Origin of the sequence: Halalkalibacter krulwichiae (genome assembly GCF_002109385.1) — a bacterium.
GTDB classification, from domain to species: domain Bacteria; phylum Bacillota; class Bacilli; order Bacillales; family Bacillaceae_D; genus Halalkalibacter; species Halalkalibacter krulwichiae.
Genome location: NZ_CP020814.1, coordinates 3,460,238 through 3,689,963 on the forward strand (window position 1 = coordinate 3,460,238; position 229,726 = coordinate 3,689,963).

Sequence of the window (229,726 nt, forward strand, 5' to 3'; positions counted from 1 at the left end):
AACATCTCTAACACCTTTTTGACTAAATAATTCGTACCTTCTTTCCATCTCTAAAACAACCCACTTAAGTGCTGCAGTTGCTTGTTTAGCATCTGTGATAACCGGTGTTACTAAATGTGGCAATCCATTATAAGGAGCAAGCTCTACCATTTTTGGATCAATCAACATTAATTTCACTTCATCTGGGTTGGCTTTAAACAGCAAGCTTACTAACATAGAGTTAATGCAAACACTTTTTCCTGACCCAGTGGCTCCTGCAACGAGTCCGTGCGGCATCTTTTTTAAATCAGTCACGATTGGCTGCCCCGAAATATCAAGACCTAATGCAACTGTTAAAGGAGAATCAGAACGAACAAATGATGCTCTTCTTAATATTTCTCTTAGAAAGACTGGTGTCGAAGTTCTATTTGGCACTTCTATTCCAATCGTGTTCTTACCAGGAATAGGAGCTTCAATTCTAATATCCTTAGCCGCTAAGGCAAGCTTCATGTCATCAGTCAATCCTGTAACCTTCGTTACTTTCACACCACGCCCAGGTTGAATCTCAAAGCGAGTAACAGAAGGACCTTTTGTTGCATGTACTACTTTTGCATCTACGTGAAAACTTTGTAGTGTTTCCTCTAATAATTCTCCTTGCTCTTTGAGCCAAGCTGAGTCATCTTGTTCTTCTGTTTCAGGATAATTCAGCAATTGAATACTTGGATAGAGGTACTTAGATTCAGATTCAACAGTTGTCGACTTTGTAGCCTGCGTACGATTACGATCTTGAGGTAGCATCATCACATTAAAAGGAACAGCCGTTTTCTTTACCTTATCAGAGCTCGTTTTTCTTTGAGAGATTTCTTGTTCCTCTGGCTGTGTTTGTTTAGGTGTCGGCTTCGACTGTAGAACTGGTTCAGGAGCTGAAATTGTTGCTGCAACTTTATCTAGTTGACCTTCTACTTCCTCTTCTATTGCAAATGAAATGTCTCCTTGCTCTTCTTGCTCTATTGGTTCAAAAGGTGTTTTCTCTTCTGGAAAACGTGAAGCAACAAATTTCGAGATCGATTCAATCGCTTGTTCAGTATCCTCTTCATGCTTTGTTTCCTTCAGCTTTTCTAATTGTCCCTGTTGTTCATCTTTCTGACTAAAGACTTCAAGGTCTTCCTCAATTAATTGCTCCGCTTCCACTTGCTCTTTTGGAAGTGTTTCGACTATCTCTTCATTCCTTGTATCGTCCGCTCTGCCTTGTGAAGGAACCTCTGTTTCTTTGATAAGATTTCGATCTTCCTTTTTCTCCTTTATCTGAGCAGTGTCTTGAAAATCTTCGTTAAATTCCAAGGGCTTGTCCTTTTGACCAACTGATGGGACCTTTTCTATTTCTGCTCTCATTAGTACTTTTTCCATGACTTCAGGCTGTATGTCCATGCTCGTTTCTTGAACTTGAAAAGGTAACACGGACAAACTATCACTCATAACGCTTTTAGTCGATTCACGTGACTGAAACCCATACACTGGTGATGGAATGGACGAAAGCTTAAATTCTGGTTTAGGAGAGCTAGTCCGTTCTGGTTTAGGAGAACTTGTCCGTTCTACTTTTGGAATTCTCTCTTTGTTCCCTTCATCTTTTGCTTTACTGACCTCTTCCTCTCTGAAATTCCTTCGGTTATGTGTTCTCTTCACTCTCGTCTCTTGCTCTGTGCGAATCTTTTGCATTGGGCCATCATCAATAACAGGAAAGCGAAATTTCCCAGCTTTCGGATATTGATATACCACTTTCGATTCATTTTTCCTTTTATCCGATTCAAATCTTCCATATGTATGTGATGAATGGACAGGTTGTTCGACTCTTTCTCTTGCTCTCTCATGCTCCGTCGTTTCATCAAGGTCCCCAGCAAATAAGTGCTGAAGCTTCTTTATCCATTGATTCAACATCCCCATAAAGGCACACTTCCTTTCTTATTAGAGTCCACTTACTGATTTTAAAAAGGTTGACTCATAGCGACTGATCCAATCCGGTACAACATACAGAATGCACAGAAAAGAATCAGTATTTGCTTGTAGTCAACCTCTTCAACAAACTTATTTAAACGTAAGACGTAATTTAATCAAGAACACCAATACCTACTTCTTCAGGAATACTCATCGTTCCTGCTAAACATCTAATATTCCTTTAATGCATCTATAGGTATAGCCATAACCTTATAAGCTATCTCGATCATCAGTAAATTTGACTGCAATGATTGTCAAAGAACTTGTTCAAAATGCTTCTTTTAGAAACACTGATTTCCTTACTTACTCAAGTTCATTCTGTTATATTGTACCATAATCATTGAGTTAATTAATGAGGAATATCGACTCATATTCTACTTTGGTTTTCTTTGAGCTAAAATAAAAGTCGGTTCTAATTCTCCATTTTCATATATGAACGGAAGTGCTGTAACCGGAACTCTCCCCTCGCCAAAAAACTGCAGAGCAATTTGGGCTAGAACATCATATCCTCTTTCATTAACAATATCAGCAAAAATCAATACATCTTGATGTGGAATTGCAACCGTCAATTGGCCACTAGCACGTTTTGCCATTTTTTCAAGAAGCGATTGATCAAGTACGCGACTTGCATCAAATCCATCCTTCGCTCGTAAAAAGTAAAACCGATTTCCCGCCACTTCATCTTCTTTTAACGGCTGTGGTAGAGAACGAACATTGAACATCGAGACTTCTCTAAGCTTCTCCTTTGTATAGGAGGTGCCCTCAAGCATCGATTCTTTTATTAATGTATAAGATTCACCTTGATCAATTACATAGTAAATTCTCGTTTCAGCCGTATGTTCATCAAAAAGCAATGCTTCTCCCTCATTCGTTTCTGTCGGGAAGGAAGTTGAGCGAATAACAGGGAAAACCTTCTTTTCATTTCCAACAAGCGTTGGAGTGTTCTTCATAGCTTCTAATCCAACTTCAACATAGCGAACAACTTCATCAATTGATCCGAACTCTTTGCGTTCCCACTTAGCTAAAAGGGGCTTTAATGCCAATGTAATTCCTTTACTTATTTCTCTATCTTCAATGCGTAAGGTAGCTTCTTTATGATCATAGACGATGGACCAGCCATCTCTTTCTAAACGTTGTTCAATTTCTTTTCGAAATTGTCTCATTTCCATTGTAAATCCTCTCCTTTGTTTTTCTTATTTTATCAGAAATATCGTGTGGTTCCAAAAAAAGAGGATGAAGGAAACGTTTTAACTTCAAACGTTTCCTTCATCCTGAGATTTAAAAGAAAAAGGGAAAGGCACCCTTTGACTACGATGTTTGGGCATTGGCTCCTCTCGTCGCGCGTCCCTTAAGAGAAAACCACTCAGAGCGACTTAAGACCTTGTGGCGGCTCCGCTCAATGCTTCGATTTAAAAGAAAAAGGGAAAGGCACCCTTTTGACTACGATGCCTGGCATTGGCTCCTCTCGCCGCGCGTCCCTTAAGAGAAAACCACTCAGAGCGACTTAAGACCTTGCGGCGGCTCCGCTCAATGCTTCGATTTAAAAGAAAAAGGGAAAGGCACCCTTTTGACTACGATGCCTGGTATTGGCTTCTCTCGCCGCGCGTCCCTTAAGAGAAAACCACTCAGAGCGACTTAAGACCTTGCGGCGGCTCCGCTCAATGCTTCGATTTAAAAGAAAAAGGGAAAGGCACCCTTTTGACTACGATGCCTGGCATTGGCTCCTCTCGCCGCGCGTCCCCTAAGAGAAAACCACTCAGAGCGACTTAAGACCTTGCGGCGGCTCCGCTCAATGCTTCGATTTAAAAGAAAAAGGGAAAGGCACCCTTTTTCTTTTAAATCTTAGACTCAGCTTTTGTTAGGAAGGTTTCGATTTCTGTTTGTGTTTTTCTGTCTTTGCTTACAAAGCGTTCTACTTCTTGTCCGTCAACATAAGCTAAGAAGCTAGGGATTCCGTAGATGTCCAGTTCTTGGCATAAGTCGATAAATTGATCGCGGTCTACATAGTAAAAACTAAAGCTCGGGAAGTCAGCTTCAATTCTAGGTAGGACTGGTTCAATTACTCGGCAATCTGGACACCAGTCAGCTGAAAACATAAAGACAGCTGTTTCCTCACTTGCAATTTCCTTAAATTCTTCAATGCTTTTAATTTTTTCCATCCCAAAACACTCCTCTATTGATTTATCTTCATGTCTCCTAATTGGATATGGCCTCGTTTCCTCATCCATTCAGATAGTATTAGGCTAATTACAGCAGGACCAATAAAATGAAGGAAGCCAATTGCTATCCAAACATTAACTGAGAATCCCATATCCGTAAGGGTCATGATCGGCCCAACTAAGCCACTCGTTCCCATTCCTGCTCCCGCAGGTAAATTTGTCATCCCAAATCCTACCGTTGCAATTGGAGCCAAAATGGCACCAGCTACTGTTGGCGGTATTAGTATTAATGGGTTTTTCATTACATTAGGAACTTGAAGCATTGATGTACCAATTCCTAATGATACTAGACCTGACCAACCATTTTCACGATAACTGCTTACAGCAAAGCCAACCATTTGAGCTGCACATCCAACCGTTGCAGCACCTGCTGCAACGCCTTTAAGTTCTAACATGATTGCTAAAGCCGCACTGGAAATAGGTGCTGTTAAGGCAAGTCCCATAAGTGACGCCACTATTATTCCCATTAGAATTGGTTGCTGTTCAGTTCCCCACATAATTAACGATCCGAATTGCTGCATGCCCATTTGGATCCATGGTCCAATTAATGTGGCGGTAAGAAAGCCGCTAAGTGTCGTCACTAAAGGCGTAACAATGATATCTAACTTTGTTTCTCCTGAGACTACCTTACCTAATTCTGTTGAAATAACAGCTGCAACGAATGCCCCTGCCGGCCCTCCAAGTTGAGCACCCGCAGCTCCACTAATAATTGTAGCAAAGACAACTAACTTTGGGGCTTTTAATCCATAAGCTACAGCAACTCCAATGGCTGGACCCATAAGACTCATTGCAAGTCCCCCGACGTCTTGAAGCCAGCTACCTATTCCATCGAAACCTAGCTGAACGATTTGCTCCCCAATCGTATTAAGAATCAAACCAATGATTAAAGATGCAAACAAACCGAGAGCCATATGGCTTAACGCCGTTATAAAATAAGTACGCCAAGAAATCTCAATACCCTTTTTTTCTAAGAACGTCTTCAAACAGCTAACCTCCTTTCCTAACATTATCCATTCTCTACTTGATATGATTGAACGATAGATGTCATTGCCTGAATGTTTTGTTCTAGATTTTGGTATGAGGTCACCGTTGTAATCCTCGCTCCACCAGAAGCTGTAATGACATGATATTGCTCATCTTCTTCTCTTTTTTCAATAATAAGATAGCTTAATGTATCATCAAGCTCATTCATTTCATAAATAATCGACCTTCCTGCAAGTTCTTGATCACGCTCAAAATGAAAACTGCTACTAGACAATTCGGAAGGTTGAAAAAAAAGGTTATACAATTGATCACCTTGACGTAGCAAAATATTGTAATCAATTTTTTCTTGCACTTCGAAATCATTAGGCAAGAAAATTCGAATATCCTCTCTTTCATAATTAGGCTCTACTGGTTCTTCTCCAATACTATCTAAATAGGCTTGTCTACCTAATTCTAACGCTTCTTCCTCTGATACCGCACATCCTACTAACACTATGATGACTAACATAAGTGATGCGATACGCCAATTTTTCATTATCAAGACTTGCCACTCCTTTTTATATTAACTTGCACAAATTAGTTCTTTTCTATCATACCTTCAAGGTTTAGAGCTGACAAGACAACTTTACAGATACCTGTTACAATAGAATCGTTCAGTTTATTAAAATTTAGAAGGAGTGGATATAATTGGAACTAACTGTTTATTTAGCTGGTGAAATACATAATCCTTGGCGTGAGAAACTTCGCAAGCAAGCTGAAGAACTCTCCTTGCCTATCACTTTTACTGCTCCCATGGAAAATCACGATCGCTCTGATGCAATTGGGGAGGAAATTTTAGGAAAACAGGTTGATAACATTGCCCGTGACGAAGCTGCATCAGCCATTAATAATTTACGAACACAAATCCTACTATCAAAGGCCGATGTTGTGATTGCTTATTTCGGTGCACAATATAAACAATGGAACAGCGCTATGGATGCTGCAACTGCGATCACCCTTCAAAAGCCTGTCATTTTAATTCGAGACGAAAAACTCCACCATCCACTAAAGGAACTGGCAAACAAAGCTCAAGTCGTTGTTGAATCTCCTGAACAAGCCTTAAAAGCTTTAGCTTATGTTATTGAATAAAAAACAATCATAAAAAACGAGAAGGCCAAGGTATCCTAGGCCTTCTCGTTTTTATTTTCTTGATAAACTTATTCTGTCTCACTAAATTTAAAAAGGCCAACAGCCATCGCAATAGTTCCAACTAAAATCATACCTGTAAAAGCAAACACTACACCAACAATTGATCCAGTCATTGATCTTCGCTCCCTTACCAATAAATTTACTCCCACCCTTATTGTAAAAGAGAGATCATTAATAGAGCTGATTCATTTGTGACAAGCGATTTACAGTTTATGGAAATTATAATTTATACACTGTGCTAATGTAGTTAATGCCTAGTCTGATCCCTTGATGATAAATATTGTCCATATAATAACTTAACGATATGAGCAAACAAACCTTTCCGACTAACCAAGCCCGACGTATAAATGCCGATCGCTCCTTCTTTTTTTCTAGTGTCCACTTCACCTGTAATATCAGCCATAATGGAAGCCAGTTCTTCCCCTTTATATAACCTTTCTACAACTCCTGCTGGTAATGGAAGCTTAGCTCCTCCAGCAATCCATCTTCCACCATCAACATGCATCAGTGCTCCCCAATTACAAAGCATTAAACCATGCTTCGTTTCTTGAACGCCACCTTCAAGTCCAAAGGCTAGCTCAGCATTTGTAATGCTTAATGCAGCGTTTGCACGGTTAATAGCTCCTTCTAATGTTTCTTCATCTGAAAAAGGCTGTTCAGACACACCAGAGTCAACCTTTACCGGAACAATCGTTATTGATTCGCTAATTAATGAGTCTTGAACAGCATGGACTTTAGCGGGGTTTTTTGTTCCAATTGCAACAATCACCTGTCGATTCCTCCTTCCAAAAAAATAACGAGAATGACGAGTGAGACCTCCTCACATGTCATCCTCGTTTGTTTTATACTTGTGCTTTGATCGCTTGAACAGTGGATGTGTTGGCCGATTTCACTAACTTAACAATTAATTCTTTTGCTGCAGCATAATCATCAATATGAACAATCGATGCTGCCGTATGGATATAACGAGAGCAAATTCCTACAACCGCAGAAGGAACTCCATCTCCAGACATATGAACACGCCCTGCATCTGTACCACCTTGTGAAATGAAATATTGGTAAGGGATCTTATTTGTTTCTGCTGTATCCAAAACAAAATCCCGCATACCGCGGTGTGTAATCATGGAACGATCATAAATTCTTAGTAAAGCCCCTTTACCAAGCTGACCAAAAGCATCCTTGCCACCAGTTGCATCATTTGCCGGACTAGCATCAAGAGCAAAGAAGATATCCGGTTTGATCATATTTGCCGCTGTTTGAGCTCCTCTTAAGCCTACTTCTTCTTGAACCGTAGCACCTGAATATAATACATTAGGAATCGTTTCATTTTGCAATTCCTTCAGTAATTCAATAGAAAGCCCTACTCCATAGCGATTATCCCAAGCTTTAGCCATAATCTTCTTTTTATTCGCCATTGGTGTAAATGGACAAATAGGAACAATTTGTTGCCCTGGTTTAATCCCAATTGAAAGTGCGTCCTCTTTATGATCGGCTCCAATATCAATATACATATGCTTTATATCCATTGGCTTCTTACGCTGTACCTCTTCCAATAAATGAGGAGGAGTAGACCCAATAACACCAATTACAGGTCCATTATCTGTCATAATTTGAACCCGTTGAGCAAGTAAAACCTGACTCCACCAACCGCCTAATGGCTGAAAGCGAATCAAACCTTGTTTGTTAATAGACGTTACCATAAAGCCAACCTCGTCCATATGGCCAGCAACCATAACCTTTGGTCCAGTCTCATCTCCACGTTTCACTCCAAAGATACTCCCAAGTCGATCTTGTACAACTTCATCCGTATATTTTTCTAGTTCTGAACGAACAAATCTCCGTACATCATGTTCGAATCCTGGAGCTCCCTGAAGCTCCGTTAATGTTTTGAAAAGTTGTAGAGTTTCTTTATTCACTTTAACAAACTCCTTTCGTGATCCGTAATACTATGTATCCTTTTCATTTTATCTGAAACCCATTTTCTTTTCCACCCTCTCGATTCCAAGATTATTCCATTTAACAATTGAAACCAGCTTCTTCTTTTGGATATACTACAAGTATAGTGTTGTGAAAAAAGAAAGGGAGATGTAATATGGTGAAGCGTTTTATAGCAGGATTAGGGATTGGATTAGCGGCAGGCTATTTACTAAGTCCAACGATTAGAAGCGAAAAGATTGCTCCTGAAAAAGCTTTAAAAGAAATTAAAAAGACAGTTTCTCGCACCTATGCCATTTCTGGATCATGGATACATATGATCCCTGAAACAGTTGAATTAAACCAGATTTCTTATAACGTCTATCGCGGCGGTCTCTCTACAACAAATGAAGAAGGTACCACTCAATTTGAGTTTTTAGCAGATACTAAAACAGGTGCCTTGTTAGATTTAAAGGCTACCTAATAAAACACCACTGACAGTTGGCAGTAGGTCTGCTTATCGATAAATCGATAGACCAGACCTTTTACCAGCTAACTGTCCCTTCTTCTAATATTTGTATTGTTTTCTCTCTATTGCCTCGATTACTCCGCCTTCGTCGTTCCACTTTAAAGCACGGTATTTATAGTCATGATAAAATAAGAAAGTTGCTTGTTTCTCTTTAGCAAACGTATGCCATTTCTCTTTTTCGGATATCGATACGATTGGATAATCATCATAGGCTAACACCCAAAGGACATTTCTATGTGCATGTGTAGGCATTAGATCCGCTAAATGAATAAACGTTTCTAGTTTATGTTCCAGAATAATAATAGAATGCCCTTCACTGTGGCCTCCAGTATGAACCATTCGAAGACCTGGAATCACTTCGAGTTGATCCTCAAATGTTTTAACTTGTTCATGAATCGCTAACCAATTCTTCTTCCAATATGTATTCTTAGATCGAATATTTGGATGTTGCATCTCAAGCCATTCTATTTTTGATGTATAAATAGCAGCATTTTTAAAAATAGATACATCTTTTCCATCTTGTTCTCGCACTAGTCCGCTGACATGGTCAAAGTGTAGATGTGTCATCAAAACAATATCAATATCACTAGGTGTTAATCCTAAATTACTTAAACCTTGAAGTACGGAAGACTCTTCAACAATACCATAATTTCGTTTTTGTTTTTCATCAAAACGTTCGTTGCCAATCCCAGCTTCCACTAAGATACGGTATCCATCTTTTTCTATTAACATCGGATCCGTACGTAATTCGATTTGATTATTTTCATTAGAAGGATACTTTTTACTCCATAATGGTTTTGGTACAACTCCAAACATTGCACCTCCATCCATATGTGTAACCCCTCCGTTTAGCCAAGTAATTGTAAGGCCATCTCTTTCCAATCGTTCCATTTATATCGCTCCTTTCAATCCTTCATTTCTTTCTTTTAAATCTTCTTCTACAACGCAGTATATTCCTGTTTATTTATTAACAAGAAAAGAGGCGATCTGAAAAGATTTTCAGATCACCTCTACTTGTATTTATCTATTTTGATTTAAAGCTAGCCTCACAACGATATATTCTCATTCCTTTACGAGAGAACTTCTCTTCGTATTCCGTCATCACATTTCCTTCAATCTTACTTTTGTGTAAATCCAGACTGACATTATGCAACGACATCCCATACCCTGATAAGCTCTCTAATGAGTACTCGAATAACCCTTGATTATCTGTTTTAAAATGGATTTCTCCCTTCTCATTCAGAATCTCCTCATATAGCTTTAAGAAACCTTTATACGTTAAACGCCTCTTTTCATGACGATTCTTTGGCCATGGATCAGTGAAGTTGATAAAAACACGATCAATTTCGCCTTCCTCAAAGAAGTCAAGAATTTCGGAAACATCTTCATTTAAAAATTTCAGGTTGTCTTGATTCGTTTCAATTGCTCTTTCAAGTGCAGTGATTAAGACACTGTCGTACTTTTCAATCCCTATATAATTCACTTCAGGGTGAAGCTTGCTCATTCCAATTAAAAATTGTCCTTTCCCTGTTCCAACTTCGACATGAATTGGATTATTATTATTAAATAATTTGTTCCATTTCCCCTTATGTTGACTTGGGTTTTGAATAATTATATGTGGATACTCATTCATTTTTTCCTTTGCACCCGGCTTATTACGTAAACGCACAACGCCACCTCTTTTTCCTTTTTAGAATAGCTTTTACTTTTATAGAGCAAAATAACGCAGAGATATTTATTGAGAAGGAGTTGACCCCCTATGCCAATCTCTAATACAGATAAATTGCATTTATTAAGAGACTTACTTCAAAATCAAGCTACTGAAAATTACATGACGACAGATGAAGCAGCACAAATTGAAAGGCTTGTATCATCTCTTGCAACAGATCCTTCCTTGCAACCTGTTGTTCAAGAAACGCTTGATCTTATCCAACAAAAACACCAATTAAATCATGAACCGTTTGAACAGAATGATGTCGAGCAATGGCTCAATGCGTTATCTTTAGAATGAATCGACGGTATTTTCCATTATTCCTCAGGAAATATCGATTTTATTTTCACGGAAATAACTCCCTCTCTTTTAGCGGCTGATTTGAAGGTTATCTTCTTCAAATTAGCCGCTTTTCCGAGATTAAACAAATAAAAAGACCCACCCCAACTCATTGGTGAGTCCTAATCATTTAGCAGACTTTGAATATACATTTTTAATTGCTCAACTTCTTCATATTGTTGTCTTCCGTAATGCCATAATAAAACAGATATTGACTGTGAAACAACATACCAATGCATTCTTTCATGTAAAGAAGAGTCTAACTTAACCCCATATTGCTTTAACCAAGCTGCCCATTCATGTTCTGGAATGTAAGAGTAAAGCAATAGCCCTAAGTCAAGAGCCGGATCGGAGACCGTTGCACCGTCCCAATCAATTAAATAAAGTTGATCTTCTTCATCAAGCATCCAATTATTATGGTTAATATCACAATGACATACAACATAATGTTCATGTTTTACAACTTCTAATGCATCAAACAAATACTTCATTCCTGCTTCGATCGTTTCATCCTCGATATGAAACAGTTGTAGCTGTCTGCGGAGATTTTCAACAATCACGATCGGAGTTAAAGGCTCGTTCCCAATTCGCTTAAACATATCTAGTAATTCACTTGACCCGTGAATCTTTGAGAGAAGCGCTGCAACTCGGCTCTCTTTCATTTCGTATGCCTTTAGTTCTCTTCCTTGAATTAACTTTTGCGCAGTCACAACATCGCCATTTTCTAAACGCTTAGTCCAGAGTAGTTTGGGAACAATTCCTTCCGCTGAAAGGACAGCAAGAAAAGGTGACGAATTACGTTTTAAAAATACAGTTTGTTCACCTTGTTGGGCTATATATGCTTCTCCTGTTGCACCACCTGCTGGATGCACCTTCCAGCCATCTCCTAAAAATTGTTCCACCCAATTCACCCTCAATTTCATCATCTTTCCCTCACAAAATTTCGGGAAATCAAGAATAGTATACCTTATCTATAGACACTATGTCATTTTTAAACAATTCATACAGTCATTTATGTCCGGACACAAACAAACGTAGAAAACGGAGAAACATGAGCACAGTCTCCCCCTATTTTGTCTAATGGTATCAGAGAAGCGACCTGATCGTCAATGACAACTTGAAATTCCTTACTTTTTGGAAGTGGAACTACCTGCTTTTCTTGACCGGCATTATGAATGACTACAATATCTTTCCAATCATCAATAGCATCAAGATCCTTTAGATGGTAGGCGATACAGTGTGATTCTGCTTTTAATAATTGAAAGTGACTATTAATCAATGGATAGGAATTCATCCTGAAAGCAAAGTGCTGTCGGCGGAGCTGAATCAACGTTTGGATATATTGAACAGAATCGTTAAAATAAGCTCTTTGTTTCCAATCAAACACATTTATCCAATCTGGTGAATTATAGCTATTTTCTACACCATGCTTCGTTCGAAAAAACTCTTGTCCCGCATGGATAAAAGGGATCCCTTGTGACAATAAGACGATTGCTGTGCCGAGTTGGTGTCTTTTTTGTAAGAGTGACGAGCGTTCTATAGGGTGAATGACTTTTAATTTATCCCACAACGTATGATTGTCATGAGCCTCAATATAATTGATGGCTTGCAAAGGTTTTCTAAACAAATCCTGACTACCTTTAATTCCATTTACAACCTCACTTAAATATGCATCATTCCCGCTTATATAACCTGGTTGCTTCACTTCAAAAGTTGATCCTTTTAATGCATCACGGAATCGGTCTTGGAAGAAACCAATTTTCTTTAATGATTTGGCTTGTTTCATAATGGCTCTTTTTTCACTGTTATAAGCCGTTGGAAGATCCCACCCCTCTCCAAATAGCATGATATCTTGCTTTCTCTTCCGAACCATTTCTTCGATTTGTTTCATTGTTTCTAAGTCTAATATCCCCATTAAATCAAAACGAAATCCATCGACTTGATATTCATCAAGCCAATAACAGATTGCATCAAGAATGATTTTTCTAGCCATTTTCCGTTCGCTGGCAAAGTCATTTCCGACACCTGTTCCATCACTAATTTCGTTTTCCTCTGTATAACGGAAAAAGTACCCAGGTACAATTAAATCTAGTGAAGACTCTTCCCATATATATACATGGTTGAAAACAACATCCATAATCACTCTTAATTGTTTTTCGTGTAATGAGGCTATCGCTTGCTTTAGTTCTCTATTGCGACTGTATGGGTCATAAGGGTCAAGAGCATAACTACCTTCGGGAACAAAAAAATGTGTCGTATCATAACCCCAGTTATAATTCTTCTTGCGGTCGCTTTCATCAATGCTGCCGAAATCTTGAACAGGCAAAATCTCTACATGGGTAATCCCTAATTGTTGCAGATAATCAACACCTGTTTTGAATTGATTTAGATCTTTTGTGTTCTGCTCAGTCAAAGCTTTATACTTTCCTTTTTCAACAATTCCATTGGTGTGGTCTATCGTAAAATCTCTTATATGTAACTCATATACAATACAATCATTTACAGAACTTCTTTGTTTGAGTGTCGGCCACTCTTTTGGTTCTGTTTTCTTGTTATCTCCAATCATCGCTTTTTCACCATTAACACTTAGAAACCTTGCATAAGGATCCACTACTTTTCTCCATGTATGATTGACATATACCTCAAAATGATAGTAAATGTTTTCAAAGTCGCCTTGTAAGTTAATACGCCAAACTCCTTTTTCTCCACGATCACATGGGTAGCTTTCTCCCTCTTCCTCACTCCAATGTTTGTATAAAATGAGATTAACCCTCGTTGCAGTTGGTGCCCACAAGGCCAAGGAGGTTTGCTCCCTTTGATACCTTGCACCTAAGTCATTGCCGTTGTAATAAAATAGCTGATCAAACTCTTTCGTTCTTACGACTTCTGTTATCGTAATGGAACAAGTCATTTCTTCATACATCACATAACTATCTTCACCAAAAATAAAAGGGTGCATTAGACGCAGTTCAATTTCTCTGTTTTGGACACGAATCACCGTTAAAGGGAATTCTCCCTTGCTATTAATCATCTTCCAACCATTTTTACTGATATTATAAGTGTTTTCTAAGAGGACACGGATCGTGTCAACGGTTACAAGCTCAACTGATTTCATTCTACAATTGACAAACGGCTCCTTCTTTTGCTTCAATGATGAAAGCCCCCTTTCTTTTTTTTAGCTATTATAGTAATAATACTACAGTATGAGCGAAAACAAAGAACCATTCATTCGCCATATCTTGCAGGTTAGCTTTTAACAAAGAAAGGTACTGATTGAATTTTGGAGGAAAAACATGAGTACTAACACTAACATTCGTGCCAGATTATTAATTTCGTGTCTTGACAGACCAGGAGTCGTTTCTGCTGTATCAACCTTTTTACATCAATATAAGGCAAACATTGTTCAATCCGATCAATATTCTACAGATCCATCCGGTGGGATGTTCTTTATGAGAATTGAATTTGATTTATTTGAAGATGGTTATGATTTTGAAGAAGTGAAAAAAGCCTTTACTTCTGTTGCATCTTCTTTTGAAATGGATTGGAAAATGGATCTAGCCTCTCGTAGAAAGAGAATGGCGATTTTTGTTTCTAAAGAAGATCACTGTTTACTTGAACTATTATGGAAATGGAGAGCCGGTGAGCTAGCAGTCGACATTCCACTAGTTATTAGTAATCATCCTAATTTAAAAGAAGAAGTGGAATCTTACGGAATTCCTTTTTATCATATTCCCGTAACGAAAGAAACAAAAGCTAATGCAGAAAGTGAAGCAATCACTAAGCTTCATGAGCATGATGTCGATTTTATTGTGTTGGCTCGATACATGCAAATTTTATCGTCAGATTTTGTTGGGACTTTCCCGAAACGAATTATTAATATCCACCATTCGTTCTTACCAGCTTTTATTGGAGCAAATCCGTATGCAAAAGCATTTGAGCGTGGTGTGAAATTAATCGGTGCAACAGCTCACTATGTTACAGATGATTTGGATGAAGGTCCGATCATTGAGCAAGATATTTTACGCGTTAACCATCGCTACACAACTGAACAATTGAGAGTAGCTGGCCGGAATGTGGAGCGAATCGCTCTTTCAAGAGCTGTAACTTGGCACTCTAATGATCAAATTATCGTTCACGGTAATAAAACAGTCGTCTTCTAACTGGAGATTTTTCAAATTTAGGTTTCTCTATATGCCTCTTAAAGTAAAAACCATCCCCAATCATTGCTTAAGGGGTGTTCAAAAGGTCTGATTCAGACCTTCTGGACACCCCCTTACATATTTTCTAGCTCACTATTTATGTATTGAAATTCTCTAATCTCCATAGGAGCGTCTAGATAGATAATATGGGCTCCGTCTCTAATTTCTGGCAATTGCTGTTCTCCATGATATTGAATCCACAGTGTAAGAGCTTCGGACAAATCAGCTTTTGCTTCTTTTAACGTATCTCCAAAGCTTACACATCCATCCAGCTCCATCAATTCAATCATGATCTCCGTTCCGCCACGCCAGTTGAATACTTTCCTGACCCTCCATTTAAAATCATCTATCTGAAAACGACTTAACCTAGACTTATCGATACTTATTCCTCCTTCATGTACTTATCTGCCTTGGTTATTATATGAATTTTCATCATCCAATTCAAGTTCTTCTCCATCATTCTTCTTCTACCTTCTCTCCTGAATCGGTAAAACAAGACTGAAGCAGCAAAGAAGTTACTTTCATTTGCTTACTTTTAATTGGAGACGGATGTTTTTTCAATTTGTTGGTCCACTCCTGAAAATTCCTTTTATCAATTAACTCAATTCTAGCACCCTGCATCTTATTATCAATAATACTTTTCGAACTTAGCACAATCCTCTTTACAGGAAAGACAACACCCTCTTCATCTAATATCGGTTTAATGATGCCTGACATTCTAGACAACGAGACGAGAGGGCTGATTCGTTTCTTACGAGTCTTATCAATATACTCTAACCAAAATCGATCTGAGCTAGCTTCAAACACACTATGTTCTTGCCCTTTTAAAATGGTAATACAATTTACTTCTGTTGGGCTAATTAAAATGATATCTAGTTCAACAGGTGCCTTTTTTACAAAGAACACTGGTTTATACATTAGAAAATAATTATCTGGAATTTCCTGAGCAAAGAAGCGTAACCACTCATCTGTTTCATATTTTGGATCTAATAAAGATTCCCCAACTAATGAAGAACTAGCCCACCTCAATTGCGAATGAAACAATTCATCTAAATACTCTTCTTTTACTTTTTCCAAAGTATTAGAAAGAAATGGGTCTTCAAAAACATCAACTGCCTCAATCACCTTTTCTCTTTTTCTCCAATGCTTTAGCCGTGTAAGAAGACCTTTCTTTTTTGGGGCGTTATTGTCTATATTCAGCGAATCTTCTTTTTGAATAGCATCAAATTGCACTTGCTTCCACTCTGATTTTAAATAAAACCATCTCTCTTTTTTCATACGAGTAAATTGACTCGGATATCTGTTTAAATCAAATTGGTAACGAGAGATATAATCTTCTAGTTTGATTAAATGTGCCACACTCGTCCCTCCTAGGCCACTACAATGTTATGATCGTACCATGTTTATCATATAAAAAGATAGACGATCATCGGACCAATAAGTGAAACAATGACCGCACTTAATGTCATAGCGACAGAACTAGTAGCCCCTTCTTTTTCACTGGATTCTAGTGCTTTAGCGGTTCCAATTGCATGCGATGCACAGCCCGTTCCAATCCCTCTGCCGATTTCATCTTTCACCTTAATCCATTTATATATGTAAGGAGCCATTACAACCCCTCCAATACCGGCAACCATTACGAGCACAGCAGCAAGTGGAGGAATTCCGCCCATTATTAGCGCGACATCCATTGCAACCGGTGTTGTAACAGATTTAGGCACTAGGGAAAAGATAAATTCCTCTTGCACCCCAACTATTCTAGCAAGCATAAGGCCACTGATAATCCCAACGATAGCGCCTACACTAACACTAATCACAATAGGAAAAAAATATTTTTTTAATAAGTCCAATTGACGGTAAAGCGGATAGGCTAAGGCTACTACAGCCGGACCTAACAATAACTCTAACCAACGTCCACCAATGTAATACGTCTCATATGGGATTTCCAATAGGAGCATAATTGTGATCAGGATGATCGTCCCTACTAATAATGGGAGCGTAAATGGGTAAGAGAAGCGACGATAAAATGCTCTCGAGCCAATGTATACAAGAACTGTAATTAGAATAGCGATAACACCAATTATCATAACTTCTTCTCGACCTCTTTTCTTTTGATTAGCTTTTGACCTATTAAACTAGAAATCATCATAACCATGATTGTACTAATTAGAGTTATTAAGATTAATAGAATTCCGCTACCAGCAAACACATCTAAAAATTGAAGAATCCCTACAGTTACCGGTAAAAATAATAAAGGCATATGTTTCAAAAGCAAAGCTGATCCTTCTTCAATAAAACGAACAGGTAACACCTTAGACAACAACGCTAAAAACAAGAGTAGCATCCCAATGATACTACCTGGTATTGGAAGGTCCAACCATCTTTGGATTGCTACTCCACCCCATAAAAAATTGATAATATCACTACATGACAAATAATTGATGCAATTTTCATTTTTCATCTCCACTCATCGGAAAGACATTGACTTCTTTATATTTTGGCTCCTCTGTTAACACGCTCTTATAAAGAATGACCTTGTCTACCTGCCATTTTTCACCTATCAACGTCTCATCAACTATCTTTGAATGATATGCATGGTCTCCAATCCACTTTCGTGCAACTGTAATATGAGGAGAAAATGGTCTTTTTTCCAAGGAAAAACCTGCTTCCAAACAGAGATTATACACATCTTTTCTTAATGAGTGTAACAAAGCTTGTTCCTTGACTCCAACCCAAAATATTCTAGGTTCCCTTTCTTTTCCAAAAGTTCCTAATGAAGAAAGTTCAAGAGTAAAACGATTCCAATTAGACAGTAAATTCTTGCAGTTATGTTGAAGAAAATCGAGTTGCTCCTCGGTACATGCCCCTAAAAAAACTAACGTTAAATGAAGATCAGCCCAATGAACCCAGCGCTTAAAAGAAAGAACTTCCGATTGAACGGAACTCATGACTTGCTTTTTCAAAAGATCTGGTAAGGGGATCGCTAAGAAATAATGGAGTTGCATTTTTCACACCTGCCTTTGTCTTTTCTTGTATGTTGTACTATTCCTATAAGGTTTAGTCAATAGGATAGGTAGTATGTTAAAATAAGAACAAATTTAAAAATAGAGGAAGTGTACATAAATGAAAGTTGTAAATAATGTTGCAGAATTAATAGGAGAAACACCACTTATTCGTTTAAATCGAATTGCCGATCCTAACGGTGCTACTGTCTATCTAAAGATGGAAATGCAAAATCCAAGTGGTAGTGTAAAAGATCGCGCCGCTTATAATATGATGATTCAGGCAGAGAAGGATGGTCTATTAAAACCCGGTGCAACAATTATCGAACCTACAAGTGGTAACACAGGTATCGGAATTGCAATGAATGCTGCAGCACGTGGCTATAAGGCAATCCTTGTCATGCCTGATACAATGTCAGCTGAACGAATTAACTTACTAAAAGCATACGGAGCAGATGTTGTCTTAACACCAGGAGATGAAAAAATGCCTGGGTCAATCGAGAAAGCTAAGCAACTCTTAGATGAAATCCCTAATAGCTTCATGCCAATGCAATTTGAGAACGCAGCTAATCCAGATGCTCATCGTCACACAACAGCAGTCGAGATTAAAGAGGCACTTGATGAAATAGGTACATCATTGTCTGCATTCGTGGCTGCGTCTGGAACAGGTGGAACCATTACCGGCACTGGAGAAGAATTGCAAAAATTTTACCCAAATGCAACGATTCATGTTGTCGAGCCGGCTGGTTCTCCTGTGTTATCTGGTGGTAAACCAGGTCCACATAAGCTTGTTGGGACAAGCCCAGGTTTTATCCCACCAATTTTAAATGAAAATGTATATAATGAAATATTAAAAATTGAAGATGAAGATGCTTATCGCGTAACACGGGATTTAGCTCGACTTGAGGCTATTCTAGTTGGTCCATCTTCTGGCGCAGCTTGTTTTGCGGCAATGGAAGTAGCAAAAACTTTAACGCCAAATGACGTCGTTGTAGCCATTGCCTGTGATACGGGCGAGCGTTATCTTTCAACGGATTTATTTGAACAAAAATCATAATAAAACTGGCTTAGATGATCTGCTTTAAAAGCCCGAATTAAAAGGGGCGTCTTCAAAGGTTAGAAACAAACCTATTGAGACGCTTCTTTTGCTAATTCATACATTGCCTCTGCATAAAGGGCTGTCATTCTTAAAAGATCATCGATGTCAATGCACTCGTCTTTCTTATGAGCAACGTCTTCTCGACCTGGGAACATCGGTCCAAATGCCACTCCAGTTTTCAACGAACGAGCATACGTTCCTCCTCCAATTGCCAATAGAGTCGGCTCTTCTCCTGTTTGACGCTCATACACATCCTGTAGAGTTTGAATAAGCGGATGGTCTTTCTCAACGTAATTAGGCTTCATATGATCATGAACGAGCATTTGAGCATGATTGGACCCGGCAACTTCTTTTAGAGTTGTTAAACATTCCTCACCTGAAGCAGTTACTGGATACCTTATGTTTAACCCAACTTCAGCTTCTCCATTTTCTGAGAAAGTTAATTTCCCTATGTTCATGGAGAGTTTACCTGAAGCATCATCTTGTACAGCAATTCCTAAAGCCTCCCCAGTAAAGTCACTGTATTTCTCAACAAATTGAAAAAAATGATTCGCAGTTGACTGAAAAGAGTAAGTTGCTAGAAATTGAGTAAGAAATAGTCCTGCATTCACTCCCTTTTCAGGAGTTGAACCATGAGCCGATATTCCTTCATATACGATCTGAAGCGAATTGCCATTTAATCGAGTGGTTCCCTTATGATTTTGCCCAACGAGAAAATGAGTAAATTGATCCTTCATCTCTTTCAACAGTTTCTCGTCTCCTGTAATAACTACTTCTGCCTGATCTGGGACCATATTAAAACGATCACCAGCCTTAAACTGAAGGACTTTTATTTTTTGATTGTCCTTATCATCTCGAGCGTTCCAGACGAGCGAAACATCGGTAATTCCTTTTTCCGCATGGATAATAGGAAAATCAGCATCTGGGGCAAAACCAATTGTTGGCATTTCTTCATGTTTAAAATAATGGTCAACACATCTCCAATTGCTTTCTTCATCTGTACCTAAAATCATACGGATACGTTTATGTATTGGAAGCTTAAGTTCCTTCACGATAGCTAACGCCCAGAAAGCAGCGATTGTAGGTCCTTTATTATCAATTGCCCCACGAGCATAGATTCGATTATTACGTATCGCTGCGGAAAATGGCGAAGTTGTCCATCCCTCCCCTGTAGGAACGACATCGATATGACAAAGGACGCCCACACTCTCTTCTCCTTGTCCATACTCAATCACTCCAGCATAGCCATCAACATTTTTCACAAAAAAACTAAATTTTTCACCTTTTGTTAAAATATGTTCCAACGCTTGGGCAATTCCCGCTCCAAAAGGTTGAGAAACCGTAATCGTCGAATCGTCCAAAATACTATTAATACGCAGAAATTCCTGTGTATCAGAAACAATTTCTTCCTTTCGTTTTTCTACTTCAGCTTGCCAATTTATTTTCAACATATCTTTCACCTCTTTACAAATTAGAGAAATATTCGTACAACCTTTTTGCATAGTTGAACAAGTTATTGTAAAATGTAAGCAACAAGGGAACGATGAACCATTTGCCACATTGATTAACTTCAACATTACATTGCCTACTTTTAAAAATCAACTAAAGGGGCAGCTGCGGTTATTCGCCCTTTGGAATACTTTCATCGTATTCCAGATGTAATGGCATCATTAGCCACGCCATTACATAGACTCTACTAATCAAGTCATGATTATGAATAAGGAGTGGTTTTTTGAAAACTTCAACTGATCGTATGCTGACTCGTATCAAGTCTATCTACCTTTACATTAAACAAAGGGGGACCGTCACAACGAATGAGTTAGTTGAAGAATTCGGCATCACCCAACGGACTATTCAACGCGACCTAAATGTGTTAGAGTATAACAAACTCGTTGAAAGACCTACCCGTGGCAAATGGAGCGTAACGAAAAAGAAAACTCGTGTATCATAACCGTCTTAATATTGAAAGAACAGATGCCCAATAAAACTGTTTATTGGGCATCTGTTCTTTTGGTTTTCATCCGGTCCCATTCAATCTCTTGATAGTATCAAATCGATTTCCTCTTGCCGCAATTCTCGATAAGTTCCTAGTTCAAGCTCAGGATCGAGAGTTAGCTTACCAATCTTTGTTCTTTTTAATGTTAATACTTTTTTCTCAACAGCTTCAAACATTCTTTTTACTTGATGATATTTTCCTTCTGTGATCGTGAGTTCAATTTCTGACACTGGGCCTTGTTCAATAACCTTTAGCTCACCAGGCTTTGTGACATAACCATCATCAAGTGTGACCCCCTCTTTAAAGCGCTGAACATCAACATCTGTCACCATTCCTTTTACGGTTGCTATATATGTTTTTGGGACATGTTTTTTGGGAGACATTAAAGCATGTGAAAATTGTCCATCATTTGTAATTAACAAAAACCCTTCCGTATCTTTGTCTAGTCGGCCAACAGGAAATGGTTCATACATTGCATGTTCATAAAGCAGTAAATCAATGACCGTTTCATGTTCAAGGTCTTCCGTTGCCGATATAACCCCTTGAGGTTTATTCAACATTAAGTAAATATATGGTTTATACTCGACTTCTTCTCCATACACCGTTACTAAATCTGAATCTGTGTTTATATGCTTCTTACCTTCTTTGATAGTCTCTCCATTTACATGGACACCACCAGATTTCAACAGTTTTTTTACGTCTTTTCTCGTACCATAACCCATGTTTGCTAATAACTTATCTATTCTCATTTCCTTCACCCTTCTGCTTCAATTGCTCAACTACTTTTCTTGCAAATCCACCTAAATCGTTTGTTTGGTAGGCTTCAATGACCCCTGGCACGGTTTGTGAAAGTGTATATTTGACGATTTCCTGATTGATTTTATTTTCTGCTAATGCACTTTGTAGCTGTAAAACCATTGCAACAGCTGCTTCTGTCCCTAATTGATTCGCCTTCAACACTTCTTCTTCTCGCGCTGCCACAAACTTCATTGTCGGAAACCATTTTTTTATCTGTTCCCCTTCATCTTTCCACATTTGTGGAACGACAAACAAACCTCTTTTCTCTTTTTTAACGACAGCTGCATGACCAGCCAACTTTAAAGGAATGACATTTCGTTCCTTGACTAGTTCCTTCACTTCTTTTTCGCTAATAGCCGTTGCCATATGATAAAAATTCACGTCTTGTAGAAAAAACGTTTGATATGTAGATAGAAAAGGTTCGTAAGCATGCGGTGGCAAACAAAGAAATACTTCTTTGCTTTTAGCAAAACTAGATGTATCTGCCTTCTTTAAAAAAGGATACTGATCAATCAATCCCTGAACCGTTCTTTCGTTGCGTCCAAATAAGTATGTTTGCTGATTTTCTTTTAACACAGTTACCAACATGCTAGCAAGCCGTCCCGAACCAACAATCATGATCATTTTATTAAAAACCTCCCTTTACAAGATCTCTAATCACAACTACCCTTTCTTTTGTATATTCCTTAAATGCCTGTTTCAAACACTAAATAATATAATACAAAAAAAGAAAGAGTTGATAATCAAATGATTAGCAACTCTATAAGCTTGATTCCTCCGTTTCGAACATGTAATGCTTCGTTCGTATATTTACATTGAGTACGATACCCATTGCGATCATATTGGTTAATAGCGCACTTCCTCCATAACTAATGAATGGAAGAGCTAAGCCTGTAATTGGCATCAACCCAATTGTCATGGCGATATTTTGGAACACTTGGAAAACAAGGAGCCCAATTACTCCTGAAACTAAATACGTTCCAAATAAGTTGTTACAGCTTAGAGCAATAATTACCATGCGATAAAACAATAGAAAATACGTGACAATTAATATCGTTGCACCAAGAAATCCGAATTCCTCTCCAATGACAGTAAAGATGAAATCTGTGTGTATTTCTGGAATACGGTCACTTTGAGTTTGGACACCTTGCATAAAACCACTTCCATATAGTTGACCAGAACCAATTCCTCTCAACGCATTTACTAACTGATACCCATATGACCCTTGATGTTCATACGGATCTAACCAACCATAAATTCTATCAAGCTGGTGAGAAGCAATAATTTTCGAGAACAATTCAAAGTTATTGTTATGCAAGTAGACTAGTGACAAAATTCCACTAACAGCCCCAATTCCAAGGACAAAGAGAATTCTCCAAGCAACACCTGACATTAACAACATCGTAACCATTATACTAGCAATGACTAGCGCTGTACCTAAGTCTGGCTGTGTTAAAATCAAGAAAAAAGGCGGCAGTCCTATTGCAAATACTTTTGCAACAATGATTAGGTCTGACTTTAAATCTTTTGTCGTTCGGTTCATTGTGACCCGGTAAAGCAAATGGGCCATTGCAATAATCAAGAAAATCTTCATGAACTCCGAAGGTTGGACTTCGGCAGGACCAAGATCAAGCCAACGCTGAGAACCATTTCGGAAAACGCCTAACGGCGAATATGCAACAAGTAGTAATAATACAACACCGATTCCATAGAGCGGAATAGAGAAATTTTTATACATATCATAATCTATTACCATAACACCGGACATGATAATGACACCAGCAATGAACCAGATTATTTGTCTCTTCACGTAATATGTTGGATCATCACTAAAATATTGTCCGGATCCACTATAAATTGCTAATAAGCTAAAACACATTAGCACAAACAACAGAAAGAGTAATGTGTAATCGATCTGTTGAACGCCAGATTTACGTTCTTCCATTGTAGCCTCCATCTATTAGAAACAGCTTCTCGCATTTAAGAAGCGGAAAGCTGTGTTTCTTCCTTGAATTCTTTTTGTCTACGCTGGCGAATATTATTACGAGAAATATTCGCTAATATCGCTAACGAAATAAGTGTGATTAGTAGAGACGAGCCTCCGTTACTGATTAAAGGGAGTGGAATTCCTGTAATTGGTAACAAGCCTGTGACAGCACCAACGTTGAACACAATTTGAATAGCAATCTGAAATACGATTCCAAACGCGAGCAAACTCCCGAATGGATTTTTACACTGAGCCCCTATCATAACCCCTCTAGTTAAAATTACCCCATGTGCCCCAAGTACAAATAGAACACCTAATAGACCTAACTCTTCAGATACAACAGCTAAAATAAAATCTGTATGGGCTTCTGGTAAGTAAAAGAGCTTTTGTACACTTTGTCCGAGTCCTGTCCCTGTGAGGCCACCATGAGCCATTGCAATATACGACTGGATAACCTGATGTCCTGTTCCGGACGGATCTGCAAACGGGTCTTGAAACGATGTCAATCGTCTGACTCGGTAAGGCGCAGATAATGCAAAAACAATAAACAAAGAAATTCCAACACCAGCAAGTCCAATTAAATGACGCCATTTTGCCCCAGAGAAGAAAACGAGCAAAAGCGTGACTAAAAGGATTGATGTTGCAGTTCCCAAATCCGGTTGCAACATGATTAACGCGAAAACAAATCCAACTACGACTAAAGGAGGCATTACTCCTTTTATAAATTGATCGATATAAGCTTGTTTTTGTGAATAAACTTGTGCTAGATAAATAATCATACCAAGTTTCACAAACTCAGATGGTTGAATTCGTAAAGGTCCAAGATCTATCCAACGCTCTGCTCCGTTGATATTTACACCTAATCCAGGCATTTTCACAAGGATTAGTGCAATAATTGATAATAAGATAATGATAGGAGACAGCTTCCTATATAATCGATAAGGAAAATGCATCACTATAAAAAAAGCAACTGACGCTAGAGCAAACCAAACTATTTGCCTTTGAATAAATGTATACGGATTTCCACTATCACCCACTATGCCTATTGCATAGCTCGAACTAAATACCATAATCAAGCCAAACGCAGCCAAAAGGAACGTCGTGATGATTAGCAACCAATCGTTATCTTTTCGAAATGAATACTTCATCGCGCCCCCCTTTTCTAGCAAAAATGTTAATCGACTATCGACTACATATTTATTTTCATTATATTGACCTATTAATTATAACAAACGACATATGCAAGCAAAAGAGGCATTCATTGCCAACACATGTCGAAAAAGTAAAAAAAGATGTATAAATTTGAGAAAAACATCATTTAAAAAAGAAAAGCAGCGGCAATGCTTCATCCGCTGCGCATGTGGTTTATTCCCTTTCAAAAAGGCTTTGTTGCTTTAGCCTTCTTGACGCTGCTTCTTTTTATTCAGAAATTTGAATCGAGCTCCAAGAACCATTCCTGCTAAATTGGAACGATAACCAAGGTATAAATAAATAACGGCGCCAACAGCTATGCCGACAAATAAACTTGGAAACGCACGTAGTTGTGTTGTAATGGGCAGTATCGTTTGCATGCCTATACTAACAACACTTACTCCACCTGCCATAACAGCAGCGAAAAGTAAGATGAGTACCGTTCTCTTAACGATTAATGTATAGGAATACTCTGCAAATTTCCCAATAGCCCACACCGTGACAATAATTGATGCTGTATAGCCGATGTAAGTAGCATATATCCCCCAAGTGGGCCGATTATTGATAACAACCAACTATTTGTTACAAGCTTTAACAGCAGACCAACTCCAAGCGCAAGAACTGCATATTTTTGCTTATTCATCCCTTGCAAGATAGCGGCTGTTACTGCAAATAACGAGAAGAACAAAGTAATTGGCGCATAATATCTAAGGATAAACCCTCCTATTTCAAGGTCACTGACCCCATATAGAGCACCAAATGCCGGATAAGCCAAAACGGATAAGCCAACAGCAGCTGGTATCGTCAAAAATAAGATAATTTGATATGTTTGAGTAATTTGTCTCTGTAATAATTCACGATCGTTCGTTGTATAGGATTTTGTGATTGTTGGCAATAGCGTAATGGAAAGAGCAGTCGCTAAAGCCATAGGAATTAAAACAATTTTGTGTGCTGTATTTGAGAATACAGCGAACGCTGTTTCAGATTCCTCTTGTGACATGATTGTACCAATTAACGTGTTATTAAACGTGAACAAATCTATTAGTTGATACAATGGAATCGCAAGTCCGACAAACGAGAGCGGCAATGCATATGCTATAAGCTCTTTATACATTGATTTTAGAGATAAGTTATGATCGACTTTACTCATCTCAATTTGTTCATGAATGTGCTTTTTTCTTTTAAACCAATATACTAATAGGACCGTTAACCCTCCAAGCGCTCCAACAAAGGCTGCAAATGTTGCAAATCCAACAGCAAGGCCTACACTTCCATTCATTACTTGCACAATAGAGAAGGTAACAGCCAGGATAAACACAATTCGGACAATCTGCTCAACTACTTGTGAAACAGCCGTCGGTCCCATCGATTGGAAGCCCTGAAAGTAACCACGAATAATTGACATAATGGGGACAACAATTAAGGCGACACTCACCATTCGAATCGTAAACACGATGTCATCAAATGAGTTTCCTTTTGTATCTGTCGGGTCTTCAATAATGAGTGGGACCAAATAAGGGGCTGCAAAATATAACAACAAAAAGGCTAATAGTCCTGTGATTGACATAAACAAAAGCCCTGACTTAAATAACTTATGGCCTGTTCGATAATCACCGAGAGCATGATATTTCGAAACAAATTTTGATACAGCAAGCGGAACACCTAAAGTAGCTAGACTTAACAAAACCGTATATGGCAGATAACCATATGAATACAGCGCAATCCCCGTTTGTCCAACAATTGCCGTGAATGGAAATATGTAAATCAAGCCAAGGATTTTTGAAGCAAATGTTGCTGCAGTAAGCACCATTGTTCCACGCATTAATTTTGAATCAGACATCATGATACCTTCTTTCAATCAGATACTTGAACAATAAAATCTATATATCGGTTCAATCTTTATCAAGCTTCGCTGATATAAGTCAACTAGGCTGCTTTTCATTTTACACTAGAACAATAAACTCCTTTTGCATTTTACCACAGTCTAGAATCTGGTGCTCGTTTTGAAAATTCCTTTTTTAAAGGAAACATGCTACTCTATGTATCATAGATTTGACATCATAAAAAAAATGGTAAGTAAGTGAAATGTTAAGATGAGGTGAATGTATTATGAAGGAATATGATGTCATTGTGATTGGCGGTGGGCCTTCAGGACTTATGGCTTCTATTGCTGCTGCTGAACACGGTGCGACAGTTCTTCTTCTCGATAAAGGTAATAAACTCGGTCGGAAATTGGCGATATCCGGAGGTGGGCGATGCAACGTCACAAACCGGATGGAAATACAAGATTTAATTGCTCACATCCCTGGGAACGGGCGTTTTATGCATAGCCCATTTTCTGTCTTTAACAACGAAAACATCATTCAATTTTTCGAGGGGCTTGGAATCCAATTAAAAGAAGAAGATCGTGGGCGAATGTTTCCAGTGAACGATAAAGCGACAACAGTTGTTGAACACTTGTTACAGCAGGTTCGCAAACTCGGAGTTGAAATTCGGACCAACACAACAGTTAAAACAATCAACTACGTTCAAGATGCCGTTTCTGAAGTGATTCTTAACCACGGAGAAGTGCTTCCAACTACGTGTGTTATCGTCGCTACTGGCGGGAAATCTGTTCCTCACACAGGCAGTACAGGAGACGGCTATCCTTGGGCAGAAAAAGCTGGTCATACGATTACTGAATTGTATCCAACAGAGGTCCCGATCACTTCTAATGAAGGATTTATTCGAGAGAAAACACTTCAAGGATTATCATTAAGGGAGATCGAATTAACCGTTTTTAATCCAAAGGGGAAGAAAATCAAAACGCATGAGGGCGATATGATCTTTACTCATTTTGGGATATCTGGCCCCGCCGCGCTTAGATGTAGTCAATATGTTGTTAAGGCACTTAAAAAGTTTCAAACCAATACGATTACAATGGAGATCGACTTGTTTCCCCAGCAGTCTGATGAAGTTTTGTTCCAACAATTACTTTCTAAGACAAAAGCAGAACCGAAGAAATCGCTAAAAAATTTATTAAAGGGATTTGCTCCAGAGCGTTTCTTATTGTTCCTCTTTGAAAAAGAAAAAGTAGACACTCAAGCTCCAGCATCAACCGTCCCTCATGATACGTTGCGCACAATTATTGCTTTTTGCAAACATTTTACGTTTACTGTTAATGGTACGTTATCGATTGAAAAAGCTTTCGTTACTGGTGGAGGAGTGTCAATAAAAGAAATTGAACCTAAAACCATGCACTCTAAAAAGAAAAGTGGATTATATTTTTGTGGAGAAGTTTTAGACATCCACGGTTATACTGGGGCTACAACATTACCGTTGCTTTTTCCACAGGGTATACAGCTGGAAAATCCGCAGCAGAACAAGCGACTATCCACTGATCTCCAAACAATTCTGATCAACCGACTCGGGTCAATTAATGACCGTTTAGATGCCTGCCCGATAAGAGCGCCTCTCCTATCAGGCAGGCATTTTTTCTTACTTGCTATTACTAACTATCCTCTTTTTTCTCCATTTCAAGGGAAAGCAAATATTCAATTAGCGCATTTTGTTCCTCTTCTGTAAATCCCGTCGTTTCATCCACCCAAAACTCGTGTCCAACTCCTTCCGTATGCACATCCTTTAAATCAGGTACGGAACGATTCGCTTTAATTACCTTTACTCTTAATTCATGATCAACTAATGCTTTTAAGCTGTTATATGGATCAGCCGCTATATTGTTCATACTAGTTCCAGGTACTCCTAATTGATTTTTTAAGTCTTTGCCAACAGCTACTCCCCCATCATGTAGATAAGGAGCTGTCCAGTACAGGCCAATTAACCCTTTTACTTTGTAACCACCATCTGTGCCAATCGCATAAGCAAGGTTTCGTTGTTCTTTATCCACATGTTCTTCTGGCACTTTCAACACACGGGCATTCGGTGGTAATGGCGTAGGTGTATTTGGTGCATACATAAACGACTCTTTTAACACTTTTCCTACTAAACGAGATCCCTTCGCTCTTGAATCCTCTGTCTTCACTTCTTGAACAGGGATAATCTTATTATTAGTTAAGTACTTTCCTGAATGACATTGGATACAGCCTCCTCTCTCAAATACGTCTCGTCCCATCTTCCTCATTTCTGAACTTATTTGCCTACTGTGTACTGGCGGCAAAAGGGTATTTTGAAAGGCGGACATCGCATTGTTTTCTAAGCCAATTGCTGAACCAATTGAAGAAACCGTCGTCCCATTAGGAGAAAACATCGTTAAATTTGGGTAATGTGGCGGCTTTACACTTTCATTTACTCCAACTGTGTCTGGTGTCCTCTCGATTTTTTGTTTGAATTCAGACGGAGTCAGAGTAGACGAAAAGGGAAAGCGAGTGCCTTTGTCTGCTGCATTTTGCAAAATGATCCCAATATATGATTCCTTGCTAATATTTAATAAATCTTGACTATGGTCTGCTAAGGAGAGCGAGTCTGAATTGAAGGCATGCACTTTATTATTAAATGTTGTTAATCCTTTAAATGGTCCAACTAAAGCAAAGCCATTCCAGCCATATGGATGGTCTCCGAAGGTAAACACATCTGGAATCTGCGCTGGATTAGCTGTTGCATCAGCTGTCACATCAAAACTCCCTTTCGGCCACTTAAGCAAAGTTTGGTCCACTGCTTTTTCTAGCAGTCTTGGATCTGGAAGCTTTTCTTTTTCTCCTTTTGAATTTGTTATCTCTTTACTTGAATTTGTAATATAGTCTTGTATCGATTCAATCTCCGCCACAGGAAAGTAAGCCGTTGAATTTGTTGCTAAAGCGAGCAGCATTCCACTATCAAGATCAGAATTCGGGACACCTTCTATGATTTTACCAGTTTCACGATCAACGGTAGCGTGACAAGCTGCGCAACTAATCCCAACTCTTACTTTCCCCTGTTCTATCGAAATCGGAAAGCCAAGTGGCGTGACAGCCCCTTTAGCTACATCTATTCCGGTATCGATTTTTTCTCCTTTTTTCCAGTGGCGCTGACCAATCGTAACATCTTCTGCTAAAGCTACTTGAAGATTGGTTGTTGACTCTCCTTTTAACTCAACAATTGCTCTGAGTAAATTCGTAAATGTAAGAGGTCCATCTAATAAACCTAAAATATCTGTCATGAATAACTCATTTTTAAAAGTGCCCTTATAAAACTGTTCCCTCCCTAACTCAATCAAGTCCTTATCAATCTTGATCGCTCCATTCTCTGGTGACAGCATGTCACCAAGACCCGCATTCTCTAATTCCGCTGCTTCTTCAGGCGAGAGATAGACCCCCATCAGATCATAGTCTACATCGTCTTGAAAATTCGTTTTTTGTTGACTGACTATTTGATTCTCCCTTGGAACATAACCATACTTGAAATCAATCAAGGTCCATGCCAAAAGTAGAAAAGCTACTACCGCTGTACCAAGATAAAGTACTTTGAATCGCTGAACCAATTAAAAAACTCCTTTACAATTGCTAAAGTTGGAAGTCTGTCTCATTTAGATATCCGTAACGTATATTCGTTTCTTTAGTATTTGTTGAAAAGAATCTATTATTAACCGATTTATTTATGAAAGCTTGTCTCGATCAAAAAAGAGGTGTCTCAAAAGGTCATTAACCTTTTTGAGACACCCCTATGAACAAACATTACCCTACTACAATATTTACAAGTTTTCCTGGTACAGCAATCACTTTACGGATTGTTTTATCTCCTACTGCTGCAAGGACCTTTTCATCTTCTCGAGCTAACTGTTCCATTTGCTCTTTACCAGCATCAGTCGGGATAACAAGTTTCGCTTTCACTTTACCATTAATCTGAACCACGACCTCTACTTCGTTTTCAACAAGAAGAGTCTCATCAAATGTTGGCCACGCCTCATAACTAATCGTATTTGTGTGACCTAATTTATGCCATAGTTCTTCCGCAAGGTGCGGTGCAATTGGAGAAAGCATCTTCACAAAGCCTTCCATTATATCCTTCGGTAATACTTCTTGCTTGTACCCTTCGTTAATGAATACCATCATTTGAGAAATCGCGACATTAAAACGCAACTCCGTCATGTCTTCCGTAATCTTTTTCACGGATTGATGATAGACACGCGTAAAGCTCTCTGTTCCTTTTGTTTCTTGAATCGCGGAGTTCAATTCACCTGTTGCTTCATCAACAAAAAGTCTCCATACACGGTCTAGGAAACGACGAGCACCGTCTAATCCACCTGTTGACCATGCAATTGAGCCATCAAGTGGTCCCATAAACATTTCATATAAACGAAGCGTATCAGCACCATGGCTTTCGACAACATCATCAGGATTGACTACATTTCCTTTTGATTTACTCATCTTTTCATTATTTTCACCAAGAATCATCCCTTGGTTATATAGTTTTTGGAATGGCTCTTTCGTAGAGACAACACCGATGTCATAAAGGAATTTATGCCAGAAGCGAGCATAAAGTAAATGAAGTACAGCATGCTCTGCTCCTCCAATATAAATGTCTACTGGTAACCATTTTTCTAGTTTCTCACGATCCGCCAACGCTGCTTCATTTTTCGGATCGATGTAACGAAGATAATACCAACAACTTCCTGCCCATTGTGGCATTGTATTTGTTTCACGACGACCTTTTTTCCCCGTCTTTGGATCAACCACTTCTAACCAACTTGTTTCATTGGCTAATGGCGACTCACCCGTTCCAGATGGTTTGATCTCTTTCATTTTCGGTAATATCAGCGGAAGCTCTTCCTCCGGCACGGTTGTCATTGTACCGTCTTCCCAGTGGATGACTGGGATAGGCTCGCCCCAATAACGTTGACGGCTGAATAACCAATCACGCAGACGATACGTTACTTGCTTTTTCCCAAATTCGTTTGCTTCAAGCCAATCAATCATGTTACGTATCGCTGTTGTTTTATCAAGCCCATTTAAGAAATCAGAGTTTACATGCTCTCCATCTCCTGTGTACGCTTCTACTTCAACATTTCCACCCGCTACAACTTCACGAATGTTCAAGTCAAATGTTTTCGCAAATTCATAGTCACGCTCATCATGTGCTGGAACCGCCATTATGGCACCAGTACCATAGCTAACTAACACATAGTCAGCAATCCAAATCGGAATACGCTCACCATTAACAGGATTAATCGCAAACGCACCTGTAAATACACCTGTTTTTTCCTTTGAAAGCTCCGTACGCTCTAGATCACTTTTCGCCGCTACTTTTGCTTTGTATGACTCAACGTCCACTTTTTGTTGAGCCGTTGTAATTACATCAACAAGTTTATGTTCAGGTGCTAAAACCATATATGTTGCACCAAAAAGGGTATCTGGACGCGTTGTAAACACTTCTACTGTTTCACTTTCATGACCATCAACGTTGAATGTCACTTCTGCTCCTTCAGAACGCCCAATCCAATTTCGCTGCATGTCTTTAATGCTTTCTGGCCAGTCTAACTCTTCTAAGTCTTCTAGTAAGCGATCTGCATAGGCAGTGATTTTCAGCATCCATTGTTTCATTGGACGACGTTCAACTGGATGCCCACCACGTTCACTCTTACCATCGATTACTTCTTCGTTTGCCAATACAGTCCCAAGTGCAGGGCACCAGTTTACTGCTACTTCATCAATATAAGCAAGGCCTTTTTCATGAAGTTTAGTGAAAATCCACTGAGTCCACTTGTAGTAGCTTGGATCTGTCGTGTTCACTTCTCGGTCCCAATCATAAGAAAAGCCAAGCGATTTAATTTGACGACGGAACGTGTTGATGTTCTTTTCCGTAAACTCGGCTGGGTCATTCCCTGTATCAAGAGCATATTGCTCGGCAGGTAACCCAAAAGCATCCCACCCCATTGGATGCAAGACATTGTACCCTTGCATTCTCTTCATACGAGATAAGATATCTGTCGCGGTATATCCTTCAGGATGTCCGACATGTAGTCCTGCCCCAGAAGGGTAAGGGAACATATCGAGCGCATAGAATTTCGGCTTGTTCTCGTCTTCACTCGTACGGAATGTCTTATTTTCTTCCCAATATTGTTGCCACTTTTTTTCAATTTGTTCGTGTGAAAATGACATTTTTTCATCCTCCTATTATAACCGTTGTTCAAATGGTGAAAATTTTGAGCTGTTAATGAAAGTAATATATTTATAAAACAAAAAAACCCCCATCTCTAACAAGATTTGTTAGGGACGAGAGTTTTGTTATACTTCCCGCGGTACCACCCACATTAATGATTACATCATTCGCTCTTCACGTGTAACGTCCGTGACCCGTTGAAAGTTTCCTTTCAAAAACTCCAAGGCGAGTTCATCATACTTGTTCGACTGACTTGCACCATCCGTCAGCTCTCTAAATTCCCAAAATATGACTACTACTCCTTTTCTACGTCAACATATGAACTTACTGTTATTTTAGGCATTCAAGCTGTCACTGTCAAGCAGACTCGCAGCCTCTTTCTTCTGTTGCTTAATCGCGTTTTGTTTTTTTAATGGTAGATCATAAATGGAAATTACCCCAATCGCGACAATAAATAATAGAAGAAGCAACCAAATCAGAACAGAAATCGAGTAAAAGTCAACCATTAATCCACCGATTAAAGGTCCAACCATTCTTCCACCTGTTGCAACACTATTGACAATTCCTTGATAATAGCCTTCCTTGTTTTTCGGTGCTAGTTTACTAGCAATCGTTGGTACTGCAGGCCAAACAAACATTTCTCCAATCGTTAGAATGATCATTGCAACTAAAAACATCGTAAATATATCTGCTTGCAGCAGAACGGCATACGAGATCATAAAAATCAATACTCCGACAATCATTTGCTGCTTTAATGTCCGCACCCACTTACGAATGGCGTATGCAATAATCGGCTGGGCAAAGACAATCATTAAGCCATTGATTGTCCATAATAAACTATAATATTGTAATGAGATCCCTAGTGATTGAGTATGAACGGAAATATTGGCTTGCCATTGTGTATAGGCAATCCAGCAAATAAAAAAGGCTATCGATACTAAACCGAGAGCATGAATTTGGTAATTGCTTTTAATTGGTCTTTTCTGCTCAAATACATTTGAGACAGTTGAATGAACAGCTTTACTGCCAATCGATCTAAAGAACATGGCAACAAATAGTAATAAGAAAGCATACATGACGGCATTTGCAGTAAATACGGCTGTTAATTGGACAGATGCAACAACTCCCACAAGAGCTGTTCCAACGGCAACCCCGACATTCTGAGCAACATACATTGCATTAAATGGCTTTCTTCCACCTTCTGGCCAAAGGCTCCCTGCAAGAGCATACATAGCCGGGAACAACACCCCCGTTCCAAACCCTAATCCTATTAATAACACCATATAAAAATAATAACTGTGATAAAAAATTAAAATAAAAGCACTAATAACTGTTACGATTAGACCAAACAACATCGTCTTATATGCACCAATTTGGTCAAATAAGCGTCCGCCCAATAAACTTCCAATTACACCAGCTGCAGAATTCAACATTAGTACAAAACCAGCAGCCGTAAGTGACTTTCCTAATTCTTGATGTATAATAATCGCATTTAAAGGCCATAAAAAAGAAGCCCCCGTTACGTTAAGAGCCATCGCAATGACAAGGAACCAAAGTGATTTTGGCATGTTGTGCCCTCCTTCCTTCTTAATTCCCTAAGCCATCTTAGAAGATCTCTTACTAAAATGCAATCTTTTTTAATCAGGAACGATAAAGCAACATTTTTTTGAAGATTCTAATTAAGATGTGTACAATATAATAGGTTTATTTATTAGTTGACCTAATGTAAGATAAACACTTTAAGGCTACAGTAAAGAGGCGATTACAATGACTCCTTCACATTTTGGAGACAAACGATATTACTCATGGAATCAATATTTAAAAGATCATTTTGGAGAAAAAGTCTTTAAAGTTCCGTTAGATGCTGGATTCGATTGCCCAAATCGAGATGGAAATGTCGCTCATGGCGGCTGTACTTTTTGCAGTGAAAGAGGATCAGGCGATTTTGCTGGAGACCGTAGCGACGATCTCGTCACTCAATTTCATACGATTAAAGATCGGATGCACAAAAAGTGGAAAAGTGGAAAGTACATCGGTTATTTCCAAGCTTATACGAACACATATGCTCCCGTTGATACGTTACGTACTTATTTTGAAACCATCTTAAACCAAGAGGGCGTCGTAGGATTATCAATTGCGACTAGACCAGACTGCCTACCAAATGATGTCGTGGAATACCTAGCAGAATTGAATGAGCGAACGTTCCTATGGGTTGAACTTGGCTTACAAACGGTCCACGAACGCACAGCCCTCTTAATCAACCGTGCTCATGATTACCAATGTTATATAGATGGCGTTGAAAAGCTACGCAAACATGGGATTCGCGTTTGTGCTCATATTATAAATGGCCTCCCTCTTGAATCAGAAGAAATGATGATGGAAACGGCAAGGGAAGTAGCCAAACTAGATGTCCAAGGAATTAAAATACACCTTCTTCATCTTCTAAAAAAAACAGCGATGGTAAAGCAATTTGAAAAAGGGCTTGTTGAATTTATGAGCCAAGAAGATTACATCAATCTCGTTGTAGATCAATTAGAAGTAATACCTCCTGAACTAGTTGTCCATCGCTTAACAGGAGATGGGCCGGCTGATATTATGATTGGTCCAATGTGGAGCATGAATAAGTGGAGCGTGTTAAATGGTATTGAAGCGGAACTCGATCGTCGTGATAGCTGGCAAGGAAAATTTCACAACATAAAGTAGTAGGTGATTATAATGAAAGTATTAGGTGTTTTACCTTTTGCCAGATTTTTATTAGAAAATGCGCTAAAAGCTGGTGATATTGCCGTTGATTGCACGATTGGAAATGGACATGATACGGTCTATTTAGCTTCTTTAGTAGGTGATAACGGCCGAGTGTATGGCTTTGATATTCAAGAACAAGCCATACACTCAACAACGAGAAGGCTACAAGAGCACCATTTAGAAACTCGAGTTGAGCTTCACCATAAGGGACACGAGGAAGTAATCAATGCGATCCCTGAAATGGATCACCCTAAAGTGAAAGCTGCGATCTTTAACCTTGGTTACTTACCAGGGGGAGACAAGGCAATTGTTACGCGAGCTTCATCAACGATCACAGCAATTAAACATTTAATTGAGTTAATGCCACAGGGCGGAACCATTGTTCTTGTCATCTATCATGGACACGAAGAAGGCAAGGAAGAAAAGCATCATGTCCTAACGTATGTTGAACAACTTGATCAGCGCTTTGCACATGTATTAAAATATGAGTTTATTAATCAAGCAAACAATCCTCCATTCGTCATTGCTATTGAAAAACGTTGAAATTTGACAATTAATAAACCGTTGCTCAGAATGTAAGAAAATAGACGAAGGAGATTCTGATGACTCTACTTGATAAAATTTTGTCTCATAATGAAAAATTTGTTGCAAACAAAGAATTTGAGCGTTACAAAACTACTAAATTCCCTAATAAAAAAGTAGTAATCTTATCATGTATGGACACAAGACTTTCTGATCTTTTACCCGTTGCGATGAATGTGAAACATGGAGATGCTAAAATTATAAAAAATGCAGGTGCTGTTATTTCTCACCCTTTCGGCAGTATTATGAGAAGCATTTTACTTGCTGTTTATGAGCTTAACGCTGATGAAGTAATGGTTGTCGGCCATCACAATTGCGGGATGTCTTCGTTAGAACCAGATCACATCTTAACGAAAGCTGTAGAAAGAGGAATTGATCGTAAGACCATCGAAACACTTCAATACTCTGGAGTCGATATGGATTCTTTCCTTACCGGCTTTACAGTTGTAGAAGATAGCGTTCGTCATAGTGTTGAGTTGATTGCTAACCATCCATTAATTCCAAAAGACGTTTCTATTCATGGACTTGTCATTTGTCCAGAAACAGGAGCATTAGAGTTAATTATCAATGGCTACGCTAAAAAAAGTACAACCTGAACATAACAGTCAGGTTGTACTTTTTTTCTGATCTCTCCTAAACATCCATCTATTCATAAAGAAAAGCAAAGTGGGTAATCCACCCATCTTAATCATTTGTTTCGATTTCTTTTTTAATTCTTTATCTCCTTGAACCTTTTCATCAGCAATATATATAGCAATGATTCCTCTAATAATCATATGATGAAACTCAGGATCTGGCAGCTTCGCAATAAATTCCTCTGCCTTATCAACAAAATAACGGAAACGTTCAATCATTTGTTCTTCACTATCATAATAAAATAAGAAGTTAAGCTCATCATCAGCAATGTCTTCTTCTTGATCTATAAAGTAATCCAACAATATATGAACCCCTTGCATCCAAGGGTAATATCCCTCTTTTATAATTTGAGCTGTTTCTTCAGTCAAATCAGGCTTTGTTGCATAAGTAGCCATTGCATATATTCCTAACGTAGAAGCTGTACATGCTGAGAATTCATACCATGTCATATCCGGAACTTTGTGCTGATGCAAGGAAAACCATTTCTCCAATCTTGGAATCCGTTCTTCCTTAACAACATGCTTATGAACTTGTAAATCACCATAATAACCACTCAGTTCAAGCATTGATTCCTGCACTTTTTCAAACGATGGGAAGGTTTCAAGGATACCTTGACACGTTTGGACTAATGCATGTAAGTAGCCACCATCTTCGGATTCTTTCCGATACTCATAATAGTTTTTCAAGCTGGCACCTGGAGTTAGGGCATCTAAAAGTGCTTGGTGTAGCGATCTAAAATCATTCGGATCAAGCGATGGACTTTGATCACATAAATTATCTAGATAGTCACATGTAATTTGATAAGCAATAATAAATTGAACTAGATCATCCATACGGTCTTTTGCCACTAATGAAAAGACTCCTCCACCCTCGCAATGAAACTTTTTTTTCGCAATCGCATCAAGAGCTTGCGATCTTAGCTCCGGGTCCGGGATCACCTCTGCAAATTTTTTCCACCTATCAAAGTAGCGATGAACAGTTGGGATAACTTCACGATATACATTTACTAACAATGGGATTGGTTTTGTTGGGACAGTCAAACGTTTCTCCTCCTCGTAATTCCACCCTATACGTTAGCATATTTCTTTACAATGAACAACGAAAGAGCTAACTTAAGTAACAAGCAAATTGACAAACCCAACGGCATACCTAAAAACATCTTCTCTTTCTGGTTCGTTAAACACCTCATGGTACAATCCATCCCACTCTTTGTAAAATTTCTCTGTTGTTGAGACGTGATCAAACCATGTTCGCACCTCAAATTTGTCAACTAGATGATCCTCTCCAGCTTGTAACACAAGAAGAGGAATGTTCGGAAATTTCTCCGGATAACGCATCGCTAATCGCATCGCTTTAGTTAATTCTTGATACCATCTTGCCGATACTTTTGTGACACGTAATTCATCTTTCAAATAAAGCTCGCGGATTTCTTCATTCCGAGTAACCAACTCAGAGCGTATTCCTGAATTCTGACTCATAGTTGGAACAATTCGATGAATCATTTTTGCTGCTAAATCTTTCGACTTAGCAGGAGGCTGACTCAATCCTAAGCAAGGTGAAGATAAAATAACAGCCATAATAAGTGCTGCATTTCTTTCCATTAATGTACGAATGACAACAAGCCCTCCCATACTATGACCAACTAAAATAATTGGTAACCCTTTCTGACGAGCCTCCTCTACCCAATCGCAAACCGTATCTAAATATTGATTAAACGATTGAATATGCCCTCTTTTTCCTCTTGTTTTGCCTTGTCCTGGCAAATCGCCCATCACAACATCAAAGCCATGTTCATTCCATCTTTCAGCCAACCATTTATAGCGACCATGATGTTCCCCAGCCCCATGTACAACAACAACGATTCCTCGCGGGTCTGCCACTTCCCATTTCCACATATTTACTCCCCTTGACGATGAATTTTGAAAAAAGGTCCATGACGTGCAATTTTACGTTAAAATAAGTATAGCGACTTTTTACTAAAACGAAAAGGATGTGACCTTAGTGATTTATCGTTACGAAAACAAATATCCTACTATTGCAGAGACTGCTTTTATAGCAGATGGTGTAACTATTACAGGGGATGTATCTATCGGAGATGAGTCAAGTATTTGGTTTCAAACTGTAATTCGAGGAGATGTCTCTCCAACGATCATTGGCAATCGCGTCAACATTCAAGATCAATCGATGCTTCATCAAAGCCCAAAATATCCATTAATTATTGAAGACGATGTTACTGTTGGCCATCAAGTTATGCTACACAGCTGTACAATTCGTAAAAACGCTTTAATTGGAATGGGTTCGATCGTGCTTGATGGTGCAGAAATAGGAGAAGGAGCATTTATCGGTGCTGGGAGCCTCGTTCCTCCAGGGAAGAAAATCCCGCCAAATTGCCTTGCTTTAGGACGCCCTGCTAAAGTCGTGAGGGATTTAACGAAAGCGGATATTGAAGAAATGGCAAGGGTACGTAGTGATTATGTTAAAAAAGGACGAATGTATAAACAAATAGTTAACGAAACGAAAAAGAATTCATCTCGATCTGAATAATATTGATTATTATTATCAATACTAGAGAAGAGAAAAGAGCGAAGCGACTCGCCCTTTTCTGTGCTCATTAATGTTGAGGTTCAAATGTTTTGCAATCCGTTTCCTCTTGTTTTTCAGCTTCTTTACCAGCGTGGCTTACTACATAGATTCTTTCAGCTTCACATTGGTTACCTTCGCCCCAATATACACAATTGTTTACTTCACATAATACGTCTTGTGCCAATTTGGTCACCCCCTCTTAGTTTCATTTTGACCAAATTGGCACTTAGTCATACAAAAAGAACTCGGAAAATAAACTGCACCTCCAATTGGAGGTGTTTTAATTGTTTAGCCCTAAAAAAACAGACCCCCGAAGAAGTCTGCTTTCAATAGATTTTATAACTCTGCTTGTTCTTTTAATGTAGCAGCTTTGTCTGTTTGCTCCCATGGAAGCTCAACATCTGTACGGCCGAAGTGACCATAAGCAGCTGTTTGCTTATAAATCGGACGACGAAGATCAAGCATTTTAATAATTCCAGCTGGACGTAGGTCAAAGTTGTCACGAACTAGTGAGACTAATGATTCTTCAGATACTTTTCCTGTTCCAAAAGTATCGATTGAAATTGATACTGGTTGTGCCACACCAATCGCATACGCCAATTGAACTTCACATTTGTCTGCTAGTCCTGCAGCAACAATATTCTTCGCTACGTAACGCGCAGCGTATGCACCAGAGCGGTCAACTTTCGTTGCATCTTTACCTGAGAACGCTCCACCACCGTGACGAGCGTAACCACCGTATGTATCTACAATGATTTTGCGCCCAGTTAGACCTGCATCACCTTGTGGTCCACCAATTACAAAACGACCAGTAGGATTGATGAAATATTTTGTATCCTCATCAATTAATTGCTCTGGTACAACTGGTTTAATTACATATTCCTTTAAGTTACGTTGAATTTGTTCAAGTGTAACTTCAGGATGATGTTGAGTAGAAATAACAATCGTGTCAATACGAACAGGGTTACCTGCCTCATCATACTCGACTGTTACTTGAGTCTTACCGTCAGGACGTAAATATGGCAGAATTTCTTCTTTACGAACTTCCGTTAATCGACGAGCTAGCTTATGGCTTAGTGAGATTGGTAAAGGCATAAGTTCTTTCGTTTCGTTATTTGCATAACCAAACATTAGTCCTTGGTCTCCTGCACCGATCGCTTCAATTTCAGCATCTGTCATTTGACCTTCACGAGCTTCAAGAGCTTGGTCAACCCCTTGAGCAATATCAGCTGATTGTTCATCAATAGAAGTGAGTACTGCACACGTTTCTGAATCAAAACCATATTTTGCACGTGTATAACCAATTCCTTTAATTGTTTCTCGCACTATTTTCGGAATGTCTACATATGTGTTTGTTGTAATTTCTCCAGCGACTAATACTAAACCTGTTGTTACAGATGTTTCACACGCTACACGTGCATTTGGATCGTTTGTTAAAATTGCATCAAGAATGGCATCTGAAATCTGGTCACAAATTTTATCTGGATGCCCTTCTGTTACTGACTCTGACGTAAATAAACGTCTGCTTTTTACTTCTGTCATTTTATTTCCTCCTTTAACACTGCCTACTCTTAGCATGTGTCTTTCTTTGAGACGGCACTCATGTCCCACCGAATGGGAAATACCTTCCTGTACAGCGTATAAACGATAAAAACCCTATTCCAAAGAGGAAAGGGTTGAATGTTTACCTTTAGCCTCTTATCGTTCAAGACAAAACAGTCTTGCAGGTTAGCACCTTTTCACTCATGGCTACGAGTGTTGGTTGCTGGGCTTCTTCGGGCCTGTCCCTCCGCCTACTCAGGATAAGAGTATCCGTTCGACGCATATCATATCGCACATGTCGTATACTGTCAACCTATCCCAATGAAATAAGTGGCAATCAGGACTAATTCGAACTTATATAAGTATTCCAATTAGTCCTAACCTTTAACAACAGATAAGATTAGTATCTCAACATACGTTGATTTCATTCTTTATTTAATATGGTGTATCGTCATCTTGATATGTTACATTTTCACGACGCTTTCGTCTTTCCTCTTCTTTGCGGATCCGCTCTTGTTCCACTTGTTGTTCTTCTCTCATCTCTTCTCTTAACTGCATTCTCAATAAATCATTTTGGTTATCGCGTGGCTTTACTTGACTATACACACCACTGGCGGTTAATCCAATAATCAGTGCCATTAATACTTGCTCACCCCATTCTCTTGGAATGAACCAAAGGATACCAGCTATGCCAATTGCCAAAAGAGCTCGATATTGTTTTTCAATACCAAATGCATTACCCACTACAGTAACTAGCGCTGCGACAACGGCAGAAACGGTCGCAAGATCGAGCATTGATACTTGATCCACACAGAACGCCTCCTTATTTCTTATACATCCATCCTATGCACAAAGTCGAAATTTAGGAACGTCCGATTGATTTTCCCCTCATTTTTTCCTATTTATAATAGGTAAACATGTTTTTTGTTGGATTATGTCACATTTAAATTTTTAAAATAATAGTATAGACTATTAAAGTGATTGTGTTATACTAATAAACAAGAATTATAAATTAATGGTAACTAATATAAGTTTAAGGAAAGGATTTTGCGACAATGAAAACACTTAGTTTACAATCGGAACTAACAAATTTAATGACTCAGGAAAACGTTCAACTTAATCTGCCAATCTCTTCTCTTATTGAAAGAGCACTCATGCGTGGTGAAGGCAGCCTAACCTCAACTGGTGCTTTAAGTGTTGAAACAGGTGCATATACAGGGCGTTCCCCAAAAGACAAATTCATTGTCAATGAATCTAGCATTTCAGACAAAATTGAATGGGGATCTGTCAATCAGCCAATTGAAAAAGAAGTGTTCACTTCTCTTTATCAAAAGGTGCTGGAACATTTAGGGAAAAAAGAAGAATTATTTGTTTCAGACGGATATGCAGGAGCCGATCAAACATTCCGCCTTCCTCTAAAAGTCGTAAATGAATTTGCTTGGCACCAACTTTTTGCCCGTCAGTTATTTATACGACCAACTGAAATCGCTACCATTCAAGAAGAGAATAATAAACCATTTACAATCGTTTCTGCTCCAACATTTAAAGCAGATCCAGAGCGTGACGGTACTCGTTCAGAAGCATTTGTAATTGTATCTTTTGAAGAGAGAGTCGTATTAATTGGTGGAACTGAATATGCTGGCGAAATGAAGAAATCGATTTTTTCTGTTATGAATTTCTTATTACCGGAACAAGATGTCCTTTCTATGCATTGCTCAGCTAATACAGGTGTTGAAGGCGATGTTGCTTTATTCTTCGGTTTATCTGGAACTGGAAAAACAACTTTGTCTGCTGACCCAAATCGTTCATTAATTGGCGATGATGAGCATGGTTGGTCAAGTAATGGCGTTTTCAATATTGAGGGTGGCTGCTATGCGAAATGCGTCAACCTTTCTAAAGAAAAAGAACCACAAATTTGGGACGCAATTCGATTTGGCTCTGTGTTGGAAAATGTTGTAGTTGATGCAACAACTGGTCAACCTGATTACGATGATACATCGTTAACAGAAAACACTCGTGCCGCGTACCCACTTGAGTTAATTCCGAACGCGTTACAGCCAAGTGTTGCTGGTCACCCAAATACAATCATTTTCCTTACTGCTGATGCATTCGGCGTCTTGCCTCCAATCAGCAAGCTGACCAAAGAACAAGCGATGTATCATTTCCTCTCTGGATACACAAGTAAATTAGCTGGTACTGAGCGAGGAGTTACTTCACCAGAAGCAACATTCTCAACATGCTTTGGAGCTCCTTTCCTTCCGTTACCTGCTGGTCGTTATGCTGAAATGCTTGGAGAGAAAATTGACCAACATGATGTAGATGTCTTCCTTGTTAACACAGGCTGGTCTGGTGGCCCATACGGTGTCGGGAATCGTATGAATTTAAAATACACTCGTGCAATGGTGCAAGCTGCGTTGTCTGGCGAGCTTCGTTCAGTTGAAACGAAAACAGATGAACTTTTTGGATTGCACATCCCACTTCAATGCCCAGGCGTTCCTGATAATGTTCTTCAACCACGAGAAACATGGAAAGATAAAGCCGCTTATGATGAAAAAGCTAAGGAATTAGCAGATAATTTCAAAAATAACTTCTTGAAATTCAATAATGTAAGCGACAAAATTAAAGCGGCTGGTCCAAAATAAAGAATGGAACAATTTAAGAGACCACTGAAAGGATGATTTTCATCTTTTCAGTGGTCTTTCATTTTAAAACTGTTACTCCTTGATTAGAAGATGCCTCTCAAGCTGTTTGTATGCTCCTCTTCTCGATCACATCTTGATAACTCAAAATTAATTTTCGAAAGATTTCATCCCATGAATAATGCAAAGCATCTTGGCGGGCTTGCTTCCCCACCTCAATCTAGTAATAGGATTCGTTAAAAGAAATGTGACCGCTGAGACGAATGAGTCTAAATCTTTTTCTTTGCACATGAGTCCAGTTTCTCCGTGTTGAATTAAGTGCTTGACACCTCCTGTATTTGCACAGACTACTGGTATTCCAGATGACATTGCTTCAAGAACGACATTGCCAAACGTTTCCGTTGCAGAAGGAAATAAGAAAACATCACTTGCAGCATAAACTTTCGCTAGTTCTTCCCCTTCTAGAAAACGGGTAAACGTAATATTCTCACTGCAAATTTGTGTAGATAAAGGTTTTAATAACGGACCGTCCCCTACAATGAGCAAATGAGAGTCCTGTTTGATTGTTTGAGGCAGTGACGTAAATGTTTGTATAGCTAATTCAACATCTTTTTCGGGTGCTAGGCGGCCTACAAATAACAATATATGTTTTTGTTTAATCTGATACTTTTCCCTTACCTCTGCTCCTCTCTGAGCAGGTGTAAACAGCGTATGGTCTACTCCTCTTTTCCACAACTCAATACGATCGTGGACACCTTTTCTTACTAAACTTTCTCTTGTACTTTCAGATGGAACATACACTTTAGAAAACGGACGATGGAACCAAGCCATATACTTCCATATCCACTGTTTTAATAATGTTAAATTGTAGTACGTAAGATATTGATCAAAATGAGTATGATAAGAAGCAACCATTGGAATTTGATGTTTTTTCCCGTAATAGGCTCCATATAGTCCTAAGTTCAATGGAGTTGCGACATGGATAAGCGTCGGTTTAAATTCCTCTAAAGATTGCTTTAGATGAAGCGGATTTAAAAGAGCAAAGCGACATTCTGGGTAAAGAAAAAGAGGCAAGCTTGCGAAACGTTCAATATGAGGAATCGCCGGAATTCTCTCTTTATTGTCTGGGGCGAACACACGGAACTCAATATCATTCTGTCTTAAATAACAAGTGAGTTTTTCCAACGTCCTAGCTACACCATTAATTTCAGGTGCGTAAGTATCAGTGAAAATAGCAATACGCATCATATTTGGTCTCCCCTTTTATAAAGTTGATACTTCAACTTTACTAGAGATGTAAGCCAAATTTTACATAATTGGTGTAAAGTTCTCGTTAAGTTTCCTCGTAAAAAACCACACAATCGTAACGAAAGTTTTAAAATAATGTATTATACTTGTAAGTAAGATAACTGCGGAAGGGGTGTCTAAAATTAGTCGTTTTGTTCATTGGGTTTCTTTCCACGACAACCGTTTTTTTTTAATTGTAAATCAGCAATGGAGATGTCGTTTTTTTGATTTTTTCCTACCAAAGGTGACTCATTTAGGAGGCGCTACTTTTTCACTTTCTCTCCTTTTTTTATTCATACTTTTTTTACCAGGATCAATTCGTCAATCTGCCATTGTTGCTTTGGCTTCAATTATCTTAAGTCATTTAATCGTACAATTAATTAAGAAACTATCTTGTCGCCAACGTCCATATCTTAGTTTGCCCGATGTTCATACTTGCTCTAATCCATTAAAAGACTATTCATTTCCATCCGGTCATACGACTGCAGCCTTTGCCATCGGTGTCGTATTTGCTATTCATTACCCGATTCTTGCTGCCACGATTATACCTTTAGCCATTCTTGTAGCCGTTTCAAGAATGTATCTTGGTCTACATTACCCGACAGACTGTATCATCGGCGCGATTATTGGGACTACAACCTCGATTTTATCTGTAATTGTTTTTCCATACTAGGAGTTACTTACCTGCACCCTTGTGTGTAGGTAAGTATTTCATTATAAACATCTTCTGGACGTTCTTCTGTTACCAAATGTCCTGTCTCGTGGTACGTTATTAATCGGGCTTGTGGCAAATCTTCTACTAAACGTTTGCCAATTGTAACAGGGACAACTCTATCCTCTTCTCCCCAAATTAACAATGTCGGAATTTGAATTTGCTTTAATTGATCCGTCGTTAAATCTCCTTCTCGATATCGCAGCAACCGTAACAGAGAAATAGGAAAGTTCTTTTCACGGAGTGGGGTTACATACTCTTGCATTAATTCATCTGTAATCAAATCACGATTGTAAAATACATTCTCTAAGCTTTTTTTTACATCCTTACTGTCAATGTAGCGTTTCACATAATATTTAAAAAAAGGTAAGTAAGAACAATAGATCAATGTCTTCTTCGCTCGCTTTAAATACCCAGAACTACATAGCAAAATAAGTTTAGATACTTTTTTTGGAATCAATTGAGCTGTATAAAGAGCTACTTGTCCTCCCATCGAGTGTCCACAAATAATGACATTTTTAAGTTGGAAGTGCTCTATGCAAGCTGTAATAACATTGGCATAATTCCTAAACGAATAGATGAAAGACTTTGATTTTTCGCTTTTTCCAAATCCGGGTAAATCTAATGCAATCACTGAGAAATGATTCGCAAGTAATGGAATTAAGCGATTAAATGTATAGATAGAAGAAACAAACCCATGGATTAAAATAATAGGCGGCTTGTTGTTTAACACGTACTCACAGTAAACATCTACATCACATAATTTGAGCTTCTTCTTGTTGATTTGCAACATGATAGAGAACCAACTCCATAGTAAGTATAAAGTTAATTATTTCTAGTATTTTCTATCCATTGTCATCTCATACAATCAAACCATTATGCTTGATTCGTTTTTCATCCACTTTGCTGCTTCTTTTAAAATCCTTCTTTGCCAGTCGACAGGAAAGTGATGAGAGAACTGGTCAAAGTACCACCTCTTGACCTCTTTGTTAACAAGCTTGCACTGCTTTTCTAAAAGGTACGCATGCTGAATGGAGACATGTTCATCCTGTACTCCGTGAATAATTAATACTCTTGCTTTTAAATCCTTCAAAAAATGTAACGGTGTTCTCCAAGCATATCTTTTAGGAAACTTCGTTGGTGTACCACCAATCACACGCTTCATCATTCTTCTTAAATCCACTCTTTCTTCATAGGTCAGCACCATATCTGTTACTCCATTCCAACAAACTACTGACGCTGCTTGCTGTCTAGCCTGAGCTGTTAGCAAGCCCATTACTCCACCTCTAGAGAAGCCTAGAATATGAATGCTTTTCTTATCGACTTGTGGATGACTTTCAAGTAAATCAAATGCATTAATCGCATCATTCCGATCATTGCCACAAAAGTCTTCTTGACCTTGGCCTCCTTTGTTTCCGCGATAGAACGGGGCAACAACTAGTAATCCCTCTGCAGCCCATTGAATCACTCGTTGTATCCGAACCATGCCCACATTTTTAATCCCACCTCGTAAATAGAGTAAACCAGGGAATTGTCCTTCTCCTTCAGGCACAGCCATATATCCTTTTACTTTTAATCCTTCACTCCAGTATGTAATTAGATAAAGCTTAATTTTGGGATGTGGTGAAGGAATACGTTGTTTATGAATCAATTTCATCATTATAAAATCCTTTCGCTACAAATTGGGCAAACACACATTTTCATCTTTATACATACACTATCACAACTACTTTATTCTACCTAAGGAGATGACCATCATGAATGCCATGAAAAAAGCTTCTCTCTTGCTTTTCTTACTTATTATCATTATTGTAAGTGCCTGTTCTTTCGGGGGAAGCAGCAAAGAAACAATTCGTGTCTCTGAAGTAACTCGTTCAATTTTTTATGCGCCTTTATATGTTGCGATATCTGAAGGCTTTTTTGAAGAGGAGGGAATTAACCTCGAACTAACGACAACATGGGGTGGTGATAATACGATGACCTCCCTTTTATCAGGTGGGGCGGATGTCGCTCTAGTCGGTGCAGAAACGTCAATTTATGTCTATGCCCAACAGGCAATTGACCCAGCTATCAATTTCGCCCAATTAACTCAAACAGATGGGACCTTTCTTGTCTCTCGTGAAAAACTCGATTCTTTTGAATGGGATGACTTAAAAGGGCAAACGTTTCTTGGCCAGAGAAAAGGCGGAATGCCACAAATGGTAGGGGAACATGTTTTAAGACAAAACGGAATTGACCCACATCGTGATTTGAACCTGATTCAAAATATTGATTTTGGTAACGTTCCAAGCGCCTTTGCGTCGGGGACAGGTGACTTTGTGCAATTATTCGAACCACAGGCAACCATGTTTGAAAATGAGGGCATCGGACATATTATCGCATCATTTGGAACAGAATCAGGGACAGTTCCTTATACTGTCTTCATGGCAAAACAAAGCTATCTACAAGAAGAAGAAGAAAAATTAGTCGCCTTTACTCGAGCGATTACAAAAGCACAGCAATGGGTTGATGAACAACCATCTGACGTTATTGCTGAAGCCATTGTTGACTACTTTGAAGATACAGATCTTGAATTAATTGAGCAGGTTGTTGATCGTTATAAATCACAAGGATCTTATGCAACATCTCCATTGCTGCAGCCTGATGCTTGGGATAATTTGCAATTGATAATGGATCAAGCCGGCGAATTGCCACAACGAGTTGAATATGACCAACTCGTAAATACTTCTATCGCCGAGAAAGTTCTAAAGTAGGGGGCTTAAAGCGATGTCAACGTTAACTTTAACCAATGTTTCAATGGGATATGTAACAAAGCGGGAAGCCACTTTAGCACTAGATTCTATTTCCTTAACGGTTGAGGACGGAGAGTTCATCTCTATCCTCGGCCCAAGTGGTTGCGGGAAGACAACACTGCTTTCGCTTATTGCTGGTCTTCTCACTCCAAGTACAGGACAAATCAAAATAGATGATCAAGATAGTAAGGAAGCAACAACTAAGATTGGTTACATGCTTCAACAAGATTATCTATTTCCTTGGAGAACGATTGAAGACAACTTAACAATTGGACAAAAGATTCAAGGCACTTATAATACGGAAGGAAAATATTTAGCTTTACAGTGGCTTGATCAACTTGGATTAAGCGATAAAAAAGACCTCTATCCCAATCAATTATCTGGTGGAATGCGTCAACGAGTTGCACTTGTCCGTATGCTCGCGACTAACCCTTCTCTCATGTTGTTAGATGAGCCCTTCTCTGCACTTGATTATCAAACAAAACTTAAACTAGAAGATCTCGTCTTTCAAACATTAAGATCGGAAGAAAAAACAGCAATCCTTGTCACACATGATATAGGCGAAGCGATAGCTATGTCAGATCGGGTTGTCTTACTTTCACCAAGACCAGGAAGAATCCATCGAGTTTTTGAAATTCCGAGCGAGATCTCGTCTCCTCTTCCATTTGATGCAAGGCAGCATAAACATTTTAACGATCAGTTCCAAATGATATGGAAGGAGATGGAAAGCCTTGAAGCATCATCAACTTGAGTTGTTACACCGTAAATATTTGGCTTCTTTAAAGAAAGAAAATAGATTGGTTTTTGCGGTTCAATTAGGAATTTTGCTTGCATTTTTTACGATTTGGGAACTAGCTGCAAGAAATCACTGGATTGACCCACTTTTGTTCAGCATGCCTTCAAGAGTGTGGGATCTACTCGTTACAAGGTTGTCTGATGGATCTCTCTTCACCCATGCTTCCGTTACCCTTTTTGAAACGATACTTGGGTTCGTTCTCGGGACTGGGATAGGTACACTTCTTGCTGCCGTACTATGGTGGTCCAGGTTCACCTCTAAAGTCTTAGATCCCTACTTAGTTGTTTTGAATTCAATGCCTAAAGTAGCCCTAGGACCCATATTAATTGTTGGACTCGGACCAAATTTCACATCGATTATTGCAATGGGGGCATTAATCTCCGTTATCATAACAACGATGGTCGTCTATACTGCGTTTCGCGAAGTTGATCCTAATTATTTAACAGTAATGAGGACTTTTGGAGCATCCAAAAAACAAAATTTTCGATATGTCATCTTTCCTGCCACCTTGCCAACCATTATCTCAACATTAAAGGTGAATGTTGGGTTAGCATGGGTCGGAGTCATCGTCGGTGAATTTCTCGTTTCCAAACAAGGTCTTGGCTATTTAATCATTTACGGCTTCCAAGTATTTAATTTCACACTAGTAATCATGAGCCTAGTCGTAATAGCAATATTAGCAACGGTTATGTATAAAGCTGTTGAATTATTAGAAGCCCGTTTGTTAAAACGTTTCTAGCCAAGAACAACTAAAATAGTTGCATCTTGGCTATTTGTTGTAATGAATATGGGAGCACCTCATCTTTCATCAGAAAACTAAATGAGGTGTTCTTTCTAATATTTGCCGGTAGACTATTTAATAAGGTCGGTCCAGCTGTTTCAAGATAGTGTAACTTCTCTTCTATTGACACTATTTCCGCAAAATAAATCGCTTTGTGAAAGGAAGAAGAATCACAGGTCACTTCGTATTGTCCAATCCAATGAAGAGATTTAATCCTTGCACCTGTCTCTTCCCATACTTCACGTTTCGCCGCTTCAATCAAAGTCTCCCCTTCTTCAACTTTTCCTCCGGGGAATTCCAAACCTCTTTTAGAATGATCGGTTAGCAGCCACTTATCTTCATATTTGCAAATAACCCATACATGTTTTGGGTGTTCAGTAAATCCGTTTTCCTCAAAAGTAAGGCGAACATTACAGTTATTATAATCATTAAATTGATACATATTTTAGCCTCTCCTCTTCTAATACCAAGTATAACGAGGATTTAGAAGAAGTAAAACACTTAACCCCAAGTTGGTTTAACTGGATCTTCTGGCTTAATAGCAAGTAATATAATTATCAATGCGAATAGGCACAAGCCTGCATTTAAAAAGAACATAATAAAGTGAGATGTGTCCATTAACACAGCAAAAATAGGCGGTCCTAATGCTACCCCAACAAACCTCATACTACTGTAAATCGAAGAAATTGTCCCTCTTTGTTCCATCTCAATACCTTGAGTGACTAATGCATCTAAACAAGGCAATGCGATTCCTATCCCTATCCCACTGGCGAAAATACATGTAAGCAACAAATAGATATCCTTGGAAAAGGAAACGGTAAAGATGGCGAGTGTTAATATGACGAGTCCCGCAACAGTGTACCATTTCATCTTTTGCTTATCCTGTCCAATTGCCTTTCCGGTTGTGAAAGAGGCAAAGCAAAGTGCTGCTAACGGAATCGCTAATATAATTCCTTTTTTAATGCCATCAATTTGGAATTCATCCTCAAGCAAAGTTGATAAATAAAAGAGAACACCAAATAAAACGAGCATTAAAATTCCACCAATAACAAAAACAGCGTACAGCCATCGACCCTCACGCTTAAAAATCACTTTAGTCGTTTTAATAAACTGCTTAAATCCCACAGCTTCCCCACTCATTGGTGGAACTTTGACTAACAAAAGCATCCCAACAATCGATAAAAAGCATAGTACCGGAATAGACAAAAGCGGCATATACCAAACGATTACAGCTAAGGCTGCTCCTAAAATAGGACTTAACACTTTCCCTAAGGTATTAGCAGTTTCAATCATCCCTAACCCTTTACTGACATCATTTTGGTCTTTATACATATCGCCTACTAACGGCAAAACAATCGGCATCGCCCCAGCTGCTCCAATCCCTTGTAAAATCCGTCCAATGATCATGACACCATATGGGCTATCCATTTGCCAGCCAGCAAAACCAGAAATAAATCCTCCTATACCGGCTAAAATTAAACTTGGAATGATTACTTTTTTTCTTCCAATATGGTCCGAAATGTATCCTGCAACTGGAATACAAAGGATAGCAACAATTGAATATACGGTTATCAACATACTTACTTGAAATGAGCTTATCCCCAGCTCTTTTTCTATTTGTGGTAATACTGGAATTAGCATAGAGTTTCCTAAGGTCATCACTAAAGGAATTGAAGAAATCGAGAAAATCGCCCATTTATCCTTTTCTTGCATGTCAGGCCTCCCCCGTCCCTAAACAACATTATAAGTACCTTGTTAGTATGAGAAAGACTTTACCCTTTATACCCTCATATTTAAATTAACTGATGCAACAACTATTGCTATCTAAAAAAGAACCTTTTATAAACAAAAAGATGCTCCATAACCGGAGCATCCTTGTTTCATTATTTTAAATTGTATAACCCACTCGCTTGTACTGAACGGTAAATTGTTCCTAATGCACTTTCTGGGTGAGTAGCCAAATTATCCATTTTATTTTTAAATTCACGTAGTAATTCTTCTTGAGAGTACCCTTCTTGGACAAGCTCTTTTAATACATCCTCAATGATATCATCTTTCTTTAACGCTAATTTCGCTTCAAGTAAGACACTAATGCTCTCATTTGATAACTTTGTAATTGTATGAACGTTCGTTATCATAGCAGCAGGGTGATTTCCTTTGCTCGTAATGACGACATCAACAAGGACATGGCCTTGGTTTTCCTTCACCGAATTAAAATAACTAAAATAGTCACCACTTACGACGGCTTCTATGTACCATAACTTATCCTGGTTTTCCATATTAATAATAAGTCCGTCTTCAATTGGCACGAGTTTTTGATGAACGTTACCATCTTTCCCTTCGAGCAAACTAAGAGAATAGAGCTTAAATGTTTTCAAAAAATCCACTCCCCTCTTCCTTTTATTAGTTTTATTTAATCATAAATGGCCAGTAGATACAAAATGAGTATATACTGCACTTATTAAATAGATTACGACAGGTTATATAACTATTCGACAGACTCAGGACACAAAAAAGATTTTCTAAGAAACGTTACTGTTCTAGAAAATCTTTATAGTTTTTATGAACTTTTCACCCTTCGGAAAAAGCACTCATAATGTTTTTCTTGAATCCACTTAATGAGTTCCACTTCTTCTTTTGTTAACTCTCTGTCAAGCTTACATTTACATTCTGTTACAATTTCCTTATAAAGGTTTTGAATAGGCATCGTAAATGTCTCCTTTGTAGATAATTACTAAAAATATGTGTCACTCAAGGCTAGACATGGTCACTATAGTACATTTTCTACTTAAAAGGTGAATTTCCTGCAAGCAATTTTAAACAGATATTCTTTTCTTTATTTGACCTTTATTTTCTCGTTCACTAATCTCTTCTTTCAGTAATTGAATAAAATCATCTTCAAGATCTAACTCTACTGCACGCTCATATGCCTCAATCAACACATTATAATCCAACCTTTTCATTTATTCACACCGCACTTATTTAATATTATTTAAAAAGCTCGCTTCGTATATGCATCCTTTAACCGTTCAAGACCTTCTTGTAATGTTGCTCTAGGACAGGCCAGGTTGATTCGTTCAAAATCTTGCCCTTCCTCACCAAAAATAGCACCTGGATTTAATGCAAGCTTCGCCTCTTCAATCAGCCATTTCTTCCGCTCAGTTGATGTAAGTGGCAATTTTGAACAGTCTAACCATAATAGGTACGTACCCTCAGAATCCATCACTCGTAATTTCGGCATATGTTCATTCACAAATTGCTTAACAAACTTGTAATTGTCCTCCACATAACTCATTAATTCACTTAACCATTCTTCTCCATGGTTATAAGCAGCTTCAGTGGCTACTTCGGCAAAAGAATTAGTCATATTAGCGAACGTATTTGCAAGATGATTATTTAATTGTTTGTGGTATTGTTTGTTTTCGACCACGACATATGAAGTTTGAATTCCAGCCAAGTTAAATGTCTTACTTGGAGCAAGGCAAGTAAACGTTCGTTGTGCAGCATCACTATTCACAGATGCGAACGGGATATGAGTTTGCCCTTCAAAGAGTAAATCCGCATGGATTTCATCTGAAACGACAAGCAAACCATGTTTTTCACATAATGCGGCTAATGCCTCAAGCTCTTCTCTCTTCCAAACTCGCCCAACTGGATTATGTGGATGACAAAGAACAAGCAATTTCGTTTTTTCGGTAATGATAGACTCAAGGTGCTGAAGGTCCATCTCATAACGATCGCCATCAAAAGATAATGGATTACGCAACAGTTCGCGATTGTTCTTCTTTACCACATCATAAAATGGATAATAAACCGGTGTCTGGATGATCACCTGATCACCTGGCTTTGTAAAGGCCTGAATAATGTAACTAATTGTCGGTACGATCCCTGCTGTATAGATCAATGAATTAGTGTCAATTGACCAGTTGTATCTTCTATTTAACCAGCTTTGAACAGCTTCATCGACTGACTCTGAATGTGCTGGATATCCAAATATCCCATGTTCCACTACATTGTGTAGGGCATCTAGTACCTCTTTTGGTGCGCGAAAATCCATGTCGGCTACCCACATAGGGAGGAGATCTTCTCCACCAAAACGTTGCTTTGTCATGTCCCATTTCAATGAATTTGTTCCGCGTCGTTCAACTACTTCATTAAATCGACTCACTTTAACACTTCCTTCCTAATTACGCACAAACCTCCACTTTACTTAATACAGTCTTTAGTCAATGTTTACTATTCAACGATATTACTTTAAATTCCTCTGCTTTTGACAAAACTTTTTAAATTTTTTTGATTGTTTTTGCTGAAGTTTGGCGGTTCTAACTACAAAAAAACATTACAAGTTGACAATACGTTAAGAAAATTGAATTTTTCATCTATTACATATCCTATAATAACAAAATTATAGATCGTTCTAAAGATTAATTTATACATATAAATATTATTTTTACTAATAGTAAATTAAAACGTTCTAGTTATTTAATAAATGGTATCATTTCGGGTACCATTTATTCGCATCCTCCTCTAATTTTAATCTCCTTACTCCATTTACTTAGCTTATCACAACTAAGATTATCAATTGGATATTTTAGGATTTTCTTTCAATTATTAAATTGAAATGGAATAAGACATCGCTCCTTTCTTATGATAAGATGAGAAAAGCAAAAAAGTACTCACTTTTATAGAGGATAGGTGTTTTTCAATGAGTGTGTTAACGGTTAAAAATTTAAGCCATGGATTTGGCGATCGTGCCATTTTTCATGATGTGTCATTCCGTCTTTTAAAAGGAGAACACATTGGCTTAATCGGAGCTAATGGTGAAGGTAAATCGACTTTCATGAATATAATTACAGGGAAATTAATGCCTGATGAAGGAAAAGTTGAATGGTCTAAGAAAGTGCGAGTTGGTTATTTAGATCAACACACTGTTCTTGAAAAAGGAATGACCATTCGTGATGTATTAAAAAGCGCTTTTCAATATATGTTTGATATGGAAGCTGAAATGACTGCGATGTATGACAAAATGGGAGAAGCGTCTCCCGATGAACTAGAAAAAATGCTGGAGGAAGTTGGCATTATTCAAGACACACTAACAAATAATGACTTCTATACGATTGATGCAAAGGTAGAAGAAACCGCTCGCGGTCTTGGACTAGACGACATCGGGCTTGATCGTGATGTAACAGATCTAAGTGGAGGACAGCGGACAAAAGTGTTGCTTGCAAAACTACTTTTAGAAAAGCCCGATATCCTTCTCTTGGACGAGCCAACGAACTACTTAGATGAACAGCATATTGAGTGGTTAAAACGCTATTTACAAGAATACGAGAATGCTTTTATTCTTATTTCGCATGATATTCCGTTTTTAAATAGTGTCATTAATTTGATCTACCATATGGAGAACCAAGAGCTGAATCGTTATGTCGGAGATTATGATCATTTTCAAGAAGTCCATCAAATGAAAAAACAGCAACTTGAAGCTGCCTATAAACGACAACAGCAAGAAGTCGCTCAACTTAAGGATTTTGTTGCCCGTAATAAGGCTCGTGTCTCAACAAGAAACATGGCGATGTCCCGTCAAAAGAAACTTGATAAGATGGATATGATTGAGCTTGCTCAAGAAAGACCTAAGCCGCAATTTAACTTCAAAGAAGCGAGAACAGCAAGCAAAACCATCTTTGAAACAAGAGACCTTGTAATTGGATACGACGAGCCACTTTCTCGCCCATTAAATTTGCGAATGGAACGTGGACAGAAGATTGCTTTAGTCGGTGCCAATGGAATTGGTAAAACAACTTTACTAAAAAGTATTCTCGGAATCAATCCACCTTTATCCGGTAAAGTTGAACGGGGAGATTACCAGGAGATTGGTTATTTCGAACAAGAAGCTAAATCACCGGATAAAACTTGTATTGAGGAAGTATGGGAAGAATTCCCATCACTTACACAAGCAGAAGTTCGTGCTGCACTTGCCAAATGCGGCTTAACAACAAAGCACATTGAAAGCAAGATTATTGTCTTAAGTGGTGGTGAAAAAGCAAAAGTGCGTCTTTGTAAGTTGATTAACAATGAGACAAATATTCTTCTACTTGATGAGCCGACGAACCACCTTGATGTTGATGCAAAAGAAGAATTAAAACGAGCCTTACAAGCTTATAAAGGTAGTATCCTCTTAATTAGTCATGAACCCGAATTCTACCAAGATGTAGTGACTGATGTATGGAATTGTGAATCATGGACGACAAAATTAGTTTAAATATTGACGAGTACTACAGTAGGCTTATCGGTACAACTGATAGAGACTCTCTGTACTATTTCTGGGTTGTCTAAAAAGTCCAATAGTGACTTTCTGGGCAACCCTTGTATTTCTTAAGGAGGTTAACATGAACGACATTCCCTTTATTGCGGTAGAAGGTCCCATTGGGGTAGGCAAAACCTCCCTTGCCAAAGCCATTTCGGAGCACTATCAGTACCATTTACTTAAAGAAATAGTTGATGAGAATCCTTTTCTCACTAAATTTTACGAGAACATTGAAGAGTGGAGCTTTCAAACGGAAATGTTTTTCCTTTGCAACCGTTACAAACAATTAGAGGACATTAGACGCAAGCAAATTGATCAACAAATTCCGGTTGTAGCCGACTATCATATTTATAAAAACATTATTTTTGCAAAACGAACACTTACAAAAGATCAATATTCTAAATACAGAGGTATATATGACATCCTTACAGTTGATATGCCAAAACCAAATTTAATTATTTATTTAAATGCTAGCCTCCCTACTTTGTTACACCGGATTGAAAAAAGAGGCAGGGAAATGGAACAAAAGATGGACCCTCGTTATCTAGCACAATTGTCTGATGACTATGAAACAGCTATGTCCGACTGGGCCTCTCTTTACCCCGATACGCCTATTATCCGGTTAAATGGCGATGATATGGATTTTGTACAAAACAAAAAGGACTTAACGACTATTTTTTCATTGCTAGATAATGAATTTAAAAAAGGAGCGACTCGCTTTGAACCTACGTGTTAAATACAACATCCCAGAAAATGCGATTATTACAATAGCTGGAACGGTCGGTGTTGGAAAATCAACGATGACAACAGCTTTAGCTCACGCATTAAACTTTCAAACTTCATTTGAAAATGTGGATCACAATCCTTACTTAGATAAATTCTATGATGATTTTGAACGCTGGAGCTTTCATTTACAAATCTACTTCTTGGCTGAGCGATTTAAAGAGCAAAAACGTATATTTGAATCCGGCGGCGGTTTCGTCCAAGATCGATCAATTTATGAAGATACCGGTATTTTTGCTAAAATGCATGCGGATAAGGGAACGATGACAAAAGTTGATTACGAAACATATACTGCCTTATTTGACGCAATGGTGATGACACCATACTTCCCCCACCCACATGTGCTGTTATATTTAGAAGGCAGTCTCGAAAATATCATTGGGCGAATTCATGAGCGCGGCCGTGAAATGGAACAAAAAACACCGATCTCTTACTGGGAAGAAATGCATACGAGATACGAGCAATGGATCAATAATTTCACATCTTGTCCGGTTCTTCGCTTAAATATCCAGGAATACGATTTATTAAAAGATGAACAAGCGGTTGAGGCGATTATTGCTAAGATAAGTGAAACGATTCATTCGAAAACACTAGCTTAACTTAAAGCCAAGCACGATCCTTCCTTATGAGGATTTGTGCTTGCAAGTAAAAATAGACCAGACAATCAAAGAAGCCCCTGAAAAAAGGTACGGTCTCACCTTTTCCAGGGGCTTCTTTCAGGCTGCCCGGTCATCGTCATCTTCTGCTTTTGTGTCTTCGTCAAAATAGTGAATACGTGGTAAATGTTGAAATCGAAGGTATTCCTGAAGCAATGACCCTCCAATAAACGCAACCATTTGCCAATCTATTCCTTTTATCATAGCACACCCCCATAGTGATTACTATGAATCTGAAGAGCTGTCCTATTCCCCTCCAACTTTCCGCCTTCTTTGAGAGGTCCGGTAAAAATAATCTCCAGCTTGCACGATTCCTCTTTTCACCTCGAGCTGTTCTATACTATCCTCAGCTTGAAAATCTACGAGATCAAATGGCTCCTCGATCAGATCTTGCCCCTGGTTAACTCGTCCACGTTTAAACAATGTAATTAGCTCTTTTAGTTCGTCTCGGTTGACAATTCTCACTTTCGTTGCACTTGCTAGTTTACGACATGGATCCGACCTATGCTCTGCAGAGGTAATAATAAGAGCCTTATCTGCGAGATAGTAAGCTTGAGCTGTATAAATTTGTTGTACCGCTTCTAACCCTAATTTTTCTGATAAACGTTTTGCTTGAACAACGGTCAATTGCTGATCTCGATCACGAAAGAGCAAATCAGCTCCATAATCTCGACTCTTTTTTGTTAAATAGACTTCATCATAACCTAATGATTTTATAAGTACATACAAATAATCTTCAAATTCATGCCCTGTCATCTTATCGATATCAGATAAAGTAATTTTTCCAACATCATATTTTTTCTTCCTTAATTTAAGGATAATTACTAGTACAAAAAGAGCTACGATCAACCCTAAACCTAGAGTCAGCCATAAATAATTTTTATCAAACATTGATAATGAACCTCATTTCTTCAAGTGCTCCCCCTGTTACAGTTTGTTCTTTCTTCGGTGTTTAATCGATTCATTTCTTAAGCGAAAAAGCAATAAACTTTGTCAATGTATTATAACTCTAACATCTTAAGTTGGCCAAATTGATTTGCTAAGTTGCGGCAACACAGGACTTTATATCTGGATTAATAGTAGTCATCTTACATAAATTTTTCCATAAGGAGCATACTAGAATTAATCATTCTAGTCAAAATCAAAATATTGTTTATAAAGGAGCCCATCCATATGTCAAAGTCGTCTTCTAAACATACGAATAAATTTGTACCGATTTCTTTTTTCTTAACGACGTATATCATGGTCCAACTATATAATTATGATTTTACTCTTTTTGGGCTATCATTAGCAGCCCTTTTAACATTTATAGGGATTTGGTATTTATTTAAAGAATACAAAATATTCTCTCCCCACCGATCAGCAACTTTTATGAATATAGATGAAATATCGGATCAAGAATTCCAGCAGTTACTCGTACCAATTTTTCAAAATCAAGGCTACTCCGTTAACAAAATGAAAGAAACGTATAAATCGAAAGCAGATTTAATACTAAGAAGGAAGGGAGAGAAAGCGATTGTTTTTCTCAAACGACAAGCCAATAATGTCGGCTCTACTGTGATTAAAGATGCTATTTCCTGTAAACCGACGTATCAAGCTTCTAAAGTTATTGTTGTAAGCAACCGCCAGTTTACAAAATCAGCTAAACTTGAAGCTCGAGCAAATAAAGTCATTTTAATTGACCGTGATTCACTTGATGCTTTACTTGATGCATACTTGCAGCATAAGAGAAGTCACCGGTTCATACAACGTGTTCGTACGTTATTTTTTAGAGAAGATATAAAAAGTGATTCTTAAATGTATAGGGGGCGTCTCAAATGTCTGGTTTTTACCCTTTTGAGACCCCTGTAATTACTCTTTATTTATCGGTTTATATGCTTCATCTTCAAAGTAGAAAGCTTCAATGTCCTCTATTTTGACATGAATAAGCCCCGCAGTCATTCCACTATATTGTGTCGGTTTCACGTCGAGTATCACAAAATCACTTTGAACAGCAACAATCTTTCCCATAATGGCATGAGGATAGGGCTGCAGCAAGATAAACAACCTTTTTCCAATATTCACCTTCAATGTATCTGCGACAAACTTTTGACGGACTGTCCCACTAGAAAGATTCGTGTTCCCTCTCATTTCTTCTCCTCCATTTTAAAATTAGATATTTTTTCAATTGGAAAATGAAGAGGCTTTGGAAACGCAAAATCTTTTTGATTTGGACTTTGCAGTAAAACGGAATCTAAGGTAATATATCCATTTGTTACTTGAACAACCTTTCCTGTAAAAATAGGTTGAACTTGTTGATTTTGAAACGTTAGCCGATTTGCTCTCAGTGTTAAGGTAATCATTTTGCCAACCATTTTTTGAAACAATGTGTTACTTACTAACACCGGTTCTTGTGTATAATCTTTGTATTGTTGAAACATATTTTTCCCGTGACCAACTGAAACATTTGACCAAAACATCTGTTGCATGTTTAGATTACTAGTTTGTGGTCTAATAACAACTGATTCTTGGTTACTTTTCCTCACAATGCCACCTCAATTTCATTAAAGCTATGACATTGTATGGTTTTATCCCTAAAATGGTTATACTTTTAGGCTTTCTCCTAGATGCCAAGCCAACAAAAAGAGACCAAACATAGCCCTAGTTCCGAAAAATAGATTCTCAGATTTAGAGCTATGCTTGGTCAAACTAACCGACGTTTTCGTCAATTGCATTCAAATATTGTTTTGTTATATTTACATCAGAATGTCCCGACAACTGTGCGACAATTGAAAGATCAACCCCTTTTCTTACTAGGTCATAACAAAAAGTATGACGAAGTTTATGCGGGTGCAAGTTATATTCCTGCTTTAACATATGTTGAACAGTTCTCGTTGCAATTCTTTTCTGATAATTTGATACAAATAGAGCATTATGATCATCAATACGTGATGTAAGATAGTCATTTAACTTAAAGACAAGTTCTTTTGATAATGGAATGATTCGTTCGTTCCCCGTTTCAGCACGAACGACTACTTGACCTGTTTGACTTTTCGTATTCAGCTTAATGTCTGACTTATTTAACGCACATAGCTCAGAAACTCGAACACCCGTGTAAAGAAGCGTGTAAACAATGGCTACATTACGCTTGCTTTTATCACTTCTAGTACGTTCTAATAATTCCTGAAGTTCCACTTCGTTTAAAAAGTCCGGTGCTACGTAGTCAATCCTTTTCGTTGTTCGTTGAATCGAATCAGTCAGTTCAGGTAGACCAAGTGACTTGGCAAACGTGTTAAGTGTGTTGAATATTTTGTTAATTGTTGATACACTACGATTCTCAGCTTCTAAATAGTGAATATACGATTGAATATTTTCTCGATTTACAGTGGTAATCTTTTTATTACGTGCTTCCAACCAACTACAAAATGAATGGATAACTCCACAATACGTTTTTATCGTATTCTCAGATCTTCCTTTTTCAGAGAGATAGACAGCAAAAGAATCGATTACATCCTTTGTGGTTCCAGCGCATTTTTTATCCAAAATGATTCCCCCCCTAACTACCCACACTATATCCTTTGTCAACCAAATTGTCAAGTTCTGCGCAATATTCCTTATGGTAATTTTACCCTTTTGTAACCATATTTCCGTTATACTTGATGATCATACGTATGATATAGTTAGGGAGAGAAAAGGAGGAATAGACAATGACTAAAACAACAGCCTATGTAGGAACGTATACAAAAGGAGATAGTAAGGGGATTTACCGCTTCACACTTCATCCATCTACTGGAGAAATGGGTGAAGTTGAGCTAGCTGCAGAACTAGATAACCCTACATACTTGGCTATTTCCAATAGTAAAAAACACCTTTATTCTGTTATTAAATCCGGAGAGAACGGTGGGGTTGTAGCTTATTCGTTGAAAGAATCAGGGCAACTAGAATATGTAAATAAACATGTTTCTCCTGGCAGTCCACCTTGTCATGTCAGTGTTGATTCTAGTGATCAGTTTGTTTATTCAGCGAATTACCATCTTGGTACTGCTATCTCTTATCAAATTACTAAGAACGGTGAACTTTCTTCACCTGTTTCTATCATGGAACATAAAGGAAATGGACCTCATGAGAGACAAGAGAAATCACATGTTCACTACGCAGGGTTAACTCCTGATGAGAAATTATTATGTGTTGTTGATTTAGGAACAGATAAAATGGCTCTTTATCACTCTAATGCTGGACAACTTTCACTTCATAATGAAATCACTTTCCGTCCAGGAACAGGACCAAGACATATTCAATTTCACCCAAATGGCAAATTTGCTTATGTGAATGGGGAGCTGAGTTCAGAAGTCATCGCCTTTGCTTATCATTCAGAGACAAGCACTTTTACGGAACTTCAATACATCTCTTCCCTTCCTGCTGACTTCGAGGGAGAAAGCATTGGTGGAGCACTGAAAGTTTCGCCAGATGGCCAGTTTCTTTATGCTTCAAATCGGGGAGACGACAGCATTGCAGTCTTTAAAATTGACTTAGATACAGGAAAGTTAACACTTGTTGATCATACGCCAACAGGTGGAGAGTTTCCAAGAGACTTTACAATTGATCCTAGCGCTTCTTACCTACTGGCAGCTAATCAAGATTCAGGCAACATCGTTCAATTTTCCATCGATCAAGCTACAGGAAAGCTAACAAAAACCGGTGTTGAGATTCACGTACCACATCCTGTCTGCCTAGCTTTCCTATAAAATACTGAACAATAGTTAAACCGCATGGATACATACTTCCATGCGGTTCTTTCTTTTCCCCGAAACCTTATTTACTTATGAAAACGCTGAATTGAGAATGGAGAGAGGTCTATATCATGCTTTCCAAGACTAATTAAATTGCTTAAGGCTTGTCCAACTGCACTACTAAATTTAAACCCATGCCCTGAAAAACCTGTTGCGATTGCGACATTCTCGTGCTTAGGGTGAAGATCAATAATAAATTTTTCATCAGGAGTGACTGTATACATACACGTTTTTCCGTAGTTTAATTCACCTACTTTGGGAATATATTGATTCAGGAATTGGACCAAATCAGCTTGGTCATCTGGCATTCCTCCAAATTTTTCAATTGTGCTGTCAGGGTTTATTGGTACTCCGCCATCATGACGCCCAACTTTTAATCCTGCCCCTTCAATACTAGGAAAGCCATAATAGATTCCTTGTTTCGTCTCAAATGCAAAGGCTGGAAACTTTGTATCATTATACAGAGCTTCATCAGCGTCAAACCAAGCAAAGGTCTTTCTAGTTGGTGTTAATGGAAGCTCTAATCCTAGCATTTCACGTAAATCCTTCGACCAAGCACCGGCTGTGACAATTAAAGCATTCGCATGGAAAACCTGTTCGTCTATTTGAACCGTCACTTTTTTGCCTTCAACTGAAAATCTCTTTGACCCGGCTGTTCGTTCGAATCGTAGCCCCATTCGCTTCTGCAAGAAATTGATAAGCTTTAATGCTCTCCTCACATTTCAACACCCCTGATGTTGGCTCAAAGCAACCGACAAACGCATCTGGTAATGTAATACCCGACCACCGCGATTGAACCTCTTTTGCATTTAGTATTTCAAGCGGGAGCGAGTATTTTTGTGAGCTAGACAGTATGTTTTGGATGAATTCAGACTGCAGATCTCCAACATTAAGAACACCGGTTTGCATAAATAGCTGCTCCCGACTAGCCTTTTCTAGGTCAATCCATAACTTTTGTGCTCTTAGAATAAATGGAACATATTCTTCTCCCTCTGCATAGGCATAGCGGATGATTCTCGTTTCGCCATGATGACTGCCTTTTTGATGGGGCGGGTTATGGGAATCTAGTAACAAAGTCCTTTTGCCGGTTTTTGATAAATAATACCCTGCAGCCATTCCCATTGAACCCGCACCAATGATGATTACATCATAGTTCATGCTTCTCCCCCTTAGAAGGTTTTATCTAATTTTTAATAATCTGAATTATAAAGGAAATGTTTCATTGTATAAACAACTTTTAACCTATCTTCACTTTTTCATTTGAGAAAACTATAAGTTGCTTGTTTTTCTAAGATTTTCTTCCAACGCTGTACTTCTCTCTACTTTTTTCATTTGTAAGCTGATGAGCCCCGTTGTAAGAAGAACGAGAATACACCCGATAACAATTCCTTCCCAATGATACAATGTCCAAAAAGGCTCTAAATAGAGTGGACCGAGACTACCACCAATATAATAGAAAATTAAATAAAGCCCTGCAGCACTAGCTTTAGCCGTAGCTGCTCTACTGCTTACCCAAGAACTTGCTGTTGAATGAGCAAAGAAGAAACCAAAACAATTAAGGAGCAAACCAACAATAATAGACGTGACACTATGTACTAACGTACATAAAAAACCAACGACCATAATTACAATTCCAATCTGAACACACCTAGACTTTGAAAACCTTGCTGCAAGTTTTCCAGACAGAGGGGAACTGATCGTTCCAGCTAAATAAGTTAGAAATAATAACCCAATTAGACTTGCAGGTAAGTAATAAGGTGAACTACTCAATAGAAAGGTCACATAGCTGAAATGTCCAACAAAGATGGCAAAATGCATTCCACCAATAAAATAAGCAATTCTTAACTGTTTATTTAACAGATGCGTATGATAATCTGTAAACATTTGTCTCCAGTTAAACTTCTTCCTCTTAAATTGTTGAGATGGGCGTAACAACAAGATAAAAAGGATCAAACAAATCAAACTAACGATCCCCATTATTAAAAAGGCAGCACGCCAACCAGCTACATCCGTTATAATGCCACTCAATGCTCTGCCAAACATGCCGCCTATTGTATTTCCACTTATGTAAATTCCGATCGCTAAAGAAAGCGCCCTAGCTGAATATTCCTCCCCAATGTAAGCAACAGCAATAGATGGAAGCCCAGCTAAAAAAATCCCTTGCAAAATCCGTACAATTAGTAACATCTCGAACGTTGGAACAAAAACAGCAACGAAAGTCGTTGCTGTGGCTAATGCCATCGATACAATCATAATACCGCGTCTACCTATACTATCTGAGAAAGGACCATAGAATATTAATGACAAGCCTAAAGCAAGGATCACGAGCGATACCGTTAAATTAGCTGCAAGTGTAGAAACTTGGAATTCTGCAGCGATTATCGGTAAAATTGGCTGCGTAAAATAAACATTAGCAAAAATCAACAACGAGCCAATGCTTAAGGCAATCGTTGTTTTCCAGAACGCTTTCGTCCTTGGTTCAATCACAAGCATCCCTTCTTTACTACTATTTATGACTCATAGAAGAAGAGGTTGTCTCAAAAGCAATAACTTTTGAGACAACCTTTAACATATAATTATAAGGACCGTCTAGTCAACGCTTTACATGTTGCCAGACCATCAATATGACTTTATTTTAGCATGAATATGATTAATGACTTCATTCATTGTTGAAGTACCACCAAGGTCTTTAGTCTTTATCCCTTCGGCAATGGTCTCTTTAATCGCGCGGAATAATAGGCCGCCAAGCTCCTCTAAACCTAAATGATCGAGCATCATCTTTGCTGTCCACAATTGGCCAATCGGGTTAGCAATTCCTTGCCCAATAATATCTGGTGCTGAACCATGAACAGGTTCGAACATCGACGGATATTTTCCATTCAAATTAATATTGGCAGCAGGAGCTATTCCAATACTCCCCATCACTGCAGCTCCTAAATCTGTTAAGATATCTCCAAATAAATTACTTGCAACGATGACATCGAATTGATCTGGCTTTGAAACAAGGAATGCTGCTAGAGCATCAATATGGTTACTCTGTGTCTTTATATCTGGATATTCTCCAGCTAATTCTTGAAAGACTTGATCCCAAAACGGCATGCTATGAACAATCCCATTTGACTTCGTTGCACTAGTTAATTGACCATTTCGTTTGTTTGCAAGTTCAAATGCATACCGCATCGTTCGTTCCGTCGCATTACGCGTAAACACAGCATTTTGAATCGCAATCTCATCACTTCCACTGTGAATTCTACCGCCTACTTCACTATATTCACCCTCACTGTTTTCACGCACAACAAGAAAGTTAAAATCATTTGGTTCTGCTAATGGCGATTTAACCCCTTTTATGTACTGAGCTGGCCTAATGTTAATAACTTGTTCACACTCACGCCGTATTTTAATTAAAAGCCCCCATAATGAGATGTGGTCAGGAACTAATTTTGGATTTCCAACCGCCCCTAAATAAATAGCATCACTTTGTTGAAGTTTGGTCATTCCATCATCTGGCATCATTACACCATGCTCTAAATAATACTCACAACTCCAAGGATACTGATTGTACTCAAATTGAATTCCTCCATCAATCTCAGCTAATGTATCAAGTATTTTCAAAGTTGCAGGAACAATTTCTTTACCAATACCATCTCCAGGTATAACAGATAACGTTGTCTTTTTCATTTCATTTTCTTCCCCTCTAAAAGAATGAAAGGGACAGGTACTAGTTTATATTTAAAAAACTAGCTCCCCTCCCTTTTTATACGAATCTACAATGAGTTTCTCACATACTCTTTTTACAGCAATATTATGATCTAAAATCTGTTGGAAAAACCGTTATATCAATTCCCCATAATAACGGAAGCAGGATATATACAGCTAACGTTATTAAAATAATGGAAAGAATGTTAATCCAGAAACCATTCTTAACCATTTCTATAATTTTAATTTTACCTGTCGCAAAAATAATTGCATTTGGTGGTGTTCCAACTGGAAGCATAAATGCACAGTTTGCAGCCAAAGCCGCTGGCACCATTAATGCAAATGGATGAACATTAATAGCTAATGCTAATGCCGCTAAAACAGGTAGGATCATTGTAGCCGTTGCCGTATTGGAGGTAATCTCCGTTAAGAACAAAACTAATGTTGTTGTGAAGATAATAATTAGAACGAAGTGAATCCCTTCTAAAACAGTTAATTGACTTCCAATCCAATCTGCTAATCCAGACTGTCTAAAGCCAGCAGCAATGGCAAGCCCACCGCCAAATAACAGTAAGATCCCCCATGGAACATCTTTTGCCACATTCCAGTCTAAAATACGACCACCTTTACTCAAAGCAGGAATAAGAAACAATAGCACAGCTGCCATGATAGCTATCATCGTATCATTTAAACCTGGAATTGTCATGATTTGACCTTCCCATAAGAACGTTCGTGTAATCCACATAAATGCCGCAAATGTAAATACCGCTAATACGGCAGCTTCTTCAAAGCTCATTTTCCCTAACTTTGCTTTTTCATTATCAATTAATAATTTACCACCTGGTAGCTCTTTTAACTTAATTGGATGAGCAACCTTCGTTAAATATAACCAACTGCTAATGAGCAAAATGACAACGATTGGAAATGCAAAGAATAACCAGCTAGCAAAGGAGATTTGTACACCAAATAATTCTTGGACTGTTGCTGCAAGAATGATATTAGGTGGAGTTCCAATTAATGTTCCAAGACCACCAATTGTCCCTGCATAACCAATACTGAAAATAAGAACCTTTGAAAACTTCTCTTCTGCTTCTTTAGCTAAATGATCATTATTATTCTTTAGTGCTTGACCTACTTGATACGTAATCGCAGTACCAATTGGAATCATCATCATTACAGCAGCTGTATTTGAAACCCACATAGACAAGAAACCAGTAGCAGCCATGAAACCAAAAACAATTTTTGAAGGACTAGTACCAATTACTGAAATAATATTTAAAGCAATTCTCTTATGAAGATTCCACTTTTCCATCGCAAGGGCAATCATAAATCCACCTAAGAATAAGAAAATAATCGGGTTTCCATAAGAGGCTGTTACCGTATCACCATCTAATGCACCTGTGATTGGCAATAGAATAATAGGTAATAGCGATGTTGCTGGAATCGGAATGGCCTCCGTAATCCACCATGTTGCGACCCATAACGTTGTCGCTAATACCATTCTACCTTCATAGCTCAAACCTTCTGGGAAAAAGAAGAAAACAACAGCGAGAAACAATAATGGCCCTAATAGTAATCCTACCTTTTGAGACGTATTTAATTTTTGAGGTGGTTTTTGATTTGTATGATTGGATTCATCATTCTCTTTTTCAACTATTGCTTTTTTACTAGAGCCTACCGGCAAAGAAAACATTAGTAACTTCTTTGCTTGATGGTGTGAACTCCATAATTGATTCCAAATGGAAATAACACTTGCTTTCATGTCAATTCCCCCTATTCAACATTTATCGTTTTCAATTATTCGCCATATTTAATTATTCTGATTATAAAGCGCTTACAACAATACAACAATAAAAAGCACATACTGCTCTTTTTGGTCTTTTTGGTCTTCCTTCATTAACGAATTTAGATTGGTATCATGCAATAAAATGAAAACATTTTTATATTTACCCAAACCCTTCACCCCTTTTTATCATAGAATATACTAGCTTAATATGAAGGGAGGATTTTATATGTACGGATATGGTTACGGATGTGGTTATCAGCCAACTGTAGCAGGCGCTTACTATCCTCGTCCAGCTACTGGATTTGCGCTAATCGTTGTTTTGTTCATCTTACTAATCATTGTAGGATGTGCTTGTGACAAAAAGAAATGCTAGTCTGACTATTTACGCGCCCCTACTAAAGGGCGCTTTTTCTCCGCTCAAAAAAAACACCCAAAACCATCAAACATAATAATGATGGCTCGGGCGTCCTACACTGCCATATTTAATTTGAACATGAATTTTCCCTGTTTGTTCTAAATGCTCTAAATACCTTCTAACGGTGACTCTTGCCATCCCTAACAAGGTTGCCAACTGTTCTGCTGTAATTGGTTCTTGCTGTTCTACTAGCTTCAATAAAATTTGTTTTAACGTAGTTTCACTTAACCCTTTCGGCACTTCATGATTTCGTTGTTGTATTTGTTTCATTTCATCAATATCGGTCTGATTTAACAAAGTCGTTTCATTTAGTCTTTTCCACATTTTGTAGTAAGAGTCTAATGCCGTTTTAAACCGATCAAATCGAAACGGCTTTACTAAATAATCTACAGCACCTAGTCGAAACACTTCATGTATCGTCTGTGAGTCTCTGGCTGCTGTAATCATAATAATGTCACATTGAATATCATCTTGCCGCAATGACTTCAAAACTTCAAGTCCAGAAATATCTGGCAAAAACATATCTAATAGAATTAAATCTGGATTGACTTCTTTTATAGCCTTTTGCGCATCTTTTCCATTTTGAGCCGTACCACATAACATAAATGGAGTGACTTTTTCTAAGAATCCTGTATTTACTTCTAACACCATTGGGTCATCTTCTACAATAAATACTTTAATCATATGTTAACCTCTTTTACTAGCTCTTATTTCAATTTCTGTCCCTGTCTCACCATCGGAATAAACAAAAATCTCACCATCATGAGCACGAACAATTTGATGAACAAGGGCTAAACCTATTCCACGACCTTCTTTTTGTTTTGTACTAAATCCATACGTAAACATTTGTTCTTGAACTTCTTTTGAAATTCCTTGTCCTTGATCGCTTATCCTTATATATAAGTGATCTTGGTCGATTTGAATCAACAATTCAACCGCTTTTAAGTCACTTTCAGTTGTGAAAGATTCAAACGCATTTTCTATTAAGTTACCGACAATTGTCACCAAGTCACCTGAGCTTAGGTGGTCATAAGACGTTTTTAAGTAGCTCTCACAGTTAATAGTAAAAGTAATACCAAGCTCTCTCGCTCTAGATCGTTTCCCAATTAAAAGACCAGATACTGAGTAATCATTAAATCTTTCTTTTAAAAATAGAATCATGCTTTCCTCATCAACTGTTTCATCCATAATGATCTCTAAAGCTTCATCCGTTCTCTCAAGCTGAATAAGGCCAGCAATACTGTGAAGCTTGTTCATATACTCATGATTCTGTGCTCTTAAGGCATCAACTAATGTTTTCACTCCTGTAAGCTCTTCTGCTAAACGATTTGCCTCCGTGCGATCTACCATCGTCAACAAAGTTCCTACTAAATTGCCTTTCACAAGAATAGGATACAATGAAAGGAGGTAGATCTTATCATAGAGGACGATTTGTTGATTAACAATATGCTCATTCGGTTCCTCTTTTAATTGCTGGATCATCTCTTCCCACGATGCAGGAAAAATATCTTGAATATGAAGAGGACGAACATCCTCTTGAACCTCCACGAATTTCATTGCCAATCTATTCATAAAACTGATCTTACCTTCTTCATCTAACGCAATGATGGCAATATCCATTGCTTGCATCACAGCTGACCGCTCTTCAACCAATTTAGCTATTTCATAAGGTTCTAGGCCAAACGTCTGCCTTTTAATATTATGAGCTAACAGCAGCGAACCAGCTAATCCAATTAACAATCCCCATATTAAAGATTTAAGGACATCCTTGCTATATGTTGCAATAAGAGTTTGAAAAGTTGGAGTTAATATTCCAACCACAGCTACTCCAACTTGTGTCGTGTTTTCTTCATCCATAATCGGGACAAAGGCTCTCATAGCATTTCCTAATGTTCCTTGCGCTCTTGAGATATACTCTGCATTATCTAATGCACCTTTTTCATCTCCACCTACAAACTTTTGTCCGATTAGCATTTCATCAGGATGAGAGTAACGAATGCTATTCATATCGATGATAACAATATAATCAACATTGGTTGCTTTTCTCGTTCTTTCGGCAATTGGTTGTATTCCTAATTCACCATCTTCTGTACCAACAAGTTCACGTATATCTGCCATCTGCGCAACAGTTCTTGCAATTGCAATAGCCCTTTCGCCAATTTCTGTTTCAAACGCATCCGTAATATTATGAACCATATTCCAACCACTTGTCATTACTGAAATTAAAACTATGATAAATGACATTATTAAGATCTTTACTCGTACGGTAATCTTCATTTTGTCCATCCTATACTTTTATTTTCATGCAATCCTTTTGTCTCTACTATTCACATGATAAATGTAGCTTAAAACTTCATGATATACCTCAATTAGAAATCCATGTTACCCTTAATATATTACCATTTTTCTAGCTATGCCATATAGGAGGAGAAAATGAAGTTACCAACATGCTGGTCGTGCCATTATCAATTTAACTGGCAGTCCTTACTATTATTTCGAGAAGGTCGAACAAAATGCCCTAAATGTCAAAAACAACAATATAGTACAACACATTCAAAGTGGAAAATGGGAGTTCTTTTTTTGCCGACAATGATTTCACCTTTTTTATTAACGGCTTTTACTGTTTCAGTCCTTCTTCTTATTACAAGCTTACTCCTTGTTTTCTTCTTGATCTACCTTTTCACCCCATTTCATTTAGAGTTTACAGATAGCCAGCAGCCATTATTTTAATGATGTTTGCAAATAGAACGCACAAAAGTCTGTGCGTTCTATCAAGTCTATTATAATAAGCCAACCATTTTTAAACCATGGTATATTCCATCTTCACTTACATGCTTTGTCACATGTTTTGCTGCACTTTTTACTTCGTCGTGACCATTGCCCATTGCCACACTATTTTCTACTGCTTTCAACATCTCAATATCGTTTAAGCCATCTCCAAAAGCATAGACATCTTCTTTATTAAAGCCTAAATGTTCGATCACCTTTTCAACCCCAACAGCTTTTGAACCATTTGCAGGTAGAACATCAACTGAAAGAGTGTGCCACCTTACAAAGTCAAACTCAGGAAATCTCTCAACATATTCCTTTTCCTCTTTATCCGTGCAAAACAGTAAAGTTTGGATAATGTCACGATCAATATGATAATTGGCATCATGTCCAGGTTGATAACACTTTAATGTTCCCATACTTTCTTCAATATGAGGATGCTCTTCAATATTTGATTTCATATCATCTGTGCCCATATACACTAACGGGTGTTCTTTCTCTGCTGAGAATTCAGTTAACTTCTCTAAAGCTTTTTGATCTAATACGTTTTTTGATAATACTTTATTATCTACAACAACATATGAACCATTAAAACAAACATATGTATCTATTTGTAATTCTTCCCTTAAATCAGCGAATAAAAATGGTGCTCTTCCTGTAGCAATTGCTACATAATGACCTTTTTCTCTTAATTGTGAAATGGCTTGCTTTGTTGCTGATGGTAATTTCTTATCTTCATCATACAGCGTACCGTCTATGTCAAAAAATACGATTTTCTGAGCCATTTTTTAACCTCCTAAGCGTATTAAAATTTCTCTCCTTTATTATTGTACCAAATTTAAGACCTCCTCATATCGTCTAAGCCTATTTTCTTTATTAAAAATGTAAAGATTCGTTAGTGATTAAAGAAGAGGCTTGGTTAATTTTATACTTAAAATATAATTCACCACATTAGGAGCACTTTTTGAAATTCACAAAAAAAAGGCACAATCGTATGAATTGTGATCTCTCTTCCTGGCAACGTCCTGGCTTACCATTTCTCTTCTACGGGGAAGATTGCACATGATGATTCTCTTAGATGCTTTTCATGTTGTTTTACGAAGAGAAACATTAAAAAAGACAATCCAATGGATTGTCTTTTATCTGCCTGGCAACGTCCTACTCTCACAGGGGGAAGCCCCCAACTACCATCGGCGCAGAAGAGCTTAACGACCGTGTTCGGCATGGGAACGGGTGTGACCTCTTCGCTATCGCCACCAGACTATTTAAGAGAATGGTTCTCTCAAAACTAGATAATGCGTAATAGAAACTCAAGAATATATTGGATAAGTCCTCGACCGATTAGTATCTGTCAGCTCCACGTGTCGCCACGCTTCCACACCAGACCTATCAACCTCATCATCTCTAAGGGGTCTTACTGGATTAACTCCATGGGAAATCTCATCTTGAGGGGGCTTCATGCTTAGATGCTTTCAGCACTTATCCCGTCCACACGTAGCTACCCAGCTATGCTCCTGGCGGAACAACTGGTACACCAGCGGTGTGTCCATCCCGGTCCTCTCGTACTAAGGACAGCTCCTCTCAAATTTCCTACGCCCGCGACGGATAGGGACCGAACTGTCTCACGACGTTCTGAACCCAGCTCGCGTACCGCTTTAATGGGCGAACAGCCCAACCCTTGGGACCTACTTCAGCCCCAGGATGCGATGAGCCGACATCGAGGTGCCAAACCTCCCCGTCGATGTGGACTCTTGGGGAGATAAGCCTGTTATCCCCAGGGTAGCTTTTATCCGTTGAGCGATGGCCCTTCCATGCGGAACCACCGGATCACTAAGCCCGACTTTCGTCCCTGCTCGACTTGTAGGTCTCGCAGTCAAGCTCCCTTTTGCCTTTGCACTCTACGAATGATTTCCAACCATTCTGAGGGAACCTTTGGGCGCCTCCGTTACTGTTTAGGAGGCGACCGCCCCAGTCAAACTGCCCACCTGACACTGTCCCTGAACCGGATCACGGCTCGAGGTTAGAATGTCAGCACAGTCAGGGTAGTATCCCACCGACGCCTCCACGTAAGCTGGCGCTCACGCTTCCAAGGCTCCTACCTATCCTGTACAAACTGTACCAACATCCAATATCAAGCTACAGTAAAGCTCCATGGGGTCTTTCCGTCCTGTCGCGGGTAACCTGCATCTTCACAGGTACTATAATTTCACCGGGTCTCTCGTTGAGACAGTATCCAAATCGTTACACCATTCGTGCGGGTCGGAACTTACCCGACAAGGAATTTCGCTACCTTAGGACCGTTATAGTTACGGCCGCCGTTTACTGGGGCTTCAATTCAGAGCTTCTCAGTCACACTGCAAGCAGTGTGACAATAACCCCTCCTCTTAACCTTCCAGCACCGGGCAGGTGTCAGCCCCTATACTTCGCCTTGCGGCTTCGCAGAGACCTGTGTTTTTGCTAAACAGTCGCTTGGATCTTTTCACTGCGGCTCTCTCGGGCTTGCACCCTAATAGAGCACCCCTTCTCCCGAAGTTACGGGGTCATTTTGCCGAGTTCCTTAACGAGAGTTCTCCCGAGCGTCTTAGAATTCTCTTCTCGCCTACCTGTGTCGGTTTGCGGTACGGGCACCTCTCACCTCGCTAGAGGCTTTTCTAGGCAGTGTAGGATCAGGAACTTCGGTACTAATATTTCCCTCGCCATCACAGCTCAGCCTTTATGGAAAGCGGATTTGCCTACTTTCCAGCCTAACTGCTTGGACGCGCATATCCATCAGCGCGCTTACCCTACCTTTCTGCGTCCCCCCATTGCTCAAACGGTGAGGAGGTGGTACAGGAATTTCAACCTGTTGTCCATCGCCTACGCCTTTCGGCCTCGGCTTAGGTCCCGACTGACCCTGAGCGGACGAGCCTTCCTCAGGAAACCTTGGGCTTTCGACGGAGGGGATTCTCACCCCTCACTCGCTACTCATACCGGCATTCTCACTTCTAAGCGCTCCACCAGTCCTCTCGGTCTGACTTCGCTGCACTTAGAACGCTCCCCTACCACTGACACCAGAAGGTGTCAATCCATAGCTTCGGTGATACGTTTAGCCCCGGTACATTTTCGGCGCAGAGTCACTCGACCAGTGAGCTATTACGCACTCTTTAAATGGTGGCTGCTTCTAAGCCAACATCCTGGTTGTCTGGGCAACTCCACATCCTTTTCCACTTAACGTATACTTTGGGACCTTAGCTGATGGTCTGGGCTGTTTCCCTCTTGACTACGGATCTTAGCACTCGCAGTCTGACTCCCGAGGATAAGTATTTGGCATTCGGAGTTTGACTGAATTCGGTAATCCTGTGGGGACCCCTAGTCCAATCAGTGCTCTACCTCCAATACTCTTCCCTCGAGGCTAGCCCTAAAGCTATTTCGGGGAGAACCAGCTATTTCCGAGTTCGATTGGCATTTCACCCCTACCCACACCTCATCCCCGCACTTTTCAACGTGCGTGGGTTCGGGCCTCCATTCAGTGTTACCTGAACTTCACCCTGGACATGGGTAGATCACACGGTTTCGGGTCTACGACATGCTACTAAAGCGCCCTATTCAGACTCGCTTTCGCTGCGGCTCCGCCTATTCAGCTTAACCTTGCAACATATCGTAACTCGCCGGTTCATTCTACAAAAGGCACGCTGTCACCCGTAAATGGGCTCCAACTAGTTGTAGGCACACGGTTTCAGGATCTCTTTCACTCCCCTTCCGGGGTGCTTTTCACCTTTCCCTCACGGTACTGGTTCACTATCGGTCACTAGGGAGTATTTAGCCTTGGGAGATGGTCCTCCCGGATTCCGACGGGGTTTCACGTGTCCCGCCGTACTCAGGATACGTCTCGGAGAGACGAACATTTCGGCTACAGGGCTGTTACCTTATACTGCGGATCTTTCCAGATCGCTTCACCTATGCTCGTCTTTTGTAACTCCATATGAGACGTCCTACAACCCCAAGAGGCAAGCCTCTTGGTTTGGGCTGTTTCCGTTTCGCTCGCCGCTACTTGGGAAATCGCATTTGCTTTCTCTTCCTCTGGGTACTTAGATGTTTCAGTTCCCCAGGTCTGCCTCCTCATACCCTATGTATTCAGGTATGGGTACCATCCCATTACGGATGGTGGGTTCCCCCATTCGGATATCCTCGGATCAAAGCTTACTTACAGCTCCCCGAGGCGTTTCGCCGTTCGTCGCGTCCTTCTTAGGCTCCTAGTGCCAAGGCATCCACCGTGCGCCCTTTCTAACTTAACCATTTTGGCTGCAGATCTTCTTCGCATTTCTTCGTCAGCTTCGTGGATCTCAGTCATGTCACGTACGGGTGTACGTTCCATTCTTTCGACCACTCGCTTCCTCGAACTGCTCGAAGCTCTTTGCCAAAAACGATCTTTTTAAAAAAGTCGTTTTAAGACATTTTTGAGAAAATGTCATGAATTCTTGACATGCTCGTTTGACCTTCTCTTAATAATAAGATTTCGGTAAACTTACATTGTTTCTATTTGCATTATCTAGTTTTCAAAGAACCAAAAGCCACTGATCTATTTGATATCAAATCAGTTTCTTCTATATAAATTGAGAGTGAATTCTCTCAAAACTGAACCAAAGCACAAGCGTCAAACAACCGAAGTTGTTCGTCGACTAGAGTATTACTCCATAGAAAGGAGGTGATCCAGCCGCACCTTCCGATACGGCTACCTTGTTACGACTTCACCCCAATCATCTGTCCCACCTTAGGCGGCTAGCTCCCAAAAGGGTTACTCCACCGACTTCGGGTGTTACAAACTCTCGTGGTGTGACGGGCGGTGTGTACAAGGCCCGGGAACGTATTCACCGCGGCATGCTGATCCGCGATTACTAGCAATTCCGGCTTCATGTAGGCGAGTTGCAGCCTACAATCCGAACTGAGAATGGCTTTATGAGATTGGCTCGACCTCGCGGTTTTGCTGCTCTTTGTACCATCCATTGTAGCACGTGTGTAGCCCAGGTCATAAGGGGCATGATGATTTGACGTCATCCCCACCTTCCTCCGGTTTGTCACCGGCAGTCACCTTAGAGTGCCCAACTAAATGCTGGCAACTAAGATCAAGGGTTGCGCTCGTTGCGGGACTTAACCCAACATCTCACGACACGAGCTGACGACAACCATGCACCACCTGTCACTTATGTCCCCGAAGGGAAATCCCTATCTCTAGGGAGGGCATAAGGATGTCAAGACCTGGTAAGGTTCTTCGCGTTGCTTCGAATTAAACCACATGCTCCACTGCTTGTGCGGGCCCCCGTCAATTCCTTTGAGTTTCAACCTTGCGGTCGTACTCCCCAGGCGGAGTGCTTAATGTGTTAACTTCGGCACTAAGGGCATCGAAACCCCTAACACCTAGCACTCATCGTTTACGGCGTGGACTACCAGGGTATCTAATCCTGTTTGCTCCCCACGCTTTCGCGCCTCAGCGTCAGTTACAGACCAGAGAGTCGCCTTCGCCACTGGTGTTCCTCCACATATCTACGCATTTCACCGCTACACGTGGAATTCCACTCTCCTCTTCTGTACTCAAGTCTCCCAGTTTCCAATGACCCTCCACGGTTGAGCCGTGGGCTTTCACATCAGACTTAAAAGACCGCCTGCGCGCGCTTTACGCCCAATAATTCCGGACAACGCTTGCCACCTACGTATTACCGCGGCTGCTGGCACGTAGTTAGCCGTGGCTTTCTGGTTAGGTACCGTCAAGGTACCGCCCTATTCGAACGATACTTGTTCTTCCCTAACAACAGAGCTTTACGAACCGAAATCCTTCATCACTCACGCGGCGTTGCTCCGTCAGACTTTCGTCCATTGCGGAAGATTCCCTACTGCTGCCTCCCGTAGGAGTCTGGGCCGTGTCTCAGTCCCAGTGTGGCCGATCACCCTCTCAGGTCGGCTACGCATCGTCGCCTTGGTAAGCCATTACCTTACCAACTAGCTAATGCGCCGCGGGCCCATCCTGTAGTGATAGCAGGAGCCATCTTTTAGTCTAAGACCATGAGGTCTCAGATATTATCCGGTATTAGCACCGATTTCTCGATGTTATCCCAGTCTACAGGGCAGGTTGCCCACGTGTTACTCACCCGTCCGCCGCTAACTGATTAAGAGCAAGCTCTTAATCAGTCCGCTCGACTTGCATGTATTAGGCACGCCGCCAGCGTTCGTCCTGAGCCAGGATCAAACTCTCCATAAAAATGGTAAGCTGATTAGCTCATTTAAAAAATTTAAGGTGAAATTTGCCCTAACGGGAAAATTTCTTTGACGAGATATCATGTATCTCTTTTCGCTTGGCTTTTGTTCAGTTTTCAAAGAACTCATTTGTCGCTTGCAACTTCCTCTCGCCAGCGACATTCACTATCGTAACACATCAAAACCGACAACGCAACACCTTTTTTAAAATGTTTTATTGTAATCAATGTGTACTGTCATGAAGACAAAAATATATATATCACACATCAATATTCTACGCAACAGTTTTTTTCAAATAACTTTCCACTCATTCACTTGGGTTTACAATCGGAGTATCATCTACATTCCCCCACTCTTCCCAAGACCCTTCATAAACGCTAACTTTATCATAACCAAGCAACCTTAACGTAAAATACATATGAGAAGCTCTATTTGCTCGTTGACAATATATAATGATCGTCTTATCTTTCGTGACGCCAACAGCTTCTAATAAGGATACTAATTCATTCCTCGACTTGAAAAGTGCTACCTCTCCCGGACGAAGTACATTTTTCCACTCTAAATTGACAGCTGTAGGAATATGGCCTCCTCTTTTGGCTCGCACATCTTCACCAAGGTATTCTGCGGTCGAGCGTACATCTAATAAAATTACCCCTTCCTCTCCAATCGCTTCTTTCACTTCCGTTTTCTCTTTTCTTAGCTCACTTTTTTCTATCGCTTTAAAATCTCCCAACTGGACTTTTTTCATTTCAGTCGTAATCTTCTTCTCTGCTGCTTCCCAAGCAGCGAATCCACCATCCAATACTTTTACATTAAGATGACCATAATATTCAAGCGCATAAAACAATCTAGTTGCAGCCGTATCCCCACCTTTATCATAGATGACTATTGTATCGTCAGTCCTGACCCCGTGGTCTCTCATTATATTCTCAAAGTCCACTTTCCCAACTAAGTACCCTCTAATTGGATGTTTTTTATCTTCTATTAAATCAATCGGCATATGAACCGCTCCAGGTATATGACCTGTTTGATAACCACCTACCCGAACATCTATTAAATGTATTTCCTTTTCCATATTCTGTTCCAGCCACTCTGTTCCTACTAATATATTTGTATCTACCGTTTGTGCAACGATCCTTTCATTCGATCCTATCCAAACTATTAAAAGTAATAATAACCATGTTGTCTTTTTCATTGTATCCTCCATCCTTTCACGACTAGATTCTCCATATATCCTTTTTTTACAACAAAAACGGTTGAGAAAATATTTCTCAACCGCAACCTACTTATTTATCGTTGTATAAAACCTTCATTTTCTCTGCTGCTTCTTTTGCGAGTTCACGTGCTGAATCTGTATCTGAAGAAACACTCAATGCAACAGCCATTCTTCTTCCTACTTTTGTTTCTGGTTTTCCAAAGAGGCGAACTTGTGTATGAGGGACTGCTAAAGCCTCCTTTACTCCCGTAATTTGATAGTTATCACTCTCTTCCCAAGCTTTAACGACATGACTTGCTCCATTAGATTGTAGTGTGATTTCTGTGATCGGATAACCTAAAATGGCTCGTACATGCAAGGCAAATTCGGATAAATTTTGAGTGACTAATGTAACCATTCCTGTGTCATGCGGTCTAGGAGAAACCTCACTGAAAAATACCTTATCCTTGGTTAGAAATAACTCAACACCAAATAAACCATAACCCCTAGCGCATCTGTAATCTTTTTAGCAATATCTTGAGCTTCGATAATTTGTTCTTCAGACATTTGGTGAGGTTGCCACGATTCGATATAGTCTCCATCTTTTTGAATATGCCCAATAGGTGGACAGAAAGAAGTACCCGAGGAAGAACGGACAGTTAACAGCGTAATCTCAGATTCAAAATCAATGAATTCTTCAACAATTACACGCGTACTTTTTCCTCTCGCCCCATCTAAAGCTATTTTCCAAGAGGATTCGATATCTTCTTCCGAACGACATAAACTCTGACCCTTTCCAGACGAACTCATAAGAGGCTTAATAACGCAAGGCGTTCCAATTTTCGCTACCGCTTCTTTTAATTCTTCATATGAATCCGCAAATTCATAACCGGCAGTAGGTAATCCTAGTTGTTCATTCGCTAATCTTCTAATCCCTTCACGATCCATGGTTAATTTCGTAGCTGAAGCAGTTGGTACAACGACATGACCTTCCTGTTCTAATTCCACAAGCACCTGCGTTTGAATCGCTTCAACTTCTGGAACTATAAGGTCTGGCTTTTCTTGTTCAATGATCGCCCGAAGTTGTTCACCGTCAAGCATATTTATCACGTGAGAACGATGTGCAACTTGCATAGCAGGGGCATCTGCATAACGATCCACCGCTACCGTTTGTACACCTAAACGTTGCGCTTCAATAATGACTTCTTTTCCTAATTCACCTGAACCAAGCAATAAAACTTTCATCGAATCAGCCTCTCCCATCAAATATTCATATTTTAATTCAATCATAAGGCCAATTCGGTCTATATTCAAGCTTAAAGTTCACCTTTGTCGAACGTTTTATATTAATATCAACATAAATGTTCGTATATAACTGCATTTTATTTAAAAATTAATTTTCATCGCTTTTGCTATCCTCTTAGGTAAATCAGTGTTATCCAACACCCCTTGAAAGAGTGAAGATCTTGGACCATATGCATATATCGGAACATCCACACCAGTATGTTCATATGTCACCCAATCAATATAAGCACTCCGACTAACGATTTGAGCGATTAGGTAAGGAACTTTTTCGATATCAGCTCTGTACAGTTCATTGATTTCTGATTTCGTCACGTCCAAATGTGTGTATTGTTTCATCACCTCTGATATATTTGTTCTTTCGGAATTAAAACACTGTGCTATAAACTGAGCTGTTGCTTCGACCTTTCTCAGCATTTCGGGTTCTGCTCTGTATTCATCATATCCTCCAACAGACATTCCACCTGTATCATGATCGCCCGCCACAACCACTAACGTCTCTCCGTCTTTTTCAGCAAATTCCAATGCAGTTATAACTGCACTTTCAAAAGCAGCAATATCATGCATGACCCAAGCAGGATCATGAGCATGACCAGCCCGGTCGATCTTACTCCCTTCAACCATCAAGAAAAAGCCATTATTATTTCTCCTCAAAAGAGCTAAAGCTGTTTCAGTCATTTCCTGTAAGCTAGGCTCTTCCGTACGATGCCTATCAATTTCTGCAGCCATCATATTATCAGCAAACAAACCTAATAACTTTTCAACATTCGGCTTTACTTCTGCTAACTCGCTCTTTGTTTGAACAAAAGTGTAGCCGCTTGATTCCGCTTCTTTAATTAGATTCCTTTGTTCTTGAACTCCTCCCGAAGATGCAGGGAGAAAGTTTCGTTCCCCTCCCCCAAGAAGAACATCAACCTTGTTCATTAGTTGCCGAGCAATTTCCCCTTCATTTTGTCTCGTATGCACATGTGTGGCGAACGCAGCAGGTGTTGCATCAGTAATCGATTTCGTTCCGACAAGCCCCGTTCCTTTTCCCTCCTCTTTTGCCGCTTCCAGTATCGTTTTTAAAGAATTCCCATCCTCATCTATTCCGATGAAACCATTTCTCGTTTTCACCCCCGTCGCCATTGCTGTTCCTGCAGCCGCAGAATCTGTAACCCAGCTATTTTTAGAATGTGTTTTCATCATTCCAACTAATATGGAATCTAGTACAAACTCCCCCTCCTTAAATATCCGATAATTCGCCGCATGTGCACTCGAAAAACCATCAGGAATCATCAAAATAACATTCTTAACATTTTGCCCGGAAGGATCACTCTCTGCAAAGACAGATAGCTGATCCTTCAATACACTAGGTAAAAGGACAACGAATAAAAGGAATAAAAGGAATGCTTTTTTTACAGAACTCATACTAACCCCTCCTTACTAGCTCTTTAGTTTTCGCCATCAACTGATAATTTATGACTCAACCTCTCGAATAACATGACAGTTTCCAACAATAAAAGGAAGGCAAAACCCGAACACTGTCTATTTATCATGAAATTTTGTCGAATGTTTGTTCGTAGTTATCCACTTTATTCACAACCACTTGTGGATAACCTTGATCGAACGAGACATCAACTTGGTAGGATTTTCACCTAGGCTCCTTCATCAATATGAGAAAAATAGGCTTCTGTTCATCCCAAATCTCTCACCCTTACATAGGCTAAAGAGAAATGATCATCGAACGAGAGGAGAGTTTCCATGTACAGAAACATTTATAGCACTACGGAACATCCACACAGTAATCATCGATTCGGCCCTGGCGGAATTGGCCCTTTAGGCGCAGGAATACTCGGGGCAGGTTTAGGATTTTTAGGAGGTCAACTTGTAGGCCCTGGGTTTGGCACATATCAGCCAATCTATGTCGGTCCTTCATTCGGAGGATATGGATACCCAAGCTACGGTCATGGCGGATATGGTTATCCTAGTTACGGTTACGGACCTCGACCAAGACCAAGACCAAGACCAAGACCAAGACCTTACTATTATTAAACAATAGAAAATGGTCACTTAAAAAGGAATCCTCCTTCTTTAAGTGACCTATAATTTGGCTAGAACTAATCTATTAAACAACATACTTTTTACTTTATCACATTAAAACATTACAATATTATAGAAAAGAACCCCGATGATAAATAACACACACCCAGTAGTACTAACAACAAATGTTAACGCTTCACCCTTTGATTGTTTCTCCATAACTATGAACCTCCCAATCATTTCTTCTATTAATAGATAGTGTGACCGGATTTGTACGTTCATATACCTATTCCCATCATAAAAGAATGATCTTTTTCATCATGGTTTAAAGATTACTACCTCCTCTTCTTATGACAAACTGAACGCTTCTATGGTATGATGATCATACACTTATGGATGCTATGAAAACTACCTAGAACTGGGCGCCTATGGTAGGTGGAGCTGGTGGCGCAACCGACCTAAGTAAATTTGCTGCAAGGAGGCTATTTACTATGGACAAACCCATGCATCTACATTCATCGTTTAAATCATTGACCGATAAAGAGTTAATAGAATTGTATAAACAAGTAAAAGCAATTCAAGACATAGAAAGAGATTTTATTGAACTGTTAGAAGAGGAGTTCAAACACAGAGATCTCCTTCCATTAATTGATAGTAAATAAAAAAGGAACCCGAGCAGGTTCCTTTTTCATTTGCTATCACCTAGGGCAAGAACGCTCTTTCCATTCATTGTAACTCCTCTAGGCCGCGTCGCCTTAAACCATTGGTAACAAAGGATAAAGATTAAAATAGCATCTACTATATCCCCCCATAATACATCAACATCGCCCCAGTTTCCGCTTCAATCTGCGAGACACCTAAAGGAGGTGAAGCGTAGATATACTTTGACAAGATTCCGTGTGCAGCTAATGCAAAAACTAGCACAATAGCGCGATAAATATAACTTCTTTGATGAGGCATCGGATCAATGTAAATCATTGAAATGGTAAATAAATACCCAGCGATAAACACATGTAGATGGATCAGAACATGAAGAACAACAGATTGATGCATTAGATGATACAAACTTGTTGTATACAATATCCATAGCCCACCTATATTTAAAAATGAAGCCACAAGAGGGTCCGTATACAGTCGAGCTGGCCAACTTTTCAAAAAACTTGTTAGCTTTCTAGCAGTTTGCACGGGTAAAGTTCTTAATAGCAACGAAACAGGAGCCCCCAATGCCATTAACAGCGGAGCAAGCATTCCAAGAAGCAAATGACCAACCATATGTATCGTAAAATCAACATGCGCCATCTTTGCGATTGGACCATAAACGGAAATGCTGGCACACACAATTCCGATCATCCATAAACCAGTTCGATAAAGCGGCCACGTTTTGAAACGCCGATTAGAAACATACACGCATACCATGTAAACAATTAAAGCAATAATAAAAGGAAAAATAAGTATGATCGGGGGACTAACGTGATGATGAAGAGAGTGATTATCCATTTACGGACACCTCAATATTCTTTCTCGCTCTATTTGCACGATTGTTCATAAGAGCCCCTATCAAGATCATCACAACGGCTACAATATTCCAAATCCAATCATAGACAATAACATTTTCTACATACCGAATTTGATGGATCTGCATCCATTTATGTTGAACAATCCCATCATACAATTGGAACACTCCAGCCCCAAGAAGCACTCCTCCCCACCACTTTGTTAACCACACGGCGTTCCGCCTCCGTAGATCCGCAAATAAAAACAACCCTCCAATGGTCGCAAACCAACTAAACGCGTGGAATAACCCATCTGAAATCAATCCTATTTCCGTAGTTGACCGATCATAAAAATGGTGCCAGTGAAGCAATTGATGAAAGACCATTTCATCAAAGAAAGCAACTAACCCCACGCCAAATAAAATACCCGACCATAGATTCCGTCTAGCATAAAGGAAGCGAGCTCCCCCTTCCAGTTCTGCAGGATTCGATAATTCAGTCAATTGTCGAACCTCCCTTTTAAAAGATTTCAAGTACATTTGTCTCTCTTCATCTTCACCTAAAGCAGATTTATCTAAACCATTTTAGCAATCATTTATCCCCCATCTTTCTTCGGTTTAAACAACAAAAAAGAAGCCAAACTTCACAACAGTTCAGCTTCTTGCAAGAACATATTACCTTTTCAAACCCCGTCTCTTAACTCATTCATCAATGTTACTAATTACGAGCCACGCTCTTGCATACGCTCAGTAGGGTTTAAAGTAGAAATTTCAATCCCTTTCATTGCTGTCCCAAGGCCTTTTGATAACTCAGCAATAAGTGCATAATCTTCGTAGTGTGTTGTTGCTTCTACGATTGCACGTGCAAACTTCTCAGGGTTGTCCGATTTGAAGATACCAGATCCTACGAATACACCATCAGCGCCTAACTGCATCATTAATGCAGCATCTGCCGGAGTAGCAACACCGCCCGCTGCAAAGTTAACGACTGGTAGTTTACCCGTTTCTTTAATTTGTAATAAAAGATCAAATGACGCTCCAAGGTTCTTTGCCTCTGTCATTAACTCGTCTGTAGACATTTGCTTCACCTTGTTAATTTGACCTTGAATCATACGCATATGACGTACAGCTTCAACGATATTACCGGTTCCAGGCTCTCCTTTTGTACGGATCATCGATGCACCTTCACCGATACGACGAGAAGCTTCGCCTAGGTCACGTGCTCCACATACAAATGGTACTGTAAAGTCACGTTTGTATAAATGAAATACTTCATCAGCTGGTGTAAGTACTTCACTTTCATCAATGTAATCAACACCCATAGCTTCTAATACACGAGCCTCAACAATATGACCGATACGTGCTTTTGCCATGACTGGAATAGATACCGCATTTAATACTTCTTCAACGATTGTAGGGTCCGCCATACGCGCTACGCCACCCGCTGCACGAATATCTGCAGGAACACGCTCTAATGCCATGACTGCTACCGCACCTGCTGCTTCAGCAATCTTCGCTTGTTCAGCGTTAATAACGTCCATAATGACGCCACCCTTTTGCATTTCTGCCATACCACGTTTAACTCTGTCTGTTGCTACTGTTTTCATGTTCTCCTCCTTAAAGATGCAAGGGCTTTATTTAGATAAAAGCCCCTTTAACGCAAAAGTAACGTTTTGCGGCCTCTCCGCTAACCTTCGCATAAAATATCCGTACCAATCTTCTCCAAAAGGGACATACACACGCATCGTATATCCTTTGTCCACTAAATCTTTTTGTAAATCCGTTCGAAATCCGTACAGCATTTGAAATTCAAATTGGGTCCTTGGGATCCCATTTTGATTTGCAAACTCAATTACTTTGTCTATTATTACGTGATCATGTGAGCCAATAGCGGTATAACTACCATTCATTAAATGTTTTTTGATAATTCGTAAATATTGATTATCTATCCTCGCTTTGTCTTGAAAGGCAACCACTTCTTGTTCTTTATACGCTCCCTTTACAAGACGTAATGGCATCCCTTTTAACATTTCAACATCATCTTCAGCATCATAGAGATAAGCTTGAATAACGGTTCCGACATTATCATATGATTCTCGTAAAGCTGCAAGAATTTCTAGTGTCGCTTTCTTTCGCGAATAATCTTCCATATCAATCTGGACAAAGTTATGAAACTTCTTAGCCACTTTCATTATTTCTTTCATATTCTCTAAACAAAATTGATCATCAATATCTAGGCCTAGTTGCGTTAGTTTGACTGATAATTGACAGTTCACACCCGAAGTCGCAATAGCTTCAAGCGTTTCAATGCACTTTTTTGTTGCATATCTTGCTTCTTCTTTACTTAAGACAAATTCCCCCAAATGATCAACGGTACACAGTAAACCTTCATTGTTTAATTGACTAACCGTTTTGATCATACTTTCAATGGTTGTACCCGCTACTACTTGAGAAGCACCTAGGCCTAAACCCCATTTCTTTGCACCTATATTCAAAACTTTATTTTTTGATAACGATAAGAAGAAACTTCTTGAAATTTTTTCAAGGGCCATCATACGAGCTCCTTCACTCATTTTTTAAAAGCCCTACCCAATGAGTTGAGTAGGGATATATGTCAAATCTATTAATACATTTCAGATACTGTTTTCGCTTGCATGTGTAACGCTAAATAATCAGGGCCTCCAGCCTTAGAGTCCGTACCAGACATTTTAAACCCACCAAATGGATGGTATCCAACAATTGCACCAGTACAATTACGGTTAAAATATAGGTTACCTACGTGAAAATCTTGTTTCGCTTGTTCAATACGAGCCCGATTATGAGTGATAACAGCTCCTGTAAGCCCATATTCTGTGTTATTAGCAATCTCAAGAGCATGATCGAAGTCTTTTGCTTTACTAATAGCTAAAACCGGCCCAAAGATCTCTTCTTGCATTAATCTTGCTTTTGGATCTACATCAGCAAATACGGTTGGTTGAATGAAGAATCCTGTTGAGTCATCTCCCTTTCCACCTGCTACTAAACGCCCTTCTTCTTTGCCAATTTCAACATAGCTCATTATTTTATTGAAGGCCGCTTGATCAATAACTGGTCCCATATACATGTCGTTCGTTTCCGGTTCACCAACAGATAACTCATTTGTTAATGCAACTACTTTTTCTAGTACTTCATCGTACACATCTTGGTGAATAACCGCACGTGACCCAGCCGAACACTTTTGACCAGAGAATCCAAATGCAGACACAACGATTGATTGAGCAGCTAAGTCTAGATCAGCTTCACGATCAACAACAACCGTATCTTTCCCACCCATTTCAACGATGACACGTTTTAGATGGTTTTGACCAGGATGCACAACAGCAGCTCTTTCATATAAGCGAACTCCAACATCACGAGAGCCTGTAAATGTAATAAGAGCCGTTTTCGGATGATCTACTAAGTAATCACCTACTTCAGCACCACTTCCAGGGATAAAGTTTACAACTCCTTTTGGAAGGCCGGCTTCTTCAAGTACTTCGACAAATTTGTAAGCAACCGTAGGGGTTGTGCTTGCCGGCTTTAGCAATACAGTGTTACCCGTTACGATTGGAGCAACCGTTGTACCAGCCATAATCGCAAAAGCAAAGTTCCACGGAGAAATCGTTACACAAACACCTGTCGGTGTATAGAAATAACTGTTATGCTCCCCTTCACGGCTATTAATTTGTTTGCCGTCTTTTAGCGCGATCATTTGACGAGCATAGTACTCGAGGAAGTCAATCGCTTCAGCCGTATCTGCATCAGCCTCCTTCCAAGGCTTACCTGCTTCTTTAACAAGCCACGCTGAGAATTCATGCTTACGACGACGAATCATCGCTGCTGCACGCACTAATACATTCGCTCTTTCTACTGGGCTAACTTTCCTCCAAGTTTGAAAAGCTTCATCGGCTGCTTGGATAGCCTTTTCAGCAATTTCTTTGTCAGCTTTCGAAACAATCCCTACTACCTCTTCCTTCTTAGAAGGGTTATTTGAAACAATTTTCGCTTTTGTCGTAATGCGCTCCCCACCTACAACTAACGGATACTCTTTTCCCAGCTCTGCTTCAACACTTTTTAATGCCGCTTCAAAAGCTACTTTATTTTCTTCTACCGTAAAATCAGTGAATGGTTCGTGTTTATAAGTTGTTAACATATATTTCTCCTCCAAATCTTTTTATCAAGTAATAAGATGATAGATTAATCACAGCCGCAAGGACTTGAGTCTTCTTCCACTAACGCCAATGTCATATTAGAGTATACGAGATCTCCCGGTGTAACATTCACTCTTGACACAACACCACTGAAGCTAAATTCAAGATTTCTTAATGTTCCACTCGCTGTTTTCACTTCAAACAAAGGTTGCCATTCGTGTACATACTCACCTGATTGAACATGAACTTTTTCAATGATTCCATCGATTGAACTATCTACCGTCCGAAAGCTTTTCACAACGAATCCCCCTTTAAACCCTTCCTCTAATTTTGTTGCTTCAGCGTAAATACAGACTTGATTTATTGATACTTAAGAGCCGAGAACTTTATAAATTTTTTCAATGGCCCAATCTAAATCTTCTTTTTTAATGACTAACGGCGGAGCAAAACGAATCACTTTCTCGTGTGTTTCTTTACATAATAGACCCTCTTCTTTTAATTGCTCGCAATATTTTCTAGCCGGTTCATTTAATTCAACCCCGATAAATAACCCTCTACCACGAACTTCTTTAATCATTGGGTTGTTAATTTTCTCTAGTTTCTCTTTCAAATAGCTTCCTAGTTCATATGAACGTTGAACAAGATTTTCTTCTTCTATCACTTCAAGGGCAGCTAGTGATACTGCACAAGCAAGCGGATTTCCTCCAAATGTTGAACCATGAGAACCTGGTTCAAATACGCCTAATACGTCACGGTTAGCGGCGACAACAGAAATTGGGAATACTCCGCCTCCAAGTGCTTTACCTAAAATATACATATCAGGCTTTACATCTTCCCAGTCACAAGCAAATAGTTTTCCCGAACGACCAAGTCCTGCTTGAATTTCATCAGCAATGAAGAGGACATTTTCTTGTTTACAAAGGGCTTGCGCCTCTTTTAGAAATCCTTCCCTTGGTATTCTAATACCCGCTTCACCTTGGATCGGTTCAAGCATAAACGCGGCAGTATTTGAAGTTATTGCCGCTTTAAGTGCATCAAGATCTCCATAAGGAATCACTTTCACACCAGGAAGCATTGGACCAAAACCGCGTTTATACTCATCGTTTGAAGAAAGAGAAACAGCTGTCATTGTCCGACCATGGAAATTCTCCTCACAGACGATGATTTCAGCTTGATTATCAGCTACTCCTTTTACATCATAAGCCCATCGACGCGCTGCTTTCACTGCCGTCTCAACAGCTTCAGCACCCGTATTCATTGGGAGAATCATTTCTTTCCCTGTTAATTGAGCTACTTTTTCATAAAACGGAGCAAGCTGATCATTGTGAAATGCACGAGAAGTCAACGTGATCTTATCGGCTTGTTTCTTCAATGCATCAATGATCTTCGGATGACAATGACCTTGGTTCACTGCAGAATAAGCACTTAACATATCTAAGTATTTATTGCCTTCAGGATCACTTACCCATGCGCCTTTTGCTTCCGATATAACAACCGGTAATGGATTGTAGTTTCTAGCACCAAAATTTTCTGTTTTCTCAATAATTGATCGTGTCGCTACCAAAAGAATCCCTCCATCTATTTCATTTGAATTATTTATCTATTTACACTTTTCTATAATGCAAATACCGTGCCAACTTTAAAAAGACCAATTTAGAAGCATTTAAAATCATTACAGAAAGTTTTTTTTCATTTTTGTATAATTTTTTTTACATAGTATAATTTTTTTTCGTTTTACAATGGTTTAAATAACTCAATTTAGCAAAAACGAAAAATTAACTGTCATTTTGATCCCTTTCCATATAGAATAAAAGAAAAATACTTTAAACATGTGGAATTATGACAATTGGTTTCGACTAGCCCGTTTAATTAAAAAGATGTTTCCGAAAAAATATTTTTCACTTTTACACCTTACGTATTGTTCGTTATTAGTATGAAAGAAAAAATAAAGCTTAGTGAAAGGGGAATCGTGATGACACCTTCTAAAAGCGCTGTAACTGATCAGATGATGAAAATCTACGAAACATTAGTCAATGAAATTGATGTAGGTGTACACGCTATTAACTCATCTGGAAAAACCATTATTTACAACGAAAAAATGATGGAGATCGAATCTCTATCGAAAGAAGAAGTGTTTGATAAAGACTTCTTAGATATTTTTACTTTTGAAGAGGGACAGCGAAGTACACTGTTAGAGGCCTTATTTCAAAAAAAAGAATTCAATAATGTTAGACAAACGTATTTCACAAAAAATGGTAAAGCTATTACAACTATTAACCACACCTTTCCTATTTATGATCAAACCGAAGTAATTGGTGCGATTGAAATTGCAAAAGATGTTACAAAAATTGAAAACCTTATCAAAAACAACTTAAAGGTAAAAGGAGATACTCGATTTACATTTGAAAGTTTAATTGGAGAAAGCCATGCGATTAAAGAAGTGATTGATATTGCTAAAAGAGCGACTCGAACCCCCTCTTCCATTCTGATCATAGGAGAAACAGGTACAGGAAAAGAACTGTTTGCCCAAAGCATACATAACGGTAGTGAACATTCATCCGGTCCTTTCATCTCACAAAATTGCGCGGCTATGCCCGACACATTAATTGAGAGTTTGCTATTCGGGACAAAAAAAGGAGCGTTCACAGGAGCAACCGATCAAATTGGACTATTTGAACAAGCTGAAGGTGGGACTCTACTATTAGACGAAATTAACTCGTTAAGTCCGATGCTCCAAGCTAAACTTTTGCGGGCTATTCAAGAAAAATCGATTCGTCGAATTGGCGACACTGTTAATCGCAAAGTAAATGTTAGAATCATTGCAACCATCAATGAAGATCCTGTTGAAGCAATCGCCAACGACCGTTTGCGAAAAGATTTGTATTATCGTCTTAGTGTTGTCTCGCTTTTCATTCCGCCAATGCGAGATCGAAAAGATGACATCCCCTTGCTTGTACGTTCTTTCATTGAAAAATATAATCATATTTTTCAAATGGATGTAGCTGGTGTGAGCGAGGAAGTTCTCCAGATCTTTAACCAATATGACTGGCCAGGGAACGTCCGCGAGATTGAACATGTCATCGAGGCTTCCATGAATGTTCTTGTAGGTGAAACAATGATTGATGTAACTCACCTTCCACACCATTTTAAAAACAAATCAACCTTCTCGTCTCAAGGTTCATCTATTATCGGTGTATACAACACGAAAAGCGAAGCAAATCCAGAGACTGAAGGTCCAATTGGCGCGATCAATGAAATCAATCCAAGTGCACCTGTTGATAATTTGAAAGAGTTTTTACTTAAGGCGGAATCCTATTACATTAAGAAGGCGCTCGAAAAACATAAGTATCATAAAACGAATGCGGCTGCTGAACTTGGACTAAGTAGACAAACATTACAATATCGCATTAAACGATTAAATATTGATGCGTAGAAAAAGAGGTTGTCCCATATGTCGATTTTTTGACTTATGGGACAACCTCTAATCATTTCATTCTATTTGATTACCAACCTATAACTTGAGCAATAACGAGCGCGGTGGCACATATTACTCCCCAAATAACCAATAATGGGGTAATAAAACGAAGCCACTTAGTAAAAGATACTTGAGCTAAAGCAAGCATGGCCATTACTAAACTTACCGGATAAATTAAATTGGTAAAACCATCACCAAACTGAAACGCTAACACAGCTGTTTGGCGAGAAACACCAAGCAAATCAGACAATCCATTCATGACTGGCATCGTAATCATCGCTTGTCCACTACCGGAACCAACAAAGAAGTTAATTCCTCCTTGAACGACCATCATCCCAATCGCTGTTAATTCTGTCGGCATTCCACTTAGCACTCCGCTAACCACGTAAATAACGGTATCTAAAATGTTGCCATCTTGAAGTACAACTGAAATCGACCGAGATAATCCTATAACAATTGCAGCCACGACCATCTTTTTGATCCCATCATTAAAAGCTTCTGCAATGTTACTTGGAGATAATCCGCAAAGCAACCCTAAAACAATACTCATAAACGCATACCATCCGCCAATTTCAATGAAGTACCATCCCCAATTTAGCAAACCGTATATCATAATACCCATTCCAACAACTAAAAAGGCAATGGCTAACGCCTCTCTTATTGAGATCTTTTCCCTTTCTTCTTCCTGCTCACTAATATATTCTTCATCTAGACCATCTCCGTAAAGCAAGCCTAACGAAGGGTTCTTTTCCACTTTCTTTGCGTAGCGCCAAACATAAACAATTCCTATTACCATAACAGTAACAAGAATACCGACTCGATATTCAATACCTGAGTACAGTGGCAACTCAGCAATCGTTTGAGCTAAACCGACAGTGGCAGGGGCCGTCAATGCTACAGAAAAGCCTGCTCCTGTACTAACTAAAACCATCGCCGTCGCTGTTAAACGGTCATATCCCATCTTTAACATAAGCGGTATCATAATTGGCACATAAATCAAGGCTAATTCCATCGCACCTGTAAAGGCGGTAAAAATCCCCATCGGAATCATTAGAACAGGAATGATGAGAATACTGTTTTTACTAAATAGTTTGACAATTATTTGGAGAATGAAGGCTAATAGACCGGTACGGTCAAGGATGGCAAATAAAGCACCGATCATAAATCCTCCAAATATAATCTCTGCCGCTTGAACCATTCCAGTTGGAATCGCAAATATTAAATCAAATAAACTTAAGTTTGGACTATCAATGAATTGAAAGGTTTCTGGCTGAATGAGAAGAGCACCTGATTCACTCTCCTCTCGCTCAAACTGTCCTTTCGGGATAAAGAGGGTTGCGACATAAGTGACCACTAACAAAGTAATTAATATAACATAAACATGAGGCAGCTTCCATTTACTCTCTCGCCTCGGTGTAACCTCTGGATTCAAATCTTTGCGCAATGCCTTCCCCATAAATATTCTCCCTTTCTACATCAAAATCTTCTTAACGGCCTGGACAAATATTTTCACACCATATTGTAAAGAGTCCTCATCAATGTCAAATCGTGGATGATGGTGAGGATAAATAATGCCTTTGTCTTCATTACGTGCCCCAATTAGGAAGTAACTTCCTGGTGCTTTTTGTTGAAATGCAGAGAAATCTTCTGCACCCATTTTTGGTTTTTGAATTTCGACCGTTTCCTCTCCATAAACATCACGAACCGTTTCCTCAACAAGCTTTGTTACCTCTTCATCATTAATAACTGGCAAGTATCCGCACTCATATGTAAATTCATATGTAGCTCCATGCGCTTCTGTAATGCCTTTTAAAACTCTCTCCATTAATTCCGGAATCATTTTACGGAATTTCACATCAAAGCTTCTAACTGTCCCGTTCATTTCAACAGTATTTGCAATCACATTTGCTGCCTCTCCTCCAACGAACTTTCCGATTGAGAGCACAACATTATCTGTAGGATCAACATTTCGTGCCACGATATGTTGAAGATTCGTGACAACTTGCGCGCCAATCGCTATACTATCGATTGCTTGATGCGGCATTGCGCCATGACCGCCTTTTCCTTTAATCGTAATCCAAAATCCATCAGGTGCCGCCATCATTGGACCATAACCAATTCCAACTTTCCCAACATTAAGGTCAGACATTAAATGAGCCGCAATCACCATGTCGACCCCATCCATTACACCCGCTTCAACCATTTCCTTTGCACCGCCAGGGAAGTATTCCTCAGCATGTTGAAAGAAAAAGCGTACTTCTCCCTTTATCTCATTTTTCATTGTCGACAAAACCTTTGCAGCCCCTAAAAGCATTGCCGTATGCCCATCATGACCACACGCATGCATGACTCCTGGTGTTTTCGAAGTGTAACCTGATTGATTCTCTTCCAGTATTGGAAGGGCATCCATATCTGCACGTATTCCTAGAGTTTTTCCTGGTTGATCTCCAATCAAACGCGCCATCACACTGTACTTAGTTGGACGTGTTACTTCTAAATTTCCGAATGATTGTAATTTGTCAAAAACAAATTGTGATGTTTTCTCCTCTTGAAACGATAACTCTGGATGTTGATGAAGGTATCGTCTCCATTCAATTACTTCTTTTGTAACGCTTTCAATTGCTTGTTCAATCGTTGAAACGGTCATGTTATTACCACCTTTTTCTAAATTTCTTTAGAAGAGAGGAACATCCAGTCCCTCCCTACTGTTGTAAAATTTTATTCTTTTCATAGACTAGCTCGCCTGCTAAGTAAGTTTGTTCAACCATTATTTCATCGATTTTTTCAGGATCTATTTCTAGCAAGTCTTGATCTAAAACGATGAAATCTGCTTGATAACCTGGAGCAAGTTGGCCAATTTCCGGAATTCTTGTAATATGTTGAGCTGCTGATGTAAATAGCTTAACCGCCGTTTCGACAGCTACTCTTTGACTTTGTCCTGTATCCGTTCGATCATAAGCAAGGCGTGTGATAGCAGCCTTCATTCCAACAAACAGATTAGCCGGGTCAGCCCATGCCGTAGCAGGAGCATCTGATGAGAAGGCCACTGGTACACCAGCTTTTAATAACGATTGAATCGGGTATGAATTCTTCGTTCGCTCTTCACCTAAATTGTTTAGGTAACTTTCAATTTCTGCATAAAGGAAAATAGGTTGTGTCACAATTGCAATCCCAGCTTTTGCCGCTCGTTCAATCGCTTTCTTCGTTGGCAAAGAGGCATGCTCAATCCGTATAGATGGGGCACCCTTAAGCCAACCTTCTTTTTCATAGAAAGTGTTAACGATCAGATCAATGGCTTGTTCCCCCATTGCATGTATAACTAATTGAATTCCTTGTTCTTTTGCCACTTTAGCCGCAGCTAGTAATTCTTCTTCTGAAGTCATTTGAATCCCATATGCTTCTTCTTCGCCCATGAAGGAAGGAGTTACCCAAGCCGTTTGGCCAGAAACACTACCATCTGAAAACAATTTAACACCGCCAATATGAATCGGCTGTTCTCTGTTCGTTTGCTCTCCATCCAACTTGTAACCTTTTTTGAGCTCCTCGTACAGATAGTAAAGAACCGTCCGTTGCTTAAGCCCTCTTTTTCGTGCTTCTTGATACAAGTCAAAATAATTAATTGGCTTACTTTTCGCCATCAAATCTGTAATAGCCGTAATCCCTTTTGATAGCAATTTAGGGCTTAGCTCTGCTAAAAGCTGCGCTTGATCGTCAAGTGTTTCTACCGGCATGATATTGGCCAATAAATCTTTCGCATTTTCTCTTAAAATGCCCGTCGGCTCCCCTTCTTGATCTCGATCAATTTGTCCACCTGCAGGATTAGGAGTATCTTTTGTAATCCCTGCAAGTTCTAGTGTCACGCTATTGACTGAGACAACATGTGCACATGTTCGAGTTACAATTACTGGATGTTCAGTTGTTGCTTGATCTAAATCCCAGCGCAATGGAGCTCTACCTTCTTGTAACTTTCCTTCATCGTACCCCCAGCATTCAATCCACGCACCTGCTTTTTTCTTCGCACTCATTTTTTTAATTTCGCTTACGATATCAACTATTGACTCCACAAGAGGCGGAGTACATGCAATCTGCTTCTCAGCTTTTGCTAGATAAACCGGATGCAAATGAGCATCTATTAATCCAGGAATGACACGTTTTCCTTTTAAGTCTATACATTGTTCTCTTTGTTCTAAGTCTTCTAGCTCGCCTATCCACACTATTTTTCCATCGCGCACACGCATAGCACTTGCATAAGGCTGATTCGAATTGGATGTAAAAATTTTACCGTTCATAAATAATAATTCTTCTTTAACCATTTTTGCCTCCTCAACTGTCGGTTCGAAAACAACTCACTCTCATTTCATCGAATTGTTAATCAAACTCTACCTCCCTTCTTGCAAATACCATGCCATTATTAATTAATTGTAAATTTTCTTAACAATGTAAATAAATAAAGAGTAACCATCTATTGATCGGGCACTTGTCCAATGTACTTTCTTTGCAACTTAACTTTCCAAACAAAAAAAGAGGGGAAAATTTCCCCCTCCTCAGTAAAAAAATTTTTACCTCATTCTATATTTTTCCAATTTATATTTTAACGACTGCTTGGAAAGTCCTAACCGTCGTGCTGTTTCTGCAATTACTCCGTTTGCTTTTTCCAACTCGTTTTCAATAATATCTTTCTCATATCGATCAACACATTCTTTGAGTGTACCTGTTAAGGTTGGTTGACTTACCCGTGTCGATTTCTGGTTGTTTCTAATTCGATCTGGAATATCTTCCAATGTTATTACTGTGGACGATACATGGTTATAAGCAGTCTCAACAGCATTTTTTAGTTCTCGTACATTCCCAGGCCAATGATAACGATAAAAGCTAGCGAGAACCTCGTCATCTACAGCATGAATGGTCATATTCATATGGCGATTATAGAAATCGATATAAAATTTAAGCAATACCTCGATATCATCTTTTCTTTCAAGCAACGTAGGTAAATTGATTTGAACGACTCCTAAGCGGTAGAACAAATCTTCACGCAGCTTTTTTTCTTCCACTAATGTGTCAGGATCTTCATTCGTTGCTGAAATCACTCTTATATCTAAACTAATATTTTTTTTACCGCCAATTCTTCTAATTGTCTTTTCTTCAATCGCTTTAAGCAATTTAACTTGAAGATAATAATTTAATGAGTTAATCTCATCAAGAAACAAGGTTCCCCTTCAGCTTGTTCAAATAGCCCCGGCATGTCTTGCGCTCCCGTAAAACTACCTTTCGTTGTACCAAACAAAGTGCTTTCTAATAAACTTTCAGGAATAGCACCACAGTTAAGTGAGATAAATGGCTTATTATATCGATCGCTCAGGTTATGAATCGCTTGTGCAACTACTTCTTTTCCCGTCCCTGTCTTTCCAAAAATTAAGACGGTCGAACTTGTTCTCGCTACTTTTTCAATTCGCTCTTTTATAGCTTCCATTAATGGATGAGCGGTAATGATGTCATCTATCGTATAAATGGTATTATTCTTCCGATAAATTTTATGGCTAGCATAATGATCCAAATAGTGAATGTCTTCTTTTGGATAAAAGTGCTTTGAAAATTCGATAGCTCCAATAATGGCATCGTTTTCTTTTATTGGAAAGGTCGAACTAAATGACTTTATCACACTTCCGTTTGTCGTTACCATCTCTTGTTCTATATTACAAAGTGGGTCACCACTCGCTAACACTCGCATAACCGTACTATTTTCATTCGTAAGATTTTTATAGAAGGTTGTCACGTTTTTCCCTAAAAAATCTTCTGGTCTTGAATCTAATTGCTTCAATACATTTAAATCAGCTAAATCATAAAAGATAATATCCCCGTTCTGGTCTGCTATTAGAACATTATCAAATTTTGATAACTGATCAAATTGCTCGAACTGTTTAACCTTAAAATTCACCATGTTATCCTCCATATTATGACAGTCTATCTACACGTCTTAGATAAGTCTATCAACAAGACTTTTGGCACACATTTGATTGTTTTATTTTAGCGGTTATCTATTTACTTGGTCAATTCATTGTCGGATGTTTGTTTGATCGCGAATATCTTTCTCCGCAAACAAAAAAAGCGACACCTCTGTCGCTTCTGTATCATACTCTTTTTAAATTAGAATGGAGCATAGCGGGATCGAACCGCTGACCTCCACGCTGCCAGCGTGGCGCTCTCCCAGCTGAGCTAATGCCCCGTGTTTAGATTCCGATAAGTCAGCGTTAAGTCCCGATACGTCAACGTTAAGTCATACGCCTGTCTATCGTTTATGTTCGAATTATAGCATATAGGCGTTCTACGCTGCAATAGTTTGGAGCGGTAAGCTGCGATAATAATAAATTTACAATTAGACGGGCAATCGTACGTAAAAGTGATTCTTATTGCGCGAGAGGTTTCGAGAGAAGCACGCATTAGCAAACGAACATACTTTCGTATATAATAGTAAATAAAACGATAACGGAGCGTATATAATGGACGATCTTATTTTGCGCAAAGTTAAGCAAATAGTTCAGAACGTGAATATAACAAAAGGGCGGAATCCAACGAAGGAAGAGTTAATGTTGTGGACCGGGCGGAGCGAGAAGGATTTACGCGAAATTATGCGGAAACTTAAACAATCGTAACGCGTCTTACCCTCGGTAGATTCGGCAATGATTCACGGCACTCGTACAGTATCATTAATTCCGCTTCAGTGACGTCAATCATACGAAGAATTTTGCTGCGAATCGGGATAATGTCGTTTAACTTTTTCACAGTATCCTCGGTAATTACAAACGTTATTTTCGATGATATGTATAAGAGGTCGTCAAAAGACGGGCGACGTTTAGTATTAAATACGCATTCATATTCGTAAGCAATGAGCATTTCGCGGAGATGGTTTTCGATGTGGACTAGCGTTTCGTAAGCTTGGAGTTGGTGATCCATGGGCGGGCACCTCTTTTTTACTTTTATATTAGTGGAAAACTTTAAGCAGAAAACATCGTTTGTTACATTTTTTCACTAACTATTTCCTAAGACCATCTCTCCAAATGCACCGATACCCACATATAGTATCGAACAGACACGAACAACATCTATATATTGTACTAACTTTAATTTCATGCTATAGTTAATTTATATCAATCTATTTTATTGAGGTGAGATATGAGTGATTTATAACTTCCCAAAAACGGTGCCAGAATTTCAACCTGTTAGACTAGACGTAACACAAATTGTCAGACAAGCCGTAATACAAATTGATAAATTACTTCGAGCTAGAATTCAAAAAATAGTTCAAGTTACAACTGAAATAGGTAATCGCATGTGGGAGCCATCTCGCTTAATTACTGAAGGTTGGGCGGAATACCACAAAAATCAAACAATTATTACGGGTGCCCTCGAAGAAGCACTTAATGATTTTGAATATGAAAGTATTGAAGTGAAAAGTGAATATATAGAAGTGAATAGTACCGATCTAGTAGGAGGAAAAATTCGCAGTTTTTTCGATAAAGGCCGAACTTTACTTACTAAAGGTTCCACCTATTTATTTAAGAAAATATTCGAGAGCTTACTTGGTCACTTAGCTGTTTTGCCTATAGTTCAGTGGATTATTGAAAATGCCGGAGTATATATTAAGTTATTTTTGAGTTTTATATCTAAAAAGTTCGATTGATACTTCGCGGTTAAAACAAAGGCCCAGACGGGCGTTGGAGAGAGTTGCGTTTCACCTCTTAGAATTAAGTAATCGGACATCGTTAGAAAAAAATAAGGAAGAGCCGAAGCCCCTCCGCTATTAACGTACCCCACTCATATATGACGCCTGTCTCATGCTTTGTCCCAGCATATTATCCATCGGATTAAATACTTTTCGCGCTACAGTCTCGCCATCTAAGTCGATTTGCAAATGAATCGGTCTCTCCGATTGACTTGCGGTCACTGGCTGCGGTTGAGTCTGCGTTATATAACGTTCTCTACGATTAGGTATCTCCGGAACTGAAGCGGTTGCCAATTGTTTAGATATGCCGCTAACATCCGGAATAGCATCCTCCATACCGATAGTAAAGCCTTCACCGGTCCAATTACCGTACTGCTCCATAAGCTTAGACGGTGACGCGATGCCGAGTAATTTCTTAATCGGAGCTGGAACGTTCTCATCGATGAAAGACGTTACTTTCCGCTTAAGTGTGCCACCCATTCCCGTTATACCGTTAATTAAGCCTTGTACGATGTCGCGACCAATTTGATACAAGTCAATTCCCGCAAAGAACGCCTGTACTTCGCCCCAAATCTCGGAAATCGTAGTTTTCACGTTACCCATCTTCTCACGCACAGAACTAACCATATCCTCGAACTTCTCCTTTACGTTCGACCATATCTCGTCAAGAACTCGACCAAAGTGAGCTTTAATTTCGCTCCAAATCCTGCTGATCGCTCCTCGCGCCAATGTCATCTGTTTAGATACGGAATCTTTCATTCCTTGGAAGTCACCGCGAACTAACGCCTTCAAGAAGTCGAGCGTATTGGAGAACGTATCTTTCACGTATTTCCATACGATGCTGATGATATTTCTGATCGCTTCCATCGCGGATTCGATTACTTTACCCATGAACGGAAACTTTTCGTTAATCCAGCCGATAATTTCGCCCCAATTCTTATAGACGACCCAGCCGATCGCAACGAAAGCGGCAACGGCTGCGATTCCTAATCCGATTGGGCCGGTTAATACAGTAAACGCAACGCCCGCTAACTTAACAGCCCCGATAAGCTTCCCGATAATCACTAACGCAGGACCGATTGCGGCTACAATTCCGACAATCATTAGCGCGGTCTTTTGTCCTTCCGGACTTAGTGCGGCAAACCAATCAATAAGCTCCATCACCTTATCTCCAACAGACTGAAGTATCGGTAATAAATGATCTTGGAATGCCGGAATCAGCACGTCTGTCAATATTGGAGCTACTTTCGCGCCAATCTCGTTAGCGAACGCCATAGCTTGCGTCTGAAGACGTACCATCGACTGCCTAAATTCGTTTGCCGCGTTTAAAGCATCTCCGTCCATCACTCCGCCTAATTCATGGGCTTCTCCGCGTAGGTCGTTAATTGCATCCTCACCCATTCCGAGAATCGGCGCCATATCTTTCCACGCCCCACCGAATATCTGCGAACCAAGAGCATTTCTTTCGAGTGGGTCTTCCATTCCGGCGAGTGATCCGATTAAGGAATCGATCATATCATCCGGAGTCATATTCGAAAGGTCTTCCGCAGAATAGCCTAATTTTTCGATAGCTTCGTACGCGGGTCCGCCTTCTTTTGCGATTTGAGGTAATCGTCTGACTAAACCTTCCGTTGCGTGCGTGACCGCTTCTGTTTCTACTCCGGCAATTTTCGCGACGTGCTGCCACTCTTGGATAGAGTCCGTTGACATTCCGGTAATATCGCGTAAATCTAAGATTCTGTCAGCCGTGTTGCCGACTTTCGTAGCTAGTCCAAATGCGGCTACTCCTGCCGCTGCTATCGGACCAGAAACCCATTTCGTCATACCTCCACCGACGTCAGCTACTTTGTTTCCGAAATTTTCAGCTTTACTACTTAATGACTCTACTTTACTGCTGAGGTCGTCAAGCGGCTTGCTGAAATTGTCTATCGCGCTTATCGCGAAAGATATATCTGACATTTTTAATCACTCCTTTTTAATCAAATAAAAAAAGCCCGAGCCATTAGCCCGAAGCCTTTAAATGTTCTTTCATTACTTCATTACCTTCGCGAAAGAGTCGATAAATTCCATCTACGTCTAACTGATCACGAGACTCAACTTGTTTATTTATCTCGTCAATCCCCGCAATAAAACTAAGCAACGCCTGCTTATATACGCGAGCATCCTTTTTCATTAGCCGTTTCTGCGCGTTCAGCAAATCACGCTCAATTAGTTGCTTGATTCGTGATAGTTCAGCCAGGAAAGATTCTTCGTCTAACTCACGTTTGATATAACTGTTAAACAACGGATTGACCCGTCTAAGTTCTGCGCTTAAATCCATTTATTCACCTCCTTTCGGCTTGCTGAATCTAATCACCGCGTAAGCTATTGCGCCGAATGATAATAGCGGCAACGTAACGCTCCAAATTAAAATTACTCCGATTGTTTCTAGCGTTTTAATTGTCATCGCCTCCATAAATTAAAAACAGCACCTTTGTGGTGCTGTTTGATTACCGTCATTCTTTACAGTTAATTTGATTTACATAATACATCTCACCTTTATTCGACGAAAATAAAAAAGACGCCATTAGAGCGTCTTTATAGTACAAAAATAGAGGCGACAATTGTCCCTTATTTACTTATTAAAGAAGTTAGTTAAACTTTGTGGTATCTTGGTTTTGTTAGCTCTAGCAACATACTTAGTTATTCGAATTACATATATACCAACAACCCATCCGATGACACCATAGTGAAAGTTAACTCCTATTGTCTGAAGTGCATTAGGGTCCGAAACCCAATATTTTAATGCATTATGACCTGCAAAAGCACCAATTATCGCCATGGTATTCGTAATAAACATAAATAATTTTGCGCTGAGTTTATGATCCTTTTCAGTTCCCTCTTTTACATTACCTGGCAGTATGGCAAGAAAAGCATCAATTATTACAAGAGCAAAATAAAAAATGAAACCGCCAATAATTTGCTCTATTGATATGCCTGAGTATGCCAGAAAACTCGTGAATGTACTCGCCATGACAAGTTTTAACAAAATATCTTCCTTAAAAGATGCAACAAACTCTTTATGAAATAAGAGTAACGGAGTAGGAATGTAAACAGACATTTGTGTAGCACCTACCTTTGGTTTTAGGTTAGTACTAAGAGTATTCACCCACCGACTAATTTTATTCCAATTATTAGCCGGTAACGAAGGCTTTTCCACAGTTTCTTCAACTTTTGTTAAAGGAGTTTCCGCTTTATATCCAGTAGTTCCATCAACTGTCATACTTTGTTTAGGAAAAACTATAAGATTCTTTGTTGTGACTTGACCATAAGAAAGATAGTAATAGGAACTATTTTCTCGAATTACCCCTTGAGGTTTATTAAATAATTCATTTGAAGTTGTTCCTTTTATAGTGGTGCTTTCAGTAAAGTTCTTCCTAATTTTTATATAACTTTGACCGCTGCCACTGTTTGCATTAAGTTCTAACTTAAGTCCTTCTGCAACACTCATTCTATCTTTGCTCCTATAAATACACCCTTCTCTTGTAATTCTCTTATCTTTCCCTCTGTAGGAGCTTCAGGTATTTTACCAAAAGCTTCTTCATAGCTCTTAATATGATCTAACAAAATTTTTGCAAACACTTTTGCGTGTTCTGGACTCATGAATACTTTCGCTCCGCCCTCTAACGATTTATCAGGATTCATAATAGAGAAATCCATAACAATGTCGTAAAGCTGCATACTGATCTCAACATTATTAGCATAAATTGTTTTCTTTTCCATTTAAAAACTACCCCTTTATAACTCTAACTATATATTATATTCTCCATAATATCACAAACCTCCTTCTTCTTTACATTTTAATCCATCTAATAATTAATTATCTAACTCGTCCACGTTGCTTTAACTCTCGATAAAACGACCTCGCTGCCGAAGTCACTGGCGTGTATATTCCACGTCGTTCTAACGCTTCTAAAATGCTCAGCTCTTGACTTGCTGCTTTCTGACCACCTGTAGTCGAAGCGGCTTCTAGTTTCGAATGAATATCGTTTAAAGCACGCTGAACTCTCTGGCGGTCCATAACTTGCGGTTCAACCGATAACTTCTCGAGCATCGACGACTTAATTTGCATCCAGTTCGCAAGCATCTCGCGCGCAATAGTCGGATGTAAGTCGAGCGAATCAACGTAAGAGCCGACATCATTAAGTGATAGACGATCAATCTTCGCGATAGTAATGCCAGCCTCTTGACGGGCAACGTCCGCGGAAACTTCTTCGATTCCGGTTTGTTCCTTCGCCTTCTTAACTGCGGATTCTTTCAGCGCGCTTAAGCGGTAATTATACTCGTCCGATTGCTTAGTCATCGCCTCATGATAAGCGGCTTCTAACGCTTCGATCTTCTCTTGCTTACCTTCCGGAGTAAGGCGGAAATCATCGTTAATCATTGATACTTCTAGCTCATGATCGGCAGTTATTACGTCCATTTTCGCAGTAACATCGTTAAGCGTGACATAATCTACCTTGACCGCTTGCCCCGCGTTGACTAGAGAATCTGCAATGTGTTCGTCTTGAGGAAAGATAAAGCCTGGAGTTAATCCGTGGTCATTATTAGAAGTTACATAAATAGTTAATTGTTTCATTAATATCATTCTCCTTTTAATTAGATAGTTTCGGTGACACTTGACTTACGTTTTTCTGCGTCCTCTAACAAGTCGCAAGCATCTGAATTAAAGAACTTCTGAAGAAATTTAACTTCGAGCTCTTGTTCATTTGCATGCTTAAGTACAGCCTTCAATCGACTTGTTCGCGACATAAGAGAAAGGACGGATCGAAACTTAATCGAATCAAATCCGCCAGGCATCTCGTCGATAAGCTTACACAACGCAAAACGGACACACGCATTTAATGAAGCGCCAGCCATTTCCGTTTCGTATAAACTTGCGATTTTAACCGTTGAATAGTTATTTTCATCGTTCAAGACTCGGTAATCTGCGCCAATGATAAGCGCTTCATCCGTTAGCTTTAGTTCGAAATCGCAGTAGACTCGCATTCTTCAGCCTCCTTATTCGCTCGAGCCGTTTCCTTCGCCTTAAGTACAGGAATCACAGAAGCGACCGGCTTTCCGCGTACTAAACAAGTGACTCTATCGTCATATTGCCGGGCCGCACGTTCAGCTGCTTCTATTACGGCCATTTCCGCGGTATATTCCGAATCATGCCGAGTTGTCCATCGCTTTAACGCTATGATTTCACCTAGCTCCGTTTCTACTTCGAACGACAGAAGATAACCTGTGTCAATCGGTTTAATGCGGTGTTTAATGATAGCCACGCCGTTCACAAAGAATGGTCGGAATCCATCGCGTTCTAAGTAAGTACCGCTCGATCCGCCTAATGTGTGCTCCCTTACCGTATAAACGCAATCAATCATTATCCAGCCTCCTCCGAATTTTTCAACTTATCGAATAGTTTGCTAGTCCAATCGCGACTATCTTTCTTACGTGCGAATTGTTTCTTCTTTAATTCTCGGTGCTGCTTGCTTTGAGGTAAGGCCGCGAAGCGTACTCGTCCAGAATTATTTCGTGCCATCTTCATCACCTCCTTAATTGAGCATTTAGACCACCAATAAGGTTAATACCTTACAAACATACTCGCCTATCTGAGACGCCTTAAATTCACGCAAATAAAGCACTCAGAATGGCTATTTACCGTTCTAAATGCTAAATTCGATACGTGATTTTTCGTTGTATTTCTTGCTATACTCTCGCTGCTTATCCCGACGAACATTTTCTCTGCATTTCGCGCAATATTTCTGACGGTTCGATTTCTTCTCGAATGGTTCGCGACAGCTTTCGCAATAGTCCGCGTTAGCGTCGGTACTACCGAGCGCATTCCAGTAGCGAGCCATAAGTGATTCATCCGAGGGCAGCACGCAATTCTCGAAGTAAGAGCAACGGCCACCGCCTGCTTGAAAATGAACGCAAGTCATATCGCGCAGACATTCCGAGTCGGTGCCAGTGTTAAAAGTAGCGCAGTTAGTTCGGGCGTGTCGTTTTAAACCGTTAATGAGGCTCAATGTATAGCGTCCTCCGATTCGTTAAAAGCAGATCGCCACCTTTCGACTTCATCACCTTTCAAATAATGCTTAATGTGAGGAAATGGATTAATCGTAACGTCATAGTAATCGGTTCCTTCTTTCTTAAATCGTTGAATCATACCTAACTTCTCACCAAGTTCAATACATTCGCGAATTGTTTGCGGATAATAGTAACCAGATTGTTCTAAAACCTTTTTGCGTTCAGTCTCAGATTCTAACTCTTCAAGAAATAATTCTCGTTTTTTCTTACCGCGAATATCATCGACACCCTGACTAAAATTAAAGAATAATTGATCGTTCTTTTTCTTTGCTAATGGATAATGATAATCTTCAATTGCTTTAATTGTTCCTTCTGCGTCCAACCCTTCGTATGCATAATTCATAACTTCCACTAAAAATACGATAGCTGTAGGAGGTAAGAATGCGCCCCAGCCGTTATGCATAAATCCGTTTGGTATTGGAACAGTCCCTTTCGGTAGGTGGCCACTTGCTTTTAGTGTTCTAGCGGTTTGAACTAACATCAAACTCCCCCTTTTTAAATTCGTCGTAAATACTGTTGATACGCTCGAGTTTTTCATCTGTTAACTCTAATTCATGCGAAAGTCGAAGCATTAGACGATCTGTCAAACGCCTTTTACCTTTTTCGATGTTACATAGGTGAGCGTCAGTTACGTTTAGCAAAGCTCCCAATTCTCCAAACGTCAGGCCGTAAACTTTTCTGACTTTCTTTAGTTGTAATGGCGTCAATTTCATTTGACTCCCTCCTTTGTTAGTTTTTATTAGCAAAATGGGCATAAGAAAAGGCGGATATCCCGAAGGACTCCGCCACAAAAATAAAGACGCTTGTCATTAGACAACCGTCGGTAATTGAATATTCTCTTCTACACTATATACGTGATTGAGTTCCATAAGCATATCCTCAACCGACTCTACTTCTTCCCTTGTACCATAAACCATCGCGAGGTACCACTTAAGCATTGGTCCCGAAATTCTGAATCTCTCTACATGCCCGCTTAATTCTTTCGCTTCAGCATTTGTGTAATTACTGCCTCGTACTTTTATTCGATGTCCGTCTGGATTATCGCCAGTTGGTGCTTTCGGCTCAACCTTTATATCGTTCGCTTGTTTATTGAGAATGTGTTCATATTGACGCATGGTTAGCGTGTTTCTTTTCTCGCGCTTCTCTTTATTTTCTTCGCGGATTTCCTGGAATGCTTCGGTCGGTAAGTATGTACCGTACTTTTTAAACTGGCGCGTGGCTCGCTTCTGCTCTTTTCTGCAACCCTCACCGCAATATTTACTATTTTTACCTGCTGCTTCAGAGCACTTCCAACAGGCGCAAACTATTTCACCGTATATTGTAGTCTCTGGAATATAGCCGGTATACTCGAGTTCTAACGCTTCCCACTCTTCGCGCGTCTTATGAATCGCTTCTGCTCGTTTCTTATTCTCATCTGCTTTCAATATCGCGTTAGTGAAGCCCTCTATCTCCTTACGCGACCCTTCGTAGACCACGCCTTTTTTCGCTTTCGGCTGGCGCTGCTTTGCTGTTACAGCGTCCATCTCCTGAAGTTCTAACGCGATGATTTGACTACTTACTCTAACAACCGCTTCGGGCGCAGCGTACTTACTACCGACCATTTTAAAGATCTCCTTCGCTTTCTTTTCGAGTTTTGACACGTAATCCCCTCCGATTCAAGTTAGCGGAGTGCACAAAATCAACAGTCCGCTTCTTCTCTTACTTTTATCATTTCATTCTTTTCGCAATAATGTATTAGATAGTAATTGTCTGCGTGTCCTTTAGGGCGCGCAATGTTTTATTGCTTACTTAATAGTTGCTTACTTAATAGTTGCTTACTCTACGTTGGTTTTGTACGTGTTAGGAGTGTTGATTTCATACATTCCGTTATGTACGTTTTCAACAGTCCATTAAATTCCAGCATTTCTAAGCGTTATTTCTTCCTGAATTTTCTGCAATTCTGCTCGCTGTCTACGCTCCCGATCTTCTAACGTTCTCTTTTCAAGCTCCGCTAACTTTGCGAAGAACTCCGAAACTTCTGCTCCATACTTCTGAATGAATGCGTCACGGTCTAATGGATCGTATACAATAAAATAGTCCTTATTCGGCACAGTGGGCGACTTTTTCACGTCTACAAGTCCAACTTCGCGCAACTTTTCTAATCGTGAATTGAATGCCGACCGGCCGAGCCCCGACTGTAGCTGCATAAATTCCCGAGAATGCCAAACGATCCAACGCATATCGGAGTCGCCTGAGTTACGCCATGACCGCATATATGCATAGAGCCCGACTGTTGTTGCGTCAAAACCGTCCAGCAACGTATATAACCTTACTAATGTATTAGAAATGCGGGAAAATCCGGTCGGATCGCCAAAATGCTTCGTTAATTTGCTCCGGTGTAAATTTGTTCATTGTTATCTCCTCCGTTTTATTAGATTAATAGCCGACACACCGCGCGAGTCTGCCGGCAAACTCTTGGTTTACTCACTTTCTGTTTCTGTATCAATAACAACCTCGGGTAGCACGAACTGAAAGCAACTACACATACCCGAGTATATCTTCCCTTTGTTTTTTTCTAGCTCGTAAAAATCTACCGAGTTTTCGATGAAAAGCTTTAATATTTCATCTTCACTTAAATCTTTTGCCACTGGGGGACACTCGGGATTCTCATAGATTAACTTTGTGAATTCGCCATTCTCAACAACTAAAAATGCGTAGCCAGCACCCTTATATTGATCTTCAACCGCTGTTCCTGCTAAATTGTAATGTTCTAACATTAAAATCGCTCCTCTTCGTTATGTTTTATTTACCGCGCAACCCTCCGGCGGGTCCTTACCTTCATCGGATTGCTAAAAAACTCCTCAACAGATAATACGGCTCTCAAACCCTTGAGTGGGAATTTAATTTTTCACCCTATACTATAAAAGACAATTCAAACCTTGAAATTAAACACTTTTTCAGCAAAAAATTTTTTTACCTCTACACTACCTAACGGTTGCCGAAGTCGGTCTCACACATTTTTCGCAGAAATAAGTAAAAAAGTTTTAAATTTTCTTGACAAATAAGAACATACGTTCTATTATTAGATATAGAAAGACACACCGAATAAGACCTACTGCTTTAGGTTTGAAATTTCGGTGCTATGTAGCGGACGGCCCCGCCTAATGGTCATCCGCGTTTTATGAGACGCGATAGATTGCCGTCTACCGCGACCGATATCGTCCACGTTGCCGCGCAGACTTTTCCTCCTACGGTGCCATGAGAGCTGCCACTCTCCCGTAATCATCGGAATTGTTTAACGTTGTAACAAGCGATCTAAGCCGAGATTTACGTCTTCAGTTCTATCGAAGAAATAAAGCAAGTATTCGTACAAACTAACCGCGCTCAGACGGTCCATAAAAGTCTTGAGCGTGTCCAGGTCAAGCGGGTCCCGATAGCCTAATTCCGCTAAGTGAATCCGCGAGTATTCGGTAACATTGTAAATGTTTGATTTCCAATCGTATTCCGCCTGAGACATCGTTAGTTCTCCGTTATTGTTATAAAAGACTTGTCCGGTTTCAGACTGAAAAAAGCCGGGATATTCGTGAATATTGACAGCATTATCGAGATCAGGCACTTCAAGTCGAACAGTCACCGGTTTAAATTTTAAGACGCACATACAAGCTCAACCCCCTCTACACCATTAATATCGAAATCAAACTCTTCTAGAATTTCCGTTTCTACGTATGCTCCGCCAAGCATCGCGTTAGAACTAACAAATCCAGTTTCGACAAAGAAACAACGAAAGTCTTCATAAGAGATTACTTTACTCTCACCTTTTTGCGGTAAAGTAACAACAAAGCTAGTAATAGCAGATACATAATGAAAACCGACAAATAATTTTTCCATAGTTAAAGACCTCCAATAAGTGGTAGAATAATAGTAATGTTAGATAGTTGACTTGTCTAAATGTCAACATCCTGACCTGTTAATTACATATTATACCTGCTCGGACAGGATGTCAACATCCTGACGAAAAATAATTGGGGGAATTTTTATGATTAAATGCAGATTAGGGGAAATCATGGATCAAAAGGGTTTTTCGAATAAGGATGTCGTTGAATTAACCGGAGTTAGCCGAAACACGGTCAAAGGATTCCAATCAGACGCATCTAAGCGTATTGATTACGATACATTAGATAAGCTTTGTAAAGGCCTAAACTTAAACCCAGGCGATTTATTAGTGCATATACCTGACGAGGACGCTGAGTAATGGCGTTCTTTTTATTTGCACAAAAAACCACCCTTAAAAGAGTGGTTAGCTCAGCAATTTATCAGCTATTGAGAATTTCTTATGTTCAGTTGTTATATCGTTACCATACACACTGTAATAATAACGAAGTTGATTTAATGTACTATGACCAACTATTTCCTGCAATACAAATAAATTCGCTTCAGCTTTGATAGCAAATTTAACGAAAGTGTACCTCAAAACGTGGGCAGAGCATGGCCCCTCAATATTGGCATCTTTTGCATAAGTTGTTATCCATTCTGTAATTTTCCTCTTCGAAAGAGCTGTGTTGTCTACAGTTACAAATAGGGCTTCCTCATCAATATCACCGCGTAACTTAATATAATCTTGTAGCTTTCTTTTCATTTTCTCTTGAAATGGTACAAAACGTTGTTTTCGGTTCTTAGTATGAGAGACTAAAATTAAATTCTCTTCAAAAATTACATCCTTCACCTTTAAATTTGCCAATTCAAAACACCTAATGCCTGTCTCTAAAAATAATAACAGTATGCAAAAATTTCTAATGCCAACAAAGCTAGACTGGTCAGGCTGCTCCAACAGATTCTTTATTTCACTCATAGTAAGAGTAGGTTGTATTCTTTTCTCAGTTTTAAGTAAAACAATTGAACTCATCGGGTTAGAAAATAAGTAATCCTCACTGTAAAGAAAATTAAATAACCTTTTCAATGCCCTTAATCTAGAATTAATTGCTGTTATAGTTTTTCCCTCTCCACTCATATAATCTATAATATTTCTTCTTATAATTTTATCAGTGATTTTATTAATGGAGGTATCAACCTTCTGTTTCTCAAGTATCTTTTTCGCTGCATTTAGTTCATTACGGTAGAATTTTACCGTGTGGCTTCTTAAATTCTTAATTTTGCAATGCTTTAACAAAATTTCAATAGCACCATCAAAGGTGTTAACTGTTTCTATTCCCATTGACTTTAATTGTTCCTCAGTCAGTTTATTCTTTCTTCGTACCATTTTAACAACCCCTTTCCTTTTTTCTTTATTTACAATAATTCTGCGTAATAAACTCGTTAGATCACCGTATTTTTTTCGTTAATTATCGCAAAAATAGAAAACCCCGCTTTGGCGGGGTAATTCTTTAATCCGTAGTGATCCGATTGTGCACTCTATTTAATTTCTCGACACCGCGCTCCATCATTTTATTAGCGTAATCAAGCTCGCTGTCATCGCCAGTTTCAATAGCGTTCGATAACATATCAAGCGAAGCCTCAATGTCTTCTAGAGCGTCTAAATAGTCGACATTAAACGATTCATACTTAGGCGGCACTTCTTTATTACGAGCCTCGACAATTAATCCGTTAGTTCCTCGCGATAAAATTCAGATTTCCACATATCATTATCCGCGTAAACTTCTATGTGTTCGCCGATTTTCACAATAGTATTTCGAATAAATGGATTGTTTATGTCGTATAAAGTGCTATAAATATCGTCCTCGCTAGGTTCCTGCGCTTCCTCAACTTCCTCGACCGCTTCATCTGGGCGATAGTTTCCTCAGTTATAATCCTGCTAAATGACGGTGATAGTATCGCGCGCTAGTATACAACACGCAGCTTTAAGCGAGATGGCGAAAACGTATCGAATTAGATCATATTTTGCTTATAGCTGACGCATTAGATATCACAGAACATTCGAGAAATTATCGACTTTAAGTGAAGTAATACCACAGTAGTACATAGAAACTTCGAGTAGTACCGGTGTAGTACAAAATTTCGCGTAATTAGACAAGACGTCCTCGAATAAACTAAGTAAAACGTTACGGAGGGGATAGGTATGAGCGTGGAAAGAGTATTATTACCTAAGAAAGTTGCACTAGCTCTAGAGGCCGTAATTCACGATAGAGGAAAAGCATGGAGTCGTAATATCCCAGGCATGTCAAATGCTTCGAAATCAAATCGCGACTTTAAAATCCTAATTGATTATATAAAAAATAACGAAACCGGCCTAGAGAGACTACAAGAGGCGACATACGTCGGATATAGAATCGATGCATCTCCGGAAGAAAAGCTCGTTTTTTATTATAATGAGGCGGATTTCTTTGAAAGAAAAGGCATCGAGAAAACATTAGAAATTCTCGAAATTAAAATCGACGGTATTAAGTAAGGCGCCCATAGTGAGCGCCCTTTTTTTATTCGACCAGCAAGTCGATAATATCGTACTCAATAAACGCATCAGAGCGGCTCTCATCGGTCAGAAAGTCGAATAGAGAAATATCACGCAGTTTATTCATAACGTTCCATACTCCTACGTCATTTGGCTCTAAGTGCGTGCTACCTAAATCGACCATACAATGCGAGCAGTAGTAATGATCGGCCTTTTCCGCGGGTGATACTTTCGCGAAGAACAACGTACGAGTCCCGGTTTGGTTCGGTACAAAGAATACAGCGTGTCGTTTGTCGCGAAGGATAATGCCAGTGTACTTCTCGTATTCTCCTAATGTACCGCCCTCAACTAGTACGTAGGCGCGGTCGATTCCCTCAATAAATTCTCTATTCTTAAAGTCTATCGGTAAGAAGTTCATAGCGCTGCCTCCGTTCCTTTCGTTAACTTTTCCGCTAAATCCAATTCGCAAGAGTAAACCGCGTATTCATTCATTAACGCCAGTAGCTCAAGTCCGTTCATATTCTGTAAATTATTTATAAGCCGCTTAAGTGCGAAGCAGTCGAACGGCTTTATAGACCGCCCTATCTCCACATCGCCGCTTACTACCGTGTAAAATTCTCCGAAGCCTACCGGTGAAACTTCTGACATGACGATAATATTTGCGTCGGGGCGCTCCTCTATATAGATTGCGTTCTTTCCATCTTCTAAGAGAACGCCAGTATAACCTTTATAATTTTCGTCCAAATTTATATCGATAAGTACGGTAATTGTTTCAAGCCCTTCTATAACACTTCTATACTGATAATCCACGTTTAAATTCATATTAACCCCTCCCGCTTATTAGTAAGTTAGCGATAACCTTAACCGACTCAAACTCGCGCTTCAGGCGATAATAGTCCGCCTTACTAGCGTCAAGTTTTATTTCTGCTAAAACTACCTCGCGATACTCTTGCTTAGTCTGCGGGTACATTTCGGATGCCCGTTCCTTTTCATTTCTACCTTTTACCTTTTTGTTAAGAACTAGCTCCGCTTCTCTTTCAAACAGGGCGCGTTTTGCCGAATCTAAACCTCTTAATGCCGCGAAGAAGGTTCGCTCTACTTCCTCAATTTGCGCGGGAAGCTCATTCAATCTATTAATGACGTCATTGATGTTTTTCATAGCTGATTCCTCCATTCTTCGACGGGAACAATGAGGTTCCCTAGAAGGTTATTCATAGACTCTTAAAAAATTGCCAGTACACCGAAAACAAGTACTAGACGTCATAGAATAAAAATTATCAAAACTATTCCGCCCATTACATAGATAAATGTCAACTCATCGTCTGTGAACCACCGCGTCTTTACTAGATACGTTTTGTACTTGCCGGGAACCTTAACGAGTTTTATCGGCCTACTGTATGAATAGCTTGATACCTCCGTTTGGCTGCCGCACTTGGTGAACCTCCCCAACTCGTCGCGATTCCTGTTCGACACGTCTAACCTCGACCGGCTTTTCCTCTCGTCTGATTTGCGCTTCACCGCCATGTGTGACGTCCCTCCCTTCTTCCCTATTTACGGGGCTTTGCTCCAGCCATACCGCGTGATCCGAGACGCTCCATTTAGGGCGGGGCATAGGGACGTCTTTCATATAAGGCTTTAATAGTGTTGCGTAATCATCCGAGTGAGCTGCGATAAATAGTGCCGCGCGAATAAGTTGGTTGCGATCGAGTTTGGTCGCCCGAAATAGATCGTTAACATAGTCGCGGTAAGAAGCATCATAGCGTACGGTCGGGCGATAGACGTCCTTCAATTTCCGTTGATATACCATAGTTTCAGCCTCCCTCTAGTAAAGTGACGTCCTGGGCTGACGTCCTTGATAAGAGTCTATGCAGCACCGCTTGTCCATTGTGTCACTTTTTTGCGCAAGGTTTAAAAAATGACTTTTTGGACGAGAATATCTAAAAAAGATAAGAGGTGATTATAATGGCATTCGGACTAGGTAAGCCGCGCTCAAAATTCGGAAAGAAATTAGATAAGGAAAAAATTTCGCAGTTGGAATTGGAGAAAGAGGCGAATTTAAGTCGAGGTACAATTTCGAAGTTATGTAACGATGATTCATATAGACCGAAATACGTAACGGAGTCAAAAATAAAAAGAGCTTTAGCAAAACTTGGTGCAAAAAAACCGGACAGATTTTTCGATGCATAAAAAAAGACCTCCAGTAGTTTTGGCGGTCTTTTGAATATCTAAATTTCTGAGTTTAACGGCTTAAAATTATTTGTTAATAACTCAGTCTCTTCATCTAAAATTTCTAGCCACATATTTACCAACTCTTCACCATTTATTAAAGTAATATCAAGACCATCAGCATAATTTCTAGCGTTATCATTAAAGTCACTTGTGGTTACTAAATAGCCACCCACTGCATTATATTTCACCATATTTGAATGAAGTAACGCTATTGGTTCATAACATAAATCTGACTTATAACATTTCACTTGAATAAAATATTGTCCTTCTTCTCTTCGATTTTCTATGTCAACTCCAAAGTCACCACTAGCAGAACTAACATAAACATCTCCACCGAATTTGCGTTGAAAGATATCCGCCACAAAATGTTCGAATGCTATCGGGTCTTGCTTGATAAATAGTTCAGTGTATTTTTTAGCATTATTGCCATCATCGATATCTTCCTTTTTAAATCGTAAGTATAACCCCATTGCTAGTGTTTTACGTAAGTCTTCGTTATTCTCTACTTTATCAATTATCAATTCATTAAGCTCCTGGTGCATTTTCTTGTAACGTAATAAGTGCACAACAGAAACTATTGATATTAGTAATGCGGCTACGATAATTATTGTTTGTATTCCCATTCATACCACCTCCACTATAAGTATAAACAGGTTTAGTTACCTCCAAACAGAAACACGAATTTACTTTTACATAATTTTCTGCTAATAGGACAAACTATCGACAATTCATACGAAAGGTTGTTGATGATGTTGGCCAGCAGACGACGACGAACGCGCAGAAGTAAGAAGACGGGTTATTCTACTATTGGAGCTTTTTTATTTGTAGGCATTATCTATCTTAAAACCTTAATTGATTCGAACCCGGGCGCAGCAACCGCAGTACTCCTTATATTACTCGCATCTCCTTTTCTATACTTCGCAATTAAGAAATCGATCATCTACCGCAACTACCGCAATGTTGATATCGCAAAAGTCGATAAGATGACCGGCCTTGAGTTCGAGGAATATCTCGCTCCACTATTTGAGATACACGGCTATTCCGCGAAAGTAACACAGGGTTCAGGTGATTACGGAGCCGATTTAGTAGTAAGTAAAAAGGGCGTAAAGACTGTCGTCCAGGCCAAGCGTTACAGTTCAAATATCGGAGTGTCTGCCGTACAAGAAATTGCCGCAGCCAAGCCGTTTTACCATGCGAGGAAAGCTATGGTCGTAACGAACCAATATTTTACGAAACAGGCGAAGAGTCTAGCGCGCGCCAATGGTGTAACGTTGGTTGATCGCGATTCATTAATGGCAATGATTAACGGGGCTTATCGCTATGAAAGGAATACTGCGTTGATTGATCGAGTGAAGGCGTTGATTTCGTTTAGACGTACCGAAGGTGAGTAATTTCCAGAAAATGGTTTCGTTACAAAACTAATAAATTTCTCGCACTAAGCAAATCACTAAGAAATAAGACTTACTAGGAGGTTACAATGATGGGAGAAAGAACCTATTTAACTTTAGGGAATCACACTGGGATAGATATACACATCGAGATTACTGGAGATGTTCACACAGGACATTGGGGCCCTCATCAAGTAAATAATAATCATAGTCCTCAAGTAAAATCGAGAAAAGTCGCGTTTGGTAATAGAGCCAGATACGATATTAAAGTTTGGAAAAATGACAATGGTCAACCAGGTACTTTTATAGGATCTTTCAGTCACCATGTCAGATATAATCTTGCTGGAAACAGAGACCATTTAGAATTCATAATAACTAACATAAACGGAAATTCCTATATGAGAGTGTTGTCATTAAGAGAATCTGGTGAGGAAGTTATTAAATTTTTACTTGGTTCTATAGGTGTGGAGAGGCATCTTAGTCCACTAGGTACAGACCGTTCAATAAAAAATCGCGAGGAAATCTTAGAAGTATTAAAAGGAATTCAAAAAAAGCTTAATGAGCTTACCGACCATTTAGTCTACAACGAAACTGAATATATGGAAGAACGAGAATATGAAAATTAGTTCCTAAAAGACATGATTATTAGTATATAAGCCGCCATTATAGGACCGACCGATTAGTTATAAAACTTTTTATAATGAGCGGCGTCAATTACACCTTATTTATATCTTCTTTGGTAAATCCTTTGGAAGTACCTCTGCATTTATCTTCATTACAATGTATGTTCGTATATAAGTCATTAATTACGAATATGACGATGTTTGGTTGACTGGCTTAAAGATGCGTTCGGTTGGTTATTAGCGTTTGAGGATGGTAACTTTGCGGGAGTTATGGGAGCTTGGAGTGCCGGCTGACATTCGCGCAAAAGTATACGGAATGGCTGCCGACTTAAAAACTGGCGAGAACGATAAATTCATATATTTCGATAAGGAGTCGCTTAAGTGTCGTGTTAAGTATCGTAATTTAACAAAGGCGAGACTGTTGCGATTGCCGAGTTTTGTAGAGTTCGCTTAAGGGCGGGCTCTTTTAAATATATTTTTGCCTTTTTGCCTTATAACAAGAGCGTTTATATTTAACTGTAAATCACTTAAATGGTTTTAATAAAGCATCTGCATTGATATTTTTATGAAGCCTCCAACAAATGAAACCCAAATCCTCTTCAACATGATCCTTTAACTTCTTATTAAATTTATCATATGTCCAGCTTAGTAATTCATCGATCTCGTACAGTAATTCAAACATATATTTGTAACAATCCTGGCTAAATTCACCTGTATGTTTTTTGGCATATTCTTCAATCGAGCGAGTTTTCATTTCTACTTCTGTAATCTTTAATAACCCGCTCCTTTCCCCTAATGTATCGTTATTTACATGCATTGCATTCTCAAAGAGAAATTTAGCTGTGCTACCGAAGCAGAAGTCTTCTAAAAATTTATACAATTTGATTATTGATAAAACTCCATACACTTTGTCCTTATTAATATTAACACCTAATTTCTCACTTAAATCAATATACTCATGCAATACTTCATCAAACACAGCCAATCTAGCATAAAATTCTTGAGATGCTTGATATGGGTCTTTGGTAGCTTTTTTACCTTGTTCCATTTTAAGTTTGAAATTAAGTTCACTAAATTTGTATTCTTCATAAATACCTAACAATTTAATGTTAATGTAGTTTATATTTTTTTCTAGAAGGCCCATCAATGCTTCTAAAAGTGAATCCGGATCAGGTTTCCATCCCATATTCACACCTTTTCTATAATCACTTTCAGTATAAATGTAGTTTACAATTTTAAAAGTTAAGGGTGAATATAGATTTTGATACTTCTCCTTAAGAAATTTGTCAACTTCTCTCTTTTCTGTCAAACGGTGGGATAAGTATTGTGCTGTACCCGCTGCACCAAAGGCTCCTGCTACAGATAAAAATATAGTCCAATCGAAACTCATAGTAATTACCGCCATATAGTTTTTTTCATAATAATAGCCTCACATTATGTATAAAGTCAACGAATATCACGGGGAGTACGTGTTGTATGTATAAAATTTTCCTCTTAAATAGTTACCGTTTCAAACGTTAATTTCAGTGCGCAGATTTTAGTGGCGCTTGGCGAGGTGAATTCGCTAGGACTACCGCCCCCCTTTCGATGGACCCTCGGATTTAAAATTTTGTAAGAAAGTTTTGCGTGCCTGGTGAGGTGGTTCCCGCTGACTACAGCCGGGGGGCCTTCTCGCATTTTATCGGTATCATAACTTAAAAGTATTGACACCATATGCACGATGTTATAGTATCAGTATATAGATCGGTGTCATAACTTATATCCAAAAATGAGGCGATTAAAATGACGAAGTTTGGTTACGCAAGAGTATCGACAGCAGGACAGTCACTCGAAGCACAGGTGGAGGCACTACGCGAACAAGGGTGTACCGTTATATACGAGGAGAAGTTCACCGGCACTAAGGCGGACCGCCCCGAATTCCAAGCATTACTCGCGAAACTAACTGCGGGCGACACGCTAGTCGTTACGAAGCTAGACCGCTTTGCCCGCTCTACCGTGGACGGCATACAGACGGTTAGGGCGCTATTCGAGAAGGGCGTTAAAGTGCATATCCTTAATATGGGCCTCGTAGAAGATACGCCGACTGGTCGCCTAGTCTTTAATATTATGAGTTCATTCGCAGAGTTTGAGCGCGATATGATCGTAGAACGTACGCAAGAAGGTAAAGCCATCGCCAAGCAGCGAGACGACTTCCGCGAAGGAAGACCGAATAAGTTTACGAAGAAGCAGATGGATCATGCGCTCTCTTTACTTGCGGAAGGTAATAGCTACACAAGGGTCGCAGATATGACCGGCATAAGCAAGAGCACGTTAATAAGAGCGAAACGTAAGGCGTCCTCACAGTCATAAGGGCGTCTTTTTTGCGTGTACTTGCCCCCTCGAGGTTTGGCGCATACGTCCGTCCTGAACGCCCTGGCTGATAAATACGATACTCTTCGGAACCCCTCCGAACTCACTCATGTAACGTTTTATCACGCCTACTTACGCAAAAATGACGAGTTTCTTCATATATGTATATACAAGTTATCATCGCTGTTACAACGATACTCTTCCGACAGTCTTTACGTGCTTAATCGCTCATTAGTCCGATACTCTACGCTGTCCATATTATAAGTAATTATCCCTTAAAACGTACACTTCGCCCTTACCCGTACTCATACGTTCTATTACGCTACTCATATATAATGTATTTATGACCCATTACGTACACTTTTCCAGCCATCCGAACGCACCACTCTCCGCAGCTACTTCTTTTCTGCGCTCCTGGATTAAAACTCGATAGATTGCGCCATAATAATAACCGGCGAAGCTCTTTCGGATGGCACCTCGCTTCCACGCGAAAACAGACGTCTTGAACGTCCGTATAACGACATCCAGTACGCTATCAACGGAAGAGTCTAGCCCGCTCTTATCGTATGCAATCGAGACTCTACGCCATAGCTCGTAGATTTTATTCGCACCAAAGAACGGCTTACAAGCGGAAATGAATCGGTCAGGTACGTTATCAGGCGTATAGGACGAATCTAGTGCGTCTATTACGTAGTTATTTAGTTTATTAGATATTGCGGTTTCTTTTAGTTCCGAACCCTTTTGCGCCTTACTCTCGCGCTCATTTCCGGACTCTTCACGACTGGACATTTCCGCCTGGACAACTGACTGAATCACGCAAATATCGTAACCACGTCCGCCCTTTTCGCGAATAGTAGGGACACGCATAATAATGCCGACCTCTTCTAGCGTCTTGAGCGCCCTTCTAGCGGTCTTTTCACTTTTATCGATCAATTGGGCTATCGTGGCCGCTTTCATCCAAGAAACGCCGATTACTTTACATGAATAACGCGATAGAAGCTTAAGCACGGTAACGGCCGTCTTATTCAATTTGTCCGCGTAATAATAGAGTGCTTGGCGGACAGCTTCGTTCAGGTCGTCCATGCTGCGGAATGACTGGTATTGTTCGTACTCGTCGTAATACATAAACGGGCTACTCCTCTCAAGTAGAGCGCACCACTAACGAATGTACGTTCGGTCCAATGGACAGACTGATTGCGTATTGACTTGTCCGGTTTTTTTGCGGTAAACTTACATTAGGCGATGTGTTTTACCGATCGAGAGACAAGTGCTTTCGTTAGGTGGAGCACTCTTTTTTTTATATTTTTCGCGGCTTATTTAGCTTTCCTATAATATTGTTTAGAGGCGAGAACTGCTCATGAGACGCCGCAATACTTCTACCAGTTAAATGTGTATATCGCATTGTCATCCGTAAATCCGCATGCCCAAGTATAGTCTGAAGAGTCCTTAAATCTCCTCCCTGTTCTAAAAACCATGTGGCACCTGTGTGTCTAAATAAATGAGGATTAAAATGCCTTCTCATCCCCATCCTTTTTGCATACCGCCTTAATTGATTCCTAAAATGATTCGCTTTTAACGGCTCACCGTGATTCGCTAAAAATATGAAATCAGTATTAAAGGTTTCATTCTCCGCAATCAATTCTTGTATTAACTTTCCGGTTCTTCTCTGGAAAGGTGCTATGCGCGCAATACGGCTCTTTGTTACTTCAGCCCTTATCCGCACAAAGTTACCCTCAAAATCAAAATCATGACGTCGTAAAAGTAGTGTTTCATTTATGCGACAAAGAGAATCTAATAAGAAATTTGCAATCACGTAATCCCTAAATTCGGAGTACTTCCTTAAATTTAACGAAGCAAAGAAATTACGTACCTCATCAGGCGTCATTATGTCTATTGGTTTTTCAGTGTGTTTAACGCTTTCTATTTGGTCTAAAGGTGATTTGTCAATTACGCCCTCTCTAACAATAAATTGATAAATTTGACGTAACGTTTTCAGTACATCGTTAGCAGTTCTAGGTTTTAGACCAACCTCCATATGCTCTTCTTTCTTAAACGGATGGCCCCCAAATTTCACATGATCTTCTAACATGTAAATAATAAAATCACGAAAATCATCCACGTCTAACTTTTTAACATTAAGGTCGACATCATTAACCTCGCTATAACGTTTAATAACACTAAAGTGGAAATAATAGATCGATATTGTCGCTTTGGAGCGTCCAGCGGCTTTCTTGGATTGGACGAATTTTTCGAATAGTTCGGTCAGATCGGTAGTTGCCTTGTTTGTGACAACGCTTGAGCGAAATGTCTTTCTTTTGCGTGGCTTTTCGGAGTTAGTAAACACAAAAACGCCTCCCATCGATTAGATAGAAGGCGTAGTTATAACGTTGATTTATATGAGCGCAACGTCACGGTAAGTCACCGTAAAGTCATCGCTAAGTCACCGGAGCTTGTACGGTGAAAGTATCGGAATCCATTCGGGGTGCTGCCAGCGTGGCGCTCTCCCAGCTGAGCTAATGCCCCGTTGCCTACCCTAATTATAGAGCTTTCTCCTTTAATGAACAAGCATTTTCTTTTAAAAAATTAACTCAAGCAACCACCACAGGATTCCAGCTGCGACTGCGATAACAAAGGAGCTAATCACCATCTCCATCGTGATCTTGCGGTGTTTGACAAAATCAAATACGAGCCAGCCACAAAAAATAGCAAATGCAAACACAATTGTAGAAATCATAACCATTTCTCCTCTTTCCTTTTGAACGTTCTCATCATATCAAGGATTGATTGTCCCAGCAAGAGATTGGTTATACTATATGTATAATTTGGAAGTTGTTTGATTTTGAAATGAGGTGTACACATGTCGCAATGGGTTCTTTTACGAACACTTTTTGCACATATTCCCCTTCTCGTGAAACTCGCATTCACGGTATTACTATCTGGAATTGCCGCAGGGGCTATTGTTCATGTACTAGAACCGTCTAAATTTCCTACGTGGTTTGATGGCATTTGGTGGGCATTTGTTACCGTATCAACAGTAGGCTACGGGGACTTTGTACCAGAGTCTACAACGACAAGGCTACTTGCCATTTTGCTAATTTTTGCCGGCGTTGGCTTCATGACGCTGTTAGTGACATCCTTCGCTGGAGCTGCTGTTCAAATAAACCAATCAACGAGAGAAGGCGGTGTCTCTTTTTTAGGGGAAGGACATATTATTATCATCGGCTGGAACGAAAGAAGCCGTCATACGATCACAACGATAAAAGAAGAAAAACCACATACAAAGATTGTTTTGATTGATGAGACGTTACAAGAGTTACCAAACGCATATAAAGGAATTCATTTTGTTCGAGGGAATAGTAGCGAAGATGCCGTGTTGAAGCAAGCTAATATCGGTCTAGCCTCCACTGTTTTAATTACAGCAAGTCATCAAGGTAATGAATTTACTGCCGATGCTTTTTCCGTGTTAACAACACTTGCAGTAAAAGCACAAAATCCGTCTGTGTACACGATCGTTGAATTGCTTACTAGAGACCAAGTTGTCAATGCAACTCGGGCTGGAGCTGATAAATGCATCAGCTCCACTCAATTAACAGGTGATATCCTAACTTCAAATGTTATTCACCCGAACACAAGTGAGGTGATAAGCAAATTATTTGAATTCGAGAGAATGAGCTTATTAGAAATTCGACCGATTCATGAAAGAATGGTTGGAAAATCATTTGTATCATTATTATCGGAAACATATAACAGTGGTTACTTACCTTTAGGAATTAAAAGAGGCGAGCAGATGTTAATCCATCCACACGCCACTCTTGTCATTGAAGCCGATGACGAATTAATTATCATTGCTAGTCAAGCAAAGTAAGCTCAAGCTCTTCAATTAAACTTGTTGCCGTCGGCATATACTTTTGATCAATCGTACCATCTTTTTCTACCGGCTCTTGGAATTGATTAATCGAACTGTTCCAAGTCATTCTTACTAATCCATTAAAGACATCTGGATTGTCGTCTAGACTATCTTGATACTTATGGTTCAAAAGAAATGGGGTACCTACTTGTACGGTTACCCCTCTTTGTTCTAGCTCACCGTCAATTGCTCGAAAAGGAACGCGTAAAAAAGTGTAACCATTTTCATCATCTATTTTGTAGTCAAAATAACCATGGTCATACTCCCAGCCCCCTCCAATGGAGTAGCCAAGAGGCTTAAGTTTATCTTCTAGCTCTTTTAACTTAAATTGTTTCCCTTCTACTGTAGATTGAAGAGTGATCATCGCCCTCATCCTTTCACAGACATTCTCTGTTAAAGGTAGTGTGTCACTCTTCACCTTTTTTTATGTACGAGCACAAAAAGAGGAACCGAACGGCCTCTTAGCTAGGCGTCGGTTCCCTTTTTCCAATGCTTATTTCAAACGAGCTTCTAGCTCTGCTTTTTCTTTTTCGAATCCTGGCTTACCAAGTAAAGCAAACATATTTTTCTTGTATGCTTCTACGCCTTCTTGATCAAATGGATTCACCCCAAGTAGGTATCCACTAATTCCAACTGCTTTTTCAAAGAAGTATACTAAATAACCGAAATAGTACTCGTTCAACTCAGGAACGTTAACAATTAAGTTCGGTACGCCCCATCTGTGTGCGCAAGCATCGTTCCTTGGAACGCTTTTTTGTTTACAAAGTCCATCGTTTCACCAGCAAGATAATTCAAACCATCCAAATCGCTTGCCGCTTCTTCAATCGTTACATGCTCACGTACCTTTTCGACATGAATGATTGTTTCTATTAAGTCACGACGGCCGTCTTGAACATATTGACCCATTGAATGAAGATCCGTTGAAAAGTCTACAGAAGCAGGGAAAATTCCTTTTCCATCTTTCCCTTCACTTTCTCCATATAATTGCTTCCACCATTCTGAAACAAAATGTAATGATGGTTCGTAGTTGACCATCAATTCAATTGTTTTTCCTTTATTGTAGAGCGCATTACGAACAACAGCATATTGGTATGACTCGTTTTCAGGTAGATTAGGATTAGAAAAGTCTTTGCTAGCAGCTTCTGCCCCCTTCATCATCGCTTCAATATCAAGACCACTTACTGCAATCGGAAGCAAACCTACTGCTGTTAGCACAGAGAAACGTCCTCCAACATCATCAGGTACAACAAATGTTTCGTATCCTTCTTCTGTTGCTAATGTTTTCAATGCACCTTTTGCACGGTCTGTTGTTGCATAAATACGTTTGCGAGCTTCTTCTTGTCCATATTTCTTTTCTAAATAATCACGGAAAATACGGAAAGCAATTGCCGGTTCTGTCGTTGTTCCTGATTTTGAAATGACATTGACCGAAACATCTTTTCCTTCAATCAAATTTAATAAATCTTTCACATACGTTGAACTGATGTTTTGTCCCACAAAGAATACTTGTGGTGTTTTACGTTCTTCTTTTGACAGATTATTATAAAAAGTATGATTTAACGCTTCAATTGCCGCACGTGCTCCAAGGTAAGATCCACCGATTCCAATAACAAGCAAGACATCAGAATCACTTTTAATTTTTTCAGCAGCAGCTTGAATTCTTGCAAATTCTTCACGATCATAATTAGTGGGAAGGTCAATCCAACCAAGAAAATCACTTCCTGCTCCTGTTCCATTATGTAATGCTTCGTGTGCAGCTGTGACAGCTCCTTGCATGTAGTCAATCTCATGTTGATTGAAAAATGTTAATGCCTTTGAATAATCAAAGCGTACTTTTTCCATTATGTCATCCTCCATACATTGAATATGTTTCTCTCCTATTTCACTTTATCGAATGAAGCTCAAAGAATCAAGCTTTCTACGCATCATTTACGCCTCTATGACGATAATAGCTTCGGTTCGACATAATTCTTCGGGTTGCTCCTTATAAAGACGCTGTTAATATCGCAACGACATCGTCTTTTGTTAATGGTTTAAAGTTTCCAAATGGACCTCGATAGGAAGCAAGGTCTGCCATACGGTTGATTTCGCTTTGGTCAATGTTGTAATCAGCTAATCGATTAGGCGCACCAAGAGATGTCCAAAATGCAGATAACTTCTCAATTCCTTCTAAAGCAATTTCTTCGTCTGTTTTCCCAGTCGGTTCAACCCCTAAAACTCTTGTAGCTAATTGGACATGACGCGGTATACGTTCTTTCAACGTATGCCGCATCCAGTTAGGAAATAAAATGGCCAAGCCGCCAGCATGAGGAATATCATATACAGCTGATACTGCATGTTCAATATTATGAGTTGCCCAATCACCTTTTAATCCCATTTGTGTAATTCCATTTAACGCCATTGTTCCGCAATACAAAATCGTCTCACGGTATTTTTCATTTTCTAGATCGTCTAAGAGCTTTGGCGCTGTCTCCATAACAGTAAGTAAAATGGATTCCATAATTCGATCTTGCAGGGGTGTATTCTCTACTTTATGGAAATATGCTTCAATGACATGACTCATTATATCAACCATGCCGTATACCGTTTGATCCCTTGGAACAGTCACCGTATTTTGCGGGTCAAGAATAGAAAATTTAGGAAAAGCATGTGGTGTACTCCACCCTACCTTTTCTTTTTCTTCCCAATTTGTAATCACTGATCCTGAGTTCATTTCTGAACCAGTTGCAGCAAGCGTAAGAACGGTTCCTAACGGTAAGGCATCGCTAGCTGTCATTTCTTTCTGAATAACCTTCCAAATATCTCCTTCAAGTTTAGCGCCAACGGCAATTGCTTTAGAAGCATCAATAACACTCCCTCCACCTACAGCGAGTATTAAATCAATTTGCTTTTCACGGCAAAGGTCAATTCCTTTATAGACAGTCGATAATCTAGGATTCGGTTCAACCCCTGCAAGTTCCGTAATCGTAACTCCTGATTCGTTTAAACTTTTGATAACCTGGTTATACAAGCCGTTTTTCTTTATACTTCCACCACCATAAACGAGCAGAACATTTTCACCAAATTGTCTAACCTCTTCGGCCAGCGCTTCATTTTGCCCTTTTCCAAAAATCAATTTTGTTGGGTTTTGAAACACAAATGCATCCATCCACAATTCCTCCTTTATTCTTCTTTCCCCATTATTGCCAAACTCTTTGCAATTGTAAACGATTGGCACTTAGAGCAATTGCATATTTTTTATTCGTTCAAGTCATGCTAAAGGATGAAACACAACACCCGTTAGTTGGGCAGCGACATTGTAGTCAAAGCGCTAATAAGGTGTTTACTTTTCAAACTAGGAGGTGAATGATGTGAGCGGTATTCAACGTACAGCATTAGTTCTAGCGATTATTGGTGCAATCAACTGGGGACTTATCGGTTTCTTCCGTTTTGACCTAGTTGCAGCTATTTTCGGCGGTCAAGCAGCAGCTTTCTCACGTGTAATCTATGCCCTAGTTGGTTTAGCAGGTCTATATTGTATTTCGATTCTATTCAAGCCAGATGAGGAGCTTGAGCGCGTTCCTGAAACACAACGTTAAGATGATGGCTGATGAAGGTCTAACTCATTTCGAGTTAGATCTCTTTTTATGTAAAATAAAAAACACCCAAGGTGGGTGTTTTTTTAATTATTTATTTCTTTGCACGTTTGTTAAGGTCAGCTTGAATTTCATTTGATTGCTTTAACCATTCTTTTAACTTGTCTTCTAGCGTATTGAAACCTTGTTGCTGTTGCTTTTGTGCTTGTGGTTTACGTGCACCACCAGCAGCTTGAGGACGAGGTTTGTTAGCAGGACGAGCAGGACGCTCAGGTGCTTCTTGAGTTGCACGGATTGAAAGTGAGATTTTTCCAGACTCCTCTTCCACATTCATGATTTTCACTTTCACTTCGTCTCCAACTTTAAGAACATCATTGATATCCTTAACGAATCCGTGTGCTACTTCTGAAATATGAACTAATCCTTGTTTTTTCTCATCTAGCGCTACGAACGCACCAAAAGGCTTGATGCCAGTAACTTTTCCTTCTACGATATTTCCAACTTCGTAATTTGACATATACTATACAACTCCTAAATAATTTTTAACCTTTTAATATTAACATAACTATTTAGTTTACGCAAAAGAAGAAGCATAAATCTTATCAATAAAACGATCTTTCTATAAGGAAACAGAGGGAATCTTTACAAAAAAAGCACAAAGAAAAAATTCTTAGTGCTTTTTTGCTTTATTTCATGATTAGATTTCCTCTAGTTAACATGGTTTCTTTAAGTTCAATTTTTAAATCTCGGCGATATTTATCTACCTTATATTCACTTTTGCGATCGACAATCGTTAAAACCTTTCCACTTTTGCCCATTCGACCCGTTCTACCGGCACGATGTAAATAGCTATCTGAATTGGCCGGAGCGTCTAACTGAATAATATGTGTCACATTATCAATATCGAGACCTCTAGCCGCGACATCCGAAGCAATAAGAATATGCGTTTCTCCTTTATGGAATGATTTTAGCGCATGCTCCCTTTCGTGCTTGGACTGATCTGAAGAAAGTGCGAGTGCTTTAATTCCTTTATAAGAAAACTTCTCTGCTGTTTCAGCGACTTTTTCTAATTGATTTACAAAGACGATTCCTTTTTCAATGTTCTCAGCATGAATGACTCTTCTTGCTACATCAATTTTATCTCTTTCGTCTGCACGGATGTAAAGGTGATCAACATTTTCTGTATGGACTAAGCCACCCTCAGCTTCAACTTGTACAACAAATGGCGCTGCCGCTGCAACTTGTTCTGAAAAGTCTTTTGGGATTGTTGCCGAAACAAATAAAAATTGTGTTTCTCTACCTGCCCGTTTCGCAATTTGTATAGTTGCTTCCCACGAAGAATGCTCAGCCATCATTCTGTCTGCTTCATCAACGGCGACGACTTGTACTTCATGAAGCTTTAATTTTTTCATTTCAATTAATTCTAGAAGTCTTCCGGGTGTCCCTATCGCTAGTTGCGGCTTTTGTTTCTTTAGCTTTTCTACTTGACGTTTAATATTGGCTCCACCAATGTAAGATCCAATGATAATCGGTTCTTTTTCCGTTAAACTTTTGGCAACATCGACAACTTGCATAGCAAGTTCTTGCGTAGGAGCAAGGACAATAACCTGTAGTCCCTTTTTCGCAACATCGATTTTTGTTAGAGCGGGTAACAAATAGGCAAGGGTCTTACCTGTTCCTGTTTGCGATCGTGCGATTAAACTTTGACCTTCTAATGCTTCTGGTATCATTTTAGATTGAATATCAGTCGGCTCTTGTATTCCTTGTTCTCTTAATGCATCTTTTAAAAATGTAGGTAATGCGTCAAATGAAAATGTGCTCATATCATCCCTCTTTCTCTTCTACGCCTCAGTTCGGCGAAGTTCGTCAACATCTTGATCGGTTAAGGTAAATAAACAGTTAAGAAAAGCTTCCTGAAAAGAGCCAATTCCTTTTTCCTTCGTTTTTTCGTAAGCCTTTTCTCCTGCAATCCCAAAATAAGTAACGGCCTCTTTAGCGGCATTGACTAGATCTTCACGGCCAACAGCTGCAAAGGATGCAACCACTCCACCTAACAAACAACCGGTTCCAACCACTTTTGTTAACCATGGGTGCCCATTATAGACCGTATGTACAATTGATCCATCCGTAATGACATCGACCTCACCTGTCACAACGACCGTACAGGAAAAGTGAAGAGCTGCTTGTTTTGCAAGCTCAATCTTATCACCTTCCATCGAGCCGTCTACCCCTTTTACATTTGCCTCCACGTCAACAAGTGATGCAATTTCTCCTGCATTTCCACGCAATATCGCAACATCGACTTCATCAAGAATCCGTTTGCTCATCGATGTTCGAAAAGTTGTGGCACCTGCACCAACTGGGTCCATAATAACAGGAACTCCTGCTTTATTCGCTGCTTTTCCTGCCAATACCATGTTATCTATTTGTTCAGAAGAGAGCGTTCCTATATTTAGCAACAATGCACCTGCTATGCTAGCTAAATCAGCAACTTCCTCTTTTGCATAAGCCATAACTGGTGAAGCCCCTAAAGCTAATAGTCCATTGGCCGTAAAGTTCGTGACAACAACATTTGTCATGCAATGAACTAACGGATTTGTTTCTCGAATTTGCTCTAGCATGTTTATCATCACCTTCCAACAAAAGTTCACATGTAAAAATCTTACCTTTTTTCCTTCTCGAAAACAAATCTAAATTTTTTCTGACGATTATGTATACTTTTGGAAAAATTGCGCATACTAACTATTACAATCGTATTCCCCCTACGAATTCAGGCAAGAGCTCAAGCTCTTGCCCTATTTTTTTCTCTCAATATAAAAGAATGGCTGATTCCGTATTAGTTCATGCTCTTGCTCTCTATCTTCACTAAAAAACCAAGGCCAAAAGACCTTGGTTCACAATTTTTTACATTAATTTTCGTAGGAAACGGTCTATACGTTCGACCGACTGCTCTAAATTGTCCATTGAAGTTGCGTAGGAGCAACGAATGTGCCCTTCGCCACCTTCTCCAAAGACATATCCGGGTACTACAGCGATGCGCTCTTCCAATAAAAGTTTTTCTGCGAATTGCTCAGACGTTAGCCCCGTTTTTTCAACGGAAGGAAAGGCATAGAAAGCTCCTCCAGGTGTATGACAAGGCAATCCAATTTCCCCAAATGATTTAACAACAAAATTACGACGTTGTTTGTAAGATTGCTTCATGCGCTCAATATCATCCATTCCACTTTTTAAAGCTTCAAGTGCACCATATTGAGCCATTGTAGGAGCACACATTAAACTATATTGGTGCAACTTCAACATCGCAGCCAACAAGTCAGGTGATGCCATCACAAACCCTAAGCGCCAACCCGTCATTGCAAATGCCTTCGAAAATCCAGATATTAAAATCGTTCGATCTTTCATATTCGGAAGAGAGGCAAAGCTAACATGTTTCTCATCATAACTTAACTCCGCATAGATCTCATCAGAAAAGACAAGTAAGTCATGGCATTCAGCTAAATCAGCGATTTCTTGCATTTCTTTCCCGTTCATCGTAGCTCCTGTTGGATTATTCGGAAAACAAAGCATAAGCGCTTTTGTTCGAGGGGTAATCGCAGCTTCAATTTGTTTAGCCGAAACCTTAAATTGATTTTCATTGCTAGTTCCAACTGAAACAGCGACACCACCAGCCATTTGCACAAGTGGGACATAGGAGACAAAGCTCGGTTCTACGATGATCACTTCATCGCCTTCATCTAAAATAGCTCTCATCCCTATATCAATGGCTTCACTCGCACCTACAGTCACAAGTACTTCCGTTTCAGGATCATAGTTAACCGAGAAACGATTGCTCATATAATTTGAAATCTCTTTTCGCAACTCGAATAGCCCTGCATTTGCAGAGTAAGCAGTAAACCCTCTCTCTAACGAAGAAATACTAGCCTCTCGCACATTCCATGGAGTGACAAAGTCTGGCTCACCTACTCCAAGGGAAATAATATTGTCCATTTTGGAAGCTAAATCAAAAAATCTTCTAATTCCAGAAGGTTTAATCTCCTGAACTCGTTTAGATAGTCGTGTGTTCAATTTCGTTTGAGTCATTACGGCGTCACCACAATCCGGTGATCTTCGTCACCTTGGTCAAAGACAACTCCATCATGCTTGTAGGTTTTCAACTGAAAGTGTGTAGTTGTTGAAATAACTGTATCGATCGTTGATAATTTCTCTGATACAAAACGAGCGACTTCCGTCATTGTCTTCCCTTCAATTACAACCTGAAGATCGTAAGCTCCTGACATTAAATATAGGGCTTTTACTTCTTGGAATCTATAAATGCGTTCAGCTACCTCGTCAAACCCCACTCCACGTTGAGGTGTTACTTTCACATCAATCATAGCTGTTACGCCTTCTTGCTTATTAATTTTGCTCCAATCAATAACAGCTGAGTAGCTTAAGATCACTTTTTCTTCTTCTAACTGTTTTAACATTTGGTTGACTTCATTCTCTGTTAAATCAACCATCTTCGCTAATGTTGGGACAGCCACTCGACCGTTACTTTCAATAATTTGTAGGATTTCAATTGCTTTTTCGTTCATTTTCTCTATCCCCTTCCGCGTTACATAAGCGTATGGTATGGTCTCTATTTGTTCATGATAACATATCGAATCAATGTTTCCGATTTACCCTTTTCACATTATTCAAATATTTTATTACAATGAAGAGATAGATTCAATAAGAATTCTATCCTAAATACAAAAGGAGCTTTTTATTAATGAAGATCAAACCAACCTACGCTTTGCTGATTATTGATATGATTAATGACCTTGAATTTTCTAGTGGTGTTCAGTTATTGCCCCATGCCTTAGATGCCGCAGAGAAGATTACTGTCTTGAAAAAAGAAGTAAAAGCACTTGATATTCCCGTCATCTACGTAAATGATAATTACGGCAAATGGCAATCAGATTTTCGCTATCTTGTAGACCATTGCTTACAAGAGGAAGTTCGTGGAAAGCCACTTGCCAACATGTTGCAACCCGATGAAAGTGATTATTTTATACTAAAACCAAAGTATTCGGGCTTTTATGCTACACCACTAGAGCTTCTACTTGAACACCTGAATATAAATACGTTGATTCTGACTGGGGTTACAGGAGATATGTGTGTGCAATTTACAGCAAATGATGCCTATATGCGAAATTTCGGACTTATGATCCCGTCCGATTGTGTCGCCTCTCATACACACCACATCAATCAACAGTCTTTACATACGATGAAAGAAGTTGTGAAAGCTGATATTTCACCTTCATCTTTGTTACTTGAGAAACTGAAAAAGAATACTTAGCCTTTTCTCTCCACTCGGATATTGTTTCTTCTTGAAAATTCAATTAAGTGTTCGGATAAGCCTTCTGGAGAGAAACGTTGTAGTTTGATTCTCATTTTCTTCTTTAAATAGAGAAGAATGATTGAACGTTCTCCAACTTGTATAACTTCGAGCTTCTCAATCTCGTCAGCATGAATCGTTTGTTTCTTTAAAGTAAAACCAATTACATGTACAACACGAAATAGTTCATCCTCACGTATCTCTAGTTCATACCGTAAAGTCATACCGGCAAAAAAGAAAAATGCTAGTGCATAAGCGACATTAGTCAAAGCAGTTGACTCTAATGCATAGGCATAAGTAATCGTTAAAATAAAGAGAAGAATCCAGAGAAATTTCGGCTCACTAGCCTTATAATTCATTTAGATCACGCCCCACTTTCTATTTAAGTCTCTATATACTATATCATTCCTCACAGCCATTTAGGTTTCAAATTGCTGTTTGATGCAACTAGAACGTTTTAACATCTAAAAAGAGGGGAATTTATAAGGAAAGAGTCTTTATAAGGAGGATGCCATGAACAATTACTCATTTATGAAAATACTCTTCACTAAGTTGAAGACGGATCCAGTATTGGACTGGGCCGCAACACTTGCCTATTATTTTATGCTCTCTATTTTCCCATTATTGATTTTCATATTGGCATTAGTGCCCTACTTCCGCTTTGATTTGGATACTGTTTATTCTTTTATTCATGACTATGTTCCTGAAGGACTCGCCAATGTATTAGGAACGACAGTGTTAGAAGTCATTTCAGAACCGCAAGGAGGCCTTGTCTCTTTTGGTGTAATTGCAACACTTTGGTCTGCTTCGAATGGGATGAACGCTCTTATACGGGCAGTTAACCGCTCGTATAACACTGAAGAAACACGGAATTTTATCAAGTTACGTTTCATGTCCATCCTCTTAACGATTTCAATGATTATCGTCATCGTTGTCACGTTATTGTTGCCTGTTTTTGGACATGTCATTATTGAATTGTTCGAAACGTACTTTTTCCTGCCGCACGAGACTGCAAACATATTAAATACATTGCGCTGGATTATCGGCATTGGCTTAATGACCTTTGTTCTAATGGTACTTTATAAAATCGCCCCAAATGTAAAGCTATCTTTTAAACAGGTTATACTTGGGGCAATCGTTGCTACTGTTGGTTGGCAAATTATTTCCGTTATTTTCTCTACATATGTTAGCAATTTCAGTAACTACACTGCTACATATGGAAGCCTCGGCGGCGTTATCATCTTAATGCTTTGGTTCTTTCTAACAGGACTTATTCTCGTTATTGGGGGCAAATCAACGCTGCCATGCATCAACACATCAAAAAGGAAAAGATTCTCTCTTAGAAATGTATAAAACCCTACTTTTTGGAGATGATGGTAGCAGAATGTACGGTTAACACTGTTAACTAATTTAATTGAGGAGATGACAGGGATGAACAAAACGGAACTAGTGCAAGCAGTAGCTGAACGGACACAGCTGACAAAAAAAGATGCCGGAAATGCTGTCAATGCAGTTTTCGATCTAATTGAAGAATCATTAGCTAAAGGGGAAACTGTTCAATTGATTGGTTTTGGTAACTTTGAAGTCCGAGAACGTGCCGCTAGAAAAGGGCGTAACCCACAAACCGGTGAAGAAATTGATATCGCCGCTACAAAGACCCCTGCATTTAAAGCAGGAAAACAATTAAAAGAATCTGTAAAATAATCAATATAAAAAACCTGATTCCATCGTCACTTCTTTCTGACTAGGAATCAGGTTTTTTCTACGCTTCTTGATAAGGATTAATCTCTTCTGGCTTTTGATACGTAACATATGTTTTTGCTAACATGTCGTGGATACTACGTTTATCTTTTCTAAATGCCACCATAAACGCACTGACAATGACAGCAATTCCAAGTGTAATGAGATACACAAAGCCTGCAACAACAACTCTTAGTAACATCGCTCCAATACCTGGATTTGATCCATCCAACATTACAATACGTATACCACAAAGTCTTTTCCCAACCGTATACCCATACCAAAATACAGGTAAAAGCAAACCATATAGTAAATTTAAGAGTCCATCGACGCCGTCTCTAGTTGTACCATCAAACCCTATCATTGCTCCTAAAATAAAAACGGTTCCTGAAATCAGCAACCCATCAAGGATATTGGCTGCAAGTCTAATCCAAAAGCCCGCGGGACGTTCAACCATCTCCATACCTCCTTTATGCTATCACTCATGTATATTCCATTATAACTCGATTATGAATTCAATGTACAACAGAAGCTATTTCGTTAACCTAATTAAAAATTATGTTGACAGTAAGTCTATTCCTGATTATTCTAATGTTAACTAATAACTATCACGAGGTGAACAAATTGAAATCTAAAATACGAACGACTGATTTGGTACTTGTTGCTATGTTTGCAGCACTAATGGCAATTGGGGCTAATGTAACATCATTTTTAGTAATAGGCTCTGTACCGATTACGCTACAAACTCTATTTTCCATTCTAGCTGGTGCTTTACTAGGGCGTCGTTTAGGAGCATTAGCCATGACCGTCTACCTCTTAGTTGGACTTGTTGGTTTCCCAGTTTTCGCCCAGTTCTCTGGTGGCCTTAGAACATTGGTCAGTCCTACTTTTGGCTTTTTGCTCTCTTATATACTTGTTTCTTATGTGACAGGTCTTATTATTGAAAAAAGCAAAGAAAAGAAATTAGCAACTTTCTTACTCGCTTGTTTTGCCGGTCTCATTATTAATTACGTTCTTGGTACTCATTATATGTATTTTGCCTTTCAAGTACTCGCAAATTTAGAGGCTGTTAGCTACACCATCGTTTGGTCTTGGATGGCAGCACCTCTTGTAAAAGATATAATATTAACGATTTTTGCCTCAGTACTCTCAGTTAGAATTTACAGTACCGTCAGAAGAAGCCAACACTCTCCTAAACAAATTGCTTAAAAGATTAGGGCGTCCCAAAAGGTCAAAAGCAGATCTTTTGGGACGCCCTATTTATTTCATTAAAGTAGAAGAAGCTCACCAGCCGCCCGCAGTAAGCGAAGTACATTTCCGGATCGTATGCTATGCATCAACTACGTTCGGATTTTTCAACTTCTTACGATACTTTTTTATAAAAACATCGCAGCCATCCAGCCGAAAATAAATAATGGAATGTTAAAGTGTAAAAACGTTGGGACACAGGTATCCCATATATGATTATGCTGTCCGTCAGCATTTAATCCAGCAGATGGACCTAACGTACTATCTGATGCCGGCGCACCTGCATCTCCTAACGCACCAGCTGTTCCAATAAGTGCAATGATTGCCAGTGGTGAAAAACCAGCTGCCATACCTAGCGGAACAAAAAGGGTTGCAATAATAGGGATTGTCGCAAAAGATGAACCAATTCCCATCGTGATAAACAAGCCTATCACAAGCATTAATAAAGCAGCTGCTGCTTTGCTGTCGCCAACAATATTAGATGTTTGTGTAACAAGTAAGTCGACATGACCTGTTTCACGAATAACCGCTGCAAACCCCGATGCAGTTAGCATTACAAAGGAAATAAACGCCATCATTTTCATTCCCTCTGTGACAACATTATCTGCCTCTTGCCATTTAAGAGCCCCACTTCCAATTAAGACAATTAACCCTGCCAAAGCGGCAATAATCATCGAATCAGATAACGTTTGGACAACCAACGTCGCCACAATAGAAACAACAGCTACCAAAATCGTGCGATTCGTATAGCTTTGCTTTTCAGAAGATCCCCCTATAATGTCACGATCTTCATACGTACGATTTTTTCGATACGTAAAGAATACGGCAATTAACAATCCTAGAACGAGTCCGATTGTTGGCAAAGCCATCGCCTTAGGAATGGAAGCCAATTCAACAGCAAGTCCGTTTTGCTCCATGTTATCTGCGATAATCCCATGGAAAATCGCTCCAAATCCGTAAGGTAAGAAAATATAAGGTGCTGTCAAACCAAATGTTAATATTGTTGCAATCGCCCGACGATCAACGCCTAGTTCATTTAAAATTTTTAAAATAGGCGGGATTAAGATCGGTATAAAAGCGATATGTATTGGTACAACATTTTGTGAGAAACAAGATACAAGAGCTAATAAAAAGAAAATAAGCGCTTTTGATAATGCCTTTTTCCTTGAATCTTCATTTCTCCCAACTAGTTTAATTACCCAATTCACCATGACTTCCGGCAAACCTGTCCGCGCAATTGCAACAGCAAACGCTCCAAGAAGTGCATAACTCAACGCTACGGTCGCACTGCCACCTAGTCCATTACTAAAAACAGTAACCGTTTGATCAAAGCCTAGTCCTCCTAGCAAACCTCCCACTAATGCCCCAACTGCGAGCGCTAGTACGACGTGAACACGAACTAAACTTAAAATTAACATTACAAGAACTGCTACTAATACTGCATTCACAACGACCAACTCCAAATCCTTTAACTTGCTAAATTACTAATATGATAAAGTACTAAACTAACGTAGCATTATAGTAGGATAGTTGTCAATGGCAATCTTTAGTAGAGTAAAGAGTTTTACGGCAACCTATGATCTTTGAACGAGCATTTCAACATAAAAAAGCCACCGAAAAAGGAAAAAACACGTACCTCTTTCAGCGGCCTTGAAATTTATTGATATATACTTGTCATCCATTCGACAATCCCTACATTCTCCTCACTTCGTAATTGTTCAACGTCACGATGACCTACAATCTTTCCATCCTTTATTAAAATGACTTCATCAAGTATCGCCTCGATTTCTTTGATTTCATGCGTGGCAATCAAAACAACTTGCTTCTCTAAATCAATAAAGGAGATCAAACCTCTTACGATTGATTCGCGGACCATCGGGTCAAGACCAGACAGTGGTTCATCCATCAATAGAACAGGTACTTCCCGTGCTAGTGTTAACACTATTTTCAAGCGACCTCGATTTCCTTTAGACAATTGTTTTAACTTTGCGTTACGATCTAGTTTCATAAACTCTCTTATTTGTTCTGCTTTTTCCAATTTAAAGTCCGCAAATTGCGTCGCATAGAAATCAATTGTTTGCCCTACATTGTAAAACCCGTAAAAAGCATCAAGTTCAGATAGATAAGAAACTTGATTCGCTAATCGGTTAGCTTTCGTTCCGTTAACGGTAACGATTCCCTTTGTAGGATGAGTGAGACCAGCTATTAACTTGAGCGTTGTTGATTTTCCACTACCATTCTCACCAATAAGGCCAATGATTTTCCCCGTTGTTAACTTTAAATCAACTTCCTTTAAAGCAGTCTTACTCATAAATCTCTTTATCACACGATCAAATATAATCATCTTTTTCCCTCCTCTACCGTCTCTAAAAATGCGAGAAGACCTGTTTGAATTTCTTTGTTCGAATAACCCATTTCATGCATAGCACTCACAAAAGCTGATATTTCCTCTTCCTTCATTTGCTCTCTCATTAACGTAAGGATCTCTTCCGTTTCTGTTACAAACGTACCTTGGCCACGTCTTGTCTCCACGATCTTCATCCCTTCTAATTCACGATATGTTCGTTGAACTGTATTTGGATTCACACTTGCTTGTATTCCCATTTCGCGGACTGATGGAAGTTTATCTCCTGGCATTAATTCCTTACGTAAGATCTGCTTTTTAATCCGCTCTGCTAATTGGCTATAAATAGGCTGTGATGAATGAAACTGCTCTGACATTATTTACACCTCAACTTTGCGATCAAGGAGCCACCAAGCTCCTAAGAACAGTAAAATGGCTACAACTGCTTCAAAGAAATAAAAACCTAAATAAAGAGAAATGTAACCAGCCTCTTGTATGACTTCAGTTCCAGTTTCGAAGTTAGTTGTTATGTTAATACTTTCAGTGATTCCTGAAAAATGTAACTCTCCCCATTGTGTCAACCAAGCATAAAGTCCCGTCTCTGTAAAAGCGCTATAGAGAGTCGTCGCAATGATGAAAATAACAAACGTCGAAAGAAAACTGACAAAAGATCCTAGATTTCGATTCAGAACTAAAAAGATGATCCAAAAGAACATAAAAACAATTGCAAAATGAACAGCAAGCAAAATCAAGTGGAGACCACCGAACATTCCTATCTCGGCAATATTAACGAATTGCAACTGTTCAGAAATGCTTACCGATTGATTAACTGCAATAAATAACGTTGTACCGGTAATGAAACAAGTAAAGAGCATATAAGCTAATGCAGACACTAATTTTGCTGAGAGAAGACCATAACCTGGCATCGGACTGTGTAACCATAAATGAAGGACTTTCCTTTCTGTTTGTAAACTATAAAGCAAGTAGTAAATCATATAGAATACTTGAATTCCTGTTGCAAACATTGCAACAAACACTACTGCTTCCCAACCAAATCCATTTCTAGACCCTAGATAGCTTGCAATTCCGATTACAACAAGAAATGCTATGATTGGGACAAGAAAAGCAGATAAACCAAGTCGTAATTCCTTTTTCATTAAACTAATCCATGCACTCATCATCTAACCTCCTACATTCACTGTATTAGTGTATTAAGTACATAGTACACTAATACACTATGTCAATTCAATAGGTGAATGCCTATTTCGAAAGAAAAAAGCTAGAGCATAATGATTATGCTCTAGCTTTTTCTCCCTTACCTTTATTCATGTGCAGCAATTTCTTGCTCAAGTAGTTCTAACATTTCACGCCCTTCATCACCAACAACTTCATCACGGAAGAAGTCACGAATTGGCACCGCAAGTTCACGGAATGCTTCGCGCTCTTCTTCTGTCAATTCAATCACTTCTGTTGGGTTATCTGTGTCATTTTTGATAAGGTCAAGGTAGCTTTCGTTCATTTCCTTCTGCATTTCGAAAACTCGTGGTTGCATTTCCTCTACTGTCTCATCAATTAATGCACGGACGTCTTCTGGTAATTCATTATAAAAAGTTGGATTTACAGTTGTCATCGCAACATAATTGTTATGATTTGAGATTGTCATATGATCTTGTACTTCATGGAATGATGCATCTTCAATAAAGAAGATTGGGTTTTCTTGGCCATCTACTACTCCACGGTCAAGTGACGTGTAAAGCTCAGACCAACTTAAAGGCGATGGATCAGCCCCATAGGCACGATACGATTCCATAATTAATGGTGACTCTTGAGTACGCATTTTAAACCCTCGGAAATCTTCAGGTGTGCGCAACTCACGGTTTCCTGTCCACTGCATTGCTCCTTCTGTAAAGAATGCAAGTGGTTTAATATCATGTGCTTCATACATACCAGCTAGCTGTGTATTCAACGCTTCACTTGTATTTAAGATTTCTTGTGTTTTTTCTTGGTCATCAGGGAAAAGGAATTGAAGAGCAAATACTTGACCTTCCGCTACCATCCCACCAGTGAATCCTGGTGAAACAATCGCAAATTCCAATAATCCATCTTGAAGCTGCTCAACCTGATCGACTTCACTACCTGGAAGCTCTCCAAACCCATAAACATCGATGTTAATTTGTCCATCTGATTTTTCATGAATAAGGTCTGCGAATTCTTTCGCGTATTCATACTGAACTTGACCTGGCTCCTCCTCTGTTGCAAATCTCCAATCATAGGTTGTTTCTCCATCTGTTCCTGCACTTTCACTCCCACATGCAGCCAAGGCTAATGTCAGTGCTCCTGCTACAGCAAATGATTTCCAGCTTCTTTTTTTAAAAAACATCAAATACCCCCTGTAATAGTAAAATCTATTAATAAGAAAGTTTCACTACAATAAAAACAGTGAAATTTCTTCAAATAGTATAATTAAGACCGATGCGATTAGTAGCATAATAATATAGGGCGGTGTTCCTTTAATAACATCTAAATACGATTTGTTAAACACCGCACTGGCGGTAAAAATATCTACTCCAAATGGCGGTGTGGCCGATCCTAAAGCAGCTTGGAATACGATGACAACCCCTAAATGAATCGGATCAACACCTGCCGCTATCGCTACTGGATAGAAAATCGGTGTTAAGATTAAAATAACGACGATTGGATCAATAAACATACATCCGATAAAAAAGAAAATCGCCACAATAATTAAAACTTGAAGAGCTGTTGGATCCGTTCCCAGTACCGATTCCGTTAGCGCTCTTGGTATCCTTGCGTATGAGATAAGCCATGAGAAAGCTTGACCGGCAGCAACAAGAATAAAGACCGCCGATGTCACAAGACCGGTCGATAATGCAATTCTCGGAATGTCTGGTAGTTTAATGGTTCGAAAGATTACTAGTTCTAGAATTAATGCATAAAGCACAGAAATACCTGCAGCTTCCGTCGGACTGAATATTCCGAAATATATACCTCCGACAATGATCACCGGAAATCCTAAGGGCAATAAGGCTTTAACCGTAACTTGTCTTCTTTTTTTCCAGCTGTACTTCTCTGCTAAAGGGATGTTGTAAATTTTCGCATGTATGTAACTATAAATGGCAAACATGAAGAAAATAAGTAACCCCGGGCCAATACCAGCAATAAATAAATCACCAACCGACACACTAGGTGCAGCAAGTCCGTAAATAATCATTCCGATACTTGGAGGAATGAGTAAGGCAATGTCACTAGCGTTAATAATTAACGCAATTGCACTCGAATCCTTATAGCCAACTGACAAGAGACGCTTACGCATTGGTGTACCAATCGCTACAACTGTCGCTTGAGTTGATCCTGAGATCGACCCAAATAATGTACATGCAGCTGCTGTCGTAATCGCATACCCTCCACGTAAATGACCAATAAACGCTCCAACAAAATCTAATAGCCGTTGCGATGTTTTTCCCGTAGACATAATGTCTGCTGCAAAGATAAACAGCGGAACCGCTAGTAGAACATAAGAGGAAATCCCCTCCATCATCTGTTGAACTACAAACATCGAGTTCACATTAGGTAAAAAGAAGAGTAATACGATTGAAGCAGCCATCATGGGGACCATCATTGGAAATCCCATTACAAGCAACACAATCATGACAATTAACATCGTTGCTATCATTCTTAAATTCCTCGCAGTCTATTATTTTTTCCCTTATTTGGTTGCTATGAATAATCTTTTTTATCCTGAGCCAAATAAACTTCTTTTTCTCTTATATTCACCCACATGTTTCGCAAGAATTGTATACCACCGAGCACGAAACCAATTGGAACAAATACAGCAAATAAATAAGCCGGTACTTGCATCGCAGTTGTAACTCGTCCGGAGGATACTAGTGACATGAAATATTGATAAGCAAATATAGACATAATGAAAAGAACAATAGCAGTAATTACGGGAATAAAAATAGCAAGAGCTTTCCTTATTGGAAACGGAGCAAGATCATAAAAAGCCGACATACTAATATGTCTTCCTTTTCTTGCGGCATAACTAATTCCCATGAAGGTAGCTACCGTAATCGCAAATCTACTAACTTCCTGCGAAAACGCCCAACTTGACCCAGTTATCGCTCGGCTCAACACATTACCAACAACCATGATGGCAATTAATATGATCGAATAACTTAAGATATGTTCTTCGATCTTTACAAGCCAGCGGTCAATCGTCCGCAACACGTTCAATGAATGGTCTCCCCCTTTCATATTTTTTCAAAGTTCTTTAGAAAAACTACATACTTAATATGATACTGGAAGGACTTTCCCAGCTCAAACACGATATACAGGCTTAAAATAGTCTGAAAACTTAAAAACTAGGCTGAGACTAACTGGCATGGCTGAACTTGCTTAATGCTCTTCTCAACGCTCGAATGGTCATTCATGCTCCAAAAATCCCAATATTTCCTTATCGAATTAAAGGGGTAATGAGCGAAAGGAAAACTAGGTGTCTCGTAGCTGAACTGATCCAGACGCTCTCTTACTACTTAAGCAAAAAAAGGGTGTGTCTGATTTTCAAGACACACCCAAGACTACTATAGAGGAAGAATAAAAAGGGAAAACCACCCTTTTTTGCGCTGATGCTTGGCATTGGCTCCTCTCGACACGCGTGTTCTTTGAGAAGACCGCTCAAAGAACACTTAAGAGATTGTGTCGGTTCCGCTCAATGCTTCGAGGAAGAATAAAAAGGGAAAACCACCCTTTTTATTCTTCCTCTTTATTAATCACTACCTGTGCTAGGGTTCTTGCCATGGCTCCGGTTCCTCCTAGGGGGCCTAGGTTTGAGGGTTTGGATTGCCAGGCTGTGCCGGCGATGTCGAGGTGAACCCAAGGGGTGTCTTCGGCGAATTCTCCGATGAAGAGGCCTGCCGTAATGCTTCCAGCTGGACGTCCTGGTGCATTATTTAAATCTGCCACATCGCTCGAGCGGAGCAAGTTCTTGTAAGGTGCATAATTCGGTAAGCGCCATATCCATTCTCCCGTTTCTGCTGATGCTTCTAGAACATCCTCCATTAATGCTTCATTGTTTGTTATCGCTCCTGTCGTGCAATTACCTAGTGCAATAATCACAGCACCAGTCAAGGTTGCCACGTCAATTAATGATGTCACTCCTAGTTGCTTGGCATAAGTAACACCATCAGCTAGGATGAGTCGTCCTTCTGCATCGGTGTTACGTACTTCGATCGTTTTTCCACTTAGCGAACGAATGACATCGCCTGGCTTCAATGCAGAACCGTTTAATAAGTTCTCTGAAGAAGGGATTACTGCTAAAACATTCGTTTTCGGTTTCAATGTTCCAATGATGTCCATTGCTCCTAAAACCGCGGCAGCTCCTCCCATGTCCATCTTCATCTCATGCATGTTTTCACGAGGTTTAATCGATATACCACCAGAGTCAAAGGTCAAGCCCTTGCCAACGAAACCGATTAACTCATCCGATTGTTCATTCCCCTTGTAGGTTAATACGATCATTTTAGGAGGTTGATCACTACCTGCAGCAACAGCAAGCAATGCTCCCATTCCTAACTCTTCCATGTCTGCTCTTTCAAGTATTTCATACTCAAATCCATGTTGCTTAGCAAGCTCGATCGCTTCTTCAGCTAAATCCGTAGGTGTCATTAAATTTCCAGGTATGTTGACTAGTTTTCGTGCTCGATTTGTCCCCATTCCATACGTATAACCTGTATGAACTGCCTCCATAAGTGCTTCTATGTCTTTTCCATATATTGTTACATTTTCAATTGCTACATCAACTTCATTTGTTTTTTCTTTATAATGGTCTACTTCATATAAACCTAAAGCTAGTCCTTCTCCTACTAATACCGCTGCGTCAATCGATTCAACTGAATCAGATGCAGCAAAACTATTTAGTAGCACACCAAGTTTTGTTACTTTGTCTGTTCTAATTTGTTTCCCAAGAAGCGCCATTTTTTCACGCAATACTTCCGTTGAATACTCCTTTTTTTCACCTAGGCCGATAATGTAGATAACACTCGCCTTCACTTGGCCGAGTGTATACATTTTCTCAAGCTCTCCTTTAGCCCTTTTTATGTTTTCAATTTGTCCATTAACAGTTTCGTTAAGTGTAACAACGTCTTCTTGTAAAGATTCATTCTGAAATACACCCAGCACAAGGGCATCATGGTCTGCTTGTAGATCGAAATTCTCTAAAATGGTAAACATTCGATTTCAACTCCTCATCAGTATGTATGCTTTTATTATACATACTTCCTATACTATTTCGAGTAACGAAAAGAAATTTCTACCGATAATATTTCAATCGTTAACGAACACTAATAAAAAAGAAGGTAATTTATGATATAATAAATGACAATCTTATGCGTCATTTGATGTTTTAAAAAGCAATCTTACTTCTTAGTTTTAATTAATAGTAAAAAGGTAAAAGGTACAAAGAAGGTTGTTCAACTTTCTCACATTTTATCCTTTAAGAATACTCTTACTTGTTAGAAAGGACGTTTTATCAACAATGGAAATCTTCCAAAACTTCCCTTTATGGGCTGCCCTTTTTGCGATTGGCTTTGCTCAATTTGTCAAAGTTCCTCTCGCATTTATTGCAACACGAAAATTAGAATGGTCTTTGCTTACAAGTACAGGAGGAATGCCAAGTTCACATTCCGCCGCTGTTACAGCCGTTTCTACAGCTATTGCCATTGAGTTCGGACTTGATTCATCAGTTTTTGCTATTGCAGCTGTATTCGGAATTATTGTTATGTTTGACGCAACAGGGGTAAGACGTCATGCAGGTTATCATGCAACGGTACTCAACCAACTGGTCACTGATTTTAATAAACTAGTTGAAGAAGTTAAGTCTTGGCCTCAAAAAGAAGAAACGGAAAAACGAAAAGAATTGAAAGAATTATTAGGACATCAACCCATCGAAGTTTTCTTTGGTGCTCTACTTGGTATTATCCTCACATTACTTCTTCATGTGATCGTTCATTAACATAGAGGCTGATCCCACTTTAAGAGAGAGGAGACTAAATATGAGAATCGTTTCAATTTGCCCGAGCAACACAGAATTGCTCGCGTATTTAAACCTTCTACCACAATTAATAGCGGTCGATGATTTTTCTGATTGGCCCAAGGTCGTTCATGGTCTTCCAAGACTTGGACCCGATCTTTCCATTAGAATGGATGAACTAGAGGCAATGGAACCTGACTTAGTCATTGCCTCTCTTAGTGTGCCAGGAATGGAAAAAAATGTAGATGAATTAATCAAAAGAGGAATTCCTCACGTTGTTTACAATCCAAACTCACTAACTGATATTAGAGATAACTTATTGGACCTTGGGAAACGAACAAATAAAGAACAAGAAGCGTTCGAAATTACCGAAGCGTATGATCGCTTTATCTATACATACCGTGAGAAGTCAAAACTTGTAACAAAAAAAAGCCTCTACTGGGAATGGTGGCCTAAACCAGTTTTCACTCCTGGGGCTAAAAACTGGTTAACGGAAATTAGCCAATTAGCCGGCGGGCGCAACGTTTACGATCATGTTGATTTAGCAAGTGTTCAGACCGATTGGCAAGATGTCTACGATCATAACCCTGATCACGTTTGTTTAGCATGGGTCGGCGTTCATACGAAGAAAGTGAAGCCTAACATCCTTTGGAAGCGTCCCAACTGGTCTAATTTAAAAGCATTACAAACGAACCAAGTTCATGTGCTAGAAGAGGAACTCTATTGTCGTCCGTCACCTCGCTTACTTCTCGGGTTACAGAAGCTTGCCTCGTTACTCCATCCCGATGTAATGCCTAACGATGATGGTCTTGATCCATTGCTTGACGCAACCATAAAAAAAGAAGAATGACGTGCATCGTGCACGTCATTCCTCTTTTTAATGGTTCATTTGATTACGGAAAACTTGAACAGCGTCATCTTCATTCATGCTTATTAATTCTTCCTCTGTTAAGCTTCCGTCCCCTTCTTTTACTAAATAAACTTCTACTTCCTGTTTGCCCCATTCATTAAATACTTCGGTAACTGTGTCATAATAAAGATCAATTTTGTTTCCTTTAATAGCAGATCCTGTATCTGCCACAACGCCATAACCATATCCAGGAATAAATAATATCGTCCCAATTGGATAGACATTTGGATCAGCTGCTATCGTTGAGTATAAATCACGCTTCACTTCTACTCCTGAGAAAGTAATTCCATAACCTGGATGCCCAGGATTTTTCCCTGTTGACTCATACCCAGCGGTATAGCCTGTAGCCACAACAGTATGGGACGGATATTGTGACCAATCAATAGCCTCTTCCAGCGAAACTGGCTCAGATTCGACTACTTGAGACTTGGACTGCTCCTCCAATTGAATAACAGGCAATGATTTCGGTTGTAACGAACTTTCTTTAAACTTGTTATCTTTTACAGGATAGAGCTGCTCTTTTAAACTTGATTCGGTATTGCTTAAAGCCCATTGTTTCAGTTCTGCAGCACTTACTCCAGAGAACGTACTAAACGTTGTGAATAATGCCATTACAAATAAGCCGCTCATTAGAACTCTACGACTAATTGTTTTCAGGTTTACCACAATTTTCACTCCTCTCATGAGAACAGCATTTCCTGAGAGGTATGCAAATATACAAATTAATTGATGGAAAATTTAAACAATAAAAAAAACATCGTCTATGTTTTCCAAGAACTAATAACTAAAGCAACTATGACTGACCAAAAAAAAAGCTCCCATCCGGAAGCTTTCTTAAAACATTTGGTATCCTCTAACTCGTAGCATCTTAATGACTACACCTGCGACAATTGCACCTATAAATCCTGAACCTAATACTAAAATATCTACTAAATGCAAAGCTAGCAATTCAGATCCAAGCAATGAAAACGATGCAACTGGTGCTGTGAAATAATCAAAAAACGCCACATTATCAACGATCAATATAACAATAATTGGATAAGCTAAAGCCATAATCCATGTAGAACGTAATACCATATTTAATAAAAATCCAATTCCAAAAAACAAAATTAGAAATAATACCATCGATATAATTAATTGTGGTAAATTCAACGTCTTGCACCCCCATATCCTTATTAAGTTTACTGAACAGTCGAATGTTTAGTCAACTATCGGGGATGACATCTTTGTGGCATTTTTTAATCATACTCTTTTGAACGAAGAAAAGGCGTTTAAAACTTTCTGTTTCTATACGCCTCCACTGCTCTTATTTAGATGGTTGTTCTTGCCCTTTCCCCTCACACTGATAACATGTTTCACTTCCACCTAAGAGAAGCTGAAAATATCCAGTCCCATGACAGTACGGGCAGTGTTCTTCTTTATGATCTGTAAAAAGTGTACGATTCATCTCAAAACACTCCTCAACATTTTATAAGAGTATATTATCAGAATTATATAATAATTAAAAGTCTGTAAAATAATCTGACCTTTTGATGTAAGCGTAATCAATCATATTTTTCATTATATTATTTATGTTTTCTTATAAATTAATACGTAATAAAAAAGACAAATGCAGGTAGCATTTGTCTTTTCTCGTATAAAATTGAGGGCACCTCAATTACAACCGGCATTGAGGAAGTGCGCCTCAATTGCCTTGTTACATTGGGTTCTTACCGCGTTTTAGGACTAGTCCTGGGCCGCCTAATAAGAATAGGTAACGGTTGTCGATCATTTTCTTCATAAAGTTTGCTGAAGATCCGAATAATTTTCTCGATCCAACTACTCCAATTGCTTCCTTGCCTCCAAGTGAAGCTACTGTACCTTTAATATCTGGCTTGAATGTTTTTAAAGACTCTCCTTTAATAAGAGCTTTGATGTTATTAGCACATACTTCAGCCATCTGCATCGCAATTTGTGCAGTCGGTGGATATGGACGATTGATTTCTTCATTAATAAGAAGTGCACAGTCTCCGATGACAAAGATTTCATTATGACCAGGAGCACGTAAATCTAAATCAACTTTAATGCGTCCACGCATTGCTTCAAAACCGGATTTTTCAATGATTGAGCTTCCGCGTACACCGGTTGCCCAAACGATTGTTTCTGCTTTGATTTCATCTCCACTTGCAAGAGTAACACCTGACTCAGTCACTTCTTTAATTGGACAGTTGATTTTAAATTCAACGCCACGGCTTTCAAGAAGGTTCATTGCATATTCAACTAACTCCGGATCAAATCCTGGAAGGGCTGTTGGAGCAGCCTCAATTACGTACATTTTTACTTTTTCACGTGGCACATCATAGTGAGCACATAGCTCAGGTAGACGCTCAGAAAGCTCACCAATAAATTCAATCCCTGTGAAGCCTGCACCAGCAACGATGAATGTCAATAGCTCGTCTTGTGGTTCTGCCGTGTTGTTATATTTTGCAAACATGTACTCAATATGTTCCTTCACTTCACGCGCACCATTAACAGTCCACTTGCTAAATGCATGTTCGTGAACACCTGGAACTCCAAACGTTTCCGCTTCCGCACCTAGTCCAACTACAAGGTAATCAAACTCAAGTTCACCATTCTCAAGCACAACTTTCTTTTCTTCGCGTTTGATTTCAACAACGATATCTTTAACAAATTTAATTCTGTTTAGGTCAAGAACACTAGCAATAGGCATACGAGTGCGCTCTGGAGAAAGAGTACCAGCAGCCGGCTCATGTAACCAAGTTGTTTGATAGTGATAATCATGCTTATTCACTAAAGTGATATTAGCATCATTGTGACCTAATTGTTTTAATAAACGAGTTGCAGTAATCATTCCTGCATAACCAGCACCAAGAATCACGATGTTTGGCTTTTTCATTTTCAATCACTTCCATATTCTTTATTTTTTTCTCTTGTAAAAAAAGCTCCCCCGATATTGTGATTTATTTCACGAACTGTGGTATGACGAAACAAAAATTTCATAAAATAATTTCGGAAAGTAGTCACAAAATACACCCTTAATGATATGGCTTTTCCACTTTTTTTTCAACAGTCTTTTTCATTTTTTGTACTACCATTTTCTATTATATTAGTTTTACTTGTTTTTAATGTAAACGAAACCAATATAATTATACCTTTGCTTTTCTAACCTTTCTTTTTCCAGAAGATATGCCTATAATGAACCTATACCCGACTTTATTTGGAGGTGGAGCATGATGACAAACATTGAAACCTACGATATTACCATTATCGGTGGTGGCCCAACAGGCTTATTCGCAGCGTTTTATGCTGGAATGAGACAAGCAAAAGTAAAAATCATAGAAAGCATGCCTCAATTAGGCGGACAACTCTCTGCCCTGTACCCGGAGAAATACATCTATGATGTAGCCGGTTTTCCGAAAGTCAAAGCTCAAGAACTCGTCGACAGCCTTGAACAACAAGCAAAACAATTCAATCCAACCATTGTACTTGAGCAATCTGTAAAAGAGCTCTCGCAACAAGAAGATGAATCCTACATAATTAAAACCGATAAAGAAACACACCTATCAAAAGCGATTATTATAACCGCAGGTGCAGGCGCATTCCAACCTAGACGTTTAGAAGTTGAGAAAGCAGACTTATACGAAGGAAAGAATTTACATTACTTCATTAAAGATTTAAGTGAGTTTACAGGCAAAAAAGTTCTTGTGTGTGGAGGAGGCGATTCTGCGGTTGACTGGTCACTTATGCTAGAGCCAATTGCTGAAGAAGTAACATTAATTCATCGCCGAGACAAATTCCGTGCCCATGAACATAGCCTTGATCTCCTTAAGCAATCAAAAGTAAATATTCTTACTCCATTTGAAATAAAAGAGCTTATTGGAAACGAGGATGTCATCGAACAGGCTGTAATTAAAGAAATTAAAGGCGACGTCGAAAAAACGATTGATGTTGATGCTGTCATCGTAAACTTCGGCTTCGTTTCTTCCCTTGGCCCAATCAAAGAGTGGGGTTTAGAAATTGAACGCAACTCCATTGTTGTCAATTCAAAAATGGAAACAAACCGAAAAGGCATTTATGCCGCTGGTGACGTATGTACTTATCCTGGAAAAGTAAAGCTAATCGCAACTGGCTTCGGTGAAGCACCAACAGCAGTCAACAACGCTAAAGCAGCGATCGATCCAAACGCCAAACTCTTCCCAGGCCATAGTACTAGCTTGTTCTAGAAAATCTTGGCTTCTGCCAGACAATTGATAAAGCCTCTGCACTCATACCCTCCTCTATCCGGAACCTAAAGATATGTATGCAGAGGCTTTTTTCTTTTCCATATAAAAAAACTTACCTAACGATGATTTCATCATTAGATAAGCCTGAATTTAAAAAGGATTAGCAATCCTCTGGTGTACCAGCATTTGTCGCAGTGCGGAATGAAGTACCACAGCCACAAGAAGCGATCGCATTTGGATTATCGATTGTAAAGCCTCCACCCATCATGTTTTGCTTATAATCCACTACAAGCCCTTTAATAATAGGTTCACTTTCTTTATCAATTAAAACAGAGAGACCATTTACATCGAGCAGTGTGTCTTCTTCATGCTTTTCTGTATCAAAACCCATACCGTATGAAAGTCCGCTACAGCCGCCACCTTTTACACCGATACGAAGCATTAGATTAGAATCTCCTTCTGCTTCCATCATATCTTTAATTTGGCTAACTGCTGCATCAGTTAAAGTAATCATGTCATCCCTCCTAATCGCCTGTTACGATTAGTATACCCTTTCGCATCTTGAACCTCAAGAGATCTACTCGCGGATTTATCTCAATACGATAATGTATTTGTCCAATTAGGGGATACTTCAAGTAGAATCATTTTATTATGTGCACGATCTAATTCTTGACTATAACGAAGCACGATAGGATGACTCATTCCGTATTGTTCTGCTGCTGTTACCATCTTTTTACGAAGTTCTTCAATTTTTTCTAGACAAGATTCTTGATTCAATACTCTGTTCATCTCCATCACCTCTCCACATAGCTTGTCTCATTCGTACACTTCAGTTTAGCATTAAACTAATAGTACCAAATACTCGAATTTAAAGGCAATACTTTATCACCTAAAAAAAGGATTTTTTCATTAAAACTGACAAATTTACGTCTTTTTCCTTTGCCTTTGTTTTCCAAGTATACTTTCTTTCTTTAATACTGTTCTGATAGTATAATAGTAGACAATTCTGAAGGAATATATTCCTTTAGTAAATAAATTCTATAAAATAATGTGAATTTCCTTCTTAAAGTCGATATTCCTATAGAAATTGTCACGGTTATTTTATGAAAAAATGGAGGCGCAAGATAATGGCAACAATTTTAACTGATACGAAACTGCAAGCTATTGCAGAAAAAGTTAATCACGGCGAACGTCTCACAATAGAAGATGGTCTATATTTATTTGAGAGCCCTGATTTGCTCGGGATTGCACAATTAGCAAACCAAGTAAATTATAAGAAAAACAGAGATAATGTCTATTTCATTGAAAACATGTACATTAATCCGACGAACGTATGTGAAGCAAACTGTGGTTTCTGTGGATTTAAAAGAAAGCCTGGACAAGAAGGCGCATACACAATGGATAGTGATGCACTGCTAGAATATGTTGAAAAGCGTTGGAATGACAATATTCGTGAATTCCATATCGTAGGGGGACATAATCACGAAGTTCCCTTTGATTATTACTTAGAAACAATTCGTACGTTGAAGAAGCACTATCCTCAAGTAACAGTCAAAGCTTACACTGGTGCCGAAATTGAATTTTTCTCTCGTATTTCTGGTTTATCAATGAAAGAAGTACTTGAAGAACTTATCAAGGCCGGACTTGATACCATGCCAGGTGGTGGTGCTGAGATTTTAACTGAGCGTTATCGTTTAAAAATGAGCCCGGACAAAGCTTCAACTGATCAATGGTTAGAAGCTCATGAAATTGCTCACAACCTAGGTCTGAAAACACATGCGACGATGCTTTATGGTTCGATTGAAACAAAAGAAGAACGATTAATACACATGGATCGCTTGCGCCAGTTACAAGATCGTACAAACGGATATATGGTGTTCATCCCGCTTGCTATGCAGCCACGCAGTATTAACGCTGGCCTTAAACGTCGTACAACCGCTTACGATGACATGCGGACATTAGCGATTAGCCGTTTAATGTTAGATAACTTTGATCATATTAAAGCATATTGGATTAATATCGGAGTTCAATTAACCCAAATGGCACTTACATTTGGATCAAGTGATATACACGGTACTTTAATTGAGGAGCGTATCTCACACGCTGTCGGCGCCTTAACTTCTCAAGGAATTACACGTGAAGAACTTGTTTACTTAATTAAGAGTGCTGGCAAAATACCAGTAGAACGAGATACATTCTATAATACGATTAAAACATATTAATCACTCCGAGATGGTTCTTTAGTCCCGAAGAGCCATCTTCTTCTTTCCTCTTACCCTTACATAGTCATTTAGACCTCTTTTTATAAATTTACCCATCCAATTATTTTCTGATAATTCACTCCCTAATCTCTACCCATTCTTGACCATTTGACACCCTCTGACAAAAACCTATTTTCTCTCTAGTCATTTAGAAACCCGAAATAGTTAAAGGAAAATGAGTTGATCTAATCTTAACAGCTTGTCCTCTTCCAACTTACAATTAATTTGTAAGATTATCTTAAAGACTAAAGGGAGGAAGAAAAATGAAAATGATGGGGAAAAACGTCTTAACCGTTTCATTAGCAAGTGTACTTGCACTAGGTGCTCTATCAACAACTGCTTTACCAGTAGGTGCTGTTGGAAATGGCCCTAACTACAATGGAAACGAATCTATTCAAACTTCCATGTTAACTACATATGAGGAAATGGTTGATTATTTAAAAAAGCAAGAAGCCCGTCAAGAAGCAATGAAACTTGAAGTTATTGGACAAAGTGTGAAAGGCCGCGATCTATACGCTGCAAAATATATTTCTAACGAAGAAAATCCAACCATTGTGTTTGTAACACAACAGCATGGAAATGAACAATTAGCCACTGAAGGCGCACTAGAATTTATTAAACATTTAGGCACCGGCAAAACGAAGAATGTATTACAAAACGTCAACATCATCGTTGTTCCAATGTTAAACGCCGATGGTGCAATGGGCGATGTCGACTTTTCAACAAATGATTATGTTGCAGCTGGTGGCCGTCATTTAACTCGTACAAATGCAAACGATGTTGACCTAAACCGAGAACATGCTAAGGAAATAATAGACATGGAACCAGAAGCAAGAGCTTTCTATGAGAATATTTTAGAGAAATATAAAGTTGATTATTTAATTGATTTACACCATCAAGGAACACAAAGTGCCATTAACGATCAATATGTTTCGGGCTCAATCCTATATCCTACGAACCCAAATGTCGATCCTGCTGTAGTTGAAAAGTCTAGACAATTAGGGGCTGTTGTTTATCACCAGATTGAATCAAAAGGCTGGGGTCTTTTAGGAAAGTATAATGGTGGCACCGGCTCTAACATTGGTCGAAACGGAATCGCCGAAAGATATAACGTTGCTACGCTATTATTTGAGATGCGCGGAATGTCTGACCATTTTTACGAACCATATGTATTAGGTCAAAAAAGCAATGGTTATTTAATCAGGCAATCAGTAGAAACACTGGATGCAGCTGTGAAAGCAATCGCCGATGGTTCCATCGAAAACGTTGATACCAGTTTCTGGGATACCCTTCCATTCCAAAGAAATAAAGCTTCGGAAGAAGAAGGCGAATAACAGCAAAGAATCATATTCTATCTATAGACACACATTATATTTTGCAAATTACAAGAGGCCCTGAGTGTTTGAAAAAACTCAGAGCCTTTTTTTAATCCTTTACTTTCGTCCAAATACACCTTCACAAATAATTTCCGCTGCGCCTTTCATAAGGACATGTCCATTTTCTTGCCACGTAATCGTTAAATCACCACCAAGTAGATGGACTATAACCTCTTCCCCTTTTTGACAATGTCCGTTTAGAACAGCTGCAACGACCGCTGCACATGCGCCTGTACCGCAAGCTTGTGTAATTCCAGATCCTCGTTCCCATACACGGAAATGTAGTTCATTTCTTGAAACAACTTCAACAAATTCAACATTAACCCAATCAGGGAAGCGCTCATCTTTCTCCATTTTTGGCCCTACTGAGTCAACGGGAGCTTCCTCGATCTTCTCTACAAACATAACAGCATGCGGATTTCCCATTGAAACAGCCGTGACTTCAAGTTGAGTATCATCTAACTGAAAAGGTTCTGCCACAACCTGATCTTGTTGATCACCCAGCATCGGAATTTGCTCCCTAGCTAATATTGGTTCCCCCATGTCTACTGACACTGTATGAACACGATCCCCTTCTACGTGAACGGTTGCTTCTACTAACCCACCCAGTGTTTCAATTTGAAACGTTTTATCATTAACATATCCATGTTCGTAGGCGAATTTAGCCACACAGCGTAACCCATTTCCACAATTCTTTGCTTCTGAACCATCGCTGTTAAACACACGCATTTTTACAGGAGCTATTTCAGAGGGACACACAAGGATCATCCCGTCAGAACCAATCCCTTTATTTCGATCAGATACTTCAATCGCAAGTGGGGAAAGCTTGTCCTCATCAAACGTTTGTTTAAACATATCGACATAAATATAACAGTTTCCTAAACCATGCATTTTCGTAAATTGCAATCTACTCAATCCTTTCTTAAACGCTTATCCGTCCAAAAATAATCGTCATCCGCTTCAAGAATTGTTAACTTACCACGACAACATGGCATAATTACTACCGTTTTAATTCCTTCACGAGCACGTTCATACTCGGACTTTTTTATATTAGTTAGAACATTTTCTTCAACACAAAATGGACAATTTTGAAAATAAATATCATTAAAAAGCTTTTCATAAGGCCATGTATTGATAAATGGAATTACATTCAATTTCTCACACTACTTTCCATTTCGGTATGGTTTTCAGTGGCTTCACTCATTGTTCGAGATTTTTAAAAAAGGTAAAGATCGACCTTTTATTTCGGTGTCAATGGCTACGCTCACTGCGCGTCCCTTTGAGAAAACCGCTCAAAGGGACTTAAAACCTTGCAGTGGCTTCGCTCATTGTTCGAGATTTTTAAAAAAGGTAAAGATCGACCTTTTTTAAAAATCTCTCTAAAACATTGGGTTTTCTTCTAGAAATGTGTATATATTTTCAACGAGTTCTTCGTTTGTTTCGCCGGATACGTATTCTCCATTTACAAGGGCAAATGGTTCGATGGCGCAATTTCCACAGTTGCTTAGGCAGCCATATTCAATTATGTCTAAATTGGGGTCTTTTTCGAGTTCTTCCATTGCTTTTTGTGTTCCGCTTGCTAAGTTACTTAAGCAAAATTCAATTATTGGTCTCATTATTTCACCTCTTCTATCTTCTCTAATGCTACTCCCGAGTGGAATAGAAGTCAATTGTCGTGTTTCAAATCTCTCTTTATAAAAAGGGTTTCAAAAAAATTCACAAATTTGTTGTTATTTTTCTTATTCCTCGTTATAATCAAAACTGACCAGGGTCACTTTTTGTTAGGAGATATGCGATGGATGAATTAGATAAGAAATCGAAAACAAAAGAACGAATTGAACAAGCTGCTTTGGCACTCTTTCGTGAAAAAGGCTTCTCTCGCACAACCGTTCAAGAGATAACGAATGCTGCGAACGTGGCCAAGGGGACTTTTTTTAATCATTTTCCTACGAAGGATTCAATCATGCAATCACTTGCAACCGAACGTTTACAAGCGGTTATGCCTTACATACGACAATCGCACTTTAAAAATAGACCACTATCAATTCGTTTACGATCCTATTTACAATTTATTTTAACCGACTTTGATCAATATCCATCTTTAACAATCGAAATGTGGAATCACGTTTTAAAAGAACAAACGATTCTTTTCACACATTGGCATGAACTGTTAGTAGATGCCAAAACTAAAGAGGAAGTTAAATCAACTGCCTCTGTTTTTACGTGGACTCATATCATTCATAGTTTGATCTCACATGGTATTCAATCGTTTGCTACTGAACCGACAAAGGCTCTTTTGCTTGAAAATGTAATGACTTTGGTCGACAGCAGTCTTGAAGCAATTATCGAAAAAAGGGGATATTCGCTTATGAAAAAGCTAGTAATTTTAGGTGGAGGGTACGGCGGTATGCGCGTATTACAGCGTCTTTTGCCTGAGGGACTACCAGAAGATGTTGAAATCACATTAATTGACCGTTTGCCTTATCACTGTTTAAAGACAGAATACTATGCGTTAGCAGCTGGAACCGCTGCAGACCATCATCTTCGTGTAGGCTTTCCTGAAGATGCTAGACTAACAATCAAATATGGCACCATTAAAAACGTTAACTTAGAAGAAAAAATGGTTGAACTCACAGAAGGAGATTTCATCCCTTACGATAAATTAATTATTGGTCTTGGCTGTGAAGATAAATATCACAATGTCCCTGGAGCTGCAGAGCACACTCACAGCATCCAAACAATGGATAATACAAGAAGAACGTATGAAACCCTTAATAATATTCGTCCGAATGGAGTCGTTTCCATTGTCGGAGCTGGGTTAAGTGGAGTTGAATTAGCAAGTGAATTAAGAGAAAGTCGTCCTGATTTAACGATAAAGCTTTTTGACCGTGGCGAGATTATTTTATCTATGTTCCCTCGTAAACTTAGCACATACGTACAAAATTGGTTTATCGATCATGGTGTAGATGTGATTAACAAATCAAATATTACCAAAGTAGAGGAAGGCATTCTCTATAATCACGACAAACCTATTGAATGTGATGCTATTATATGGACGGCAGGTGTTCAACCAGTTGAAGTCGTTCGTAACTTAAATGTTGAAAAGGACAATCAAGGTCGAGTCGTCTTAACACCACAACACTTCCTTCCAACCGACGAAGATGTATTTGTAGTTGGTGACTGTGCAAGCCTACCACATGCTCCAAGTGCTCAACTAGCAGAAGGACAAGCAGAACAGATTGTCACGATCTTGAAAAAACAATGGGCTGGTGAACCACTTCCGGAAGAACTGCCACGTATTAAGTTAAAGGGTGTTCTAGGTTCATTAGGGAAAAAGCATGGCTTCGGCTTAATGGGCGAACGAACTTTACTTGGTCGAGTTCCTCGAGTTCTTAAAAGCGGTGTTCTTTGGATGTATAAATATCATTCAGGTTCGTAATGAACCAACTTATTGAGATATAAGGGCTGTTTCAATAGTTCTACAGGTCACTGAAGAACCCACTTCTCTCAATGCTTTTGAAAAAAATGCAACGAGCAGGGGCGTCTCAAAAGGTCAAACTAGACCTTAGAGACGCCCCTTTTTCATTTATACTTCTACGAGCGAATAACCTTGATGCATTTGCTCTTCTCCACGATTCAAAAATAATAAAGCTTCCTTAAGTGCGGCCATAGCTTGATTGTAATTTCCTGCCTCCAGTAGATCTAATGATTCTGAAATTCTTACATGACTTTGTTCAATATCGTTCGTACCTCGCACAAAAAACATATGTGCTTCTTCAAAACGACTTGGCACATTTTCAAATTCACGTAAACTACTTGCATACAAATAGACAGAGTTATTTTCGCCACGCGCTTCGTCAATCCAGCTTTGGTTCTGTTCAAATTGAGATAAATGAACTTGTAGCCCTCTTAGAGCCGCATCAAACCGTGGCATAATTTGACCAATGTCTTCTACATATTCTTCATTCAACCCATCTTGATTTTCTAGAACTTCAACGGGGCGTGTTTGCTCACTTTGCACTTCTAAACCATTGATATCAGCAACTTCTTTCGTAAAAGGCCCCATAATAGATAAAAGTATTGTCATTACAAGTAGTCCATACCCAAAACTTGCAAGACCCATCTTCCACCGTTTTTTACTTCTATATCCTGGAATTTTCATAAAATGCTCACCTAACATGTATGTTTTTGTTTTAGTATTTCACTAACTTTAAGAGCTATTCTTTTTTTCTCTTTTTGAGTAAATTAGGCTAACCTTCCTAGTTAGTTGACCATATACTATTATGACTCTACACATAATTTAGGCGAGGTGCTTGCAATGAGTAATATGGTGTTCTATAAAGGACCAGGGAATCCCTCTAATAATAATATAAACAAGGTGATTGCAGAGATCAATCAACTTAAAAAAATCAATAATCAACCAGACCATAGTGCATTATTAAGTCAAATTGAATTTCTCATCTCTCAAAACTCAGAAGAAGCCATTCAACAATCTGTACAACCACATCTTGAAGAACTAGATAATATGATCATACAACTAAAATCTGAGCTTACTTCCTATGAAAGAAATACAAAGAAATTGATCCGAAAAGCTTCTACAAAAGCTGCAAAAAAAGCTGCAAGGAAAGCCGCTAAGAGAGCCGCTAAAAAAGCGAGAAAAACGACTGCCCATCAAATAAAAAAATCACTTAAAGCAACTACGACCTCTGAAGTATTCACGATCGACGAGATCGATGAATTTACCAATGATCAATCTTCTCCTGCTGATGAAAAGTAACGTCGAAAAGTAAAAAGCTGCTGACTACACCCCGTCAACAGCTTTTTTTCTTTCCCCTTACTCATTCGATGCGTGCTCAATTTTCTTGAAAACCTCTTTTAAATTAGGATTGCCCTCTGCAATGACCTCGTTTCCTAACACTACTAATGGATAAAAGAACTCATCTGCCTTTATTAATTCCGCATATTTGATGTGAACTTCTTTTTCTCCTGGAACATCGATATCTATGTACTCAAACTGAAAATCAAGCTCAGGGAACTTTCGCAGAACAGCAGCCTCAAGCCATTCCATCGTCTCTTTTGCACTAGGAAGGTGAATGCAACTCGCACATTTTTCTTCCGCTCCATAGACAGTTATTTTAAGATTATGCTCCTCCACCTCATGAACCACCTTTCTTCATTTCATTAGTCTTATTATATTATACTTACTCATAATTGGATATCGCTTAAGATTCATGTTCAAAGAATCCTGAAAAGCTCTTGCCAATTTTTCACTTCTACAAGCGCACAAAATCAAGCTTATTCATGGATTTTTTTTTGAAACACCATTATAATAGTAAGTAGAAAGGAGTTGTTTTAAATGGCTACTGAAATGGTTGAACAAGTTAGTGAAGTATTAGATAAGCTTCGTCCTTTCTTGCTACGTGATGGCGGGGATGTTGAACTCGTTGACGTAGAAGATGGCATTGTAAAAGTACGTCTTCTTGGCGCTTGTGGTTCATGCCCAAGTTCTACTATTACGTTAAAAGCAGGTATTGAACGAGCTCTACTTGAAGAAGTTCCTGGAGTAAAGGAAATCGAACAAGTATTTTAATTAAAACTTGGCCGCCTCTAGACTATAGGTCCAGAGGCGGCCTTTGTTTATTGCATCTACGCTACATATAAAATTGCTCAAAAGTCGCTTCAGCCTCTTCAAAGGATCTAAAAATAGCATCATCTGCTTCAATCGGGTGATAAAAGTCAAATAACAATAGTGAAAGCTCTGCAGGATTCATCGGATCTCTAGCAATCGTTGCTTCTTGAATGGTTGAAACCGTTTGTGTATGTGGATTTCGATAAATAATATACACTTGTTGTCCTTCCTCAAGCTGTTCTAAATCAAGCATGGCGGGCCCCCTTTTTTGTTGGTTTGCCCGCCATCTTTATAATCTATTCAACTGTTTGAGCTGATTGTTCTATTTGAGATAACCCTTTGGTCACTTGGATCCCTGATTTGGCTGGTTTCAAGACAGCCACTTCAAAATCAGGGAAATGACGTTGAAGTTTCTCTTGAATTTCCTCACCACGCTGAACAGGTGCTATACACAACATTGTTGGACCCGCTCCACTCAATGCTGCTCCGTAAGCAGAAGTTTCTTCCTGTACATAACGAATGACTTCTTCAAGGTGAGGAACGAGTTCGCGACGATACGGGTGATGAAACAAATCCTCGTTCATCATCTTACCTGCCACTTGCCAATTCCCTTGAAGCAAAGCGGCTACTAAGACATTGGCCACACTACTCGCTCGAACTGCTTGACGATAGGTCAATTCCGTTGGCAAAACGCCGCGTGCTTTTTTTGTCTTTAGTTCTTCAGAAGGAACGAGTAATACAAGATCGATTTCTGGAATTCCTCCGTATAAAACATCTGTAGCAGTTTCCGTATGCGTACCAATAACAAGACCCCCGTAGATAGAAGCGGCCACATTATCTGGGTGACCCTCCCATAAACTTGCAAAGCGAACTTTCTCCTCAACGGTAAGCGGTTCTCCCAGTAACTGATTCGCTAACTCAATACCAGCCACAATTGCAGCTGCACTACTTCCTAACCCGCGTGCTAATGGAATATCACTTGTCATCACGACATTACAAGGAGAGATTTCTTGACCAAGTTCTTTGGCTACATGAGCGGCTACTTGATAAATTAAGTTATCTTCTCCTGTTTCAATTCCTTGTAAATCAACGGATTCAGAAGTAAAAGTCCACTGATCTGAACGTGATACTTCTAATGTTAAAAAGCGATTCACTGCAAGCCCAACTGAATCAAAGCCAGGCCCTAAATTCGCAGAGCTTCCTGGAACCGTAATGAAAAAAGGTTCTAAGCTCATTGAGTGACACCGCCTTTAAGGTGTGCCAGGAAAGCTTCCTTATCATTCGGTAAAACGGTTGGTTTGACTGACACAGTATCAATAGCAGTATTAGGATCTTTTAGTCCATTTCCAGTTAGCACACAAACAACGGTAGAACCTTTTTTAATCTCACCTGAAGCAATTTGCTTTTTTAATCCAGCAAGTGAAGCGCAAGAAGCCGGTTCTGCAAATACACCTTCGCGATTAGCAAGCAATTGATAAGCTTCTAAAATTTCCTCGTCTGTCACAAAATCAATTGAACCGTTCGATTCTTCTTTTGCAGCTACTGCTTTCTCCCAACTAGCTGGATTCCCGATACGTATTGCCGTTGCAACCGTTTCTGGATCCTCAATTACTTCTCCACGAACAATAGCGGCAGCCCCTTCTGCTTCAAATCCACGCATTTCAGGTAAGCCCGTTCCTTTTTGCTCATGGTATTCTTTAAAGCCTTTCCAGTAAGCCGTAATGTTACCAGCATTTCCAACAGGAATGGCAAGAACATCAGGTGCTTTTCCTAATGCATCAACAATTTCAAATGCCGCTGTTTTTTGTCCTTCAATGCGATAAGGATTCACGGAGTTCACAAGCGTAATCGGCTCTGTTTCGCTAATTTCGCGAACGATATCTAATGCATTATCAAAATTCCCTTTAATCTCAATGACTTCTGCACCGTACATAACCGCTTGCGCAAGCTTCCCAAGTGCAATTTTCCCTTCTGGAATGACGACAACACATTTCAATCCAGCGCGCGTTCCATACGCTGCAGCCGCTGCTGATGTGTTACCAGTCGATGCACAAATGATCGCTTTACTTCCTTCTTCTTTTGCTTTAGCAACAGCCATAACCATCCCACGGTCTTTAAAAGATCCTGTCGGGTTTAGCCCTTCATATTTAACAAAGATGTTAACTCCCCACTCTTTTGAGATATGCTCGAGCTCAATTAATGGCGTGTTTCCTTCATGTAGAGTTAGTAATGGTGTTTCTTCTGTAACAGGTAAATATTCTTTATATTCTTGGATTAATCCTTTCCAACGACTCATTTCTAGCGTCCTCCTTCAACACGGTAACAGCTCTCGATCGATTCAATGACTTCAAGCTCAGATAATTTTTTATATAAGTTTTCATAGTTTTCTTTATTAGTATGATGAGTAATGACAATAACCTCTGCTACCTCATTCGCTTCAAGCGGGAGTTGTAAGAGTTTCTCAAAACTTACTCCATACTCAGCAAATAAACTTGTGACCGCTTGGAATGTACCAGCTTGATCGACTACTCTCAATCTCAAGAAATATTTTGAATCAATTTCATTTGCTTGCTTCATAACCCTTTGATGAAGTGGCTCTTGTACCGCTCTACCACACACACCTAAGCGCATATTTTTCATAACTGAAACGAGATCCGATACGACTGCAGTTGCTGTTGGCAATGACCCTGCACCTGGTCCGTAAAACATCGTTTCTCCAACCGCTTCACCGTACACATAAACGGCATTGTATTCATTGTGAACGGACGCTAATGGATGATCTTTCGGTAATAGAGTTGGCTCCACACTTACTTCCACTCGACCTTCATCACGCTTTGCCAGTCCAATAAGTTTCATTGTGTAGCCAAGCTGATCACAGTAGTCTAAATCTGTTTTCGTAACAGAGGAAATTCCTTTTACCGTAACATCATCTAGGCTTACATTCATTGAAAAGCCTAGAGTTGCGAGAATCGCCATTTTACGAGCTGCATCTAAACCTTCCACATCAGCTGTCGGATCACTTTCCGCAAAGCCTAGTTCTTGAGCTTGTGTTAATACTTCTTCATAAGAACTTCCGTTTTGTGTCATCTTTGTGAGAATGTAGTTTGTTGTTCCATTCACAATTCCCATCATTTTTGTGATGCGATCAGCTGAAAGACCATCGCTCAAACTTCTTAGAATAGGAATTCCCCCAGCCACACTCGCTTCATAATAGACGTCACAATTATGTTCCGCAGCGACCTTTAACAGCTCAGCTCCATAAATAGCCATTAAGTCTTTATTAGCTGTAACCACATGCTTTCCATTCCGAAGAGCAGTAAGCAAATGCTCTTTCGTCGTTTCTACTCCTCCCATCACTTCAATAATGACATCTATATCTTGATCAAAAAGAACATCTTCAATTTGATCCGTTACAACGGAGTCATCCAATTCAATATCTCGTTTTTTATCTAGATTACGTACGAGTACTTTTTTAATTGTTACAGGGCAGCCAACTTGATGACGCAATTCCTCTTGATGCCGGCTAATTATGGAAACGACACCCGTTCCTACTGTCCCCAAACCAAGTAAACCGATTCGAACTTCCTTTGCTGACATGCTCTCCACTCCTTTTCCCAACAATTCATGTATATCCAAAAAATACATTTGTTTATCTATAAAGGACATTATAGACCTCTTTTAAAGGATATACAATAGGTAAAACATAAAAATTCAGAAAAATTACGAAACAGTGAATTAATAGATATTTGTCGAAGCAATTCAGCTAATCTAATATTACAAGGAATCAGAAAAGATATCACTTATTTTTTATTATTTCATAAAAAACAGAATACTGTTTAAAATAAAAAAGAGTTGTTCAAAAGACCTCCTTCCCATCTTTTGAACAACTCTTATCTTTTTTAAAGCCTTGAGATCTAGTTTCATCCTTAGATCTTAAGGCTAATAGCAAACAATTCTATAACCAGTCGATCGGTGGAACTTGAGGTGAACCGACACCACGGCTCATCAATACATGTTCAGCAACCTCTCTTAAAAAGCGTTCATTCGCATGTTCTTGTTCAAGTATGTGTAAAAAGTGCTGTCCCCGTTTAATCTTTTCTTCTTTCAATTGGCTGCGATAGTAATCTTCAACCGCTTCAAAATAGTGAAGTGGGAATACAAGCCTAGCATACATTAACTTCCAAGAGTAGGAGGTCAACGTTTCGTAATTTTCATATCCACGGATAAACGAATCAACCTTTTCCCACGTAAATGGCTTCTCCGTCCAATGTTGATCTCGAATCCACTCTGCTACATCTCTGCATGGATGATCGTAAACAAATGATGTTGGTTTCTTTACAATGTCACCTGCTTCTGATAAGACTAACCACGTACGGTCATTAAAGCGCTGGTGACAAATCGTTGGTTTTTCTTGTTCCCGCCCTCGATCGTCTAAGGTCGCATCAACGACATATTGGATCGCATTTTCGGTTAATCCCATATAATACGGATAGGAAAATAAAAAAGCCTCATCAATATAAGATTGTGGACGTTCATATAATATCTGTTGATACCATCCTTCCAATTGTTCTAGTCTCTTCTCCCAGAGCTTAGGCCACTGCCCAAAATAATCGTATGTGTTCCTTTGATTATTTAATTGCTTGCCATAGTAATGAATCGTAGCGAGATGAGCCCCTTTCTCCTCTGCACTATCAAAACGAAAAAGAGCTTGCTGTTCTCGCTGTCCCACGCTCGGCAGTTGACATACATATACTTCTTGCCCTTCAATCAATCCAATTCTACGTTTATATTTCGTCATTAATGGTTCCAGAATCGAATTATCACCAATTTTGCGTAAGTAGTCTGTGAAAGCAAGCATTTCTTCTTCCTTTAACATGCACTCTTCTTTCGGTAAGATAATGTATGATTTGCCTCCTGATTCAAACGCTTCATAATCTCCGACTTGAAACCTTGACTCACAATATATTCCATACATATCATATAGATTTCGCTCGAACATTTACTCCCCTCCTAAGTACGCTCCTTTTTCTAGTCTATGACCCAAATGAATAAAATGTGTATAATCGCAGTAGACTAGTAGTAGCAACTTGAGAATGTAACATATAATATAAGTATAGTGCTGACACATTCTATTGATGTGATCAACAATGATCAGCTGCTACTGCAGTCTGATAATAGCCTTTCTGTCTTTATATTAAAGACAGATTGAGTCGTCGGAGGTGCTGCGTGTGACGGAAAGAAAAATGGATGAAGTCGAAACAAAAGCTAGGGAATGGCTAGTCGAACGTGGAGTGACATTAGACGATATTGCTGAGCTCGTCTATTTTTTACAAGTGAAATATCATCCAGATCTTCAACTGGATGTTTGCCTTGAGAATGTCGATAGAGTTATTCGCAAAAGGGAAGTACAAAATGCGATTATAACTGGAATTCAGCTTGATATCCTTGCCGAGAAAAAAATGCTTGATCAACCTTTACAGGATATTATTGATCGTGACGAGAGTTTATATGGAGTTGACGAAATTATTGCCTTATCCATTGTTAACGTATATGGCTCAATTGGTTTCACGAATTACGGGTATATCGATAAGCAAAAACCTGGTATATTAGAAAAACTTAACGACAAAGATTCTGGTGAATGCCATACTTTCCTAGATGACATCGTTGGGGCAATTGCCGCTGCAGCTTCTAGTCGCCTCGCTCATAGCGCGGCCAATACGGAATAATTGTTTTAGGATTTCAAATAGCACAAGGACCGAGGCACTGAGAGTATTTGTACTCTTCAGTAGCCTCTTTTTTGACTCTCTAGACCTTTTTTACCAAAAGATCTGCCACAAGCCTGAAGGTAACGATAAATTAACGACGAAGCATTCTTTTAATGTTATGATGAGATAATTAGGTAGGTACTTACTTGGGGGCAAAATGATGAACAAAAGAAAAAAAATTTTGGTTTATACCCTTCTCGCCATCTTATGGATTATAGGAACTGATTATTTAATTAATCAACTTTTCCTCGACCCACAAGTTTACTTAGTTGCAAATAAAATTAAAGCATTGCTTTTCATTGGATTTACAAGCTTTTTTATTTATTATGCCTTTGTAAAACGTGAAGAAAATGAAGCGGTTAAAGCAGAAAAAGAGAAGCTAGAAGCATTAATCAACTCAATGGTTGATTTTGTTAACTTTAAAGATGGAAAAGGACGTTGGACACAGGCTAATGACTTTGCTCTATCTTTGTTTCAAATTGAACATGTAGACTATGTAGGTAAAAAGGACTCTGAACTTGGAGCTTATAGTGAATTTTATAAAGATGTTTTTAATTACTGTGAAACCTCAGATGAGGAAGCTTGGAAAATCGGCAAAAAGTCAAGATGGATTGAAGTCGTTCCTATGCCTGATGGATCTACTAAAACATTCGACACGTTAAAGATTCCTCATTTTCATAAAGACGGTTCTCGTAAAGAGCTCGTAGTAGTCGGACGCGATATTACAGAACAAGTTAAAGCCGAACAAAAGCTAGAACAAAGCAAACAAAAGTATCAATCTCTGATTGAGTACAATCCAGAAGTCGTGTACATTTTAGATAAAAGTGGAAGAATTGTTGAACTCAACCCTAGATTTGAAGGACTTACAGGTTACGATGCGACTGAATTCATTGGAGATTCAATACTTCCATTAATTTCAGATGAAGATAGAGAAGAAACAATTCAGTTATTTTCAAATATTATAAAAAAGAAGAAACGAATTATTAATAAGGAGTTAACCATTATTCGTAAAGATGGTCAGAAACGGATATTAAGATGTACAGCCGTTCCAACGATCATTGAAAATGAGGTTGTAGGGGCCATTGGTTATGCACTCGACATTACAAAACAAAAGGAAACAGAAGAACGCCTACGAAAAACAGAAAAACTTTCTGTCGTCGGTGAACTTGCAGCTAGTGTCGCTCATGAGATCCGAAATCCATTAACTTCTATTAAAGGATTTATCCAGTTCATGCAAGCAAACGAGAGTAAAAGCAATAAATACTACGAAATCATTTTAGATGAATTAGAGCGCATTAACCAAATCTCCAGTGAACTGTTAGCACTAGGAAAACCGCGTGAAGTCCATTATGAAAAGTCAAATATGAATGACATCATGACGAGTGTCATGTGGTTATTGGAATCACAAGCTAACTTATACAATGTCGAAATTGATTTTGATCGGAACGAAGACCTTCCATTAATTGATTGTGAGCCTAATCAGTTAAAACAAGTTTTCATTAACGTAATTAAAAATTCAATTGAAGCCGATTCTACAAAAGTGAAAATTAATATTTCTTTCAAACAAGAAGACCTTATGCAAATCAAAATTCAGGATGATGGAAAAGGAATTAAACAAGAGCGAGTTGAGCGCTTGGGAGAACCTTTTTATTCGTCAAAAGAAAAAGGAACAGGTCTTGGCTTAACAGTCAGCTGCAATATTATCCAAGCACACCATGGGGAGATGCATTTCGATAGTGAACTTAATAAAGGGACGACCGTTACGATACTGCTCCCGGTTACAAAAGAAAGAGACTTTTCTATCTAATTCTGATTGAAAAGTCTCTTCTTCTTATTCGCTATTCAAATGTCCACTCCGCTAATGAATCAATCGCATGTGTCGGCTTCTCATCGTAAGAGTTAATATGTTCCTTGGTGGAAACACCCGTGTATACCATTAACGTATCCATTCCCGCTCTGATTCCTGCCAGAATGTCTGTATGATAATTATCGCCAATCATCAATGTTTCCTCTTTTGATAATCCGATCACTTCTAAAGCTTGTTCAACAATGATGGATTCGGGCTTCCCAATAAATGTTGGTGTAACACCTGTTGTTACCGATAAGACGGAAATCAACGATCCAGCACCAGGTAATAGGCCACGCTCAGTCGGTAAAGCAACGTCACCGTTTGTGGCAATAAACGTTGCCCCTGCACGGATATTTAACGCTGCTTTGGCTAACTTTTCATAGTTTATTGAACGATCGAGTCCCATCACGACAAACTCTGCATCTTCTTCAACAATTTCATGCCCTTCTTGCTCTAACGCAAATTTCAATCCTTCTTCCCCAATCATACAAACACGTGCATTCTTTTTGAGGTCTGAAATGTACGTAGCGGTAGCCATACTTGTCGTAAATACATGTTCCGTTGTTGCTGGTACATCCATTTCACGTAGGTGCTTAGCGACGTCTTCTGGACGTTTTGTTGAATTATTGGTTACGAATAAATAAGGCAACTCTCTTCTTTCAAGTTCTTTCACAAACTCAACAGCTGCATCAATTTTTTCACTTCCACGATAAACAGTTCCATCTAAATCAATTAAAAATCCTTTGTATCCCTTCATACTTACCCTCTTCTCTTATGTTACAGGAAGCTCAATGCTTTCTTGCTTGAGTATCCTCTAGTTCTTTTACTTTATAAACGCAACATGACGTATTTTCTTTTGCAATACATGACTGTCTCTCAACATGCTCTGTGTTTAATAATTTCTTAAAGAGCTGTTGCTCACACGTACAGGCAATCGGGTACTCCTTTGCCACTTGAGCAATGGGGCAATTATATTCAATGAACTCATAAGACCCATCGTCTGTTTGACGATATTCGACCATATAGCCGCCTTCGCTCTGTAGTCGAGCTAACGCCTTAACTCGTTCATGAAATGATCCTTTCATTTCATTTTCATACTTTTGAAAGAGACGATCTTTTCGTTGGTGAAAGAGTTGATCAACGATTTCATTTCCACTAATTTCAACAAGATCTCGAAGCATTCCAAGCGATAGCTCATTATAATTGCGGGGGAAAGATTCACTGCCTTTTTCAGTCAAATAATATCTATGAATAGGTCTGCCCATCGCTTGTTTCTCTAATCTCGATGTAATCAACCCATCTTTTTCTAGTTCTCTTAAATGTCTGCGAACTGCCATTTCTGTTACGTCAAGTTCCGTTGCTATTGCCGAAACGGTTAACTCTTGATTACGTTTTAACAAAGTTAAAATCACTTGACGTGTAGAGGTCGTCTCTTTTTTCACAACGATCACCATCCTTATCCCCCATTGTATGCGATGATCATCAAATTTCAAAATAATGTCACTTAAGAAAAGCTTATTATTTTTTTCCAAGCTCCTCTTTATTAGGAAGAAAGGCACTTACCGGTCCCAATTCCTCTACTAAATAACGCCTAATGTCTAGAGGAAATTGCTGGATCGCACTTTGATGAGCCGTAAATTGCTCAAGTAGCGTTGAATGGTTTACTTCAGAATAGTTTTGTACCAATTGCTTTCTTAACTCAACAATACTCTTTAGTGCTGTTGCATTCTCTGGATTTAGAACCTTTTCATCCTCTAAAATATCGATAATATCAGTGTATCCACCTGGATCCCTCATAATAAACCCATCAATCATACTATTACCAACATCAATGATAGATTCAATCATTACATAAGCAATTCGTTCAAGAGCAAGTTTATCTGGTAACTGCTCCACTTTTGTGAAAGTTTGTAGTTCCTTTTCTAATGTTTCCATATAAACAAGTGTTTGTTCAATTTTCTCACGATCTACAAAGTACATAATGGTCCCTCCACATTCTTCAACTTCCTATATGTTTAGTATACAACATATTCGATCGCTAAGTCGCACCGTTTATTCCTCCTCTGCTTCATGGTATGATGAACATACAATTGGAATGAGAGGGGACGAAACAATGTCCGAACGCTTTTACTTATATGATGATATGGAAGAAACACGTACACGCTTTGTAAGCTTTATGGGGGAGCACCAACGGTTTGACCTTGCGATCGTTACGTCTGCAAGGTATTACGGCAAACAACTTGTACTGGATGTACAATCAAACCGCTTTGCTATTATTGGTGCCGATGACTTAGAAGAACCTGGTTACTTAGAACACGCTTACAATCTCTCGGCCGAAGAAGCCGAGGAACTGCGCTCGTTCTTACATGAGATCGTTTAAGTGACATTAAAAGGCCGCTTAGCGGTCTTTTTTTATACCCTTGCCCATTAGAAAAGCATAAAGTAAAAATCAATGATTACGGACATACTAGCCGTAGGAGGTGTTTCTAATGGAAAAGCGATCTGGTAATCGTGATAAAGAAGAACAAGTGTACACTGATTTTTCCAATGTTGAGTCTCAGCGAAATTTCCTTACAGCCGAAGACTTTCCCGAGGGTCCTTATGGTTCACCTATTAACAAAGATAAACCTGTTGAAAACAAGAGTACTCCTTGGCGAGAAGGCCAACGTTATTACAGTGCCTTTAACTATGAGTTTAAATCTTTGCACCAAAACTTGCCACGGCAATTTCCTGGAGCACACCCGACTCATGACGACCCTGATAAAAATGAGGAACCCCCTTATACAACCAATGATTAACGCATAGGAAAAGCTCCCTAGTTAAGAACTAGGAAGCTTTTCTTTTTCTTCTTTTACTCGTTTTATCACAAAATAAGCACAACCAAAATTACAATACTCATATAAATAATCGGGTAATGTACTTATTTTCGTATCATGTGTTGATTTCTTGTGACGGTCTTCAAAAAAGCCCTTCAGCCTTAACTGATTATAGCCCCAATCTCCAACGATGTAATCATATTTATTTAATACGTCAGAGAAGCGAGCTTTAAAAGCTTCTTCATCCCAACCGTTCCTGACTTCTTCAACAAGTTCATATTGCATCCCTTGAATGCGAACCATCTGGCTCACCTCTCCATTTTAGCTTACCTTATTATACCACATCTGTGTTCAGACAACAGCATTTCCTCGAGACTCCATCATTTTCTAGCTGTAAAATTCGTTACTTTGGTGATTCTTATAGTAGGGAGGTTTGATTATGATAAAAAAATCACTACTTGTTGCCGGCCTTTGTGGACTGATGCTTTCCACAGGGTGTCAAATGCCAGAACAAGGTCAATCATTGCAGCGTACCGCCAACTATGATAGCCATCAGCCAAATGCTGGACATTATCCGATTAATCGTGCCACCCAAACCGAAAACTACACTCATTTTGGGTATCAACGGTATGACCGTGAGCATGTGAACAACAATGGACGTCAAGACGTGATTCCAGTTGTTGATCGTAGCTTATTAGCGGATGCTGTGACGAGAATGGTTTTAACGAATGATGTTGTGAGTGAAGCTGGAACATTAGTGACAGACAAATATGTACTGGTTGCTTATGATGCGCAAGCTGATAATCGTGAGTTTGTTGCAGACCAGGTGAAACGTAGTGCGTTATCAATTGTTCCTCGTTACTATGAAGTCTATATTACGGATGACACCGATCATTTCGATGAAATTGAGCGATTCCAGAACTTGTCCTCTGAAGCGGACGGAATGACAGGGGCTCTTGAACAAACCATTGAAGAAATGAAAGGAAATACACCACAAGGTGAGTATAACGAAGACACTGATGATAATATCGAAATCATGGAACATAAAACGAGACGTTTAATGGATCGCTAAAAAGGAGCCTAAGAGGCTCCTTTTGCATGCTCGCTATTTCAACCAATAACCTCAAAAGAAAAGCACTTTTGAATGAAAAGAAGGATAGCGAGAAGTGCGCTCGCTATTTCAACCAATAACCTCAAAAGAAAAGCACTTTTGAATGAAAAGAAGGATAGCGAGAAGTGCGCTCGCTATTTCAACCAATAACCTCAAAAGAAAAGCACTTTTGAATGAAAAGAAGGATAGCGAGAAGTGCGCTCGCTATTTCAACCAATAACCTCAAAAGAAAAGCACTTTTGAGGTTATTGGTTTGTTACTTTCTTCGCTTCTGCTCTTACTTGTGCTTCGTTTACTTGTTCGTCAGCGTGGTAAGATGAGCGGACAAGCGGGCCTGCTTCACAGTGGCTAAAGCCTTTGCTTAGGGCGATTTCTTTTAGTTCGTTGAATTCATCTGGGTGGTAATACTTTTGCACTTTTAGGTGCTTTTTCGTTGGTTGTAAGTATTGCCCGATTGTCATGATGTCAACATCTGCAGCACGTAGGTCATCCATTGTTTCAATGATTTCTTCTTTTGTTTCCCCTAAACCGATCATTAAGCTCGATTTCGTTGGGATGTCTGGATGTAACTCTTTAGCTCGGCGTAAAAACTCTAGTGTACGCTCATATGTAGCACGCGCACGAACTCTTGGAGTTAAACGGCGAACCGTTTCAATATTGTGATTCATAATGTTCGGACGAGCATCCATTAACGTTTTAAGGTTATCAAAGCTTCCTAACATATCTGAAGGTAATACTTCAATTGTACAGAATGGGCTGCGACGTCTCACCGCACGAACCGTCTCAGCAAATACACCTGACCCACCATCCTTCAGGTCATCACGGGCAACAGCGGTAATGACAACATGCTTAAGCCCCATAGTCTCAACGGAATCAGCTACACGTTCTGGTTCTTGAAGATCTAGCTCATTTGGCAAACCTGTCTTCACAGCACAAAAACGACATGCACGTGTACACACATCACCTAGAATCATAAAGGTCGCTGTTTTTCTTACTGCCCAACATTCGTGAATATTAGGACAGCGCGCCTCTTCACATACAGTATGAAGGTTTTTCTCTCTCATCATCTTTTTTAAGCCTGTGTATGATTCATTCGTGTTCAATTTTATTTTAAGCCATTCAGGCTTGCGTAAATGCTCTTCTTTCTTTGACATACAAATTACACCATCCAATCGTGAACTTTGCAACAACTTGCCTTTAAACAAGTTTCACAAGCGCTTATAGATTGTTCAAAAGGTGAGAACGGACCTTTGACCAACCGCCAACAAAATTTCTCACTACTACTTTATCATGATTCTAAGAAAATAACCAAGTGGGCGCTCAAAATTTCCAATGATTCTCTTCATTTTTTTTCGGTTTTTTCCCCACAATATATAAGGAGTAAACAGGAAGGGAAAATCACGGAAAGATTGTAACTTTAGAAAGGAGCCTACGATGGGATTTAGAAAAATCGTCTTACTAGCACTTATTGTTGTGTTTGTTTCTCTTCCAGTAGTGACTTATGCTGCTGATTTAAAAGAAGATCTCACCGCAGAACAAATTTATGAGAAACGAATGGATTTATATAAAAAGTATGAAGCTGTTACAAACATTCCTTGGCAATATCTCGCTGCTGTTGATACGTATGAACGAGGAATTAGACGCGCTCTTAAAGATCGTCCTAAAGAAGAAGGGTTTATTTCCATTTACTACACAGAAGATGAATGGGCTGGTAATTTCAACCCTAACAAACAAGATACGCACCCTCTATCCATTCAGATGTTTGGAGGTGTTGGAATGGATGGAGACGGAGATGGGTTAGCGGAACGTACAAATGACGAAGACGTCCTTTATACATTAGCTCACAGTCTTGAACAATTTGGAACAAATGAAGAAGATTTTCGCATTGCCCTTTGGGAAAAATACAAACGAGATCAATCCGTTCGTATCATTCATGGTCATGCGCTTGTATATGAGAAGTTCGACAGATTGGACTTAAATGAACATGCCTTTCCGATGCCTCTTAACTATAACTATAGCTACAAAAACACATGGGGCGATAGACGTGGTTGGGGTGGCCGTCGGATTCATGAAGGAACAGATATATTCGCCGGGTATAACGTACCGATACGAGCAACAGCCTATGGCCGTGTGGAAATTAAAGGATGGAACAAATACGGCGGATGGCGTATTGGCATTCGAGATTTAGATAACATCTATCATTATTATGCACACTTAAGCGGTTTTGAAAAAGGAATTGAAGAAGGCAGTATTGTCGCTCCTGGAGATGTGATTGGATATTGCGGAAGTTCAGGTTACGGCAAACCTGGAACTCAAGGAAAATTCCCTCCACATTTACACTATGGAATGTACCGAGATAACGGCCGTATTGAATGGTCCTTTGATCCATATCCTTCGTTAAAACAATGGGAAAGAAAAGCCTATCAAGAACGAAGAAAGAAGAGATAATTTTCAGGAAAGCGGTAAAAAAGTCAAATCATCCAATTGCTTCTTATAAAAAGGAAAAGCCCGTGACATCACGGGCTTTGATTATTATTTTTTTGATCTTGCTACTCTAACAGCATTGGCAATACTAAGTGCCATGCCTCCCCAAATGATAATCATCCCAACAATCATCATAACAATTGCACTTGTGCTCATTATTGTCCAACTCCTGTCTCTTGATCTTCAGAACTTCTTTGTTCATTCTTTTGCCACTTTAAAGCTGCGAAAATAAAACCGATAACAATTGCTCCAATTGCTACACCCCAGCCTGAGTAAAGCAAAAAGGATGTTGGGTACCCTTCATAATTGCTTGTTAGATTTTCAATTGTGTTCTGTACAAACATATACCCAAGAACAACTGGTGTAATGACACCTAAGCATACTTTCCACCACAATCCAGTACGGAAGTCCGAAACCCCATTTGCATGGCTTTGTAATTCAGGCAATTTCTTCATGAACCATGCAACAGCTAAAACGGAAACCAATCCTGCTAATGCTACACCAAACTGGTTAATAAAGTAATCGGCTGCATCTAGGAAGAATAGACCTCCTTGCGTTGCATACACAAGTGAGATTAATGCTGATAGTCCGCCTCCAATTAAAACAGCTTTTGTACGCGATACGTTAAACTTATCTTGGAAAGCTGATACGAACGTTTCAACAATTGAAATTAGTGACGATAGTCCAGCTAATACTAATGATCCAAAGAATAGCACACCGAAGAATCCATTCATTCCAGGGAACGTATTAATGATTTCAGGGAAGACGACGAATGCTAGTCCAATTCCAGCGCTTGCCACTTCACTTACTCCTACTCCTGAAGCATTGGCCATGAAACCAATTGCCGCAAATACCCCGATCCCAGCTAAAAGTTCAAAGCTCGAGTTACTAAAACCTGTAATAAAAGCATTATTGTTAATATCTGCTTTCTTAGATAAATAACTTGAGTACGTAATCATAATGGCAAAACCAATTGATAAACTAAAGAAAATTTGTCCATACGCGGCTACCCATACACCAGGTGTCATGATCTCAGACCAATTTGGCTTGAAAAACGCATCTAATCCAAGCATTGCTCCTTCTAACGTAACAGCTCGTATAACAATTAATAAGAACATAATGACTAATAACGGAATAAAAATGCGGTTTGCGACTTCTATGCCTCGCTTAACGCCTTTAAATAATACTCCTAGTGTAATGACCCAAACTAATACTAATGGAATAAAGACACCTGGTACAATTGAACCTAAATCTCCTGGTGTTCCACCTGAAACAATATCGACACGCTGCAAGTAATCCCCATTAAGAAACCACCCGTGTCATCACCCCAACGCTGATTCACAGCAAAATAAGTGTACGACATCGCCCAAGCAATGATGACAGCATAGTAAGTCGCAATAACAAAGGAAATCGCCACTTGCCACCAACCAATCCACTCTGCTTTTTTGCTCAAACGAGAATATGTTAACGGAGATGAACCACGATATTTATGACCAAGCGTAAATTCCATAATTAATAATGGAATCCCTGCTGTTAATAACGCAAATAAGTATGGTAAGAAAAACGCTCCTCCTCCATTTTCATAGGCCACATAAGGAAAACGCCAAATGTTTCCCAATCCTACTGCAGAACCGATGGCAGCTAAAATAAAACCTGCTCGTGTTCCCCATTGCTCTCTTCCATTCATGTTGTTTCTCCTCTCTTTTTCCCTTTTGTCAAAATTATCCGAAAATAAGAAGCGTATGACTTAATCTTTATTTGAAAGGTTGTCCCTACAAATACTAGCGTCTTAATATTTTGAAAATGTTCTGACTATTCGTTATTGAATTATAATAATTTCGTCGATTTTTGTCAACTACTTATAAAGAATTTTCCGAAATTTCTTTCTCAGATAAGTTAATAACATTTAGGAAAATGGACAAACTATAAAAAATCAATAAATGAGGACGGTTCTATGTCTGATGCACAAATAAAAATGTTAGAAGAACTAAGAAATGCCCACCAGGAATTAGGGGTTACTTTGCTTGACTACTGGCAACAATATTCTGGTCTTAACACGATTCAATTTTGGATCAATTTAATTATGTTACTTGCTCCATTAGTCATTCTTTATATGAAGATTGATCGATCAAGAGCATTACTACTAGGTTTTTTTGGATTTAATGTCCACACGTGGTTCACTTATATCGACAACGTCGGTGTTCGCTTTGGCTTTTGGAGCTATCCTTACCAAGCAATTCCCTTTTTGCCTGTTCATTTTGGGTTAGATGCTGCACTGATCCCAGTAAGCTTCATGTTACTTTATCAATACTGTCTCAATCACGAAAAGAATTTCTATGTATTTGCTTTAGGATTGTGTGCCGGTCTCTCTTTTGTCTTTAAACCGTATTTAGTTATATTTAATCTCTTCCAACTGCATAATGGTGCTAATTACTTTTACCTTTTTGTGTTTTACCTCATTATTGTTGGACTTGCTATTGTTATAACAAATTTATTTTTACATTTTGAGAAAACAACAAAGAAAAACATGCCCAACTAATATGGAGGGCATGTTTTTTCTTTGTTATCTTTTTGCTTTTGCAACTTTCACCGCATTGGCAATGCTCAGTCCTAATCCACCCCATATAATGACCATTCCGAGAATCATCATCGTAACTGCTCCGCCACTCATATGATCACTCCTTTTTATTTCTTAGGTACATCAAGGTCGCCTTTACCCCATTTGAATTTCGCGAAAATAAAGCCAATGACTATAGCCCCAATCGCAACTAGCCAACCTGATGCAATAATAAATCCTGTTGAATAGCCTTCATAATTATTCGTAAGGTTTTCAATCGTATTCTGAATGAACATATACCCTAATACAATCGGTGTAATGATACTTAAACAAATTTTCCACCATGCTCCTAAGCGGAAGTCTGACACACCATCTGCGTGTGTTTGCAATTCTGGCAGTTTCTTTAAGAACCAGGAAACAGCGACAACTGACACTAGACCTGCTAATGCTACACCAAATTGATTAATAAAATAATCGGCAGCATCTAAGAAGAATAAACCTCCTTGTGTTGCAAACAAAAGTGAAATTAAAGCAGATAAACCGCCTCCAATGGTAACTGCTTTTCTTCTAGAAAATTTAAACTTATCTTGAACCGCTGATACAAATGTTTCCACAATTGAAATAAGTGAAGACAAACCAGCAAGCACTAGTGAGCCAAAGAATAATACGCCAAACAAGCCATTCATTCCTGGAAATGTGTTAATAATCTCAGGGAAGACAACAAAGGCAAGACCGATTCCAGCACTTGCAACTTCAGATACACCAACGCCTGAAGCATTAGCCATAAACCCTAACGCCGCAAAAACACCAATACCAGCTAATAATTCAAAGCTTGAGTTACTGAACCCGGTAATAAAAGCATTATTCGTAATGTCTGCCCTTCTCGATAAATAACTTGAATACGTTATCATAATCGCAAAGGCAATTGATAAACTGAAGAAGATCTGTCCATATGCCGCCACCCATACTCCAGGTGACATGATCTCACTCCAATTCGGTTTGAAGAACGCATCTAGACCTTCCATAGCCCCTTCTAGCGTAATCGCACGCGCGACAATAAGAAGGAACATCATGACTAGTAAAGGAATAAAGATGCGGTTTGCCCACTCAATTCCTCTCTTAACCCCTTTAAATAACACTCCTAAGGTAATGATCCATACTAGAACTAATGGAATAAAGACACTTGGAACGAGTGCCCCAATATCCCCGGTGCTCCACCTGCAACGACATCAACGCGTTGCAAATATTCTCCCATGAGGAAACCACCTGTGTCTTCCCCCATCTTTGATTAAAGGCAAAATACGTGTACGAGAGCGCCCACGCAATTATGACTGCATAATAGGTCGCAATTACAAAGGCGATCGCCACTTGCCACCAGCCGATCCATTCGGCTTTTTTATTAAGCCTCGCATACGATAACGGGGCAGAACCACGGTATTTGTGCCCGATCGTAAACTCCATAATGAGAAGAGGAATACCAGCAGTTAAAAGAGCAAATAAGTACGGTAAAAAGAAAGCTCCTCCTCCATTTTCATACGCTACATACGGAAAGCGCCAAATGTTTCCCAATCCAACTGCAGAACCAATAGCAGCTAAGATAAACCCAGCACGAGTCCCCCATTGTTCTCGTCCGTTCATCACCTTCACCTCACTATTTCATTTTTGAGCTTACACTATTTGTTTATTCGCCCTCTATCTGTTTTAGTCTAACCATTTTATTTTTTCTGAATTATTTTAATTTTATTTCCACACGCTAAACCTTTGCTGTACCAAAGAGGTTCATAGAAGAATGTTGGAAATAAAATTATTTCTGAATAGTTTGTCCTACTAAAAAAAGGCACTCAATCATTACTCGGTTGAGTTGCCCTTTTTATTAAAGTTTCAGAACGTTTCTAGATCTGCCTCAATGACTTCAACATATCCGTTCTGATAATGCACTTCTATCTGCGCGGTTGTATGCTCTTCTCCAGAAAACTCAACAAACCATGAACGCTCATTGCCTTTATCACGCCTTAATTGTAATGGTTTCCTTTCCTGATTGCCCTCTCTAGTTATAAGAACATAGATTTTATCGACTTGATAAAGATCATCTTCTGTTTCGTACTGATCTACATAAAGCTCATAGCCTGTTATTTCAGACGAACCGTTTGTTGACCAACCATAGCCAATTGATATAGAAGTCGGTTTATACACTTCATAAGGAATAACTCCAACTTCACTTCCTCTGCTCCTCGTCCCTTCTTCAATAATTTGATAACTGTATTCTACTGCCGGATCGAGTTCGATTGTCGTTTCGTACGATAAGGCTGAAAGTTGGTTTGCCTTTGCTTCTATCCATTTTCCGTCATTCTTTCGATATAGAAAGGAAAACGAAGCCTCTTTCTCTGCTTCACTAAGCGTAAAAGAAACATCTATTAGTAATTTTCGCGGACTTGTTGGTTGCTGACCGTAGCTAAACTGAATATCTCTCACCCATTGATCGCGCTGTTCAAGTTCGGACAAACTATACTCAACAGATGAAACCTGACTCTCAATCCAGTCTAACTGCGAAGTGACCGTATTGTTCAATTGTTGATTAATTTGAGTCATTTGAACAATGATAAAGCCATTTAATAAAATACTTCCAACAAGCAAAGCAAGGATGACCTTAGTCGATGTTTTCATATTTGCCACCTCATTCATTAGGGTGAATTGAATCGAACCAGTTTTTCTCAAAAGCGTCTTGCCTTCTCCTTTTTATAGTAAAACTGGTATTGTATTCTATGCTAAACTTACACTAGATACTAGAAATTGGAAAGATTATTTTAGGGGGATGAGACATGTATTTTCCGTCAAAAAAAGATTTCTGGATGACTGTTCTGATTTGGGGAACCATGCTCGTTTGCTTTCTTCCTGCTATGTTCTCTCAAGACTTCATTGCTTTTCTTATTTTTATACCAGTCCTATTTTTATTAGTGTGGATTTGGTTTTCTACTGGTTATTTCATTGAAAATTCTATGTTACTAATTCGTAGTGGACCTCTGCGCAAAAAGGTAAATATTCGAGGAATAAAGAAAATTCGCAGGACTAGAACGCTGTTAAGCAGTCCTGCGCTATCATTTGACCGATTAGAAATAACGCATGGACGTTTTGGGGATCACCTCGTAATCTCTCCGGTGCGTAAGCAAGAATTTATAAAGCAGTTACTCAAAGAAAATGATCAGATTGAATTAGATGCAAAAGTGAAATCTTTGCTAGAGAGCGAAGATTAATAGACACACTATTCGAATGCCTTTTGCCGTTAGTTTTAGCTTGCTTATATATTAAACAGATGCCCATCCAAAAAAGGACGCTAGGTTTCCCTAGCGTCTCCTACATTATTCTATGCCTTTGCTGCTGTCATTCGTTTTAATACCATCACGGTTCCAGCAAGTAGTACGAAAGCAACAAGTAAGCTTAACACAACGCTCGAAGTTGCCCCTAATACTAAATAAGAAATCATCGTAATTCCAGCTGCAACGAGTGCATAAGGTAGCTGAGTCACAACGTGATCAATGTGATGGCTTCCAGCTCCTGTTGAAGAGAGAATCGTAGTATCAGAGATTGGTGAACAATGATCTCCAAAGATAGAACCTGCAAGAACAGCTGCCATCATCGGCAAAATCATGTTAATGTCAATAACCGCTGCCATTTCACCTGCAATTGGCAGTAGTAAACCAAACGTTCCCCAAGAAGTCCCCGTTGAAAATGCCGCTAATCCAGCAATGACAAACAAAATAACTGGGAGGAACATTGGATGTAAGTTCGAATTATCTACAAGTGATGCCAAGTACGTACCTGTACCTAAATCACTAATAATTGAAATTAATGTCCAAGCAAAGAATAAAATGTAGATAGCCGGAAGCATCGACTTCATCCCTATTCCTAAAGCAGTTCCTAACTTAGTACCCGCTTTTGGCTTTAACACGTTTAATACAAGTGCAACAGCTAAACCGAACAATCCGCCATAGACAAGTGCAGCTGCAACATCTGTATTTTCAAAAATCGTTAAGATTGTTACATCGCCTTCTGTACCTTGAATTCCTGTCATAATCATAAAGAAGACTGTTCCAACAATTAACGCAACGATTGGCCATACGAGATCGCCGACTTTTCCACTATCACTTGCTTTAATATCCTCTTGCGCACCAGGGATCGCACCAAGCTTTGCATTAAACAATTCCCCTGTTTCCTGAGCACGCTTCTCATGTGCTTTCATCGCACCAAAATCTAAATTAAACCACGCAACAGCAAGAACTAAGCCAACTGCCACTAACGCATAAATGTTCATTGGAACCATTAACATAAATGCTTGCAATGCTTCATACTGTGTAACTGAGTGAGTCGCAAAAATTCCTGCAATAATCGCAATAATATAAGCTCCCCAACTTGAGATTGGAGAAATGACACACATCGGTGCAGACGTAGAATCAACTAAATAAGCTAATTTCGCACGTGAGATCCGGTGACGGTCTGTTAATGGACGGCTCACATTACCAACTGTTAAACTGTTAAAATAATCGTCGATAAAAATGATGACACCAAGAACAACTGTTAATAACTGAGCTCCCACACGTGTCTTCACTTTTGTCATCGCCCACTCTCCAAACGCTCGGCTTCCGCCAGAACGAGTGATCAGCGCAGCCATCATACCTAATAACAGTAAAAAGATGATAATAAAGAATTCCCAAGTATTAATGGCAAAACGATTAGCAACGATTGCTTGAGTCACAGCCCCAAATGTCGCTTCGGCCTCAAAATCAAAGATAATCCCCATTACAATCGCATAAATGTTAGCTGCCGCTGTAAGTGGGTTAAAGTCATTTAACATCATTGCCCCAACAATAGCTCCGACTCCCAAAGATAAAAGAACTCGCCTTGTTAAAATAACCATAACAAGCGCTAATATGGGAGGCAGTAAAGATAAAATAGATGATTCCATATAAATAACCTCCTAAGTAAAATATGGTACTTTCATAGAATTGGACTATTCAATTTATCGGCAGATACAATTCCCCGGATCCTCCCTTTGGTCGGATGTCGCCGCATCCTGCGGCTATGCAAAACCGGATCCTCCCTTTGGTCGGATGTCGCCGCATCCTGCGGCTATGCAAAACCGGATCCTCCCTTTGGTCGGATGTCGCCGCATCCTGCGGCTATGCAAAACCGGATCCTCCCTTTGGTCGGATGTCGCCGCATCCTGCGGCTATGCAAAAAAGGCGATAATGGTTACCCACTATCGCCTAATACGCGCGTGTTGTCCCCATTTGAATGGTAGTCCTCCATAGCTTGAGCGCTCCTCAAGCTATGACAGCCCTGCACTTATTCAATGCAGTTCCAGCAAGAAACAGTTCGACACCTGTTACTACTTCGGCGACTTCCCCTTTTACTTTTCGTCAACGTTGTCATCCTCAGACAAAGCTACTCATGTTAGTCGCGCCTCTACCTCATCTTTTACAATGAGGCACCTCTATTTAATTACCGTTTAGCATGTTATCATGTTTTTTGTCGATTGACAATGTCAATTTCCTCCACCTGCTGATTGCCCTGCTGGAAGGATCATCCCTCCACCTTCAGAATAATACTCAGGTACTTTCCCTTGGATGTTGACAAGGCCAACAGGTACCGTCGTTTTAATCGCTTCTGTATTCGTTGCGAACGGAATAACAATTTTCGCATCAACAATTACATCAAAATTAACCGATATTGTTGTATTATTAATGCCCGTGTTTTTCACATCAAGATTTAAATCAGTTTTCACATCACCAATTGCTGAGAATCGAACCGGAATTTGTGGACCGAGCTGAGCTAGTAAGGCATTGTTAGTCGCTTGACCGAGAGGAATGCTATAAATAATTCCTCCATCATTAGAAGGTGATCCTTCCATTTCAGGGTCGATTGATACATCAAAGACCTCTCCCCGTTCAATTGCTTTTAAATGACGTTGAACACGATTGGTTGCTTCCGACAAAATGCGATTGTATATTTGCGTATTAAATTGAATGGACTGAATCATGTTATCTGCATCGGTTTGTACGATGAACAGATCGTCTTGCTCAAGGTCTGAAGCAATTTTCTTCGAAACGGCATCATTAATGGCTTTTGTGGCAATAACTCGAGTCTCTGTCGTGGCAATAGTCATTAATGTCGGTCTTATACCCCTCTCTATAATCCACAGCCCTTGAACGGTTAACACAACAAATAGTAAGAAAGATAATAAGAGTACATAACGAAATGGCAGCGGACCTTTGCGAGACTGGGGTCTGCGTGTTTTTGGTGCTCTCATGTTGAAAACCCCCTTCACCAAATTTATATGCGGCAAAGGGGGGAGTTTGACCAAAAATTTATGCAAGCATTCGCTTATACTCTTTCGTACACCCGGAACTCATGGGGATAACGATTTTTCTCATCAACTATTCCTTCCGTAACAGAAACAAGCTCCCATTTCTCCTTTTCAATTTCCGGAAAAAAGGTATCGCCTTCAAATTCTTCATCAATATAGGTAACGTACAAGCGGTCTACATGCTCCCAGAATAAAGAAAATATTTGCGTACCCCCAATGATAAAGCATTCGTCTTCCTGTTTGGACAAATGTAACACTTCATTAACATTTGTAACAACGTCGCAACCTTCTACCCTGAAGTCCTTATTCTGAGTAAGAACGACATTTCTACGCTTAGGCAGTGGACGTCCAATGGACTCGTATGTCTTCCTTCCCATCACAATCGTATGTCCTGTTGTAACTCTTTTAAAAAATGCTAAATCTGCTGGTAAATGCCACGGCAGTTGGTTATTAACCCCAATCGCACGATTACGATCCATAGCAACAATAAATGAAATCATAAGTAATAATCTCCTTTAGTTTGTTTTTGATATCGTATCACATTCCAGTCAAAACTGTAGAAAAAGTTAGTGCTTACAGTGTTGTTATTCGGATCATTGACTTCTAACTTTTTTACTCTTTCCCTAACCATTTACCTTCTATTGGCTCTTTCAATCATGTCTCTCCACTTAAGTCATGATATTCCAACGAATACTCTTTCCTTCACTCGGTCATCATATATCTTGCACGCCGATCCAATCACTTATATTCAAGGAGGTTTTTTAAAATGGGCTTTTTTGACTTATTTAACGAAGAAGAAGCAAATGAAAGAGAAACTCGCCGAGAAGTACGTGGGGAACGTCGTGTTGCTGATACAGAATTTGCTGCTGAAGATGCGCACCTTGACCTTCGTGAAGAGGAATTAGACATTCATAAACAACGTGTCGAAACGGGTGATGTTGTTCTTCATAAAGATATTATCGAAGAAGAGCAAACTGTGAATGTTCCTGTTTCTCATGATCAAGTTGTGATCGAACAACGAGCGGTTGACCATGAGCCGTCAGATGAACCCAATACGGAAGAGGAAACGGTTCATATACCCGTTACCTCAGAAAAGGTCGATGTTGATAAGCATACGGTCGTAACAGGTGAAGTCTCGGCTCATAAACGTAGCGTTCAAGAGACAGAGCAAGTTCATGATGTCATTCATAAAGAAGTTGCCGAAGTGGAAACACATGGTGACGCTGAAGTGATTAGAGAAGACTAGCAGAAATTGGCTGACAGAAGGATAACTCTTCTGTCAGTCTTTTTTTCATACTTATTTTCCCCGTGGACATACTAATTAAATATGTTTTTGGGAGGATCGTATGGGAACATATCTAATCATCGGGGCTATATTAGGAAGTTTATTCGGTTGGGTATTGGGCTCTGTCACAATTGGACTTTTGCTTGGGGCGGTAGCCGGTGGACTTATTGGGTTAATTCTAACAAAGTTAAGAGTTCGCAAGCCAGAAGATACAGGAAACGACGTAGCACACGTTCAATTGAAAGAAGAGCAATTAGACATTCACAAAGAACGCGTCCAAACAGGTGAAGTGAAGATTCATAAAGAAGTCGTTGCCGATAAAAAAACGATTACTGTCCCGATAAAACGTCAAGAATTAGTCGTTGAGCTCGGAGACGAAGAGAAGTACCGAATTCCTCTTAAGGAAGAGGAAATTGTAATAAAGAAAAACCCGGTTCAAGTGGCCGAAGTATCTATAAGCAAAAGGCAAATAAATGAAATGGAACAAGTAACAGAAAAAGTTAAAAAAGAGACCCTTCATGTAAATTCAAGCGAAGGAGATAAGTAGCCTATGAAACGAATTCCTGTAGGAAGCATTCTTTATTTCATTTCAAGTGTTCTTTGGCTTTTCCTTGCGTACTCGGGAATAGGAAATTGGTCAACACGTGTGTACATCTTTTTGTTTATTATTTTCGTAGCACTAGGGTTCATTAATTGGCGCATGACTGATCGAGCGAACTCTGATTGATTATAGGACAATTATAATACTTACTTTTTACAAGCATATATTTTGACTCTCTAGGTTGATCTAACCTACAATCACACTTGAAACTGTTTTATTAAAGGAGTGCTACAATGAGTAATCAAAAGATTTTAGAACCTTTTCGCCTACGTTCAGGTGTTGAGTTAAAAAATAGAGTATTAATGGCCCCAATGACAAATTTTTCGTCTGATGAAAACGGGGTTGTGACAGATGAAGAACTTGCCTACTATGAACGACGTTCCGCTGGCGTCGGTGCTGTCATTACAGCGTGCGTCTATGTAACAAAAGACGGAAAAGGATTTCCAGGTGAGTTTGGAGGGGATGAGGATGAATTAATTCCTTCCTTGACACGTTTAGCTAGTACCATAAAAGGAAAGGGTGCAAAAGCCATTTTGCAAATTTTCCATGGCGGACGGATGGCCCCTCCGAACGAAGTTCCAAATGGTCAAACAATTAGTGCTAGTGCGGTCGCAGCGGAACGTGATGGTGCAAAAATTCCAAAAGAGATGACGGAGGAAGATATTTCTCGAATCATCAACGCTTTTGGGGAGACAACTCGTCGAGCTATTGAAGCTGGATTTGATGGTGTTGAAATTCATGGAGCGAATACATACCTCATCCAACAATTCTTCTCCCCCCACTCCAATCGTCGCCAAGACCAATGGGGAGGCTCAATCGAGAAGCGAATGAACTTTCCTAAAGCCATCGTCGAAGAAGTGTTGCAAACAGTAAAGCAATATACGACAGATCCATTTATTGTTGGCTATCGATTCTCTCCAGAAGAAGCAGAGAATCCCGGCATTACGTTTGATGATACGTTGAAATTAACGGAAGTACTCGCAAGTTATCCGCTGGATTATTTGCATATTTCGGTTCAAGATTTCTGGGGCGGTTCCATACGCGATCATAATGATACGGGCTCTCGTGTCGTTCGAATTCAAGACCATATCGGTCACAAAATTCCTATCATCGGAGTTGGTTCCTTACATACTCCAGAAGATGTGAATAAGGCGCTTGATGTTGTTCCTTTAATTGCTCTAGGGAGAGAATTAATTATCGAACCGGATTGGATGAAAAAAGTCGAAACTCATCAAACAGAAGACATTCGAACAACTCTTTCTAAGAACGATCAAGAAGCTCTTGTCATTCCAACTCCCCTATGGCAGGCAATTATGAATACCCCTGGTTGGTTCCCTGTTCAAGATTAACCAAGCAAGCACCTCTTTTTTCCTTTTTCATATTGTATAGAGGAAAGGAGGATGAGCATGGATCGCTTTATTTTTCTAATGATTGCTTGTATTATTGCTGGGTTTGCCCTTTTAAGAGTTTCGTTAAACGGCACATTTTTAGCTGGGATTGAGCCAATTACAACTATCATCGGTTTGATCACAGTCATTCTTTTCTCTTTCGTTTTGATTTTCAATGGTGTCCTCGTGCTGTTTAAACGGTAGCGAAAGGAGGATGTCCATAGGTTGAGCATGAACCTTAAGACATCCTCTTTTTTTGTTTTGTTACATAAATAAGTTTTTATTTGGTAAAACTAAGCAATAGAGGTGAGGACGATGAACCATAATCTTGATTATGATCGTGATGGCGACAGAGAAGATGCATTATCAGCAGACGTAATTGCTTCACAGTTGCAATCTAGTTTAGCTAGAGAAGAAGAAATGATGAAAACATACTTAATTTTATCTGAACGAATTCATGATAATGCTGAATTAAAAGATCGTCTAGTGAATTTTGCTGAAGGAAATGCAAAGCGTTCAAGACAGCTTATGGATGAACTTTCGAAAGAACTGTAACGATGAAAAAGGCGATAACATAGATCTCTTCTCTCGTTATCGTCTTTCTTACATAGGCATAAATACCAATTGGAAAAAATATAGAAATTGAAGCTTGCTTTTGATTGACAATAAATCCTTTTTACCTTACAATAAGTATTGTAAACGCTTACATCAACAAAGGGAGTGACGTTATGTCTTTTGCAACACAACCACTTGATAAAGACACGATTATCGATACCCTTTTACAACATCAGCTTTTTAAAATGCCTGACGGTCGCCAATTATACGAAGCTACCGAAGTAGAGCTCCAAAAATTATTCTATTCTGAACTTGGTGACCCATATACGAACTAGTATATTCAAACGAGCCTGTGTACCAATTACACAGGCTCTATATTTTTTTACTTTTCATACCCATTCGGGTTATTTTTTTGCCATCTCCATGAGTCCACACACATTTCTTCGATCCCCTTCATTGCCGTCCAGTCCAGCTCTTCTTTCGCCTTAGTCGGATCAGCATAACACACGGCGATATCTCCTGGTCTTCGGTCAACGATTTGATATGGGACAGATCGATTAGAGGCTGCCTCAAATGCTTTGATCATTTCTAAAACACTGTACCCATTCCCTGTCCCAAGATTATAAGCATCGGCACCTGTAGAATGTAATACTTTTTCAAGCGCTTTTAAATGTCCTTTTGCCAAATCAACCACATGAATGTAATCACGAACACCCGTACCATCTACTGTCGGATAATCATTTCCGAACACTTTTAACTCGGCCAACTTCCCAACAGCTACTTGTGTAATAAAAGGCATTAAGTTATTCGGGATTCCGTTTGGGTCTTCCCCAATCGTACCACTAATATGAGCACCAATTGGATTGAAATAACGCAGCAGTGCGATGCTCCACTCGCTATCTGATACATACAAATCTTTAAGGATTTCCTCAATCATTAACTTTGTACGTCCATAAGGGTTTGTTGCACTAAGTGGAAAATCTTCATGAATTGGTACACGCTCTGGCATTCCATAAACCGTAGCCGAAGAACTAAAAACAATGTTCTTCACCCCATGCTTTTGCATAAGTTCACAAAGGACTAGTGTGCCTGTGATATTTGTATGATAGTAATGCAGTGGAATAGAGACTGACTCCCCTACAGCCTTTAATCCGGCAAAATGAATGACAGCTTCAATGTCGTTCTCAACAAAAACGTTTTCTAAAGCTGCTTTATTTAATAAGTCAACTTCATAAAACGGGAACTCTTTTCCTGTAATGCTTTTGACTCTATCAATTGACTCCATTTTACTATTTGAAAAATTATCAACTACAACAATTTCATGTCCAGCTTCAAGAAGCTCTACACACGTATGACTTCCAATGTAACCGGCTCCACCCGTAACAAGGATCATTCTATCACTCCTAATGATGCTCTTTATAATCTCTCGTATTTTACCATAATGCTGGCAATTATCCTATCATTAATCAACCTTTATCGTTTGAAACAATTCAAACATGACTACACTTTATAAAGCTGTTCTGCTTTGAGAAAAAGATAGTGCAAAAATCGAACGAGGCGGGTGTTAACGATGATTAGAGCGATTTTTTTAGGAGTCTTTTTTGTGTTTTTATGTGTGAGTGTTCCAGGAATAATTGGTTTGTATTTAGGAAACCAAACTGAAAACCTTGATACACCTAATCAGAATGAGCTTGTTCTAAATGCGCCAAATAATCAAGTGATTGATAGTAACGAAGAGGAACTTACTCCTTCTTTTCCCATTCCAAACAATGAACATTCATCCACTCAAATCCATACAAAAGATGATGCAATTGAGTTGATTCTTGAAGAATTTACATTTACCGAACTATTAGGTCTATACCGCAGCATTCAAAATGGTGTAAGCGAAGAAGAAAAAGAAGAGTTGCTTGCGTTATTAGAAGAGCGATTTAGCCAAGAAGAAATAGAAGCATTAAAAGTCTTTGGATTTAGTGAATTAGAGAAAGTATTACAATAAAATGGGTACACTAGTTACGAACATAGTTTTATGTAAATAATTATAGAGAAGGTGATTGTATGAAGAAATGGTTCTTGCTTTTATTCGTATTTACAGTTGTTGGCTGCGGTCAAAATAATGCTACAGAAGAGCCTCTAACGGATGGAGCCGATCAAGCAGAAACCGAGGATCCTATTACAACGGATGAAGGGACGGCTGAAGCTACCTATTTTACAGACTTTGATTTAGATGTTGAATATGCGAATGACCAATCGGTTGAAGTGGATTATGATTACGAAGGTCAACGAGATGAAGCGGAAGTAGACAACGAACTAACAGGAGAATCACTCCGCGGCGATGAGGCACTTGCTTATGTCTATTCTACCTTTGAGCAACTTACTATTGATCCACAAACCGATGATGAGACTGTCATTAGAGACATTTTGAATGTGTTTAACTTAGAGGATAACTACGAGGACTTTGAACTTGAAGTAACCTTTTTAGACGGGACCAAGAAGGAATATAAGTCGAGACAAGGAACGACTTAAAACAAAAAGAAGGAAAGATCCTTTAGCTTAACATGTGTTCTTTAGAGAATAAATAACAGATAAATGAAGCTGGGACATTACTAAAGTGTTTGGATGAAAATACGAACCACATGATTAGCAAAGTATATTCCGGAACGGATGCTATGCTATTATGTTCGGATTCATCGTTATTGGAAACTCTTTTGTCCCGGCTTCTTTTAGCATTGAATAAGTAAACGGAATGGTATACTAGATCATAAAATTGCATTGGCCATAACCAATGCAGCTGTTTCTATGAATTACCATACATGTACAGATGACGTTTCGTTTCTACTATATTAATGAGTTCATAATGTCACTAGAGACTACCTAGGCATACAATTTTCACAATGGCTAATCATTTCTTCCAACATATCTGAACTTGTCAATGTTATCCAAGGTACTTCAATGCCTTTTCCAGGTGCAAGTGCTTTTCCTCTGTATTCTTCATGTTCGTTAACTGCAATGTAAATGTCCCAACTCCAAGTACTCTGTTTGTTCGTAGATGCTAAGTCTCCTTTATTATCAATCTCAACTAGAAAATGATTTTTAATTGAAAACTCTCTAATATTCTCCATCTCTTCCACTCTCCTCTTTCAATGTTCCCTTACATACATTCTGTGGAAAGATCATTTTTCCTATCTGAATCGTCAGACAATTACTGACATCGCATTAGAAAATTGTCGATTAAATCAAAAAAGCACAAGAAGAAAGAGCGTCACGATCAGTCTGTTTTTAACCGATCGTGACGCTCATCTTATTCCATATGTACTTATTCCTTTACTGTTTCGTGCATTGGTAGAGAAATCATAACCTTCGTTTCCCCTTCATGATTCTCAAAACTAATGGCCCCATTATGCTCTCTCATAATCGTTTTTGAGATTGCTAGGCCTAACCCTGTTCCATTTTCCTTTGTTGAGAAGAAAGGCTCTCCAACCCTTTCGATAATCGATACTGGAATCCCTTCTCCCGTATCTGAAACTTCAACGATGACTTGCTCTCTTGAGTCCGTTCGCACTTGAACAGATACGATTCCACCTTCACCCGCAGCCTCAAGTGCATTTTTAAAAATATTAATTAACACTTGCTTAATTTGTGCCTTATCGACAAATACAACAACTTCAGGTACATGATTGAAAAGACTCAGCTGTATATTTTGAAGCATAGCTTCATTTTTAAATAGCTCTACCACTTCATCAACGATCTTATTTAGAGGATAGTTAGCCTTTTTCGGTGCCGTTGGCTGAGTAGCTAACAGGAAATCATTAATAAGTTGATTCATGCGGTCCAACTCGCTTATGACGATATCTCGGAATTGATTATTTTCATCTTCCTGGAATAGCAATTGAACAAAGCCCTTCACGGATTGCATAGGATTACGCAGTTCATGAGCTAGCCCTGCTGATAATTGTCCAAGTAAAGCTAACTTCTCCAGCCTCATCAATTTGTCATTGACAAGATCATGCTTAGAACTGGTAGCCCCTTCTAATATAACGGATATAATCGAAGAAATTCTTTTAATTGCTTCAATTTCGTCTTCAGTAAAAGCATATGGTTCCGGATCGATTGCACACACCGTACCAAACATCTTCCCGTTTTTTAAGTAGACAGGCATTCCTAAGTATGAACCAACATTCGCGTCGTATATTGCTTCAAATACATTTGCTCGTTCATCTTGTTTTGTGTCATTTATGATTAACGGTTCCCGACCGTTTGTTGAGAAAAGGCTTCATATAACATGATCTTTTGGTAATTCAACACCTTCAACTAAATTACAACCATTTTGATTAAATACTTTTATAACCTTAAAGGTCTCTTCTATTTGGCTGACAAACAACGTACGTGTACCAATTAATTTGTTTGAAAACCATAAAAGATCATCCAATGCTTTATCAAATTGACCAGTCATACATCTCACCCCCCTATCATAAAAACAACAGCCTATTTTCAAAACAATAAAATGATTATAACAAGTTTTTTTTGATAAGGGGGTTTTTCCCTATTTTACTTTTGAGATTCATTCAAATTGCCTAGCCTAAAAGTCATCCATCGTTGTTTATTCATAAAACAAAAAAACATCCATTACGGATGCTTTGGCATTTGTTCTTCACAAATAGTCATCATTTCTTCTAGTAAGTCATGCCCTCCAAGTGGAGTCCAGGGTACTTCAACGCCTTGAGCTGGTGCTAATGCCTTTCCTAAAATTTCTTTTTCGTTTGCTGCAATATATATATCCCAACTCCATGATTTCAACTTATCACTAACATGATCTATTTCAGCTAAATAATGCTTCACCTTAAAATCATCCATTACCCCTTTAAACATTTACATCATCTCCTTTAACAAATAGGACAACTTCTTTTTATTATAATAATCTGAATATTAATAATAGTAAAGTATATTGTTAGATAATCTCACAAATAACTTCTGATTATATGTGAGATCTCTCTTAATTACTAGTGTTTCCTAGACTGTACCATTCATACGTATTAATGTTTCAAGAAGGCTCTTCGCTCTGCATATTCTAAACATTTAGGACACACATTGATTATTTTCTTATCTTGATTTCGATATTTCGTAAAATACCCTTGTTTTGACTGACAAAAATAACACTGTTTCTTAAATAATGACCTTATGAAAGCTAACAATTACCTTCCCTCCATTGGATTGTCGACCTCTTATGTTTTTTCATATATCTGTAGTAGATCATTCATATTCGGTATAACGCATAAATGTTCCGGCGATACTTGATAAAAAACAATAGATAGGATTGATGGAAATGGAAGAAGAGAGCAATGTGTTTAAAGGATTACTATGGGGCTCTGTCTTAAGCATACAATTATGGGCTTGTATCCTTTTTATTTTCAAGCAATTCATGTAATGGTTATGTTCAAAAGAAAAGGTGATCAATGGGTCTTTCGCTCTCCCACTGATCACCTTTTTTCACACTGCTACAGGTGCTTTAATTGAACTATGGGGTTCATACCCAATCAACTGAATATCCTTCATCTCAAAATCAAAAATGCTTTCCACATCTCGATTTAATTCAATCGTTGGCAATGCCCTTGGTTCTCTTTCAAGCTGAGTTTTAATTTGATCAACATGATTCGAATAGATATGGACATCTGCACCAGAATAGATTAATTCTCCAACCTCTAACCCGCATTCATGGGCGATTAAATGAGTAAGAAGGGCATAAGACGCGATATTGAACGGAAGTCCAAGGAACACATCATTTGAACGCATATTAAACATACAGCTAAGCTTCCCTTCGTTCACATAAAATTGAAATGCGTAGTGACAAGGTGGCAGCTGTTGGTTTTCCAGTTCTGATGCACTCCATGCATTACACAATAACCTTCTAGAATCTGGGTTCCGTTTAATTTCATTAATGATGTATTGGATTTGGTCGTAAACCTTCCCATCAGCGCCTTCCCAACTCCGCCATTGTTTGCCATAAACATTCCCTAAATCTCCAAATTCTTTGGCAAAGTCATCATCTGTCAGAACTCGTTCTTGATACATTTTTAATTGCTCTTGGTAGATCGCATTAAATTGTTCATCTTCTTGACTGCGAAGACCAAAATTTGTCATATCAGGGCCATCGTATTGTTCGGACTCTACCCATTTTTGAAAACCCCACTCATCCCAAATGTGGTTGTTATTTTCAAGTAGATATCGAACATTCGTATCTCCTTTTAAAAACCATAGCAGCTCTGTAGCAACGAGTCTAAATGGTACACGTTTCGTTGTTAAGAGAGGGAAGCCTTCTTGTAAATTAAAACGAAGTTGATATCCGAAAATAGAAATCGTTCCTGTTCCTGTACGGTCTTCTTTTTTCGTCCCGTGTTCGAGTATATTACGACATAAATCTAAATAGACTTTATCTGCTTGATTCATGGAAAATCACCTTACCTATCAGTAGTAATCTTTATTTTAGCACAAAAAAAGAGCGAATCCCTAGGGAAGTCATTAAAAAGGCATGTTTTACCTTTTCAGTGGCTTTGACCTAAGGATCCCCTCTCGTTAGTTCACAGCAGGCTGTGTCTGTCCACCGTCTTTTCGTTTACGGATCAATTGAATAGCTACTAATAGAACAAGCAATACGATTCCCGCGACATCTGTCATCCATGAACCATGAATGAAAACTAGCGCTGTAGCTAGAGCAAGTATGCGCTCGTAGAACTTTAACTTCACAAGGAAAAAGTTTTGAATAAAGACTACGAAGGCAATAATTCCAAGTAATGCTGTAAAGATATTTTGAGCAATAACCGGCCAGCTATAGAGTCCTGCATTTTCAGGCAATAATAGAATGACGGTATTCGTTGCAAAAACGAATGGAAGCAGCAATGCCCCTGAATCAAACTTAAAGCCTTGTATCCCGGTTCGTATCGGCTCCGAGTTGGCAATCCCCGAGACCGCATAAGCAGGCAAGTTAATTGGCGGTGTATCATCAGCTAGAATTCCATAGTATAGAACGAATAAGTGAGCAGCCATAATTGGTACACCCATTTGAACAAGAGCCGGAGCTACCATCGCTGCTAAAATGACATACGTCGCCGTAGTCGGTAAACCGAGACCTAAAATTAAACAAGCAATCAGCGTGAATGCAAGGGCTAAGTAAAGGTTGTCACCGGCCCAGTTCACGATAATAACAGGGAGCTTCGCTGTTAAACCAGTCAAGTTAATAACCCCAATTAAAATTCCCGCCGTAGCACAAGCTACAACAACAGTTAACGAATTACGCGCTGCCATTTCAAAACCAGCAAATAACTCTCTCACTCCAAAACGAACTGGAGCGGCATCAATTTTGAATTGCTTTTGTAAAAGAACAACAAAAAGTGCAACAAATATTCCAATTGCCACCATGACGCCAATTTCAATTCTCCAGTCTAAGACAAAGTGCATTGCATAGGCAAATCCACCGACGATCGCTGCAATTAATAGGCCCACACCCATTTTTTCACGCATACGGTGAGTAAAGACAGCAAGAGTTAGTAAAATCACAATAGAGAAAAAGGCTGCATTCGGAACGGTATTCCCTCTTACTAAGAAATAAACGAGAATGATAACCGGTAAAATTAAATAACCATGCTGAATCAATGTTTTCCGAGCCGAAACGAGCATTTCTTTCGGCAAACCTTTTATATTGTGCTTTGAAGCTTCAATATGAACCATGAATAAAATAGCGATGTAACTTAAAATCGCTGGAATCGCCGCTGAACGAATGATTTCAGCATAAGAATAAGGGGTATACTCAATCATTAAAAAGGCTGCGGCACCCATAATTGGCGGTAATAGTTGCCCACTTGAGGAAGAGGCTACTTCAATTCCACCGGCTACTTGTGGTTTAAAACCAACCTTCTTCATGAGCGGAATTGTAAACGTACCTGTCGTAACCGCATTGGCAACAGAACTACCTGAAATTGAACCTAACATCCCCGATGAAACAACCGCGGCTTTAGCCGGTCCCCCTTTATACTTACCGAATGCACGTAAAGCCAAATCGATAAACATTTTTCCAGCACCGGTTGCTTCTAGGATCGCACCGAATAAAATAAAGATAAAAACATATGTTGCCGATACTGATAATGGCGTACCAAATATCCCTGAACCGGTGTAAGTCATTTCATAAATAAAGTTTTCAAAATTTGCCCTAGTATGTCTAAAAGGCGGATTTAAGTAATGTCCTAAAAAGAAGTAGGCAATAAAGATGGAGCCAATAATCACTAACGGCTTCCCAACTACACGCCTAGTTGCTTCAAGGACAAGTACGATTAATGTAATCCCAATGATTAAATCTGTCGTTGACATTCTCCCCGTTAAGATTGAATTCGACGTTTGATTGGCATATAAATAATAACCGACAAAGATCGCAATAAGAGCAATAAGAAAGTCATACCACACAATTTTTGTTTGCCCAAGCCCTCTTTTGATAGGGAAAATTAAGAACACAAGCGCAAGTCCAAATGTTAAATGGATGATCATATGAGTTCTTGTACCTACCCCTGGCATAAGGCCAAAACCTGCTGTATATAAGTGATAAAGGGACATAACAATGGCTCCTACTAAAATTAGTAATGCCATCCAGCCACGGACCTTCCGATCACTTCCAGCAAGCTCATTCACTTTCTCTTCCAAATCGGGATCAGCTTGATAACTAATCTCTTCTTTCTTAGTCATACATTCAACTCCTCTCAATGATTATTTCTTGATCACTTGAATCCGAATTCGTTCCCCGTTTAATTCAGCAGATAAATCAACTGTTTGACCGTCAATATTAAAAACATGTGGAAATAAATCAGACGGCAACATGTTTAGATATTCAATTAAACGTTCCTGCTTTATAACGATAAAGCCATCTTTCATTTCTAGTTCATCTTTTTGTTCATAAGGCAAACCTGCCCCAAATGATTTTGTCCAGCTTTCAGTTGCGATCATATTGTAATGTTGATCAATTTTAAAGTATTCTCTAACTGGCGATCGTTCTACAGAATGGATGTACTCATGATAGAAAATTTGATTGGGTTCGATCGGTGTCTCAAAATAGACTGAACTCTTATAAGGTAGGTAAATTTGTAAAAAGTATTCGTCTTCGTTCAAGAAATTTGATAAAACAACGATGGTTATTAGAAGGAAGAAAAAGGCAGTGCTTAAAAGCAATGCCTTTTTGCTGACCTTTTTTTTATTGCTCATCGAAGAAACGTTGTGCACCTGGATGTACTTCAATAGACATCCCATCTAATGCTGTATCTAACGTGATATTTGTACCTTGTTGGTGAGCATTACTAAATGCCTCTGTGTTTTCAAACATTGCTTTCGTAATGTCATACACTAGATCTTCATCCATGTCAGTTGATACAGCTAACATCGCTAATACAGCAGCTGTTGTTGTATCTTCTGTTCCGTATGTGTCACCAGGAATTGTAAACTCCGTATAGTATGGGTAAGCATCTGCTAATTCAGCCACTTTGTCTGAACTAATTTCAACAACGTTAATATCTTTTGATGCTTTAAGAGCTTCTACTGCACCAGTTGGTAATCCAGCTGTGATGAAAGCAGCATCGATGTTGCCATCTTGGATTCCGTTAGCTGCGTCACCAAAGCCCATGTACTCTTCATTGATATCGTCATACGTAATATCATGAATTTCAAGAATTTGACGAGCATTGATTTCCGCACCCGATCCTAAGTCACCAACCGCTACACGTTTGCCAACTAGATCTTCCACAGTAGCGATTCCACTATCAGCAGCCGTGATAATTTGAACAACCTCTGGGTAAAGAGTGGCAATCCCTTGGAATCCTTCTAACGCACCGTCTTCTTCAAACATATGAAGACCTTCTGATGCATAATACGCTACATCATTTTGAACTAATGCGATATCAGCATCGCCATCAACAAGGCCATTAATGTTTACAACTGAAGCACCTGAAGCGAATGAAGCAGCATCAACATTTTCAACATGCGCGTTAATAATGTTGTTTGCAAGCGCAGCACCTAACGGGAAGTATGTACCTTGTTCTCCACCTGTCATAATCGCAATATCAGTGAATTCGCGAGTAGTCTCGCCGCCTTCAGCTTCTTCACCAGTATCGGCACCATCATCAGCTGGATCTGCAGGATCTTCTGCACCACCACATGCAGCTAGTACTAACATAAGTGCTAGCATCATTAAGAAACTTAACTTTTTCATGTGAAATTCCCCCTTATATCTAATTTTTATATGTTAGCAGCCTCATATGAGACTTGCGTAACACCAATGTGACCATTACTTATTCTATAGTCAACAACTTAATTTTACAACTTATTAGTCATATTTCATACTATAAAATCTAGTATATGACAGAACATCCAAAAAATAGATACTATTTGATGTATTTTGACAAAATCTACTAACTTACTAGTAGCAGACTAATAGAAAAACAATTAGGCGGGGTTACTGGCTGCTAAAGTGGTTTCCGTTTCGATGATCGTCACGTTCAGATGCTTCGTTAAATCGATATCATACCCTATTGCTAGTACAAGGTTATGTTCTTCTGTCACGTGAACAATTGGATGAGTACTTAGTTGCTTATTCTGCTTCATAACAAATCCTTTTCGACCATCACTAAGTTTCACCCTTAATCCTACAGGATAAACAGCAATGGTATTTCGAAAGGCTTCCACAAGTGAGTGCTCAAACTGATGACCGACTCCGGAATACAGCAATTCTAACCCTTCATGAGGCAGCATCGGTTTTCGGTAGATACGATTGGAAGTTACCGCATCAAATACATCTGCAACGGCAATGATCTTTGCATACAAATGAATTTCGTTTCCCTTTAATCCTTGCGGATACCCTGTTCCATCAGGACGTTCATGATGTTGAAGAGCACAATGAGCGGTTACCAACGATACATTAGGTACATTTCTTAGTAAATCATAACCAGCTCTCGCATGCGATTTGATCATTTGATATTCTTCATCCGTTAAACGATCAGGCTTATTTAAGATCTCAACAGGAATAGCCATTTTCCCAACGTCATGAAGCAATGCTCCTAACCCAATTTCCATCAATTGCTTGTCCGAAAAACCTAATTCTATCGCTAGCCTTAATGTATATACCGTAACATTTAATGAATGCGTAAAAATATAACTATCATAAATAAAAACATCCGACAAAATTTCAACCGCGTTTTTATTGTTTTTTATATCATCTAATATCACTTCCACAACTTTCGAGAAATCCTTATTCAGGCGATCACAATTAAGAGATTTTCTTAGTTGAATACCATCAGCAATGGTTTGAAATTTAGTTTTTATCGTATGAATCGCCAGTCTCTTTGTTTCTTCCTTTACGACAGAGTTGAACTCAACCCCTTTTGTCTGTTCATCTTGAATATAAATAAATGTGTATCCAAGCCCGATTAATCGATTGAGAACACGCTCTGTAAGCATGGCACCTGTATTGAGCAAAACTTGTCCACTATCATTATAAATCGCTTTGCCTAGCTTTGCGCCTACTTCAACGGAACGAGTGGAAACCAATCTCATAGTTTGCTCCTTTCGATTGAAGGCGGCAACCGTTCTACTTCAAAAAAAGTAGCCTCCATTGGCCTTCCCTTTGTATATCTACTTTTGCGATAAAAACGATTTTCTGTTTATTTTATTTCAGTTTACAACATCACGATCATTCTGCAAGTAAATCTCTTCCAATTTTGCTGAATCCCCTATAAAATAACTGAATTATGTCGAAGAAGGTCGCACAAAAAGAAAGTAGCCGATTCGCTCGACTACTTCATTATCATTAGTATTTCATCTTCAAAAGAGCATCGGTGCCCTTCATTCCTGGATGGATTCCTAGTGCTTCTGCTTCTAGCGTTACAGATTCTAATGGAGCATCTAATAATTGATCAATCGTTCGAACTCCAACTGCTCTCCCTGCCACAATTTTACGATCCTTTAACTTCTCATTTAAAAGCGCCACATCAAGAGCACCACACATAATGTATCCAGTATCATTCATAACAGCCATAAAATTTGTCTTCGGTAGCTTTAATGTAACCGCAATAAACGTCTCACCTTCGATTTGTATCGGATTCATCTCAAGCATTCGAAATACCCTCCCTCTTAAACATTCCAATCTCATTAGTTACGATATGAAAGGAACCCAAAAGACGTGAAAAAGGTTGTTCAAAAAGGGCGGGTTTCCCTTTTTGAACAACCTTTTTGCAATGAGCGAAGCCGGGGCTGGCTCTTTAGCTTTTTTTGAGCGGGTTCCTCAAAAAAGCGTGCCACGTGCGAAGCCATTGCCTCTTATCCCCAAAAAGGGCGGGTTTCCCTTTTTGAACAACCCTAAGACAATTGGTCGGAGAGTTTCTTTGCTAAGACATCCCGAAGAAATTCTGGCATAAAGTATTTCTTTTTATGCGCAGCCGTTAGCTCTGGGAACAGATAACCAAATGTATACATATCAAGCGTTGCTAGTGAGTATAGCTTGTCTTTTTTGAGCGGTTCGTTCAAGATAAAAATGCTAAGAGAATCGTCATTCTCTTCAATTGTGATTCCAGTAAAGAGCATTTTCCCTAATACTTTTCCGCGAAAGCCAAAACCTTTTAGCTCTAAATGTGTCATGTCCTCTGTCAGTGCTTTTTTGATTGATGCTTCTAATTGCTCTCCAGTAACTTCTAACACACAAGGGTTAATAGGGTGTGGACAGATTCGATGAATATCTGCTTTTGTTACTTCTCCAGTCTCAAGCGAATCGAGAATGACACCGGCATTTAACATACCGATCTTTTGACCACACCATTCCGTAACAGCATCACATAGAATTTGTCCGAAATCGGTTTGCTTTTGCCATTCAATGACAAGTGGCTTTGAAATGACTGCAACCGGTTCACTTAAGACCTCTTTAGCCTTGCTGGCCATCCGATCTAAAATGTTATTCGTTTGAACGTCTTCTTCTTTGTCCTTTACATCAACTAACGCCGCTCTTTTCTCCAAGACTTGTTTTGTCTCTACATCATAGTCTATTGTAACCTGTCCTAAAAAGAGACCGTGTTTGCCTGTTTGGGCAATCAATGTCGTCCCACACCATTTTCCAGTAGGGAGTACGTGATGCGTATGCGCTCCTAAAATGACATCAATTTCTGGAAACTGTTCTGCAATTTCCTCATCCTTTTGTAAACCTAGATGAGACATGAACACAACGATGTCGGCCTCCTTTTTCACAATTGGGAGAAAGTGAGCAAGAAGGTCTTGTGGGGATTGGATTTTCCAGCCTAATTGTTCATAAAAGCGATAGAACGGCGCCGTTAACCCAATAATTCCTATCTTCAATCCATCCTTTTGCGTATGAATGATATAAGGATGCATCCAATCTGGTCTCCCATCATTTTGGTCAAAAACATTCGCAACAACAACAGGAAATGTTGCTTCTTCATATAAACAGCCTAATTGCTCTTTTGAAAATGTAATTCCTTCATTATTTCCAACGGTAACGTAATCTACTTTAGCCTCATTCAATAATTCAATATTCCCTTTTCCATAAGTAGCTTCCGTTAAAGGATTGCTTCGATCTGTATGGTCTCCTAAATCTACATACAAAGTATCTTCATCGCGATGTCGCTTTATGTATGAAACGATTTGTGACCAATTATCAAAACAGCTATGAATATCATTTGTATGAAAGATTGTTAGTTGTTTTACCGACAAGTAAATGCCTCCTTTAAGAAAGTCCTTCATAGATCAGCCTGAACGCGATAATTAATAATACAAAGCGCAGAACAAAGACTAACTTCTCACTTGAAAGTCTCCGATTTATTTCTGCTCCTAAAATTCCGCCAATCCACGCACCAGGTAAAAGTGCTAAAACATAAAACCAATTTACATTCCCCATTGAAATATGAGAAATCGAACCGACGATCGCTGAAAGTAAGATCATAAACATCGATGTCGCGACAGCCCGATGCGGCGGGAAATGAAAAAGAATAATCATCGCAGGGACCATTAAGGAACCACCGCCAATTCCAAACAAGCCAGAAAGCATTCCTACAAGAAAAGAAAGAATTAACACCGGTACAACGTTATATCCATATGTATGAAAAGTGCCGTCTTCATTCATCACCGTTCGTTCAATGCGTTTCTTTCGATAAGGCCTCGGCTTCAGTCGATGTCTAATAAAAAGGATCAACGATATAAAAATAATAAAAACTCCAAGGTATAATTGAAAGGACTCTGTATCAAAACCTTTATTTATCCAAGCACCTACAATTGCACCAGGTCCACTAGCACAAAAAAAGAGCCAGGCACTTTTAAAATCAATTTTCTTCTGTTTTATGTATGCAAGTGTTGCAGACAAACCAGTGACAATCATAACAATTAGAGAAATTCCAACTGCTAATTGCGGAGTTATTTCTAATAAAGAAAAACTTCCAAGTAACAGTAACGCTGGTACAACGACAATACCACCGCCAAGCCCCATCAGACTCCCTAACGTACTGCCAACTAGTCCAACCAACACTAACAGGACCCAAATCAAGTTCACACACCTGCTCTCTTCCTATTCGAGTCATATGTTCTATTATCAAGAAAACAGGTCAAGTTGTCTAGGTGCTAGTCCTTGATAATCAATTTCCAATAACTCAATTAATTGCTTTGCATTTGCACAAGCATCTCCGCCCGAATTATTATTAAAAATAAGGTAAAGATCCTCTGTTTGCGCTTGCAACTGTTCAAGCTTTTCGATCCACTCTTTCAACTCATTCTCTTTGTACTTATATAAATAACGAACATCTCGCCATGTTCCATTGCCTGGGTCATTCCATCCGTGAACATTGCGACCATGAAAACGAATTAACGTTTTCTTCTTATTCGTTGCCTCCAACACAGTTGGAATGGAACGCATTCCCGCTTGGGGTTCATCACAAATGCTATGAATCCAGCCCTCATCTTTCATAAACTGTACTGTTCGATCTCTCATCTCTCCTTGAAACCAAGTTTGATGTCGGAATTCCAAGGCAACAGGCAAGTCTTTTAACTGTTCTTTTACATAACGTACCCATTGTACATATTCCTTTTTACATTCAAACCAAGGAGGGAATTGACAAAGGACCATCCCTAATTTATTTGCTTTTATTAACGGTTCAAGGGATAACTTAAAAGCCTCAAACATTTCCTCTTTCGTTTCAAAAGGAGCAAAGCCTTTTTGATGTCCAGTCATGCCTTGATAAGCTTTTACAACAAACTGGAAAGTGTCTGGCGTTTCCAAAACCCATTTTTTCATATTACGAAGTGGTTGTACAGCATAAAAAGAAGCATCTAATTCTACAATCGGAAAATGGCCTGCATAGGCTTCTAATTTTGACTGTTTGGTCCAGCCATTATATAAGTCATCATGGTCGCCCCACCCAGCTAACCCAATGTAGATCATTTGCCTTCACCCCTTTTCAACATACTCGTATTATAGCTGAAAATGAGAGGAGACTCACGTGTTAAGTGTTTTCTTTCCTAGTTAAACATTGTAAGATTCTTTCCACGAATAAATTCAGCAAATAATTATGAAAAAAACAGCGAACCCCACGAGGGATTCGCTGCTTACAAATTAACCGATAGACCCTTCCATCTCGAACTTGATTAGACGGTTCATTTCAACCGCATATTCCATTGGAAGTTCTTTTGTAAATGGCTCGATGAAGCCCATTACGATCATTTCTGTTGCTTCTTGCTCAGAAATACCACGGCTCATTAGATAGAAGAGTTGATCTTCAGATACTTTTGAAACCGTTGCTTCGTGCTCAAGCGTAATGTTGTTATTTAAAATTTCGTTATATGGAATTGTATCAGAAGTTGACTCGTTATCCATGATTAAAGTATCACACTCGATCTTCGACTTAGAACCAGCTGACTTACGGCCAAAGTGGCAGATTCCACGGTATGTTACTTTCCCGCCATGTTTAGAGATTGATTTCGATACAATTGTTGATGAACAGTTTGGTGCAAGATGATGAACTTTTGCACCAGCATCTTGGTGCTGGCCTTTCCCTGCAATCGCAATCGAGAGAATCGTACCTTTTGCACCTTCACCACGCATAACAACAGCTGGGTATTTCATCGTTAATTTTGAACCGATGTTACCGTCAACCCACTCCATTGTTGCACCAGCATCAGCAACCGCACGTTTTGTAACAAGGTTGAAGATGTTAGGAGCCCAGTTTTGGATTGTTGTGTAACGGCAGTATGCATCCTTCTTAACAATGATTTCAACAACTGCACTATGAAGTGAGTTTGTTGAATAAACAGGAGCTGTACAACCTTCTACATAGTGTACAGAGCTGTCTTCGTCAGCAATGATTAACGTACGCTCAAACTGACCCATGTTCTCAGAGTTAATACGGAAGTATGCTTGTAAAGGCGTATCTGTCTTAATTCCTTTTGGTACATAGATGAAAGATCCTCCAGACCAAACCGCTGAGTTAAGGGCTGCAAACTTGTTATCAGTTGGCGGAATAATCGTACCAAAGTGCTCCTTGAAAATTTCTTCGTGCTCTTTTAGAGCAGTATCTGTATCTGTGAATAGAATTCCAAGCTCTGTTAGCTCTTCCTTCATGTTGTGGTAAACAACTTCAGATTCATACTGAGCAGATACCCCAGCAAGATACTTTTGCTCTGCCTCAGGGATTCCAAGCTTATCAAATGTGTTTTTGATTTCTTCTGGTACTTCATCCCATGATTTCTCTGATTTCTCTGAAGGCTTTACGTAGTACGTAATATCATCAAAGTTTAATTCAGCTAAATCTCCGCCCCATTGCGGCATTGGCATTTTGTAAAATTGCTCTAAAGATTTTAAACGGAAGTCTAACATCCATTGTGGTTCTTCTTTCATGCGTGAAATTTCTTCAACGATTTCTTTCGTTAATCCACGCTTCGAACGGAAAATCGATACATCTTTGTCCGAGAACCCGTATTTATATTCTCCGATTTCAGGCATTTTTTTTGCCATTTGAAACCCTCCTCTTTAATGTGTACACAGAAACTTTCTTACCAAAAGTTCTTATTTCTGATCGTTGATGCCCTTTTCCATCGCCTTCCAAGCAAGAGTAGCACACTTGATACGTGCTGGGAATTTAGCAACGCCTTGAAGTGCTTCAATATCACCTAAGTCAAAGCGGTCTTCATCGTAGTCTTTTCCAAGCATCATATCAGAGAAAATCTGTGACATCTCAATCGCTTCATCTAACTGCAAGCCTTTAATTGCTTGTGTCATCATTGAAGCTGAAGCTAAGCTAATTGAGCATCCTTCCCCAACAAATTTCGCGTCTTTCACTTTTCCATCCTCTACTTGAAGTTGAAGTTGAATGCGATCGCCGCATGTAGGGTTATTCATATTGACCGTAACAGTTTCACCTTCAAACTCTCCGCGATTACGAGGGTTCTTATAGTGATCCATAATGACCTGTCTATAAAGGGTATCAAGATTAGAAGACATCTCCAAAGTACTCCTTTGTTTTTACTAGTCCTTTGTAAAGGGCATCGACATCTTCTTTTGTATTATACAAATAGAAGCTTGCGCGTGCTGTTGCTGTTACTTCAAGCCATTTCATTAGTGGCTGTGCACAATGATGGCCAGCACGAACAGCAATCCCCTCCGCATCTAGAACCGTTGCAACGTCATGTGGATGAACTTCATCCATATTAAATGTTACTACGCCTGCACGGTGTTTCGGACCAAAAATCGTTAGTCCATCGATCTCAGACAAGCGCTCAATGGCATAAGTTGCAAGTTCATGCTCATGTTTTGCAATCTCATCTAAACCGACCTCTTCTAAAAAGTCTATGGCTGCTCCTAGTCCAATAGCACCTGCAATAATAGGAGTACCTCCTTCAAATTTCCAAGGAAGCTCCTTCCATGTTGATTCTTGTAGTCCTACAAAATCAATCATTTCTCCACCGAATTCAATTGGCTCCATCTTTTCAAGCAAAGATTTCTTACCGTAAAGAGCTCCAATACCAGTAGGTCCTGCCATCTTATGTGCCGAGAAAGCAAAGAAGTCACAATCAAGATCTTTTACGTCAATCTTCATATGCGGTGTACTTTGCGCTCCATCTACAACCATAATTGCTCCATTACGATGAGCAATTTCAGCAATTTCCTTCACTGGATTAATCGTTCCTAGCACGTTTGACACATGCATAACAGAAACGATTTTTGTCTTGCTAGTAATTGTTTTCTCCGCATCGGCTAAATCAATTGTTCCATCTGGCTGAAGCGGGAAATATTTTAATGTTGCACCCGTTTGTTTAGCAACCTGTTGCCAAGGAATGATGTTACTGTGATGCTCCATTAGCGAGATCACAATTTCATCGCCCTCTTTAAGGTTGTCACGACCATAACTAGCTGCAACTAAGTTAAGAGCAGTTGTTGTTCCTCGTGTGAAGACGATCTCTTCAATCGAGCTTGCGTTAATGAAGTTGCGAACTTTCTCACGCGCCCCTTCATAACCATCTGTCGCAAGTGTACCAAGTGTATGAACACCGCGATGAACGTTAGAATTGTAGCGGCGATAGTAATCATCGATTGCTTCAATTACTTTTAAAGGCTTTTGAGAGGTAGCCGCGCTATCTAAGTAGACGAGCGGATTTCCGTTAACTTCTTGGTTCAGAATCGGAAATAGTTGCTTAATCTCCTTCGCATTCATTAGCGTACTTTCCTTTCAATTGCCTCACGCATACGCTCCTTAACAGATTCAATTGGAAGCTGCTCAACGACAGGAGCTAAGAAGCCATGAATAACCAAACGTTCTGCTTCCGTACGAGAAATCCCGCGACTCATTAAGTAGAACATTTGCAATGGATCTACTTGACCTACAGATGCTGCGTGTCCTGCCGTTACATCGTCCTCATCAATTAGAAGAATTGGGTTCGCATCGCCACGCGCTTTTTCACTTAACATTAATACACGCTCTGTTTGAACACCGTTTGACTTTGTTGCACCATGTTCAATTTTCGTAATCCCGTTAAAGATTGCTGTAGCTGCTTCACGCATTACCCCATGCTTTAGGATATGTCCTTCAGAATGTTTTCCGTGATGGAAAATTTGTGTCGTGAAGTTTTGCTTTTGTTCGCCACGGCCGATTGAAACCGTTTTGGTATCTGCCCAAGAACCATCACCAACAAGGTGTGTTGTATTTTCAGAAACGGTATTACCGTCGTTCATTTGACCAAGAGCCCAGTCAACACGTGCATCTTTCTCAACGTGAGCACGACGTACAACATAGGTTGTCACATTGCTACCTAGGTTATCAACCGCACCAAATGCAACACGTGCATTCGCTTTTGCATACACTTCAGCAATGATGTTCGCTACAGCTGCTTCTTCTGTTGTAGACACATAGTTTTCAACATACGTAACAGAACTATTTTCTTCCGCCACAACGATGACGTGGTTGCTTAAAACAGCCTCTGGCGTCTCAAGTGAGAATACGGCTTGCAATGGAAGTTCTACTTCCACGTTTTTCGGAACGTAAATGAATGCCCCGCCATTTAGTAATGCAGCGTGTAACGCCGTTAAACGGTTTTCTTCAGGCTTTACTGCTTCACCGAAGAAATATGGCTTCACAAGATCAGCATGTTTGTTAAGTGCTGTTTGGATATCTGTGAAAATAACACCCTTTTCAGCAAGCTCTGCATTTAACTTCGAGTAAACTGCTGATGTATCTTGTTGAACAAGTAAGTTTTGCTCATCTGTTTCTTCACCAATTAACGCCTTTAACTCTTCCGCTAACGCACTCACTGAAGTAGCTTTTGGCTTTTCATTCAGCTTAAAACGAGGCTGAACAAAATTCCACTTATCAATTTTTGTTTTATCTGGCTTAGGAAGTGCTGCTGTTTCTGATAGCTCTAAGCCTTTTAAACGAATGTCGCGTACCCAATCAGGTTCATTGCGTCCATTAGAGAATGATTCAATTTGTTCTTTTTCGAACAATCCTTTTGTCTCGACTGACATACATACCCACCCTTTGCTTTTATACTCACTCGCGTTCGTACGAGTCCAATGTTAATCTTCTCTGAGGTTTTCTTACGCTTCTTGGTTCGCTTCTACACGCTCGTCTTCAATACCAAGCTCAGCTTTAATCCAGTCGTAACCTTCAGCCTCAAGACGTGCTGCAAGCTCAGCGCCACCAGATTTCACAATGCGACCTTGCATCATAACGTGTACTTTATCAGGAGTGATGTAGTTAAGTAGACGTTGGTAGTGAGTAATGATTAAGCAGCCAAAGTTTTCACTGCGCATTTCATTTACACCTTTAGAAACGACTTTCAATGCGTCAATATCAAGACCTGAGTCAATCTCATCAAGGATGGCAAATTTAGGCTCAAGCATTAATAGTTGTAAAATTTCGTTACGCTTCTTCTCTCCACCAGAGAAACCTTCGTTTAAGTAACGGTGAGAGAAAGACTCGTCCATATCAAGAAGCTCCATTTTTTTGTCTAGCTGACGGATGAACTTCATTAAAGAGATCTCGTCTCCTTCTTCACGCTTTGCATTGATTGCTGAACGTAAGAAATCAGCATTCGTAATACCGCTAATTTCACTTGGGTATTGCATTGCTAGGAAAAGACCTGCTTGAGCACGCTCGTCCACTTCCATTTCAAGTACGTCTTCACCATCGATCGATACTGATCCGCTCGTAATTTCATATTTCGGGTGTCCCATAATAGCAGAAGCTAACGTAGATTTCCCTGTACCGTTAGGCCCCATGATTGCATGAAACTCTCCGCCTTTTATTTCAAGGTTGAAATCTTTTAAGATCTCTTTTCCTTCTACTGATACGTGTAGGTTTTCAATTTTAAGATGTGGTACTGACATTCCGATGACCTCCAATGTATTGCTTTATCTATGACAAAGCTACTTTAATTATTTTTTATTTATTCTCAATCTATTCTCATTACAATCTTATAACAAATCTATTATAAGTTCAAGAAAGAGACGTACATTTCTACTATCTTTGTAGTATAAACTATTCATCATTATCCTTGTATCGTTTTATTTAAAAAAAACGAATAAATGTAACAATGAGAAAGAGTAGTACCTTAAGGCACTACTCTGCTTGATTTTATCATAACTGATACGATCTAGCCAAATTGAGCTGCAATTCTTTTGCTAGCCTCGTAATCTTTTTCACGTTGCTTTTCTATTTCGATTTTTTTATCTAAGCTACGTTCATACTCTGAATAGCTAATGCCGTGTGCTTGTTGCATTCCTTTTTCCATTTCACCTGTAACTGCATTCTTGTTACTTTCTAATGAACGGATAATGAATCAACCCTTCCTCGTTAAGTTACACTTATCTTATCATGGTCCTAAAGGATCACCAACGTCGAAATAACGAGATAATTCAGGAAAATTCATGCTGAGAGCTGATTATGTATTGTCAGAAAATTCACTAATACAAATCCTTTATCATACTCCCTTATTGAACTTGGGAACCATTGCCACCTAGTTCACTAATACATTCTTGAACGAGAGTTACAGCTTGGCTCATTGCTGCTCCCCCACCAAATGCCGCTGTTACTCCAACTGTTTCTAGGATTTCATCTTCTGAACACCCTTGATCTAAGCAACCTTTTGTATGGTAGATAATGCAATACTCATCTTGTGAATACACACTAATCCCTAGGGCAATCATCTGTTTTTCTTTTTGAGTAAGCTTTCCTTCTTCAAAGCAAGCTTCTGTAAATGCATTGTATTTCTTCGCGATGCTCGGCATTTTTTGTGTGAAGTTTCCTAACCCTTGTTTGTATTCATGTAAGGCTTGTTCAATTGGTGAGTTTTGTTGTTGATCCATTTTACTAAATGCCCCCTTTGTCAAATTGTAACAACGATAGTATTCGTCTTGATCAAAGGCTTTATACACCATTCTTAAAATCACGCATAAAAAAGCCGACGAAGCTAACATAAGCTCCGACGGCTTTTACACGCAATTAATTCGTTTTTGGAATGACCGCACCATCATAAGTTTCAATAATGAATTGTTGGACTTCTTCAGATTGAAGAATCTCAACTAATTTTAAAAGTTCAGGACGAGCTTCGTCTTCCGAACGCACAACAACTAAGTTTGGCTGAAGAACATCTTCACCTTCAAACTCAATTCCGTATTGCTCGATATCAACTCCGCCTTCAAGTGCATAGTTTGTGTTAATTACAACAGCGTCCCCTTCACCTGCTTCAAACGAAGGAGCAAGCATTCTCGCTTCTACTTGTGGCTCACCGAATTTAAGACCTTTCGGGTTAGATGAAATGTCATCAATCGTAGCTAATTGTCCTTCTTCTACATCAAGTTCAATTAAACCAGCACGCTCAAAAATAGGTAGAATACGACCGTGATCACTAATCGAATCACTCATGACAATCGCTGCACCTTCCGGAAGCTCATCAAGGCTTGCATAATCTCTTGAATAAACACCAATTGGTTCAGCATGGATCGCACCAATATCAACGAAATCATAATCATTCTCTTCGATTTGCATCGCTAGGTATCCCGGCGTTTGGAAGTAGTTAGCATCGATTTCTCCGTCACGTAATGCTTGGTTTGGCAGAATATAATCTTGGAACGTAATAATTTCAAGGTCAATTCCTTCTTCAGCTAATAAAGGCTGAACAAACTCTAGCACTTCTGTATGTGGAACAGCTGATGCCCCTACAACGATTGATGTACGCTCTTCGCCTGTTTCTTCTTCACCTGCAGTTTCAGGTGCTTCCTCTTCAGCACCACCGCACGCTACTAACGAAAGTGATAATGCTGCTGCTCCAATGATACTTAAAAACTTTTTCATCGTAATAAATCCCCCTTGTTATCGTTTGTCTGTTTTATTAGTTAAATAATCACCAATCCATTGAATCAAAAAGACAATGAGTAGGATGACAATTGTTGCTACTAACGTAATTTGGCTATTGTTACGTTGGAAACCTTCTAAGTAAGCAAAGTGCCCCAATCCACCAGCACCAATAACACCAGCCATCGCTGTATAACTCACTAAGGCAATAGCTGTAACCGTAATTCCTGATATTAGCGCTGGCAAAGATTCAGGAATTAACACTTTACGAATAATGTCCCAGTTGCTTGCTCCCATCGCTTGTGAAGCTTCTACAACACCTTTATCAATTTCTCTTAAAGCTATTTCAACCATTCGCGCATAAAAAGGTGCCGCACCAATAATAAGAGCTGGCAGTGCAGCGTTTGCTCCAAGCATCGAACCAACAAGCATGCGCGTAAAAGGAATTAATAAAACAATTAATATAATGAAAGGAATTGATCTAAACACATTGACAATGAAACTAAACACGCTATTTACGAAGACATTTTCCCACAGATTGCCCTTGCTTGTTAAATATAATACAAGACCTAGAACTAAACCAATGATGAACGTTGCAGCAACAGAAATACTCGTCATATAAAGCGTTTCAAGTGTTGCTTCCCATAGCTTGTCCCATTTTACTTTTCCAAATAATTGATCAATCATGGACAATCACCTCCACTTCAACCTCTTTGTTCCGAATGAAAGTGATCGCTTTATCAATTTCAGATGGTTCTCCATTTAATGCGACAAACAATGTCCCATAAGAACCTTCCTGAATTTTTGTGATTTTCCCTTGAACAATATTGACTTCTATATCGAATTGACGAATTAATTGTGTAATTAATGGACGCTCCGCTTTTTCTCCTACAAACGTCAATTGAACAATTTGACCTTCAGGGTGGTCTTCAAGCATTTGAGTAATGGCATCCACCGTTTCTTCAGGCTCAGTAATTTGTTTCACAAATTCCTTTGTCATATTCGCTTTAGGCTTACGGAATACTTCACGTACAGGACCATTTTCAACAACCTGCCCTGCTTCCATAACGGCTACTTTGTGACAAATCTTGCGAATGACATGCATCTCATGTGTAATCAAAATAATCGTTAAACCAAGCTTTTCATTAATATCAACAAGCAAATCAAGAATGGAATCCGTCGTTTTTGGATCAAGTGCGGATGTCGCTTCATCACAAAGCAATACTTTCGGATTATTAGCAAGAGCACGAGCAATCCCAACACGTTGCTTTTGACCGCCACTTAGCTGTGAAGGGTAACTTTCTCCCCGACCCTTTAAGCCAACGAGTTCAATTAATTCGTTCACACGCTTATCTCGTTCGACTTTTTTTACTCCAGCAATTTCTAATGGAAAAGCGATATTTTCACGAACCGTGCGTGACCAAAGTAAGTTGAAATGCTGAAAAATCATGCCGATTTCTTGACGAGCTTTTCTAAGCTCTTTTTGGTTTAACTTTGATAAGTTTTTTCCAGCTACTTCAACATCGCCCTCTGTCGGGCGCTCCAACATATTCAACATTCGAATAAGTGTACTTTTCCCTGCACCACTGTATCCAATTATTCCATAGATTTCGCCTTCATCAATTTTTAGATCTATTCCATTAACGGCTGCAACCGGGCCATCTTTCGTTTGGAACACTTTGCGGATACCACTTAATGATATCATCATGTATAACCTCCTTGAAGCTCTTCTAACATAGTCTCGTCTAAGATGTCTAATACTTCAATATTTCCAGAAAGCAGCTTTAGACATTTGGGCAAAACAAAAACCCTCCTGAACATCATGATGAACAGAAAGGTTAGTAACGAGTCCTTTCTCTCATCTTTCAAAGCTTCATGCTTTGCAGGATTTAGCACCTTCTTAGATGTTGAATCATCTAACGGTTGCCGGGCATCGTAGGGCCAGTCCCTCCGCCACTCTGGATAAGAGTTTCTTATATTATTTTTAGCAATGAGAGAATAATAGCATGTAAGAAAAAAACTTGTCAACAAATAACCTAAAAACAATTATAATCCAAAAATATACAGCGGAAATATTATAGCGGATCGTCTGTCTTGTTCTCTCTTTTTCTAACGAAAGCGATTCAACCGATTTAAGCATTGAGCTACTACAATGGAAGATTTTTTCTAAATTTGATATTTCCCTCTAGAACCATGCTTTATGAAAAGCCTGGCAGAGTTAATCATGCCAGGCTTTGTAGCGTTCGGATCAGTCCCTTGATCACTATTTTATTTAGCACCAGCCCTCATCGCAGCCTTCTACATACGATTGAACTTGATTAGGATTTTCATTTTCGTAGCGGAAAATCTTATCATTTTCAAATTCAAAGCCTTCCGCCATCTCATGTTGAAACCCTTGGTTCGTTTCAATAACTTTACCAACTTTCGCGTTACCCATATATAAATTCATATGGCCATCTTCATACTTCCCTTTAACTTTACTTGTAACATCAACTTTAATCAGATCCAATGCACTAACCTCCTTACACAGAAGTTACTATTATTGTGTCCTTTTACAAAGAAGACAGTCATGGGGAATTCATGAAAAAGAGGAAAGGCACAACACCCTTCCTCTGTAATCGATATTTCGATTAGTCTTCGCTAATCATTTCTTCATATTGTTCAGCAGACATAAGGTTGTCCACTTCACTTGCATCTTTAGGCTCTACTACGATCATCCATGCTTTCTCATATGGTGACTCGTTAACGAACTCAGGAGAATCATCAAGATCTTCATTAACAGCAACTACTTTTCCGCTGATTGGTGCATAAAGTTCAGAAACCGTTTTAACTGACTCAACACTTCCAAATGGCTCGTCCGCTTCGATTTCGTCGCCTACTTCTGGTAGCTCAACAAATACGATATCCCCAAGCTCAGATTGTGCAAAATCGGTAATCCCAATACGAACCGCTTCTCCTTCTACTTTTACCCACTCATGCTCTTCAGAATACTTTAATTCCTTTGGTAAGTTACTCACAAAAAATCCCTCCACATGAAAATAATTATAATGATTACTATATTATACCTAGTTTAACATAGAAACAACATTATTTGTTCCATGTTTCTTCAAATTGTTCTTCTTTAAATCCTACTGTCACTGTTTCTCCATCCGTTGTAATCGGACGTTTTATTAACATTCCGTCAGTTGATAAAAGCTCTAGCGCTTCATCTTCTGATAAATCTTTAAGCTTATCCTTTAATCCAAGCTCACGATACTTTTGCCCACTTGTATTAAAAAACTTTTTCAATTCAAGTCCACTTTTTTCATATAAGCTTTTTAATTCATCCTTCGATGGTGGGTTTTCAACTATATGTATGTCTTTGACTTCGATGCCCTTTTCGTTGAACCATTTGCTTGCTTTTCTGCATGTTCCGCATTTTGGATATTGATAAAATACAACAGCCATTTATCTATTCTCCTCCTTCCATTCTTCAACGTTATTATTGCGTATCTAGCTCCTGTGCACAATTTTTTTGCTCATTATTTTCCGTATTCCAAGTACCTTGAAGTGCATCGTGAACCGAATCGATACTCACATCTTGCGCAAATTCCTCCTCGACACCAGTAAGAGGTCCTGTATATTGGATGTTTTCTTTCTTCTTCATTCATTTATTCCCCTTCCGCTTTTTCCTAATCATAGCTTGTGTTACAAAAGTAAGAATCATGCAGTAGGTTTCGGACTCGAACCATAAGGGAAGCTAGAACGACAAAGAAGCCCCAACCGGGACTTCTTTGCACTAGAGAGGAGAATGCTCCATAAGAAAGGAGTATATTATTTTTTTGGAAAAGGAAATCCCCTTCCAAATTGATTAACAAGACTAAACGACAAAGCGCTTTTCTTCTAGCACGACACCAGCAATTTGGCGTTTTTTTGCAACGACATTGATTGGCGTATGACGGGTGAGCTTACGTAAGATACCTAACATCGTACGAAGTTTATCGCCTTCTTCCATTGCAACAAGCGATTCTTTTGCATGCGCTTCAATTCGGTTAAACGCTTCTTGACAATATACTTCAGTCATAAGAAGCTTTTGTGCAGCTTTAGTTGCATCAGCTTTGTTGATTGCTTTTTCGGTACGTAAAATTACCGACTCCATTGAGTAAATTTCACTAACGATGTCTGCTACATTTGACAGAAGCTCTTGCTCATGTTGTAGCTTTTCACCATATTTTTGCGCACCATTCCCAGCGACCATTAAGAAAATCTTCTTTGCCATCCCTAGCAAGTATTTCTCTTGCTCTAACGGCTCATCACCAATTTCTTGAGGCATTAGCATCATTAGTTCTTCTTGAAGTGCCATTGCCTTTTGTAAAAGAGGGAGTTCTCCCTTCATCGCTTTTCGCATAATCGTTCCAGGAACGAGAAGACGATTGATTTCATTTGTCCCTTCAAAAATTCGGTTGATCCTTGAGTCACGGTACATACGCTCTACTTCATACTCGGCCATGAACCCGTACCCACCATGAATTTGAACGGCCTCATCGACAACGTAATCAAGTGCTTCAGATCCAACCACTTTATTTAAAGAGCATTCAATCGCGTATTCTGCAATTGCATTTGCAACAGCGCGGCCATCTTTTTGTTCTTCATCCGATAAACCACCTAGACGTTCTTCAAACAAACCACCTGTCCGATAAATGGAACTTTCCGCTGCATAAGTAGCTGTTGCCATATTTGCAAGCTTCTCTTGAATGAGTGTAAATTTGCCAATTGGAGTTTTGAACTGCTTCCGTTCTGTTGCATACGTTGCTGCTAATTCAATTGCACGCTTTGCACTTCCAACACAACCAACTCCAAGCTTATAGCGTCCGACATTTAATATGTTAAAGGCGATCAAATGACCTTTTCCAATTTCACCCAATACATTATCGACTGGAACTAACGCATCTTCTAAGATCAATGTTCGAGTTGAAGATCCTTTAATGCCCATTTTCTTCTCTTCAGGTCCTGTCGATACACCAGCAAAATCTTTTTCAACAATAAAAGCAGTAAATTTTTCTCCATCGATTTTGGCATAAACAACGAATACGTCAGCGAAAGCAGAATTCGTAATCCATTGTTTTTCTCCATTTAATACATAGTGTGTACCGGCGTCATTTAAAACGGCTGTTGTCTTTGCTCCTAAAGCGTCTGATCCTGAGCTAGGCTCTGTTAAAGCATAAGCTGCCAACTTTGCACCCGATGCAAGGTCAGGTAAGTACTTCGACTTTTGCTCGTGATCCCCAAAAAAGACGATAGGAAGTGAACCAATTCCAACATGCGCGCCATGACTTAATCCAAATGCACCACCACGCACAAACCGTTCTGATATTAAGGAAGAACTGATTTTATCCAAGCCAAGTCCACCATATTCTTCTGGAACATCTGCTCCTAGAAGACCTAACTCTCCAGCTTCTTTTAACAGCCTTACGGTATGTTCAAACTTATGCTGCTCAATTTCTTCTAGAACAGGCTCCACTTCATTAATGACAAACTCTTCCGTCGTACGACCAATCATGATTTGTTCATCCGTAAAGTCCTCCGGTGTAAACACATGATCTGCTTGAATATCCTCAACTAAAAAGCTACCACCTTTAACTACTTTCTTTTCCGTTTGACTCATAGACCGTTCCTCCTTCATATTTTAAGGTTCTAGCAGCTATTGTAAAAAAGGTAAAGTGCGACCTTTTTTTATGCTGAGTGGCAACGGCTTCTCTCCTTGCGCGACTTTTATGAGAAAACCGCTCATAAAAGTCTTTAAAACATTGCAAGGGCTCGCTCGTTGCGAGCTATTGTAAAAAAGGTAAAGTGCGACCTTTTTTACAATAGCTCAAATACTCCTGCTGCTCCCATGCCGCCGCCGATGCACATGGTGACGATGCCGAATTGTTCGTTGCGGCGTTTCATTTCGTGTAGGAGTGTGAGCGTAAGTTTGGCTCCTGTACAGCCTAGGGGGTGACCTAGGGCTATTGCTCCTCCGTTGACGTTGACTTTTTCTTGGTCAAGGTTTAAATGTCGTATCACTTGTAGTGACTGAGAAGCAAAGGCTTCGTTTAATTCAAATAATCCGATATCTGATAATTCGAGTCCCGCTAGCTCTAACGCTTTTGGAATTGCTTCTACCGGTCCTATTCCCATAATTTCTGGTGCGACTCCTGCTACAGCAAAACTTCTGAATTTCATCAATGGGCTGAGTCCATTGGCTAACGCTTCTTCTTTATCCATAATGAGCACTGCTGCTGCCCCGTCACTCATTTGAGAAGCATTTCCAGCTGTTACACTTCCTTTTGGATGAAAGGCTGGACGTAGCTTTGCAAGACTTTCCACCGTTGTTTCTGGACGGACTCCCTCATCCGTACTAAAAAGGACTTTCTTCTCTTTCAATTTATGATCTGCCCCGACTGAGCGAAGCGTGACATCAACTGATACTATTTCCTCTTTAAATCGTCCTGCCTCAATCGCTGCTTGGGCTCGTTTATGGCTTTCAATGGCAAATGCGTCCTGATCAGCTCTGCTTACTTTAAAGCGATTGGCTACTTCCTCAGCGGTGTAACCCATCCCCATATAGTACTCTGGCTGTTCTTCGACAAGCTTTGGATTTGGTGCAATGACATGGCCTCCCATTGGAATCATGCTCATTGATTCTGCTCCACCAGCAATGATTGCTTTGGAATGACCAAGCATAATTCGCTCCGCACCATAAGCAATACTTTGTAGGCCAGAAGAACAATATCGGTTAATCGTGATAGCAGGAACCGTATTAGGCAATCCTGCTAAAGCAGAGATGTTTCGAGCCATATTCATCCCCTGTTCCGCTTCTGGCATCGAGCAGCCCATAATGACATCTTCTATATGCCTAGCATCGAAATCACCTGCACGCTTTAACGTTTCACTAACGGTTAATGCGCCTAAATCATCTGGACGGACATTGACTAATGTTCCGCGCTTTGCTTTTCCAACTGGTGTTCTCGCACCAGAAACAATTACCGCTTCTCTCATGTTCATTCCCCTCCTATTCCAATGATTAGTTACGAAGTGGTTTTCCTTTTGTTAACATATATTGCATTCGTTGTTGCGTTTTGGGTTCAGCAACTAGGCTTAAAAAAGCTTCTCGTTCTAAATCAAGCAAGTACTGTTCATCGACCAATGTCCCTTTTGGAACGCGTCCCCCTGCAATGACGAAGGCGAGCTTTTCCGCTATTTTCAAATCATGGTCAGAAATCATTCCGCCAAACTTCATTGTTTTGGCTCCGAGCAACATCGTTCCATAACCCGTTTCTCCAACGACTGGAATTTTTCTACGCTCCGGTGGTCGGTAGCCTTTTGCCGCTAAATGAAGTACCTCTTGTTTTGCACGGTCAATAAGGAAGTCACCATTGACCACTATGCCATCTCGTTCACTTAAGAAACCAACTTCTCTTGCTTCCTGAGCCGACGTAGAGACCTTTGCCATTGCGATCGTCTCAAATGTTTTATTGGCAACCGCTTGTAAGTCCGCTCCTCCTGACTGATCAAGATTACGTAGATACAATTCTTTATTACCGCCTCCGCCTGGTATGACTCCAACCCCAACTTCAACTAAGCCCATATACGTTTCTAAAGAGGCTTGAATGCTCGCTGATGGTAAACAAATTTCCGTTCCACCTCCAAGCGTCATTCCAAATGGAGCCGTGACAACTGGCTTTTGGGAATATCTAATTTTCGCCATCGCTTGTTGGAATTGGCGCACACTTAAATCAATTTCAAAGAAATTATCGTCTTGGGCTTCCAGTAATATCAGCATTAAGTTCGCCCCGACACAAAAGTTCTTGCCTTGATTATTAATGACAAGACCTTTGTAATTCTGTTCTACTTCTGTAACAGATTTTGCAATCATTTGAAGCACATCTGCACCGATAGAATTATTTGGTGACGTAAATTCAAGTAGAGCGACATCATCACCAACGTCAATTAAGCTTGCTCCCGCATTTTTAAAGATGACCTGATCAGGTTTTAGTGATTTTAGATGTACGATTTTTTCATTGATTTGCTTTTTCGAATAGCTGCCTTCATGATAAAAGCTATTTGCTTCATAGAACGTTTCTTTCCCTGATGCAAGCATTTCTTTCACCCATACTGGAACCGACTCCCCTTCTGCTTCCATCCGCTCCACTGATTTGGCTACTCCAATGGCATCCCATGTTTCAAAAGGTCCAAGCTCCCAACCAAAGCCCCATTTCATCGCTTGGTCAATCGCATAGATATCTTTGGCAATTTCAAATGCTTTATCGGCTGAGTACAGAAGCGTTGGTTTGATTAAATTCCAAACGAGTTGTCCAGCTCGATCATTAGCGTATACAAGCGTTTTAATCTTGTCGGGTAGCTTTTTCGCTTGTTTTGCTTGTTCAATGGAGACTGCTTGTAATTTTTTACGAGGTTCATATTCAAACGTCGTCGGGTTTAATTCAAGAATGTCTTTGCCTTGTTTCAAGAAAAAACCTTGACCACTCTTTGCTCCGAGCCAACCTCTCTCAGCCATTTCCCTCATAAAAGGAGCAGGATCGAATACTTCTCTTTCCTTCCCTTCCACTTTGTCAAACACATTCTTGGCGACATGTAAGAAAGTATCAAGTCCTACCACATCTAACGTTCGAAACGTCGCACTTTTAGGACGGCCTAATAATGGACCTGTAACGGAATCCACTTCACCGACTGAGTATCCACCTTTTAGCATTTCTTCGACCGTAACAAGGAGCCCATATGTCCCAATTCGATTTCCAATAAAATTCGGTGTATCTTTCGCTTCGACAACTCCTTTACCAAGCGCTTCTTCAGCAAACGCTTTCATAAATGTTAAAACGTCTTCTTTTGTCGCTTGTGTTGGAATGATTTCCAATAGTTTTAAGTATCGTGGTGGATTGAAGAAATGCGTTCCGAGAAAGTGTGCTTTGAAATCATCTGAGCGTCCTTCTGACATCGCTTCAACTGATATTCCTGATGTATTTGAACTAATGATTGTTCCTGGTTTACGTACAGCATCAATTTTTTCAAATAATTGCTTTTTCACTGATAAATTTTCAACTACTACTTCAATGATCCAATCAACTTCCTTGAGCCTTTCTAGATCATCATCTAAGTTGTAAGCTTCAATATAGGAAGCACGTGATTTCGAGGAAAGTGGTGCTGGCTTCTGTTTCGCAAGTTTCTTGATCGCGTTCATGCTGTGGCGATTTCGAACTGCTTTATCTGTGAGGGTAAGGCCTTTTGCCTGTTCTTCAGGTGTCAAATCTTTCGGTACAATATCGAGTAATAACGAAGGGATTCCAATGTTTGCTAAATGGGCTGCAATGCCTGAGCCCATTACGCCTGAACCAATAACAGCAACTTTACGTATATGACGAGTCATATTTCTCCCCCTTTTCCCATATAAATCAGATGATTGTTTGTCGTTGCGAGAAGTCGCAGTAACGAATGAACACTCATTCATTTTTTTCTCAAAAAAAGAACGACGATCTCAATCTGTCATTTTCTATAGTTATCATAACGGAGAATAACTAATTGTGCAATACATAATTTTTAAAAAATATGAAAAACTTCACCTTTTAATTTTCACCTGTTTTTTTCCATTCTCTCCTTCTTGTTCTGCGCATATAAATAGACCTTCCACTTCACACTATAGAAGTATCCGAATGACGGATACGTTGCAGGTGCAACATCCAAAGGAGGGTATATAATGGATCAACAGCAAATGCAAGGGATACAAAATCAACAAGGAATGCAAGGTCAGCAACAAATGGGTGGTCAAAGTCAGATGATGTTTCAAACACCGCCTGCCGTTATTACGACAAAGGACCAGCTTTATTTAACGGACATGCTTTCTTGGAACTTGTTAGCAATGAAGAAAGCCTTTTTCTTTGCTCAACAGTGTCAAGACCAAGAAATCAAATCAGCCATTGAAAAAGCAGGGAAAATGCACCAACAACATTATGAAAAAATCCTTAGTCATTTACAAACAACAGAGCAGCAGCAATCCATTCCAATGCAATAATTTAGAACGAACAAAGGGGGCATTTCCATAATGAACCAGCAGTCAAACAAAATCCAAAATCCAGAAATGCAAGTTCCTAAAACACCTCAAATGAACGATCGTGACTTTATAAACGATGTTTTATCTTGTGCTAAAAGCATGACAAACAACTATAGCGTAGCTTTAAATGAGTTAAGTCATGATCAATTGTATCAGGATCTCTCACAAATTTTCAACGAAACGCAAGACTGTCAGCGCGAATTGTATAATGTCATGTTCCGTAAAGGATTTTACGGACTTGAAGCTGCTGAACAACAAAAGCTTCAGCAATCGTATCAGCAGTTTTCTGGCTATCGGACACAGTTTCCATACCAGCAATAAACAAAAAAGAAGTCTGATCCCTCATAGAGGTTCAGGCTTCTTTTCTCAACCCGGCGTTAATTGTGCATTACTGTATGTCAAGCATCTCTTCTAAGCCTTCAGGTAATTCCTCTGTTAGGCTAATAAGTTCGGTATATACTTGCAAGATTTTCTTATCTGCTTCAATTGTTTGTTCATCGTAAGCGGACAATAGCCCTTGGTCAACTTCTCCATCTTCTATGTAAATCGTTGTAAGGGCATCTTCATAAAGGAACAATGCTTCAAGGTACCATTCTCGCATTTGTTCCACTTCGTCATAGGTAACTTCAAGCACTTCAAATTCATCCATTGCTAATTGAACTTCTGTTAAAGCTTGTTCAAGCAGTTCTTCGACATTCGGCTCTTTATTTTCAATGGCCTGTTCAAATTGCCATACATAGTAAAGAAAAGGATGCTCAGTCATCGCCTCTTCTACTCCCTTTGCCTCTTCTTTGACGGTTGTTGTCGTACAACCAAGCAGGATAGAAGCAAAAATACAAAGAGTTGTTATAAATAGTCTGTTTTTCATTCCTTCACCTCAAATGGAAGATTTACTCTTTCAGCCCATGACTCTACAGCCATAATTGCTTTTTCTTCTTCACTTTTTATCACGACCATTGAAGGCATCGAATTGGTTCTTTGTAATCTGATCATACGGCTTTTAGGATGATAAATCACTTTCGTAATATCAGTCAGAAATACTTCTTGTTTGCCGTACAAAATCATATCTTCTGTGAATGTAATCGACTTTCTTGTAACCGGACTATACATAAGCACGATTCCAACGAATAGAAAAAAGCAACCAAGCGACAGCATAAAAATGGTTCCAGTGCTCAATCCCTGCATGATCATAAGCACGATACCAATGGCTATAAGTGGAAGCCCTATAAACATTGGAACTCCTGCATAATCAATAACTTGTCCAATGATCCTAGCATCGCTTTTTGGACCCCGCTCTTTTTCCAAGCTTCCTTTTACTAAGTAAAAAGTTCTGTTTTGATAAAAAGTTCTGCTTGTTTGTAACAATGGAAAGTAAACTAAAATGCTGATAGCAGGAAACATTAGGATGGAGAAATCAAATCCCTCCGTTAAAAAGAGAATAAATAAAAGCGGGTTAACCACAAAGAAAACAAATCGCATTAAGCTAGTAAATGTGTTCAACAACATTTTATTAAACATTGACAAGTTAACGTTTTCTGTCGGTGGATTTTTAATTTGTGCTTGTTCATAGTTTGAGAGAATTGCTTGGTTCAAATCCATTGTTAGCTCATTCTCCCATGGCACGAAACTAGCGATTAATTCGCTTACTAGTTCTTTTTCTTGCTCCGATGCAATTGTTTCATTTTGGCGCCATGTCCAATCTTGATATGCTCGCCAAAAAGCATCCCACTGGTGAAAAAGGTTTTCCACCGAGCCTTTTGTTAACACCGTTTGTTCCTTCGATTCTCCAACTATTTGACATAGTTGATCGATTAAAAAAATTAATTCATTGTTTGTACTTTGGCCTCTATCTGCTTTTGTTAAAGACGACTTTAACATTTCTAGTCTTTCATAGCTTTGGAGAATGGCTATCACTCGGTGAACAGCTTTCGCCTCTTCCCCTTTTAGCTGTTGACCTTGTTCATCTACGACCATAAACCTAAGAAACGATTCTTTAGCCGGGTTTCTAGAATTCCCAACGACAGCTGCCTTTCCATTCGTCAACTCTACCCATTTGGATTGGATTAGAGGGAAAACAGAAAGGTGGTAAGGAGCATATGCCTTTTTATATTTACTTTTTGCTTTGCTATACCAATTCAATTTTAGTTCCAATGCTATTTTCCCCCTTTACTTGCTTGATGAACCGATGTCCCCGTAACCAAATCATGTAGCATTCGATTGTCTTTTCGGAATGCCAACATTATAACACTTACAAAAAGGACTGTCCCGAATGTATACATATAAGCAAAATAAGCAAACAGATATCTTGCTAAACACCGAAAGAAAGACAGTTTCTGCTTATTCCTAGAGAGATTCAATCCTAAAAGGCGCTTTCCAAATGATGCTCCTCCCCTTGAAACCGTCACAAACGTGAGGATCAGAATTCCACATAAATGGCCAACCAAAGTGGAGAAAAGATCTGAATCAAAAAGCCATTTTCCAATAATCTGATAAAATAGAAAGTCGAATATAAGAATGAACAGCAGATCTATCCCTGCTGAAAGAACACGTTTTAGCTTTCCTTTCACTTCGTAAAACTCCTTTTTATCTACTGGTTGCCTACTCGACCAAACTCGCTTCAGCAGAAGCTGTTATCGTTCGATCACTTATTCCAAAAAACCGCATGAAGAAAACTGGTGAGGTCATACGTGCCTCCATGATCACACTGGAGTTGGATATTTCAAACCGTGTTACCGTTGCACCTGTAACATTAGCATGCAAATATTGATTGGCTAATTGTTGTGCTTTATAAGAATCGATCACGATTACCCCTTCGTTCTGCCATGTATCTCGGTCATAACCGTCTAAAGCCGCGTAAACAGCTGAGTCTACCCCGTTAGCTAATTTGAAATAATTAGCTCCCATAAAGCCAATGTCAACAAGTAAACCCATCAGTCCAATATATACGGGAATTAATAACGCTGTAAGTGGCAAAATCATTCCTTTTTCATTTCCAAAAAGCATTTTCATTTCAAGCCCTCACTCAAATATATGATACGATGCTTCATGATTCAGTTCGACGAGACGACTAGGCATAAATGGGATTGGCAGATTATAATGACAAGTCACTTCAACGCGAAAGCTCTGTCCTTGCCTAGCCGCATGCACCGGCTGGCAGCTTGTCGTCGCTCTCGACAATGTGCTTTCAGTCGTACTTCTTGCACTCGTTGCGGCGGCATGTGGAGAAATATCCTCATTTGCAGACAAAGCAGCTCCGAGCCTTGCCCCTTGATTAGCCGATGTGACGACCACAATTTGATTGTAAATCACGATACCAAGCAGCAAGCCCCCAACAATCAACATAATTAACAATGGAAGGACAAGCGCCAGTTCTGTCACAGCTTGACCGTTTTCATTTTTGATTATTTTTTTAAATTTCTTATACATAAATCGTCACCATCCAAGAAAATGCAATGACAATCGAGAAAGGAAAAGATAATGGTTCATCTTCCTCTTTAGATGTAATCATTCGTTTTGCCGTTTGAAAAGGAGTCACACTTAGAAATAGGACACTTCTAATCCCTCGTGCTTTTATAACATGTATGATTGAAAAAAGGCACCCTATTCCAAGAATGAGAAACCAAAACGTATAGGTAGCAGGAAACGTAAAAGTTGCAGCTGCTGCTGTAATTAATTTAACATCCCCCGCACCAAGGAATCGGATGACATACATGATAAAAAACACGAACAGCGTAATGATTGAGCTTAGTAAGTACTCAAAGACTCCTGCACCAACTGTAATACTATGAGAGATGATGCTTATAATTAGAAGAGACAGAGCAAGAGGATTCGGTATTCTTCTCGTTCGTATATCGATAATAACAGCTAACAGTAAAAACGCACTCGTTATGATGTAAAGAAACATCCTTATCCTCCTACTCTTTGTAACAGTCTATTAAATTGATAGACTTTCAGCAATTTTGTTAAAGACTTCCATAATTCGGTCACGGAGTGCTGTAATGGCTACAATGACACCAATTAAAATAATCCCTAAAATAACCCCATACTCACTTAATGCTTGACCACTTTCGTCGTTCCAAAACTTTTTTAATAGATTCATCTTTCTTTCTCCTTTACATTAATCTTCTTTCGATTCTTTTTTTGATTTTTTTTCTTTCTTTTTTACTTCTTTATATTCGAAATTTGCATAGTAGCTGAAGTAATTCAAATCAAATTCCGGTAGCAATACATCCTCTATTGGAATTCGAAGTTCAAAAGGCTTTGCTTCACTAGAGCCGAGTTCGTCAAATCCCGTTGCTTCTTTAAATGTTGTATCAATCCAAACAAGTCCATTTTGGGTAACAAGCTCGAGCCTTGAGTTCGTTAAATCTTTTCGTTTAAACTTCTGATCTTGATAACCATTCCTTATTAAGCCATGAAGAACGAGTTGATCTTCATCTTCGTACATTAAGGAAGCAATGACATCGATTGTCTTATTCTTTGGTGGTGGATACTTTTCATAATGATCTTCTATAAAGTATTGTATGGTTTGTTCGGCAAAGTTTCTTTCAACATCCTCATCTAGAATGAGCTCGACTTGAGTCCAGCCTTTGTGATTTGTCATCATTTCGACTGGACTAAGCTCAATTTCCTCCTCATCAAGTTCAGTATCAGGGGAAATTTCCACTACATCCAAAGGTTCATAGCCTCTTTGTTCAAGCCTATGAACAGTTTTGGGATCTAGTGGTATCCTTTCTTCAAGTTCCTCTTCGTTGGTAAGAGAGGTCGAGGTTGCTGTTGTATTTGCACAAGCTCCCATTACTACTATTAATGCTGCAACAATCAAATATCTCATTAATAGTTTTCTCATCGTTTCACCTTACCCTCTTCCAAATAATCCAGAGATCCCTGTTGAAATATTAGTAAGAAGTCTTCCACCAGCTTCTCTCGCCGATTTTAAACCTTCTCCCATTCTTTCCATTCCTTCACTAACTTTTGAGTTTACAAAACTGCCTACTTTTGATTCATTCCATTTGTCTCTTATGACAGGAGCATACGTGAACGCTAATGATCCAATCCCGACCACAACAGAAGCGACAGCTAATCCTGTTGCAAGCGGTGGAATGGCAACTGCTCCCATTGCACCAAGAGCAAGAAGACCACTCGTCATGTTTAAGGCTCCTCCAATTTTGGCGTGGGTCGCTTTGTCTGATGTCATATCCATAAACCCTGTATAAACTGAAATCCCGTTTAAGCCAGTACCTGCCAATTTCCCAAGAGGTGTATTCACAAATTTCTTTGCCCATTCCATTGGAGTTGAATTCCATGCTTTGCTAACGAGATTTTTGCCATTTTGAATAGCAGAAGTCGCGAAATTCTTAGTTGCATTCGTAGCATTGCTAACAAAGCTAGCGATCGTTGACTTTTCCATTAATTGAGCTCCACGTTGCATAAACGCTAAACTTCCTTGCGTCGCACGAAGAATGCCTGCTTGGGCCCCGTACATTTTTTCCATACCTGAAAAGAACATAGACCCCATCTTTGAATCAGACGTTGTCGCTAACAGTCTCGCTACTTCTTGTGACGATTGAATGTCTTGGTAACGATTTGAGACAAGACCATTTGCAACATCCATTAGAGAATTTGCTCCTCGTCCTGCTAATTGCATCGTTCGGTCTAGGTGAGTCACAAACGTTGAAACGCCTTGTGCAGCCCACTCTCCACCTACAGCAAATGCCCCGCGAACTTTATTATCCAACCAAGCAAAAGGAGTCATAAGTCTAGAAAAGGTTAACGATTGAGCAGGTTCGCTTTTACTAAAGATTTCACGCGCATCAATATATTTTTCGAGTAACTCTGTAACAACCTTTTGTGTTTCAGGATCTTCCATAAGCGGATGTTTCCTTAACGCGAGCAATAGTAAGTCAGCACTTGCTAGATCTTTAAGGTTTATTCCATATAAGCTATCAGCTGCAGCAATATCCTTTAAGTACTCCTCTACCAATTGGATTAACTCTTCGCCTTCCGCTTCTTCAAGTGCTTGTTCAAGCTCGTCCTTACTTAGTTGACCGCTTGAATCACCCTCACTGCCTCGCTCATCATCCCGGTCCGATCCTTCTACTTCGGATAGGTTCCTCTCTGCTGAATTCGGATCACTCGATTCCTCAGTTGGAGTGCTGTTTCCTTCTGGGTTTGTACTGTCATTCTTCGAGCCAGTCGTTCGACCATCTGGATCATTGCTGTTATCGGTCGGATCGTTGCTCTCGCCACTAGGATCATTTGGATGAAGATTCGAATCATTTCTATGGCCTTCTGGATCTTTCCCATTTGTAACATCAGGATCTAAGCCGTTACTGTTATCTCCGTTGATCGGGTCATTAATCGTCCCCGAAGAACTTCCACCACTTGGATCATAGGGGCTCCCTGTAAAAGTTCCATTCCAGCCAGTGGGGTCATAAGGATCCTGGCCTTTAAAAGAAGGAAAAGAACTTCCTCCCCCTGAGAAATTCCCACTTGATGAACCACGGCCACTTCGATCATCAGCATTACGGACACCAGGCTTCGGATTAGGTCGTTCTTCCTCTTCTTCCACCTCTTCATCTCCCTCTGCAAAGACCATTATTGATCCCGCTGACATCAAAGCAATTGGTTGAAATAAAAGGATGAATAGGAGAGAAAGAACTAGTAGACGATTCATCTTTCGTTTCATTGGTAACCTCCTTTCTCAGTAAGTTAGCCAGCAATGTCACTACTCAGTAAAGAATTGAAATAAATTAATAGCAACTGGTCCTAGAATGAATATTGCCATTGCTGGAAAAGCAAGTAATACGAGTGGAAAGAAAAGCTTCATAGATGCCTGCTCTCCTAGTTGCTGTGCTTGTTTCTTTCTTGTTTCCCAGACCTCAGCTGCTTGTTGTCTCAGTACAGCAGTAACACCCGAACTTCCGCGTGCTAACGTTTGCGAAAGAGCCGAGACAAACCTGCTGACTTCATCGACTTGGCAGCGGAGTGTCATTTGCTCTAGTGCTTCTTGTTGCGACGTTCCCATTCCAAAACTTTTCATCACTTCTTTAAGCTCTGTCGCTAATTCCCCTTCTTTCGTTTCTACCACTTCTTTAATAGCTGCAAATAGATTCATCCCAGCATCACAAAGAATCGAAATCGAGTTTAGAACGTATGGGAGTTCTCTACGTATTTTTTCTTGTCGCAAGCGAATTCGCTGTTTCAACCAAATATCTGGTATTTTATAACCAATAACAGGTCCTGCAAAAGTAAGAAAGATCAACAGTAAATTTTCGCTAATAAGACCAAGAAATAAAAAGTAAAGAGCTGTGCCGATTCCACTTAAGACTCGAAACGTTATAAAATGGTCGACACTCATTTTTTCCTCATAGCCCGCTCGAATGAGCCGGCTTTGGATTAGTTCCCTTTTTTCATAACTAATATGAACATTCACTGCGGTAAAAAAGCTTATAACATAAGGTGTAAAGCGTTCCAATATCCCTTTACGCTTAACTTGAGAAAGTTCCTCAGCAGCTAACAACCGTTTCCGCATACTTAACGCCCGCAGTGATTTCACAGGGAAAAATACAACAATGATTAAAACGAACAACCAAAAGGCTATCATCCATTCCATGTTTATCACCTAAATATCAATATTCGTTACCTTTTTGCCAATTACATAATTAGCGACAAGCATGACCGCTGCCAAAAATAATAGAAAATTCCCAAACCACGTTTCATACATCGGTTGCATATATTCAGGATTTGCTACCATAATTAACAGAACTAACACAATCGGAAAAACAGTTAATACGCTAGCTTCTAAACGCTTTTGAGAAGTGGCTACTTGTATTTCTTGTTGGATCGAGATCTTTTCTGCAATTCGCTCAGCGGTGTTTTGAATCACGTGTGTCAAGTTTCCACCTTTTGAACGTGTGACAAGCATTGCATCGACAAATTGAGTAACATCTTCTAGTTGCATTGCTTCTTTAAATTGCACAAGCGACTGATCAACAGACATACCAAATTCGATGTCATGGTTAATACGCTCAATCTCCTCAAGCATCGGTTTCTCACGATGTGTAATCAACTCCTTACGTAAATCTTCTTCACAACGTTTTAACGCAATTTGTAATGAAGATCCTGCCCGTAAAGAGTTTGATATCGAGTACATCCCGTCTTTAAATTGAACAAGAAACAAAGCTTTTCTTTTGTGTGCCAATCTCTTTCTGCGAAAAGCTGGAAAGAAGACGACTAAACTAGCAAACAGCAACGAAAAGAAAAAGCTACGGAAAAACAAAAGCCCGAATGCAAATAGCAAGACGGCGACAAAGGCGGATAAGTATAAATCAGAAGCTTGTGTCTTTGTGCTTAGACGCCTTGTTCTAGCTGTCTCAACCTTGCTTTCGCGAATCACACCTTTTCGCGCCCATTGCCTTGAGATCCCTTGTTTCATTGGTAATCTCTTTTTAAGAAGGAGAAAGAGGAGATCGACAAAAGCAAGCAGAAAAACCGTTATAAAAAACATGAAACCAATTAACAACTCAAAGGAACTCATGACCATTCCTCCACCAATGCATCCGATAACACACATTCACCATATCCAGCCGCTTCCCATTTCCCTGTTTGCATGAGATCTTCTCCCGTTGATTCAAGCTGACCGACTAAACAACTGTTTGTACTTAGATGTGGATCCATCTTCCATTTAAATAGATCAACACAATCAATTTCACCATTGACCATCTCACGCACTTCCGTAATTTGAAGTACTTTCCGCGAACCGTCTCTCATTCTTCCTAACTGCACAATAATTTCAACCGCAGAAGAGATTTGTCTGCGAATTGCTGAGATCGGAAGTTCAAGTCCTGACATTAAAACCATCGTTTCAAGCCTTGATAACATATCAGCTGCAGAATTGGCATGACCGGTCGTTAACGAACCATCATGACCTGTATTCATTGCCTGAAGCATGTCTAACGCCTCACCGCCGCGCACCTCCCCAACGACAATCCGGTCAGGCCGCATCCGAAGCGCCGTTTTCACCAAATCTCTCATTGTGATTTCTCCTTTTTTCTCGATATTAGGAGGTCTTGTTTCAAGACGAACTAAGTTCACAATTTGATTAAGCTTTAGTTCAGCGGAATCTTCTACGGTAATAATCCGTTCTCTCGGTGGAATATACATGCTGAGTGCATTTAAGAATGTCGTCTTCCCAGAACCAGTCCCTCCAGAAATGACGATGTTGTATTTCGCATTGACAAGGCGGTGCAAGAGGCTCGCAACACGTTGATCAATGGCCCCAAATTCAATTAATTGTTCCATTGTATAAGGGTTATCAGGGAATTTACGAATGGTGACAATTGGCCCTTCAAGCGAAACTGGACGAATCACAATATTGACACGAGAACCATCTGGTAGTCTCGCATCTACAATCGGATCACTTTCATCAATTTTCCGATTGATTGGAGCAACGATTTTTTCAATTAAATTCAAAAGCTCCGTTTCATTTTGAAACGCTAACGGGTTTCCATCTTCATCTAACGCTAAGGCTAACTGCCCACGTTGTTCGATAAAGATCTGATGAATACCATTGATCATAATCTCCGTAATGCTTTCGTCTTTGACAAGTGGATCAATAATTCCGTATCCGATCATTTGCTGTCTTATTTCTTCAGCTAAGATTTGCCGTTCTTTATTCGTTAAAAGCAAATCTCGAAATTCTTTCTCCGACTCTTTTTCAAGATAATGCCAAATTGCCGTTTGAAGAGCCTTTGCTTCGAGCAAGAGTTTTTTATTCTTGCTATTTTCTTTTAGAAGATGTTCTCTTACTCTTTTTTTGAGCTCTTCCATTCGATTTTCTAAGTAGTCATTACGATACGTATTCTCTTCTTCCTCATTAACGTGAAGCTTTTTCTTGATCGCTTCTTCAATGCTCATCGTTGGTCACCTCCACGAGCTAACCAACGTTTCCGTTTCTTTATTCCTAATTCTTTCTCAGTGAAAACCGGTTCAATTAGATGAGCAATCTGCTTATAGGATCGGTTAATTTTCAAGTTTTGCTTCTCAGCTAGTAAAATACCTCGATTTGTATAACCTTGTATTTGTTCATATTTATCAGGGATTACCGCTGCCACTTTCATCGATAAAATCGACTCGAGTTCATTGACAGGAAAGCCTAATGAATCGTTGTAATGGTTCACAACAAGATAGCGATTTTGCAATGGACGATTTAACGTTTCTACTAAATCAATCGTTGATAACAGTGACCAGCTTGCAGCTATATCTGTCGTACTGACGTAAATGATGTCTGTTGCTGAACTAATGAGTGAGATGTTTTTTTCTGTTAGATCAGAGGACGTGTCGAATAAAATCACGTCATAGTCTAACCGTTGAATGGCCGCTACAAGATCATCTGTTTTCTCCAAATCTAAACTTGTCATTTTCATCGGAGTTGCAGCAGCTAACACATCAAGCCGACTTCCTTGTACTTGCATAGTGTGAATCCCATCTTCTAAATACTTTTGAAGTTCTTCATCCGTCTTCATTGGCTGTTCAAGGACACCAATTGCTTCAGACATTCCTCTGACATTTCGAGGCAAGTTCACCATCACTTGAATATTTCCAAATGTCGCAAAGTCAACTAATAACACGCGCTTATCCTTTTTAGCTAATTGACACGCTACATTTACAGCGATCGTTGACTTGCCTACCCCGCCTTTTGCTGAGTAGATAAGGACGCTTCTTCCTTTTTCCTGCTTTCTTATCGTTGGATGAGTATTCGTATAAAGGCGTAACTTCTTCTTCGCATCAAAAGTCAACATTCGCTCGGTCAAAACCCGCATCGGAGTATGGATATACATCAATTCAGCAAACGGTTCTTGCAGAACAATCGTTGATTTGAACAAATCTAAACGATCCGTCATAATAATTACTTTTGATAGATTCGTAGAAGATAGCTCTGCCTGCTCTTTTTCGATATTTATAAATTGCTGGAGCTGAATAAAAGCAATATCAACAGATTCTTTGCTGGCATATTCTATTATTTCATTAATTGATTGAAATCCTTTTTCTACTTTTACAAATGGATAATGACTTCCACAATAGTCTTTTAGGCTTTTTGTAAATTCATCGGCTTCACCACAAACAAGAATTCGTATCTCATCCTGCTTTTCACTCTCTTTCACTATCACTTCTGTGGTCATTCTATTAATCTCCTTACTCTATTGACTCATTATCACTCGGTTAACCTCTTCACGTTCTCCGTTCCAAGGATTTAAGATAAGATCTATCTCTCCTAATCGTTTCGCGTGCGTTAGGGCAACAGCATCTTGTGGGGAGACAAGTAATGTTACATGCTGTACAACATTTTCTTTCTCTAAATCATTAACAGTAAATTTCTCTAACTCAAAGACTTCCACTTGTTGAAGAATCATTTCAGAATAGGGAATTCCTTCTAAAGTTTGACCCGTAAAAATCACGTCTACCCAATCTTCCTTCTTGAGGATATTGTTGACAGCAGAATCTGGCTTCAGTGCAACAGTTACTAATCGTTTATCCATTGGAACGAATGCAGTCAAATCAACTTGTCCATTTGACTGTAAGTAAAGCTGCTGTGCCTCTGGAAAAATTACAAGCTCTTCATCCAATTTCATTACGTCTCCAGCTTGAATATCCTTTAGCGTGATCGCACCAACTAACTCGGCTTCCGACATAATCCGATTGCCTGCTAGCATTCCAGCGGCATTCGCTTCCACTGTAATTTCTTTCATGTGGTGTTCCTCAATCGTTTGTCTTGCGGGAATATCCTCAGCTGCGACGATAACGGTAACCGTATCTTGAAGTTGATTTAAAAATTGATAAGTAAAAAAAGCGACCATCGACGCACTAAACATGATTAATATGATTCGTAAGCTGATTTTGCCAACCATTCTAATCCTCCTGTTAATTCGAACAAAGGCTATGCTTTGAGCCTTTGTTTTGCTTCATACGTAAAAACTTCATAATCAAATGCTTCTCTTTCAGATCTTCGTTCTAAATAAAGCAGATTTAACACAGCTGCTTGAAATGGAATCAATGAAATATGTACAAAACTTGAAATAAATGCTGTGACATAAAAAGAACTACTTTCGATTAAAAAAGCAATCATGATCGCCGTAATAGCTTGAACAGCTAAAAACAGACAATAAACACCAGCAACAACGAAAAACGAGCCTCTTACGATTCGTACACTACGCTTTAAAGCTTTGAAAACT

246 protein-coding genes, 1 tRNA gene, 3 rRNA genes, 9 pseudogenes, 3 riboswitches and 1 other annotated feature (2 of these 263 cut by a window edge) are annotated in these 229,726 nt (G+C 39.3%); of the genes and pseudogenes, 68 read left to right on the forward strand and 191 right to left on the reverse strand.

Annotated features, from left to right (window positions below):
- From BkAM31D_RS17420 to BkAM31D_RS17440, 5 genes are all read right to left on the reverse strand, one after another.
- On the reverse strand, positions 1-1,920 hold the 5' portion of the coding sequence (locus tag BkAM31D_RS17420; RefSeq protein ID WP_066153594.1) for a DNA translocase FtsK. It extends 702 nt beyond the left edge of the window; 1,920 of the gene's 2,622 nt are visible here — the first part of the coding sequence; its start codon is at positions 1,918-1,920; its stop codon lies off the left edge, out of view.
- Positions 1,921-2,345: 425 nt separating this feature from the next.
- Positions 2,346-3,140, reverse strand: coding sequence for a DUF1444 domain-containing protein (locus BkAM31D_RS17425; protein ID WP_066153597.1), 795 nt, complete (start codon positions 3,138-3,140; stop codon positions 2,346-2,348).
- A 666-nt stretch (positions 3,141-3,806) separates the two neighbouring features.
- On the reverse strand, positions 3,807-4,130 hold the full coding sequence (locus BkAM31D_RS17430; RefSeq protein WP_066158894.1) for a thioredoxin family protein: 324 nt from the start codon (positions 4,128-4,130) through the stop codon (positions 3,807-3,809).
- A 14-nt stretch (positions 4,131-4,144) separates the two neighbouring features.
- The gene (locus tag BkAM31D_RS17435) at positions 4,145-5,173 is read right to left on the reverse strand and encodes a PTS sugar transporter subunit IIC (RefSeq protein ID WP_066158896.1); all 1,029 of its coding nucleotides are present in this window, start codon (positions 5,171-5,173) and stop codon (positions 4,145-4,147) included.
- A gap of 23 nt (positions 5,174-5,196) precedes the next feature.
- Positions 5,197-5,709: a hypothetical protein gene (locus BkAM31D_RS17440; RefSeq protein WP_157108291.1), complete on the reverse strand. Its 513-nt coding sequence runs from the start codon at positions 5,707-5,709 to the stop codon at positions 5,197-5,199.
- A gap of 152 nt (positions 5,710-5,861) precedes the next feature.
- Here BkAM31D_RS17440 and BkAM31D_RS17445 point away from each other — a divergent pair, with 152 nt between their 5' ends.
- The gene (locus BkAM31D_RS17445) at positions 5,862-6,302 is read left to right on the forward strand and encodes a YtoQ family protein (protein ID WP_066158902.1); all 441 of its coding nucleotides are present in this window, start codon (positions 5,862-5,864) and stop codon (positions 6,300-6,302) included.
- Positions 6,303-6,609: 307 nt separating this feature from the next.
- Here the strand turns inward: BkAM31D_RS17445 and BkAM31D_RS17450 are convergent, their stop codons facing one another.
- Both BkAM31D_RS17450 and BkAM31D_RS17455 read right to left on the reverse strand, forming a co-directional pair.
- Positions 6,610-7,131 carry a DUF84 family protein gene (locus BkAM31D_RS17450; RefSeq protein ID WP_066158905.1) on the reverse strand — a complete coding sequence of 174 codons (522 nt, stop codon included), beginning with the start codon at positions 7,129-7,131 and terminating at the stop codon, positions 6,610-6,612.
- Between the two features lie 73 nt (positions 7,132-7,204).
- Positions 7,205-8,278, reverse strand: a complete 1,074-nt coding sequence (locus BkAM31D_RS17455; RefSeq protein ID WP_066158908.1) for a M42 family metallopeptidase — start codon at positions 8,276-8,278, stop codon at positions 7,205-7,207.
- 176 nt (positions 8,279-8,454) lie between these two features.
- Here BkAM31D_RS17455 and BkAM31D_RS17460 point away from each other — a divergent pair, with 176 nt between their 5' ends.
- Complete coding sequence (locus BkAM31D_RS17460; protein ID WP_066158912.1) at positions 8,455-8,760, forward strand: PepSY domain-containing protein; 306 nt, start codon at positions 8,455-8,457, stop codon at positions 8,758-8,760.
- Positions 8,761-8,844: 84 nt separating this feature from the next.
- On the opposite strand, the gene BkAM31D_RS17465 is transcribed toward BkAM31D_RS17460, so the two are convergent.
- Positions 8,845-9,696 (reverse strand): YtnP family quorum-quenching lactonase, encoded by an 852-nt coding sequence (locus BkAM31D_RS17465; protein WP_066158915.1) that lies wholly within the window; start codon positions 9,694-9,696, stop codon positions 8,845-8,847.
- 133 nt (positions 9,697-9,829) lie between these two features.
- Positions 9,830-10,474 (reverse strand): tRNA (guanosine(46)-N7)-methyltransferase TrmB, encoded by a 645-nt coding sequence (trmB, locus tag BkAM31D_RS17470; RefSeq protein ID WP_066158918.1) that lies wholly within the window; start codon positions 10,472-10,474, stop codon positions 9,830-9,832.
- A gap of 90 nt (positions 10,475-10,564) precedes the next feature.
- On the opposite strand from trmB, the gene BkAM31D_RS17475 reads away from it, so the two are divergent.
- Positions 10,565-10,816, forward strand: a complete 252-nt coding sequence (locus BkAM31D_RS17475) for a YtzH-like family protein (RefSeq protein ID WP_066158921.1) — start codon at positions 10,565-10,567, stop codon at positions 10,814-10,816.
- A gap of 161 nt (positions 10,817-10,977) precedes the next feature.
- On the opposite strand, the gene BkAM31D_RS17480 is transcribed toward BkAM31D_RS17475, so the two are convergent.
- Both BkAM31D_RS17480 and pulA read right to left on the reverse strand, forming a co-directional pair.
- On the reverse strand, positions 10,978-11,772 hold the full coding sequence (locus tag BkAM31D_RS17480) for a phosphotransferase family protein (protein ID WP_066159070.1): 795 nt from the start codon (positions 11,770-11,772) through the stop codon (positions 10,978-10,980).
- A 95-nt stretch (positions 11,773-11,867) separates the two neighbouring features.
- The gene (gene pulA, locus BkAM31D_RS17485; RefSeq protein WP_066158925.1) at positions 11,868-14,006 is read right to left on the reverse strand and encodes a type I pullulanase; all 2,139 of its coding nucleotides are present in this window, start codon (positions 14,004-14,006) and stop codon (positions 11,868-11,870) included.
- Between the two features lie 142 nt (positions 14,007-14,148).
- Here pulA and purU point away from each other — a divergent pair, with 142 nt between their 5' ends.
- Entirely contained in the window at positions 14,149-15,015 is an 867-nt protein-coding gene (gene purU, locus BkAM31D_RS17490) for a formyltetrahydrofolate deformylase (protein ID WP_066158928.1), read from the forward strand.
- Positions 15,016-15,128: 113 nt separating this feature from the next.
- On the opposite strand, the gene BkAM31D_RS17495 is transcribed toward purU, so the two are convergent.
- From BkAM31D_RS17495 to thpR, 5 genes are all read right to left on the reverse strand, one after another.
- The gene (locus BkAM31D_RS17495) at positions 15,129-15,344 is read right to left on the reverse strand and encodes a type II toxin-antitoxin system HicB family antitoxin (protein WP_235820545.1); all 216 of its coding nucleotides are present in this window, start codon (positions 15,342-15,344) and stop codon (positions 15,129-15,131) included.
- 166 nt (positions 15,345-15,510) lie between these two features.
- Positions 15,511-16,413: a hypothetical protein gene (locus BkAM31D_RS17500; protein WP_066158934.1), complete on the reverse strand. Its 903-nt coding sequence runs from the start codon at positions 16,411-16,413 to the stop codon at positions 15,511-15,513.
- Between the two features lie 47 nt (positions 16,414-16,460).
- Positions 16,461-17,141, reverse strand: a complete 681-nt coding sequence (locus BkAM31D_RS17505) for an LrgB family protein (protein WP_066158937.1) — start codon at positions 17,139-17,141, stop codon at positions 16,461-16,463.
- Entirely contained in the window at positions 17,138-17,515 is a 378-nt protein-coding gene (locus tag BkAM31D_RS17510; protein WP_085449816.1) for a CidA/LrgA family protein, read from the reverse strand. Before BkAM31D_RS17510 ends, BkAM31D_RS17505 begins: the two co-directional genes overlap by 4 nt.
- Positions 17,505-18,059, reverse strand: a complete 555-nt coding sequence (gene thpR / locus BkAM31D_RS17515; protein WP_066158941.1) for an RNA 2',3'-cyclic phosphodiesterase — start codon at positions 18,057-18,059, stop codon at positions 17,505-17,507. Before thpR ends, BkAM31D_RS17510 begins: the two co-directional genes overlap by 11 nt.
- A 118-nt stretch (positions 18,060-18,177) precedes the next feature.
- On the opposite strand from thpR, the gene cysK reads away from it, so the two are divergent.
- Positions 18,178-19,113, forward strand: a complete 936-nt coding sequence (gene cysK, locus BkAM31D_RS17520; RefSeq protein ID WP_066158944.1) for a cysteine synthase A — start codon at positions 18,178-18,180, stop codon at positions 19,111-19,113.
- A 71-nt stretch (positions 19,114-19,184) separates the two neighbouring features.
- Here the strand turns inward: cysK and pepV are convergent, their stop codons facing one another.
- Complete coding sequence (gene pepV / locus BkAM31D_RS17525; protein WP_066158948.1) at positions 19,185-20,606, reverse strand: dipeptidase PepV; 1,422 nt, start codon at positions 20,604-20,606, stop codon at positions 19,185-19,187.
- 281 nt (positions 20,607-20,887) lie between these two features.
- Here pepV and BkAM31D_RS17530 point away from each other — a divergent pair, with 281 nt between their 5' ends.
- Positions 20,888-21,106, forward strand: a complete 219-nt coding sequence (locus BkAM31D_RS17530) for a DeoR family transcriptional regulator (protein ID WP_066158954.1) — start codon at positions 20,888-20,890, stop codon at positions 21,104-21,106.
- An 80-nt stretch (positions 21,107-21,186) separates the two neighbouring features.
- On the opposite strand, the gene BkAM31D_RS17535 is transcribed toward BkAM31D_RS17530, so the two are convergent.
- The 6 genes from BkAM31D_RS17535 to BkAM31D_RS17555 form a co-directional block, all read right to left on the reverse strand.
- Positions 21,187-21,900: a pseudouridine synthase gene (locus tag BkAM31D_RS17535; RefSeq protein WP_066158957.1), complete on the reverse strand. Its 714-nt coding sequence runs from the start codon at positions 21,898-21,900 to the stop codon at positions 21,187-21,189.
- Entirely contained in the window at positions 21,887-22,573 is a 687-nt protein-coding gene (locus BkAM31D_RS17540) for a hypothetical protein (RefSeq protein WP_066158960.1), read from the reverse strand. Before BkAM31D_RS17540 ends, BkAM31D_RS17535 begins: the two co-directional genes overlap by 14 nt.
- Before the next feature lie 136 nt (positions 22,574-22,709).
- Positions 22,710-23,894: a rod shape-determining protein RodA gene (gene rodA / locus BkAM31D_RS17545; protein ID WP_066158962.1), complete on the reverse strand. Its 1,185-nt coding sequence runs from the start codon at positions 23,892-23,894 to the stop codon at positions 22,710-22,712.
- A 35-nt stretch (positions 23,895-23,929) separates the two neighbouring features.
- A complete protein-coding gene (gene ftsW, locus BkAM31D_RS17550) occupies positions 23,930-25,084 on the reverse strand; it encodes a putative lipid II flippase FtsW (RefSeq protein WP_066158965.1) in 1,155 nt (384 codons plus the stop codon).
- Positions 25,085-25,330: 246 nt separating this feature from the next.
- On the reverse strand, positions 25,331-25,624 hold the full coding sequence (locus tag BkAM31D_RS24890) for a hypothetical protein (protein ID WP_371807163.1): 294 nt from the start codon (positions 25,622-25,624) through the stop codon (positions 25,331-25,333).
- Positions 25,582-26,970: a putative polysaccharide biosynthesis protein gene (locus tag BkAM31D_RS17555; RefSeq protein ID WP_371807164.1), complete on the reverse strand. Its 1,389-nt coding sequence runs from the start codon at positions 26,968-26,970 to the stop codon at positions 25,582-25,584. Before BkAM31D_RS17555 ends, BkAM31D_RS24890 begins: the two co-directional genes overlap by 43 nt.
- Positions 26,971-27,236: 266 nt before the next feature.
- On the opposite strand from BkAM31D_RS17555, the pseudogene BkAM31D_RS17560 reads away from it, so the two are divergent.
- Positions 27,237-28,507 (forward strand): annotated as a pseudogene (locus tag BkAM31D_RS17560) (BaiN/RdsA family NAD(P)/FAD-dependent oxidoreductase).
- A gap of 110 nt (positions 28,508-28,617) precedes the next feature.
- On the opposite strand, the gene BkAM31D_RS17565 reads toward BkAM31D_RS17560, so the two are convergent.
- From BkAM31D_RS17565 to BkAM31D_RS17575, 3 genes are all read right to left on the reverse strand, one after another.
- Positions 28,618-30,582: an electron transport protein gene (locus tag BkAM31D_RS17565; protein ID WP_066158974.1), complete on the reverse strand. Its 1,965-nt coding sequence runs from the start codon at positions 30,580-30,582 to the stop codon at positions 28,618-28,620.
- Positions 30,583-30,775: 193 nt separating this feature from the next.
- The gene (gene leuS, locus BkAM31D_RS17570; protein ID WP_066158977.1) at positions 30,776-33,199 is read right to left on the reverse strand and encodes a leucine--tRNA ligase; all 2,424 of its coding nucleotides are present in this window, start codon (positions 33,197-33,199) and stop codon (positions 30,776-30,778) included.
- 107 nt (positions 33,200-33,306) lie between these two features.
- Positions 33,307-33,518, reverse strand: a binding site (T-box leader).
- A 17-nt stretch (positions 33,519-33,535) separates the two neighbouring features.
- The gene (locus BkAM31D_RS17575) at positions 33,536-34,768 is read right to left on the reverse strand and encodes an MDR family MFS transporter (RefSeq protein WP_066158980.1); all 1,233 of its coding nucleotides are present in this window, start codon (positions 34,766-34,768) and stop codon (positions 33,536-33,538) included.
- A gap of 199 nt (positions 34,769-34,967) precedes the next feature.
- Between BkAM31D_RS17575 and mnmL the strand changes: the two genes are divergently transcribed.
- Genes mnmL through BkAM31D_RS17590 form a run of 3 tightly spaced genes read left to right on the forward strand, consistent with a single transcriptional unit; the run spans position 34,968 to position 37,123 of the window.
- Positions 34,968-35,903 carry a tRNA modification radical SAM protein MnmL/YtqA gene (gene mnmL / locus BkAM31D_RS17580; protein WP_066158983.1) on the forward strand — a complete coding sequence of 312 codons (936 nt, stop codon included), beginning with the start codon at positions 34,968-34,970 and terminating at the stop codon, positions 35,901-35,903.
- A 12-nt stretch (positions 35,904-35,915) separates the two neighbouring features.
- Positions 35,916-36,488 (forward strand): tRNA 5-(aminomethyl)-2-thiouridylate-methyltransferase MnmM, encoded by a 573-nt coding sequence (gene mnmM, locus BkAM31D_RS17585; protein ID WP_066158986.1) that lies wholly within the window; start codon positions 35,916-35,918, stop codon positions 36,486-36,488.
- Positions 36,489-36,547: 59 nt separating this feature from the next.
- Positions 36,548-37,123: a beta-class carbonic anhydrase gene (locus BkAM31D_RS17590; RefSeq protein ID WP_066158989.1), complete on the forward strand. Its 576-nt coding sequence runs from the start codon at positions 36,548-36,550 to the stop codon at positions 37,121-37,123.
- Positions 37,124-37,132: 9 nt separating this feature from the next.
- On the opposite strand, the gene BkAM31D_RS17595 is transcribed toward BkAM31D_RS17590, so the two are convergent.
- Positions 37,133-38,203, reverse strand: coding sequence for a tetraprenyl-beta-curcumene synthase family protein (locus tag BkAM31D_RS17595; protein ID WP_066158991.1), 1,071 nt, complete (start codon positions 38,201-38,203; stop codon positions 37,133-37,135).
- Positions 38,204-38,275: 72 nt separating this feature from the next.
- Positions 38,276-39,058 (reverse strand): alpha/beta hydrolase, encoded by a 783-nt coding sequence (locus BkAM31D_RS17600; protein ID WP_066158993.1) that lies wholly within the window; start codon positions 39,056-39,058, stop codon positions 38,276-38,278.
- A gap of 106 nt (positions 39,059-39,164) precedes the next feature.
- On the opposite strand from BkAM31D_RS17600, the gene BkAM31D_RS17605 reads away from it, so the two are divergent.
- Positions 39,165-39,707: a gamma carbonic anhydrase gene (locus BkAM31D_RS17605; protein ID WP_066158996.1), complete on the forward strand. Its 543-nt coding sequence runs from the start codon at positions 39,165-39,167 to the stop codon at positions 39,705-39,707.
- 67 nt (positions 39,708-39,774) lie between these two features.
- On the opposite strand, the gene BkAM31D_RS17610 is transcribed toward BkAM31D_RS17605, so the two are convergent.
- The 3 genes from BkAM31D_RS17610 to BkAM31D_RS17620 form a co-directional block, all read right to left on the reverse strand.
- Complete coding sequence (locus tag BkAM31D_RS17610) at positions 39,775-39,930, reverse strand: DUF1540 domain-containing protein (protein WP_084372440.1); 156 nt, start codon at positions 39,928-39,930, stop codon at positions 39,775-39,777.
- 152 nt (positions 39,931-40,082) lie between these two features.
- Entirely contained in the window at positions 40,083-41,288 is a 1,206-nt protein-coding gene (metK, locus tag BkAM31D_RS17615; RefSeq protein WP_066158998.1) for a methionine adenosyltransferase, read from the reverse strand.
- Positions 41,289-41,441: 153 nt separating this feature from the next.
- Positions 41,442-41,555, reverse strand: a riboswitch (SAM riboswitch).
- Positions 41,556-41,723: 168 nt separating this feature from the next.
- The gene (locus BkAM31D_RS17620) at positions 41,724-42,098 is read right to left on the reverse strand and encodes a hypothetical protein (protein WP_066159001.1); all 375 of its coding nucleotides are present in this window, start codon (positions 42,096-42,098) and stop codon (positions 41,724-41,726) included.
- A gap of 245 nt (positions 42,099-42,343) precedes the next feature.
- Here BkAM31D_RS17620 and pckA point away from each other — a divergent pair, with 245 nt between their 5' ends.
- On the forward strand, positions 42,344-43,930 hold the full coding sequence (pckA, locus tag BkAM31D_RS17625; protein ID WP_066159004.1) for a phosphoenolpyruvate carboxykinase (ATP): 1,587 nt from the start codon (positions 42,344-42,346) through the stop codon (positions 43,928-43,930).
- A gap of 147 nt (positions 43,931-44,077) precedes the next feature.
- On the opposite strand, the gene BkAM31D_RS17630 is transcribed toward pckA, so the two are convergent.
- Positions 44,078-45,175, reverse strand: coding sequence for a glycosyltransferase family 4 protein (locus BkAM31D_RS17630; protein ID WP_257391587.1), 1,098 nt, complete (start codon positions 45,173-45,175; stop codon positions 44,078-44,080).
- 172 nt (positions 45,176-45,347) lie between these two features.
- On the opposite strand from BkAM31D_RS17630, the gene BkAM31D_RS17635 reads away from it, so the two are divergent.
- Complete coding sequence (locus BkAM31D_RS17635; RefSeq protein WP_257391588.1) at positions 45,348-45,887, forward strand: phosphatase PAP2 family protein; 540 nt, start codon at positions 45,348-45,350, stop codon at positions 45,885-45,887.
- A 7-nt stretch (positions 45,888-45,894) separates the two neighbouring features.
- On the opposite strand, the gene BkAM31D_RS17640 is transcribed toward BkAM31D_RS17635, so the two are convergent.
- Both BkAM31D_RS17640 and BkAM31D_RS17645 read right to left on the reverse strand, forming a co-directional pair.
- Complete coding sequence (locus BkAM31D_RS17640) at positions 45,895-46,719, reverse strand: alpha/beta fold hydrolase (protein WP_066159007.1); 825 nt, start codon at positions 46,717-46,719, stop codon at positions 45,895-45,897.
- A 75-nt stretch (positions 46,720-46,794) separates the two neighbouring features.
- Positions 46,795-47,586: an alpha/beta hydrolase family protein gene (locus tag BkAM31D_RS17645; protein WP_066159010.1), complete on the reverse strand. Its 792-nt coding sequence runs from the start codon at positions 47,584-47,586 to the stop codon at positions 46,795-46,797.
- Between the two features lie 97 nt (positions 47,587-47,683).
- On the opposite strand from BkAM31D_RS17645, the gene BkAM31D_RS17650 reads away from it, so the two are divergent.
- Genes BkAM31D_RS17650 through BkAM31D_RS17660 form a run of 3 tightly spaced genes read left to right on the forward strand, consistent with a single transcriptional unit; the run spans position 47,684 to position 50,253 of the window.
- Positions 47,684-48,679: an ABC transporter substrate-binding protein gene (locus tag BkAM31D_RS17650; protein ID WP_066159013.1), complete on the forward strand. Its 996-nt coding sequence runs from the start codon at positions 47,684-47,686 to the stop codon at positions 48,677-48,679.
- Positions 48,680-48,692: 13 nt separating this feature from the next.
- On the forward strand, positions 48,693-49,469 hold the full coding sequence (locus tag BkAM31D_RS17655) for an ABC transporter ATP-binding protein (protein WP_066159015.1): 777 nt from the start codon (positions 48,693-48,695) through the stop codon (positions 49,467-49,469).
- Entirely contained in the window at positions 49,450-50,253 is an 804-nt protein-coding gene (locus tag BkAM31D_RS17660) for an ABC transporter permease (protein ID WP_066159017.1), read from the forward strand. The genes BkAM31D_RS17655 and BkAM31D_RS17660 overlap by 20 nt, the downstream gene beginning before the upstream one ends.
- Before the next feature lie 10 nt (positions 50,254-50,263).
- On the opposite strand, the gene ytkD is transcribed toward BkAM31D_RS17660, so the two are convergent.
- From ytkD to BkAM31D_RS17685, 6 genes are all read right to left on the reverse strand, one after another.
- Complete coding sequence (gene ytkD, locus BkAM31D_RS17665; protein WP_066159020.1) at positions 50,264-50,737, reverse strand: RNA deprotection pyrophosphohydrolase; 474 nt, start codon at positions 50,735-50,737, stop codon at positions 50,264-50,266.
- Between the two features lie 59 nt (positions 50,738-50,796).
- Complete coding sequence (bcbE, locus tag BkAM31D_RS17670; RefSeq protein ID WP_066159023.1) at positions 50,797-52,008, reverse strand: bacillibactin exporter BcbE; 1,212 nt, start codon at positions 52,006-52,008, stop codon at positions 50,797-50,799.
- Positions 52,009-52,178: 170 nt separating this feature from the next.
- Complete coding sequence (locus BkAM31D_RS17675) at positions 52,179-52,673, reverse strand: YwpF-like family protein (RefSeq protein WP_066159078.1); 495 nt, start codon at positions 52,671-52,673, stop codon at positions 52,179-52,181.
- A 182-nt stretch (positions 52,674-52,855) separates the two neighbouring features.
- Positions 52,856-53,002, reverse strand: coding sequence for a hypothetical protein (locus BkAM31D_RS23980; protein WP_169801158.1), 147 nt, complete (start codon positions 53,000-53,002; stop codon positions 52,856-52,858).
- Positions 53,003-53,111: 109 nt separating this feature from the next.
- Positions 53,112-53,258 carry a sporulation histidine kinase inhibitor Sda gene (gene sda / locus BkAM31D_RS17680; protein ID WP_084372444.1) on the reverse strand — a complete coding sequence of 49 codons (147 nt, stop codon included), beginning with the start codon at positions 53,256-53,258 and terminating at the stop codon, positions 53,112-53,114.
- Positions 53,259-53,287: 29 nt separating this feature from the next.
- Complete coding sequence (locus BkAM31D_RS17685) at positions 53,288-54,463, reverse strand: MalY/PatB family protein (protein ID WP_084372446.1); 1,176 nt, start codon at positions 54,461-54,463, stop codon at positions 53,288-53,290.
- Between the two features lie 537 nt (positions 54,464-55,000).
- Here BkAM31D_RS17685 and BkAM31D_RS17690 point away from each other — a divergent pair.
- The 3 genes from BkAM31D_RS17690 (at position 55,001) to BkAM31D_RS17700 (ending at position 57,981) form a co-directional block, all read left to right on the forward strand.
- Complete coding sequence (locus BkAM31D_RS17690; protein ID WP_066159026.1) at positions 55,001-56,554, forward strand: ABC-F family ATP-binding cassette domain-containing protein; 1,554 nt, start codon at positions 55,001-55,003, stop codon at positions 56,552-56,554.
- Positions 56,555-56,681: 127 nt separating this feature from the next.
- On the forward strand, positions 56,682-57,335 hold the full coding sequence (locus BkAM31D_RS17695; RefSeq protein WP_066159029.1) for a deoxynucleoside kinase: 654 nt from the start codon (positions 56,682-56,684) through the stop codon (positions 57,333-57,335).
- On the forward strand, positions 57,319-57,981 hold the full coding sequence (locus tag BkAM31D_RS17700) for a deoxynucleoside kinase (protein WP_066159032.1): 663 nt from the start codon (positions 57,319-57,321) through the stop codon (positions 57,979-57,981). The genes BkAM31D_RS17695 and BkAM31D_RS17700 overlap by 17 nt, the downstream gene beginning before the upstream one ends.
- Positions 57,982-58,098: 117 nt before the next feature.
- Here BkAM31D_RS17700 and BkAM31D_RS23675 read toward each other — a convergent pair whose 3' ends face one another.
- Positions 58,099-58,242, reverse strand: coding sequence for a hypothetical protein (locus tag BkAM31D_RS23675; RefSeq protein ID WP_157076909.1), 144 nt, complete (start codon positions 58,240-58,242; stop codon positions 58,099-58,101).
- A gap of 42 nt (positions 58,243-58,284) precedes the next feature.
- Entirely contained in the window at positions 58,285-58,929 is a 645-nt protein-coding gene (locus BkAM31D_RS17705; RefSeq protein ID WP_066159036.1) for a restriction endonuclease, read from the reverse strand.
- Positions 58,930-59,211: 282 nt separating this feature from the next.
- Between BkAM31D_RS17705 and BkAM31D_RS17710 the strand changes: the two genes are divergently transcribed.
- Complete coding sequence (locus tag BkAM31D_RS17710; RefSeq protein ID WP_066159039.1) at positions 59,212-59,835, forward strand: restriction endonuclease; 624 nt, start codon at positions 59,212-59,214, stop codon at positions 59,833-59,835.
- 54 nt (positions 59,836-59,889) lie between these two features.
- Here BkAM31D_RS17710 and BkAM31D_RS17715 read toward each other — a convergent pair whose 3' ends face one another.
- The 3 genes from BkAM31D_RS17715 to BkAM31D_RS17725 all read right to left on the reverse strand — a co-directional run bounded on the left by BkAM31D_RS17715 (position 59,890) and on the right by BkAM31D_RS17725 (position 61,560).
- Positions 59,890-60,168 (reverse strand): hypothetical protein, encoded by a 279-nt coding sequence (locus tag BkAM31D_RS17715; protein WP_066159042.1) that lies wholly within the window; start codon positions 60,166-60,168, stop codon positions 59,890-59,892.
- Positions 60,165-60,563, reverse strand: coding sequence for a hypothetical protein (locus BkAM31D_RS17720; RefSeq protein ID WP_084372448.1), 399 nt, complete (start codon positions 60,561-60,563; stop codon positions 60,165-60,167). The genes BkAM31D_RS17715 and BkAM31D_RS17720 overlap by 4 nt, the downstream gene beginning before the upstream one ends.
- A 163-nt stretch (positions 60,564-60,726) precedes the next feature.
- On the reverse strand, positions 60,727-61,560 hold the full coding sequence (locus tag BkAM31D_RS17725) for a tyrosine-type recombinase/integrase (RefSeq protein ID WP_066159046.1): 834 nt from the start codon (positions 61,558-61,560) through the stop codon (positions 60,727-60,729).
- Positions 61,561-61,724: 164 nt separating this feature from the next.
- Here BkAM31D_RS17725 and BkAM31D_RS17730 point away from each other — a divergent pair, with 164 nt between their 5' ends.
- Positions 61,725-62,762 (forward strand): lactonase family protein, encoded by a 1,038-nt coding sequence (locus BkAM31D_RS17730; protein WP_066159049.1) that lies wholly within the window; start codon positions 61,725-61,727, stop codon positions 62,760-62,762.
- A 71-nt stretch (positions 62,763-62,833) separates the two neighbouring features.
- Here the strand turns inward: BkAM31D_RS17730 and solA are convergent.
- The 4 genes and pseudogenes from solA to BkAM31D_RS17750 all read right to left on the reverse strand — a co-directional run bounded on the left by solA (position 62,834) and on the right by BkAM31D_RS17750 (position 68,265).
- Positions 62,834-63,965: pseudogene (gene solA, locus BkAM31D_RS24895) on the reverse strand (N-methyl-L-tryptophan oxidase).
- A gap of 111 nt (positions 63,966-64,076) precedes the next feature.
- Positions 64,077-65,294 carry an MFS transporter gene (locus BkAM31D_RS17740; RefSeq protein WP_066159052.1) on the reverse strand — a complete coding sequence of 406 codons (1,218 nt, stop codon included), beginning with the start codon at positions 65,292-65,294 and terminating at the stop codon, positions 64,077-64,079.
- A gap of 132 nt (positions 65,295-65,426) precedes the next feature.
- Positions 65,427-66,485, reverse strand: a complete 1,059-nt coding sequence (locus tag BkAM31D_RS17745; protein WP_066159055.1) for a tartrate dehydrogenase — start codon at positions 66,483-66,485, stop codon at positions 65,427-65,429.
- Positions 66,486-66,609: 124 nt separating this feature from the next.
- Positions 66,610-68,265 carry an SLC13 family permease gene (locus tag BkAM31D_RS17750; RefSeq protein WP_174521930.1) on the reverse strand — a complete coding sequence of 552 codons (1,656 nt, stop codon included), beginning with the start codon at positions 68,263-68,265 and terminating at the stop codon, positions 66,610-66,612.
- Positions 68,266-68,515: 250 nt separating this feature from the next.
- Here BkAM31D_RS17750 and BkAM31D_RS17755 point away from each other — a divergent pair, with 250 nt between their 5' ends.
- On the forward strand, positions 68,516-68,662 hold the full coding sequence (locus BkAM31D_RS17755; protein WP_169801159.1) for a YjcZ family sporulation protein: 147 nt from the start codon (positions 68,516-68,518) through the stop codon (positions 68,660-68,662).
- A 66-nt stretch (positions 68,663-68,728) separates the two neighbouring features.
- Here the strand turns inward: BkAM31D_RS17755 and BkAM31D_RS17760 are convergent, their stop codons facing one another.
- Both BkAM31D_RS17760 and BkAM31D_RS17765 read right to left on the reverse strand, forming a co-directional pair.
- Positions 68,729-69,388, reverse strand: a complete 660-nt coding sequence (locus BkAM31D_RS17760; RefSeq protein ID WP_066159058.1) for a response regulator — start codon at positions 69,386-69,388, stop codon at positions 68,729-68,731.
- Between the two features lie 3 nt (positions 69,389-69,391).
- Positions 69,392-70,981, reverse strand: a complete 1,590-nt coding sequence (locus BkAM31D_RS17765) for an ATP-binding protein (RefSeq protein ID WP_235820548.1) — start codon at positions 70,979-70,981, stop codon at positions 69,392-69,394.
- Positions 70,982-71,137: 156 nt separating this feature from the next.
- Between BkAM31D_RS17765 and BkAM31D_RS17770 the strand changes: the two genes are divergently transcribed.
- On the forward strand, positions 71,138-71,434 hold the full coding sequence (locus tag BkAM31D_RS17770; protein ID WP_066159064.1) for a TIGR04104 family putative zinc finger protein: 297 nt from the start codon (positions 71,138-71,140) through the stop codon (positions 71,432-71,434).
- A gap of 50 nt (positions 71,435-71,484) precedes the next feature.
- Here BkAM31D_RS17770 and BkAM31D_RS17775 read toward each other — a convergent pair whose 3' ends face one another.
- From BkAM31D_RS17775 to BkAM31D_RS17805, 7 genes and pseudogenes are all read right to left on the reverse strand, one after another.
- Positions 71,485-72,258, reverse strand: a complete 774-nt coding sequence (locus BkAM31D_RS17775) for a Cof-type HAD-IIB family hydrolase (RefSeq protein WP_066159067.1) — start codon at positions 72,256-72,258, stop codon at positions 71,485-71,487.
- Between the two features lie 360 nt (positions 72,259-72,618).
- Positions 72,619-72,734 (reverse strand): 5S ribosomal RNA (gene rrf, locus BkAM31D_RS17780).
- A 60-nt stretch (positions 72,735-72,794) separates the two neighbouring features.
- Positions 72,795-75,747: ribosomal RNA gene (locus BkAM31D_RS17785) — 23S ribosomal RNA — on the reverse strand.
- Positions 75,748-76,150: 403 nt separating this feature from the next.
- Positions 76,151-77,705, reverse strand: a 16S ribosomal RNA gene (locus tag BkAM31D_RS17790).
- The 16S, 23S and 5S rRNA genes sit together here, the layout of an rRNA operon.
- 303 nt (positions 77,706-78,008) lie before the next feature.
- A complete protein-coding gene (locus BkAM31D_RS17795; protein ID WP_066156220.1) occupies positions 78,009-78,896 on the reverse strand; it encodes a sulfurtransferase in 888 nt (295 codons plus the stop codon).
- 91 nt (positions 78,897-78,987) lie between these two features.
- Positions 78,988-80,159: pseudogene (gene purT / locus BkAM31D_RS17800) on the reverse strand (formate-dependent phosphoribosylglycinamide formyltransferase).
- Positions 80,160-80,282: 123 nt separating this feature from the next.
- On the reverse strand, positions 80,283-81,608 hold the full coding sequence (locus BkAM31D_RS17805; protein ID WP_066156223.1) for an alkaline phosphatase: 1,326 nt from the start codon (positions 81,606-81,608) through the stop codon (positions 80,283-80,285).
- A 333-nt stretch (positions 81,609-81,941) separates the two neighbouring features.
- Between BkAM31D_RS17805 and BkAM31D_RS17810 the strand changes: the two genes are divergently transcribed.
- Both BkAM31D_RS17810 and sda (BkAM31D_RS17815) read left to right on the forward strand, forming a co-directional pair.
- On the forward strand, positions 81,942-82,232 hold the full coding sequence (locus BkAM31D_RS17810) for a hypothetical protein (protein WP_066156226.1): 291 nt from the start codon (positions 81,942-81,944) through the stop codon (positions 82,230-82,232).
- Between the two features lie 479 nt (positions 82,233-82,711).
- Positions 82,712-82,882: a sporulation histidine kinase inhibitor Sda gene (gene sda / locus BkAM31D_RS17815; RefSeq protein ID WP_084372281.1), complete on the forward strand. Its 171-nt coding sequence runs from the start codon at positions 82,712-82,714 to the stop codon at positions 82,880-82,882.
- Between the two features lie 26 nt (positions 82,883-82,908).
- On the opposite strand, the pseudogene BkAM31D_RS17820 reads toward sda (BkAM31D_RS17815), so the two are convergent.
- The 7 genes and pseudogenes from BkAM31D_RS17820 to BkAM31D_RS17850 form a co-directional block, all read right to left on the reverse strand.
- Positions 82,909-83,717 (reverse strand): annotated as a pseudogene (locus BkAM31D_RS17820) (cytochrome c oxidase assembly protein).
- Positions 83,710-84,216 carry a DUF2243 domain-containing protein gene (locus BkAM31D_RS17825; protein WP_371807165.1) on the reverse strand — a complete coding sequence of 169 codons (507 nt, stop codon included), beginning with the start codon at positions 84,214-84,216 and terminating at the stop codon, positions 83,710-83,712. Before BkAM31D_RS17825 ends, BkAM31D_RS17820 begins: the two are co-directional and overlap by 8 nt.
- Before the next feature lie 218 nt (positions 84,217-84,434).
- A complete protein-coding gene (pdxS, locus tag BkAM31D_RS17830) occupies positions 84,435-85,319 on the reverse strand; it encodes a pyridoxal 5'-phosphate synthase lyase subunit PdxS (protein WP_066156232.1) in 885 nt (294 codons plus the stop codon).
- Positions 85,320-85,346: 27 nt separating this feature from the next.
- Positions 85,347-86,285 (reverse strand): proline dehydrogenase family protein, encoded by a 939-nt coding sequence (locus BkAM31D_RS17835; RefSeq protein ID WP_235820494.1) that lies wholly within the window; start codon positions 86,283-86,285, stop codon positions 85,347-85,349.
- Between the two features lie 50 nt (positions 86,286-86,335).
- Positions 86,336-87,883, reverse strand: a complete 1,548-nt coding sequence (pruA, locus tag BkAM31D_RS17840) for an L-glutamate gamma-semialdehyde dehydrogenase (RefSeq protein ID WP_066156235.1) — start codon at positions 87,881-87,883, stop codon at positions 86,336-86,338.
- 44 nt (positions 87,884-87,927) lie between these two features.
- Positions 87,928-88,179: a biotin/lipoyl attachment domain-containing protein gene (locus tag BkAM31D_RS17845; protein ID WP_066156238.1), complete on the reverse strand. Its 252-nt coding sequence runs from the start codon at positions 88,177-88,179 to the stop codon at positions 87,928-87,930.
- Positions 88,180-88,251: 72 nt separating this feature from the next.
- A complete protein-coding gene (locus BkAM31D_RS17850; protein WP_157076846.1) occupies positions 88,252-89,445 on the reverse strand; it encodes an ornithine--oxo-acid transaminase in 1,194 nt (397 codons plus the stop codon).
- Positions 89,446-89,853: 408 nt separating this feature from the next.
- On the opposite strand from BkAM31D_RS17850, the gene BkAM31D_RS17855 reads away from it, so the two are divergent.
- Positions 89,854-91,314: a sigma-54 interaction domain-containing protein gene (locus tag BkAM31D_RS17855; RefSeq protein WP_066156246.1), complete on the forward strand. Its 1,461-nt coding sequence runs from the start codon at positions 89,854-89,856 to the stop codon at positions 91,312-91,314.
- 70 nt (positions 91,315-91,384) lie between these two features.
- Here the strand turns inward: BkAM31D_RS17855 and BkAM31D_RS17860 are convergent, their stop codons facing one another.
- The 7 genes and pseudogenes from BkAM31D_RS17860 to BkAM31D_RS17890 form a co-directional block, all read right to left on the reverse strand.
- Positions 91,385-92,812 (reverse strand): YfcC family protein, encoded by a 1,428-nt coding sequence (locus tag BkAM31D_RS17860; RefSeq protein ID WP_066156249.1) that lies wholly within the window; start codon positions 92,810-92,812, stop codon positions 91,385-91,387.
- A 15-nt stretch (positions 92,813-92,827) separates the two neighbouring features.
- Positions 92,828-94,003 (reverse strand): M20 family metallopeptidase, encoded by a 1,176-nt coding sequence (locus tag BkAM31D_RS17865; protein ID WP_066156252.1) that lies wholly within the window; start codon positions 94,001-94,003, stop codon positions 92,828-92,830.
- Positions 94,004-94,058: 55 nt separating this feature from the next.
- Positions 94,059-95,669 (reverse strand): amidohydrolase, encoded by a 1,611-nt coding sequence (locus tag BkAM31D_RS17870; protein ID WP_066156257.1) that lies wholly within the window; start codon positions 95,667-95,669, stop codon positions 94,059-94,061.
- Positions 95,670-95,915: 246 nt separating this feature from the next.
- Entirely contained in the window at positions 95,916-96,272 is a 357-nt protein-coding gene (locus tag BkAM31D_RS24900; RefSeq protein WP_371807209.1) for an AAA-type ATPase lid domain-containing protein, read from the reverse strand.
- A 138-nt stretch (positions 96,273-96,410) separates the two neighbouring features.
- Positions 96,411-97,306: pseudogene (locus BkAM31D_RS17880) on the reverse strand (sigma 54-interacting transcriptional regulator); the annotation flags it as partial.
- Positions 97,307-97,506: 200 nt separating this feature from the next.
- Positions 97,507-97,579, reverse strand: a tRNA-Ala gene (locus BkAM31D_RS17885).
- A 413-nt stretch (positions 97,580-97,992) separates the two neighbouring features.
- Positions 97,993-98,307, reverse strand: coding sequence for a hypothetical protein (locus tag BkAM31D_RS17890; RefSeq protein ID WP_066156265.1), 315 nt, complete (start codon positions 98,305-98,307; stop codon positions 97,993-97,995).
- 223 nt (positions 98,308-98,530) lie between these two features.
- Between BkAM31D_RS17890 and BkAM31D_RS17895 the strand changes: the two genes are divergently transcribed.
- The gene (locus BkAM31D_RS17895; protein ID WP_066156267.1) at positions 98,531-99,034 is read left to right on the forward strand and encodes a hypothetical protein; all 504 of its coding nucleotides are present in this window, start codon (positions 98,531-98,533) and stop codon (positions 99,032-99,034) included.
- Positions 99,035-99,154: 120 nt separating this feature from the next.
- Here the strand turns inward: BkAM31D_RS17895 and BkAM31D_RS17900 are convergent, their stop codons facing one another.
- The 15 genes from BkAM31D_RS17900 to BkAM31D_RS17965 all read right to left on the reverse strand — a co-directional run bounded on the left by BkAM31D_RS17900 (position 99,155) and on the right by BkAM31D_RS17965 (position 109,054).
- Positions 99,155-101,035, reverse strand: coding sequence for a phage tail tape measure protein (locus BkAM31D_RS17900; protein ID WP_066156270.1), 1,881 nt, complete (start codon positions 101,033-101,035; stop codon positions 99,155-99,157).
- A gap of 43 nt (positions 101,036-101,078) precedes the next feature.
- Positions 101,079-101,396, reverse strand: coding sequence for a hypothetical protein (locus tag BkAM31D_RS17905; RefSeq protein ID WP_066156273.1), 318 nt, complete (start codon positions 101,394-101,396; stop codon positions 101,079-101,081).
- Positions 101,397-101,690: 294 nt separating this feature from the next.
- Complete coding sequence (locus BkAM31D_RS17910) at positions 101,691-102,566, reverse strand: hypothetical protein (RefSeq protein WP_066156277.1); 876 nt, start codon at positions 102,564-102,566, stop codon at positions 101,691-101,693.
- Entirely contained in the window at positions 102,563-102,838 is a 276-nt protein-coding gene (locus BkAM31D_RS17915; RefSeq protein WP_066156279.1) for a DUF3467 domain-containing protein, read from the reverse strand. Before BkAM31D_RS17915 ends, BkAM31D_RS17910 begins: the two co-directional genes overlap by 4 nt.
- Positions 102,839-102,935: 97 nt before the next feature.
- Complete coding sequence (locus BkAM31D_RS17920; protein WP_157076847.1) at positions 102,936-103,538, reverse strand: hypothetical protein; 603 nt, start codon at positions 103,536-103,538, stop codon at positions 102,936-102,938.
- 176 nt (positions 103,539-103,714) lie between these two features.
- A complete protein-coding gene (locus BkAM31D_RS17925; RefSeq protein ID WP_066156287.1) occupies positions 103,715-104,104 on the reverse strand; it encodes a hypothetical protein in 390 nt (129 codons plus the stop codon).
- Positions 104,077-104,481, reverse strand: coding sequence for a hypothetical protein (locus BkAM31D_RS17930; RefSeq protein ID WP_066156289.1), 405 nt, complete (start codon positions 104,479-104,481; stop codon positions 104,077-104,079). The genes BkAM31D_RS17925 and BkAM31D_RS17930 overlap by 28 nt, the downstream gene beginning before the upstream one ends.
- Positions 104,481-104,639, reverse strand: coding sequence for a hypothetical protein (locus tag BkAM31D_RS23680; protein ID WP_157076848.1), 159 nt, complete (start codon positions 104,637-104,639; stop codon positions 104,481-104,483). The genes BkAM31D_RS17930 and BkAM31D_RS23680 overlap by 1 nt, the downstream gene beginning before the upstream one ends.
- Before the next feature lie 483 nt (positions 104,640-105,122).
- A complete protein-coding gene (locus BkAM31D_RS17935; protein ID WP_066156292.1) occupies positions 105,123-105,668 on the reverse strand; it encodes a DUF6042 family protein in 546 nt (181 codons plus the stop codon).
- The gene (locus BkAM31D_RS17940; protein WP_066156294.1) at positions 105,649-105,900 is read right to left on the reverse strand and encodes a helix-turn-helix transcriptional regulator; all 252 of its coding nucleotides are present in this window, start codon (positions 105,898-105,900) and stop codon (positions 105,649-105,651) included. The genes BkAM31D_RS17935 and BkAM31D_RS17940 overlap by 20 nt, the downstream gene beginning before the upstream one ends.
- 96 nt (positions 105,901-105,996) lie before the next feature.
- Positions 105,997-106,827, reverse strand: a complete 831-nt coding sequence (locus tag BkAM31D_RS17945; protein WP_066156296.1) for a hypothetical protein — start codon at positions 106,825-106,827, stop codon at positions 105,997-105,999.
- Between the two features lie 249 nt (positions 106,828-107,076).
- On the reverse strand, positions 107,077-107,406 hold the full coding sequence (locus BkAM31D_RS23985; protein ID WP_066156299.1) for a hypothetical protein: 330 nt from the start codon (positions 107,404-107,406) through the stop codon (positions 107,077-107,079).
- A 240-nt stretch (positions 107,407-107,646) separates the two neighbouring features.
- Positions 107,647-107,943: a hypothetical protein gene (locus BkAM31D_RS17955; RefSeq protein WP_066156305.1), complete on the reverse strand. Its 297-nt coding sequence runs from the start codon at positions 107,941-107,943 to the stop codon at positions 107,647-107,649.
- A gap of 518 nt (positions 107,944-108,461) precedes the next feature.
- A complete protein-coding gene (locus tag BkAM31D_RS17960; RefSeq protein WP_066156308.1) occupies positions 108,462-108,824 on the reverse strand; it encodes a hypothetical protein in 363 nt (120 codons plus the stop codon).
- A complete protein-coding gene (locus tag BkAM31D_RS17965) occupies positions 108,812-109,054 on the reverse strand; it encodes a hypothetical protein (protein WP_066156311.1) in 243 nt (80 codons plus the stop codon). Before BkAM31D_RS17965 ends, BkAM31D_RS17960 begins: the two co-directional genes overlap by 13 nt.
- A gap of 148 nt (positions 109,055-109,202) precedes the next feature.
- Between BkAM31D_RS17965 and BkAM31D_RS17970 the strand changes: the two genes are divergently transcribed.
- On the forward strand, positions 109,203-109,418 hold the full coding sequence (locus BkAM31D_RS17970; protein ID WP_066156313.1) for a helix-turn-helix domain-containing protein: 216 nt from the start codon (positions 109,203-109,205) through the stop codon (positions 109,416-109,418).
- 45 nt (positions 109,419-109,463) lie between these two features.
- On the opposite strand, the gene BkAM31D_RS17975 is transcribed toward BkAM31D_RS17970, so the two are convergent.
- Both BkAM31D_RS17975 and BkAM31D_RS17980 read right to left on the reverse strand, forming a co-directional pair.
- Positions 109,464-110,423, reverse strand: a complete 960-nt coding sequence (locus BkAM31D_RS17975; protein ID WP_066156316.1) for a tyrosine-type recombinase/integrase — start codon at positions 110,421-110,423, stop codon at positions 109,464-109,466.
- A 124-nt stretch (positions 110,424-110,547) separates the two neighbouring features.
- Positions 110,548-110,736, reverse strand: coding sequence for a hypothetical protein (locus BkAM31D_RS17980; RefSeq protein ID WP_066156319.1), 189 nt, complete (start codon positions 110,734-110,736; stop codon positions 110,548-110,550).
- 503 nt (positions 110,737-111,239) lie between these two features.
- Between BkAM31D_RS17980 and BkAM31D_RS17985 the strand changes: the two genes are divergently transcribed.
- Entirely contained in the window at positions 111,240-111,569 is a 330-nt protein-coding gene (locus BkAM31D_RS17985) for a hypothetical protein (RefSeq protein WP_066156321.1), read from the forward strand.
- Between the two features lie 25 nt (positions 111,570-111,594).
- Here BkAM31D_RS17985 and BkAM31D_RS17990 read toward each other — a convergent pair whose 3' ends face one another.
- The 4 genes from BkAM31D_RS17990 to BkAM31D_RS18005 all read right to left on the reverse strand — a co-directional run bounded on the left by BkAM31D_RS17990 (position 111,595) and on the right by BkAM31D_RS18005 (position 113,376).
- Positions 111,595-111,987, reverse strand: a complete 393-nt coding sequence (locus BkAM31D_RS17990; protein WP_066156323.1) for a hypothetical protein — start codon at positions 111,985-111,987, stop codon at positions 111,595-111,597.
- A complete protein-coding gene (locus BkAM31D_RS17995; RefSeq protein WP_066156326.1) occupies positions 111,984-112,391 on the reverse strand; it encodes a hypothetical protein in 408 nt (135 codons plus the stop codon). Before BkAM31D_RS17995 ends, BkAM31D_RS17990 begins: the two co-directional genes overlap by 4 nt.
- Before the next feature lies 1 nt (position 112,392).
- Positions 112,393-112,728, reverse strand: a complete 336-nt coding sequence (locus BkAM31D_RS18000; RefSeq protein ID WP_066156330.1) for a hypothetical protein — start codon at positions 112,726-112,728, stop codon at positions 112,393-112,395.
- A 231-nt stretch (positions 112,729-112,959) separates the two neighbouring features.
- Positions 112,960-113,376, reverse strand: a complete 417-nt coding sequence (locus BkAM31D_RS18005; protein ID WP_066156334.1) for a hypothetical protein — start codon at positions 113,374-113,376, stop codon at positions 112,960-112,962.
- Between the two features lie 155 nt (positions 113,377-113,531).
- Here BkAM31D_RS18005 and BkAM31D_RS18010 point away from each other — a divergent pair, with 155 nt between their 5' ends.
- On the forward strand, positions 113,532-113,756 hold the full coding sequence (locus BkAM31D_RS18010) for a helix-turn-helix domain-containing protein (RefSeq protein ID WP_066156337.1): 225 nt from the start codon (positions 113,532-113,534) through the stop codon (positions 113,754-113,756).
- 38 nt (positions 113,757-113,794) lie between these two features.
- On the opposite strand, the gene BkAM31D_RS18015 is transcribed toward BkAM31D_RS18010, so the two are convergent.
- A complete protein-coding gene (locus BkAM31D_RS18015) occupies positions 113,795-114,421 on the reverse strand; it encodes a restriction endonuclease (protein ID WP_235820496.1) in 627 nt (208 codons plus the stop codon).
- A gap of 123 nt (positions 114,422-114,544) precedes the next feature.
- On the opposite strand from BkAM31D_RS18015, the gene BkAM31D_RS24500 reads away from it, so the two are divergent.
- The 3 genes from BkAM31D_RS24500 (at position 114,545) to BkAM31D_RS18030 (ending at position 116,263) form a co-directional block, all read left to right on the forward strand.
- The gene (locus BkAM31D_RS24500; RefSeq protein ID WP_257391589.1) at positions 114,545-115,189 is read left to right on the forward strand and encodes a restriction endonuclease; all 645 of its coding nucleotides are present in this window, start codon (positions 114,545-114,547) and stop codon (positions 115,187-115,189) included.
- A gap of 86 nt (positions 115,190-115,275) precedes the next feature.
- Positions 115,276-115,812 carry a hypothetical protein gene (locus BkAM31D_RS18025; RefSeq protein ID WP_157076849.1) on the forward strand — a complete coding sequence of 179 codons (537 nt, stop codon included), beginning with the start codon at positions 115,276-115,278 and terminating at the stop codon, positions 115,810-115,812.
- Between the two features lie 256 nt (positions 115,813-116,068).
- Positions 116,069-116,263, forward strand: coding sequence for a hypothetical protein (locus BkAM31D_RS18030; RefSeq protein WP_066156344.1), 195 nt, complete (start codon positions 116,069-116,071; stop codon positions 116,261-116,263).
- Positions 116,264-116,332: 69 nt separating this feature from the next.
- Here BkAM31D_RS18030 and BkAM31D_RS18035 read toward each other — a convergent pair whose 3' ends face one another.
- Positions 116,333-117,199, reverse strand: a complete 867-nt coding sequence (locus tag BkAM31D_RS18035) for a hypothetical protein (protein WP_066156348.1) — start codon at positions 117,197-117,199, stop codon at positions 116,333-116,335.
- A 392-nt stretch (positions 117,200-117,591) separates the two neighbouring features.
- Between BkAM31D_RS18035 and BkAM31D_RS18040 the strand changes: the two genes are divergently transcribed.
- A complete protein-coding gene (locus BkAM31D_RS18040; protein WP_066156351.1) occupies positions 117,592-118,158 on the forward strand; it encodes a recombinase family protein in 567 nt (188 codons plus the stop codon).
- Between the two features lie 351 nt (positions 118,159-118,509).
- Here BkAM31D_RS18040 and BkAM31D_RS18045 read toward each other — a convergent pair whose 3' ends face one another.
- From BkAM31D_RS18045 to BkAM31D_RS23990, 3 genes are all read right to left on the reverse strand, one after another.
- Entirely contained in the window at positions 118,510-119,283 is a 774-nt protein-coding gene (locus tag BkAM31D_RS18045; protein WP_066156355.1) for a helix-turn-helix domain-containing protein, read from the reverse strand.
- 172 nt (positions 119,284-119,455) lie between these two features.
- Positions 119,456-120,502: a tyrosine-type recombinase/integrase gene (locus tag BkAM31D_RS18050; protein WP_169801126.1), complete on the reverse strand. Its 1,047-nt coding sequence runs from the start codon at positions 120,500-120,502 to the stop codon at positions 119,456-119,458.
- A gap of 231 nt (positions 120,503-120,733) precedes the next feature.
- Complete coding sequence (locus BkAM31D_RS23990) at positions 120,734-120,892, reverse strand: hypothetical protein (protein ID WP_169801127.1); 159 nt, start codon at positions 120,890-120,892, stop codon at positions 120,734-120,736.
- Positions 120,893-121,015: 123 nt separating this feature from the next.
- Between BkAM31D_RS23990 and BkAM31D_RS18055 the strand changes: the two genes are divergently transcribed.
- On the forward strand, positions 121,016-122,023 hold the full coding sequence (locus BkAM31D_RS18055) for a potassium channel family protein (protein WP_066156366.1): 1,008 nt from the start codon (positions 121,016-121,018) through the stop codon (positions 122,021-122,023).
- On the opposite strand, the gene BkAM31D_RS18060 is transcribed toward BkAM31D_RS18055, so the two are convergent.
- The 3 genes and pseudogenes from BkAM31D_RS18060 to BkAM31D_RS18070 all read right to left on the reverse strand — a co-directional run bounded on the left by BkAM31D_RS18060 (position 122,007) and on the right by BkAM31D_RS18070 (position 125,213).
- Entirely contained in the window at positions 122,007-122,429 is a 423-nt protein-coding gene (locus BkAM31D_RS18060) for a YugN-like family protein (protein WP_066156368.1), read from the reverse strand. The two genes, BkAM31D_RS18055 and BkAM31D_RS18060, sit on opposite strands and share 17 nt — an antisense overlap.
- A 129-nt stretch (positions 122,430-122,558) precedes the next feature.
- Positions 122,559-123,907 (reverse strand): annotated as a pseudogene (locus tag BkAM31D_RS18065) (glucose-6-phosphate isomerase).
- Positions 123,908-124,049: 142 nt separating this feature from the next.
- Positions 124,050-125,213, reverse strand: a complete 1,164-nt coding sequence (locus BkAM31D_RS18070) for an iron-containing alcohol dehydrogenase (protein WP_066156374.1) — start codon at positions 125,211-125,213, stop codon at positions 124,050-124,052.
- A 202-nt stretch (positions 125,214-125,415) separates the two neighbouring features.
- Here BkAM31D_RS18070 and BkAM31D_RS18075 point away from each other — a divergent pair, with 202 nt between their 5' ends.
- The gene (locus BkAM31D_RS18075; protein WP_034626543.1) at positions 125,416-125,643 is read left to right on the forward strand and encodes a DUF378 domain-containing protein; all 228 of its coding nucleotides are present in this window, start codon (positions 125,416-125,418) and stop codon (positions 125,641-125,643) included.
- Positions 125,644-125,734: 91 nt separating this feature from the next.
- Here BkAM31D_RS18075 and yugI read toward each other — a convergent pair whose 3' ends face one another.
- The 5 genes from yugI to BkAM31D_RS18100 form a co-directional block, all read right to left on the reverse strand.
- Positions 125,735-126,157 carry a S1 domain-containing post-transcriptional regulator GSP13 gene (gene yugI / locus BkAM31D_RS18080; protein WP_066156376.1) on the reverse strand — a complete coding sequence of 141 codons (423 nt, stop codon included), beginning with the start codon at positions 126,155-126,157 and terminating at the stop codon, positions 125,735-125,737.
- 169 nt (positions 126,158-126,326) lie between these two features.
- Entirely contained in the window at positions 126,327-127,463 is a 1,137-nt protein-coding gene (locus tag BkAM31D_RS18085) for a DEAD/DEAH box helicase (RefSeq protein WP_066156379.1), read from the reverse strand.
- An 18-nt stretch (positions 127,464-127,481) separates the two neighbouring features.
- Entirely contained in the window at positions 127,482-128,261 is a 780-nt protein-coding gene (thiM, locus tag BkAM31D_RS18090) for a hydroxyethylthiazole kinase (RefSeq protein ID WP_371807166.1), read from the reverse strand.
- 283 nt (positions 128,262-128,544) lie between these two features.
- Positions 128,545-129,720, reverse strand: a complete 1,176-nt coding sequence (locus tag BkAM31D_RS18095) for an aminotransferase (RefSeq protein ID WP_066156385.1) — start codon at positions 129,718-129,720, stop codon at positions 128,545-128,547.
- The gene (locus tag BkAM31D_RS18100) at positions 129,720-130,214 is read right to left on the reverse strand and encodes an Lrp/AsnC family transcriptional regulator (RefSeq protein WP_066156389.1); all 495 of its coding nucleotides are present in this window, start codon (positions 130,212-130,214) and stop codon (positions 129,720-129,722) included. Before BkAM31D_RS18100 ends, BkAM31D_RS18095 begins: the two co-directional genes overlap by 1 nt.
- A 176-nt stretch (positions 130,215-130,390) precedes the next feature.
- Here BkAM31D_RS18100 and BkAM31D_RS18105 point away from each other — a divergent pair, with 176 nt between their 5' ends.
- Positions 130,391-130,960 carry a cysteine hydrolase family protein gene (locus BkAM31D_RS18105; protein ID WP_066156392.1) on the forward strand — a complete coding sequence of 190 codons (570 nt, stop codon included), beginning with the start codon at positions 130,391-130,393 and terminating at the stop codon, positions 130,958-130,960.
- On the opposite strand, the gene BkAM31D_RS18110 is transcribed toward BkAM31D_RS18105, so the two are convergent.
- Entirely contained in the window at positions 130,957-131,358 is a 402-nt protein-coding gene (locus BkAM31D_RS18110; protein ID WP_066156395.1) for a hypothetical protein, read from the reverse strand. The two genes, BkAM31D_RS18105 and BkAM31D_RS18110, sit on opposite strands and share 4 nt — an antisense overlap.
- Positions 131,359-131,512: 154 nt before the next feature.
- On the opposite strand from BkAM31D_RS18110, the gene BkAM31D_RS18115 reads away from it, so the two are divergent.
- Together BkAM31D_RS18115 and hbs are read left to right on the forward strand one after the other, a co-directional pair.
- The gene (locus BkAM31D_RS18115) at positions 131,513-132,352 is read left to right on the forward strand and encodes a YihY/virulence factor BrkB family protein (protein ID WP_085449820.1); all 840 of its coding nucleotides are present in this window, start codon (positions 131,513-131,515) and stop codon (positions 132,350-132,352) included.
- A gap of 78 nt (positions 132,353-132,430) precedes the next feature.
- Complete coding sequence (gene hbs / locus BkAM31D_RS18120) at positions 132,431-132,703, forward strand: non-specific DNA-binding protein Hbs (RefSeq protein ID WP_066156399.1); 273 nt, start codon at positions 132,431-132,433, stop codon at positions 132,701-132,703.
- Between the two features lie 58 nt (positions 132,704-132,761).
- On the opposite strand, the gene BkAM31D_RS18125 is transcribed toward hbs, so the two are convergent.
- Positions 132,762-133,202 carry an RDD family protein gene (locus tag BkAM31D_RS18125; protein ID WP_066156402.1) on the reverse strand — a complete coding sequence of 147 codons (441 nt, stop codon included), beginning with the start codon at positions 133,200-133,202 and terminating at the stop codon, positions 132,762-132,764.
- A 128-nt stretch (positions 133,203-133,330) separates the two neighbouring features.
- Here BkAM31D_RS18125 and BkAM31D_RS18130 point away from each other — a divergent pair, with 128 nt between their 5' ends.
- The gene (locus tag BkAM31D_RS18130; RefSeq protein WP_157076850.1) at positions 133,331-133,948 is read left to right on the forward strand and encodes a biotin transporter BioY; all 618 of its coding nucleotides are present in this window, start codon (positions 133,331-133,333) and stop codon (positions 133,946-133,948) included.
- A 167-nt stretch (positions 133,949-134,115) separates the two neighbouring features.
- Here BkAM31D_RS18130 and BkAM31D_RS18135 read toward each other — a convergent pair whose 3' ends face one another.
- The 8 genes from BkAM31D_RS18135 to BkAM31D_RS18170 form a co-directional block, all read right to left on the reverse strand.
- Positions 134,116-135,435, reverse strand: a complete 1,320-nt coding sequence (locus BkAM31D_RS18135; protein WP_066156405.1) for a Na+/H+ antiporter family protein — start codon at positions 135,433-135,435, stop codon at positions 134,116-134,118.
- Between the two features lie 209 nt (positions 135,436-135,644).
- Positions 135,645-136,331, reverse strand: coding sequence for an ATP-binding cassette domain-containing protein (locus BkAM31D_RS18140; protein WP_066156407.1), 687 nt, complete (start codon positions 136,329-136,331; stop codon positions 135,645-135,647).
- The gene (locus BkAM31D_RS18145) at positions 136,328-136,708 is read right to left on the reverse strand and encodes a GntR family transcriptional regulator (RefSeq protein WP_066156410.1); all 381 of its coding nucleotides are present in this window, start codon (positions 136,706-136,708) and stop codon (positions 136,328-136,330) included. Before BkAM31D_RS18145 ends, BkAM31D_RS18140 begins: the two co-directional genes overlap by 4 nt.
- A 3-nt stretch (positions 136,709-136,711) precedes the next feature.
- On the reverse strand, positions 136,712-137,512 hold the full coding sequence (locus BkAM31D_RS18150) for a hypothetical protein (RefSeq protein WP_157076851.1): 801 nt from the start codon (positions 137,510-137,512) through the stop codon (positions 136,712-136,714).
- A gap of 140 nt (positions 137,513-137,652) precedes the next feature.
- Positions 137,653-138,711: a DctP family TRAP transporter solute-binding subunit gene (locus BkAM31D_RS18155; protein WP_066156418.1), complete on the reverse strand. Its 1,059-nt coding sequence runs from the start codon at positions 138,709-138,711 to the stop codon at positions 137,653-137,655.
- A 45-nt stretch (positions 138,712-138,756) separates the two neighbouring features.
- Positions 138,757-140,022, reverse strand: coding sequence for a TRAP transporter large permease (locus BkAM31D_RS18160; RefSeq protein WP_066156421.1), 1,266 nt, complete (start codon positions 140,020-140,022; stop codon positions 138,757-138,759).
- Between the two features lie 44 nt (positions 140,023-140,066).
- Complete coding sequence (locus BkAM31D_RS18165) at positions 140,067-140,582, reverse strand: TRAP transporter small permease (protein ID WP_084372290.1); 516 nt, start codon at positions 140,580-140,582, stop codon at positions 140,067-140,069.
- 516 nt (positions 140,583-141,098) lie between these two features.
- The gene (locus tag BkAM31D_RS18170; RefSeq protein ID WP_066156427.1) at positions 141,099-142,577 is read right to left on the reverse strand and encodes a leucyl aminopeptidase; all 1,479 of its coding nucleotides are present in this window, start codon (positions 142,575-142,577) and stop codon (positions 141,099-141,101) included.
- 304 nt (positions 142,578-142,881) lie between these two features.
- Between BkAM31D_RS18170 and BkAM31D_RS18175 the strand changes: the two genes are divergently transcribed.
- Positions 142,882-143,358: a divergent PAP2 family protein gene (locus tag BkAM31D_RS18175; protein WP_066156430.1), complete on the forward strand. Its 477-nt coding sequence runs from the start codon at positions 142,882-142,884 to the stop codon at positions 143,356-143,358.
- Between the two features lie 40 nt (positions 143,359-143,398).
- Positions 143,399-144,226: a cobalamin-binding protein gene (locus tag BkAM31D_RS18180; RefSeq protein WP_066156433.1), complete on the forward strand. Its 828-nt coding sequence runs from the start codon at positions 143,399-143,401 to the stop codon at positions 144,224-144,226.
- Between the two features lie 27 nt (positions 144,227-144,253).
- Here the strand turns inward: BkAM31D_RS18180 and spsC are convergent, their stop codons facing one another.
- The 4 genes from spsC to BkAM31D_RS18195 all read right to left on the reverse strand — a co-directional run bounded on the left by spsC (position 144,254) and on the right by BkAM31D_RS18195 (position 147,182).
- Positions 144,254-144,952 carry a stationary phase survival protein SpsC gene (gene spsC, locus BkAM31D_RS18185; protein WP_276565218.1) on the reverse strand — a complete coding sequence of 233 codons (699 nt, stop codon included), beginning with the start codon at positions 144,950-144,952 and terminating at the stop codon, positions 144,254-144,256.
- A gap of 168 nt (positions 144,953-145,120) precedes the next feature.
- Positions 145,121-145,438: a YuiB family protein gene (locus BkAM31D_RS18190; RefSeq protein WP_174521921.1), complete on the reverse strand. Its 318-nt coding sequence runs from the start codon at positions 145,436-145,438 to the stop codon at positions 145,121-145,123.
- A 154-nt stretch (positions 145,439-145,592) separates the two neighbouring features.
- Entirely contained in the window at positions 145,593-145,733 is a 141-nt protein-coding gene (locus BkAM31D_RS23995) for a YuiA family protein (RefSeq protein WP_169801128.1), read from the reverse strand.
- Positions 145,734-145,982: 249 nt separating this feature from the next.
- Positions 145,983-147,182 (reverse strand): NAD(P)/FAD-dependent oxidoreductase, encoded by a 1,200-nt coding sequence (locus BkAM31D_RS18195; RefSeq protein ID WP_066156439.1) that lies wholly within the window; start codon positions 147,180-147,182, stop codon positions 145,983-145,985.
- Between the two features lie 334 nt (positions 147,183-147,516).
- Between BkAM31D_RS18195 and BkAM31D_RS18200 the strand changes: the two genes are divergently transcribed.
- On the forward strand, positions 147,517-148,509 hold the full coding sequence (locus BkAM31D_RS18200; protein ID WP_066156442.1) for an NAD(P)/FAD-dependent oxidoreductase: 993 nt from the start codon (positions 147,517-147,519) through the stop codon (positions 148,507-148,509).
- A 160-nt stretch (positions 148,510-148,669) separates the two neighbouring features.
- Here BkAM31D_RS18200 and BkAM31D_RS18205 read toward each other — a convergent pair whose 3' ends face one another.
- Both BkAM31D_RS18205 and BkAM31D_RS18210 read right to left on the reverse strand, forming a co-directional pair.
- Positions 148,670-149,023, reverse strand: a complete 354-nt coding sequence (locus tag BkAM31D_RS18205) for a HesB/IscA family protein (RefSeq protein WP_066156445.1) — start codon at positions 149,021-149,023, stop codon at positions 148,670-148,672.
- Between the two features lie 80 nt (positions 149,024-149,103).
- Complete coding sequence (locus tag BkAM31D_RS18210; RefSeq protein ID WP_066156917.1) at positions 149,104-149,298, reverse strand: aspartyl-phosphate phosphatase Spo0E family protein; 195 nt, start codon at positions 149,296-149,298, stop codon at positions 149,104-149,106.
- Between the two features lie 338 nt (positions 149,299-149,636).
- On the opposite strand from BkAM31D_RS18210, the gene mqnE reads away from it, so the two are divergent.
- Both mqnE and BkAM31D_RS18220 read left to right on the forward strand, forming a co-directional pair.
- Complete coding sequence (mqnE, locus tag BkAM31D_RS18215; RefSeq protein ID WP_066156448.1) at positions 149,637-150,731, forward strand: aminofutalosine synthase MqnE; 1,095 nt, start codon at positions 149,637-149,639, stop codon at positions 150,729-150,731.
- Positions 150,732-151,042: 311 nt separating this feature from the next.
- Positions 151,043-152,104, forward strand: coding sequence for a M14 family zinc carboxypeptidase (locus tag BkAM31D_RS18220; protein ID WP_066156920.1), 1,062 nt, complete (start codon positions 151,043-151,045; stop codon positions 152,102-152,104).
- Positions 152,105-152,203: 99 nt separating this feature from the next.
- Here the strand turns inward: BkAM31D_RS18220 and dapF are convergent, their stop codons facing one another.
- From dapF to BkAM31D_RS18235, 3 genes are all read right to left on the reverse strand, one after another.
- Positions 152,204-153,037, reverse strand: a complete 834-nt coding sequence (gene dapF, locus BkAM31D_RS18225) for a diaminopimelate epimerase (RefSeq protein ID WP_218017038.1) — start codon at positions 153,035-153,037, stop codon at positions 152,204-152,206.
- Between the two features lie 20 nt (positions 153,038-153,057).
- Positions 153,058-153,300, reverse strand: coding sequence for a hypothetical protein (locus tag BkAM31D_RS18230; RefSeq protein WP_066156454.1), 243 nt, complete (start codon positions 153,298-153,300; stop codon positions 153,058-153,060).
- A gap of 225 nt (positions 153,301-153,525) precedes the next feature.
- Positions 153,526-153,762: a YuzB family protein gene (locus tag BkAM31D_RS18235; protein WP_066156457.1), complete on the reverse strand. Its 237-nt coding sequence runs from the start codon at positions 153,760-153,762 to the stop codon at positions 153,526-153,528.
- A 179-nt stretch (positions 153,763-153,941) separates the two neighbouring features.
- Here BkAM31D_RS18235 and BkAM31D_RS24745 point away from each other — a divergent pair.
- Positions 153,942-154,055: pseudogene (locus BkAM31D_RS24745) on the forward strand (TetR family transcriptional regulator); the annotation flags it as partial.
- Between the two features lie 459 nt (positions 154,056-154,514).
- Positions 154,515-155,585 carry an NAD(P)/FAD-dependent oxidoreductase gene (locus BkAM31D_RS18240; RefSeq protein WP_066156923.1) on the forward strand — a complete coding sequence of 357 codons (1,071 nt, stop codon included), beginning with the start codon at positions 154,515-154,517 and terminating at the stop codon, positions 155,583-155,585.
- Positions 155,586-155,732: 147 nt separating this feature from the next.
- On the opposite strand, the gene BkAM31D_RS18245 is transcribed toward BkAM31D_RS18240, so the two are convergent.
- Positions 155,733-156,308, reverse strand: a complete 576-nt coding sequence (locus BkAM31D_RS18245; RefSeq protein ID WP_066156460.1) for a hypothetical protein — start codon at positions 156,306-156,308, stop codon at positions 155,733-155,735.
- A gap of 156 nt (positions 156,309-156,464) precedes the next feature.
- On the opposite strand from BkAM31D_RS18245, the gene BkAM31D_RS18250 reads away from it, so the two are divergent.
- Positions 156,465-156,923 (forward strand): hypothetical protein, encoded by a 459-nt coding sequence (locus BkAM31D_RS18250; protein ID WP_066156463.1) that lies wholly within the window; start codon positions 156,465-156,467, stop codon positions 156,921-156,923.
- A 57-nt stretch (positions 156,924-156,980) separates the two neighbouring features.
- On the opposite strand, the gene BkAM31D_RS18255 is transcribed toward BkAM31D_RS18250, so the two are convergent.
- Positions 156,981-157,301, reverse strand: coding sequence for a DUF1462 family protein (locus tag BkAM31D_RS18255; RefSeq protein WP_066156466.1), 321 nt, complete (start codon positions 157,299-157,301; stop codon positions 156,981-156,983).
- Between the two features lie 201 nt (positions 157,302-157,502).
- Between BkAM31D_RS18255 and BkAM31D_RS18260 the strand changes: the two genes are divergently transcribed.
- The gene (locus BkAM31D_RS18260; RefSeq protein WP_066156469.1) at positions 157,503-157,736 is read left to right on the forward strand and encodes a NifU family protein; all 234 of its coding nucleotides are present in this window, start codon (positions 157,503-157,505) and stop codon (positions 157,734-157,736) included.
- Positions 157,737-157,797: 61 nt separating this feature from the next.
- Here the strand turns inward: BkAM31D_RS18260 and BkAM31D_RS18265 are convergent, their stop codons facing one another.
- The 5 genes from BkAM31D_RS18265 to yutH all read right to left on the reverse strand — a co-directional run bounded on the left by BkAM31D_RS18265 (position 157,798) and on the right by yutH (position 162,774).
- Positions 157,798-158,028 carry a transcriptional regulator SplA domain-containing protein gene (locus BkAM31D_RS18265; protein WP_066156472.1) on the reverse strand — a complete coding sequence of 77 codons (231 nt, stop codon included), beginning with the start codon at positions 158,026-158,028 and terminating at the stop codon, positions 157,798-157,800.
- A 43-nt stretch (positions 158,029-158,071) separates the two neighbouring features.
- Positions 158,072-159,010, reverse strand: coding sequence for a homoserine kinase (thrB, locus tag BkAM31D_RS18270; RefSeq protein WP_066156474.1), 939 nt, complete (start codon positions 159,008-159,010; stop codon positions 158,072-158,074).
- The gene (thrC, locus tag BkAM31D_RS18275; RefSeq protein WP_066156476.1) at positions 159,007-160,071 is read right to left on the reverse strand and encodes a threonine synthase; all 1,065 of its coding nucleotides are present in this window, start codon (positions 160,069-160,071) and stop codon (positions 159,007-159,009) included. Before thrC ends, thrB begins: the two co-directional genes overlap by 4 nt.
- A 2-nt stretch (positions 160,072-160,073) precedes the next feature.
- Entirely contained in the window at positions 160,074-161,372 is a 1,299-nt protein-coding gene (locus BkAM31D_RS18280) for a homoserine dehydrogenase (RefSeq protein ID WP_235820499.1), read from the reverse strand.
- A 358-nt stretch (positions 161,373-161,730) separates the two neighbouring features.
- A complete protein-coding gene (yutH, locus tag BkAM31D_RS18285; RefSeq protein ID WP_066156479.1) occupies positions 161,731-162,774 on the reverse strand; it encodes a spore coat putative kinase YutH in 1,044 nt (347 codons plus the stop codon).
- Between the two features lie 244 nt (positions 162,775-163,018).
- Between yutH and BkAM31D_RS18290 the strand changes: the two genes are divergently transcribed.
- Together BkAM31D_RS18290 and BkAM31D_RS18295 are read left to right on the forward strand one after the other, a co-directional pair.
- A complete protein-coding gene (locus BkAM31D_RS18290; protein WP_066156929.1) occupies positions 163,019-163,501 on the forward strand; it encodes a phosphatidylglycerophosphatase A family protein in 483 nt (160 codons plus the stop codon).
- 196 nt (positions 163,502-163,697) lie between these two features.
- Entirely contained in the window at positions 163,698-165,347 is a 1,650-nt protein-coding gene (locus BkAM31D_RS18295; protein WP_257391590.1) for a PAS domain S-box protein, read from the forward strand.
- A 31-nt stretch (positions 165,348-165,378) separates the two neighbouring features.
- On the opposite strand, the gene BkAM31D_RS18300 is transcribed toward BkAM31D_RS18295, so the two are convergent.
- Genes BkAM31D_RS18300 through BkAM31D_RS18310 form a run of 3 tightly spaced genes read right to left on the reverse strand, consistent with a single transcriptional unit; the run spans position 165,379 to position 167,369 of the window.
- The gene (locus tag BkAM31D_RS18300) at positions 165,379-166,146 is read right to left on the reverse strand and encodes a TIGR01457 family HAD-type hydrolase (RefSeq protein ID WP_066156485.1); all 768 of its coding nucleotides are present in this window, start codon (positions 166,144-166,146) and stop codon (positions 165,379-165,381) included.
- Between the two features lie 31 nt (positions 166,147-166,177).
- Positions 166,178-166,921 (reverse strand): helix-turn-helix transcriptional regulator, encoded by a 744-nt coding sequence (locus BkAM31D_RS18305; protein WP_306807411.1) that lies wholly within the window; start codon positions 166,919-166,921, stop codon positions 166,178-166,180.
- Positions 166,908-167,369, reverse strand: a complete 462-nt coding sequence (locus BkAM31D_RS18310; protein ID WP_066156488.1) for a DUF86 domain-containing protein — start codon at positions 167,367-167,369, stop codon at positions 166,908-166,910. Before BkAM31D_RS18310 ends, BkAM31D_RS18305 begins: the two co-directional genes overlap by 14 nt.
- A gap of 133 nt (positions 167,370-167,502) precedes the next feature.
- On the opposite strand from BkAM31D_RS18310, the gene BkAM31D_RS18315 reads away from it, so the two are divergent.
- Positions 167,503-167,769, forward strand: a complete 267-nt coding sequence (locus BkAM31D_RS18315) for a DUF3055 domain-containing protein (RefSeq protein WP_066156489.1) — start codon at positions 167,503-167,505, stop codon at positions 167,767-167,769.
- 109 nt (positions 167,770-167,878) lie between these two features.
- Positions 167,879-168,187 (forward strand): cytosolic protein, encoded by a 309-nt coding sequence (locus BkAM31D_RS18320; protein WP_066156491.1) that lies wholly within the window; start codon positions 167,879-167,881, stop codon positions 168,185-168,187.
- A gap of 21 nt (positions 168,188-168,208) precedes the next feature.
- On the opposite strand, the gene BkAM31D_RS18325 is transcribed toward BkAM31D_RS18320, so the two are convergent.
- Positions 168,209-168,508, reverse strand: a complete 300-nt coding sequence (locus BkAM31D_RS18325) for a YutD family protein (RefSeq protein ID WP_066156494.1) — start codon at positions 168,506-168,508, stop codon at positions 168,209-168,211.
- 136 nt (positions 168,509-168,644) lie between these two features.
- Between BkAM31D_RS18325 and BkAM31D_RS18330 the strand changes: the two genes are divergently transcribed.
- Positions 168,645-169,277, forward strand: a complete 633-nt coding sequence (locus BkAM31D_RS18330; RefSeq protein WP_066156496.1) for a YhcN/YlaJ family sporulation lipoprotein — start codon at positions 168,645-168,647, stop codon at positions 169,275-169,277.
- Positions 169,278-169,561: 284 nt separating this feature from the next.
- On the opposite strand, the gene lipA is transcribed toward BkAM31D_RS18330, so the two are convergent.
- Positions 169,562-170,470 (reverse strand): lipoyl synthase, encoded by a 909-nt coding sequence (lipA, locus tag BkAM31D_RS18335; protein WP_066156498.1) that lies wholly within the window; start codon positions 170,468-170,470, stop codon positions 169,562-169,564.
- Positions 170,471-170,750: 280 nt separating this feature from the next.
- On the opposite strand from lipA, the gene BkAM31D_RS18340 reads away from it, so the two are divergent.
- Entirely contained in the window at positions 170,751-171,764 is a 1,014-nt protein-coding gene (locus tag BkAM31D_RS18340) for a M23 family metallopeptidase (protein WP_066156500.1), read from the forward strand.
- An 84-nt stretch (positions 171,765-171,848) separates the two neighbouring features.
- Here BkAM31D_RS18340 and BkAM31D_RS18345 read toward each other — a convergent pair whose 3' ends face one another.
- Complete coding sequence (locus tag BkAM31D_RS18345; protein ID WP_084372296.1) at positions 171,849-171,956, reverse strand: methionine/alanine import family NSS transporter small subunit; 108 nt, start codon at positions 171,954-171,956, stop codon at positions 171,849-171,851.
- Positions 171,956-173,487: pseudogene (locus tag BkAM31D_RS18350) on the reverse strand (sodium-dependent transporter). Before BkAM31D_RS18350 ends, BkAM31D_RS18345 begins: the two are co-directional and overlap by 1 nt.
- Positions 173,488-173,754: 267 nt before the next feature.
- Between BkAM31D_RS18350 and BkAM31D_RS18355 the strand changes: the two are divergent.
- Entirely contained in the window at positions 173,755-174,339 is a 585-nt protein-coding gene (locus BkAM31D_RS18355) for a CBO0543 family protein (RefSeq protein WP_066156506.1), read from the forward strand.
- Positions 174,340-174,363: 24 nt separating this feature from the next.
- On the opposite strand, the gene BkAM31D_RS23695 is transcribed toward BkAM31D_RS18355, so the two are convergent.
- From BkAM31D_RS23695 to BkAM31D_RS18365, 3 genes and pseudogenes are all read right to left on the reverse strand, one after another.
- Positions 174,364-174,471 (reverse strand): methionine/alanine import family NSS transporter small subunit, encoded by a 108-nt coding sequence (locus BkAM31D_RS23695; protein ID WP_157076852.1) that lies wholly within the window; start codon positions 174,469-174,471, stop codon positions 174,364-174,366.
- Positions 174,472-174,593: 122 nt separating this feature from the next.
- A pseudogene (locus tag BkAM31D_RS18360) lies at positions 174,594-175,995 on the reverse strand (sodium-dependent transporter); the annotation flags it as partial.
- A gap of 243 nt (positions 175,996-176,238) precedes the next feature.
- Positions 176,239-177,021 (reverse strand): hypothetical protein, encoded by a 783-nt coding sequence (locus tag BkAM31D_RS18365; protein ID WP_066156512.1) that lies wholly within the window; start codon positions 177,019-177,021, stop codon positions 176,239-176,241.
- Between the two features lie 155 nt (positions 177,022-177,176).
- Here BkAM31D_RS18365 and BkAM31D_RS18370 point away from each other — a divergent pair, with 155 nt between their 5' ends.
- A complete protein-coding gene (locus BkAM31D_RS18370) occupies positions 177,177-177,608 on the forward strand; it encodes a PH domain-containing protein (RefSeq protein ID WP_066156516.1) in 432 nt (143 codons plus the stop codon).
- Between the two features lie 110 nt (positions 177,609-177,718).
- Here the strand turns inward: BkAM31D_RS18370 and BkAM31D_RS18375 are convergent, their stop codons facing one another.
- From BkAM31D_RS18375 to BkAM31D_RS18385, 3 genes are all read right to left on the reverse strand, one after another.
- Positions 177,719-179,317, reverse strand: coding sequence for a Na+/H+ antiporter NhaC family protein (locus BkAM31D_RS18375; protein ID WP_066156518.1), 1,599 nt, complete (start codon positions 179,315-179,317; stop codon positions 177,719-177,721).
- Positions 179,318-179,642: 325 nt separating this feature from the next.
- Positions 179,643-179,828: riboswitch (Lysine riboswitch) on the reverse strand.
- Positions 179,829-179,896: 68 nt separating this feature from the next.
- On the reverse strand, positions 179,897-180,661 hold the full coding sequence (gene yunB / locus BkAM31D_RS18380; RefSeq protein WP_066156523.1) for a sporulation protein YunB: 765 nt from the start codon (positions 180,659-180,661) through the stop codon (positions 179,897-179,899).
- Positions 180,662-180,735: 74 nt separating this feature from the next.
- Entirely contained in the window at positions 180,736-181,218 is a 483-nt protein-coding gene (locus BkAM31D_RS18385; protein WP_066156525.1) for a dihydrofolate reductase, read from the reverse strand.
- Positions 181,219-181,484: 266 nt separating this feature from the next.
- Here BkAM31D_RS18385 and BkAM31D_RS18390 point away from each other — a divergent pair, with 266 nt between their 5' ends.
- The 7 genes from BkAM31D_RS18390 (at position 181,485) to fbpA (ending at position 184,882) form a co-directional block, all read left to right on the forward strand.
- Positions 181,485-181,964 carry a YsnF/AvaK domain-containing protein gene (locus BkAM31D_RS18390; protein ID WP_066156527.1) on the forward strand — a complete coding sequence of 160 codons (480 nt, stop codon included), beginning with the start codon at positions 181,485-181,487 and terminating at the stop codon, positions 181,962-181,964.
- Between the two features lie 100 nt (positions 181,965-182,064).
- The gene (locus tag BkAM31D_RS18395; RefSeq protein WP_066156530.1) at positions 182,065-182,550 is read left to right on the forward strand and encodes a YsnF/AvaK domain-containing protein; all 486 of its coding nucleotides are present in this window, start codon (positions 182,065-182,067) and stop codon (positions 182,548-182,550) included.
- A 3-nt stretch (positions 182,551-182,553) separates the two neighbouring features.
- A complete protein-coding gene (locus BkAM31D_RS23700; protein ID WP_157076853.1) occupies positions 182,554-182,730 on the forward strand; it encodes a hypothetical protein in 177 nt (58 codons plus the stop codon).
- A gap of 107 nt (positions 182,731-182,837) precedes the next feature.
- Positions 182,838-183,953: an NADH-dependent flavin oxidoreductase gene (locus tag BkAM31D_RS18400; RefSeq protein WP_066156533.1), complete on the forward strand. Its 1,116-nt coding sequence runs from the start codon at positions 182,838-182,840 to the stop codon at positions 183,951-183,953.
- 57 nt (positions 183,954-184,010) lie between these two features.
- Positions 184,011-184,196: a hypothetical protein gene (locus BkAM31D_RS18405; protein WP_066156536.1), complete on the forward strand. Its 186-nt coding sequence runs from the start codon at positions 184,011-184,013 to the stop codon at positions 184,194-184,196.
- Between the two features lie 111 nt (positions 184,197-184,307).
- Positions 184,308-184,547 (forward strand): hypothetical protein, encoded by a 240-nt coding sequence (locus BkAM31D_RS18410; protein WP_066156541.1) that lies wholly within the window; start codon positions 184,308-184,310, stop codon positions 184,545-184,547.
- A gap of 173 nt (positions 184,548-184,720) precedes the next feature.
- Positions 184,721-184,882, forward strand: coding sequence for a Fur-regulated basic protein FbpA (gene fbpA, locus BkAM31D_RS23705; RefSeq protein ID WP_157076854.1), 162 nt, complete (start codon positions 184,721-184,723; stop codon positions 184,880-184,882).
- Positions 184,883-184,929: 47 nt separating this feature from the next.
- Here fbpA and galE read toward each other — a convergent pair whose 3' ends face one another.
- Positions 184,930-185,940 carry a UDP-glucose 4-epimerase GalE gene (gene galE / locus BkAM31D_RS18415; RefSeq protein WP_066156544.1) on the reverse strand — a complete coding sequence of 337 codons (1,011 nt, stop codon included), beginning with the start codon at positions 185,938-185,940 and terminating at the stop codon, positions 184,930-184,932.
- 177 nt (positions 185,941-186,117) lie between these two features.
- Here galE and BkAM31D_RS18420 point away from each other — a divergent pair, with 177 nt between their 5' ends.
- Together BkAM31D_RS18420 and BkAM31D_RS18425 are read left to right on the forward strand one after the other, a co-directional pair.
- The gene (locus tag BkAM31D_RS18420) at positions 186,118-186,543 is read left to right on the forward strand and encodes a hypothetical protein (protein ID WP_066156547.1); all 426 of its coding nucleotides are present in this window, start codon (positions 186,118-186,120) and stop codon (positions 186,541-186,543) included.
- A 59-nt stretch (positions 186,544-186,602) separates the two neighbouring features.
- Entirely contained in the window at positions 186,603-187,070 is a 468-nt protein-coding gene (locus BkAM31D_RS18425) for a YusW family protein (RefSeq protein ID WP_066156550.1), read from the forward strand.
- Positions 187,071-187,414: 344 nt separating this feature from the next.
- On the opposite strand, the gene BkAM31D_RS18430 is transcribed toward BkAM31D_RS18425, so the two are convergent.
- The 30 genes from BkAM31D_RS18430 to BkAM31D_RS18565 form a co-directional block, all read right to left on the reverse strand.
- The gene (locus tag BkAM31D_RS18430) at positions 187,415-187,666 is read right to left on the reverse strand and encodes a hypothetical protein (protein WP_066156553.1); all 252 of its coding nucleotides are present in this window, start codon (positions 187,664-187,666) and stop codon (positions 187,415-187,417) included.
- A 194-nt stretch (positions 187,667-187,860) separates the two neighbouring features.
- Positions 187,861-188,784 (reverse strand): ATP-binding protein, encoded by a 924-nt coding sequence (locus BkAM31D_RS18435; RefSeq protein WP_268873104.1) that lies wholly within the window; start codon positions 188,782-188,784, stop codon positions 187,861-187,863.
- A 33-nt stretch (positions 188,785-188,817) separates the two neighbouring features.
- Positions 188,818-188,997, reverse strand: coding sequence for a hypothetical protein (locus BkAM31D_RS18440; RefSeq protein ID WP_066156559.1), 180 nt, complete (start codon positions 188,995-188,997; stop codon positions 188,818-188,820).
- A gap of 173 nt (positions 188,998-189,170) precedes the next feature.
- Positions 189,171-189,413: a hypothetical protein gene (locus tag BkAM31D_RS18445; RefSeq protein WP_066156561.1), complete on the reverse strand. Its 243-nt coding sequence runs from the start codon at positions 189,411-189,413 to the stop codon at positions 189,171-189,173.
- Between the two features lie 618 nt (positions 189,414-190,031).
- A complete protein-coding gene (locus tag BkAM31D_RS18450) occupies positions 190,032-190,988 on the reverse strand; it encodes a thymidylate synthase (RefSeq protein WP_066156564.1) in 957 nt (318 codons plus the stop codon).
- A gap of 126 nt (positions 190,989-191,114) precedes the next feature.
- A complete protein-coding gene (locus BkAM31D_RS18455; protein ID WP_066156568.1) occupies positions 191,115-193,271 on the reverse strand; it encodes a TRAP transporter permease in 2,157 nt (718 codons plus the stop codon).
- A 21-nt stretch (positions 193,272-193,292) separates the two neighbouring features.
- Positions 193,293-193,784 carry a DUF1850 domain-containing protein gene (locus BkAM31D_RS18460; RefSeq protein ID WP_066156569.1) on the reverse strand — a complete coding sequence of 164 codons (492 nt, stop codon included), beginning with the start codon at positions 193,782-193,784 and terminating at the stop codon, positions 193,293-193,295.
- The gene (locus BkAM31D_RS18465) at positions 193,774-194,784 is read right to left on the reverse strand and encodes a TAXI family TRAP transporter solute-binding subunit (RefSeq protein ID WP_066156572.1); all 1,011 of its coding nucleotides are present in this window, start codon (positions 194,782-194,784) and stop codon (positions 193,774-193,776) included. Before BkAM31D_RS18465 ends, BkAM31D_RS18460 begins: the two co-directional genes overlap by 11 nt.
- Positions 194,785-195,017: 233 nt before the next feature.
- Positions 195,018-196,124: an HD-GYP domain-containing protein gene (locus BkAM31D_RS18470; RefSeq protein ID WP_066156573.1), complete on the reverse strand. Its 1,107-nt coding sequence runs from the start codon at positions 196,122-196,124 to the stop codon at positions 195,018-195,020.
- Positions 196,125-196,377: 253 nt separating this feature from the next.
- Complete coding sequence (locus BkAM31D_RS18475) at positions 196,378-196,683, reverse strand: YunC family protein (protein ID WP_066156576.1); 306 nt, start codon at positions 196,681-196,683, stop codon at positions 196,378-196,380.
- A gap of 242 nt (positions 196,684-196,925) precedes the next feature.
- Positions 196,926-198,287 carry a bifunctional metallophosphatase/5'-nucleotidase gene (locus tag BkAM31D_RS18480; protein ID WP_066156579.1) on the reverse strand — a complete coding sequence of 454 codons (1,362 nt, stop codon included), beginning with the start codon at positions 198,285-198,287 and terminating at the stop codon, positions 196,926-196,928.
- Positions 198,288-198,300: 13 nt separating this feature from the next.
- Positions 198,301-199,119 (reverse strand): sulfite exporter TauE/SafE family protein, encoded by an 819-nt coding sequence (locus BkAM31D_RS18485; RefSeq protein WP_306807412.1) that lies wholly within the window; start codon positions 199,117-199,119, stop codon positions 198,301-198,303.
- Between the two features lie 39 nt (positions 199,120-199,158).
- Positions 199,159-200,004, reverse strand: coding sequence for a DUF72 domain-containing protein (locus BkAM31D_RS18490; RefSeq protein ID WP_066156585.1), 846 nt, complete (start codon positions 200,002-200,004; stop codon positions 199,159-199,161).
- A 171-nt stretch (positions 200,005-200,175) separates the two neighbouring features.
- Positions 200,176-201,573, reverse strand: coding sequence for a Fe-S cluster assembly protein SufB (sufB, locus tag BkAM31D_RS18495; protein WP_066156587.1), 1,398 nt, complete (start codon positions 201,571-201,573; stop codon positions 200,176-200,178).
- A gap of 51 nt (positions 201,574-201,624) precedes the next feature.
- Entirely contained in the window at positions 201,625-202,059 is a 435-nt protein-coding gene (gene sufU, locus BkAM31D_RS18500; RefSeq protein ID WP_066156590.1) for a Fe-S cluster assembly sulfur transfer protein SufU, read from the reverse strand.
- Positions 202,049-203,269 carry a cysteine desulfurase gene (locus BkAM31D_RS18505; protein WP_066156593.1) on the reverse strand — a complete coding sequence of 407 codons (1,221 nt, stop codon included), beginning with the start codon at positions 203,267-203,269 and terminating at the stop codon, positions 202,049-202,051. The genes sufU and BkAM31D_RS18505 overlap by 11 nt, the downstream gene beginning before the upstream one ends.
- On the reverse strand, positions 203,269-204,576 hold the full coding sequence (gene sufD, locus BkAM31D_RS18510; protein WP_066156595.1) for a Fe-S cluster assembly protein SufD: 1,308 nt from the start codon (positions 204,574-204,576) through the stop codon (positions 203,269-203,271). The genes BkAM31D_RS18505 and sufD overlap by 1 nt, the downstream gene beginning before the upstream one ends.
- Before the next feature lie 72 nt (positions 204,577-204,648).
- Entirely contained in the window at positions 204,649-205,440 is a 792-nt protein-coding gene (sufC, locus tag BkAM31D_RS18515; protein WP_066156598.1) for a Fe-S cluster assembly ATPase SufC, read from the reverse strand.
- A 266-nt stretch (positions 205,441-205,706) separates the two neighbouring features.
- Positions 205,707-205,844 (reverse strand): YuzK family famiily protein, encoded by a 138-nt coding sequence (locus tag BkAM31D_RS24000; RefSeq protein ID WP_169801129.1) that lies wholly within the window; start codon positions 205,842-205,844, stop codon positions 205,707-205,709.
- A 199-nt stretch (positions 205,845-206,043) separates the two neighbouring features.
- Positions 206,044-206,418 carry a carboxymuconolactone decarboxylase family protein gene (locus BkAM31D_RS18520; protein ID WP_066156602.1) on the reverse strand — a complete coding sequence of 125 codons (375 nt, stop codon included), beginning with the start codon at positions 206,416-206,418 and terminating at the stop codon, positions 206,044-206,046.
- 136 nt (positions 206,419-206,554) lie between these two features.
- The gene (locus BkAM31D_RS18525) at positions 206,555-207,406 is read right to left on the reverse strand and encodes a MetQ/NlpA family ABC transporter substrate-binding protein (protein ID WP_066156604.1); all 852 of its coding nucleotides are present in this window, start codon (positions 207,404-207,406) and stop codon (positions 206,555-206,557) included.
- A gap of 18 nt (positions 207,407-207,424) precedes the next feature.
- Positions 207,425-208,093 carry a methionine ABC transporter permease gene (locus BkAM31D_RS18530; RefSeq protein ID WP_066156607.1) on the reverse strand — a complete coding sequence of 223 codons (669 nt, stop codon included), beginning with the start codon at positions 208,091-208,093 and terminating at the stop codon, positions 207,425-207,427.
- On the reverse strand, positions 208,086-209,111 hold the full coding sequence (locus BkAM31D_RS18535; protein WP_066156938.1) for a methionine ABC transporter ATP-binding protein: 1,026 nt from the start codon (positions 209,109-209,111) through the stop codon (positions 208,086-208,088). The genes BkAM31D_RS18530 and BkAM31D_RS18535 overlap by 8 nt, the downstream gene beginning before the upstream one ends.
- A gap of 150 nt (positions 209,112-209,261) precedes the next feature.
- Positions 209,262-209,375: riboswitch (SAM riboswitch) on the reverse strand.
- A gap of 303 nt (positions 209,376-209,678) precedes the next feature.
- Positions 209,679-209,915 carry a YusG family protein gene (locus tag BkAM31D_RS18540; protein WP_066156610.1) on the reverse strand — a complete coding sequence of 79 codons (237 nt, stop codon included), beginning with the start codon at positions 209,913-209,915 and terminating at the stop codon, positions 209,679-209,681.
- 121 nt (positions 209,916-210,036) lie between these two features.
- The gene (gcvH, locus tag BkAM31D_RS18545; protein WP_066156613.1) at positions 210,037-210,423 is read right to left on the reverse strand and encodes a glycine cleavage system protein GcvH; all 387 of its coding nucleotides are present in this window, start codon (positions 210,421-210,423) and stop codon (positions 210,037-210,039) included.
- A 70-nt stretch (positions 210,424-210,493) separates the two neighbouring features.
- A complete protein-coding gene (locus BkAM31D_RS18550) occupies positions 210,494-210,853 on the reverse strand; it encodes an arsenate reductase family protein (RefSeq protein WP_066156617.1) in 360 nt (119 codons plus the stop codon).
- 34 nt (positions 210,854-210,887) lie between these two features.
- Complete coding sequence (locus BkAM31D_RS23710) at positions 210,888-211,052, reverse strand: hypothetical protein (protein WP_157076855.1); 165 nt, start codon at positions 211,050-211,052, stop codon at positions 210,888-210,890.
- A gap of 213 nt (positions 211,053-211,265) precedes the next feature.
- Positions 211,266-213,068: an acyl-CoA dehydrogenase FadE gene (locus tag BkAM31D_RS18555; protein ID WP_276565219.1), complete on the reverse strand. Its 1,803-nt coding sequence runs from the start codon at positions 213,066-213,068 to the stop codon at positions 211,266-211,268.
- A 179-nt stretch (positions 213,069-213,247) separates the two neighbouring features.
- Complete coding sequence (locus BkAM31D_RS18560; protein ID WP_066156626.1) at positions 213,248-214,426, reverse strand: acetyl-CoA C-acetyltransferase; 1,179 nt, start codon at positions 214,424-214,426, stop codon at positions 213,248-213,250.
- A gap of 25 nt (positions 214,427-214,451) precedes the next feature.
- Positions 214,452-216,812 carry a 3-hydroxyacyl-CoA dehydrogenase/enoyl-CoA hydratase family protein gene (locus BkAM31D_RS18565; protein WP_066156628.1) on the reverse strand — a complete coding sequence of 787 codons (2,361 nt, stop codon included), beginning with the start codon at positions 216,810-216,812 and terminating at the stop codon, positions 214,452-214,454.
- Between the two features lie 327 nt (positions 216,813-217,139).
- On the opposite strand from BkAM31D_RS18565, the gene BkAM31D_RS18570 reads away from it, so the two are divergent.
- Both BkAM31D_RS18570 and BkAM31D_RS18575 read left to right on the forward strand, forming a co-directional pair.
- A complete protein-coding gene (locus BkAM31D_RS18570) occupies positions 217,140-217,454 on the forward strand; it encodes a hypothetical protein (protein WP_371807167.1) in 315 nt (104 codons plus the stop codon).
- A gap of 30 nt (positions 217,455-217,484) precedes the next feature.
- A complete protein-coding gene (locus tag BkAM31D_RS18575; protein WP_066156631.1) occupies positions 217,485-217,814 on the forward strand; it encodes a spore coat protein in 330 nt (109 codons plus the stop codon).
- Positions 217,815-217,881: 67 nt separating this feature from the next.
- Here the strand turns inward: BkAM31D_RS18575 and BkAM31D_RS18580 are convergent, their stop codons facing one another.
- The 15 genes in view from BkAM31D_RS18580 to BkAM31D_RS18650 are tightly spaced (at most 39 nt apart) and all read right to left on the reverse strand, a layout consistent with a single transcriptional unit that may run on beyond the window.
- The gene (locus tag BkAM31D_RS18580; RefSeq protein ID WP_066156633.1) at positions 217,882-218,361 is read right to left on the reverse strand and encodes a hypothetical protein; all 480 of its coding nucleotides are present in this window, start codon (positions 218,359-218,361) and stop codon (positions 217,882-217,884) included.
- Positions 218,358-219,644: a hypothetical protein gene (locus tag BkAM31D_RS18585; protein WP_066156636.1), complete on the reverse strand. Its 1,287-nt coding sequence runs from the start codon at positions 219,642-219,644 to the stop codon at positions 218,358-218,360. The genes BkAM31D_RS18580 and BkAM31D_RS18585 overlap by 4 nt, the downstream gene beginning before the upstream one ends.
- Positions 219,645-219,646: 2 nt before the next feature.
- Positions 219,647-220,060, reverse strand: coding sequence for an RDD family protein (locus tag BkAM31D_RS18590; RefSeq protein WP_066156638.1), 414 nt, complete (start codon positions 220,058-220,060; stop codon positions 219,647-219,649).
- A 31-nt stretch (positions 220,061-220,091) separates the two neighbouring features.
- Entirely contained in the window at positions 220,092-220,502 is a 411-nt protein-coding gene (locus BkAM31D_RS18595; RefSeq protein WP_066156641.1) for a TadE/TadG family type IV pilus assembly protein, read from the reverse strand.
- A gap of 9 nt (positions 220,503-220,511) precedes the next feature.
- On the reverse strand, positions 220,512-220,919 hold the full coding sequence (locus tag BkAM31D_RS18600) for a TadE family protein (protein WP_066156644.1): 408 nt from the start codon (positions 220,917-220,919) through the stop codon (positions 220,512-220,514).
- The gene (locus BkAM31D_RS18605) at positions 220,912-221,397 is read right to left on the reverse strand and encodes a prepilin peptidase (RefSeq protein ID WP_066156647.1); all 486 of its coding nucleotides are present in this window, start codon (positions 221,395-221,397) and stop codon (positions 220,912-220,914) included. Before BkAM31D_RS18605 ends, BkAM31D_RS18600 begins: the two co-directional genes overlap by 8 nt.
- Before the next feature lie 30 nt (positions 221,398-221,427).
- Positions 221,428-221,592, reverse strand: coding sequence for a Flp family type IVb pilin (locus BkAM31D_RS18610; protein WP_066156650.1), 165 nt, complete (start codon positions 221,590-221,592; stop codon positions 221,428-221,430).
- 18 nt (positions 221,593-221,610) lie between these two features.
- Positions 221,611-222,342: an SLAP domain-containing protein gene (locus tag BkAM31D_RS18615; RefSeq protein ID WP_066156653.1), complete on the reverse strand. Its 732-nt coding sequence runs from the start codon at positions 222,340-222,342 to the stop codon at positions 221,611-221,613.
- 9 nt (positions 222,343-222,351) lie between these two features.
- Positions 222,352-224,181 carry a hypothetical protein gene (locus BkAM31D_RS18620; RefSeq protein WP_066156656.1) on the reverse strand — a complete coding sequence of 610 codons (1,830 nt, stop codon included), beginning with the start codon at positions 224,179-224,181 and terminating at the stop codon, positions 222,352-222,354.
- 39 nt (positions 224,182-224,220) lie between these two features.
- On the reverse strand, positions 224,221-225,108 hold the full coding sequence (locus BkAM31D_RS18625) for a type II secretion system F family protein (RefSeq protein WP_066156659.1): 888 nt from the start codon (positions 225,106-225,108) through the stop codon (positions 224,221-224,223).
- A gap of 9 nt (positions 225,109-225,117) precedes the next feature.
- Complete coding sequence (locus tag BkAM31D_RS18630) at positions 225,118-226,032, reverse strand: type II secretion system F family protein (protein ID WP_066156662.1); 915 nt, start codon at positions 226,030-226,032, stop codon at positions 225,118-225,120.
- Positions 226,029-227,411, reverse strand: coding sequence for a TadA family conjugal transfer-associated ATPase (locus tag BkAM31D_RS18635; RefSeq protein WP_066156665.1), 1,383 nt, complete (start codon positions 227,409-227,411; stop codon positions 226,029-226,031). Before BkAM31D_RS18635 ends, BkAM31D_RS18630 begins: the two co-directional genes overlap by 4 nt.
- A complete protein-coding gene (locus BkAM31D_RS18640) occupies positions 227,408-228,676 on the reverse strand; it encodes a CpaE/TadZ family protein (protein WP_066156667.1) in 1,269 nt (422 codons plus the stop codon). Before BkAM31D_RS18640 ends, BkAM31D_RS18635 begins: the two co-directional genes overlap by 4 nt.
- A gap of 18 nt (positions 228,677-228,694) precedes the next feature.
- Positions 228,695-229,402 (reverse strand): Flp pilus assembly protein CpaB, encoded by a 708-nt coding sequence (gene cpaB, locus BkAM31D_RS18645; protein ID WP_066156673.1) that lies wholly within the window; start codon positions 229,400-229,402, stop codon positions 228,695-228,697.
- 29 nt (positions 229,403-229,431) lie between these two features.
- Positions 229,432-229,726, reverse strand: partial view of a YciC family protein gene (locus tag BkAM31D_RS18650; RefSeq protein ID WP_066156676.1) — the 3' portion only. The gene runs 452 nt beyond the window's last position; the window shows 295 of its 747 coding nt (coding positions 453-747); the start codon falls outside the window, past its right edge; the stop codon is at positions 229,432-229,434.

Excerpts from the sequence above, each read along its gene's own strand:
- BkAM31D_RS18450 (WP_066156564.1), bottom strand. The coding sequence starts at position 190,988 with ATGAATCAAGCAGATAAAGTCTATTTAGATTTATGTCGTAATATACTC.
- BkAM31D_RS17870 (WP_066156257.1), bottom strand. The coding sequence starts at position 95,669 with ATGGTTAAAGAAGAATTATTATTTATGAACGGTAAAATTTTTACATCC.
- BkAM31D_RS18425 (WP_066156550.1), top strand. The coding sequence starts at position 186,603 with ATGAAGAAATGGTTCTTGCTTTTATTCGTATTTACAGTTGTTGGCTGC.
- purU (WP_066158928.1), top strand. The coding sequence starts at position 14,149 with ATGAGTACTAACACTAACATTCGTGCCAGATTATTAATTTCGTGTCTT.
- BkAM31D_RS18105 (WP_066156392.1), top strand. The coding sequence starts at position 130,391 with ATGAAGATCAAACCAACCTACGCTTTGCTGATTATTGATATGATTAAT.
- BkAM31D_RS18070 (WP_066156374.1), bottom strand. The coding sequence starts at position 125,213 with ATGGATGCATTTGTGTTTCAAAACCCAACAAAATTGATTTTTGGAAAA.
- BkAM31D_RS18605 (WP_066156647.1), bottom strand. The coding sequence starts at position 221,397 with ATGTTTCTTTACATCATAACGAGTGCGTTTTTACTGTTAGCTGTTATT.
- BkAM31D_RS18560 (WP_066156626.1), bottom strand. The coding sequence starts at position 214,426 with ATGAGAGAAGCGGTAATTGTTTCTGGTGCGAGAACACCAGTTGGAAAA.
- BkAM31D_RS17495 (WP_235820545.1), bottom strand. The coding sequence starts at position 15,344 with ATGATTGAATTGATGGAGCTGGATGGATGTGTAAGCTTTGGAGATACG.
- BkAM31D_RS17775 (WP_066159067.1), bottom strand. The coding sequence starts at position 72,258 with ATGGCTCAGAAAATCGTATTTTTTGACATAGACGGTACGCTGTATGAT.
- BkAM31D_RS18375 (WP_066156518.1), bottom strand. The coding sequence starts at position 179,317 with ATGGAATCATCTATTTTATCTTTACTGCCTCCCATATTAGCGCTTGTT.
- BkAM31D_RS17730 (WP_066159049.1), top strand. The coding sequence starts at position 61,725 with ATGACTAAAACAACAGCCTATGTAGGAACGTATACAAAAGGAGATAGT.
- BkAM31D_RS18550 (WP_066156617.1), bottom strand. The coding sequence starts at position 210,853 with ATGGCTGTTGTATTTTATCAATATCCAAAATGCGGAACATGCAGAAAA.
- BkAM31D_RS17860 (WP_066156249.1), bottom strand. The coding sequence starts at position 92,812 with ATGGGGAAGGCATTGCGCAAAGATTTGAATCCAGAGGTTACACCGAGG.
- BkAM31D_RS17705 (WP_066159036.1), bottom strand. The coding sequence starts at position 58,929 with ATGTTTGATAAAAATTATTTATGGCTGACTCTAGGTTTAGGGTTGATC.
- BkAM31D_RS18600 (WP_066156644.1), bottom strand. The coding sequence starts at position 220,919 with ATGTATAAGAAATTTAAAAAAATAATCAAAAATGAAAACGGTCAAGCT.
- BkAM31D_RS18610 (WP_066156650.1), bottom strand. The coding sequence starts at position 221,592 with ATGAATCTATTAAAAAAGTTTTGGAACGACGAAAGTGGTCAAGCATTA.
- BkAM31D_RS18110 (WP_066156395.1), bottom strand. The coding sequence starts at position 131,358 with ATGAATTATAAGGCTAGTGAGCCGAAATTTCTCTGGATTCTTCTCTTT.
- galE (WP_066156544.1), bottom strand. The coding sequence starts at position 185,940 with ATGATCCTTGTTACGGGTGGAGCCGGTTACATTGGAAGTCATACGTGT.
- BkAM31D_RS18410 (WP_066156541.1), top strand. The coding sequence starts at position 184,308 with ATGAACCATAATCTTGATTATGATCGTGATGGCGACAGAGAAGATGCA.
- BkAM31D_RS17935 (WP_066156292.1), bottom strand. The coding sequence starts at position 105,668 with ATGTTAGTTCAAACCGCTAGAACACTAAAAGCAAGTGGCCACCTACCG.
- BkAM31D_RS18460 (WP_066156569.1), bottom strand. The coding sequence starts at position 193,784 with ATGAGCAATAAAAAAAAGGTCAGCAAAAAGGCATTGCTTTTAAGCACT.
- BkAM31D_RS18195 (WP_066156439.1), bottom strand. The coding sequence starts at position 147,182 with ATGAAAAAGCCAAACATCGTGATTCTTGGTGCTGGTTATGCAGGAATG.
- BkAM31D_RS17655 (WP_066159015.1), top strand. The coding sequence starts at position 48,693 with ATGTCAACGTTAACTTTAACCAATGTTTCAATGGGATATGTAACAAAG.
- BkAM31D_RS18295 (WP_257391590.1), top strand. The coding sequence starts at position 163,698 with ATGATGAACAAAAGAAAAAAAATTTTGGTTTATACCCTTCTCGCCATC.
- BkAM31D_RS23990 (WP_169801127.1), bottom strand. The coding sequence starts at position 120,892 with ATGATTTCTACAATTGTGTTTGCATTTGCTATTTTTTGTGGCTGGCTC.
- BkAM31D_RS18005 (WP_066156334.1), bottom strand. The coding sequence starts at position 113,376 with ATGGTATATCAACGGAAATTGAAGGACGTCTATCGCCCGACCGTACGC.
- BkAM31D_RS18490 (WP_066156585.1), bottom strand. The coding sequence starts at position 200,004 with ATGATCTACATTGGGTTAGCTGGGTGGGGCGACCATGATGACTTATAT.
- BkAM31D_RS23995 (WP_169801128.1), bottom strand. The coding sequence starts at position 145,733 with ATGAATCGTACACTTTTTACAGATCATAAAGAAGAACACTGCCCGTAC.
- metK (WP_066158998.1), bottom strand. The coding sequence starts at position 41,288 with ATGACAGAAGTAAAAAGCAGACGTTTATTTACGTCAGAGTCAGTAACA.
- BkAM31D_RS18615 (WP_066156653.1), bottom strand. The coding sequence starts at position 222,342 with ATGAGAAAACTATTAATGAGATATTTGATTGTTGCAGCATTAATAGTA.
- thpR (WP_066158941.1), bottom strand. The coding sequence starts at position 18,059 with ATGCAACTCCATTATTTCTTAGCGATCCCCTTACCAGATCTTTTGAAA.
- BkAM31D_RS18445 (WP_066156561.1), bottom strand. The coding sequence starts at position 189,413 with ATGTTTAAAGGGGTAATGGATGATTTTAAGGTGAAGCATTATTTAGCT.
- BkAM31D_RS18520 (WP_066156602.1), bottom strand. The coding sequence starts at position 206,418 with ATGGATCAACAACAAAACTCACCAATTGAACAAGCCTTACATGAATAC.
- BkAM31D_RS17795 (WP_066156220.1), bottom strand. The coding sequence starts at position 78,896 with ATGAAAAAGACAACATGGTTATTATTACTTTTAATAGTTTGGATAGGA.
- BkAM31D_RS18340 (WP_066156500.1), top strand. The coding sequence starts at position 170,751 with ATGGGATTTAGAAAAATCGTCTTACTAGCACTTATTGTTGTGTTTGTT.
- BkAM31D_RS18330 (WP_066156496.1), top strand. The coding sequence starts at position 168,645 with ATGATAAAAAAATCACTACTTGTTGCCGGCCTTTGTGGACTGATGCTT.
- BkAM31D_RS23675 (WP_157076909.1), bottom strand. The coding sequence starts at position 58,242 with ATGATAAAAGGAATAGATTGGCAAATGGTTGCGTTTATTGGAGGGTCA.
- BkAM31D_RS23710 (WP_157076855.1), bottom strand. The coding sequence starts at position 211,052 with ATGAAGAAGAAAGAAAACATCCAATATACAGGACCTCTTACTGGTGTC.
- BkAM31D_RS18140 (WP_066156407.1), bottom strand. The coding sequence starts at position 136,331 with ATGATTATATTTGATCGTGTGATAAAGAGATTTATGAGTAAGACTGCT.
- sufC (WP_066156598.1), bottom strand. The coding sequence starts at position 205,440 with ATGTCAGTACCACATCTTAAAATTGAAAACCTACACGTATCAGTAGAA.
- BkAM31D_RS18640 (WP_066156667.1), bottom strand. The coding sequence starts at position 228,676 with ATGACCACAGAAGTGATAGTGAAAGAGAGTGAAAAGCAGGATGAGATA.
- sufU (WP_066156590.1), bottom strand. The coding sequence starts at position 202,059 with ATGTCTTCTAATCTTGATACCCTTTATAGACAGGTCATTATGGATCAC.
- BkAM31D_RS17695 (WP_066159029.1), top strand. The coding sequence starts at position 56,682 with ATGAACGACATTCCCTTTATTGCGGTAGAAGGTCCCATTGGGGTAGGC.
- BkAM31D_RS18100 (WP_066156389.1), bottom strand. The coding sequence starts at position 130,214 with ATGAACGAAAAAGCAATTGAAATCCTACAAATTATTGAAAGTAACGGT.
- BkAM31D_RS18565 (WP_066156628.1), bottom strand. The coding sequence starts at position 216,812 with ATGACTCGTCATATACGTAAAGTTGCTGTTATTGGTTCAGGCGTAATG.
- BkAM31D_RS18395 (WP_066156530.1), top strand. The coding sequence starts at position 182,065 with ATGGGAACATATCTAATCATCGGGGCTATATTAGGAAGTTTATTCGGT.
- BkAM31D_RS18250 (WP_066156463.1), top strand. The coding sequence starts at position 156,465 with ATGAGTAATATGGTGTTCTATAAAGGACCAGGGAATCCCTCTAATAAT.
- BkAM31D_RS24900 (WP_371807209.1), bottom strand. The coding sequence starts at position 96,272 with ATGAATATGACCATTCATGCTGTAGATGACGAGGTTCTCGCTAGCTTT.
- BkAM31D_RS23985 (WP_066156299.1), bottom strand. The coding sequence starts at position 107,406 with ATGCGTTGGATCGTTTGGCATTCTCGGGAATTTATGCAGCTACAGTCG.
- BkAM31D_RS17760 (WP_066159058.1), bottom strand. The coding sequence starts at position 69,388 with ATGATTAAAGTATTTATTGTAGAAGATGACCCAATGGTGTTAGAAGTA.
- BkAM31D_RS18430 (WP_066156553.1), bottom strand. The coding sequence starts at position 187,666 with ATGGAGAATATTAGAGAGTTTTCAATTAAAAATCATTTTCTAGTTGAG.
- BkAM31D_RS18405 (WP_066156536.1), top strand. The coding sequence starts at position 184,011 with ATGGATCGCTTTATTTTTCTAATGATTGCTTGTATTATTGCTGGGTTT.
- BkAM31D_RS18535 (WP_066156938.1), bottom strand. The coding sequence starts at position 209,111 with ATGATATCATTAAGTGGTATCCGCAAAGTGTTCCAAACGAAAGATGGC.
- BkAM31D_RS18260 (WP_066156469.1), top strand. The coding sequence starts at position 157,503 with ATGGCTACTGAAATGGTTGAACAAGTTAGTGAAGTATTAGATAAGCTT.
- BkAM31D_RS18170 (WP_066156427.1), bottom strand. The coding sequence starts at position 142,577 with ATGTTTACCATTTTAGAGAATTTCGATCTACAAGCAGACCATGATGCC.
- BkAM31D_RS18370 (WP_066156516.1), top strand. The coding sequence starts at position 177,177 with ATGTATTTTCCGTCAAAAAAAGATTTCTGGATGACTGTTCTGATTTGG.
- BkAM31D_RS18320 (WP_066156491.1), top strand. The coding sequence starts at position 167,879 with ATGGAAAAGCGATCTGGTAATCGTGATAAAGAAGAACAAGTGTACACT.
- ftsW (WP_066158965.1), bottom strand. The coding sequence starts at position 25,084 with ATGAAGTATTCATTTCGAAAAGATAACGATTGGTTGCTAATCATCACG.
- BkAM31D_RS17710 (WP_066159039.1), top strand. The coding sequence starts at position 59,212 with ATGTCAAAGTCGTCTTCTAAACATACGAATAAATTTGTACCGATTTCT.
- yugI (WP_066156376.1), bottom strand. The coding sequence starts at position 126,157 with ATGTCAAATTACGAAGTTGGAAATATCGTAGAAGGAAAAGTTACTGGC.
- BkAM31D_RS17575 (WP_066158980.1), bottom strand. The coding sequence starts at position 34,768 with ATGCCAAAATCACTTTGGTTCCTTGTCATTGCGATGGCTCTTAACGTA.
- BkAM31D_RS17910 (WP_066156277.1), bottom strand. The coding sequence starts at position 102,566 with ATGAGTGTTGCAGAAGGACTTAAGTTAGAACTTAATGCAAACAGTGGC.
- BkAM31D_RS17925 (WP_066156287.1), bottom strand. The coding sequence starts at position 104,104 with ATGCGAGTCTACTGCGATTTCGAACTAAAGCTAACGGATGAAGCGCTT.
- BkAM31D_RS18125 (WP_066156402.1), bottom strand. The coding sequence starts at position 133,202 with ATGGAGATGGTTGAACGTCCCGCGGGCTTTTGGATTAGACTTGCAGCC.
- BkAM31D_RS18385 (WP_066156525.1), bottom strand. The coding sequence starts at position 181,218 with ATGATTTCATTTATTGTTGCTATGGATCGTAATCGTGCGATTGGGGTT.
- BkAM31D_RS17905 (WP_066156273.1), bottom strand. The coding sequence starts at position 101,396 with ATGGATTTAAGCGCAGAACTTAGACGGGTCAATCCGTTGTTTAACAGT.
- BkAM31D_RS18570 (WP_371807167.1), top strand. The coding sequence starts at position 217,140 with ATGGATCAACAGCAAATGCAAGGGATACAAAATCAACAAGGAATGCAA.
- BkAM31D_RS17475 (WP_066158921.1), top strand. The coding sequence starts at position 10,565 with ATGCCAATCTCTAATACAGATAAATTGCATTTATTAAGAGACTTACTT.
- BkAM31D_RS23695 (WP_157076852.1), bottom strand. The coding sequence starts at position 174,471 with ATGAGTGGCGGAGCAGTTACGATGATGATTCTCGGAATGGTCATTATA.
- BkAM31D_RS17715 (WP_066159042.1), bottom strand. The coding sequence starts at position 60,168 with ATGAGAGGGAACACGAATCTTTCTAGTGGGACAGTCCGTCAAAAGTTT.
- BkAM31D_RS23700 (WP_157076853.1), top strand. The coding sequence starts at position 182,554 with ATGAAACGAATTCCTGTAGGAAGCATTCTTTATTTCATTTCAAGTGTT.
- mnmL (WP_066158983.1), top strand. The coding sequence starts at position 34,968 with ATGACTCCTTCACATTTTGGAGACAAACGATATTACTCATGGAATCAA.
- BkAM31D_RS18205 (WP_066156445.1), bottom strand. The coding sequence starts at position 149,023 with ATGATTACTTTAACTGATGCAGCAGTTAGCCAAATTAAAGATATGATG.
- BkAM31D_RS17835 (WP_235820494.1), bottom strand. The coding sequence starts at position 86,285 with ATGAGTGAAGGAGCTCGTATGATGGCCCTTGAAAAAATTTCAAGAAGT.
- BkAM31D_RS18115 (WP_085449820.1), top strand. The coding sequence starts at position 131,513 with ATGAACAATTACTCATTTATGAAAATACTCTTCACTAAGTTGAAGACG.
- yutH (WP_066156479.1), bottom strand. The coding sequence starts at position 162,774 with ATGTTCGAGCGAAATCTATATGATATGTATGGAATATATTGTGAGTCA.
- BkAM31D_RS18530 (WP_066156607.1), bottom strand. The coding sequence starts at position 208,093 with ATGATTGATCAATTATTTGGAAAAGTAAAATGGGACAAGCTATGGGAA.
- BkAM31D_RS18010 (WP_066156337.1), top strand. The coding sequence starts at position 113,532 with ATGGCATTCGGACTAGGTAAGCCGCGCTCAAAATTCGGAAAGAAATTA.
- pruA (WP_066156235.1), bottom strand. The coding sequence starts at position 87,883 with ATGTTAACAACTTATAAACACGAACCATTCACTGATTTTACGGTAGAA.
- sufD (WP_066156595.1), bottom strand. The coding sequence starts at position 204,576 with ATGTCAGTCGAGACAAAAGGATTGTTCGAAAAAGAACAAATTGAATCA.
- BkAM31D_RS17460 (WP_066158912.1), top strand. The coding sequence starts at position 8,455 with ATGGTGAAGCGTTTTATAGCAGGATTAGGGATTGGATTAGCGGCAGGC.
- BkAM31D_RS18595 (WP_066156641.1), bottom strand. The coding sequence starts at position 220,502 with ATGAAAATGCTTTTTGGAAATGAAAAAGGAATGATTTTGCCACTTACA.
- ytkD (WP_066159020.1), bottom strand. The coding sequence starts at position 50,737 with ATGTATCAATTTAATGATTATAATAACTGTAATGTTCGCCTTACTTTT.
- BkAM31D_RS18625 (WP_066156659.1), bottom strand. The coding sequence starts at position 225,108 with ATGGAATGGATGATAGCCTTTTGGTTGTTCGTTTTAATCATTGTTGTA.
- BkAM31D_RS18630 (WP_066156662.1), bottom strand. The coding sequence starts at position 226,032 with ATGAGTTCCTTTGAGTTGTTAATTGGTTTCATGTTTTTTATAACGGTT.
- BkAM31D_RS18620 (WP_066156656.1), bottom strand. The coding sequence starts at position 224,181 with ATGAAACGAAAGATGAATCGTCTACTAGTTCTTTCTCTCCTATTCATC.
- BkAM31D_RS18055 (WP_066156366.1), top strand. The coding sequence starts at position 121,016 with ATGTCGCAATGGGTTCTTTTACGAACACTTTTTGCACATATTCCCCTT.
- BkAM31D_RS18035 (WP_066156348.1), bottom strand. The coding sequence starts at position 117,199 with ATGAGTTTCGATTGGACTATATTTTTATCTGTAGCAGGAGCCTTTGGT.
- BkAM31D_RS17650 (WP_066159013.1), top strand. The coding sequence starts at position 47,684 with ATGAATGCCATGAAAAAAGCTTCTCTCTTGCTTTTCTTACTTATTATC.
- BkAM31D_RS17990 (WP_066156323.1), bottom strand. The coding sequence starts at position 111,987 with ATGAACTTCTTACCGATAGACTTTAAGAATAGAGAATTTATTGAGGGA.
- BkAM31D_RS17985 (WP_066156321.1), top strand. The coding sequence starts at position 111,240 with ATGAGCGTGGAAAGAGTATTATTACCTAAGAAAGTTGCACTAGCTCTA.
- BkAM31D_RS18390 (WP_066156527.1), top strand. The coding sequence starts at position 181,485 with ATGGGCTTTTTTGACTTATTTAACGAAGAAGAAGCAAATGAAAGAGAA.
- BkAM31D_RS18355 (WP_066156506.1), top strand. The coding sequence starts at position 173,755 with ATGTCTGATGCACAAATAAAAATGTTAGAAGAACTAAGAAATGCCCAC.
- hbs (WP_066156399.1), top strand. The coding sequence starts at position 132,431 with ATGAACAAAACGGAACTAGTGCAAGCAGTAGCTGAACGGACACAGCTG.
- BkAM31D_RS18440 (WP_066156559.1), bottom strand. The coding sequence starts at position 188,997 with ATGACTGGTCAATTTGATAAAGCATTGGATGATCTTTTATGGTTTTCA.
- BkAM31D_RS17540 (WP_066158960.1), bottom strand. The coding sequence starts at position 22,573 with ATGATCATGATTGTTGGTTCGGGACGGCTTGCTAGCATGTTGGTAACT.
- BkAM31D_RS18240 (WP_066156923.1), top strand. The coding sequence starts at position 154,515 with ATGAAAAAGCTAGTAATTTTAGGTGGAGGGTACGGCGGTATGCGCGTA.
- BkAM31D_RS18235 (WP_066156457.1), bottom strand. The coding sequence starts at position 153,762 with ATGAGACCAATAATTGAATTTTGCTTAAGTAACTTAGCAAGCGGAACA.
- BkAM31D_RS17755 (WP_169801159.1), top strand. The coding sequence starts at position 68,516 with ATGTACGGATATGGTTACGGATGTGGTTATCAGCCAACTGTAGCAGGC.
- BkAM31D_RS18175 (WP_066156430.1), top strand. The coding sequence starts at position 142,882 with ATGGAAATCTTCCAAAACTTCCCTTTATGGGCTGCCCTTTTTGCGATT.
- BkAM31D_RS18315 (WP_066156489.1), top strand. The coding sequence starts at position 167,503 with ATGTCCGAACGCTTTTACTTATATGATGATATGGAAGAAACACGTACA.
- BkAM31D_RS17995 (WP_066156326.1), bottom strand. The coding sequence starts at position 112,391 with ATGAATTTAAACGTGGATTATCAGTATAGAAGTGTTATAGAAGGGCTT.
- BkAM31D_RS17890 (WP_066156265.1), bottom strand. The coding sequence starts at position 98,307 with ATGGATCACCAACTCCAAGCTTACGAAACGCTAGTCCACATCGAAAAC.
- BkAM31D_RS18310 (WP_066156488.1), bottom strand. The coding sequence starts at position 167,369 with ATGTACTTTGTAGATCGTGAGAAAATTGAACAAACACTTGTTTATATG.
- sda (WP_084372281.1), top strand. The coding sequence starts at position 82,712 with ATGGACAAACCCATGCATCTACATTCATCGTTTAAATCATTGACCGAT.
- fbpA (WP_157076854.1), top strand. The coding sequence starts at position 184,721 with ATGTCTTTTGCAACACAACCACTTGATAAAGACACGATTATCGATACC.
- BkAM31D_RS18145 (WP_066156410.1), bottom strand. The coding sequence starts at position 136,708 with ATGTCAGAGCAGTTTCATTCATCACAGCCTATTTATAGCCAATTAGCA.
- BkAM31D_RS17745 (WP_066159055.1), bottom strand. The coding sequence starts at position 66,485 with ATGAAAAAGACAACGTTATCTGTTATACCTGGAGATGGTATTGGTAAA.
- BkAM31D_RS17555 (WP_371807164.1), bottom strand. The coding sequence starts at position 26,970 with ATGATGTCTGATTCAAAATTAATGCGTGGAACAATGGTGCTTACTGCA.
- BkAM31D_RS18345 (WP_084372296.1), bottom strand. The coding sequence starts at position 171,956 with ATGAGCACAAGTGCAATTGTTATGATGATTGTTGGGATGATTATCATT.
- lipA (WP_066156498.1), bottom strand. The coding sequence starts at position 170,470 with ATGTCAAAGAAAGAAGAGCATTTACGCAAGCCTGAATGGCTTAAAATA.
- BkAM31D_RS17960 (WP_066156308.1), bottom strand. The coding sequence starts at position 108,824 with ATGTGCGTCTTAAAATTTAAACCGGTGACTGTTCGACTTGAAGTGCCT.
- BkAM31D_RS18180 (WP_066156433.1), top strand. The coding sequence starts at position 143,399 with ATGAGAATCGTTTCAATTTGCCCGAGCAACACAGAATTGCTCGCGTAT.
- BkAM31D_RS18280 (WP_235820499.1), bottom strand. The coding sequence starts at position 161,372 with ATGTCAGCAAAGGAAGTTCGAATCGGTTTACTTGGTTTGGGGACAGTA.
- pckA (WP_066159004.1), top strand. The coding sequence starts at position 42,344 with ATGAAAACACTTAGTTTACAATCGGAACTAACAAATTTAATGACTCAG.
- BkAM31D_RS18085 (WP_066156379.1), bottom strand. The coding sequence starts at position 127,463 with ATGAGCACATTTTCATTTGACGCATTACCTACATTTTTAAAAGATGCA.
- BkAM31D_RS18525 (WP_066156604.1), bottom strand. The coding sequence starts at position 207,406 with ATGAAAAAGTTTTTAAGTATCATTGGAGCAGCAGCATTATCACTTTCG.
- BkAM31D_RS23980 (WP_169801158.1), bottom strand. The coding sequence starts at position 53,002 with ATGCCTATTCAAAACCTTTATAAGGAAATTGTAACAGAATGTAAATGT.
- BkAM31D_RS17900 (WP_066156270.1), bottom strand. The coding sequence starts at position 101,035 with ATGTCAGATATATCTTTCGCGATAAGCGCGATAGACAATTTCAGCAAG.
- BkAM31D_RS18155 (WP_066156418.1), bottom strand. The coding sequence starts at position 138,711 with ATGTTTTTTAAAAAAAGAAGCTGGAAATCATTTGCTGTAGCAGGAGCA.
- BkAM31D_RS17915 (WP_066156279.1), bottom strand. The coding sequence starts at position 102,838 with ATGGAAAAGAAAACAATTTATGCTAATAATGTTGAGATCAGTATGCAG.
- bcbE (WP_066159023.1), bottom strand. The coding sequence starts at position 52,008 with ATGCAAGAAAAGGATAAATGGGCGATTTTCTCGATTTCTTCAATTCCT.
- BkAM31D_RS18015 (WP_235820496.1), bottom strand. The coding sequence starts at position 114,421 with ATGGGAATACAAACAATAATTATCGTAGCCGCATTACTAATATCAATA.
- BkAM31D_RS18555 (WP_276565219.1), bottom strand. The coding sequence starts at position 213,068 with ATGAAGGAGGAACGGTCTATGAGTCAAACGGAAAAGAAAGTAGTTAAA.
- BkAM31D_RS18575 (WP_066156631.1), top strand. The coding sequence starts at position 217,485 with ATGAACCAGCAGTCAAACAAAATCCAAAATCCAGAAATGCAAGTTCCT.
- thrC (WP_066156476.1), bottom strand. The coding sequence starts at position 160,071 with ATGAGTCGTTGGAAAGGATTAATCCAAGAATATAAAGAATATTTACCT.
- BkAM31D_RS18095 (WP_066156385.1), bottom strand. The coding sequence starts at position 129,720 with ATGACTCAAACGAAATTGAACACACGACTATCTAAACGAGTTCAGGAG.
- BkAM31D_RS18210 (WP_066156917.1), bottom strand. The coding sequence starts at position 149,298 with ATGAACAGAGTATTGAATCAAGAATCTTGTCTAGAAAAAATTGAAGAA.
- BkAM31D_RS17590 (WP_066158989.1), top strand. The coding sequence starts at position 36,548 with ATGACTCTACTTGATAAAATTTTGTCTCATAATGAAAAATTTGTTGCA.
- BkAM31D_RS17465 (WP_066158915.1), bottom strand. The coding sequence starts at position 9,696 with ATGGAACGATTGGAAAGAGATGGCCTTACAATTACTTGGCTAAACGGA.
- BkAM31D_RS23680 (WP_157076848.1), bottom strand. The coding sequence starts at position 104,639 with ATGGCACGAAATAATTCTGGACGAGTACGCTTCGCGGCCTTACCTCAA.
- BkAM31D_RS18150 (WP_157076851.1), bottom strand. The coding sequence starts at position 137,512 with ATGATGAGTGCATGGATTAGTTTAATGAAAAAGGAATTACGACTTGGT.
- BkAM31D_RS18060 (WP_066156368.1), bottom strand. The coding sequence starts at position 122,429 with ATGATCACTCTTCAATCTACAGTAGAAGGGAAACAATTTAAGTTAAAA.
- BkAM31D_RS17765 (WP_235820548.1), bottom strand. The coding sequence starts at position 70,981 with ATGAAGATTACCGTACGAGTAAAGATCTTAATAATGTCATTTATCATA.
- BkAM31D_RS17535 (WP_066158957.1), bottom strand. The coding sequence starts at position 21,900 with ATGAGAATAGATAAGTTATTAGCAAACATGGGTTATGGTACGAGAAAA.
- BkAM31D_RS18365 (WP_066156512.1), bottom strand. The coding sequence starts at position 177,021 with ATGAAAACATCGACTAAGGTCATCCTTGCTTTGCTTGTTGGAAGTATT.
- cpaB (WP_066156673.1), bottom strand. The coding sequence starts at position 229,402 with ATGGTTGGCAAAATCAGCTTACGAATCATATTAATCATGTTTAGTGCG.
- BkAM31D_RS17640 (WP_066159007.1), bottom strand. The coding sequence starts at position 46,719 with ATGTTGCAAATCAACAAGAAGAAGCTCAAATTATGTGATGTAGATGTT.
- BkAM31D_RS18505 (WP_066156593.1), bottom strand. The coding sequence starts at position 203,269 with ATGAATGCGAAGGAGATTAAGCAACTATTTCCGATTCTGAACCAAGAA.
- BkAM31D_RS17965 (WP_066156311.1), bottom strand. The coding sequence starts at position 109,054 with ATGGAAAAATTATTTGTCGGTTTTCATTATGTATCTGCTATTACTAGC.
- BkAM31D_RS17770 (WP_066159064.1), top strand. The coding sequence starts at position 71,138 with ATGAAGTTACCAACATGCTGGTCGTGCCATTATCAATTTAACTGGCAG.
- BkAM31D_RS18000 (WP_066156330.1), bottom strand. The coding sequence starts at position 112,728 with ATGAAAAACATCAATGACGTCATTAATAGATTGAATGAGCTTCCCGCG.
- BkAM31D_RS18300 (WP_066156485.1), bottom strand. The coding sequence starts at position 166,146 with ATGAAGGGATACAAAGGATTTTTAATTGATTTAGATGGAACTGTTTAT.
- sufB (WP_066156587.1), bottom strand. The coding sequence starts at position 201,573 with ATGGCAAAAAAAATGCCTGAAATCGGAGAATATAAATACGGGTTCTCG.
- BkAM31D_RS18475 (WP_066156576.1), bottom strand. The coding sequence starts at position 196,683 with ATGCTTGAGATGAATCCGATACAAATCGAAGGTGAGACGTTTATTGCG.
- BkAM31D_RS17510 (WP_085449816.1), bottom strand. The coding sequence starts at position 17,515 with ATGAAAAATGAAAATTGCATCAATTATTTGTCATGTAGTGATATTATC.
- BkAM31D_RS17440 (WP_157108291.1), bottom strand. The coding sequence starts at position 5,709 with ATGAAAAATTGGCGTATCGCATCACTTATGTTAGTCATCATAGTGTTA.
- BkAM31D_RS17425 (WP_066153597.1), bottom strand. The coding sequence starts at position 3,140 with ATGGAAATGAGACAATTTCGAAAAGAAATTGAACAACGTTTAGAAAGA.
- BkAM31D_RS24000 (WP_169801129.1), bottom strand. The coding sequence starts at position 205,844 with ATGGAAAAAGGAATGCAACAAGCACACGGCATTAGCTATTCAGAGTAT.
- BkAM31D_RS18325 (WP_066156494.1), bottom strand. The coding sequence starts at position 168,508 with ATGGTTCGCATTCAAGGGATGCAATATGAACTTGTTGAAGAAGTCAGG.
- BkAM31D_RS24500 (WP_257391589.1), top strand. The coding sequence starts at position 114,545 with ATGATGTTGGCCAGCAGACGACGACGAACGCGCAGAAGTAAGAAGACG.
- BkAM31D_RS17690 (WP_066159026.1), top strand. The coding sequence starts at position 55,001 with ATGAGTGTGTTAACGGTTAAAAATTTAAGCCATGGATTTGGCGATCGT.
- BkAM31D_RS18160 (WP_066156421.1), bottom strand. The coding sequence starts at position 140,022 with ATGATAGCAACGATGTTAATTGTCATGATTGTGTTGCTTGTAATGGGA.
- BkAM31D_RS18025 (WP_157076849.1), top strand. The coding sequence starts at position 115,276 with ATGATGGGAGAAAGAACCTATTTAACTTTAGGGAATCACACTGGGATA.
- BkAM31D_RS18400 (WP_066156533.1), top strand. The coding sequence starts at position 182,838 with ATGAGTAATCAAAAGATTTTAGAACCTTTTCGCCTACGTTCAGGTGTT.
- BkAM31D_RS18290 (WP_066156929.1), top strand. The coding sequence starts at position 163,019 with ATGGATGAAGTCGAAACAAAAGCTAGGGAATGGCTAGTCGAACGTGGA.
- BkAM31D_RS18455 (WP_066156568.1), bottom strand. The coding sequence starts at position 193,271 with ATGACTAAGAAAGAAGAGATTAGTTATCAAGCTGATCCCGATTTGGAA.
- BkAM31D_RS17630 (WP_257391587.1), bottom strand. The coding sequence starts at position 45,175 with ATGATGCGTATTGCTATTTTCACTGATACTTACGCACCTGAAATTAAT.
- BkAM31D_RS17975 (WP_066156316.1), bottom strand. The coding sequence starts at position 110,423 with ATGGTACGAAGAAAGAATAAACTGACTGAGGAACAATTAAAGTCAATG.
- BkAM31D_RS17855 (WP_066156246.1), top strand. The coding sequence starts at position 89,854 with ATGACACCTTCTAAAAGCGCTGTAACTGATCAGATGATGAAAATCTAC.
- rodA (WP_066158962.1), bottom strand. The coding sequence starts at position 23,894 with ATGGAAGAACGTAAATCTGGCGTTCAACAGATCGATTACACATTACTC.
- BkAM31D_RS18420 (WP_066156547.1), top strand. The coding sequence starts at position 186,118 with ATGATTAGAGCGATTTTTTTAGGAGTCTTTTTTGTGTTTTTATGTGTG.
- BkAM31D_RS17805 (WP_066156223.1), bottom strand. The coding sequence starts at position 81,608 with ATGAGTTCTGTAAAAAAAGCATTCCTTTTATTCCTTTTATTCGTTGTC.
- dapF (WP_218017038.1), bottom strand. The coding sequence starts at position 153,037 with ATGCATGGTTTAGGAAACTGTTATATTTATGTCGATATGTTTAAACAA.
- BkAM31D_RS18245 (WP_066156460.1), bottom strand. The coding sequence starts at position 156,308 with ATGAAAATTCCAGGATATAGAAGTAAAAAACGGTGGAAGATGGGTCTT.
- BkAM31D_RS18470 (WP_066156573.1), bottom strand. The coding sequence starts at position 196,124 with ATGAGATTGGTTTCCACTCGTTCCGTTGAAGTAGGCGCAAAGCTAGGC.
- BkAM31D_RS17750 (WP_174521930.1), bottom strand. The coding sequence starts at position 68,265 with ATGAAAGCAAGTGTTATTTCCATTTGGAATCAATTATGGAGTTCACAC.
- BkAM31D_RS17505 (WP_066158937.1), bottom strand. The coding sequence starts at position 17,141 with ATGATAATTGGTGTTATCGCTATTCTAATTACAGTTCTTGTATACATT.
- BkAM31D_RS17930 (WP_066156289.1), bottom strand. The coding sequence starts at position 104,481 with ATGATTGATTGCGTTTATACGGTAAGGGAGCACACATTAGGCGGATCG.
- BkAM31D_RS17955 (WP_066156305.1), bottom strand. The coding sequence starts at position 107,943 with ATGTTAGAACATTACAATTTAGCAGGAACAGCGGTTGAAGATCAATAT.
- leuS (WP_066158977.1), bottom strand. The coding sequence starts at position 33,199 with ATGTCATTTTCACACGAACAAATTGAAAAAAAGTGGCAACAATATTGG.
- BkAM31D_RS17645 (WP_066159010.1), bottom strand. The coding sequence starts at position 47,586 with ATGATGAAATTGATTCATAAACAACGTATTCCTTCACCACATCCCAAA.
- cysK (WP_066158944.1), top strand. The coding sequence starts at position 18,178 with ATGAAAGTTGTAAATAATGTTGCAGAATTAATAGGAGAAACACCACTT.
- BkAM31D_RS18200 (WP_066156442.1), top strand. The coding sequence starts at position 147,517 with ATGATGACAAACATTGAAACCTACGATATTACCATTATCGGTGGTGGC.
- BkAM31D_RS17600 (WP_066158993.1), bottom strand. The coding sequence starts at position 39,058 with ATGTGGAAATGGGAAGTGGCAGACCCGCGAGGAATCGTTGTTGTTGTA.
- BkAM31D_RS18465 (WP_066156572.1), bottom strand. The coding sequence starts at position 194,784 with ATGAAAAAGTTAAGTTTCTTAATGATGCTAGCACTTATGTTAGTACTA.
- yunB (WP_066156523.1), bottom strand. The coding sequence starts at position 180,661 with ATGAGAGCACCAAAAACACGCAGACCCCAGTCTCGCAAAGGTCCGCTG.
- BkAM31D_RS18580 (WP_066156633.1), bottom strand. The coding sequence starts at position 218,361 with ATGAAAAACAGACTATTTATAACAACTCTTTGTATTTTTGCTTCTATC.
- BkAM31D_RS18220 (WP_066156920.1), top strand. The coding sequence starts at position 151,043 with ATGGGGAAAAACGTCTTAACCGTTTCATTAGCAAGTGTACTTGCACTA.
- sda (WP_084372444.1), bottom strand. The coding sequence starts at position 53,258 with ATGAAAAGGTTGGATTATAATGTGTTGATTGAGGCATATGAGCGTGCA.
- thrB (WP_066156474.1), bottom strand. The coding sequence starts at position 159,010 with ATGAGCTTAGAACCTTTTTTCATTACGGTTCCAGGAAGCTCTGCGAAT.
- BkAM31D_RS17920 (WP_157076847.1), bottom strand. The coding sequence starts at position 103,538 with ATGGACGTAATAACTGCCGATCATGAGCTAGAAGTATCAATGATTAAC.
- thiM (WP_371807166.1), bottom strand. The coding sequence starts at position 128,261 with ATGCTAGAGCAAATTCGAGAAACAAATCCGTTAGTTCATTGCATGACA.
- BkAM31D_RS18045 (WP_066156355.1), bottom strand. The coding sequence starts at position 119,283 with ATGTATTACGACGAGTACGAACAATACCAGTCATTCCGCAGCATGGAC.
- BkAM31D_RS18635 (WP_066156665.1), bottom strand. The coding sequence starts at position 227,411 with ATGAGCATTGAAGAAGCGATCAAGAAAAAGCTTCACGTTAATGAGGAA.
- BkAM31D_RS17865 (WP_066156252.1), bottom strand. The coding sequence starts at position 94,003 with ATGACCGTTTCAACGATTGAACAAGCAATTGAAAGCGTTACAAAAGAA.
- BkAM31D_RS18130 (WP_157076850.1), top strand. The coding sequence starts at position 133,331 with ATGTTAACTAATAACTATCACGAGGTGAACAAATTGAAATCTAAAATA.
- BkAM31D_RS17430 (WP_066158894.1), bottom strand. The coding sequence starts at position 4,130 with ATGGAAAAAATTAAAAGCATTGAAGAATTTAAGGAAATTGCAAGTGAG.
- mqnE (WP_066156448.1), top strand. The coding sequence starts at position 149,637 with ATGGCAACAATTTTAACTGATACGAAACTGCAAGCTATTGCAGAAAAA.
- mnmM (WP_066158986.1), top strand. The coding sequence starts at position 35,916 with ATGAAAGTATTAGGTGTTTTACCTTTTGCCAGATTTTTATTAGAAAAT.
- pepV (WP_066158948.1), bottom strand. The coding sequence starts at position 20,606 with ATGTTGAAAATAAATTGGCAAGCTGAAGTAGAAAAACGAAAGGAAGAA.
- BkAM31D_RS18040 (WP_066156351.1), top strand. The coding sequence starts at position 117,592 with ATGACGAAGTTTGGTTACGCAAGAGTATCGACAGCAGGACAGTCACTC.
- BkAM31D_RS18265 (WP_066156472.1), bottom strand. The coding sequence starts at position 158,028 with ATGCTTGATTTAGAACAGCTTGAGGAAGGACAACAAGTGTATATTATT.
- BkAM31D_RS17810 (WP_066156226.1), top strand. The coding sequence starts at position 81,942 with ATGTACAGAAACATTTATAGCACTACGGAACATCCACACAGTAATCAT.
- pdxS (WP_066156232.1), bottom strand. The coding sequence starts at position 85,319 with ATGAAAACAGTAGCAACAGACAGAGTTAAACGTGGTATGGCAGAAATG.
- BkAM31D_RS17940 (WP_066156294.1), bottom strand. The coding sequence starts at position 105,900 with ATGAAATTGACGCCATTACAACTAAAGAAAGTCAGAAAAGTTTACGGC.
- BkAM31D_RS17970 (WP_066156313.1), top strand. The coding sequence starts at position 109,203 with ATGATTAAATGCAGATTAGGGGAAATCATGGATCAAAAGGGTTTTTCG.